Source organism: Achromobacter deleyi (assembly GCF_902859705.1).
GTDB lineage: Bacteria > Pseudomonadota > Gammaproteobacteria > Burkholderiales > Burkholderiaceae_B > Achromobacter > Achromobacter deleyi.
The window spans coordinates 1-223,422 of the sequence record NZ_CADIJO010000007.1 but is presented as its reverse complement, the minus strand read 5'-3'; the positions used below and the strand labels follow the sequence as shown (position 1 = coordinate 223,422).

Annotated in this window: 223 protein-coding genes, 2 tRNA genes and 1 riboswitch (1 of these 226 only partly in view); of the genes, 81 read left to right on the top strand and 144 right to left on the bottom strand. The window is 66.1% G+C overall.

What is annotated here, in order from left to right; translation table 11 throughout:
* The 8 genes from HV798_RS13140 to HV798_RS13105 form a co-directional block, all read right to left on the bottom strand.
* Positions 1–709, bottom strand: the 5' portion of a protein-coding gene (locus tag HV798_RS13140; protein WP_175192736.1) for a mechanosensitive ion channel family protein. 125 nt of this gene lie to the left of the window's left edge; the window shows 709 of its 834 coding nt (coding positions 1–709); its start codon is at positions 707–709; the stop codon falls past the left edge of the window.
* A gap of 85 nt (positions 710–794) precedes the next feature.
* Entirely contained in the window at positions 795–1,886 is a 1,092-nt protein-coding gene (locus HV798_RS13135; RefSeq protein WP_246288772.1) for a DUF1513 domain-containing protein, read from the bottom strand.
* A 184-nt stretch (positions 1,887–2,070) separates the two neighbouring features.
* A complete protein-coding gene (locus HV798_RS13130) occupies positions 2,071–3,192 on the bottom strand; it encodes an imelysin family protein (protein ID WP_175192737.1) in 1,122 nt (373 codons plus the stop codon).
* Positions 3,192–4,709, bottom strand: a complete 1,518-nt coding sequence (locus tag HV798_RS13125; protein ID WP_175192738.1) for a di-heme oxidoreductase family protein — start codon at positions 4,707–4,709, stop codon at positions 3,192–3,194. The genes HV798_RS13130 and HV798_RS13125 overlap by 1 nt, the downstream gene beginning before the upstream one ends.
* Positions 4,706–6,004: an imelysin family protein gene (locus HV798_RS13120; RefSeq protein WP_175192739.1), complete on the bottom strand. Its 1,299-nt coding sequence runs from the start codon at positions 6,002–6,004 to the stop codon at positions 4,706–4,708. The genes HV798_RS13125 and HV798_RS13120 overlap by 4 nt, the downstream gene beginning before the upstream one ends.
* A 228-nt stretch (positions 6,005–6,232) precedes the next feature.
* A complete protein-coding gene (locus HV798_RS13115; RefSeq protein WP_175192740.1) occupies positions 6,233–7,552 on the bottom strand; it encodes an MFS transporter in 1,320 nt (439 codons plus the stop codon).
* 39 nt (positions 7,553–7,591) lie between these two features.
* Positions 7,592–8,266: a DUF4286 family protein gene (locus tag HV798_RS13110; protein WP_175192741.1), complete on the bottom strand. Its 675-nt coding sequence runs from the start codon at positions 8,264–8,266 to the stop codon at positions 7,592–7,594.
* Between the two features lie 123 nt (positions 8,267–8,389).
* Positions 8,390–9,301 carry a LysR family transcriptional regulator gene (locus tag HV798_RS13105; protein WP_175192742.1) on the bottom strand — a complete coding sequence of 304 codons (912 nt, stop codon included), beginning with the start codon at positions 9,299–9,301 and terminating at the stop codon, positions 8,390–8,392.
* 280 nt (positions 9,302–9,581) lie between these two features.
* On the opposite strand from HV798_RS13105, the gene HV798_RS13100 reads away from it, so the two are divergent.
* Genes HV798_RS13100 through HV798_RS13075 form a run of 6 tightly spaced genes read left to right on the top strand, consistent with a single transcriptional unit; the run spans position 9,582 to position 14,679 of the window.
* Positions 9,582–10,589, top strand: a complete 1,008-nt coding sequence (locus HV798_RS13100; RefSeq protein WP_025138010.1) for an ABC transporter substrate-binding protein — start codon at positions 9,582–9,584, stop codon at positions 10,587–10,589.
* A gap of 3 nt (positions 10,590–10,592) precedes the next feature.
* Positions 10,593–11,468 (top strand): ABC transporter permease, encoded by an 876-nt coding sequence (locus tag HV798_RS13095; RefSeq protein WP_025138011.1) that lies wholly within the window; start codon positions 10,593–10,595, stop codon positions 11,466–11,468.
* Between the two features lie 2 nt (positions 11,469–11,470).
* Positions 11,471–12,292 carry an ABC transporter ATP-binding protein gene (locus HV798_RS13090; RefSeq protein ID WP_175192743.1) on the top strand — a complete coding sequence of 274 codons (822 nt, stop codon included), beginning with the start codon at positions 11,471–11,473 and terminating at the stop codon, positions 12,290–12,292.
* 36 nt (positions 12,293–12,328) lie between these two features.
* On the top strand, positions 12,329–12,511 hold the full coding sequence (locus HV798_RS13085; protein WP_175192744.1) for a DUF4089 domain-containing protein: 183 nt from the start codon (positions 12,329–12,331) through the stop codon (positions 12,509–12,511).
* Positions 12,508–13,938: an AtzE family amidohydrolase gene (locus tag HV798_RS13080; RefSeq protein ID WP_175192745.1), complete on the top strand. Its 1,431-nt coding sequence runs from the start codon at positions 12,508–12,510 to the stop codon at positions 13,936–13,938. Before HV798_RS13085 ends, HV798_RS13080 begins: the two co-directional genes overlap by 4 nt.
* 33 nt (positions 13,939–13,971) lie before the next feature.
* A complete protein-coding gene (locus HV798_RS13075) occupies positions 13,972–14,679 on the top strand; it encodes a GntR family transcriptional regulator (RefSeq protein ID WP_175192746.1) in 708 nt (235 codons plus the stop codon).
* Positions 14,680–14,749: 70 nt separating this feature from the next.
* Here HV798_RS13075 and HV798_RS13070 read toward each other — a convergent pair whose 3' ends face one another.
* On the bottom strand, positions 14,750–15,292 hold the full coding sequence (locus tag HV798_RS13070) for an antibiotic biosynthesis monooxygenase (protein WP_025138016.1): 543 nt from the start codon (positions 15,290–15,292) through the stop codon (positions 14,750–14,752).
* A gap of 201 nt (positions 15,293–15,493) precedes the next feature.
* Here HV798_RS13070 and hpxZ point away from each other — a divergent pair, with 201 nt between their 5' ends.
* Positions 15,494–15,871 carry an oxalurate catabolism protein HpxZ gene (hpxZ, locus tag HV798_RS13065; protein WP_175192747.1) on the top strand — a complete coding sequence of 126 codons (378 nt, stop codon included), beginning with the start codon at positions 15,494–15,496 and terminating at the stop codon, positions 15,869–15,871.
* Positions 15,872–15,992: 121 nt separating this feature from the next.
* Positions 15,993–16,547: an NADPH-dependent FMN reductase gene (locus HV798_RS13060; protein WP_175192748.1), complete on the top strand. Its 555-nt coding sequence runs from the start codon at positions 15,993–15,995 to the stop codon at positions 16,545–16,547.
* Between the two features lie 780 nt (positions 16,548–17,327).
* Here HV798_RS13060 and HV798_RS13055 read toward each other — a convergent pair.
* Positions 17,328–17,546 (bottom strand): dodecin, encoded by a 219-nt coding sequence (locus HV798_RS13055; RefSeq protein ID WP_025138019.1) that lies wholly within the window; start codon positions 17,544–17,546, stop codon positions 17,328–17,330.
* 195 nt (positions 17,547–17,741) lie between these two features.
* Between HV798_RS13055 and HV798_RS13050 the strand changes: the two genes are divergently transcribed.
* Positions 17,742–18,248 (top strand): DUF6496 domain-containing protein, encoded by a 507-nt coding sequence (locus HV798_RS13050; RefSeq protein ID WP_175192749.1) that lies wholly within the window; start codon positions 17,742–17,744, stop codon positions 18,246–18,248.
* A 37-nt stretch (positions 18,249–18,285) separates the two neighbouring features.
* On the opposite strand, the gene HV798_RS13045 is transcribed toward HV798_RS13050, so the two are convergent.
* Positions 18,286–19,203, bottom strand: a complete 918-nt coding sequence (locus tag HV798_RS13045) for a LysR family transcriptional regulator (protein ID WP_175192750.1) — start codon at positions 19,201–19,203, stop codon at positions 18,286–18,288.
* A gap of 112 nt (positions 19,204–19,315) precedes the next feature.
* Here HV798_RS13045 and HV798_RS13040 point away from each other — a divergent pair, with 112 nt between their 5' ends.
* The 3 genes from HV798_RS13040 (at position 19,316) to HV798_RS13030 (ending at position 21,597) form a co-directional block, all read left to right on the top strand.
* On the top strand, positions 19,316–20,110 hold the full coding sequence (locus HV798_RS13040; protein ID WP_175192751.1) for an SDR family NAD(P)-dependent oxidoreductase: 795 nt from the start codon (positions 19,316–19,318) through the stop codon (positions 20,108–20,110).
* A 34-nt stretch (positions 20,111–20,144) separates the two neighbouring features.
* Positions 20,145–21,158, top strand: coding sequence for a zinc-binding alcohol dehydrogenase family protein (locus tag HV798_RS13035; RefSeq protein ID WP_175192752.1), 1,014 nt, complete (start codon positions 20,145–20,147; stop codon positions 21,156–21,158).
* A gap of 181 nt (positions 21,159–21,339) precedes the next feature.
* Positions 21,340–21,597, top strand: a complete 258-nt coding sequence (locus tag HV798_RS13030) for a hypothetical protein (protein WP_175192753.1) — start codon at positions 21,340–21,342, stop codon at positions 21,595–21,597.
* Positions 21,598–21,628: 31 nt separating this feature from the next.
* Here the strand turns inward: HV798_RS13030 and HV798_RS13025 are convergent, their stop codons facing one another.
* From HV798_RS13025 to HV798_RS13015, 3 genes are all read right to left on the bottom strand, one after another.
* The gene (locus HV798_RS13025) at positions 21,629–21,985 is read right to left on the bottom strand and encodes a hypothetical protein (RefSeq protein WP_175192754.1); all 357 of its coding nucleotides are present in this window, start codon (positions 21,983–21,985) and stop codon (positions 21,629–21,631) included.
* Between the two features lie 83 nt (positions 21,986–22,068).
* A complete protein-coding gene (locus HV798_RS13020; protein WP_175192755.1) occupies positions 22,069–22,965 on the bottom strand; it encodes an aldose epimerase family protein in 897 nt (298 codons plus the stop codon).
* Positions 22,966–23,055: 90 nt separating this feature from the next.
* Complete coding sequence (locus HV798_RS13015; RefSeq protein ID WP_425486141.1) at positions 23,056–24,075, bottom strand: NAD-dependent epimerase/dehydratase family protein; 1,020 nt, start codon at positions 24,073–24,075, stop codon at positions 23,056–23,058.
* Positions 24,076–24,168: 93 nt separating this feature from the next.
* On the opposite strand from HV798_RS13015, the gene HV798_RS13010 reads away from it, so the two are divergent.
* The 6 genes from HV798_RS13010 (at position 24,169) to HV798_RS12985 (ending at position 30,848) form a co-directional block, all read left to right on the top strand.
* Positions 24,169–25,071: a LysR family transcriptional regulator gene (locus HV798_RS13010; RefSeq protein WP_175192756.1), complete on the top strand. Its 903-nt coding sequence runs from the start codon at positions 24,169–24,171 to the stop codon at positions 25,069–25,071.
* Between the two features lie 180 nt (positions 25,072–25,251).
* Positions 25,252–25,515 (top strand): hypothetical protein, encoded by a 264-nt coding sequence (locus HV798_RS13005; protein WP_025138028.1) that lies wholly within the window; start codon positions 25,252–25,254, stop codon positions 25,513–25,515.
* Positions 25,516–25,972: 457 nt separating this feature from the next.
* Positions 25,973–26,425: a hypothetical protein gene (locus HV798_RS13000; protein ID WP_175192757.1), complete on the top strand. Its 453-nt coding sequence runs from the start codon at positions 25,973–25,975 to the stop codon at positions 26,423–26,425.
* A 133-nt stretch (positions 26,426–26,558) separates the two neighbouring features.
* On the top strand, positions 26,559–29,213 hold the full coding sequence (gene mutS / locus HV798_RS12995) for a DNA mismatch repair protein MutS (RefSeq protein ID WP_246288756.1): 2,655 nt from the start codon (positions 26,559–26,561) through the stop codon (positions 29,211–29,213).
* Complete coding sequence (locus tag HV798_RS12990; RefSeq protein WP_025138033.1) at positions 29,210–30,403, top strand: ribosomal protein uL16 3-hydroxylase; 1,194 nt, start codon at positions 29,210–29,212, stop codon at positions 30,401–30,403. The genes mutS and HV798_RS12990 overlap by 4 nt, the downstream gene beginning before the upstream one ends.
* Before the next feature lie 217 nt (positions 30,404–30,620).
* Positions 30,621–30,848 carry a hypothetical protein gene (locus tag HV798_RS12985; RefSeq protein ID WP_042885027.1) on the top strand — a complete coding sequence of 76 codons (228 nt, stop codon included), beginning with the start codon at positions 30,621–30,623 and terminating at the stop codon, positions 30,846–30,848.
* Positions 30,849–30,958: 110 nt separating this feature from the next.
* Here HV798_RS12985 and HV798_RS12980 read toward each other — a convergent pair whose 3' ends face one another.
* The 3 genes from HV798_RS12980 to HV798_RS12970 form a co-directional block, all read right to left on the bottom strand.
* Positions 30,959–31,897 (bottom strand): dihydrodipicolinate synthase family protein, encoded by a 939-nt coding sequence (locus HV798_RS12980; protein ID WP_175192758.1) that lies wholly within the window; start codon positions 31,895–31,897, stop codon positions 30,959–30,961.
* Positions 31,894–33,273 (bottom strand): MFS transporter, encoded by a 1,380-nt coding sequence (locus tag HV798_RS12975; protein ID WP_175192759.1) that lies wholly within the window; start codon positions 33,271–33,273, stop codon positions 31,894–31,896. Before HV798_RS12975 ends, HV798_RS12980 begins: the two co-directional genes overlap by 4 nt.
* Before the next feature lie 96 nt (positions 33,274–33,369).
* Positions 33,370–35,166 carry an IlvD/Edd family dehydratase gene (locus HV798_RS12970; RefSeq protein ID WP_246288753.1) on the bottom strand — a complete coding sequence of 599 codons (1,797 nt, stop codon included), beginning with the start codon at positions 35,164–35,166 and terminating at the stop codon, positions 33,370–33,372.
* 123 nt (positions 35,167–35,289) lie between these two features.
* On the opposite strand from HV798_RS12970, the gene HV798_RS12965 reads away from it, so the two are divergent.
* Positions 35,290–36,267 carry a LysR substrate-binding domain-containing protein gene (locus HV798_RS12965; protein WP_175192760.1) on the top strand — a complete coding sequence of 326 codons (978 nt, stop codon included), beginning with the start codon at positions 35,290–35,292 and terminating at the stop codon, positions 36,265–36,267.
* Between the two features lie 126 nt (positions 36,268–36,393).
* Here the strand turns inward: HV798_RS12965 and bamC are convergent, their stop codons facing one another.
* The 4 genes from bamC to HV798_RS12945 all read right to left on the bottom strand — a co-directional run bounded on the left by bamC (position 36,394) and on the right by HV798_RS12945 (position 39,912).
* Positions 36,394–37,518, bottom strand: a complete 1,125-nt coding sequence (bamC, locus tag HV798_RS12960) for an outer membrane protein assembly factor BamC (RefSeq protein ID WP_175192761.1) — start codon at positions 37,516–37,518, stop codon at positions 36,394–36,396.
* 17 nt (positions 37,519–37,535) lie between these two features.
* Positions 37,536–38,441, bottom strand: coding sequence for a 4-hydroxy-tetrahydrodipicolinate synthase (gene dapA / locus HV798_RS12955; RefSeq protein ID WP_025138040.1), 906 nt, complete (start codon positions 38,439–38,441; stop codon positions 37,536–37,538).
* Between the two features lie 87 nt (positions 38,442–38,528).
* Positions 38,529–39,176, bottom strand: coding sequence for a site-2 protease family protein (locus HV798_RS12950; protein ID WP_025138041.1), 648 nt, complete (start codon positions 39,174–39,176; stop codon positions 38,529–38,531).
* A 109-nt stretch (positions 39,177–39,285) separates the two neighbouring features.
* Positions 39,286–39,912, bottom strand: coding sequence for an L-threonylcarbamoyladenylate synthase (locus HV798_RS12945; protein WP_025138042.1), 627 nt, complete (start codon positions 39,910–39,912; stop codon positions 39,286–39,288).
* 88 nt (positions 39,913–40,000) lie between these two features.
* Between HV798_RS12945 and ypfJ the strand changes: the two genes are divergently transcribed.
* The 3 genes from ypfJ (at position 40,001) to HV798_RS12930 (ending at position 42,425) form a co-directional block, all read left to right on the top strand.
* Positions 40,001–40,852, top strand: coding sequence for a KPN_02809 family neutral zinc metallopeptidase (gene ypfJ / locus HV798_RS12940; RefSeq protein ID WP_175192762.1), 852 nt, complete (start codon positions 40,001–40,003; stop codon positions 40,850–40,852).
* A 275-nt stretch (positions 40,853–41,127) separates the two neighbouring features.
* Positions 41,128–41,664, top strand: coding sequence for a hypothetical protein (locus HV798_RS12935; protein ID WP_025138044.1), 537 nt, complete (start codon positions 41,128–41,130; stop codon positions 41,662–41,664).
* Positions 41,661–42,425 (top strand): DUF1828 domain-containing protein, encoded by a 765-nt coding sequence (locus HV798_RS12930; RefSeq protein WP_025138045.1) that lies wholly within the window; start codon positions 41,661–41,663, stop codon positions 42,423–42,425. The genes HV798_RS12935 and HV798_RS12930 overlap by 4 nt, the downstream gene beginning before the upstream one ends.
* Positions 42,426–42,512: 87 nt before the next feature.
* Here HV798_RS12930 and HV798_RS12925 read toward each other — a convergent pair whose 3' ends face one another.
* The 3 genes from HV798_RS12925 to HV798_RS12915 all read right to left on the bottom strand — a co-directional run bounded on the left by HV798_RS12925 (position 42,513) and on the right by HV798_RS12915 (position 44,557).
* Entirely contained in the window at positions 42,513–42,785 is a 273-nt protein-coding gene (locus tag HV798_RS12925) for a hypothetical protein (protein ID WP_025138046.1), read from the bottom strand.
* Between the two features lie 315 nt (positions 42,786–43,100).
* A complete protein-coding gene (locus HV798_RS12920; RefSeq protein ID WP_175192763.1) occupies positions 43,101–43,727 on the bottom strand; it encodes an N-acetyltransferase in 627 nt (208 codons plus the stop codon).
* Between the two features lie 86 nt (positions 43,728–43,813).
* On the bottom strand, positions 43,814–44,557 hold the full coding sequence (locus HV798_RS12915; protein ID WP_175192764.1) for an ArsR/SmtB family transcription factor: 744 nt from the start codon (positions 44,555–44,557) through the stop codon (positions 43,814–43,816).
* Positions 44,558–44,644: 87 nt separating this feature from the next.
* On the opposite strand from HV798_RS12915, the gene HV798_RS12910 reads away from it, so the two are divergent.
* Positions 44,645–45,901, top strand: a complete 1,257-nt coding sequence (locus HV798_RS12910) for an MFS transporter (RefSeq protein ID WP_175192765.1) — start codon at positions 44,645–44,647, stop codon at positions 45,899–45,901.
* A 70-nt stretch (positions 45,902–45,971) separates the two neighbouring features.
* Here HV798_RS12910 and HV798_RS12905 read toward each other — a convergent pair whose 3' ends face one another.
* From HV798_RS12905 to HV798_RS12895, 3 genes are all read right to left on the bottom strand, one after another.
* On the bottom strand, positions 45,972–46,604 hold the full coding sequence (locus tag HV798_RS12905; RefSeq protein ID WP_175192876.1) for an FMN-binding negative transcriptional regulator: 633 nt from the start codon (positions 46,602–46,604) through the stop codon (positions 45,972–45,974).
* 81 nt (positions 46,605–46,685) lie between these two features.
* Positions 46,686–47,186, bottom strand: coding sequence for a GNAT family N-acetyltransferase (locus tag HV798_RS12900; RefSeq protein WP_175192766.1), 501 nt, complete (start codon positions 47,184–47,186; stop codon positions 46,686–46,688).
* A gap of 30 nt (positions 47,187–47,216) precedes the next feature.
* Positions 47,217–47,411, bottom strand: coding sequence for a hypothetical protein (locus tag HV798_RS12895; protein ID WP_175192767.1), 195 nt, complete (start codon positions 47,409–47,411; stop codon positions 47,217–47,219).
* 505 nt (positions 47,412–47,916) lie between these two features.
* Here HV798_RS12895 and HV798_RS12890 point away from each other — a divergent pair.
* The 5 genes from HV798_RS12890 (at position 47,917) to mntP (ending at position 51,574) form a co-directional block, all read left to right on the top strand.
* Positions 47,917–48,078 (top strand): hypothetical protein, encoded by a 162-nt coding sequence (locus HV798_RS12890; RefSeq protein ID WP_175192768.1) that lies wholly within the window; start codon positions 47,917–47,919, stop codon positions 48,076–48,078.
* A 22-nt stretch (positions 48,079–48,100) separates the two neighbouring features.
* Entirely contained in the window at positions 48,101–48,721 is a 621-nt protein-coding gene (locus tag HV798_RS12885) for a YiiX family permuted papain-like enzyme (protein WP_246288751.1), read from the top strand.
* An 8-nt stretch (positions 48,722–48,729) separates the two neighbouring features.
* Positions 48,730–50,391 carry a PQQ-binding-like beta-propeller repeat protein gene (locus tag HV798_RS12880; protein WP_175192769.1) on the top strand — a complete coding sequence of 554 codons (1,662 nt, stop codon included), beginning with the start codon at positions 48,730–48,732 and terminating at the stop codon, positions 50,389–50,391.
* A 10-nt stretch (positions 50,392–50,401) separates the two neighbouring features.
* Positions 50,402–50,773: a tRNA-binding protein gene (locus HV798_RS12875; RefSeq protein WP_175192770.1), complete on the top strand. Its 372-nt coding sequence runs from the start codon at positions 50,402–50,404 to the stop codon at positions 50,771–50,773.
* Between the two features lie 56 nt (positions 50,774–50,829).
* A riboswitch (yybP-ykoY riboswitch) is annotated at positions 50,830–50,999 on the top strand.
* A gap of 11 nt (positions 51,000–51,010) precedes the next feature.
* The gene (gene mntP, locus HV798_RS12870) at positions 51,011–51,574 is read left to right on the top strand and encodes a manganese efflux pump MntP (RefSeq protein WP_025138056.1); all 564 of its coding nucleotides are present in this window, start codon (positions 51,011–51,013) and stop codon (positions 51,572–51,574) included.
* On the opposite strand, the gene HV798_RS12865 is transcribed toward mntP, so the two are convergent.
* The 7 genes from HV798_RS12865 to HV798_RS12835 all read right to left on the bottom strand — a co-directional run bounded on the left by HV798_RS12865 (position 51,546) and on the right by HV798_RS12835 (position 58,648).
* Positions 51,546–51,950 (bottom strand): hypothetical protein, encoded by a 405-nt coding sequence (locus HV798_RS12865; protein WP_175192771.1) that lies wholly within the window; start codon positions 51,948–51,950, stop codon positions 51,546–51,548. The two genes, mntP and HV798_RS12865, sit on opposite strands and share 29 nt — an antisense overlap.
* Before the next feature lie 44 nt (positions 51,951–51,994).
* Complete coding sequence (gene kdgT, locus HV798_RS12860) at positions 51,995–52,996, bottom strand: 2-keto-3-deoxygluconate transporter (protein WP_175192772.1); 1,002 nt, start codon at positions 52,994–52,996, stop codon at positions 51,995–51,997.
* A gap of 204 nt (positions 52,997–53,200) precedes the next feature.
* Positions 53,201–53,983: a fimbrial protein gene (locus HV798_RS12855; protein WP_175192773.1), complete on the bottom strand. Its 783-nt coding sequence runs from the start codon at positions 53,981–53,983 to the stop codon at positions 53,201–53,203.
* Between the two features lie 68 nt (positions 53,984–54,051).
* Entirely contained in the window at positions 54,052–54,582 is a 531-nt protein-coding gene (locus HV798_RS12850) for a fimbrial protein (RefSeq protein WP_175192774.1), read from the bottom strand.
* Between the two features lie 23 nt (positions 54,583–54,605).
* Positions 54,606–57,197: a fimbria/pilus outer membrane usher protein gene (locus HV798_RS12845; RefSeq protein WP_175192775.1), complete on the bottom strand. Its 2,592-nt coding sequence runs from the start codon at positions 57,195–57,197 to the stop codon at positions 54,606–54,608.
* A gap of 6 nt (positions 57,198–57,203) precedes the next feature.
* Positions 57,204–57,971 (bottom strand): fimbrial biogenesis chaperone, encoded by a 768-nt coding sequence (locus tag HV798_RS12840; RefSeq protein ID WP_175192776.1) that lies wholly within the window; start codon positions 57,969–57,971, stop codon positions 57,204–57,206.
* Between the two features lie 128 nt (positions 57,972–58,099).
* On the bottom strand, positions 58,100–58,648 hold the full coding sequence (locus tag HV798_RS12835) for a fimbrial protein (protein ID WP_175192777.1): 549 nt from the start codon (positions 58,646–58,648) through the stop codon (positions 58,100–58,102).
* Between the two features lie 368 nt (positions 58,649–59,016).
* Between HV798_RS12835 and HV798_RS12830 the strand changes: the two genes are divergently transcribed.
* Positions 59,017–59,673 carry a response regulator gene (locus HV798_RS12830; RefSeq protein ID WP_175192778.1) on the top strand — a complete coding sequence of 219 codons (657 nt, stop codon included), beginning with the start codon at positions 59,017–59,019 and terminating at the stop codon, positions 59,671–59,673.
* Between the two features lie 65 nt (positions 59,674–59,738).
* Here the strand turns inward: HV798_RS12830 and HV798_RS12825 are convergent.
* Positions 59,739–59,814: transfer RNA gene (locus HV798_RS12825), tRNA-His, on the bottom strand.
* 271 nt (positions 59,815–60,085) lie between these two features.
* Here HV798_RS12825 and HV798_RS12820 point away from each other — a divergent pair.
* Positions 60,086–61,543, top strand: coding sequence for a phospholipase D-like domain-containing protein (locus HV798_RS12820; RefSeq protein WP_175192779.1), 1,458 nt, complete (start codon positions 60,086–60,088; stop codon positions 61,541–61,543).
* Between the two features lie 10 nt (positions 61,544–61,553).
* On the opposite strand, the gene HV798_RS12815 is transcribed toward HV798_RS12820, so the two are convergent.
* Entirely contained in the window at positions 61,554–61,982 is a 429-nt protein-coding gene (locus tag HV798_RS12815; protein WP_025137751.1) for a PaaI family thioesterase, read from the bottom strand.
* Between the two features lie 170 nt (positions 61,983–62,152).
* Here HV798_RS12815 and HV798_RS12810 point away from each other — a divergent pair, with 170 nt between their 5' ends.
* From HV798_RS12810 to HV798_RS12800, 3 genes are all read left to right on the top strand, one after another.
* Positions 62,153–63,055 (top strand): helix-turn-helix transcriptional regulator, encoded by a 903-nt coding sequence (locus tag HV798_RS12810; protein ID WP_175192780.1) that lies wholly within the window; start codon positions 62,153–62,155, stop codon positions 63,053–63,055.
* Between the two features lie 156 nt (positions 63,056–63,211).
* Positions 63,212–63,919: a fumarylacetoacetate hydrolase family protein gene (locus tag HV798_RS12805; protein ID WP_175216453.1), complete on the top strand. Its 708-nt coding sequence runs from the start codon at positions 63,212–63,214 to the stop codon at positions 63,917–63,919.
* 123 nt (positions 63,920–64,042) lie between these two features.
* Positions 64,043–64,915: an NAD(P)-dependent oxidoreductase gene (locus HV798_RS12800; RefSeq protein WP_175192782.1), complete on the top strand. Its 873-nt coding sequence runs from the start codon at positions 64,043–64,045 to the stop codon at positions 64,913–64,915.
* 84 nt (positions 64,916–64,999) lie between these two features.
* Here the strand turns inward: HV798_RS12800 and HV798_RS12795 are convergent, their stop codons facing one another.
* Positions 65,000–66,271 (bottom strand): MFS transporter, encoded by a 1,272-nt coding sequence (locus HV798_RS12795; protein WP_175192783.1) that lies wholly within the window; start codon positions 66,269–66,271, stop codon positions 65,000–65,002.
* A gap of 298 nt (positions 66,272–66,569) precedes the next feature.
* Between HV798_RS12795 and HV798_RS12790 the strand changes: the two genes are divergently transcribed.
* The 3 genes from HV798_RS12790 to HV798_RS12780 all read left to right on the top strand — a co-directional run bounded on the left by HV798_RS12790 (position 66,570) and on the right by HV798_RS12780 (position 70,596).
* Positions 66,570–67,088, top strand: a complete 519-nt coding sequence (locus HV798_RS12790) for a sigma-70 family RNA polymerase sigma factor (RefSeq protein WP_175192784.1) — start codon at positions 66,570–66,572, stop codon at positions 67,086–67,088.
* Entirely contained in the window at positions 67,085–68,098 is a 1,014-nt protein-coding gene (locus HV798_RS12785) for a FecR family protein (protein ID WP_175192785.1), read from the top strand. Before HV798_RS12790 ends, HV798_RS12785 begins: the two co-directional genes overlap by 4 nt.
* 89 nt (positions 68,099–68,187) lie before the next feature.
* Entirely contained in the window at positions 68,188–70,596 is a 2,409-nt protein-coding gene (locus HV798_RS12780; protein WP_175192786.1) for a TonB-dependent siderophore receptor, read from the top strand.
* Here HV798_RS12780 and HV798_RS12775 read toward each other — a convergent pair.
* The gene (locus tag HV798_RS12775; protein WP_232786537.1) at positions 70,593–71,570 is read right to left on the bottom strand and encodes a LysR family transcriptional regulator; all 978 of its coding nucleotides are present in this window, start codon (positions 71,568–71,570) and stop codon (positions 70,593–70,595) included. The two genes, HV798_RS12780 and HV798_RS12775, sit on opposite strands and share 4 nt — an antisense overlap.
* 149 nt (positions 71,571–71,719) lie before the next feature.
* Between HV798_RS12775 and HV798_RS12770 the strand changes: the two genes are divergently transcribed.
* From HV798_RS12770 to HV798_RS12760, 3 genes are read left to right on the top strand one after another with little or no spacing between them, the layout of a single operon-like run.
* Positions 71,720–72,697, top strand: a complete 978-nt coding sequence (locus HV798_RS12770) for a Bug family tripartite tricarboxylate transporter substrate binding protein (protein ID WP_175192787.1) — start codon at positions 71,720–71,722, stop codon at positions 72,695–72,697.
* 55 nt (positions 72,698–72,752) lie between these two features.
* The gene (locus tag HV798_RS12765; protein ID WP_175192788.1) at positions 72,753–73,706 is read left to right on the top strand and encodes a substrate-binding domain-containing protein; all 954 of its coding nucleotides are present in this window, start codon (positions 72,753–72,755) and stop codon (positions 73,704–73,706) included.
* A gap of 42 nt (positions 73,707–73,748) precedes the next feature.
* The gene (locus tag HV798_RS12760; RefSeq protein ID WP_175192789.1) at positions 73,749–74,537 is read left to right on the top strand and encodes a deaminated glutathione amidase; all 789 of its coding nucleotides are present in this window, start codon (positions 73,749–73,751) and stop codon (positions 74,535–74,537) included.
* 51 nt (positions 74,538–74,588) lie between these two features.
* Here the strand turns inward: HV798_RS12760 and HV798_RS12755 are convergent, their stop codons facing one another.
* A complete protein-coding gene (locus HV798_RS12755; RefSeq protein WP_175192790.1) occupies positions 74,589–75,158 on the bottom strand; it encodes a helix-turn-helix domain-containing protein in 570 nt (189 codons plus the stop codon).
* 38 nt (positions 75,159–75,196) lie between these two features.
* On the opposite strand from HV798_RS12755, the gene HV798_RS12750 reads away from it, so the two are divergent.
* A complete protein-coding gene (locus HV798_RS12750) occupies positions 75,197–76,078 on the top strand; it encodes a DMT family transporter (protein WP_175192878.1) in 882 nt (293 codons plus the stop codon).
* A gap of 86 nt (positions 76,079–76,164) precedes the next feature.
* Here the strand turns inward: HV798_RS12750 and HV798_RS12745 are convergent, their stop codons facing one another.
* Positions 76,165–76,821 (bottom strand): GntR family transcriptional regulator, encoded by a 657-nt coding sequence (locus HV798_RS12745; RefSeq protein WP_025137765.1) that lies wholly within the window; start codon positions 76,819–76,821, stop codon positions 76,165–76,167.
* Positions 76,822–77,054: 233 nt separating this feature from the next.
* On the opposite strand from HV798_RS12745, the gene HV798_RS12740 reads away from it, so the two are divergent.
* The 4 genes from HV798_RS12740 (at position 77,055) to HV798_RS12725 (ending at position 82,515) form a co-directional block, all read left to right on the top strand.
* A complete protein-coding gene (locus HV798_RS12740; protein ID WP_175192791.1) occupies positions 77,055–78,041 on the top strand; it encodes a Bug family tripartite tricarboxylate transporter substrate binding protein in 987 nt (328 codons plus the stop codon).
* 22 nt (positions 78,042–78,063) lie between these two features.
* On the top strand, positions 78,064–79,659 hold the full coding sequence (gene ggt / locus HV798_RS12735; RefSeq protein ID WP_217481169.1) for a gamma-glutamyltransferase: 1,596 nt from the start codon (positions 78,064–78,066) through the stop codon (positions 79,657–79,659).
* A 112-nt stretch (positions 79,660–79,771) separates the two neighbouring features.
* Entirely contained in the window at positions 79,772–81,139 is a 1,368-nt protein-coding gene (locus HV798_RS12730; protein ID WP_175192792.1) for a trypsin-like peptidase domain-containing protein, read from the top strand.
* Positions 81,140–81,252: 113 nt separating this feature from the next.
* Entirely contained in the window at positions 81,253–82,515 is a 1,263-nt protein-coding gene (locus HV798_RS12725) for an arsenic transporter (RefSeq protein ID WP_175192793.1), read from the top strand.
* An 85-nt stretch (positions 82,516–82,600) separates the two neighbouring features.
* Here HV798_RS12725 and HV798_RS12720 read toward each other — a convergent pair whose 3' ends face one another.
* Positions 82,601–83,140 (bottom strand): thioredoxin family protein, encoded by a 540-nt coding sequence (locus HV798_RS12720; protein WP_175192794.1) that lies wholly within the window; start codon positions 83,138–83,140, stop codon positions 82,601–82,603.
* Between the two features lie 76 nt (positions 83,141–83,216).
* Positions 83,217–83,909 carry a cytochrome c biogenesis CcdA family protein gene (locus HV798_RS12715; protein ID WP_175192880.1) on the bottom strand — a complete coding sequence of 231 codons (693 nt, stop codon included), beginning with the start codon at positions 83,907–83,909 and terminating at the stop codon, positions 83,217–83,219.
* 177 nt (positions 83,910–84,086) lie between these two features.
* Here HV798_RS12715 and HV798_RS12710 point away from each other — a divergent pair, with 177 nt between their 5' ends.
* From HV798_RS12710 to HV798_RS12700, 3 genes are all read left to right on the top strand, one after another.
* Positions 84,087–84,269 carry a hypothetical protein gene (locus HV798_RS12710; RefSeq protein ID WP_175192795.1) on the top strand — a complete coding sequence of 61 codons (183 nt, stop codon included), beginning with the start codon at positions 84,087–84,089 and terminating at the stop codon, positions 84,267–84,269.
* Between the two features lie 61 nt (positions 84,270–84,330).
* Positions 84,331–85,068: a response regulator gene (locus HV798_RS12705; protein WP_175192796.1), complete on the top strand. Its 738-nt coding sequence runs from the start codon at positions 84,331–84,333 to the stop codon at positions 85,066–85,068.
* On the top strand, positions 85,069–86,388 hold the full coding sequence (locus tag HV798_RS12700; RefSeq protein ID WP_175192797.1) for an ATP-binding protein: 1,320 nt from the start codon (positions 85,069–85,071) through the stop codon (positions 86,386–86,388). It begins immediately after the preceding gene.
* Positions 86,389–86,396: 8 nt separating this feature from the next.
* Here HV798_RS12700 and HV798_RS12695 read toward each other — a convergent pair whose 3' ends face one another.
* Positions 86,397–86,822 carry an organic hydroperoxide resistance protein gene (locus HV798_RS12695; protein ID WP_025137775.1) on the bottom strand — a complete coding sequence of 142 codons (426 nt, stop codon included), beginning with the start codon at positions 86,820–86,822 and terminating at the stop codon, positions 86,397–86,399.
* Positions 86,823–86,984: 162 nt separating this feature from the next.
* Between HV798_RS12695 and HV798_RS12690 the strand changes: the two genes are divergently transcribed.
* Positions 86,985–87,683, top strand: coding sequence for an SDR family NAD(P)-dependent oxidoreductase (locus tag HV798_RS12690; protein WP_175192798.1), 699 nt, complete (start codon positions 86,985–86,987; stop codon positions 87,681–87,683).
* On the opposite strand, the gene HV798_RS12685 is transcribed toward HV798_RS12690, so the two are convergent.
* Positions 87,667–88,623, bottom strand: coding sequence for a LysR family transcriptional regulator (locus HV798_RS12685; protein ID WP_175192881.1), 957 nt, complete (start codon positions 88,621–88,623; stop codon positions 87,667–87,669). The two genes, HV798_RS12690 and HV798_RS12685, sit on opposite strands and share 17 nt — an antisense overlap.
* A 259-nt stretch (positions 88,624–88,882) precedes the next feature.
* On the opposite strand from HV798_RS12685, the gene HV798_RS12680 reads away from it, so the two are divergent.
* From HV798_RS12680 to HV798_RS12650, 7 genes are all read left to right on the top strand, one after another.
* A complete protein-coding gene (locus HV798_RS12680; protein WP_175192799.1) occupies positions 88,883–89,857 on the top strand; it encodes an ABC transporter permease in 975 nt (324 codons plus the stop codon).
* Positions 89,854–90,762 carry an ABC transporter permease gene (locus HV798_RS12675; RefSeq protein ID WP_025137779.1) on the top strand — a complete coding sequence of 303 codons (909 nt, stop codon included), beginning with the start codon at positions 89,854–89,856 and terminating at the stop codon, positions 90,760–90,762. The genes HV798_RS12680 and HV798_RS12675 overlap by 4 nt, the downstream gene beginning before the upstream one ends.
* 10 nt (positions 90,763–90,772) lie before the next feature.
* On the top strand, positions 90,773–91,753 hold the full coding sequence (locus HV798_RS12670; RefSeq protein WP_175192800.1) for an ABC transporter ATP-binding protein: 981 nt from the start codon (positions 90,773–90,775) through the stop codon (positions 91,751–91,753).
* On the top strand, positions 91,750–92,850 hold the full coding sequence (locus HV798_RS12665; protein WP_246288746.1) for an ABC transporter ATP-binding protein: 1,101 nt from the start codon (positions 91,750–91,752) through the stop codon (positions 92,848–92,850). The genes HV798_RS12670 and HV798_RS12665 overlap by 4 nt, the downstream gene beginning before the upstream one ends.
* The gene (locus tag HV798_RS12660; RefSeq protein ID WP_425486140.1) at positions 92,847–94,475 is read left to right on the top strand and encodes an ABC transporter substrate-binding protein; all 1,629 of its coding nucleotides are present in this window, start codon (positions 92,847–92,849) and stop codon (positions 94,473–94,475) included. The genes HV798_RS12665 and HV798_RS12660 overlap by 4 nt, the downstream gene beginning before the upstream one ends.
* Positions 94,472–96,445, top strand: a complete 1,974-nt coding sequence (locus HV798_RS12655; RefSeq protein ID WP_175192801.1) for a CocE/NonD family hydrolase — start codon at positions 94,472–94,474, stop codon at positions 96,443–96,445. The genes HV798_RS12660 and HV798_RS12655 overlap by 4 nt, the downstream gene beginning before the upstream one ends.
* Positions 96,446–96,606: 161 nt before the next feature.
* Positions 96,607–97,623 carry a porin gene (locus HV798_RS12650; protein ID WP_025137784.1) on the top strand — a complete coding sequence of 339 codons (1,017 nt, stop codon included), beginning with the start codon at positions 96,607–96,609 and terminating at the stop codon, positions 97,621–97,623.
* Between the two features lie 68 nt (positions 97,624–97,691).
* Here HV798_RS12650 and HV798_RS12645 read toward each other — a convergent pair whose 3' ends face one another.
* The 3 genes from HV798_RS12645 to HV798_RS12635 form a co-directional block, all read right to left on the bottom strand.
* Positions 97,692–98,219, bottom strand: a complete 528-nt coding sequence (locus HV798_RS12645; RefSeq protein WP_029953847.1) for a DedA family protein — start codon at positions 98,217–98,219, stop codon at positions 97,692–97,694.
* A 10-nt stretch (positions 98,220–98,229) separates the two neighbouring features.
* Positions 98,230–99,615, bottom strand: coding sequence for an aminotransferase-like domain-containing protein (locus HV798_RS12640; RefSeq protein ID WP_175192802.1), 1,386 nt, complete (start codon positions 99,613–99,615; stop codon positions 98,230–98,232).
* A 134-nt stretch (positions 99,616–99,749) separates the two neighbouring features.
* The gene (locus tag HV798_RS12635; protein ID WP_175192803.1) at positions 99,750–100,685 is read right to left on the bottom strand and encodes a hypothetical protein; all 936 of its coding nucleotides are present in this window, start codon (positions 100,683–100,685) and stop codon (positions 99,750–99,752) included.
* A gap of 154 nt (positions 100,686–100,839) precedes the next feature.
* On the opposite strand from HV798_RS12635, the gene HV798_RS12630 reads away from it, so the two are divergent.
* The 8 genes from HV798_RS12630 to HV798_RS12595 all read left to right on the top strand — a co-directional run bounded on the left by HV798_RS12630 (position 100,840) and on the right by HV798_RS12595 (position 109,393).
* The gene (locus HV798_RS12630; protein WP_175192804.1) at positions 100,840–101,751 is read left to right on the top strand and encodes a LysR family transcriptional regulator; all 912 of its coding nucleotides are present in this window, start codon (positions 100,840–100,842) and stop codon (positions 101,749–101,751) included.
* A gap of 126 nt (positions 101,752–101,877) precedes the next feature.
* The gene (locus HV798_RS12625) at positions 101,878–104,010 is read left to right on the top strand and encodes an FUSC family protein (RefSeq protein WP_175192805.1); all 2,133 of its coding nucleotides are present in this window, start codon (positions 101,878–101,880) and stop codon (positions 104,008–104,010) included.
* Positions 104,000–104,194 carry a DUF1656 domain-containing protein gene (locus HV798_RS12620; RefSeq protein ID WP_175192806.1) on the top strand — a complete coding sequence of 65 codons (195 nt, stop codon included), beginning with the start codon at positions 104,000–104,002 and terminating at the stop codon, positions 104,192–104,194. Before HV798_RS12625 ends, HV798_RS12620 begins: the two co-directional genes overlap by 11 nt.
* Before the next feature lie 54 nt (positions 104,195–104,248).
* Entirely contained in the window at positions 104,249–105,163 is a 915-nt protein-coding gene (locus HV798_RS12615; RefSeq protein WP_246288768.1) for an efflux RND transporter periplasmic adaptor subunit, read from the top strand.
* Between the two features lie 10 nt (positions 105,164–105,173).
* On the top strand, positions 105,174–106,652 hold the full coding sequence (locus HV798_RS12610; protein WP_175192808.1) for an efflux transporter outer membrane subunit: 1,479 nt from the start codon (positions 105,174–105,176) through the stop codon (positions 106,650–106,652).
* 19 nt (positions 106,653–106,671) lie between these two features.
* Entirely contained in the window at positions 106,672–107,124 is a 453-nt protein-coding gene (locus HV798_RS12605) for a hypothetical protein (RefSeq protein WP_175192809.1), read from the top strand.
* 145 nt (positions 107,125–107,269) lie between these two features.
* Positions 107,270–108,220, top strand: coding sequence for a glycosyltransferase family 9 protein (locus HV798_RS12600; protein ID WP_175192810.1), 951 nt, complete (start codon positions 107,270–107,272; stop codon positions 108,218–108,220).
* A gap of 39 nt (positions 108,221–108,259) precedes the next feature.
* Positions 108,260–109,393: a glycosyltransferase family 4 protein gene (locus tag HV798_RS12595; RefSeq protein ID WP_175192811.1), complete on the top strand. Its 1,134-nt coding sequence runs from the start codon at positions 108,260–108,262 to the stop codon at positions 109,391–109,393.
* 31 nt (positions 109,394–109,424) lie between these two features.
* Here the strand turns inward: HV798_RS12595 and HV798_RS12590 are convergent, their stop codons facing one another.
* On the bottom strand, positions 109,425–109,598 hold the full coding sequence (locus HV798_RS12590; protein ID WP_175192812.1) for a hypothetical protein: 174 nt from the start codon (positions 109,596–109,598) through the stop codon (positions 109,425–109,427).
* A gap of 163 nt (positions 109,599–109,761) precedes the next feature.
* Here HV798_RS12590 and HV798_RS12585 point away from each other — a divergent pair, with 163 nt between their 5' ends.
* The 5 genes from HV798_RS12585 (at position 109,762) to HV798_RS12565 (ending at position 116,833) form a co-directional block, all read left to right on the top strand.
* Complete coding sequence (locus tag HV798_RS12585) at positions 109,762–110,148, top strand: helix-turn-helix domain-containing protein (RefSeq protein WP_175192813.1); 387 nt, start codon at positions 109,762–109,764, stop codon at positions 110,146–110,148.
* A gap of 485 nt (positions 110,149–110,633) precedes the next feature.
* Positions 110,634–111,866: an EAL domain-containing response regulator gene (locus tag HV798_RS12580; RefSeq protein ID WP_175192814.1), complete on the top strand. Its 1,233-nt coding sequence runs from the start codon at positions 110,634–110,636 to the stop codon at positions 111,864–111,866.
* Between the two features lie 57 nt (positions 111,867–111,923).
* The gene (locus HV798_RS12575; RefSeq protein WP_175192815.1) at positions 111,924–115,685 is read left to right on the top strand and encodes an ATP-binding protein; all 3,762 of its coding nucleotides are present in this window, start codon (positions 111,924–111,926) and stop codon (positions 115,683–115,685) included.
* A 14-nt stretch (positions 115,686–115,699) separates the two neighbouring features.
* Positions 115,700–116,323 (top strand): response regulator, encoded by a 624-nt coding sequence (locus tag HV798_RS12570; protein WP_175192816.1) that lies wholly within the window; start codon positions 115,700–115,702, stop codon positions 116,321–116,323.
* A gap of 153 nt (positions 116,324–116,476) precedes the next feature.
* A complete protein-coding gene (locus tag HV798_RS12565) occupies positions 116,477–116,833 on the top strand; it encodes a hypothetical protein (RefSeq protein ID WP_175192817.1) in 357 nt (118 codons plus the stop codon).
* Between the two features lie 89 nt (positions 116,834–116,922).
* Here the strand turns inward: HV798_RS12565 and HV798_RS12560 are convergent, their stop codons facing one another.
* The gene (locus tag HV798_RS12560; RefSeq protein ID WP_175192818.1) at positions 116,923–117,492 is read right to left on the bottom strand and encodes a hypothetical protein; all 570 of its coding nucleotides are present in this window, start codon (positions 117,490–117,492) and stop codon (positions 116,923–116,925) included.
* Positions 117,493–117,835: 343 nt separating this feature from the next.
* Here HV798_RS12560 and HV798_RS12555 point away from each other — a divergent pair, with 343 nt between their 5' ends.
* Positions 117,836–118,900: an integrase gene (locus HV798_RS12555; protein WP_175216452.1), complete on the top strand. Its 1,065-nt coding sequence runs from the start codon at positions 117,836–117,838 to the stop codon at positions 118,898–118,900.
* On the opposite strand, the gene lysC is transcribed toward HV798_RS12555, so the two are convergent.
* From lysC to HV798_RS12385, 35 genes are all read right to left on the bottom strand, one after another.
* On the bottom strand, positions 118,874–119,071 hold the full coding sequence (lysC, locus tag HV798_RS31940) for an Rz1-like lysis system protein LysC (protein WP_425486144.1): 198 nt from the start codon (positions 119,069–119,071) through the stop codon (positions 118,874–118,876). The genes HV798_RS12555 and lysC overlap by 27 nt on opposite strands.
* A complete protein-coding gene (locus HV798_RS12550) occupies positions 119,019–119,339 on the bottom strand; it encodes a hypothetical protein (protein WP_175216451.1) in 321 nt (106 codons plus the stop codon). Before HV798_RS12550 ends, lysC begins: the two co-directional genes overlap by 53 nt.
* A complete protein-coding gene (locus HV798_RS12545) occupies positions 119,336–119,884 on the bottom strand; it encodes a glycoside hydrolase family protein (RefSeq protein ID WP_175216450.1) in 549 nt (182 codons plus the stop codon). The genes HV798_RS12550 and HV798_RS12545 overlap by 4 nt, the downstream gene beginning before the upstream one ends.
* Positions 119,884–120,090 carry a hypothetical protein gene (locus HV798_RS12540; RefSeq protein ID WP_175216449.1) on the bottom strand — a complete coding sequence of 69 codons (207 nt, stop codon included), beginning with the start codon at positions 120,088–120,090 and terminating at the stop codon, positions 119,884–119,886. Before HV798_RS12540 ends, HV798_RS12545 begins: the two co-directional genes overlap by 1 nt.
* Before the next feature lie 3 nt (positions 120,091–120,093).
* Positions 120,094–121,851, bottom strand: coding sequence for a phage terminase large subunit (gene terL / locus HV798_RS12535; protein WP_246288743.1), 1,758 nt, complete (start codon positions 121,849–121,851; stop codon positions 120,094–120,096).
* A gap of 41 nt (positions 121,852–121,892) precedes the next feature.
* Complete coding sequence (locus tag HV798_RS31935; protein WP_425486139.1) at positions 121,893–122,252, bottom strand: hypothetical protein; 360 nt, start codon at positions 122,250–122,252, stop codon at positions 121,893–121,895.
* Positions 122,188–122,385 carry a hypothetical protein gene (locus HV798_RS12525; RefSeq protein WP_175216447.1) on the bottom strand — a complete coding sequence of 66 codons (198 nt, stop codon included), beginning with the start codon at positions 122,383–122,385 and terminating at the stop codon, positions 122,188–122,190. The genes HV798_RS31935 and HV798_RS12525 overlap by 65 nt, the downstream gene beginning before the upstream one ends.
* Before the next feature lie 7 nt (positions 122,386–122,392).
* Positions 122,393–124,066, bottom strand: coding sequence for a phage tail fiber domain-containing protein (locus tag HV798_RS12520; protein ID WP_175216446.1), 1,674 nt, complete (start codon positions 124,064–124,066; stop codon positions 122,393–122,395).
* 60 nt (positions 124,067–124,126) lie between these two features.
* Positions 124,127–129,103 carry a hypothetical protein gene (locus tag HV798_RS12515; RefSeq protein ID WP_175216445.1) on the bottom strand — a complete coding sequence of 1,659 codons (4,977 nt, stop codon included), beginning with the start codon at positions 129,101–129,103 and terminating at the stop codon, positions 124,127–124,129.
* Positions 129,104–129,169: 66 nt separating this feature from the next.
* The gene (locus tag HV798_RS12510) at positions 129,170–131,656 is read right to left on the bottom strand and encodes a hypothetical protein (protein WP_175216444.1); all 2,487 of its coding nucleotides are present in this window, start codon (positions 131,654–131,656) and stop codon (positions 129,170–129,172) included.
* Positions 131,657–132,451, bottom strand: a complete 795-nt coding sequence (locus HV798_RS12505) for a virion core protein, T7 gp14 family (RefSeq protein ID WP_175216443.1) — start codon at positions 132,449–132,451, stop codon at positions 131,657–131,659. It abuts the gene before it with no gap.
* Positions 132,452–132,461: 10 nt separating this feature from the next.
* Entirely contained in the window at positions 132,462–134,873 is a 2,412-nt protein-coding gene (locus HV798_RS12500) for a phage nozzle protein (RefSeq protein ID WP_246288741.1), read from the bottom strand.
* A gap of 149 nt (positions 134,874–135,022) precedes the next feature.
* Positions 135,023–135,628, bottom strand: coding sequence for a hypothetical protein (locus tag HV798_RS12495; RefSeq protein ID WP_175216441.1), 606 nt, complete (start codon positions 135,626–135,628; stop codon positions 135,023–135,025).
* A 66-nt stretch (positions 135,629–135,694) separates the two neighbouring features.
* Complete coding sequence (locus HV798_RS12490) at positions 135,695–136,708, bottom strand: major capsid protein (RefSeq protein WP_175216440.1); 1,014 nt, start codon at positions 136,706–136,708, stop codon at positions 135,695–135,697.
* 171 nt (positions 136,709–136,879) lie between these two features.
* Complete coding sequence (locus tag HV798_RS12485) at positions 136,880–137,662, bottom strand: hypothetical protein (RefSeq protein WP_175216439.1); 783 nt, start codon at positions 137,660–137,662, stop codon at positions 136,880–136,882.
* Between the two features lie 8 nt (positions 137,663–137,670).
* Positions 137,671–139,224 (bottom strand): portal protein, encoded by a 1,554-nt coding sequence (locus tag HV798_RS12480; RefSeq protein ID WP_175216438.1) that lies wholly within the window; start codon positions 139,222–139,224, stop codon positions 137,671–137,673.
* A gap of 3 nt (positions 139,225–139,227) precedes the next feature.
* Positions 139,228–139,686, bottom strand: coding sequence for a hypothetical protein (locus HV798_RS12475; RefSeq protein ID WP_175216437.1), 459 nt, complete (start codon positions 139,684–139,686; stop codon positions 139,228–139,230).
* The gene (locus tag HV798_RS12470) at positions 139,649–140,122 is read right to left on the bottom strand and encodes a hypothetical protein (RefSeq protein WP_175216436.1); all 474 of its coding nucleotides are present in this window, start codon (positions 140,120–140,122) and stop codon (positions 139,649–139,651) included. Before HV798_RS12470 ends, HV798_RS12475 begins: the two co-directional genes overlap by 38 nt.
* Positions 140,123–140,340: 218 nt before the next feature.
* Complete coding sequence (locus HV798_RS12465; protein ID WP_217481167.1) at positions 140,341–142,806, bottom strand: DNA-directed RNA polymerase; 2,466 nt, start codon at positions 142,804–142,806, stop codon at positions 140,341–140,343.
* A 25-nt stretch (positions 142,807–142,831) separates the two neighbouring features.
* On the bottom strand, positions 142,832–143,752 hold the full coding sequence (locus HV798_RS12460; protein ID WP_175216435.1) for a hypothetical protein: 921 nt from the start codon (positions 143,750–143,752) through the stop codon (positions 142,832–142,834).
* Positions 143,745–143,963: a hypothetical protein gene (locus HV798_RS12455; protein ID WP_175216434.1), complete on the bottom strand. Its 219-nt coding sequence runs from the start codon at positions 143,961–143,963 to the stop codon at positions 143,745–143,747. Before HV798_RS12455 ends, HV798_RS12460 begins: the two co-directional genes overlap by 8 nt.
* A complete protein-coding gene (locus HV798_RS12450) occupies positions 143,960–144,673 on the bottom strand; it encodes a nucleoside/nucleotide kinase family protein (RefSeq protein WP_175216433.1) in 714 nt (237 codons plus the stop codon). Before HV798_RS12450 ends, HV798_RS12455 begins: the two co-directional genes overlap by 4 nt.
* Position 144,674: 1 nt before the next feature.
* The gene (locus HV798_RS12445) at positions 144,675–145,454 is read right to left on the bottom strand and encodes a ribonuclease H-like domain-containing protein (RefSeq protein ID WP_175216432.1); all 780 of its coding nucleotides are present in this window, start codon (positions 145,452–145,454) and stop codon (positions 144,675–144,677) included.
* Complete coding sequence (locus HV798_RS12440; RefSeq protein ID WP_217481166.1) at positions 145,451–145,852, bottom strand: endonuclease domain-containing protein; 402 nt, start codon at positions 145,850–145,852, stop codon at positions 145,451–145,453. Before HV798_RS12440 ends, HV798_RS12445 begins: the two co-directional genes overlap by 4 nt.
* Entirely contained in the window at positions 145,849–146,268 is a 420-nt protein-coding gene (locus HV798_RS12435; RefSeq protein WP_175216431.1) for an HNH endonuclease, read from the bottom strand. Before HV798_RS12435 ends, HV798_RS12440 begins: the two co-directional genes overlap by 4 nt.
* A complete protein-coding gene (locus tag HV798_RS12430) occupies positions 146,225–147,187 on the bottom strand; it encodes a hypothetical protein (RefSeq protein WP_175216430.1) in 963 nt (320 codons plus the stop codon). Before HV798_RS12430 ends, HV798_RS12435 begins: the two co-directional genes overlap by 44 nt.
* On the bottom strand, positions 147,188–148,063 hold the full coding sequence (locus HV798_RS12425) for a hypothetical protein (RefSeq protein WP_175216429.1): 876 nt from the start codon (positions 148,061–148,063) through the stop codon (positions 147,188–147,190).
* 3 nt (positions 148,064–148,066) lie between these two features.
* Positions 148,067–150,433, bottom strand: coding sequence for a DNA polymerase (locus tag HV798_RS12420; RefSeq protein WP_343038546.1), 2,367 nt, complete (start codon positions 150,431–150,433; stop codon positions 148,067–148,069).
* An 89-nt stretch (positions 150,434–150,522) separates the two neighbouring features.
* On the bottom strand, positions 150,523–151,782 hold the full coding sequence (locus HV798_RS12415; RefSeq protein ID WP_246288738.1) for an AAA family ATPase: 1,260 nt from the start codon (positions 151,780–151,782) through the stop codon (positions 150,523–150,525).
* Positions 151,783–151,887: 105 nt separating this feature from the next.
* Positions 151,888–152,475, bottom strand: coding sequence for a toprim domain-containing protein (locus HV798_RS31610; protein ID WP_246288736.1), 588 nt, complete (start codon positions 152,473–152,475; stop codon positions 151,888–151,890).
* A gap of 219 nt (positions 152,476–152,694) precedes the next feature.
* Positions 152,695–152,949: a helix-turn-helix domain-containing protein gene (locus HV798_RS12405; RefSeq protein WP_175216427.1), complete on the bottom strand. Its 255-nt coding sequence runs from the start codon at positions 152,947–152,949 to the stop codon at positions 152,695–152,697.
* Complete coding sequence (locus HV798_RS12400) at positions 152,946–153,323, bottom strand: hypothetical protein (RefSeq protein WP_175216426.1); 378 nt, start codon at positions 153,321–153,323, stop codon at positions 152,946–152,948. Before HV798_RS12400 ends, HV798_RS12405 begins: the two co-directional genes overlap by 4 nt.
* Entirely contained in the window at positions 153,323–153,595 is a 273-nt protein-coding gene (locus tag HV798_RS12395) for a hypothetical protein (protein WP_175216425.1), read from the bottom strand. The genes HV798_RS12400 and HV798_RS12395 overlap by 1 nt, the downstream gene beginning before the upstream one ends.
* A gap of 64 nt (positions 153,596–153,659) precedes the next feature.
* Complete coding sequence (locus HV798_RS31705) at positions 153,660–154,052, bottom strand: hypothetical protein (protein WP_246288734.1); 393 nt, start codon at positions 154,050–154,052, stop codon at positions 153,660–153,662.
* The gene (locus HV798_RS12385; RefSeq protein ID WP_175216424.1) at positions 154,049–154,321 is read right to left on the bottom strand and encodes a hypothetical protein; all 273 of its coding nucleotides are present in this window, start codon (positions 154,319–154,321) and stop codon (positions 154,049–154,051) included. Before HV798_RS12385 ends, HV798_RS31705 begins: the two co-directional genes overlap by 4 nt.
* Before the next feature lie 30 nt (positions 154,322–154,351).
* Here HV798_RS12385 and HV798_RS12380 point away from each other — a divergent pair, with 30 nt between their 5' ends.
* Positions 154,352–154,540 carry a hypothetical protein gene (locus tag HV798_RS12380; RefSeq protein WP_175216423.1) on the top strand — a complete coding sequence of 63 codons (189 nt, stop codon included), beginning with the start codon at positions 154,352–154,354 and terminating at the stop codon, positions 154,538–154,540.
* Here HV798_RS12380 and HV798_RS12375 read toward each other — a convergent pair.
* The 15 genes from HV798_RS12375 to HV798_RS12305 form a co-directional block, all read right to left on the bottom strand.
* Positions 154,519–154,836, bottom strand: coding sequence for a hypothetical protein (locus HV798_RS12375; RefSeq protein WP_175216422.1), 318 nt, complete (start codon positions 154,834–154,836; stop codon positions 154,519–154,521). The two genes, HV798_RS12380 and HV798_RS12375, sit on opposite strands and share 22 nt — an antisense overlap.
* Positions 154,837–154,844: 8 nt before the next feature.
* Entirely contained in the window at positions 154,845–155,018 is a 174-nt protein-coding gene (locus HV798_RS12370) for a hypothetical protein (protein ID WP_175216421.1), read from the bottom strand.
* A complete protein-coding gene (locus tag HV798_RS12365) occupies positions 155,018–155,752 on the bottom strand; it encodes a hypothetical protein (protein WP_175216420.1) in 735 nt (244 codons plus the stop codon). Before HV798_RS12365 ends, HV798_RS12370 begins: the two co-directional genes overlap by 1 nt.
* 560 nt (positions 155,753–156,312) lie before the next feature.
* Positions 156,313–156,573 carry a DUF8033 domain-containing protein gene (locus HV798_RS12360; RefSeq protein ID WP_175216419.1) on the bottom strand — a complete coding sequence of 87 codons (261 nt, stop codon included), beginning with the start codon at positions 156,571–156,573 and terminating at the stop codon, positions 156,313–156,315.
* A gap of 173 nt (positions 156,574–156,746) precedes the next feature.
* The gene (locus HV798_RS12355; RefSeq protein ID WP_175216418.1) at positions 156,747–157,046 is read right to left on the bottom strand and encodes a hypothetical protein; all 300 of its coding nucleotides are present in this window, start codon (positions 157,044–157,046) and stop codon (positions 156,747–156,749) included.
* 39 nt (positions 157,047–157,085) lie between these two features.
* Positions 157,086–157,337, bottom strand: coding sequence for a hypothetical protein (locus tag HV798_RS12350; protein WP_175216417.1), 252 nt, complete (start codon positions 157,335–157,337; stop codon positions 157,086–157,088).
* A 99-nt stretch (positions 157,338–157,436) separates the two neighbouring features.
* The gene (locus tag HV798_RS12345) at positions 157,437–157,637 is read right to left on the bottom strand and encodes a hypothetical protein (protein ID WP_175216416.1); all 201 of its coding nucleotides are present in this window, start codon (positions 157,635–157,637) and stop codon (positions 157,437–157,439) included.
* A gap of 2 nt (positions 157,638–157,639) precedes the next feature.
* Positions 157,640–157,876 (bottom strand): DUF7249 family protein, encoded by a 237-nt coding sequence (locus tag HV798_RS12340; RefSeq protein WP_175216415.1) that lies wholly within the window; start codon positions 157,874–157,876, stop codon positions 157,640–157,642.
* 2,252 nt (positions 157,877–160,128) lie between these two features.
* Positions 160,129–160,205, bottom strand: a tRNA-Arg gene (locus HV798_RS12335).
* Between the two features lie 119 nt (positions 160,206–160,324).
* The gene (locus HV798_RS12330) at positions 160,325–160,909 is read right to left on the bottom strand and encodes a helix-turn-helix domain-containing protein (RefSeq protein WP_025137803.1); all 585 of its coding nucleotides are present in this window, start codon (positions 160,907–160,909) and stop codon (positions 160,325–160,327) included.
* Between the two features lie 12 nt (positions 160,910–160,921).
* Positions 160,922–162,214 (bottom strand): NAD(P)/FAD-dependent oxidoreductase, encoded by a 1,293-nt coding sequence (locus HV798_RS12325; RefSeq protein WP_175192825.1) that lies wholly within the window; start codon positions 162,212–162,214, stop codon positions 160,922–160,924.
* 9 nt (positions 162,215–162,223) lie between these two features.
* A complete protein-coding gene (locus HV798_RS12320; protein WP_025137805.1) occupies positions 162,224–162,913 on the bottom strand; it encodes an amino acid ABC transporter permease in 690 nt (229 codons plus the stop codon).
* A gap of 2 nt (positions 162,914–162,915) precedes the next feature.
* Complete coding sequence (locus HV798_RS12315) at positions 162,916–163,608, bottom strand: amino acid ABC transporter permease (protein WP_175192826.1); 693 nt, start codon at positions 163,606–163,608, stop codon at positions 162,916–162,918.
* Between the two features lie 83 nt (positions 163,609–163,691).
* The gene (locus HV798_RS12310) at positions 163,692–164,483 is read right to left on the bottom strand and encodes an ABC transporter substrate-binding protein (RefSeq protein ID WP_025137807.1); all 792 of its coding nucleotides are present in this window, start codon (positions 164,481–164,483) and stop codon (positions 163,692–163,694) included.
* Between the two features lie 174 nt (positions 164,484–164,657).
* A complete protein-coding gene (locus HV798_RS12305) occupies positions 164,658–165,413 on the bottom strand; it encodes an amino acid ABC transporter ATP-binding protein (RefSeq protein ID WP_175192827.1) in 756 nt (251 codons plus the stop codon).
* Between the two features lie 126 nt (positions 165,414–165,539).
* On the opposite strand from HV798_RS12305, the gene amaB reads away from it, so the two are divergent.
* Together amaB and HV798_RS12295 are read left to right on the top strand one after the other, a co-directional pair.
* A complete protein-coding gene (gene amaB, locus HV798_RS12300) occupies positions 165,540–167,042 on the top strand; it encodes an L-piperidine-6-carboxylate dehydrogenase (protein WP_175192828.1) in 1,503 nt (500 codons plus the stop codon).
* 165 nt (positions 167,043–167,207) lie between these two features.
* Positions 167,208–168,491 carry a phospholipase A gene (locus tag HV798_RS12295; RefSeq protein WP_175192829.1) on the top strand — a complete coding sequence of 428 codons (1,284 nt, stop codon included), beginning with the start codon at positions 167,208–167,210 and terminating at the stop codon, positions 168,489–168,491.
* 33 nt (positions 168,492–168,524) lie between these two features.
* Here the strand turns inward: HV798_RS12295 and HV798_RS12290 are convergent, their stop codons facing one another.
* The 4 genes from HV798_RS12290 to HV798_RS12275 all read right to left on the bottom strand — a co-directional run bounded on the left by HV798_RS12290 (position 168,525) and on the right by HV798_RS12275 (position 172,750).
* Entirely contained in the window at positions 168,525–169,487 is a 963-nt protein-coding gene (locus HV798_RS12290; RefSeq protein ID WP_175192830.1) for a dihydrodipicolinate synthase family protein, read from the bottom strand.
* Positions 169,488–169,492: 5 nt separating this feature from the next.
* Positions 169,493–170,665, bottom strand: a complete 1,173-nt coding sequence (locus tag HV798_RS12285) for an L-rhamnonate dehydratase (RefSeq protein WP_175192831.1) — start codon at positions 170,663–170,665, stop codon at positions 169,493–169,495.
* 67 nt (positions 170,666–170,732) lie between these two features.
* Positions 170,733–171,767, bottom strand: a complete 1,035-nt coding sequence (locus tag HV798_RS12280; protein ID WP_175192832.1) for a 4-hydroxythreonine-4-phosphate dehydrogenase PdxA — start codon at positions 171,765–171,767, stop codon at positions 170,733–170,735.
* A gap of 8 nt (positions 171,768–171,775) precedes the next feature.
* A complete protein-coding gene (locus HV798_RS12275; RefSeq protein ID WP_175192833.1) occupies positions 171,776–172,750 on the bottom strand; it encodes a Bug family tripartite tricarboxylate transporter substrate binding protein in 975 nt (324 codons plus the stop codon).
* A gap of 120 nt (positions 172,751–172,870) precedes the next feature.
* Between HV798_RS12275 and HV798_RS12270 the strand changes: the two genes are divergently transcribed.
* A complete protein-coding gene (locus tag HV798_RS12270; RefSeq protein WP_175192834.1) occupies positions 172,871–173,797 on the top strand; it encodes a LysR family transcriptional regulator in 927 nt (308 codons plus the stop codon).
* Between the two features lie 14 nt (positions 173,798–173,811).
* Here HV798_RS12270 and HV798_RS12265 read toward each other — a convergent pair whose 3' ends face one another.
* The 15 genes from HV798_RS12265 to HV798_RS12195 all read right to left on the bottom strand — a co-directional run bounded on the left by HV798_RS12265 (position 173,812) and on the right by HV798_RS12195 (position 187,670).
* On the bottom strand, positions 173,812–174,213 hold the full coding sequence (locus HV798_RS12265) for a barstar family protein (protein WP_175192835.1): 402 nt from the start codon (positions 174,211–174,213) through the stop codon (positions 173,812–173,814).
* A 31-nt stretch (positions 174,214–174,244) separates the two neighbouring features.
* Positions 174,245–175,015 carry a hypothetical protein gene (locus tag HV798_RS12260; RefSeq protein ID WP_175192836.1) on the bottom strand — a complete coding sequence of 257 codons (771 nt, stop codon included), beginning with the start codon at positions 175,013–175,015 and terminating at the stop codon, positions 174,245–174,247.
* A gap of 127 nt (positions 175,016–175,142) precedes the next feature.
* Positions 175,143–176,099: a hypothetical protein gene (locus HV798_RS12255; protein WP_175192837.1), complete on the bottom strand. Its 957-nt coding sequence runs from the start codon at positions 176,097–176,099 to the stop codon at positions 175,143–175,145.
* A gap of 533 nt (positions 176,100–176,632) precedes the next feature.
* Complete coding sequence (locus tag HV798_RS12250) at positions 176,633–177,589, bottom strand: hypothetical protein (protein WP_175216414.1); 957 nt, start codon at positions 177,587–177,589, stop codon at positions 176,633–176,635.
* A 515-nt stretch (positions 177,590–178,104) separates the two neighbouring features.
* Positions 178,105–179,064 (bottom strand): hypothetical protein, encoded by a 960-nt coding sequence (locus HV798_RS12245; protein WP_175216413.1) that lies wholly within the window; start codon positions 179,062–179,064, stop codon positions 178,105–178,107.
* A 528-nt stretch (positions 179,065–179,592) separates the two neighbouring features.
* On the bottom strand, positions 179,593–179,829 hold the full coding sequence (locus HV798_RS12240) for a hypothetical protein (protein ID WP_025137817.1): 237 nt from the start codon (positions 179,827–179,829) through the stop codon (positions 179,593–179,595).
* A 19-nt stretch (positions 179,830–179,848) separates the two neighbouring features.
* Positions 179,849–180,082 carry a FixH family protein gene (locus tag HV798_RS12235; RefSeq protein ID WP_025137818.1) on the bottom strand — a complete coding sequence of 78 codons (234 nt, stop codon included), beginning with the start codon at positions 180,080–180,082 and terminating at the stop codon, positions 179,849–179,851.
* Positions 180,083–180,137: 55 nt separating this feature from the next.
* The gene (gene ccoG / locus HV798_RS12230; protein ID WP_175192838.1) at positions 180,138–181,628 is read right to left on the bottom strand and encodes a cytochrome c oxidase accessory protein CcoG; all 1,491 of its coding nucleotides are present in this window, start codon (positions 181,626–181,628) and stop codon (positions 180,138–180,140) included.
* 71 nt (positions 181,629–181,699) lie between these two features.
* The gene (ccoP, locus tag HV798_RS12225) at positions 181,700–182,644 is read right to left on the bottom strand and encodes a cytochrome-c oxidase, cbb3-type subunit III (protein ID WP_175192839.1); all 945 of its coding nucleotides are present in this window, start codon (positions 182,642–182,644) and stop codon (positions 181,700–181,702) included.
* Positions 182,641–182,814: a cbb3-type cytochrome oxidase subunit 3 gene (locus HV798_RS12220; protein ID WP_025137821.1), complete on the bottom strand. Its 174-nt coding sequence runs from the start codon at positions 182,812–182,814 to the stop codon at positions 182,641–182,643. Before HV798_RS12220 ends, ccoP begins: the two co-directional genes overlap by 4 nt.
* Before the next feature lie 2 nt (positions 182,815–182,816).
* Positions 182,817–183,560, bottom strand: a complete 744-nt coding sequence (gene ccoO / locus HV798_RS12215; RefSeq protein WP_175192840.1) for a cytochrome-c oxidase, cbb3-type subunit II — start codon at positions 183,558–183,560, stop codon at positions 182,817–182,819.
* A gap of 10 nt (positions 183,561–183,570) precedes the next feature.
* Positions 183,571–185,058 carry a cytochrome-c oxidase, cbb3-type subunit I gene (ccoN, locus tag HV798_RS12210; RefSeq protein WP_175192841.1) on the bottom strand — a complete coding sequence of 496 codons (1,488 nt, stop codon included), beginning with the start codon at positions 185,056–185,058 and terminating at the stop codon, positions 183,571–183,573.
* 130 nt (positions 185,059–185,188) lie between these two features.
* Complete coding sequence (ccoS, locus tag HV798_RS12205; protein WP_025137824.1) at positions 185,189–185,350, bottom strand: cbb3-type cytochrome oxidase assembly protein CcoS; 162 nt, start codon at positions 185,348–185,350, stop codon at positions 185,189–185,191.
* Positions 185,347–186,321, bottom strand: a complete 975-nt coding sequence (locus tag HV798_RS12200; protein ID WP_175192842.1) for a P-type ATPase actuator domain-containing protein — start codon at positions 186,319–186,321, stop codon at positions 185,347–185,349. The genes ccoS and HV798_RS12200 overlap by 4 nt, the downstream gene beginning before the upstream one ends.
* Before the next feature lie 80 nt (positions 186,322–186,401).
* Positions 186,402–187,670: an adenosylmethionine--8-amino-7-oxononanoate transaminase gene (locus HV798_RS12195; RefSeq protein ID WP_025137826.1), complete on the bottom strand. Its 1,269-nt coding sequence runs from the start codon at positions 187,668–187,670 to the stop codon at positions 186,402–186,404.
* A gap of 81 nt (positions 187,671–187,751) precedes the next feature.
* Between HV798_RS12195 and bioF the strand changes: the two genes are divergently transcribed.
* From bioF to bioD, 3 genes are read left to right on the top strand one after another with little or no spacing between them, the layout of a single operon-like run.
* Positions 187,752–188,936: an 8-amino-7-oxononanoate synthase gene (gene bioF, locus HV798_RS12190; protein WP_175192843.1), complete on the top strand. Its 1,185-nt coding sequence runs from the start codon at positions 187,752–187,754 to the stop codon at positions 188,934–188,936.
* A gap of 8 nt (positions 188,937–188,944) precedes the next feature.
* On the top strand, positions 188,945–189,595 hold the full coding sequence (locus HV798_RS12185; RefSeq protein ID WP_425486143.1) for an alpha/beta fold hydrolase: 651 nt from the start codon (positions 188,945–188,947) through the stop codon (positions 189,593–189,595).
* Positions 189,592–191,019: a dethiobiotin synthase gene (gene bioD, locus HV798_RS12180; protein WP_175192845.1), complete on the top strand. Its 1,428-nt coding sequence runs from the start codon at positions 189,592–189,594 to the stop codon at positions 191,017–191,019. Before HV798_RS12185 ends, bioD begins: the two co-directional genes overlap by 4 nt.
* Positions 191,020–191,029: 10 nt before the next feature.
* On the opposite strand, the gene HV798_RS12175 is transcribed toward bioD, so the two are convergent.
* From HV798_RS12175 to HV798_RS12165, 3 genes are read right to left on the bottom strand one after another with little or no spacing between them, the layout of a single operon-like run.
* Entirely contained in the window at positions 191,030–192,217 is a 1,188-nt protein-coding gene (locus HV798_RS12175) for a CaiB/BaiF CoA transferase family protein (RefSeq protein ID WP_425486138.1), read from the bottom strand.
* 8 nt (positions 192,218–192,225) lie between these two features.
* On the bottom strand, positions 192,226–193,089 hold the full coding sequence (locus HV798_RS12170; RefSeq protein WP_175192847.1) for an HpcH/HpaI aldolase/citrate lyase family protein: 864 nt from the start codon (positions 193,087–193,089) through the stop codon (positions 192,226–192,228).
* A 33-nt stretch (positions 193,090–193,122) separates the two neighbouring features.
* On the bottom strand, positions 193,123–194,091 hold the full coding sequence (locus HV798_RS12165) for a tripartite tricarboxylate transporter substrate binding protein (protein WP_246288731.1): 969 nt from the start codon (positions 194,089–194,091) through the stop codon (positions 193,123–193,125).
* A 126-nt stretch (positions 194,092–194,217) separates the two neighbouring features.
* On the opposite strand from HV798_RS12165, the gene HV798_RS12160 reads away from it, so the two are divergent.
* The gene (locus HV798_RS12160; RefSeq protein WP_175192848.1) at positions 194,218–195,075 is read left to right on the top strand and encodes a LysR family transcriptional regulator; all 858 of its coding nucleotides are present in this window, start codon (positions 194,218–194,220) and stop codon (positions 195,073–195,075) included.
* A 40-nt stretch (positions 195,076–195,115) separates the two neighbouring features.
* Here HV798_RS12160 and HV798_RS12155 read toward each other — a convergent pair whose 3' ends face one another.
* Positions 195,116–195,880 carry an alpha/beta fold hydrolase gene (locus HV798_RS12155; protein ID WP_175192849.1) on the bottom strand — a complete coding sequence of 255 codons (765 nt, stop codon included), beginning with the start codon at positions 195,878–195,880 and terminating at the stop codon, positions 195,116–195,118.
* A 127-nt stretch (positions 195,881–196,007) separates the two neighbouring features.
* Between HV798_RS12155 and HV798_RS12150 the strand changes: the two genes are divergently transcribed.
* Complete coding sequence (locus HV798_RS12150) at positions 196,008–196,805, top strand: AraC family transcriptional regulator (RefSeq protein WP_175192850.1); 798 nt, start codon at positions 196,008–196,010, stop codon at positions 196,803–196,805.
* 53 nt (positions 196,806–196,858) lie between these two features.
* On the opposite strand, the gene aceA is transcribed toward HV798_RS12150, so the two are convergent.
* Entirely contained in the window at positions 196,859–198,178 is a 1,320-nt protein-coding gene (gene aceA / locus HV798_RS12145) for an isocitrate lyase (RefSeq protein ID WP_175192851.1), read from the bottom strand.
* Between the two features lie 322 nt (positions 198,179–198,500).
* On the opposite strand from aceA, the gene queF reads away from it, so the two are divergent.
* On the top strand, positions 198,501–199,325 hold the full coding sequence (gene queF, locus HV798_RS12140; RefSeq protein ID WP_175192852.1) for an NADPH-dependent 7-cyano-7-deazaguanine reductase QueF: 825 nt from the start codon (positions 198,501–198,503) through the stop codon (positions 199,323–199,325).
* 12 nt (positions 199,326–199,337) lie between these two features.
* Here the strand turns inward: queF and HV798_RS12135 are convergent, their stop codons facing one another.
* Both HV798_RS12135 and HV798_RS12130 read right to left on the bottom strand, forming a co-directional pair.
* Positions 199,338–200,342: a cytochrome-c peroxidase gene (locus HV798_RS12135; protein WP_175192853.1), complete on the bottom strand. Its 1,005-nt coding sequence runs from the start codon at positions 200,340–200,342 to the stop codon at positions 199,338–199,340.
* 214 nt (positions 200,343–200,556) lie between these two features.
* A complete protein-coding gene (locus HV798_RS12130; protein WP_175192854.1) occupies positions 200,557–201,465 on the bottom strand; it encodes a LysR substrate-binding domain-containing protein in 909 nt (302 codons plus the stop codon).
* Between the two features lie 140 nt (positions 201,466–201,605).
* Here HV798_RS12130 and HV798_RS12125 point away from each other — a divergent pair, with 140 nt between their 5' ends.
* A complete protein-coding gene (locus HV798_RS12125) occupies positions 201,606–202,682 on the top strand; it encodes a tartrate dehydrogenase (protein WP_175192855.1) in 1,077 nt (358 codons plus the stop codon).
* A gap of 73 nt (positions 202,683–202,755) precedes the next feature.
* Here HV798_RS12125 and HV798_RS12120 read toward each other — a convergent pair whose 3' ends face one another.
* The 12 genes from HV798_RS12120 to HV798_RS12065 all read right to left on the bottom strand — a co-directional run bounded on the left by HV798_RS12120 (position 202,756) and on the right by HV798_RS12065 (position 217,800).
* Positions 202,756–204,057: an MFS transporter gene (locus HV798_RS12120; protein WP_175192856.1), complete on the bottom strand. Its 1,302-nt coding sequence runs from the start codon at positions 204,055–204,057 to the stop codon at positions 202,756–202,758.
* 191 nt (positions 204,058–204,248) lie between these two features.
* A complete protein-coding gene (gene pgsA / locus HV798_RS12115; protein ID WP_025137842.1) occupies positions 204,249–204,821 on the bottom strand; it encodes a CDP-diacylglycerol--glycerol-3-phosphate 3-phosphatidyltransferase in 573 nt (190 codons plus the stop codon).
* Between the two features lie 32 nt (positions 204,822–204,853).
* Complete coding sequence (gene uvrC / locus HV798_RS12110; RefSeq protein ID WP_025137843.1) at positions 204,854–206,683, bottom strand: excinuclease ABC subunit UvrC; 1,830 nt, start codon at positions 206,681–206,683, stop codon at positions 204,854–204,856.
* Positions 206,646–207,701, bottom strand: coding sequence for a beta-N-acetylhexosaminidase (gene nagZ, locus HV798_RS12105; RefSeq protein ID WP_025137844.1), 1,056 nt, complete (start codon positions 207,699–207,701; stop codon positions 206,646–206,648). The genes uvrC and nagZ overlap by 38 nt, the downstream gene beginning before the upstream one ends.
* 43 nt (positions 207,702–207,744) lie before the next feature.
* On the bottom strand, positions 207,745–208,182 hold the full coding sequence (gene acpS / locus HV798_RS12100) for a holo-ACP synthase (protein ID WP_175192857.1): 438 nt from the start codon (positions 208,180–208,182) through the stop codon (positions 207,745–207,747).
* Between the two features lie 84 nt (positions 208,183–208,266).
* Positions 208,267–209,007, bottom strand: a complete 741-nt coding sequence (gene pdxJ, locus HV798_RS12095; protein ID WP_175192858.1) for a pyridoxine 5'-phosphate synthase — start codon at positions 209,005–209,007, stop codon at positions 208,267–208,269.
* Entirely contained in the window at positions 209,004–210,497 is a 1,494-nt protein-coding gene (locus tag HV798_RS12090; RefSeq protein ID WP_175192859.1) for an efflux transporter outer membrane subunit, read from the bottom strand. The genes pdxJ and HV798_RS12090 overlap by 4 nt, the downstream gene beginning before the upstream one ends.
* Positions 210,494–213,736: an efflux RND transporter permease subunit gene (locus HV798_RS12085; RefSeq protein WP_175192860.1), complete on the bottom strand. Its 3,243-nt coding sequence runs from the start codon at positions 213,734–213,736 to the stop codon at positions 210,494–210,496. Before HV798_RS12085 ends, HV798_RS12090 begins: the two co-directional genes overlap by 4 nt.
* Before the next feature lie 63 nt (positions 213,737–213,799).
* On the bottom strand, positions 213,800–215,056 hold the full coding sequence (locus HV798_RS12080; RefSeq protein WP_175192861.1) for an efflux RND transporter periplasmic adaptor subunit: 1,257 nt from the start codon (positions 215,054–215,056) through the stop codon (positions 213,800–213,802).
* A 271-nt stretch (positions 215,057–215,327) separates the two neighbouring features.
* Complete coding sequence (locus HV798_RS12075; protein ID WP_175192862.1) at positions 215,328–215,774, bottom strand: helix-turn-helix domain-containing protein; 447 nt, start codon at positions 215,772–215,774, stop codon at positions 215,328–215,330.
* Between the two features lie 207 nt (positions 215,775–215,981).
* On the bottom strand, positions 215,982–217,178 hold the full coding sequence (locus HV798_RS12070; RefSeq protein ID WP_175192863.1) for a DUF3734 domain-containing protein: 1,197 nt from the start codon (positions 217,176–217,178) through the stop codon (positions 215,982–215,984).
* A gap of 28 nt (positions 217,179–217,206) precedes the next feature.
* Positions 217,207–217,800, bottom strand: a complete 594-nt coding sequence (locus tag HV798_RS12065) for a DUF4136 domain-containing protein (RefSeq protein WP_025137852.1) — start codon at positions 217,798–217,800, stop codon at positions 217,207–217,209.
* Positions 217,801–217,990: 190 nt separating this feature from the next.
* On the opposite strand from HV798_RS12065, the gene HV798_RS12060 reads away from it, so the two are divergent.
* Positions 217,991–218,785 carry a TOBE domain-containing protein gene (locus HV798_RS12060; protein ID WP_025137853.1) on the top strand — a complete coding sequence of 265 codons (795 nt, stop codon included), beginning with the start codon at positions 217,991–217,993 and terminating at the stop codon, positions 218,783–218,785.
* 61 nt (positions 218,786–218,846) lie between these two features.
* On the opposite strand, the gene HV798_RS12055 is transcribed toward HV798_RS12060, so the two are convergent.
* The 7 genes from HV798_RS12055 to HV798_RS12025 all read right to left on the bottom strand — a co-directional run.
* Positions 218,847–219,533, bottom strand: a complete 687-nt coding sequence (locus HV798_RS12055; RefSeq protein WP_175192883.1) for a sulfate/molybdate ABC transporter ATP-binding protein — start codon at positions 219,531–219,533, stop codon at positions 218,847–218,849.
* On the bottom strand, positions 219,533–220,216 hold the full coding sequence (gene modB / locus HV798_RS12050; protein WP_175192864.1) for a molybdate ABC transporter permease subunit: 684 nt from the start codon (positions 220,214–220,216) through the stop codon (positions 219,533–219,535). Before modB ends, HV798_RS12055 begins: the two co-directional genes overlap by 1 nt.
* A gap of 43 nt (positions 220,217–220,259) precedes the next feature.
* Positions 220,260–221,018, bottom strand: coding sequence for a molybdate ABC transporter substrate-binding protein (gene modA / locus HV798_RS12045; protein WP_175192865.1), 759 nt, complete (start codon positions 221,016–221,018; stop codon positions 220,260–220,262).
* 128 nt (positions 221,019–221,146) lie between these two features.
* Positions 221,147–221,518, bottom strand: a complete 372-nt coding sequence (speD, locus tag HV798_RS12040) for an adenosylmethionine decarboxylase (protein WP_246288765.1) — start codon at positions 221,516–221,518, stop codon at positions 221,147–221,149.
* Positions 221,519–221,595: 77 nt separating this feature from the next.
* Positions 221,596–221,775 (bottom strand): hypothetical protein, encoded by a 180-nt coding sequence (locus tag HV798_RS12035; protein ID WP_081821611.1) that lies wholly within the window; start codon positions 221,773–221,775, stop codon positions 221,596–221,598.
* A 3-nt stretch (positions 221,776–221,778) separates the two neighbouring features.
* A complete protein-coding gene (locus HV798_RS12030) occupies positions 221,779–223,248 on the bottom strand; it encodes a DUF4178 domain-containing protein (protein ID WP_175192866.1) in 1,470 nt (489 codons plus the stop codon).
* A 13-nt stretch (positions 223,249–223,261) separates the two neighbouring features.
* The coding region (locus HV798_RS12025; protein ID WP_175216412.1) for an SHOCT domain-containing protein at positions 223,262–223,422 on the bottom strand (161 nt) is incomplete at its 5' end.

Below are 223,422 nucleotides of genomic sequence, written 5' to 3'. Positions count from 1 at the left end.
CCGCTTCGGCCCACACACGCACATTCACGACCACGCCGTTTTCCTTGTAGTCGACCACTTTCACCAGCGGCTTCGGGTCCTTCAGCGCGTTGGCGTTGGCATCGACGATGCCTTGCAGCTTGGCCAGCACGGCGTTCAGGTCATCGCCATAGCGCACCGGCACGGGGATATCCAGGCGGCGCGTCTTGTTGCGGCTGTAGTTGGTGATGGTGGCGTTCCAGACCGTGCTGTTGGGCAGGGTCAGATGGATGCCGTCGACCTGGACGAGGCGCGTCAGGAACAGGCCGACTTCTTCGACCGTGCCCTCGGCCCCCGTGCTCAAACCCACGTATTCGCCCGCGCGCACCGGGCGCAGGATCAGCAGCATGATGCCTGCCGCGATGTTCTGCAGCGTGCCTTGCAGCGCCAGGCCAACGGCCAGGCCGGCGGCGCCCAGCACCGCGATCAGGCTGGCGGTCTGCACCCCGAAGCGCGCCAGCACCGCGATGAGCGTGAAGATACGCACCGTCCAGACCACCGTGCTGTAGAACATGGGCACGATCGTCGGATCGATCTTGCTGGAACGCGTGGCGATGCGCCGCACCCAGCGGCCGAGCAGCGCCGACACCCACCAGCCGATCACCAGGATCAGCAAGGCCACCAGCAGATTGATGCCCAGGTCCACCAGCCTGGGGGCCCAGGCGTTGAATTCCTTCAAGGCGTCTTCCATTGTTATTGCTCCCTCTTGCAAAAAGACAGCCGAAAACTTTATCAGATGCGGCTCGCAGGCAGGGCAGGATGACGACGCCGGTGTGTCAAGCTTTGTAAGGATTCGATCCGCGCGTGGCGCCAGCGACCTTGCGCATGTGGTTGTCCCAGGCCCGCTCGCGCGAAGGCGGCAATAGCGGGTGCTCGGCGCCCGCAGCGTCGGTGCGCAGCATGGCGCCCAGGCCGCTGCTGATGAGAAAGCCCGCCTCGTGCGCGGGCGCCACGCCGCAGCCGTCGGCCAGGCGCGTCAGCCCCAGGCTGCGGCCGCTGTCGGCGTCCCAGTACAACACCTGTCCGCCCACCGGGCTGGATGTCGCCACCACCTTGCCGGCCGCGTCCACCGTCACCGATCCCACGTAGTTGCGCATGTCGCGCAGCGCCTGCGCGGGCCCGGCGAACAGTTCCAGCGCGGCGCCGCGGCGGTGGCGGCCGACCAGCGCGGGGCGGTCGCCGGCCGGCCCCATGTACTGGCAGCCGAACCACACGCTGCCGTCGGCCGCCAGCGCCAGATGGCGGATAGACAGGCGGTGCAGCTCGGGCGCCAGTTCGACCCGTTCGAGCAGGCGCCCGCTGGCCGCATCGATGTACGCCAGCGACGGGCGCATGGTGTCCAGGTTGAGTTCCAGCTTGCCGTAGTCGGGATGCGTCAGGATGCCGCCGTTGGCCACGCACAGCGTCTTGCCGTCGGGCATCAGCACCACTTCGTGGGGGCCGATGCCGCCGCAGTCGAATTCGCCGACGCGGCGGTAGTGGCCGCCCGGCGTGGCGTCGTAGATGCCCAGCACGCCGCGGCCGCCATCGAAGTCATTCTCGGTGGCCGCCAGCAGGCGGGCGTCGTCGAAATAGGCGCCGTGGCCGAAGAAATGGCGGTCGTCGGGCAACGGCAGTTCGACCGGCGCGCGCTCGCCGCGCAGGTCGAAACCCAGCGCAAAAAAGCCCGGCTGGCGGCCGAACACCACGGCGCGCTCGCCGGCCGGATCGATGGCGAAGCTGTGGCCGCGCGCGGGCATCGGCAGCACGCGCTGGTCCTGGCCGGAGGCATCCAGCACCACCGCTTCGTCGCGTCCGCCGCGTTGGCGCGCCGTGACGTACAGCGCGGCGTCGCCCGTCGATGCCGCGGCCTGCGACAGCCCCGGCATGACCAGGCCGGCGCCGACCATCCCGCCTGCGGCAGCACTGAGCGTTCCACCGAATGTTCCAACCCAGGCCACGCCCAACCGCGCGCCCAAGGCGCTTGCGGCCGCACGCGCCAGGAAGTCGCGGCGAGCCGGTTGCGCGGGCGGCAGGCCGCCAGCCCGCCCTGCCCCGCGTGCCGAGGAACGATCAGTCGCCATCGAGCGCGTTGAATCCGATGGTGACGCCCAGCGCGGGCGCCAGGTCCTGGTCGACGATGGCCTTGCCGTTCTTCAAGGTCAGCGCGGCCAGCTCCAGTTGCCGGCGCCCGTCGGCGTCAGCCAATGCCGCGTCCAACGGCGCGGGCACGTCGCGCAGCGTCGCCGCCGCGCTGGCCAATTCACCCAGCACCGATCCCGCCATCCATTCGTCGCCCTTGGGCAGCACATAGCCGCCCGCGGTGTAGAACGCCGCCAGGCCGTCCAGGTTGGCGGCCAGCGTGCGCGTGGTCAGGCCGCTGCGCCAGAAGGCGGCGCGCTTGGGCCGCGCGTTGGCGGCCGAATCACCCAGCACCGGCAGAATCTTCACGTCGCGCGCGAACTGCAGGCCGGTGGACAGGGCCTTCATCGCTTCGGCCGCCACTTCCTGCGGATCGCGGTACAGGTCGTTGCCGGCCTGCGGCCGCGCGAACTGGCGCCCGAATTCGCCCTGCGCGCTCCAGGCCTGGGCCACGTCGCGCGACATCGCGGCCACATTGGCCGACACCGCCACGGCATAGCCGCAGGCGTAAGGGAATGTCGGCGTGCCGGGTTGCGTGGCGCCCGCCCGCTTGAGCAGCGCGGGTTCGCCGTACAGCACGTATTCCAGCGCCGGCAGGCCCTGCACGGCCACGCTGCGGCCAGCCAGCGCGCCGGGCTTGAGCAGCGCGGCGTCCTGCGCGGCGATCAGCGCCTGCACCTGCTTGGGCATCACGCCGCGGGTGTCCGGCCAGAACGCCAGCCGTTCAAAGCGGTTCGCCTGCACCAACGGCCCGAAGCGCAGGAACTCGATGCGTGCCCACGCCTGCGCCAACCCGGCGAACGCGTCGTTGACGCGCTTGGCGCCGGCCGCGTCCGGCTTGCTGCACCAGGGCCCCAGCGCGCCTTCCAGCGCGCCGGCGGCCTCGGCCATGGCGGCCACCGCTGGCCGGGCGTAGCCCTGCGCCAGGCGTTCGCCCAGGTCGGCAGGCAGTTCGGCGCGGACCGCCAGCGGCCAGGCCGACGTCCCGGCCAGCAACACCACGGCCAGTGCGGCCTTGGCTGGCAAGATCCGGCGCACAACAAGGGATGCCATCACAACGACTCCAGGAAACGGATGAGATCGGCGCGTTCTTCGGGCGTCATCGCTACGACGCGATCGCGCGCGGGCTGGCCCGCGCCGCCGTGCCACAGCACGGCTTCGAGCAGCGTGCGGGCGCGGCCGTCGTGCAGCCAGGTGGCGGTGGGGTTCACGGTCTTGGTCAGGCCGATGCCCCACAGCGGCGGCGTGCGCCATTCGCGGCCCGTGGCCTCGCCGTCGGCGACGCCATCAGCCAGGTCGTCGCCCATGTCATGCACCAGCATGTCGGTGTAGGGCCAGATCAGCTGGAAGCGGTGTTCGGCCTGCTTGGCGTTGCGGCTGGTGACGTACTTGGGCACGTGGCAGGCGACGCAGTTGGCCTCGTAGAACAGCTTCTTGCCCGCCAGCACGCGGGCATCGTCGGCGTCGCGCCGCTGCGGCACCGCCAGGTTGGTGGAATAGACGGTGACGAAGTCCATCAGCTTGGCCGGCACTTCCTCGGGCCCGAAACGCGGCTGCGCGCCATGCGGCATCTTCAGGCACTGCGTCTGGGCCGGCGTACAGTCGCCGTAGTGGTTGGGGAACAGCGGCGAAGACAGCCCCATGTCGTTGGAAAAGGCGGCAGCGCTCTGCTGTTCGACCGTGGGCTGGCCGGCCTTCAAATTGAAGCGGCCCAGCACCCGCGCGCCGGTGCGCACGTCGGTAACCCAATTGGGCTTGCCCACGATACCGTCGCGCTTGTCCGCGCCGACGTTGGCCAGGATGTCCGATTCGTGGATGGATTCCAGCAGCCCCAGGCCGATCATCGGCGGCGCCAGGCGCGGCGAGATCTGCGTGTCTTTGCGCATGGGGCCGTAGCCCAGGTTGTCGATGCGGTACACGGGCTGCATCAGCGTGGCGGTTTCACCGCCATTGAGCGCGACGGTGACCGGCGTGTATTCGATCTCCATGCGGCCTTCGGCGGGCAGGCCCGCCACCGCGAAGTTCTGCAACTGCACGCCGTAGACCGGCTCGGGCAGCATCGCCAGTTCACCCGGCGCCAGCTTGGGATGGCCGCGGTCCGGGCCTTGCGGCACAGCCAGGCGCAGCAGCAATGCAACGGCATCGGGGCGTTCGAGGGGATCGAAACCCGGCACCGAGCCGCGCCCGTCCTTGGTGTGACAGGCCTGGCACGACCGCGCATTGAACAGCGGCCCCAGGCCATCGGACGCCTGCGTGGACGCGGGCGCCGAGACCCAGTCCTTGCGGAACAGGCCATTGCCGACCTGGAATTCCTGGCGGCGTTCGAAGCTCATGTTGGCCGACGGCTGCGAGAAGATGTCGGCGTTGATGAGCTTGTTGGTGGTGGTGGCGCCCGCCTGCATGGTCTCGAAGGTCTCGGCCTTGGAGAAGTCACGCGTGGGCGCGGTAATGGCGAGGACGCGTTTGAGGTCTTCGGCAGTCAGGTCATCGCGCCCGGCGGGCGCGGGGGGAGCGGCGGCGGCGCCGGCATGGGCCGACGCCGCCAGTACGGCGGCGAATACGAGCTTCACTTGAATACGGCGTCGGGTTTATCCAGGCTGTCGGAACCTTCGATGGCGACCTTGCCCAGGTCCAGCAACGTGATCACACGTTCCAGGCTGCGGGTCTGGTCGACCAGGCGGTCGATGGCGGCCTGCACCACGGCGTTGCCTTCCTTGTTGCCGTCCGCGATCATCTGGTCGTAGGTCTCGACCGTTTCGGCGCGTACCTTGAGCGCCTGCATGGCGGCCACGGTGGCGTCCAGCTTGGCGCGCACTTCGACGTCCAGCTTGGGATCGCGCGCCTTCACCAGTTCGGACAGGCTGGCGCCTTCCACGGTCTTGCCGTCGATGCGCGTGTACGAACCCAGGTAGACATTGCGGATGCCGATCTGGTCGTAGAAGTGCGAATTGTGGGTGTTGTCCGAGAAGCAGTCGTGCTCTTCTTCGGGATCGTGCAGCATCAGGCCCAGCTTCATGCGTTCGCCGGCCAGTTCGCCGTACGACAGGCTGCCCAGGCCGGTCAGCATCGCGATCAGGCCGGCCTTGGGATCTTCTTCGACGGCCTTGCGCGCGGCGCCGTCCTTTTTCCAGTTGCCCACCATTTCTTCCAGGTCGGTCACCAGCAGGTCGGTCACGGCCTTCAGGAACTCGATGCGGCGTTCGCAGTGGCCCCCGGTGCACTGCTTGGGATCGAAATCGGTGTGCGGGCGGTTGCCGGCATGGCGCTCTTGCGGCGTGCCCTTGCGGTCGGCCGGCGCGGGGCCGGTGCCGTTCAGGTCCTGGCCCCACAGCAGGAATTCGATGGCGTGGTAGCCGGTGGCCACGTTGGCTTCGTTGCCGTCGGCTTCGTGCAGCACTTCGGACAGCAGTTGCGGCGTGATCTTGCTGACGTCGACGGTCTTGCCGCCCACCGAGATCTTGGAATTGGCGATGACGTTGACGGCGTAGTAGGCGTTCTCGTCGTTTTCGGTGCCGTAGGACGCATCGACGTAGTCGATCAGGCCTTCATCGAGCGGCCAGGCGTTCACGCGGCCTTCCCAGTCGTCGACGATGGGGTTGCCGAAGCGGTACGCCTCGGTCTGCTGGTAGGGCACGCGCGCGGCCAGCCAGGCGTCGCGGGCGGCCTTGAGCGTCTGCTCGCTGGGCTTGGCGACCAGCGCATTGATGGCGTCGCGCAGCGTCTTGGCAGCGGTCAGCGAATCTTCGTAGCCGGCCAGCGCCAGGTCCGAATACGTGGTGACCACGGCCTTGGGCTGCACTGCGGCGTGCGCCGTTCCCCCGAACACCGCGGCCGCCAGCACCGCTCCCAACAACAACTTGCGCATCGACTTTCTCCCGTAACGCGAATGGGGTTCCGCCCCGCGGCGGCCCCATTCAACCTTGAATTTTGTGGATGCGAGTGTAAACAATTTTCGTTTGATATTCAGCGAAAAGTCAGATACCTGACATTTCGCCGAATGAATTCGCCACGATTTTCCGGTCTCCAGACGCAAAAAAGGCCCGGAATCCAGGCCCTGTCGCGCAGCCGGGGCCAGCCTGGCCCCGGCGCGTCATCAGCGTTGCAGCGGCGCCTTGGCCGTTTCCTTGGCCGCCAGCACCGCGATGGCGGTGACCAGCAGCGCGGCGGCCACGTACAGCGAGATCGCCAGGGTGGAATTCCACGACTTGAACAGGCTGGCGATGATCAGCGGCGCAAAGCCCCCGCCCACGATGCCCGCCAGCGTGTAGGCCAGCGACGACCCCGCGTAGCGCACCCGGCTCGGGAACTGCTCGGTGATGAAGGCGGCCTGGGGGCCGTACATCATCGCGTGGATCAACAGGCCCACCACCACGGCGGCGCAGATGGCGATGGGATGCGCGGTGTCCATCAGCGTGAAGAAGACGAACGCCCACACGATCCCCAGCGCCGCGCCGGCCAGGTACACCGGACGACGTCCGATCCTGTCCGACAGATGCCCGAACAGCGGCACGGCCAGGGCGTTCAATGCCGCGCCCAGCATGGTCGCCGTCAGCGCCATGGGCCGCGACAGGTGCAGCACCGTCGTCACGTAGGTCAGCGTGAACACCACCACCAGGGCGTACAGCACGTCCGAGCCGATGCGCGAGCCGCCGGCCACCAGCAACTGGCGCCAGTGCTGGCCCAGCACTTCCTTGATGGGCGTGCTGGCGGTTTCGCGCTTTTGCTCCATTTCCAGGAACACCGGCGTTTCTTCCACGCCGCGGCGCAGCCACAGGCCGAACAGCACCAGCGCCACGCTGGAAATGAACGGCACGCGCCAGCCCCAGGCCTGGAATTCCTCGGGGCTGAGCCAGGCCGAAATGACAGCGATGAAGCCGGTGCCGATCAGCGTGCCGCACGACGGCCCGACCTGCGTGAACGAGGCGTTGCGGCCACGCTGGTTGGGTTTGCCGTGTTCCATCGACAGCAGCACCGCGCCGGCCCATTCGCCGCCCAGCGCCACGCCCTGGATGAAGCGCAAGGCCACCAGCGCCACCGGCGCCCAGACGCCCCAGCTGGCGTAGGTGGGCAGCATGCCCATCAGGCCGGTCGAGATGCCCATGATCACCAAGGTGGCGACCAGCACGAACTTGCGGCCCAGGCGATCGCCCAGGTGGCCGAACACGAAGCCGCCCAGCGGCCGCGAGACGTACCCGACCGCATAGGTCGAGAACGCCAGGATGGTGCCCGTCAGCGGGTCGAACGACGGAAAGAAGATCGAATTGAAGACCAGCGCGGCCATCAGGTTGTAGATGGTGAAGTCGTACCACTCCAGCGTGGTGCCGACCGAGCTGGCCATCGCCAACCGTTTCATCTTGTCCGGCGAGGCCGCCGGGTGCGCGGTTGCCGGCGCATGCAGCGTGTTTTCAGCCATTGTGTTTCCCCATGTGTGATGTGTGGATTGCGCCGCAGATCAGCGCAGGTCGGCGTCCGCCAGCTTCCAGCCCAGCGCCAGCAGCCAGGCGTCGGCGGCGCGCACGCCCAGCGCCGCAGATGCCTGCTCGGCCAGCGCCCTGGCCGCGTCGGCCGAGCTGGCCTCGACGACGAAGATCGGGTCCAGGCGGCGGTTTTCGGTGGATTCACGCGGCAGCGGGCCGCTCAGGGCAGCATCCGGCGCCAGCAGGTACGACTGCACGAAGCCGTCGGTCTTGGCCAGCGTGGCGCCTGCCTCGGCGGCGCGGTCGACCAACGCTGCGGCGTCGCCACCGAACACCAGCGGCAGCACCGCGATATGGCTGCCGCTGCCGAAGCCGGTCACGGCCTGCACGGCGCAGACGCGACGCATCGGGTCGCGCATGCGGTCAAGATTGGTCACCGACCACGGCGTCTGGCGTTCGAACGCCGCGCGGTAGTCGGCGGTGGTGAAGGCGCCCAGCGATTCCGTGCGGTACAGGCCCAGGTACTTGCGGCCGCCCGACAGCGAGAAATAGCGCGCGCCCGACAGAAAGCCCGGGATACGCACGCGCTCTTCGACGTGCTCACGGTCGTACCAGCGGTTGAAATCGGTTTCGAACGCGGGATCGACGTCGCAGGCGACGAACAGCATCCCGTTGGGCGGCAGCGTGGAAGACGTGTTGGCTTGGCTCATGGCAAGAAGAAAAACCCTTCGGTTGCAGAAGGGGGTCATCTTCGGCCGACAGGCCTTTTCCAGCCAAACGAGTAATTTTTCGCGGCGGCAACAGAATTACTGAAAGCCCACTAAGGGATAACTCTATTGCGCCGAGCCGAATTTAGGCGACGTGACCGACGCGGTGTATTGGTCGGATGCGCGGCTGGCCAGTTCGGCCACCAGGCGAATGGCATCGGACCCGGCGCCTTCCAGATAGCTCACCACCAGCAATTGCGGCGGCACCGGCATGTCGCTGCGGATCACCTGCATCTCGCCGCGCGCCACGTATTCGTAGATGGGCGGCAACGGCACCAGCGCACGGCCGAAACCGCTGCGCACCAGCCGCGCCAGCGCCGAGATCGAGCTGACGCAGTGCACCTTGCCCAGCGGAATGCCGGCCTCGCGAAACAGGTTCTTGAGCGCCTCGTGCGGCTGCGAGCCGGGGCTCATGGTCAGCACGGGTTCACTCAGCAGCTGCTGCACCGTCAGCGTTTCTTCGTCGCCCGCCGGCCCGACCCAGCCCATCTCCATCGGCAGGCATGGCGTGCTGATGACGCCGGTGTCCGTCAGCAGGTCGGTCTGGAAGGCGATGTCCAGCGTGCCTTCGCGCAGGCCGCGATGCAATGCGCGGGTGGTTTCGGAAGTCAGCTGCACCTCGATGCCCGGATAGGTGGACCGCAAGTTGGTCAGAAAGCCGATCAGCCAGGTGTGCACCACGGTTTCGATGGCCCCGATGCGCACCAGGCCGAACACTTCGTCGCCGGTGCGGCCCAGCGACAGGATCTGCTGGCGCAGTTCGAGCAGGCGTTCGCCGTAGTCCAGCAGGCGCGTGCCCACCGCCGTCAGCCGCAGCTCTTTGGCATCGCGTTCGAACAGCCGCGCGCCGATGTCCTCTTCGAGCGAGGCGATGCGGTTGGCCACCGCGGCCTGGGTGATGTGCAGGCGGTCGCTGGCCGCACGGAAACTGCCCAGGCGGGCGGACCACAGAAATGCTTCGACAAAACGGGTATTCATATCCGCGGCGCGCCTGGCGACGCGCCCCTTTCTCAGTACGCCAAGGCGGCAAGCCTTGATCCGCCCACATCCTACCGCCTGACGGCGCGCGCCCGCCACTGCCGCCCTGCCGCGGTGCCGATCATGCACCAATCTGGTTCACGACGCGCCCCGACGCGGATCGCCTGCCCGCGCGGCCCCGGGAAACGGTGCCATGTTCACAAGTTGGCACGGGTCTTGCTTATGTCCCTGGTATGCAAGCTTGTCTACAAGCGCCCATCCCGCCGACCAGGAGTTCCGCATGACCAACCGCCCCGCGCCCTTTGCCTTCAACGCCACCCGCCGCAAGCTGATGCAGGGCGCCGCGCTGGGAGCCGCCGCGTTGGCCGCGCCCGCTCTGGTGCGCGCGCAGTCTGGCCCGACCATCCGCATCGGCTACTGGCCGGTGGCAGCCGGGCTGCCGTTCTATGCCGCCATCGAAAAGGGCTACTTCAAGGAAGCCGGCCTGAATGTCGAAGCGCTGAAGTTCGCGGGCGCCCAGCAAGTCATGGAAGCCATGCTGGCCGGCCGCGCCGACGGCAGCGCCAATGGCACGGGTTCGGCCAACCTGGCCATCGGCGAGATCGCCTCGCCCGGCCTGTTCAAGATTTTTGCGTCCAACCCCAGCAACGCCAAGAACGTGCTGGACGAGTTCATTGTCGCGAAAGACAGTCCCATCCAATCCATCGCAGACCTCAAGGGGAAAAAGGTCGGTTCTGGACCCGGCATCCAGAATGCCACGCTGGCCAAAGCAGTGCTGGAGCGCGCCGGCGCAACCGGGGCAACCGTGGTCGAGTTGGCAATCAGCCAGCACGTCGCCGCGGTTGCCGCCGGCCAGTTGGACGCGTGCTACACGCTGGAACCCACGGGCACGGTCGGCCGCCTGAACGGCACCACCCGTGTGCTCGAAGCGGGCGTGATCGCCAAGTACGTGCTGGGCGATCCGATGGCGCCGTGGTTCGGCGGATCGGCCTCGCTGACCACCGCGTTCCTGAAGAAGTACCCCGAGGAAAGCAAGAAATTCATCGCCGCGTACGCCCGCGGCATCGAGCTGATTCGCACCAAACCGGACGAGGCGCGCCCCTTCATGAAGGGTTACACCGCCATCGAAGGCCCCATGACCGAAGCCGTGCCGCTGGCTGCCTACACCCTGTACAACGAGTTCACCCCCGGCGACATCCAGTACTTCCAGAAGTTCTTCGACCTGTTCGCCGACAAGGGCATCTTCGCGCAGAAGGTCGACGTGGCCTCGATGCTGTACAAGGGCTGAGCCATGGATGCGATCAACGCCAACCGCACGCCCGGCGCACCGGCCGCCGCCGTGGCTGCAAAGCCGGCCGCCACGGTGGCGCCCCCTGCCATCACCGGCGCGCCGACGTCCCGCCCGCCGCGCAAATGGACCGCCACGCGCCTGTTGCCGCTGATCGGCCCGCTGGCGCTGTTCGTGGTGTGGGACCTGGTGGTGCGGCTGCAACTGGTCAGCCCCGTGCTGCTGCCCACGCCGAGCGCCACGCTCGTGGCGCTGGCCAAGGGCATGGCGGGCGGCCCGCTGCTGGGCGACTTTCTGGCATCCGTCAACCGCACGTTGCAGGCCTTCGTGATCGCCGGGGTGATCGGCGTGCCGCTGGGCGTGCTGCTGGGCAGCAACGAAAAGGCCTATCGCAGCGTGGAATTCCTGGTGGACTTCTTTCGCTCGACGCCGTCGTCCGCGCTGATCCCGCTGTTCCTGATGATCTTCGGCGTGACCGACATGAACAAGATCGCCATCGCCGCCTTCGCGGCCGTGCTGGTGATCCTGTTCAACAGCGCCTACGGCGTCATCAATGCCCGCAAGCAACGCGTGATGGCGGCGCGGGTCATGGGCGCTTCGCGCTGGCAGATCTTCAAGGACGTGCTGATCTGGGAAAGCCTGCAGCCGACCTTCGTGGGCCTGCGCAGCGGCGTGTCGATGGCGCTGGTCATCGTGATCGTGGCCGAGATGTTCATCGGCGCCGACAGCGGGCTGGGCAACCGCATCATCAATGCCCAGCAGGTGCTGAACGTGCGCGAGATGTACGCGTCGATCCTGGCTGCGGGCGCCCTCGGCTATGTGCTGAACATTGTCTTCCTGGTGCTGGAAAAGCGCGTGGTCCACTGGAGCGGCCGATAACCATGTCCACTGTCATCAACCCCGTCATCGCCCCTGCCCCTGCGCCCGCCCCGTTCGAGCCAGGCCCGGCCGGCACGCACATCACGATCCGCGGCTTGACCAAGTATTTCGCCGGCTGGCCGCTGTACGAAGACTTCAACCTGGACATCCCCAAGGGCAAGATCGTCTCGGTGTTCGGCCCCAACGGCTGCGGCAAGTCCACGCTGATCAACATGATCGCGGGCCTGATTCCCATCGACGCGGGCGAGATCCTGTTCGACGGCAAGTCGCTGGCGCAGACCAAGATCGGCTACGTCTTCCAGAACTATCGCGAAGCCATGTTCCCGTGGCTGCGCACCATCGACAACATCGCCTATCCGCTGCGGCTGGAAGGCCGCAGCAAGGCCGAGGTCGACGCGCGCGTCGAAGAACTGGTGGCGTCGTTCGACGTCAAGTTCGATCTCAAGCGCTATCCGTATGAACTATCCGGCGGGCAGCAGCAGACCGCCTCGATCATGCGCGCGCTGGCCCCTGGCCCCGAAGTGCTGTTCCTGGACGAACCGTTTTCCGCGCTGGATTTCGAGATGACGCTGTTCATCCGCGAAAAGCTGCAGGAAGTCTTCATGCAGACCGGCACCACCATGCTGCTGGTGTCGCACGACCTGGAAGAAGCCGTGTACCTGGCCGACCAGGTGCTGCTGCTGACCAAGCGGCCCACCCGCGTGGCCGAAATCCTGAACTACGGCGACGCGCGTCCGCGCACCGTCGAGACCCTGTCCGAACCCGGCTTCATCGGCATGAAGAAACTGAGCCTGGAAATTTTCCAGCGCGAAGTGCGCCGCTAGGCCCTGCCATACCCGCCCTTTTCCGGAGAACCCGCCATGACCCAGGAAACCATCGACCAATACGTCCGCAGCGCGCTGGCGCTGTCGGGCTATGCGCTGCGCGAGGCGGACACGGCCGACGTCGTACAGCAGTTCTCGCGCATCCATGACATCGCCGCCACCTTCATCGACGAGGCCTTGCCGGTGGAATTGGAATCGGCATCGGTGTTCCGCCCGTGAACAGCGCCATCCTGGAAATTGCGCGGCAGGTGCGCAGCGGCGAACGCAGCGCGGCAGACGTGCTGCAGGCCACGCTGGCCCGCGTGCGCGAGCTCGATCCGCAGTACAACGGCTTCACGGCCGTCGTCGAGGCCCGTGCCCGCACCGAGGCCGCCGCCATCGACGCCCGCCGTGCACGCGGCGAGCCCCTGCCGCCCCTGGCCGGCGTGCCCTATGCCGTCAAGAACCTGTTCGACATTGCCGGCGAAACCACGCTGGCCGGCGGCCACGTCAACGCCGGCAACCCGCCCGCTTCGCGCGATGCCACGCTGGTGACGCGCCTGCGCGACGCTGGCGCCGTGCTGGTGGGCGCGCTGAACATGGACGAGCACGCCTACGGCTTCACCACCGAAAACACCCACTACGGCGCCTGCCGCAATCCGCACGACGTCACCCGCATCGCGGGCGGCTCGTCCGGCGGCAGCGCCGCCGCAGTGGCCGGCGGCCTGGTGCCGCTGACGCTGGGGTCGGACACCAACGGCTCGATCCGCGTGCCCGCGTCGCTGTGCGGGGTGTTCGGCCTGAAGCCCACCTTCGGCCGCCTGGCTCGCACCGGGTCCTATCCCTTTGTCGGCAGCCTGGACCACCTGGGGCCCTTTGCCGCCGATGCTGCAGGCCTGGCCGCTGCCTACGACGCGCTGCAAGGCCCCGACCGCGACGACAACGCCTGCGCGCAACGCGCCGCGGAACCGACGCTGGCCGGGCTGGCGTCGGACCGGCCGCTGCGCGTGGCCGTGCTGGGCGGCTACTTCGCCCACTGGACTGGCCCCGAGGCCCGCCTGGCCGTCGACATCGCCGCCCGCGCACTGGGCGCCGTCGATACCGTGGAACTGGCCGGCGCCGAGCAGGCCCGCGCCGCGGCCTTCATCATCACGGCGGCCGAAGGCGGCGCCCTGCATCGCCACCGCCTCACCACGCAGTACGACGACTACGAACCGCATTCCCGCGCCCGCCTGGTGGCCGGCAGCCTCGTGCCCGCCGCCTGGGTGCAGCAGGCGCAACGCATCCGCCAGCGCGTGTACCGCGAAGCGCTGGCGCTGTTCGACCATTACGACGTGCTGATCGCCCCCGCCACGCCCGTGCCCGCCACCGTGATCGGCACCGACAGCCTGACGCTGGCCGGCCGGACGTTGCCCGCGCGCGCCAGCATGGGCCTGTTGACCCAGCCGATCTCGTGCCTGGGCTTGCCCGTGTGCGCCGCGCCGACCTGGCCTGGCGTCGGCCGCGACGCGCACCTGCCGTTGGGCGTGCAATTGATCGGCGCGCCGTGGCGCGAAGCCGACTGCCTGCTGGCCGCGCACCGGCTGGAGCAGGCCGACGCAGCCGGCGTACGCACCGTCACGGCCGCTGTGGCCGCCACCCCAGCCGCCTCAGTGGCTGCGGCATAGATCCGCCCATCGACCGTCACCCCAGGCCCAGACATGGACTCCCCCTTCGCCGTCCTCGATACGCCCCGCAACCTGGCTGATGCCGCCTACGGCACGCTCAAGCGCGACATCCTGGATTTCCGGCTGGCGCCCGGCGACCGCTTCACCGAAACCGAAATCGCCGACCGCCTGCGCGTCAGCCGCACGCCGGTGCGCGAGGCCCTGTTCCGCCTGGAACGCGAGGGCTACCTGGAGGTACGCCAGCGCAACGGCTGGCTGGTCAAGCCGCTGGACTTCGATACGCTGGACCACTTCTATGAACTGCGCTGCGTGCTGGAAACGGCGGCGGTGCGCACCCTGTGTGCACCAGGCCAGATTCCCGATCCGCTGCGCGCGCTGCAACCGCTGCTGGACACCTGGCTGGTGGATGCCGAAGACTATTCCCACGATGGCGATTGGTTGGCCAACCTGGACGAGCGCTTTCACATGGACCTGGTCGCCGCGGCCGGCAACCCCGAAATCGCGCGGGTGCACCGCGCGGCCACCGAGCGCATCCGCATCGTGCGGCAACTGGATTTCACCCAGCCCGAACGCATCGCCCGCACCTACGCCGAACACGGCGCCATCCTGACCGCCATCCTGCAGCGCGATGCCGGGCAGGCGACCGCGCTGCTGCAAGCGCATATCGGCGACAGCCAGGCCGCCGTGCGCAAGATCACGCTGCATCGCATGTACGCCACGCGCCGCGCGCAGGCGGCCTAGGCGCGGCGGCATGGCAACCGACCCCGCGCAGCGAGCGGGCCTGCGCCCGCCGCCCGCGGCACCGTGTCGTTCAGCGCGGCCGCAACCAGCGGTCCAGCCGGCGCGTGACGAACGGGATGCACACGTACACCATTACCGGCGTCAGGGCGACGCTGGTGATCAGCGCACGCCAGAACACCGGCAGCACCGTGAGGTGTTCGCTGACCAGCAACGAGAACGCCAGCAGCACTGGAAAATACGCCAGCCAGATGCTGACCGCCTGCTTCCAACGCGGCGGCGTGCTGCTGCTTTGCGTGCCGAACCACGCGTCCATGCCGCTGACACGGCGCGCATGGCTGGCGCGTACCAGGTTGGCGCCGCGTTCCAGCCACATGCGGCGCGGCAGCGATTTTTCCCAGCGCGTCAGGCTGGCCTCGTCGTTGAAACGCAGCACGATCTGGTACTGGTCGCCGCCTTCGGGCGGTTGCAGCACGCCCGACCCGAGAAAGCCGGGAAAGCCCGCGGCCAGGATTTCGCCCTGGCGCATCCAGGACAGGAAATCGCCGTAGCGTTCGGGCGTGATGTGACGGGTGACCAGCATGGTGACCGGGGCGGAAACTGCGGAACTGGACATGGCGGAACTCCTGGGGCAGCGTACAGCGTGTTATGCAGTGTTTACCCTAGCAAGCCGCGTGCCAGCCTTGCGGTGCAGCATTCCCCCCGCAGCAAGGGCGATATTGACGACCGCCGCAAAATTTGCGCACCGCAACAGACACCATATTGGTGATTACCCTAAATAACGCACCACAACGGTGCATGAACAACCAGGAATTCGATGGACATCAATCTGCCCGACGTCGTCGCCGAGGTCACCGCTGCCTTCGCCCGCTATGAAACCGCCCTGGTCAACAACCAGGTCGAGGTACTGGACGAGCTGTTCTGGAACAGCCCCCACACCCTGCGCTATGGCGCCGGGGAAAATCTCTACGGCTACGACGCCATCCGCGCCTTTCGCGCGGGCCGCTCGCCCCAGGGGCTGGCGCGCCGCGTGCTGCGCACGGCGATCACCACCTATGGCCGCGATTTCGCCACCGCCAACCTCGAATTCCAGCGCGACGGCAGCGACCGCATCGGCCGCCAGAGCCAGACCTGGATGCGCACGCCCGATGGCTGGCGCGTGGTGTCGGCGCATGTCAGCCTGATGGCGGGATGAGCCGGCCGCAGGGCCTGACCTGCATCAAGCCGCGCCATAACCTTATTGGCCGGCTGGCATTGAGCCGTCATGAGGACAGGTCTACACTGGACTTTCCCTAGTCCCCTGGAGCACCTGCCCCATGAGCACCTACAAGATCGCTGTCTTCGTCGGCAGCCTGCGCGCCGCGTCGATCAACCTGCGCCTGGCCCGTGCGCTGGAAAAACTGGTACCCGCGGACTTCAAGTTCGACTACGTCAGCCTGGGCGATGTGCCGCTGTACAACCAGGACAACGAGAACAACCTGCCCGCCCCCGCCGCCAAGCTCAAGCAGCAGATCCTGGACGCCCAGGGCATCCTGTTCGTGTCCCCCGAGCACAACCGCTCGGTGCCCGCCGCCATCAAGAACGCCATCGACTGGGGCACCCGCCCGTGGGGCCAGAACTCCTGGGCCGGCAAGGCCGTGGGCATCCTGGGCACCTCGCCCAGCGCCGCCGGCACCGCGCTCATGCAGCAGCACCTGCGCAATATCCTGGCTGCCGAAGGCGCCGTCGCCCTAACCACGCCGGAAGTCTTCCTGCAGTACACCGATGGCCTGGTCGACGACCAATACAACATCACCAACGAAGGCACGCGCAAATTCCTGCAAGGCTGGATCGACCGCTACGTTGACTGGGTCAAGAAGTTCAACGCCTGATCGCCGCCGTGGCCGGGTCCGGGGCGCCTCCCCGCCCGGCACCGATCGCCCGCTTACCTCCGGGCGATCAAGCCCCCCGATACGTCGGGGGGCTTTTTTATGCGCGCGGCTTATCCCCCTGAACTGTGGAGAAGCTTGAGGACAGGTGTGGGGCAGTCTCGAAAAACCGTGTGGCGCCAAGCACTTGCGACAGCCGGTCAAACATTGCGCAATCGTCCATTTGGCGGATTTTTGGGCCACTTATCCACCGCCGTGGGGATGAATACGGCCTCTTCAGGCGTTCCCGCGGCACATCAAGCCGCGGTTGTGCATTTGTCCCAGCATTCTGTGGACAAGCATGAGGACAGACTGAGGGCAGGTACATATTTCCCTTGTGCATCAATGACCTGCAAGGGGTGGTCAAGAAAGGCCCAAATGGGCAGGGGATGGCACCATGTTGTCCCCGGGAAATGTGGATAAGGCTGAGGACAGCCTGCGGGCAGACGCAAAAATTCCTTTGCCAGCAAGACCTTGCGAGGGGCGGGCAATAAACGCTCAGGGCTGGGCCAGGTTCGAGGCGTTGGGTCGGCTTCCCGACGGTAGCCCGATGCGGCGCCAGTTTGTCCCCATCGAATGTGGACAAACCTATGAACAGCCGCATGACAAGCTGAAAAATTCCTTATCCGACAATCACTTGGAAGGGGCGCTCAAAAAAGAAGCAGACGGTTGGCAACTGCAACCCCGCTGCGGCATCGGCGCGGGCGTGGCCTGCGGCGCAGCGCCCCGCCCGCGGCGCGATCGTCAGCCTTCGTTGCCTTCCAGGCGCATGCCGATCTTCAACCCGACCTGCCAGTGCGCCACCTTGCCGTCCTTGATGTGGCCACGCACCTCGGTGACTTCGAACCAATCCAGGTTGCGCAGGGTTTCGGATGCGCGGGCGATGGCCTGGGTGATGGCGTCGTCGGTGGACTTGGTGGAAGACCCCACCAATTCGATCTGCTTGTAGACATGGTTCGACATAGCTCGTCTCCGGTGTAGAAGGGTGAGTCGCGAATCGTCGGCAGCGCGCGGGGTTCCGGCGCTTACGACCGGCAATCCATTCGAACACCCAGGATACCCGCTGGGCGCTAGAGTGGTGTTACGAGTTCCGACGTCCGCGGCCTCGGTCGCGACCCGCCACTCGCTTTTCGCAACCGCTAGCAAGGAGGTCTCGTCATGCCAGAACGAAAAACCCTGCAACGCGCCACGCGCGACAAGCAGCAAGGCAAATCGGCATCCACCCAGGCCGGCGAATTCGTCCGCGACGAAATCGACCGCGTCCGCAAAGGCAAGCACGGCGTGCGCTCGACCAAGCAGGCCATCGCCATCGGCCTGTCGCAGGCGCGCCGCGCCGGCGTCGACCTGCCCGCCCCCAAGAAGGCCAGCGCCGCCACCCAACGCAAGGCGGAACAAGACCGCCAGGCTGCCCACGACGGCCACGCCAAGTCCGCCACGCGCGCCCGCGCCACGACCCGCGCCCTGAAGCAGGAAAGCACCAAGCCGGCCTCCAAGGCCGCGTTGTCGCGCCATGCCAGCAAGGCGGCGGCGTCGCGTACGGCCGCGGACCGCTCGGCGGCGGCAAAGAAGGCGGCGGCCACCAAGGGCGCAGCGGGCCGGTCGGCCGCTGCCAAGAAAGCGGCGCGCACCCGGGCGGCCAATGCACGAGCGGCCGCGCATCGTTGATGCAGGGCCGCGGGGCCGGGCGCCGCCTGCCGCGACTTCACTGCCCCGTGTCGACGCCCGCTTCAAAGTCGCGCAAGCGCGCCTGCAGAAATTCGCGCAGGCGCTTGACCGTCGGCGACAGCAGCATGCGGTGCACGCACAAGAGGTACAGCGGCGACGGCTCGCTGGCATAGTCAGGCAGCGCTTCGACCAGCCGGCCGGCGCGCAGGTCGCCCAGCACGTCGTAGCGCGACTTGTAGGCCACGCCGTGTCCGGCCAACGCCCAGCGCCGCACCAGGTCGCCGTCGTCGCCAACGCGGTCACCCTTGACCGGCACTACCTGGCTGGCGCCGCCGCGCTCGAACGTCCAGCGGTCGTGCAGCGATTCGCCCAGCACAAAGCACAGGCAGTTGTGGCGGCGCAGGTCGGCAGGCGCCTGCGGCATGCCATGGCGCGCGAAATAGGCGGGCGATGCGCACACCACGCGGCGGTTGTGCTCGCCCAGCGGCAGCGCCACCAGGCTGGAGTCGTTGGGCGTGCCGTAGCGCAGGGCAATATCGACCGGCTGCCGGTACAGGTCGGCCAACCGGTCGCTGATGCGCACCTGGAAGCTCACGCGCGGATGGCGCAGCTGGAATTCGTCCAGCCAGGGCAGCAGCACATTGCGGCCCAGGTCCGACGGAATCGACACCGACAAGGTGCCCGAAATCGCCGTCTTGTCACGTGCCAGCGCATTCTGACCCGCCTGCAACGTCGACAGCGCGGCGCGGGCATATTCCAGGTAGCGCTCGCCGTCGCTGGTCAGGCGCAGGCTGCGGGTGGACCGCACGAACAGCCGTGTTTCCAGCGTCAGTTCCAGCCGCTTGAGCGCCGCGCTGGCGACCGCGGGCGTCAAGTCCAGCTCGCGCGCCGCCGCCGAAAAACTGCCGTGATCCGCCGCCGCGACAAAGATCCGCAGGTCTTCAAACCGAAGCATGATGGGCTCATTTTCAAAAAATTATTGAAACTGAGTCCGATGCTAGCCGGTTTTTCATTGTCCGCGGACAGGTAATCATGGCCACACCCCCGAACCTGCAATGGAGTCCCCCATGAAAATCGAACTGAACGGCAAGAAGGCCCTGGTCACCGGATCGTCCGGCGGCATCGGCCTGGCCATCGCCCAGGGCCTGGCCGAGGCCGGTGCGCAAGTCGTGCTGCATGGCCGCAACGCCGACAAGCTCAAGCAGGCCGCCGACGCCATCGCGCGCCAATATCCCGGTGCGCAGGTCAGCACCGTGCAGGCCGACATCGCCACCGCCGACGGCGCCGCCTCGATCTGCGCCGCGCATCCTGACATCGACATCCTGGTCAACAACGCCGGCTTCTTCGAGCCCAAGTCGTTCACGGAAATCACCGACGACGACTGGCAGACCATGCTGGACACCAACGTCATGAGCGGCGTGCGCCTGTCGCGCTACTACCTGCCGCGCATGCTGGCCGCCAACTGGGGCCGCATTGTCTTCATTTCCAGCGAATCGGCCCTGCACATTCCCACTGAAATGATCCACTACGGCGTCAGCAAGACCGCGCTGCTGGCCGTGTCGCGCGGCCTGGCGGAACTGACCGCCGGCACCGGCGTCACCGTCAACGCGGTGCTGCCCGGCCCCACGCGTTCGGAAGGCGTGGCCGACTTCTTCGCCGAAATGGCCAAGGAACAGGGCGTGTCGCAAGACCAGATGGAACGCGACTTCATCGCCCAGCACCGCCCCAGCTCGCTGCTGCGCCGCCTGGCCACCGTGGAAGAAGCCGCCAACATGGTCGTGTACGCCTGCTCGAAACAGGCATCGGCCACCAACGGCGCCGCGTTGCGCGTCGATGGCGGCGTGGTGCGCACCATCGCCTGATCCCCCTCTTCGAACCCCGACTCATCGAGCCCCCATGAAAGCCATCGCCTACTTCCAGAACCTGCCCGCCACCGATCCCCAATCGCTGCAGGACATCACCGCCGCCGATCCCGTGCCCGGCGACCACGACCTGCTGGTCGAGGTCAAGGCCATATCCGTCAACCCGGTGGACGTGAAGATCCGCGCCAACCGCAAGCCCAAGGACGGCCAGCCCGAAATCATCGGCTGGGACGCCGCCGGCATCGTGCGCGCCGTCGGCGCCAAGGCCAGCCTGTTCAAGCCCGGCGACCGCGTCTGGTATGCCGGCGCCCTGACGCGCCCCGGCGCCAACAGCGAACTGCACGTGGTGGACGAGCGCATCGTCGGCCGCATGCCGCAAAGCCTGGACTTCGCCCAGGCCGCCGCCCTGCCCCTGACCACCATCACCGCCTGGGAATTGCTGTTCGACCGCCTGCGCGTGCTGGACAACGCCGCCCCCAGCCAGGGCACCTTGCTGGTCATCGGCGCGGCGGGCGGCGTAGGTTCCATCCTGGTCCAGCTGGCACGCCAACTGACCGGCCTGACCGTCATCGGCACCGCGTCGCGGCCCGAAACCCAGGCGTGGGTGCGCGAGTTGGGCGCCCACCATGTCATCGATCACAGCAAGCCGCTGACCGAAGAACTCAAGCGCATCGGCTATCCGCAAGTGAGCTTCATTGCCGGCCTGAATCAGACCGACAAGCACTTCGCGCAGATGGCCGAGGCCGTCGCCCCGCAAGGCAAGATCGCCCTCATCGACGACCCCGCGGCCATCGACGTGCGCCTGCTCAAGGGCAAGTCGGCCTCGCTGCACTGGGAATTCATGTTCGCGCGACCGCTGCACGGCACGCCCGACCTGATCGCCCAGCACGAACTGCTGAACCAGGCCGCACGGCTGATCGACAACGGCACCCTGCGCACCACGCTGGGCGAGCACTACGGCAAGATCAACGCCGAAAACCTGCGCCGCGCACACGCCTTCATCGAAAGTGGCAAGGCCCAGGGCAAGGTGGTGCTGGAAGGCTTCTGACACCCGCCCGCCCGTTTCGAAAACGACGCGGGCGGCCCCTGAAAAAAATAGGACGGGTGTCTCGCATTGCCGTAAAGAAAGAGGTACAAACTCGACTGCGCGCGACGGGCTTTTCGGCCTGTCGCCGCGTTTTCGGGAGTCTGCTCTGATTTGTCACCTGTTCGGCCAAGCCGCGGAACCCATGCTCTGGGGCATGGTGGCGTTCGCCCTGCTGATGCTGCGGCTGGTCCCCCTGCAAGGGTGGAAAGCGGCCGTCGTCGCCGGGGTCACCGCCGGGCTGGTGTTCGACACCATCCAGTTCCGGGTCGGCCCGCCGCGCATGTGGGATTCGCTGGTGCTGGGGTCGGTGCTGGCCGCCCTGCTGGTGGCCGCCGTGCTGGAAGGGCTGTTCCTGCTGCTGCAGCGGCTGCGCGCCCGCAGCCTGCGGTCCCGGACCTAGGCGCGGGCAGTACGCGCCCCCCTTAAAAAGGTCAGGCCTGGCCTTCGCGCTTGGCACGAGCGTGCGGATCGCTGATCTCGGCATCCAACTCGGCGATCAGCCAATCGAACCAGCCATTCTCGGTGCGCGCATACACCACCGCAGATGGCGTCTTGCCTTCGCGCCAGCCCGGCTGATGCACATCCATCCACGCGGACAGGCTCTTGTGCGGCGCCAGCAGGCCGGACAGCCACGACCACACGTATTCCGGCACGTTGCGCCGAAAACCCTTGGCGCTGGCGTAGATCGTCGGCTCAAGCGGCAGGTTGCCCGAGCGGGCCAGCTTGGCCTGGACCCGGCGCAGCGTCTCGGCCGCGGCCTGCAATTGTTCGGTGCTGAGCTTTTTCACGTAACGACTCCTGGACTGGTTTTGCCGGATTATCGCCGTAGCAGCGGGCGCTTGCCAGCGGACATTCATACCGGCCGGCAGATTCAACGGGGCGGTTGCAGCGCCAGCAGCAGCGTGGCGCTGAAACGCGCGCCGGGCTCCAGCACTTGCAGGCCTGTGCGGGTATCGCCCGCCGCCGCCAGATTGAAGGCGTCGGCCACGTTGGTCACGGGTTCAACGCACAGGAACGACGAGCCCGGCGCGGTGTACACCACCAGATGCGCGAAGGCCGGATCGGCGTGCAGCGCCAGTTCGTGTCCATCCGACCAATGCAGCGTGGCGCGTCCGCCCCATTGCGACAGATAGGTATCGCAGCCCGCGGCCGACCAGCCCAGCTCGCGCACATGGGTGGTCTGGCTGCCCGTGGGCAGGCCATCGGCATCCGCCGGCCAGTGGCGGCGCGCATGCAACGCCACCCGCTCGGCCGTGAAATACGGATGAATGCCGCAGCCGAACGGCATGGGCGAATCGCCTTTGTTGATCATCAGCAGCGTCAGCGACAAACCGCGCGAATCCAGCCGGTAACGCTGCACGCATTCAAATGCCCACGGCCAGCCCAGCACGCCGGCAGGCTGGTCCAGCACCAGATCCACTGCATCGTCGGCCAGGTGACGTACCTGCCAAGCCTGGTACAAGGCGCTGCCGTGAATGGCTTGCGGCCGTCCCGGCAACGACTGCAAGGGATGCCGTGCACCGTTGAAGGTGAACACGCCATCGCGCACCCGGTTGGAATACGGCGCCAGCGGATAGGACCCCGCGCGCGGCCACTTCGCGGGCGACCATTCGGATTCGGCCAACGGCACGATCCAGTCGTGCGCGTCGGTCGACAGGCGCGTCAGGCGCCCGCCGCCACCCGGTGCGAACTCGGCGCGATGGGGGCCAAAGGCAATCGTCACCCGCTCGCTGGCATCCAGCGGCGCGGCAAAAGGCAGATCGGACATCGGGGGCTCCCGCGGCGCTGCAACGGCCGCGTGGCGCCATTGTGCATGTCCGGGTCTGGCGGGGGCAAGCCAGCCGACTGGCTTGCCCGGTCAAGCCAACGCCTTGGCCCGGACAGGCGACTCGGGCAGGCAGCCCAATCCGCGCAAGGTCACCTCGACGGCCTCATCCAGCGGCGTCAGCGGTTCCGCGCCCAACAGCTCGACCAGCCGCGCATTGTCCATGCGCAGCGGCTGGCGCCACAGGTACCGCATTTCCATCAGCTCGCGCAGCGTCGGCACGAACGGCGACGCCAGCCGCAGCAGCCACCACGGAAACGCGCGCACTCGCGGCTGCGCGCCATGGCGCTCAGCCACCCGCAGGATCGCGGCCGCCATCTGCGTGCCATCCGCATCCCAATGCCCCGCCATATGAAATGCCGCGAACGGCGCCAAGGCGTCGCGCCGTGCCAACACCTGCACCAGCGTGCGCGCCACGTCCGGCAGATAGCTCCATTGGTGCCCCACCCCACGCGCCCCCGGCGCCTGCACCACGGCCACCGGCCGCCCCGGTTTCACCAACCCTTGCGAGAACCAGTTGTTGCCGGCGCGCGGCCCGAAGAAATCGCCCGCCCGCAACACGATCACGCGCACGCCGCGGCCGCTGGCCACTTGCAGCCGATGTTCCAGCTCCACCCGGATCGCCCCCTTGCGGGTCTGCGGATGCTGCGGCGAGCTTTCCGTCAGCACCGGATATGCGTCCGGCCCGTAGTTGTAGATCGTGCCCGGCAGCACGATGGTGGCGCCCTGCGCCTGCGCCACCGCAATCGTGTTGTCGATCATCGGCAGCACCAGCTCGCCCCAGCGGCGGTAGCCCGGCGGATTCACGGCATGCACGATCACGTCGCACCCCATCGCCGCCCGCGCCACGTCCTGCCGGTTCATCGCGTCGCCGCGCAGCCAGGTCATGCCGTCCTGCTGCGCCGTTTCCGTCGCCAGTCCTCGCGCCAGGGCGCGCACGCCCCAACCGGCATCGCGCAGCTGGCGCGCCGTTTCACCGCCCACCCCGCCCGTGGCGCCCAACACCAGCGCCGTGCCCGGAGGCTGCACCTGAATCATCGTTGCCATGCCCATGGTCTTGCTCCTGTCGTCCCATGGCACACATTCTGGTGCCGCGCCACCAATAAATAAATTGCTGAACCTGACCGTGCGGCTATACATTTATGCATGACCAACAATATCGGCTGGGAACTCTACCGCAGCTTTCTGGCCGTCCTGGCCGAAGGCTCGCTGTCCGGCGCCGCACGCGCCCTGGGCATCACCCAGCCCACGGTGGGCCGCCACATCGCCGCCCTGGAAAGCGCCCTGGGCCAGGTGCTGTTCACCCGGTCGCAAACCGGCCTGCTCGCCACCGACGCCGCCCTGTCGCTGCGCGGCTACGCCGAAGCCATGCAAAGCAACGCCGCCGCGCTGGAACGCGCCGCGTCCGGCCACGGCCCAGGCATCACCGGCACCGTCCGCATCTCGGCCAGCGAAGTCATCGGCATCGAAGTGCTGCCGCCGGTCCTGGCGCAACTGCGGCGCGATCATCCCGGCCTGACCCTTGAACTGGCGCCCACCAACCGCGTGCAGAACCTGCTGCTGCGCGAAGCCGACATCGCCGTACGCATGGCCCCGCCCAAGCAGGAACAGCTGATCGCCCGCTCGGTCGGCGCCGTCGACATCGGCCTGTTCGCCCACAAAGACTACCTGCGCCGCCATGGCACCCCCACCCAGCCTGCCGACCTGAGCGGCCATTCCCTGATCGGCTACGACGCGCTGACGCCCTTTCTGCGCGAGGCCGGCAAACGCTTCCCCATCCCCTGGCACCGCGACACCTTCGCCCTGCGCGCCGACAGCGACCTGGCGCAACTGGCGCTGATCCGCGCCGGCGCCGGCATCGGCGTCTGCCAGGCCGCCCTGGCCCGGCGCGACAAAGCCCTGGTGCGCGTCCTGCCGCGCCAGGCTGCTTTTCCCCTGGAAACGTGGATCACCATGCACGAAGACCTGCGCGCCAGCCCGCGCTGCAAAGTGGTGTTCGACGCGCTGGTCGCCTGCCTGCTCGCACATACGGGCGCGGCATCGGTCTGACGGCAGTTGTCGTCGGCGCGCCCACCGCTGTCTGCGGCCACCATACCGGGACGAGGCGAATGGCGGTCGCCCCCCAAGGCAGCAATATCAGACCGATGCGACATCACCGCCCAGCAAAATAGGACTGATCGGATATACTGTTTATTCATACAGTATCTAGACCGCACGGGAGGCCCGACCATGACCAGTCTGATCAACACCCCGCCCCCACGCAGCATCTGGCTCAGCGCCTTCCCGCGCCTGGCCGGCGTGAAAAACGGCGACTACCTGCCGCTGGGCCGCCTGCAAGAGGCCACCGGCCTGGAAAGCGGCCCCAAGCTGCGCGACGTCCTGGCCGCCGCCGAACGCGAAGGCCTGCTCCTGATCGACCGCGGCGCCACGCCCGCCAGCTACCGCGCCACCTACGCGCTGGAACGCCAGGTCACCCTGTTCGCGGCCGATTGAGCCACCGTGGCCACATCCGACGCCTCGACCGATAGAGTGCTAACGATCACTTGCAATGCTGTTACATCCGGGGAAATAGAATCCTCGGGAATGCAAGACAAGGAGAAGACCATGCAAGAAGAAACCACCAAGCCCGAACCCACCCGCCGCCGCTGGCCGTTCGGCTACGGCCAGGAAGCCAAGATCGGCTGTTGAATCCGCCCCCGGCGGACATGTCGTAGCACGCGCCTGGCATCCACAGCCGGGCCAACCTCATCCAGCCCCCCCCCCGCCGTTTACGACTGAGCGGGTTGCTGGAACCTCAATGGCTTGCAGTGCCATCCCTGCCCTGTTTCGACGTGTGCAATCCTGCTGCGGTGACCCCGGACGCGAGCTCGTCCTACAAGCGAGCGTCTTTGCAGTCTGCGCGATCGGTTTTGATTAATCTGCCTGGGTTGAATCAGAAAACGGAACGGCAGTGAAGCAGAATGAACTGACATCAGAGGATTCGTCACGCACATCCATCCAGGGTGGTCGCGGATCCTCGTTTGGCTCTGGGGGGCACGGCGGCGATAATGCACGAATGAATCGCCTGGCACACCTTGAAAAACGCGTAGATGTCATCGACGGCCGGCTGGGTCGGATCGAGAAGGACGTCGACACCCTCAAAGGCGACGTCATTGCCGTCAAGACCACGCTCGCGAGCATTGACGCGAAGCTGGATATCGGAAGCATCCGCGCATCCGTCGAGAGGGCCCACACCGACATCTACAAGTGGATCGTGAGCATCATCGCGGTGATCGGCGCCATTTACTTCGGTCTGCAACGCATGCCGCCGGCGGCTTCTCCGTGGGTCTATTCGTTTCCGCCCTCTCAGCCGCAGGCGATGCCAGCCCCTCTCGCCCCCGTCACGCCACCGTCTTCTCCGTAAAGCAGGGTCACTGGCTCGCTGTTGCCCCCCACAACCCCGCCCTTCCCGCTGACCGCCACTTTTCGTTCACCCCGTCTCACGGGCCGTGAACCGCCCTCCACATCCCCCGCCCCGGCCCGATACAATCACGGGCATGAATTCCGCAACACAACACTCCGCCGCCGACGCCCACGCGGGCCACACCCCCATGATGCAGCAATACCTCCGACTCAAGTCGGAGGCGGGTCCGTTGCTGCTGTTCTACCGCATGGGCGACTTCTATGAAATGTTCTATGAAGACGCCGAGCGCGGCGCGCGGCTGCTCAACCTGACGCTGACCAAGCGGGGTTCGTCCAACGGCACGCCCATCCCGATGGCCGGGCTGCCGGTGCACGCAATGGAGCAGTACCTGGCGCGGCTGGTAGCGGCAGGTGAATCGGTCGCCATCTGCGAACAGATCGGCGATCCGGCGACCTCGAAAGGTCCGGTCGAGCGCCGCATCGTGCGCATCGTCACGCCCGGCACGCTGACCGACGACGCGCTGCTGCCGGCCAAGGCCGATCGTGCGCTGGCCGCGGTGTTCGTGTCCGGCAACGCGCGCGCCCCGCGGGCCGGGCTGGCATGGCTGAACCTGGCCAGCGGCGACTTCCGCGTGACCGAATGCGCGCCCGCACAGCTGGAATCCGAGCTGCATCGCATCGCCCCGGCCGAGATCGTCTGCGCCGACAGCGCGGAATTCGATTTCCCGTTCGAAGGCGCCCGGTCGCGCGTACCCGACTGGCATTTCGAAAGCGATGGCGCGCGCGCGCATCTGCTGGCGCATTTCAAGACCGACACGCTGGCCGGCTTCGACATCGAAGACATGCCCGCGGGCATCTGCGCGGCGGGCGCGCTGCTGCGCTACGCGGCGCGCACGCAATCGCAGGCGCTGGCGCACGTGCAAAGCCTGTCGGCCGAACGGCCCGGCCAGTTCGTGCTGCTGGACCCGGTGACGCGCCGCAACCTGGAATTGACGCAGACCCTGTCCGGCGAAGACGCGCCCACGCTGTTCTCGCTGCTGGATGGCTGCCGCACGCCGATGGGCAGCCGACTGCTGCGCCGCTGGCTGCACCATCCTCTGCGTGAAAACGAGCAAGCCCACGCCCGTCAGCAAGCCATCTCGGCCCTCTTGGCCGGCCGCATGGACGTCGAGCAGACCTTCGGCTCGGCCGGCCTGCTGGAAGGGCTGCGCAGTGCGCTGAACGCATTTCCCGACATCGAGCGTATCGCCGCGCGGCTGGCGCTGCGCTCGGTGCGCCCGCGCGAACTGGCCAGCCTGCGCGATGCACTGCAAGCCCTGCCGGCGCTGCGCGACCTGGTCGAGCCCATGGCCGATTCGCCGCGCCTGGGCCAGCTGATCTCACACCTGTCAGTCGACCCGGCGCTGGCCGCCCTGCTGGTGCGCGCCATCGCCGCCGAGCCCGCAGTTGCCATCCGCGATGGCGGCGTGCTGGCCACGGGCTTTGATGCCGAACTGGATGAACTGCGCGGCCTGGCCGCCGATGGCGGCGACTTCCTGGTGCAGCTGGAAGCGCGCGAACGCGAACGCACCGGCATCAGCAATCTGCGCGTGGAATTCAACCGCGTGCACGGCTTCTATATCGAAGTCACCAAGGGCCAGACGGCCAAGGTGCCGGAAGACTACCGCCGCCGCCAGACGCTCAAGAACGCCGAACGCTACATCACCCCGGAACTCAAGACCTGGGAAGACAAAGTGCTGTCCGCGCAAGACCGCTCGCTCGCGCGCGAAAAATGGCTGTTCGAGCAATTGCTCGACGTACTGGCCGAACACGTGCGGCCGCTGTCCGACTGCGCCGGTGCACTGGCCGAACTGGACACGCTGGCCGCCTTGGCCGAACACGCGCGCCGCCACGACTGGATCGCACCCGAACTGTCCGAGCAGGCCGACATCGACATCGACGCGGGCCGCCACCCGGTGGTGGAACACGCGATCGAACGCTTCACACCCAACGGCTGCCGGCTGGATCCGGCGCGCCGCATGCTGCTGATCACCGGCCCGAACATGGGCGGTAAATCGACCTACATGCGGCAGGTGGCGCTGATCGTGCTGTTGGCGCGCATCGGCAGCTTCGTGCCCGCCGCGCGCGCGCGCATCGGCAAGATCGACCGCATCTTCACGCGCATCGGTGCCGCCGACGACCTGGCCGGCGGACGCTCGACCTTCATGATGGAAATGACCGAAGCGGCCGCCATCCTGTCGGCCAGCACGCCCAACAGCCTGGTGCTGATGGACGAGATCGGCCGCGGCACGTCCACCTACGACGGCCTGGCGCTGGCCTGGGCGATTGCCTGCCGCCTGCTGGCGCACAACCGCGCCCTGACGCTGTTTGCCACCCACTACTTCGAACTGACGCGCCTGCCGGCCGAACAGCCCGCCTCGGCCAACGTGCACCTGGCCGCGGCCGAGTCCGCCGGCGGCATCGTGTTCCTGCACGAAGTGCGCGAAGGCCCCGCCAGCCGCAGCTACGGGATCCAGGTGGCGCAGCGCGCGGGCGTGCCCGCCGCCGTCATCCGCCAGGCCACCCGCGAACTTGAACGCCTGGAAGCGCAAGGCGCGCCCACGCCGCAGCTGGGCCTGTTCTCGGCCGCGGCCGATGCCGACGCGCAAGCCTACGCCGAAGCCGACCGCGCCGACGCCATCGAGGCCCTGGACACCCTGCGCGACGAACTCGCCGGCATCGACCCCGACAGCCTGACCCCGCGCGAAGCGCTGGACGCCCTCTACCGCCTGAAAAAGCACCTGCAATGAACCTCGATCATCCCCTGCCGCTGCTGGGCAACCAGAGCCCCAACGACTTCATGCGCCGCTACTGGCAGAAGAAGCCGCTCTTGATCCGTCAGGCCATTCCCGACTTCAAGCCGCCTGTCACCATCGCGGCCATCAAGAAGCTGGCCCGCCGCGACGACGTCGAGTCGCGCCTGATCTGGCGCGAGAACGGCGAATGGCAGATGGAGAGCGGCCCCTTCGCCCGCCTGCCGAAAGACAACGAAGGCGATTGGACCCTGCTGGTGCAAAGCGTGGACCTGCACAGCGACGCCGCGGCCGAATTGATGCAGCAGTTCCGCTTCATTCCCGATGCGCGCCTGGACGACGTGATGATCAGCATCGCCAGCCACGGCGGCGGCGTGGGCCCGCACTTCGACAGCTACGACGTATTCCTGCTGCAGGCCGCCGGTGAACGCGAATGGCGCTACGGCCGCCAGAAAGACCTGTCGCTGGAACCGGGCCTGCCGCTCAAGATCCTGAGCCGCTTCGAACCCGAGGCACAGGCCGTGCTCGCCCCCGGCGACATGCTGTACCTGCCGCCCCAGGCCGCGCACGACGGCATCGCCGCGGGCGACGGCTGCATGACCATCTCCATCGGTTTTCGTGCCCCCACGCAAGCCACGCTGGCCCGCGGCCTGCTGGAGGCCGCGGCCGACCAGGTCATGGCGCGCGTCGGCCTGCTGGGCGGACCTTATGGTGAACCGGCACTGCCCGGCCCCAAGCTGTCGGCCGTGTACCGCGACCCCGCCCAGGCCGCCGTCACGACACCCGCGCAGGTGCCCGACGCGCTGGTCGAAGCCACCTTGGAAACCGTACAGAAGCTGCGCTTTGACGACGCGCTGGCCTCGCGCTTTCTGGGCTGCTGGCTGACCGAGCCCAGCAACCTCAGCGTCTTCGACGCCCCCGAAGGCCTGGACGTGGACCTGGAAGAAGACTGGCCCACTGCCGGCAAGCTGGTGCTGGACCGCCGCAGCCGCATGCTCTACCGCGGCAAGCAGTTGTTCATCAACGGCGAAACCGCCATGACGCCGGCCTCGGCCGCGCTGTGCAAGCTGGCCGATGCGCGCAGCCTGGACTGCGCCGACCCCGCCTGCGCACGCCTGTCTGACGAAGCCCGCTCGTGCCTGGCCGATTGGCTGGATTCAGGGTGGATTCATTACGTGGCCTCGTAGTATCCAGACACCTATGCGTATCTGTGTTGCACAGAACGCAATGAGGTCTGTGCGCCGGGTCACATAAGGAAAGACATCACACGTGGCGGAAAGGTTTGTTGCCGTTGGGATGCGACCTTTTTAATTTTCACACTCGCATGGCTTACGCCTTCCTGTAGCCTGGGTTCTGGTTTCCCCTGACGGGGTTTCAAGAGTCGTCATCTACAGGAGTCCAAAAATGATGAGCAAAACCTTGATTATTGCGTCGGTGCTGGCGGTGTCGCTCAGCGCCTGCAACAAGAAGGAAGATGCCCCGGCGCCCGCGAACAACCCCACTCCGGGCGCGAGCACCCCCGCGCCTTCCACCACGCCGCCGGCTACCTCGCCGGCTCCGGCGCCCACGCCCGGCACCACGCCTGGCGGCGGCTCGAACAGCCCGGGCGGCTCGACCACGCCCGCATCGTAATTAGAGAAGAACCCCCGCTCTAGGTACGACAAAGCCCCGGCAGCGATGCCGGGGCTTTTGTCTGGGCGGCCGTTCAAGCCCGGCCCGTCATGCACGGATGCCTGTTCGCGCTAGGTGCCCCAGCGCAACACCACCGGGTCCAATCGCCTCGCGATGTCGATCAGCTCGGCGCGTGTCTCCGGCCGCAGCGGGGGGAAGGGATGCCGTGGCGCATCGCACGCGATCACGCCGCCCGCTTTCATCAGGGCCTTGGCAGCCAGCAGTCCGGCCTGGCGGTTCTCGTGGTTTATCAACGGCAACCAGCGCTGATACTGCTCGAATGCCAAGTCCGCATTGCCGTTACGATGCGCTTCGATGATCGGCCGAATTCCGTCGGGAAAACCTCCGCCCGTCATCGAACCGGTCGCGCCGGCGGCCAGGTCAGCCAGCAACGTAATGGCCTCCTCGCCATCCCACGGCCCTTCCACGGCATCGCCGCCCAACCGGATCAGATCGCGCAGTTTGTTCGCTGCCCCCGGCGTTTCGATCTTGAAATATGACACCTGCTCGATGTCACGCGCCATGTGCGCCAGCAGTTCGGCGCTCAGCGCGGTCCCGCTGGCGGGCGCATCCTGGATCATGATCGGAATCTCGATCGCGTCGGACAAGCGCGAGTAAAACGAAACGATCTGCGATTCCGGTACGCGAAAGGTCGCACCGTGATAAGGCGGCATGACCATCACCATCGCCGCGCCCATGGCCTGGGCCTCGATGCTGCGGCGCGCGCAGATAGCGGTGCTGTAGTGCGAGGTCGTCACAATGACCGGCACCCGGCCGGCCACGTGCTCAAGCACCGACCGGGTGATGCGATCGCGCTCATCATCGCCCAGCGAAAACTGCTCGGAGAAATTCGCAAGAATGCACAGGCCGTCCACACCGGCATCGATCATGAAATCGACCGCCCGCTTCTGGCTGTGCAGATCCAGTTCGCCCGTCTCGGTGAAGGTCGTGGGCACGACGGGGAAAATGCCCTGGTAGCGCGGGACGCGCCGGGTAAGGTTAGGGGTCATGGGGTGATATCGACAGGATGGTTGGAAGGGATGGCCGACGGCGATGCCGCCGGGCGCAATGCGGCGCGCACCACGAAGGTCATGACCACGGCCAGCAACAGCATGGCCGCCAGGAAATACAGCCCGGCCGACAGGCTGCCGGTAGCGTCCTTGATCATGCCGACGCCATAGGGACCCAGATAGCCGCCCAGGTTGGCCAGCGAATTGATCATCGCGATGCCCACCGCCGCCCCGGCGCCGGTCAGGAACTCGCCGGGCAACGCCCAGACGACCGCCTGGATCGAGTAGATCGAAAACGCGGTCAGGCATATGAACAGGAACTGCCAGGCCGGCGACTGCACCCACGCGCTCAACGCCATCGTCGCGGCGGCCACCGCCGACACGATCGCAATGTGCCAGTAGCGTTCGCCCTTGCGGTCCGAGTGGCGCGGCACCAGGCACAGGCCGACCACCGCGAACAGGTATGGCACGGCGGACAGGAAGCCGGTCGCCGCGTCACTGACGCCGAACTGCTTGATGATCGTCGGCAACCACAATGACAGGCCGTAGATGCTCAGCGGAAACGGCAGGAACAGCAGGGCCAGCAGCAACACGCGTTTGTCCTTGAGCGCCTTCAGCGGATTGCCGTGCGGCTTGAGCCCATAGGCGGCCTTGTCTGCGGCCAATTCGCGTTCGATCCAGGCCCGGTCCGACGGCGGCAGCCAGGCGGCGCCCGCGGGCGAATCCGGCAGCAGCCGCAACGTGGGCAGGCAGAGCAGCACGGCCGGCAAGCCGCTGAGCACGAACAGCAACTGCCAGTTGCTCATGCCGCCCCAACCTTGCGTGGACAGCACCAGGCCCGCGATCGGCCCGGTCACGATCAAGGCCACCGGCTGGGCCAGCACCAGAAGGCCGATGATGCGCGCCCGATGCCGCATCGGAAACCACTTGGTCAGAAAGTACAGGATGCCGGGATACAGCCCCGCTTCGGCCGCGCCCAGCAGGAAGCGCAGCGCGTAGAAGCTGGTCGCGCCGGCCGTCAAGGCCATGGCCATCGTGATCACGCCCCAGGTGAACAGGATGCGCGCGAACCAGCGGCGTGCACCGAAGCGCTCCAGCGCCAGGTTGCTGGGCACCTCGAACAGGAAATACCCGACAAAGAACAGCCCTGCGCCCAAACCATAGGCGGCGTCGCTGATGCCGACGGCCGCATTCATGTGCAGCTTGGCAAACCCCACGACCGACCGGTCGATGTAGGCCACCACGTAGATCAATGCCAGAAAGGGAATCAGGCGGCGCGTCAGCATGCGGATGATGCGCGCTTCATCAAGCGGATTGGCGTTCCCGTCGGGCGGGGATCCCGTGCTTGCGCGCACGGGGCTTCTGACTTCAGTCATGAGTCTGTCTCCATGGTTTTGGGAAAGATCGGGGGTCGTATCGCCCCCGTGGGTGATCACGGGCCTGTCAGCGCCAAAAGGCGCTTGGCACGGGTCCTAATGCGAGTGGCGCGGCACGGCGTGGCCCCGGCAGCCGACCAGGAAGTCCAGGTCGCAACCTTCATCCGCTTGCAGCACGTGGTCGACGTACAGCTTGCGATAGCCGCCTTCGGCAGGCGCTTGCTGCGGCTTGATGCCGGCCATGCGGTGCGCGTATTCGGCGTCGCCGATATCCAGATGCAGACGGCCGGTTTCGCAATCGAGTTCGATCCAGTCGCCGTCCCGCACGATCGCCAGCGGGCCGCCGGCAGCGGCCTCGGGCGCCACGTGCAGCACGACAGTGCCGTATGCGGTGCCGCTCATGCGGGCATCCGAGATACGCACCATGTCCTTGACGCCACGCCGCAGCAGCTTGGGCGGCAGCCCCATGTTGCCCACCTCGGCCATGCCCGGATAGCCTCGGGGGCCGCAATGCTTGAGCACCAGCACCGAGTCTTCGTCCACGTCCAACGACTCGTCGACGATGCGCGCCTTGTAGTGCTCGAGGTTTTCGAAGACCACCGCGCGCCCTCGGTGCCGCAGCAGGCGCGGCGTTGCCGCCGAGGGCTTGAGCACCGCGCCGCGCGGCGCCAGGTTGCCGCGCAGGATGCGAATGCTGCCGTCGGGCAGCAGCGGCTTGTCCAGCGGACGTATCACCTCATCGTTGTAGAGCGGCGCATCCTTGACGTTGTCCCACAGTGCCTTGCCGTTCACCGTCAACGCCTGGGGATGCGGCAGGCGTCCGGCCTCGCCCAAGCGGCGCAACACCGCGGGCAAGCCGCCGGCGTAATAGAACTCTTCCATCAGGAAGCGCCCCGAGGGCATCAGGTCGACGATCGTCGGCGTGTCGCGACCGACCGCGGTCCAATCTTCCAGCTCCAACGGCACGCCGATGCGGCCGGCGATGGCCTTCAGGTGAATGACGGCGTTGGTCGACCCACCTATCGCCGCGTTGGTGCGGATGGCGTTCTCGAAGGCCTCGCGGGTCAGCACCTTGGAGAGCGACAGCCCCTGCCTGGCCATCTCGACAATGCGAATGCCGGACATATGGGCCAACACATAGCGGCGGGCATCCACCGCGGGAATCGCGGCGTTATGCGGCAGCGATACGCCCAGCGCCTCGGCCATGCAGGCCATGGTCGAGGCCGTACCCATGGTGTTGCAAGTGCCGGCCGAACGCGACATGCCGGCTTCGGCCGACAGGAACTGGTGCAGGTCGATATCGCCGGCCTTGAGCGACTCGTGCAACTGCCAGACCGCCGTGCCCGACCCGATATCCTTGCCGTCCAGCTTGCCGTTGAGCATCGGCCCGCCTGACACCAGAATGGCCGGCACATCGCAACTGGCCGCGCCCATCAGCAAAGCGGGGGTGGTCTTGTCGCACCCTGCCAGCAGCACGACCGCATCGATGGGATTGCCGCGGATGGCCTCTTCCACGTCCATCGCAGCCAGGTTGCGCGTCAGCATCGCGGTCGGGCGAAGGTTGGATTCGCCGTTCGAGAACACCGGAAACTCCACCGGAAAGCCGCCTGCCTCGTAGACACCGCGCTTGACGTGTTCGGCCAGCTTGCGAAAGTGCGCGTTGCAGGGCGTCAGCTCGGACCAGGTATTACAGATGCCGATGATCGGACGGCCATCGAACTCATGGTTGGGGATGCCCTGGTTCTTCATCCAGCTGCGGTACATGAAGCCATTCTTGTCCGCTGTGCCGAACCAGGCCGTCGAACGCAACGCCGGGGTTGCCTTCGGCGCGGCGTCGTCGGTTTGTGCGTCATCGGCCGCGGAATCGGGATGGGATGCGGTGAGGTCCGCCATGCATGTCTCCAAGCGTTGTCGTTATGTCTGCGGGCCAGTGTAGGAAGATTGCTGCTACTCTTCTAATGAAGTCTTGGCCGGAAGGCATATCGATTCAGGCATCAGTGCTAACCCCTATCCCGCATGCATAACGCCGCCATCCGAGCCAGCCACACCCGACTGAAAACACGCCAATTGCTGCTGTTGGTGGCGCTGGCCGACGAAGGCAGCATCCATCGCGCGGCCGACCGCCTGGCGATGACGCAGCCCGCCGCCTCCAAGCTGCTGCGCGAACTGGAAGACCTGCTCGATGCGCCGCTCTTTCTGCGACTGGCGCGCGGCATCGAACCCACGCTCTATGGCCAGGCCATGATCCGCCACGCCCGGGCAGCGATCGGCAGCCTGGAACAGGCCCATACCGAAGTGCAGGCGCTGAAAACCGGACAAATGGGCAGCGTCGCCGTCGGCGCCATCACCTCGCCCGGTGTGCGCCTGCTGCCGCCCGCTGTCGCGCTGGCCATGCAACGCAGTCCGGGCCTGCGGATATCGGTGGAAATCGACAGCAGCAATGTCCTGCTGGAGTGCCTTGCGCACGAGAAGCTGGACATCGTGGTCGGCCGACTCTCGCCCGAGCACGACAAGACGCAGCTGCGCTATGAGCCGCTGGCCGAAGAACCCGTCTGTGCGGCGGTGCGGGTGGGCCATCCCCTGGCCGGCGCAATGGGCCTGACACTGGAGCAGGCCACCGCGTGGACGTGGCTGATCCCGCCTGCGGGCAGCGTGCTGCGCCATCGATTCGAATTGATGTTCCGCCGCGCCAGCCTGCCGCCGCCGGACAAGGTGGTGGAAACCGCCGCGCCCCTGTTCCTGACGCGCATGCTGGTGCAGTCCGACATGGTGGCCGTGCTGACGCTGGACGTTGCCCAGCACTACGCCCGCTACGGCATGCTCGAGACCCTGCCGCTGGACCTGCCCTGCCACATGGACGACTTCGGCATCATCACCCCGACCGACCGGCTGGCCACGCCTGCCACGGAACGGGTGTTGGAAGCGCTGCGTGAGACGGGCCGCGCCATCTATCACACGCCCTCGGCCGATACCGAGCCATCGGCAAGGCACTGAGCGGCCGCACAAGCCAAAAAAAATCCACCCCGTCGGGGTGGATCTTGCAAGACTGAGTCTGAGGTTCAAGGCCCCCACAGGGGCCTTTGAACCGCGCAGGCGCTGCATCAGCGCCCGCGGTCGGCATCACATCTTGTCTTTCAGCACGCTCAAGAGACGCTGGGCAGTGGCGCTGCTGTCGCGTTCGCCCTTGGCATCGAGCACCGTCACGTTGGTCTGGTCGCCGCTGGCGGTCAGGTGGATGCGGTACTGCGGCGCTTCGGCCTTCTTGTCGCCCGAGAACATGCGGCTGAAGAAGCCCGGCTGGTCGATCTTCTCGCCAGTGTCGGTGTCGAAGTAGCGCACGAAGTAGTCGCCGGCCGAACGGTCGCGATCGTCCACAGCGAAGCCGCCGCCGTCCAGCGCCACGCCGACACGACGCCATGCGCGGTCGAACGATTCGTTGACGATCAGCAGCGCGCCCTGGGCGCGGACGTCTTGTTGCACCGCCGGCTTTTGCGGCGCGGCTTCGGCCTGCTGCACCAGCTTGCGGGCGTTGTCGACGTCGGAGCCCAGGTAGACCATCATGCGCGCCAGCATGGCGGCGTTCAGGCCCGGGTCTTCCTTGCCGTTCTGCCACTGCACTTGCGAACCGTCGCCGCCGACGCGCTTTTCGAGCATCTGGCGGTGGCTGACGTAGACTTCGGTGTGGCCGTTGACGCGTTCGACGCGGGTGCGGAATTTCTCGCGCTCGCCGCTATCCCAGGCCGATTCCAGCACCGCGCCCAGGGCCTGGCGCAGCCAGCTTTCCGGGATCTTGGCGCGGTTTTCCGCCCAGTCGGTTTCGATCAGGCCGGCAGCCGGGTTGTTGCTGGCGACGGTAAAGCCGTTTTCGGTCCAGAAATCGACCAGGCGCGGGAAGACGTCTTCGGGGGCACGGTCGACGACCAGCCAACGCAGATCGCCGTCGCGCTCGACGCGCATGTCCTGGCGGCCGGGCAGCACGTTGCTGGCCTTGGGGCTGCTGGCTTGCGCCTGGCCCTGTTGCTGGAACTGCGAGTACGTCGTCGAGCCGGAAGCGGGCGCGCGGTAGCGCGGATCGCTGGCGGCCTGGGTCAGGTCAGGCGGAATGCTCAAAGGCTCTCCACGCTGAGTGACGGCGCTCTTGTAGTTGACGGATTCTTCATTGCCCAGGAATTGGTTGACCTCGCTGCAGCCGGCCAACAACACCAGAGACATCAATGCCGACAGACCGGCATGACGCTTGTTCATACGTATCCTCACGATATTTAGAGCAGACCCGTTTCCTGGAGCACACGACGCACCGATTCATGGTGCTGCGCCCCCAGTTCAACCAGCGGAAGCCGGTAGCCCAGTGCGGTGCGGCCCATTTCGGCCAACGCCCACTTGACGGGGATAGGATTGGCTTCAACGAACAAAGCCTTGTTCAGACGAGCCAAATGCGCATTTAGTTCACGCACCTTGGGCACATTGCCCGCGAGCGCGGCCGCGCACAGATCGCGCATGAGCTTGGGCGCGACGTTGGCGGTAACGGAGATATTGCCGCGAGCGCCCAGCAGGATCAGGGCGGCGGCGGTGGGATCATCGCCGCTGAAGACCTGGAAGCTGGCAGGCGCTTCGCGCAGCAGCAGGCCGCCGCGGGCGATGTCCCCGGTGGCGTCCTTGATGCCGATGATGCCCGGCACCTGAGCCAGGCGCAGAACCGTTTCGTTGCTCATGTCGGCAACGGTGCGGCCCGGCACGTTGTACAGGATGGTGGGCAGGTCCACCGCTTCCGCGATGGTGCGGAAGTGGCGGTACAGGCCTTCTTGCGAGGGCTTGTTGTAGTACGGAACCACGGACAGGCCGGCCTGCGCGCCCACCGCCTTGGCGTGACGGGTCAGGTGGATGGCTTCGTCGGTGGAGTTGGCGCCCACGCCGGCAATGACCGGGATGCGGCCGGCGGCATGTTCAACCGCCACGCGGATGAGTTCCGCGTGTTCTTCCATGGAAACCGTCGGCGACTCCCCGGTGGTGCCCACCACCACGAGCGCGTCGGTGCCTTCCTGGATGTGCCAGTCGATCAACGACCGGTAGGCAGCGTAGTCAAGGCTGCCATCGGGCTGCATCGGGGTGACGAGGGCCACCATGCTGCCCTGGAAATTAACGCCTGCGGCGGTTGCAGGGGATGCCATAAATGAAGGGCTCCAACGCCCCATGGCGGGATGCCTCAGGGCCAGAATCAATGAAACCGCTGAGTTTAACGGATATTGGCCGAATTCCTACAGAAACCACTGAACGATTGTCGTTCCTAACGCCAGGATCGGACGCATCAATATCCAGAGCACATCGGTGACCAGCAGGACGATCACGATGACCAGGCCATACGGCTCGATTTTCGAGTACTGCCAGGCCAGCCGGTTGGGCAGCAGGCTGAAAACGATGCGTCCCCCATCGAGCGGCGGGATGGGCAGCAGGTTCAGGGCCATCAGCACCAGGTTGACCTGGACGCCGGCCATGGCCATTTCGTACCAGAAGGTTTCCTGCATGCCCGATTCCAGGAACAGGCGCAGCGAAAACACCCACAGGATGGCCATGAGCAGGTTGGCGGCCGGGCCGGCCAGCGCCACCCACAGCATGTCTTTCTTGGGCCGGCGCAGGCGGCCGAAATCCACCGGCACGGGCTTGGCCCAGCCGAACAGCATGGCCGAACCGCCCATGAGCTTGGACATCAGCAGGATCACGGCCGGCACCAGCAACGTGCCGATGGGATCGATGTGGCGTGCCGGGTTCAGGCTGACGCGGCCGGCCTGATAGGCGGTGGGGTCGCCCAGCATGCGCGCGACATAGCCGTGGGCAGCCTCGTGCAGCGTGATGGCAAAGATGACCGGTATCGCGTAGACCGCGATGGTTTGGATGAAGTCGTTCATGGCGAACCGGATTGTAGAGGAGCCGCATGACGATATGCACCGCATCGGGCACATCGCAGCGTGCGCGCCGGACGCCTGTGCGCCCGGCGATGAAGCATGACAGGCGGATTCAGGCCAGGCCCAGCGTGGCCGGATCGCCGCGGCCCACGCGCACCACGACCGGCTCTTCGCTGGTGAGGTCGATGACGGTGGTGGGCGAATGCGGGCAGGCGCCGGCATCGATGATGGCGGCCAGTTGGTGGTCGTAGCGTTCGCGGATGGCTTCGGCGTCGTTCAGCGCTTCGGTCTCGTCCTTGGGGATGAGCGTGGTGGACAGGAGCGGCGCCCCCACCTGTTCGAGCAGCCCCAGCATGACGGCGTGATCGGGCACGCGGATGCCGATGGTCTTGCGCGACGGATGCGACACGCGGCGCGGCACTTCCTTGGTGGCTTCGAGGATGAAGGTCCAGGGGCCGGGCGTGGCGACCTTGAGCAGGCGGTACTGGCGGTTGTCGACGCGGGCGAAATGGCCGATTTCAGCCAGGTCGCGGCACAGCAGCGTGAGGTGATGGCGTTCGTCCAGGCCACGCAGGCGGCGCAGGCCGTCGGCGGCGTTCTTGTCGTCCAGGCGCGCGACCACCGCATAGCTGGAGTCGGTGGGCACCGCCACCAGGCCCCCGTCGTTCAGCCATTGGGCGGCCTGCTTGAGCAGGCGCGGTTGGGGATTCGCGGGGTGGATATCTAAATGAAGGGCCATGGGATTATCCTAACACTCTTGAAGGCCGCCCTGCCAACGGCGGCGATGCAACACATGGCGGCCCAGCCGGCCCGCCCGGAGACACAGTATGCGCCTTGATGATTCCCGCGAAAGCGACAATGTGGAAGACCGCCGCGCCAGCGGCCCGCGCATCGGCGGACGCGGCACCATCGGCATCGGCACCATCGTGCTGGCCCTGGTGGCCATGTATTTCGGCGTCGACCCCAACGTGGTGCTGCAGATGGCCGAAGGCCCGCCGACGCAGCAGCAGGCGCCCGCCACCAAGCCGCCCGCCAACGACCCGCAAGCCCGGTTCGTGTCCAAGGTGCTGGGCGAAACCGAAGACACCTGGAGCGCCATCTTTCAGAAAGATCTGAACCGCCAGTACGTGGCCCCCAAGCTGGTGCTGTTTCGCGGCGCCACGCCGACCGCCTGCGGCACGGGGCAGGCGGCGATGGGCCCGTTCTACTGCCCGGCCGACAGCAAGGTCTATATCGACCTGGCGTTCTTCGACGAATTGCAGAATCGCTTCAAGGCGCCCGGCGACTTCGCGCAGGCCTACGTGATTGCCCACGAGGTCGGCCATCACGTGCAGCATCTGCTGGGCATCTCGGACCAGGTCGACAACCTGCGCCGCCGCAATCCGTCGCAGGCCAACGCCCTGTCGGTCCGGCTGGAGCTGCAGGCCGATTGCTTTGCGGGGCTGTGGGCGCAGCGCGCCAACGCGGCGCGCAACATCCTGGAAGGCGGCGACGTCGAAGAAGCGCTGGCCGCGGCCACCGCCATCGGCGACGACCGGCTGCAAAAGCAGAGCCAGGGCTATGTGGTGCCGGACGCCTTCACACACGGCTCGTCGGCCCAGCGGGTGCGTTGGTTCAAGCGCGGCCTGGACAGCGGCAGCCTGAAGCAGTGCGATACCTTCGCCGCCAGTTCGCTGTAGCCGGACGTTGCCCTGCCAAGGCGCCGTTTTTTGCCTGTATATCCATACAGCCGCAAGACCGGCACCGTCTTCATCTTGTAAGATTACGCCCCGCGCAGTTCCCGCTGCGCGGACCAGCTCCCGAAAGGGGGCTTTTCCCATTGGGCCGGACGCTTTATCGACTGCAGACAGCCTGACCGGGAAAAAACCGCCCCCCCTCGCGCTGCCGCGCGTCCGCCACTACCACGCGGCGACGCGAACCGCGCGACGCATTTCCAGACACTAGATCCGTTTCCATGGCCAACAAGTTCGAACCGCTAATCACCGTTGATGAGGTGCAAGAGATCCTTGCCGAGCCCAAGGAAACCATCAAGCAGATCACCTGGGTGCCCAAGCCGGGCGGCGGCAGCATCCAATGGATGGAATTTGCCAGCCCCTGCCGCATCAAGGGCGAAGTGCGCGACGACGTGATCTTTCGCGCCACCTATCGCGGCGCCCGCACGGTGGTGCACGGCCAGGCCACCATCTTCCTGACCGAAGCATTCTGTGCCAGCCTCTTCGTGGGCCCGCACCGCGTGTTCGGCGTGGACACGGACGACTCGTTCCACACCAGCCTGGTGGGCGAAGGCCGGCCGCACTACCGCAAGCCGCTGGCGGACCGCAGCCATGAACATATCTGGGTGAACGAAGGCGAAGGCTATGCCGAGCCCATCGTTCCCGCCCTGCACACGATCGGCGAGTTGATGCAGTATTTCCTGCCCCGGGCCAACCTGACCCTGACCGGCGGATTCGCGCATCCCCTCAAAGGCCGACAAATCGAACTGATCCTATGAGCAATTTCCTGGAAGCCTCCGGCTGGACCGTCCTGCCGGCGGGCGAGCATGCCATCCGTGCCATCTCGCCGATGACGCTCGGCCTGGACGGCCAGCACGCCGCGTTCTTCATCGCGCATCCGGACGATGCCACGTTCTATCTCACCGATGCCTGTGAGACCGCGATGCACGCATCCAGCTACGGCATCGAGCTGGCCGCCAAGCGCATCGACATCCTGAACGAGACGCCGGGCGTGAGCCTGGCGCATTTCGACAAGTCGGGCGCCATCGTGGCCTCGGGCCCCAACGAACAGCTGCAGGAAGCGTTGTGGGATGCGGTGAAGCTGGCGATGGCCCTGTCGTTCCAGTGCGCCAAGTGGATGCCCCGCTTCAGCCAGCTGCGTTTTCGCGCGCAGGTCGGCCGCGCCTTGGCGGCGGGCGTGGGCGTGAACCGCATGGTCAAGGGTGCGCGCGCCAAGGGCAGCAGCGGGCATACCGCCGACTTCGCCTTTGCGGTGCGCGCGGCAGGCAGCACGGCGTTGACGTACATCGAGCCGATCGCGCTGAAGGCCGGCAAGAAAATGGACTGGACGCAGGTCTACCAGACCCACGGCAAGATGTCGGACGTGAAAATGGCGGATGCGCGCAACTCGCGCATGGTGATTCTGGAAGACGGCGCGTCGGCCGAGGAATTCAAGAAGGCCGTGACCATCCTGGAACAGTCGGCCACCGTGCAGACTCTGGCCAAGACGCGCGACTGGCAGGCCGTGTTCGCCGACTAGGCGGACGACGCAAGACCGCTGCCGGCGCCAAGCAGCCCGGCGGCGATGCAGACCCGGATTTCAGCCTGACGCTCAGGCTGGCAATGCTCAGGCTGGCATGTTGGTCAGGCCGTCGACGATCTCGCGGCCGTGCAGGATGGCGGCATGCACCGCTTCGCGCGGACTGAAGACAAAACCGCCTTCGGCGAACCGTGGCACGGGGTATTCGTCGCCGCCTTCGCGGACCGCGCCCGCCTGGACCACCATGACCGATGCGATGAAGACAGGGCCGCTGGGCAACGCTTGAACCTCAGCGCCAGCGCCCCGGGACACTTTGGCCGTCAGCCGGTATCCCTTGTAGATCAAGTTGTTCTGATGCACTTCGGATGCCCTCTTTCTGCGAGCCAGCATACCCCGGCTGTTCATGACAGTTCGGATATGTTTTGTAACCCGGGCATCTACTGGAAACATTGTTGCATTGCAGAAGTTGCGTCCCCGTTTCTGTGGCGCAGGCCCCGAGACCGACCCGCGGCGCCGATCTGCAAGCGGGGCGCGGCTGACAGCCAGATGAAGCCGGCGGCCGATGGCCGCCGGGCTGATCCGTCCCGGGGATTTCCCTAAAGCTGTTGCGAAAGTGCACTATTCACCGCGTTTCCGGGCGATTTCGGACCGATTTCGAGGACTCTAGCGAGGCAATCAAACGGCGTTCATGCCCGTCGCAGCCAGATAGTCGGGCAACGTCCAGCCCCGCCCCAACAGGAACATGCGGGTATGCAGATCGGCCAGCACCGTGGGCGCCACCGTTCGGCCCAGATAGCCCAGGCGCTTGCGCCGCAGGTCGGCGTAGCCCAGCTCATAGTCACGGGCCAGGCCCAGCCACAGACGGTGCGCGGCGGGCGACTGGCGCGCGCCGCTCATGATGCACAGGCCCGCATCCAGCCCCCAGCGATAGACGGCGGTGGCCAACCCCATGCCCTGGTAGGGCGCCGCGTACTTCGAGTGCGGGGCGCGCACATAGGGGTCGGCGCGCCGCCCCACTTCGATCAAGCGGTTGAACACCGTATAGCCCGCCAGCCGGCCGCGCCGCACGTCCACCACGTACACGTAGTACTCGCCATCGGCTTCGCGATGGCGAAGCACAAGGCCAGGGATGTCGGTACGGACCTCCTGCAATCCGTGCAAGCGATCCGAAGGACGATTCATGCGGTCGTAGATGGCATCGAGTTCCTTGTCCACCTCTTGCGGGGCATGGTTGACGTCGATGCGCAGTTCCGTCGCGACAGGCAAGGCGCGAGGAAAAGCGTGCAGGGCCAGCGTAAGCAAGGCCACCTCCTGTACAGGGCAAATGCCCGATGAAAAACCCGTGTTTGTGCCGCCCGCAGACGCGGGCGGCAAGGTGTTGATGTGTCCTAGGCTGCCGCCGGATTGCCCGGACGCGCCCAATCGGCCATGTCCCCGGACGCAGGTTCCGGCATGCCGAAGAACGCGGGGAACTGGCGCGCGCCCTTGCGCGTGACCGACAGAGCGCGCGAGTCCAGGTCCTTGTCGACCCAGCCGCGTTGCAGCAGCGCCTGCAGCAGGGCGGCGCCCAGCGCGCCGCCCAGGTGCGAGCGACGCTCGCTCCAGTCCAGGCAGGGGCAGGCGAAACGGCGGCGGCGCTGCCGGGCCGTGACCACGTCCACGCCCACTTGCGCCAGCGAGGCCTCGCCCAGCGGCGTCAGCGTGTAGTCGCGGCCGTCGGCGGCCAGCCATTGGCGCGCCAGCATCGCATCGTGGATGCGCACGGCCAACGTGCCCGCCATGTGGTCGTAGCAAGTGCGCGCATCGCGCAGCGCCGACGGCGTGTTGGGCTTGAAGGGCGTGCGTTCGGCGCCCGCCACGACCAGCAACGCTTCAAGCGCCTCGCCCACTTCTGCATTGGCCAGGCGGTAATAGCGATGCTTGCCCTGCACCGCCAGGTCGACCAACCCCTGTTCGCGCAGCCGCTGGAAATGGCTGCTGGCGGTGGACGCGCCGATGTCGGCGGCGGCGGCCAGTTCGGTGGCGGTGCGCGCGCGGCCGTCCAGCAGCACGCACAGCATGCGCGCGCGGGCAGGATCGGCGATGGCGCCGGCAACGGCCGAGAGATTGATGTCGGCGAACTTGGATTCCATAATTCGGCCCAGACCAAAGTGTTGTGTACAGGGACAAGCATACTGCGAGTCATCTCAACAAGACAGCCGGCGCCGCCGGCCCCCATCATGCGCAACGCCCCGCGTTTTTTCGGTTGGAACGTCCTGTATGCCACCTTCACGCTGGCCATCTTCGGCTGGGGCGTGGGCTTTTACGGGCCGCCTGTCTTCCTGCATGCCGTGGTGCAGCGCACCGGCTGGAGCGTGGCGCTGGTGTCGGCCGCGGTGACGCTGCATTTTCTGTGCGGCACCGTGGTGGTGGCCAACCTGCCGCGGCTGTACCGGCGCTGGGGCCTGCCGACGGTGACGCTGACGGGCGCCGTGTCGCTGGCGCTGGGCGTGTCCGGCTGGGCGCGGGCGGACGCGCCGTGGCAGCTGTACGCAGCCGCCCTGCTGTCGGGCATGGGCTGGGTGACCTTGGGCGCGGCGGCAGTCAATGCCCTCATCGCGCCGTGGTTCGTGCGGCGCCGCCCTGCCGCGCTGGGCATGGCCTACAACGGCGCCAGCGTGGGCGGCATTGTGTTTTCACCGCTGTGGGTATTCCTGATCGCGGGTTACGGCTTTGCGCAGGCGGCGCTATGGGTCGGCGTGGCGATGGTGCTGGTGATCGCGGTGCTGGCCCGCAAGGTGTTTTCCGTCACGCCGCAGCAGCTCGGACAATTGCCTGACGGCGCCGCGGCGGACGCACCCGTGCAAGCGGCGGTCAACACGCTGGCCCGCGTGCCCCGGCTGTGGCGCGACCGCGCCTTCCTGACGCTGGGCGCCGGCATGGCGCTGGGGCTGTTCGCGCAGATCGGCCTGATCGCGCACCTGCTGTCGCTGTTGGCGCCGCTGCTGGGCGCGCAGACCGCAGGCATCGCGATGGGGCTGGCCACCGCCAGCGCCATTGCCGGGCGCAGCCTGGTCGGCTGGTTGATGCCGCCCACCGCAGATCGCCGCAAGGTGGCTTGCGTGTCGTTTGGCGTGCAGATTGCGGGATCGCTGGTGCTGATGCTGGCCGCCGACCATATGTGGGCGGTATGGGTGGGCGTGATGCTGTTCGGCGCGGGAATCGGCAACGCGACGTCGCTGCCGCCGCTGATCGCCCAGACGGAATTCGCGCGCGAAGATGCGTTGCGGGTGGTGCCGCTGATCGTGGCATTGTCGCAAGGCGCCTACGCCTTCGCGCCGGCCGCGTTCGGCGTGCTGCGGTCGGCTTCACAGGACGCAGGCACGTCGATGTTCTGGTTCCTGGCCTTGGCGGCCTGCGTGCAGGCCGCGGCGATCGCCTGCCTGGCGTGGGGCTGCGGGGCGTCGGCGCGGCGGCCCGTGCCCGCCATGGCCTGACCGCCATGGCATCACGCAGCCGGCGCGGGCGGAGCCAGATTCAGCGAGCCCCAGCCCGGCTGCGGGCGATTCAGTCCAGGCCGCCGCGGCGCGCCACCAGGCCTGCCATGACGGCATCGCCCTGTTCGGCGGCCAGGCCCGTGGCCACACCCTGGCGGTCGGCGGGCGTACGGTTCTGGCTGACTTTCCATTTACCTTCGATGCGCGTGATGGCGATTTCGACGCCGACGATGGCGCGCATCTGCGCGGCGATGAAATCTTCGGGCGCATCTTCGACCCGCCAGGGCTGCACCCGGGCTTTTTCCTGGGCGTCCGTCAACGCGCCGATCTGCGCGCGCACCCAGGTGGGATCGTCGTGGATCACCGGCGTGCCCCAGACGTGCACGGCAACGAAATTCCAGGTGGGCACGACTTTGTGCGTCTCGGCCTTGGTGGCGTACCAGGACGGCGTGATGTAGGCCTGTGCGCCATGGAACACCACCAGGCATTGTGCCCCCGCGGCCAGTTCCTTCCATTGCGCATTGGCGCGCGCCATGTGCAGGCGCAGCACGCCGTGCGGCCCTTCGGGGTAGAGCAGACAGGGAATGTGGTTGGCCATCAGCCCCCCCTCCCCGCTGGTCGTCAGCACGCCCAGCGGATGGGCGCGGATGAAATCGTGCTGGACCTCGAGCGAATCTTCACGGAAAGCGGACGGCAGGTACATGGCGGCAATAGGCGTCGTGTCGGGGAAAAACACACGATAGCGCCAGCCTGGCTCCATAGCCAGAGCCATATAACCCCCGATTCATGGGGCCACAATACCGGCCAATGCCTTCACCAGCAGCACCGTGGTGAAACCGCTGTCCCATTCCTCGTCGGGATAGGTGTCGATTTCAGCGTAGCCGTGCTTGCGGTAGAACGCGCGGCTCTGGGTGTTGAACGTGTCGGTTTCCAGGCGGGCGTCGGCGAAGCCGGCCGCGCGCATGCCGTCTTCGGCCAGCGCCAGCAGCGCCGCGCCCACGCCGCGCCGTTGCAGGTCCGGATGCACGTGCAGCGCCCAGATGAAGTTCTTTTCCCAGTCGACCATGCCCGCCACGCGGCCGTCGACCTCGCACACGTAGAACCGCGCACCGCGCTCGGCGACGTATTGCGGAATCTTGCCCGAGTCGAGGAAATGCCGGTATTTTTCCGGCGTCATCTGCGGCTGCCAGGTGCCTTCATAGGTGCGCGTCAGCACGTCCTCGAGGGCGGCGGCATCGGCTGCGCGCGCCGGCCGGATCGTCAGGGGGGATGAGGGTTGCGTCATGCGCGGCAGTGTAGCAACTGCTCGCGGGGCTTATCGTCGGACGCGCTCGTAGGCGTGGTTCATGCGCTCGCGCGCAGACGTTTCCTGTTCGTAGGCGCGGTCGTAGGTGTCCAGGCATCCCGGCGTGGGATTGGGCCACTTGATCGCGGCGACGGCGGCGGTGAGCTCGTCCCGCGCGCGCTGCCATTCCTTGACGGCGGCGTACCACTCTTTGGTCGTGTCCATAGTTTCCTCCCTATGTGCACGGCCCCATCGTAGTCCTGCCCAGGCGGGTGCGGCTGATGCAAGCGGTGACGCGGAAGGATGAGATGCTCGGGTTTTCGGATGGCTACCGGGTGGAAACGCATCAGGCGCCGCGGCAGGACAAGACGTGTCATCGCCAGTATCGGACGCATCGCCTTTCGCAGCCAAGGTAGAATTGCGCGCCGCGGCCTCGCGGCCTGCTGCGGTCTCGCGCAAGAAATCACCCAGCGCGCCGCCGCCGATTGAACCCGCCGCCACCGCCGCGGTCATAGAAAGCCGGTCCGCATGGCCGGCCATGGGGCGGTTTGGCCGGATGGCGTTGCCGCCGGCGCCCGCGCCAACCTTGCTGCCGCCTTTCAAGGCCCGCCGCCAGCCGCCGCGAACCCCCGTTTCCTCATATCACGATGTGATGAATATTGACGTCAACCCTCACTTACCCACGGCCGCGGCAAATGCTACTGTTCCGCCTGTGCAAGGAGTACTAGCAATGGATCAGAAGACCAAGCCCTGGGCCTTTCCCAAGCCCCATCCGGAAAACACCCCGCGGGGCGAACGCAACAAACAGGAGTTCGACGCGCCCGTCGCTGAAAAAGCGCCCGTGGCCAAACCGCGCAGCAAGAAAACCGCCACCGCCGCGGCCAAGCCATGATGCGCGGCTGAACGCCGCCCACATGCCCATGCGCTCCTTCGCCATCAGCTGGCTTGCCCGTACCGCCGCGGCCGCGCTCTGCGCTGCATCCCTGACTGCCGTTGCCGCCCCCGACGTCCAGACGGGCGACCTGGTGTTCCAGCAATCTCGTTCCGCGCAAAGCCTGGCGGTGCAGCAGGCCACGCATTCGCCCTACAGCCACATGGGCATGATCGTGCTTCGGCAAGGCCGCCCCTATGTGCTGGAAGCCGCGGCCACGGTGCGCTACACGCCGCTGGCGGCCTGGGCCGCACAGGGCGAACGCGGCGCCTATGTGGTCAAGCGCCTGCGCGATGACACGCAACTGACGCCGCAACGGCGCGACCGCCTGGCCGCCATCGGCGCCACGTATACGGGCAAGCCTTATGACGCGGCGTTCGGTTGGTCGGACGACAGGATCTATTGCTCGGAACTGGTCTGGAAGATCTACCAGCGCGCGCTCGGCGTCGAAATCGGCGCACTGCAGCCGCTCAAGACCTTCGACCTGAGCGCGCCCGCCGTGCGCGCGAAGATGCGGGAACGCTACGGCGACGCCATCCCCTGGGAAGAACCGATCATCTCGCCCGCCGCGATGTTCGATTCGCCGCTGCTGCGCTCGCCCTGAATCCGGCCATGGACGCGATGCCGATCCCGTTCATGAACCCGGCCCTGCGCGGCGCAGGCAAGATCACCGGCGTCTTTTTCAGCCCTGCCAATGACATTGCCGCGGTGGCCTCGGTATTTCCGTTGCTGGCCAATCCGCGCGCGCGGGCTGCCTATGGCGGCGCCGCGTTGCGCTATCGCGTCGGCCTGTACCGGCTTGGCGAGACGACGCCCTTCGCGGTGTACGACGCGCTGCGCCTGCCGGTCAACGACGTGGCGTTTCACCCCACCGAGCCCGTCGTCGTGATCGGCGCGGGCAGCTACGACGGCGGCTATCTGTTCGAAGGCGACCTGGCCTTCTGGAACTGGCAAAGCGGCAAAATCCGGCGCCCGTACGTGGCCGTGCCCGAAGTGGTGCGCTGCCGCTACAGCGATGATGGCAGCCATGTCGTGGCGTGGGTCCGGCCGTGGGACGAAGAATGGGGCGACCGGGAATACGACGCCGACGGCGACTGGAACCAGGTGCTGGACACGTTGTTCCCCATCCAGGTGGACGATTCGGAGGCCGCGTGGCACTTGCGGTCGCCCGCGACGCTGACGCTGGACCCTGCCAGCGCCACGAGCGGCGGCGCCGTCACGCCCGACGTCGATGCCGCCCGTCGCCTGGCAGATTGGCTGACCGTGCCCGACCTGGGTTTGCGCGGCGCGATCTGGGACCTGGCGTGGCGGGATGCCGACACGCTGGTCGCCACGCACGACGATTGCCTGCTGGATCTGTACGCTGCTGACGGCCGCCTCATCGCCCGCCACGAAGGCGGTGGCCATGGCGCGGAAATCCTGCGCGCCGCCTCGATCACCGTGCATGCCATCGCCCCGCCCGATCCCGGCGACCGGTTCCGCCGCGATTCCCGTCTGTATGCGCTGCAGGGCGATGCCCTGGTCGCGCTGCGCGACTACGCCGGCCAATACACGTTTTCCATTGCCAGCGACGGCCGCGTGCTGGGACGCCAGGACCGCATGGGCCCGACGCGTCCGCTCGCCCATGACGTGCAGCTCGATGCCACGCTGACGACGGAACAACGCCTGAACATCGGCCATTACGACTGCTTCAACCACTACCTCGGCATCAACGGCGCCCCCCACCTGTTCGCCGTGCAGGGCACGCCGCCCAGCTCGCACGAAGGCAAGCACCTGTGCATCGTCCACCCGGACGGCCGCATCGAACGCCTGTGGCCGCTGCTGCCACCCGACGGCACGCACGCCAGCCACGCAATGGAATGCCGCGGCGCGTATGTCGACGACGAGCAAGGCCCGGGCGTCATCATCGCCGGCAAGCACTATTGCCCCACGGTGGACAACACATACAGCGGTTTCATCTACCGCAAGAGCCTGGCGCGCGGCGTGCTGGCATGGCGCCATGCCACCCATGCGTCGCCCACCATTGTCCTGGCCGCGGCCGGCCTGGTGATCGCGGCATTCCTGGATGGCCGGCTGATGCTGATCGACGCATTGACAGGCGGCGTGCGGCTCGATGCCAAGGTCCGCATGGCAGGCGCCGCCACCGTCATCTACGCCCTGGACGCCCGCGACGACCGCCTGGCGATCGGCACGATAGACGGGCGCATCGCCGTGGTCGGCGTGCAGGACCTGCTGGCCGCGCCGGTGACGCGCGGCGGCATCGACCTGGCTTAGAATTCCTGCCATGCACTACACCCAAGACCCCAATACGCCGCCCGCCCCGACCGTCAGCTTCGATGACTTCATGAAGGTCGACATCCGCGTGGGCACCATCATCGCTGCCGATCCGTTTCCCGAAGCGCGCAAGCCGGCCTACAAGCTGACGATCGATTTCGGCGCCGGCGTCGGCGTGAAGAAAAGCTCGGCGCAGATCACCGGCCGCTACGCCTTGGAAGACCTGCCGGGCAAGCGTGTGCTGGGCATCGTGAACTTCCCGCCGCGCCAGGTGGGCCCGGTGCGTTCCGAAGTGCTGGTGCTGGGGCTGGCCGACGACGCCGATCACACCGTGCTGGTGACGCCCGAACTGAACGTGCCCAATGGAGCGCGGCTGACCTGAGCCGGGCGCCCGGCCGTGTCACACCCGTGCCACGCGCCTTTTGGTAAACTGGCGTTCCTCTTTGGGGAGTAGCCTCTTCCGGCCCCGTCCGGAAGCGTTTGCGTCAACATTCTTGGCCCCCCTGGCCATGGCGCAGACAACCGATACGGTTTGGCGAGACCATGGACTTTTCCGTAGCTTCTGACCGGGCGATAGGGAAAAAGTCTATGCGTTTCGCCCGGTCGGAGCTTCTCTCGCATGAATGCCCTTTCCACGATCGTCCTGGCCTTCGCCATGTCCACCGACGCCTTCGCCGCCGCGGTCGGCAAAGGCGCTGCGCTGCATAAACCCCGCTTGTCCGAAGCCCTGCGCACCGGCCTGATCTTCGGTGTGATCGAAGCGATCACACCCGTGATTGGCTGGGCCCTGGGTTCCATGGCCGCGAAGTTCGTGCAGGACTGGGACCATTGGATTGCGTTCGGCATGCTCTGTATCCTGGGCGCGATGATGATCCGCAATGGCCTGGGCGCCGACAAGGAAGAAGCCGCCCCCGTCGGCCGCCATTCGTTCTGGCTGCTGGCCGCCACCGGTTTTGCCACCAGCATCGACGCCATGGCGGTGGGCGTGAGCCTGGCCTTCATCGACAACAACATCGTCGTCACCGCGCTGGCCATCGGCCTGGCCACCATGCTGATGGTGACCCTGGGCGTCATGATCGGCCGCCTGGTGGGCAACGTCGCCGGCAAGCGCGCGGAAGTGCTGGGGGGACTGGCGCTGATCGGGATCGGGGCCACTATTCTGTACGAGCACTTGAAGGCCTGATGCCTGGGCTATGTGCCCAGGCGAATGGCCCAAGCACGGCGATCAGCAGCAGGAATCCCACCTGCCCCAGGTAGAAGGTTTCCAACCACTGATGATGCGCAGCGACGTAGACGCTGTTGTGCAAGACGTCGATCAGGATCAGGATCGCCGCGCAGGCGATCCCGACCCTGGGCTTGCGCAGCACCAGCACGGCCACCACAGGGTCCAGCACCGTCAGCGCCGCCCAGAACAGCCGACTGCCCAACGGGGCATCGCCGTAGCCATAGTCCCATAGCCAACCGAAATGCAGGCCTGAATAGAGATGGTTAGCCGTGCCGATGAGCAGGCAGGCGGCGAAGAGGAGGCGGATGGCGAGGGCCAGTGAAGCGTGTTTCATGCACCGGCATTAGAACTCAATCGCGGCCCCTCTGATCCCTCCCGCTACACCTCGCTGGCCCTCATCACCGGCACGGCTTGCGCCTTGCCCCGGCGCACGCGCGGGGCGATGCGCTTCGCCCAGAAGGCGGTCAGCATGGGCACGAGCAAGGCGGTGATGACCACGCATGCCGCGACCAGGGCGGTCGCTGCCGGCGCCCACGGCTGGAACTGCGGCGCGGCGGCGGCGACCAGGCTGGGGGTGGCCGCGGCGGCGCCTGCCGTGCTGGACGCGGCCACACCCGCCGTGCCGCGGCCGCCGCCGATCAGGATGTCGGAAATCACCAGCGCCACGCCCGACGCCAGCATCACGCCCACCGCCACCACGATGCCCAGCAAGCCGGTATCCAGGATGACGGACAGATTGATGGTGTTGCCCAGCGCAAAGGCGAAGAACGGGATCAGCATGCGTGGCCCGCGGCTGAAGAAATCGCGCAGGTCTTCGTCCAGGTTGCCGAGCGCAAAGCCGATCAGGAACGGAATCACGACGCCGACCAGGTGATGCGGCTCGAACGCGGCCAAGCCCGTGGTGCCCAGGATGATCATGGTCATCAGCGGACCGGATTCCATGCCGATCAAGACGGATGCGCCGGCCTCTTCGCGCGTGCCGTATTCCTCCATCAAAGACGCGAACAGGCCCGCGTTGGTCATGTCCAGCGCGGCCACCAGCGCCAGCACCGACAGGCCGGCGAAAAAGCCGGTGGCGATGCCGCCTTCCGGCAGCCAGTGCGACGCCAGCAAGGCCACCACCCACGCCAGGCCAAGCTTGGCGCCGATCAGCGCGCCTGACTTGCGCAGCACGGTGCCGGTGGCGCGCAGGTTGATCGACGCGCCCAGGCAGAACAGCCAGACGGCAAGGATGGGCACGACGCCGGTGATCAGGCCGTTGGTGAACGAGCCGAAATACTTGCCGGTATCGGGCCAGAAGGTGTGCAGCGCGGACCCGAGCAGCAGCGGTACGAGCATCATGCCGCCGGGAATCCGTTCGATCGAACGCTTGATTTTCATGTTGTCTCCGTTGTGGCGCGTGACTGACGCGCGCCTTTATTTTTCTAATGAAATCAATTTTCATTGAAAAATACCATAGGGAAAGCCCGAAACCGGCGTATTCAGGCCTATGACAACGGGTAATTACCTAGTCATTCATCAAAAACCGGGCGGTTATTTATTTTATTGATGAAAATTATTTTTATTAATGAAATTAAAAATTCATCAACGGTACTGGAGCGTGATCGTGACCATGCCGTTGGCATCGCCCGGCGTGACATGGGACGACACTTGGTAGTACCTGGCGCTGTACACCAGGTCCCAACCGGGCCCCTGGCTGCCATGGTCGATCATCGTGCCCAACGGCACCACGTTGTTGGCCCCATCAAGCAGCTGGATCGCCACCCCTGCGGCCCCTCCCGATACCCCCAACAGCCCGCGGCTGGCGTCCAGCACCCGGTCACTACTCACCGTCACGCCGACGCTGGTGCCGGCGACGCAGGACAGTCCCAGGTTGAAAACCTTGGAAGGCGTTGTGGCGCCCACGCTGCGAAAGTGGCCAACCGTGAACTGCCCGATCGAAATTGTCCTGTCCCCCCCTGCCGTCGCCTGGCACCCGGCCGGCGTGGGGTTGATGTCGATATTTACCGGCCCGCTGCACCACGAATGCGATGCAGGATGATCGGTATTGACCGGCACCGAAGCGCCTGCCCAGACCTGACCACGCATCGCACCGTCAGGGCGGTAGACCGCAGTGCAGGAACCGCCCCCACGAACCTGGCACTGCACCGCCGCGCCGTTGACCGAACGCAGCATACGGTTGTCAGCCGTGTAAAGCGTGACCCACGGCTGCGCACCGTCCGTCGAACTTGCCTGCGAGAGCAAGAAAGTCACCGCGGTTCGCGTCTGCTGGGCCACCGACACGCCGACGGTTTGCGCCCCGCAGCTGAAGGGGGCCGCCCACCCCGGCAATGGAAAACCCGCGCCGCACATGGTCACAGCGCTCACGCACAAGGCCAACCAGGCGGCAGACTTTGGGCTTGTCATCGCGGACGGACGGCGCAAAGTCACCAGGCCTATCGGTACGTGACGGTGAATGTGGCCGAACCATTGGCCTCACCCGTGCCGATATTCACTTCGGTTCGGTAATAGCGGGCGTAATACTGCACATCCCAGGTCAAGCCATGGGCTTTGCCCTGATCATCGACGACCCCCAGCTTCACCGGCATCTTCTTGTCATTGAGAAGTTGGATACCCACGCCGGTCGCGCCACCCGTGACGCCGATCACACCGTTGATTGCATCCAGGATGTGTGTCGACGAAGGCGTTACCAGCACCTGGACATCGGTAGAGGGACAACGGATGCCCAGCGAGAAATTGACCTCGGAAACGGTAGAACCAATCGGCGACGCGAATTCGCTGATGTTATGCGTACCCATGGGCACATTGATGATCGGATTCAGGATGGCGCATGACGCGGCCTGGATCTTGCCAGTGAAGCGCGCAGTCACCACGTCAGCGTGAACGGGTACTGAAAGACCCAGCAATACGCACGCGGCGGCGGCCGCCTGGAAAGGGCGCGATCCAATGATGGTGTTTGTGGTCATGGTGCTTTTCCTTAAGAAGATGATTAGTCAATCGCGGACCTGCACATCGCATCAGCACGCTGGAATCGCGCGCCTTCATCGATTGGTTTCTTCAACGCGTATTGCGCGTCGCACTGCATTCCCTGGGCCTGACCCCAACGTATGTGAATCGCGCCTTGTTCCGCAGCGCCTGAAATGAAGGCCTGGCCATCCTGCCCCACCACCCCGACCTCCTTGCCGCTGGCATCGTCGATCAACGATCCGAATGGCGGCGCATTGCCGTGCGCGTCGTGGATATCAAGCATGACGCGATAGCCGACCGTGGTGTTGTAGCTGGCCCTAACCACCGCGCCGCGCGTCGGTATCACCTCAACCGCGGCATTCGTGACATCCACGCTGTTGCCCAGGTCTTCCGTCTGCAGGGCAACACGATTGCTGCGGTAAGGCTGCACATACGGCACCACTGTCTGCCCCTCCGCATCGGTGCGCACCGCGGTATAGCCATTCACCCCTACGCCCGCTGCGCCAGGCGCGTCCACCAACGCCACCGTTTCGCCCAGATACTGCGACAAGGTCACGCCCCGGCCGTGCGCCACCAGCCCTCCCTGGAAGCCCAGCGTGGTCTGTCCGTAGCCGCGGCCTTGAGAGCGCCCGACATCCACCCGAGCCGCCCGCCCCTGATAACTGGCCGAGGCGCTGCCATTCGGGCCGCCCCCGTCGTTGGACTGCCCGCCCGTCACGGAATACGAGAACCGGTTGTCATCCCATGCGGAACCGAAGACGGTGGCCTGGTTATTCAACCGTCCGTCCGAGTCGGTCGTCAGGCTGTATTGCGCCGTCGCCTTGGTCGACCCGATGGGAATCTGCAAGGTCAGCATGAATTGCCGGTCCGACGGTTCGGCGCCCATTTGCGTGTAGTTGACATACACCCCGATCGCGACCTGCTTGTAGGCCGTGTTGTAGCCAAGCTGCAGCGTCCTCTCAGCGGCACCGCCCTGCCAATACGTTTCGTTCCTGGCAGTCACATAGGCATAGCCCCACCCACCCAGCTGCTGGCTGACTTGGCCTTCGATGCGGCCGCGCCGGGCATGGCGGTTCATGTCATGACGCATGCCATCCGCACTGCGCGCACCCGGCTCCGCGGTCTCGGAAAACGTACGAAAGCCCGACGTGGAATAGCGATAGCCGAGCAGGCGAAAATCCGTGCCGACTGCGGCGAAGGACTTCGCATACAGCAAACGCAACGATTGCCCGCCAGACCACCTGCTGTCCTGCGCTTTGCCGCGCGCCCAGGTGGTATCGAAAGACACAGCGCCCAAGTCGCCCAGGTTCTTGCCCACGCCCACCAGCCCGGACTGGTACACACTTGAGCCGATCACGCCGCCATACAAGGAAAAGCCATAGAGCAGCCCCCGCGCGACCGTGGCCTGCGTGAAGCTCGGCTGGCTGGCGCGGGTAAAGCCCGACCGGTATTTCCCGGAGGTGGCGCTGTAGCGCCAAACGCCCTCACGCAGCAACGTGGGCACCGCCGAGAATGGCTGCATGAAACGGGTCTCGCGGCCGTTTGCCTCGGTTACCACCACTTCCAGGTCGCCGCTGGATGCCGTGGGGTATAGATCGTCGATCGCAAACGGACCGGGAGCCACGTATTTGGTGTAGATGATGTAGCCGTTCTGGCGCACCACCACCTTGGCATTGGATTGCGCGATACCGCGAATGACAGGTGCATAGCCTTGCAGGCTGTCCGGCAACATCTGATCGTCCGAAGAAAGTTGAACTCCGCGGAACTGGATGCCGTCGAAAAGATCGCTGGGCGACGTGCCGTCGCCCAACAGCAGACTCCCACGGATGGCGCCGATGTCTCGCTGCGCATACGTTTGCACCGCACGCCAGGTCGAGACCCCCATCATGTCCCGGTTGTAGGTCGAAAAATGCCGTACCCGCCAGGCGCCCAGATTCACGCCGCCACGCACCGAGCCGAAATAGGTGCTCTCGGCCGAGGTGCCCGAATAATCGCTTCGACTGCTGTTCGCATAGTTCAATTGATAATTCAGAATCGCAGCATTGATGCCGTTATCCCAGCGCTCCCTGGCAACACTGCCGCGCGCAAGATTGATCATTGCCGCCTGCGGAATACTGATGGACAGCATCTGCGTCGCCGCGTCGTAATCGATCAATGATTCAGGTATGGATTTCTCCAGATCAACGCAGTCCTGTTCGGCAACAGCGCCAATGGCAGGGAAAGCCTGGATATTCAGTCTCCAGGCCAGCAGTTGGCCACGGGTGAGGCAGGGTTTTGCATCGCCCTGTCCCGCCGTGACAAAGCGCACCTCTTCTTGCCCCACCAATACCTGATTGACCAGCACATCCACGCGGTACCTGCCGGGAAGCACCCGATTACCCTTGCTGAACAGCGACAGGTCAGCTGACTGCGCGCCATTGATCTCCAGAAATCCTGAATTGAATTGCACGTCGTCCGAATCCGCCGCCCCCGCGGCGGGATCAGGCTCGGCGCATGCTGTCGGCGCGACCAGAACCGTCAATAGCGATACCCCGACCCACTTTGACAACGAGCCGCCGCGACGAGCCCAACGTCCCGCCCAGGCGAACGCCGCACCGACGGAGCGCATAGTCATGGCGGCTCAACGCCCCGGCGCGTCCGTCGACGAGTCGTCGGCGACCAGACGCCCCTGTGCGTCAAGCACCAACGACGTCTTCGGCGTCATCGCCCCAAAGTCGTTGATCGTTGTGTAAGTGACGCGGGTGGTCCCGTTGCGCACTGCGAATTTAAGCGGCACGTTCAACGATTGCGACGGCGCGATCATGTCGGGCTTGTAGTCTTCCCGATCGGCCCCACTGACGATATTGAGCGTGGCAATAGTGACGTGATACGACGAAGGGTTGTCGATCCTGAGCGCCATCCGCCCGCCTTGCGTGCCGGGCACGAATGACCACCTCAACTGAGACGGCGCGCGATCTGCTTGCCCAGGCAGACCTGATGGACGGTAGAAAAGCTTGATGCGAGTGCGCATGGCGATCTGAAGCGTGTTTTCCGCCGAGCTCTTGGGCGGAATTTCCTTCACGTTCAACCAGTAAACCGATTCCTGGTCAGGGCGAATGCCATCCCCGGCACGCAGGATGCGCAATATGTTTTCCTTGCCGGGGTCCAGGCGCGACAGCGGTGGCGTGACGAAAAGAGGGGTCTGATTGTTACCCTCGCCCGCATCGATCCAGGCCTGAACCACGTACGGCGTCTTGTCGTCATTCTTGATGGAAACCGAAGCTTGCTGTTTCGCTTCTTCAAATACCACCCGCGTCCCTCCCACCATCACGGCGGCCGCTGCCGTATTGATCAATGGAAAGAAAAAACCCCAGGCAACGCAGAAAATCAGAAGGCGAGCTTGGTTCATGTCGGTTCTGTCCTAATAAACAGGCAATAGCCGTCCCGCTGCGCATCGCAATGCGCAGTCACTGACAGTTATTGGGATTGGCCGGCCCGGCTACCGGCCAGGAGAATACGCCGTCCGAGGCGTCGGGTTTACTGGTATGCGACCGTGAATTGCGCGGTGGCGTTGGCCGTGCCTGCCGTCACCGCCGAGCCGCCACCCACCGGACTGTCGGCGGTTTGAATGTAGGCGGCCTGGAACTGCAGGTGGTTGTCACCCTGAAGCACACTGTATTCACCGGAATTGGAGCCCACCTGAATGGCAGCGCCAGCGGAGTCCTGCAATTGAATCGCAATGCCCTTGGCGACCGAGGAGATCACTTCGCCCGCGCCGATCCGCAGATTGCCGTCGGCGTCGGAGATGCCATCGAAGCGCACGCTCGCGGTCTTGTCGGCACTGCAGCGCAACAAGCCGATGGTGAATTTGGCCGGTACGGTCTTGGAGCCTTTGGCGGTGAACGACGCGGTGTTCCAACTTCCCATATTGATGGTCATGTTCTGGCTGACCGGAGAAATGGCGCAGGGCGAGGCGTTCACCTGACCGTGGAAACTGATATTGCCGTCCGCGGCCAACGCCGTTCCGTCAACGAAGGCGCCACTGACGCCCACTGCAATCACCAAGCGTTTCGTGAAGTTTTTCATGATCGATTTTTTCCCCGTTGAATCCAGACAAAGGAAATACCGATGAATATTCAATCCGGTGACACATTTCGTACAGCGCCGCTGCGGCGCGGCCGGGATTGTTTTCGGTATTTTCAGATGCCAGCCCTGGCTGTCTTGAAGGGCTTACCGGCAACGAAAATATAGTTCAGCCCACCCACCGGCTGAGCTAAGAGAAATCCTAAACTGCGCGGCGCCACATGCTTGGGAAGCCAAAATCGACGCCTTCACCACGCCTGCGCCAATGTAACAACCGATAGGAATAATCTGAAAACAACGATAATTTTCGTACATACGCTCGCGGCCAGCAGCATGATGGGTGTCCCACCATAAGCAGGCGGAGTTGTCCCGTGAAATACGAATTCGTTATTGCTGATGATCATCCAATTATCTTGGCCGGAGTTGGCCTAGTCATTCGCCAGCTTCCCGGGTGTCAGCTGGTGGCGCAAGCCTCCAATGGCAAGGAACTGATGGACGTGCTGGCCAGGCACACCTGCGACGTCTTGATTGCAGATTACTCAATGCCGAACAGCTCATATCCCGACGGCCTGGCCTTGCTCGCTTTCGTGCGCCGCCGTTACCCGAAGATTCGAGTCATAATTTTCACGATGGTCGACAACCCCCTGCTGATCCACAGAATGTTTGAGTTGGAAGTGTCTGGACTGCTGAGCAAAATGGACTCGTTCGAACATATCGAGAACGCGTTGCACGCACTCGATGGCAATGAGCCTTACTGTTCACCCATCATTCGAAAAATTCTGCAGTCGTACAAAAGCAGCCGGCTTGATCCGCATCCGATCGAGCGTTTATCACCCCGGGAGCTGGAAGTGCTGAGACTCTGCGCCTCGGGGCTGCCCGTAGGAAAAGTCGCCGAACAGCTACGCCGCAGCATCAAGACCATCAGCACGCAGAAAACCACCGCAATGAAAAAGCTGGGCTTCGCCAATGATGCGGATTTGTACAGCGCCATCTTCGAACACAAGCTGCTCAAAAACATCGCTATCTGACACAGAAAAACCAATGAAAAAAGGCGCCCGGGTTTGACCTGGGCGCCTTTCTTCATTGAATTCGGTGGGGTGGCTGATGGGACTCGAACCCACGACAACTGGAATCACAATCCAGGACTCTACCAACTGAGCTACAGCCACCACTGGTTTCTTTACTGCTGAATCATTGCTGCCTTGGCTTTCAAAGCACCCACCTTGCGGGTGTTTTTCCTGCGGCTTCAATGTGTTCAACAGCGAAGAGGCCGAATTCTAGCACGTTTTTTTCGCGTGTGTAAAACGGGCTGTTTGAATACCTGTTCTGCGCCCCTGCACTACCGCCAGCCCCCCCGTTGCGGGCCCGCCAGCCTTGCTATCCTTGCCGCTTGGAACACCCCTTGGACCAACCCTTCGGAGGCCCGCCCGCGCTGGCGCTATGGATCGCATACACGAATTACTGATCGCCTACTGGCCGCACATGGTGTTCGGTGTCAGCTTGATTGCCGGGGCCGGCGCGGCGGTGCATGCGGCCATGACCAAGCAGGATGTGCGCTCGGCCATCGGCTGGGTCGGGCTGGCGCTGTTTTCACCGCTGTTTGGCGCGCTGGCCTATTTCGTGGCGGGGATCAACCGGATCCGCAAGACCCGGATGACGCAGCAGCGCGACGAGGCGATGCTGGTGGATGCCGCCCTGGTGGAGACGCCCAGCGTGGATGTGGCGCCGATCTCGGGGCCGCAGTTCGCGTCGCTGAAGGTGCTGGGCGACCAGGTCAGCCGCTTCCGGCTGCTGGGCGGCAACACCGTGCAGCCGCTGGCCGGTGGCGACGAGGCCTATCCGGCGATGCTGCAGGCCATCCGCGGCGCCCGCCATGCGGTGGCGATGCAGAGCTACATTTTCGACAACGACGCGATCGGCCGCGAGATGGGGCAGGCGCTGATCGAGGCGCAGGCGCGCGGCGTGCAGGTGCGGGTGCTGATCGACGCGATCGGGTCCAAGTATTCGCACCCGCCGATCGTGCGGATGCTGGCGCGCGGCGGGGTGCCGGTGGCGCGCTTCATGACCAATCCGCTGGGCGTGCTGCGCATGCCCTACGCCAATCTGCGCAGCCACCGCAAGGTACTGGTGGTGGACGGGCGCATCGGCTTTACCGGCGGCATGAATGTGCGGGCGGCGTTCGTGACGGCGCTGTCGGGCGCGGCGACCAATGTGGACACGCATTTCCGGGTGGAAGGGCCGATCGTGACGCAGCTGATGTCGGTGTTTGCCCACGACTGGAATTTCACGACGCACGAATCGCTACCGGCTGCGCCCTGGTTCGACCCCAGCGCGCAGCCGCCGCACGGCAATGTGCCCATGCGCTGCGTGCCGTCGGGTCCGGACCGGGCGATGGGCAGCGCCCACAGCATCCTGCTGGGTGCGCTGGCGGTGGCGCAGCGGCACGTGCGCATCCAGTCGCCCTACTTTCTGCCCGACCAGCCGCTGATCGGCGCGCTGGCCACGGCGGCGCGGCGCGGGGTGGTGGTGGACATCGTGATTCCCGGCAAGAACAACCTGCGGCTGGTGGACTACGCCATGACGGCGCAGCTGGACCAGGTGGTGCGCACCGGGTGCCGGGTGTGGCGCTCGCAAGGCATGTTCGACCATTCGAAGCTGATGACGGTGGACGACGGCTGGGCCTATGTGGGTTCGTCGAACCTGGACCCGCGCAGCCTGCGGCTCAATTTCGAGCTGGATACGGAAATCTACGACCCCACCGTGGCGCGCTGGATCGGCGCAAAGATCGACGCGCTGGTGGGCAACGCGCGCCGCGAGACGCTGGAAGCCCTGCAGCAGGCGCCATTCGCCAAGCGCCTGCGCAACAAGGTGATCTGGCTGGCCACGCCGTATCTGTAGGCGTGCCCGATCAACCGTCCGACGTCGGCGTGGCGGCCTGGCGCACCGCAAAGACCGCGCTGGCCTTGAGCACCAGGCGGTCGTCGACCTGCAGCCGGCAGGTGGCGTAGATCAGCCGCTTGCCGCGCTTGTCGATGGTGACGTGGGCTTCGAGCCAGTCACCTGGCATGACGGCGTTCAGGTATTCCACCGACATCTGGGCGGTCACGACCGAGGCCTGGCACTGGTGGGCAATGACGAACCCCAGGGCGCTGTCGGCCAGGGTGGCCAGAAAGCCGCCGTGCGCCATGCCGTGCATGTTGCCGTGGACCTGGCCCACGCGCAGGGCCAGCACGTCGTCGGCCGCGCGCCGGTAGAAGCCGCTGAGATCGTCCAGGTGCTGCATGAAGGCGCTGCTGGGGCGCCAGGGCGCAAAGCCGGTAGGAATGGAATCGGTCATGGCAAAGGGGAAAATCCGCTGCGGAACCTGCAACGGTAGCGCAAACCGGCCGTGTCGCGCGGGTGCAGCGGTCGGGCGACCGGTGAACGGACAATATCGCCGCCGGCTGGCGCGGCCGTCGCGCCGGCGCTACAGTCTGGCCATCAACCGCCCGGCACCCAGTTTTACGCATGAACTCCATCAAGACCTACGGCATGGCCGAGCGCGCGGACTATTTCGATTTCGATATCCGCGCGCAGCAGGTGCGCGAGCCGCTCGAGCAGCCGCACCGCCACGAGTACTTTCAGATCCAGGTGAACCTGGACGGCGATACCCGCCAGACCATCAGCGGCACGGTGCGCCCGTTCAAGCGCGGTTCCTTGAGCTTTGTGCTGCCGTACCGGGTGCACCTGGTGCCGCATCCGCCGGGCGCGCGTTACGTGATCATCAATTTCGCGCAGCGCTTCCTGTGGCCGGAACTGACGGTGGACCCGCTGGACCTGGAAGAGGTGCCGGTATCACAGGCGCCGGCGCTGGCGCCCTTTCTGTTCCAGGAATACCTGGATTTCGAGCTGGACGACGCCGGTTTTGCGCAGGTGCAGGACCTGATCCAGCGCCTGACCGAAGAAAACCAGCGCCGCGGCTTTGGGTCGCTGACGACGATCCGCGGGCTGATCCTGCAATTGATCGGCCTGGTGTGCGAGCGCCATGAAGCCGACCTGCTGCACATGGCGCGCCACCATGCGGGCAGCAGCCGCCGCGGCAGCGTCAAGCGCGTGCTGGCGCACATTGGCGCGCACATCACCGAAAACCTGACGCTGAACGATGCGGCCGCGGCCGCTTTCCTGTCGCCCAATTACCTGGCGCATCTGCTGAAGAAGGAAACCGGCAAGACCTTCACCGAACTGGTGGCCGAACGCCGCATGGCGCTGGCCCGCGACCTGCTGGCGCATTCGGCGCGCAAGGTCAGCCAGGTGGCGCACGCGGCGGGCTTCGCGGACGAGGCGTACTTCTCGCGCCGTTTTCGCCAGCTGGAAGGCATCAGCCCCACCGAATACCGCGAACGCCTGCGGGCGGGCAGCGCGGACGGGTGAGCCGGACGGCCGCGCCAAGCGTGGATTCACGCGGACTCGGACGGCGCTACCCGGCAAATCACGGAATCGTCCAGGGATTGCGTAATCGTCTCCAGTGCGCCGGGGCGCGGCCACCGTAAAGTGGCTGCAACCCTCGCAACCTTCAGGAGACCCGCGATGAACCAGCCCGTCCAGACCCCTTTTGCCGTGGCCCAGACCACGGTGCCCATCGCCGGTAGCGCGCAGCGCTTTCCGGTACGGCGCATCTACTGCATTGGCCGCAACTACGCGGCCCACGCCATCGAGATGGGTTCGGACCCGACGCGCGAGCCGCCGTTCTTTTTCCAGAAGCCGACGGACGCGATCCAGGTGGTGCTGCCCGACAGCGTGACGGACCACCCCTACCCGCCCCTGACCCAGAATTACCACTACGAGGTGGAACTGGTGGCGGCGCTGTCCAAGGGCGGCCGCGACATCGCGCCGGAAGACGCGCTGCAATGTGTATACGGCTACGCGCTGGGCCTGGACATGACGCGGCGCGACCTGCAGCGCGGCATGGGCGACCAGAAGAAGCCATGGGAAATCGGCAAGAGCTTCGACCATGCCGCCCCCATCGGGCCGATCCACCCGGTGGCCCAGACGGGGCACTACCAGGAAGGCGAGATCTGGCTGTCGGTGAACGGCGAACGCAAGCAGCAGGCCACGCTGAGCCACATGATCTGGTCGGTGGCCGAGCAGATTTCGCGGCTGTCGCAAGCGTTCGAGCTGTTCCCTGGCGACCTGATCTATTCGGGCACGCCCGAGAACGTGGGGCCGGTGGTGCGCGGCGACGTGATCCGCGCGCATGTGGACGGCCTGCCGGAACTGAGCATCCGCATCGTCTGACGCGCCGGTCGCGCGGGCGGCCCGCCAGCCGCCTCGCGTATCGGCATCCCTGCCGCTGCCGCCGCAAATCTGAGAGTAAGATTTACGCCATAACAAACGCCCGTGAGGCAGGAGCAGTGGAAGATGGCGAAAATCGGTATGGTTGGCATCGGCCTGATGGGCCATGGCATTGCAAGCAATCTGGTCAAGCACGGTCACGCATTGACCGTGCTGGAACACCCGGGCAACCAGCCCCTGGATGCCCTGAAGGCCGCGGGCGCCACCAGTTGCGCCGACGGCGCGACGCTGGCGGCGCAGGCGGACGTGATCATCCTGTGCGTCACGGGCAGCCCGCAGGTCGAAGCCGTGCTGCTGTCGCCGGGCGGCGTGCTGGAAGGGCTGCGCCCGGGCACCGTCATCATTGATTGCTCGACCGCCATCCCGTCGTCCACCCTGAAGGTGGCCGAGGCGGTGACGGAGCGCGGCGGCCGCTTCCTGGACGCGCCCATGACGCGCACGCCGAAAGAGGCCGCCGAAGGCCGGCTGAACCTGTTGGTGGGCGGCGATGCTGCGCTGTTCGCGGAATGCCGGCCGATCCTGGCGTGCTTTGCCGAAAACATCACGCATGCCGGCCCCATCGGCGCCGGCCACCGCATGAAGCTGCTGCACAACTACGTGTCGCTGGGCGCAATTGCGCTGCTGTCCGAAGCGGCCGCCTGCGCGCTGCGCGCGGACATCGACCCGGCCGTGTTCGCCGAGGTGCTGACCAAGGGCGGCGGCGGCGGGGTGGCGCTGGAGCGCCTGAAGCCCTACCTGCTGGAACAGGACCCGTCGTCGTTGCGCTTTTTCATGTCGAACGCGCAGAAGGACCTGTCTTACTACAACACCATGGCCGCGGAAGCCGGCGCGGTGCGCGAGATCGGCGCGGCCGTGCTGCACACCTATGACCAGGCGGTGGACCAGGGTGGCGGCGACCGCTACGTGCCGGAACTGGTGTCGTTGCTGAAAGACCGCTAAGCGGAAAAGAAAGGGCCCGGTCATCGACCGGGCCTGCAGGCCGGCTGAACGCCGGTCGATGGGTCAAAGCCCAGCCAGGCCCGCCTAGGGCCGGCCCGCCGCCATCGCCGGCACCACGCGCAAGGCGCCGCGGCGTGGCAGTTGCATCGAGATGATCGCGGCCAGCAGCAGCAAGGCGCCGGCCGCGCCGAACGCCACCCAGTGCGTGTGGAACCGTTCAAAGGCCCACCCGCCCAGCCACGAACTGATCATGCCGCCGACCTGGTGGCCCAGGTAGGTCAGGCCGTACAGCACACCCACCAACCGCACGCCGTAGACGTCGGCCAGGATGGCGGACGACAGCGCGATGCTGCCCGCCCAGACCACGCCGCCGATGGTGGCGGCCAGGTACAGTTCCCAATGCGCGCCCACCATGACCAGCGCAAAGAAGCCCAGCCCGCGTACCAGGTAGATGGTGGCCAGGATGTTGCGGCGCTCGACCTGATCCGACATGCGGCCCAGCACCAGCGTGCTGAAGATGGCGACCAGCCCGATGAGGCCAATCCCCAGCGAACTGGTGGTGGCGTCAAAGCCATGATCCATCAGCATGGGCATGCCGTGCGTGCCGAGCAGGTTCATGCTGAAGCCACAGGCGAACAGGCCCAGCGCCACCTGCCAGAACGGCAGCGTGCGCACGGCGTCGCGGACCTTGGCGTCGGGTGCCTTGGCGGCTGTCTTGGCCGAGGCCTTTTTTTCGACGATCTGGTGCGGCAGCAGGTCGGTGTGTTCGGGCGCCTGGTCGCGCATGACGAATAGGGCCACGGGCACATTCAGCAGCGCGAACAGCACGGCAAAGCCCAGCAGGGTTTCCTGCCAGCCCACGGCCGAGATCGCAAAGGTGAGCGTGGGCGTCATCAGCGCGATGCCCGCCATGGACCCGGTGGACAGGAAGAACAGCGCCATGCCGCGCTGGCGCGTGAACCAGCGGCTGATCACGGGGGTGAGCGCGACGGGACTGGTGAAGGCCAGGCCGATCGACAGCGCCACGCCGAAGGCCAGCAGGAATTCGATGGGGCCGCGCGCGAACACGGTCCAGATGGACGAGGCCACCACGATGGCCGTGCCGGTCAAGAGCACAAAGCGGGTGCCGCGCGTGCTGACCAGGTAGCCGGCCAGCGGCATGCCCAGGCCATAGCACAGCATGCCTACCGCGACGATGCCCGACAGCAGGCTGCGCGAAAAACCCAGGCCGTCGGCCATGGGCAGGAAAAACGGCCCGATGCCCATGCGCAGGCCCACCGTCAACAGGGTGAGCACCGTGGCGGCGCCGACGATGTTCCAGCCGAAATACCAGCCGCCTGATTCTTGCCTCTCCACTTGCCTCGCTCCTTGATGTCTTTTTATTGGTGAATTCTTGTCGCCCGGGGCGCTTCAAGATTTCAGACATCGCAGGGGATGCGCGCAAACGGAAGCCGGCCGCCAGACGCGCCATATTACTCCCGGCTATATGGGCTGCGGGCGGCGGCGGCAACAAGCTGTCCGGTGACCGGTCGGCGGGCGCCGGGTTCGCAATTTTCGGCGGACCAAATATAATTGAGTGTTATTTTCATTACCAAACCCCTTCCCGAACGGCTGCCCAGGCGGCTCTTTTCCCACCCGCCTCTGCGCGTTTTCGATGCCCACGGCCGCGTCCCGCCCCGATCCCGACCTGCATGCCTGGTATGTCGACCACGGCGGCTGGCTGCTGGGCTGGCTGAAGAAGAAGCTGGGCTGCCCGCACAACGCCGCCGACCTGGCGCACGACACCTTTGCACGCATCCTGGCGTCGCGCGATGCGCTGGCCGCGGTCAACGAGCCACGCGCCTATCTATCGGTCACGGCCAGCCGGCTGATCATCGACCAGGCCCGTCGCCGCGAGGTCGAAGCCGCCTACCTGGCCGAACTGAGCCTGGCGCTGCGCGACCAGCCGGGCGCGCCGTCGCCGGAACAGATCCTGATGACCTCGCAGGCGCTGGCGCAGATCAGCGCCATCCTGGACGGGCTGGCCGAACGGCCGCGCCAGGCGTTCCTGCTGCACTACCTGGATGGCGAGACCCACGCCGCGATTGCGGCGACGCTGGGCGTGTCCGACCGCATGGTGCGCAAGTACCTGGTGGCGGCGCTGGTGCATTGCCATGAGCAGGTGCAGGCATGAGCGCGGCCGGCACGCCGTCCATCGCACACGAAGCGGCCCAGTGGCTGCTGCGCCTGACCGAGGACGATGCCAGTCCGGCCGAACGCGAGCGGCTGCGGGCGGACTTTGACGCCTGGAAGCGCGAGCATCCGCAGCACGAAGCTGCCGCGCGACGCATGGAATCCGTGCTGGCGCAGCTGGGTGCCCTGCGCGACGATGCAGCGGGGCAGACGCAGCCGCTGCACGCGGGCTTGAAGGCGGGCTGGGCAGCCGGTCGGCGGCGCCGCGTGCGCCGCGCCATGGCCGCCCTGGCGCTGGCGGGCGTGCTGGCCGCGCCGCTGGCGGTGTTCCTGCATTTCTATCCTTCTTCGTATCTGCTGGCCGACATGCGCAGCGGCGCCGGCCAGTGGCAGACGCACGTCCTGTCGGACCAGAGCCGCGTGACGCTCGAACCGGGCACGGCGCTCAACCTGCATTTCGATCCGCAGCGCCGCGAGGTGGAACTGGTGCGCGGCGACATTCTGGTCGAAGTCGCCAAGGATGCCGCCCGACCGTTCACGGTGCGCACGGCCGAGGGCACGGTGCGCGCGCTGGGCACCCGCTTCGTGGTGCACGCCGAGGCCGGCGTGACCGTGCTGACCATGCTGGAATCCAAGGTGCTGGCCACCCCGCGGCAAGCGGCGGGCGGCGCGGGGCGCGAGGTGTCGGCCGGGCAGGCCTTGCGCATCACCGCACAGGGCCTGGGCGAACCGACGGCCGTGGACGCGGCCGCGCTGGAAGACGCCTGGAAGTACCGCCGCCTGGTGGTGCAGGACCAGCCGCTGGCCGACGTGCTCGATACCCTGGCGCGCTATCGGCCGGGCGTCGTGCGCATCGACCGCGAGGCGCTGGCCGGCTTGCAGGTCAATGCCGTGCTGCCGCTGGACGACCCCGAGCGCGCGCTGCAATTGCTGGCCAGCAGCTTCCCGATCCGGGTGCGCACCTTGACACCCTGGCTGGTCATGATCGACCGGGTGGCGCCCGCCCGCTGACTTTTTTCACTTTTGTTCGCTGCAACGGTTCCGCTTTTTCCGCGTGGCGCGTCATAGCAATCAGGACACTCACGCACACGGAACCCGCTATGCCCTTGCCGACCCTGACCCACCGACTGACACCGCTGGCGCTTTGCCTGGCGCTTGCCGCCCTGGGAGGCGCCACCGCCCTGCCCGCCCACGCGCAGCAGCAGACCGACGCCGCATTGCAGTACGACATACCCGCCGGGCCGCTGGCGCCGGCACTGAACCGCTATGCCCAGCAGGCGGGCGTGGCGATCTCGGTGGACGCCAGCCGCATCCAGGGCCTGACCACGCCGGGCCTGCGCGGCCGCTATCGGGTGGACGAAGGTTTTCGCGCGTTGCTGGCCGGCACCGGTTTCGCCGCCACCCGCACCGCGGGCGGCTATTTGCTGACCCCGCAGCCGCAACCCGGCGCCACCACGCTGCCGGCGGTGCGCGTCAGCGGCCAGGGAGTGCCCGGCGCGCTGGACCCGACCGCGGGCCTGCTGGCCTCGACCAGTTCCAGCGCCACCAAGACCGACACGGCCCTGATCGAAACGCCGCAATCGGTGTCGGTCATCACCCGCGAACAGCTGGACGAACAGAAGCCGCGCAGCGTGTCCGAAGCGCTGCGCTACACGCCGGGCGCCTTCACCGGCCTGGTGGGCGCGGCCGACCGCTACGACTACGTGGCATTGCGCGGCTTCATCGAGAACAGCACCGACAACACCATCTACGACGGCCTGAAGCTGCTGAGCGATTCGGGCACGTTCAGTTCGATCCAGATCGACCCGTACTTCGTCGAGCGCATCGACGTGTTCCGCGGCCCGTCGTCGGTGCTGTTCGGCCGCAGCGCGCCGGGCGGCCTGGTGCAGCTGACCAGCAAGCGCCCGCTGTTCGAACCGTATCGCTCGGTGGAGGTGTCGTACGGCACGCAGGGCCAGAAAAGCGCGGGCTTCGACCTGGCCGGCCCGGTGGACGACAACGGCAAGGTGGCCTACCGCGTGACCGGCCTGGGCCGGTCCACCGACACGCAGTTCGACAACACTCGCGAAGAGCGTTACGCGATCGCGCCGCAGGTGATGTTCAAGTTCACGCCCGACACCAGCCTGCTGCTGCAGGCCTACCTGCAGCGCGACCCCAGCGGCGGCTTCCATAGCGGCGTGCCGGCCGACGCCAGCATCACCAACGACCACGCCGGCCAGCGCATTTCGCGCCACTTCGTGGATTCGGACCCGGACGACAATCAGTTCAAGCGCAACGAGCGCATCTTCGGCTACCAGTTCGACCATCGCTTCAATGACCGCTGGACGTTCCGCCAGAACGCGCGCTACGTGTCGTCCGACGTGCGCCTCAAGCAGGTCTACGGTTATGGCTGGGCCAACGATACCGAGCTGACGCGCTATTACTCGGGCGCCCGCGAAACGCTCAGCGCCTTCGCCATCGACAACCAGTTGCAGGGCAGCTTTGAAACCGGCGCGGTCAAGCACACGCTGCTGCTGGGCATGGACTACCAGCATCGCCACGCCGATGGCCGCTGGGATTCGGGTTCGGCGTCGAATCTGGATGCGTTCCACCCCGACTATGCCAATGGCGACGTGCAGATCACCAGCCGCACGTTCTTTGACCGCAAGCTGGAGCAGACCGGCTTCTACCTGCAGGACCAACTGGCCTACGACCGCTGGCGCCTGACGCTGAGCGGCCGCCAGGACGACGTGCGCACCACGGATTCGAGCCGCACCGGCGCCTACCTGTCGGACAAGAACTGGAACGGCTCGAAGTTCACCAAGCGCGGCGGGCTGGTCTACCTGTTCGACAACGGCGTGTCGCCGTATGTGAGCTACAGCGAATCGTTCAACCCCAACGCCTATGTCGACCGCCAGGGCAACCTGCTGCCCCCGACCCAGAGCAAGCAGTACGAAGTGGGCGTGAAATACCAGCAGCCGGGCACCGAGAACATGGTGACGCTGGCCGTCTTCGACCTGACGCAGGACAACGTCGCCAACCGCGTGCTGGCGCAGACCTACTACACCGCGGCGGGCAAGGTGCGTTCACGCGGGATCGAGCTGGAAGGCAAGACCCGCCTGACCGACAACCTGACGATGCTGGCCGCCTATACCTTCACCGACATGAGCTACCGCGAGTCGGCCGAGGGCCTGGCGGGCAAGACGCCCTATCAGGCGCCGCGCCACATGGCGTCGGTGTGGGGCGACTACCAGTTCGACAACGGCCTGGGCGTGGGCGCCGGCGTGCGCTATGTGGGCACCAGCTGGGCCGACAACGCCAACACGCTGAAGGTGCCGGCGTACACGCTGCTGGACATGTCGGTGCGCTACGACCTGGGCCGGCTGTCGTCCTCGCTCAAGGGCATGAGCGTGCGGGTCGCGGCCAACAACCTGCTGGACAAGACCTACGTGGCCTCGTGCGCCAGCCTGAACTACTGCTACTACGGCGAAGAACGCAATGTCGTGGCGACGCTGAAATACGAGTTCTAACGCACGGAACCTGAGGCAGCGGCCCCGCGCCGCGCGCCGCGTGGCGCTTTCGGCCTGGCCTGCCCCGGCGCGGCGGCAAGCAGCGCATCCACGCTTTGCAGCTTTTCCGCCGCCACCGCCCGCAGATGCCGGATCAGCAATTGCGCGGCGGGCGACGGCGGGCGCGCCTTGGGGTAGATCAGCCCGTATTGCAACGGCGTTTCGGGTTCGAAGCGCCGTATCTGCGCCCCCAGATGCGTCTGGGTCAGCGCGGTAAGCGGATCGCTCAGCGCCGCGCCGCAGCCGCGCACCGCCAACTGGCAGGCGATGAAGCCGAACGACACATCGAACTGGGCCTCGGGCTGGTAGCCGACCTTGGCAAACGCGCGTGCGTAGCGGTGATACAGCGCGCCGCGCAGCGGCAGCCCGATGAAGCGGCCCTGTCCCAGGATCTGCGGCGTGATCACCGCCTGCGCCGCACGCGGATCGTCGGGCCCCAGAATGGCGACGGCGCGCGATTCGGCCAGCACTTCGGTGGTAAGCAACGCGTGTTCGACCGGCAACTGCGCCAACGCCAGGTCGAAATGCTGCTGGCTGATCCAGGCATCCACATTGGGCGGCATGCGCGCATTGATGGTGACGCCGAAGGCGTTGTCTTCCTGCACCGCGCGGGCCACGGCCTCGACCAGCAGGCCTTCGATCAGGTGCTGGGCCACCAGCACGTTGACGTGGGTGCGGTTCTTGCGCCGTGCGCCGCGGGCGTATTCGGTGACGGCGTCGCCGGCCCGCAGCATCTCGTCGATGCGCTGGTAAAAGCCCTGGCCCTGCTCGGTCAGGGACAGCCGCCGCCCTTCCTTGACCAGCAGCGGAAAGCCCGCTTCTTCTTCCAGCGTCGCCAGCAGCCGGCTGACCTGCGACGCGCTGCGATGGATGCGCAGCGACGCCTCGGCAATGCTGCCGCCTTCGACAAAGGCGCGCAGCGCCTCCAGGGCCATGAAGTTCAAGATGCGCCTCCAGACAGTTGCGAGATATGCAAGTTTTACGCCGAATTTCGACATTGACGCACATTACCCCTCGTCCTGACAATGGCCCTGCCGATGGCGCTCGATGATGGCGCCGTCGTAAAAACAGCAAGGGGAATTCCATGAACGCAGTACACCGACTGGCCGCCGCGGCCGCGCTTAGCCTGGGACTGGCCGGCGGGGCGCAGGCCGCAGACGCCTACCCGTCCAAACCCGTCAAGGTGATCGTCCACACCTTGCCCGGCGCGTCGTCCGACGTGCTGGCGCGCGCCGTCAGCAAGGCCATGGGCGAGCAGCTGGGGCAGTCTTTCGTGGTGGAAAACCGTTCGGGCGCAGGGGGGGCCATCGGCGTGGATGCCGTGGCCAAGGCGGCGCCCGACGGCTATACGCTGCTGGCCGGCGCGTCCAGCGCGATGGTGATGCTGCCCATCGTGCTGAGCCGCAAGCTGCCGTACGACGAGAACAAGGACTTCGCGCCGATCGGCATCATTTCGCGCTCGCCGTTCGTGCTGGTAGCCAGCAAGGCGTCGGGCATCCGCAGCGTGCAGGACCTGATCGCCCGCGCCAAGGCCGAACCGGGCAAGCTCACCTACGGCAGCGCCGGCCCCGGCACCAATCCGCACCTGCTGGGCGAACTGCTGAGCCAGCTGGCCGGCATCCAGCTGTCGCACATTCCGTACAAGGGGCCGGCGGCGGCCGAATCCGACCTGATCGGCGGCACCATCGACATTCTGTTCGATACCCCGTCGTCCGCCCTGCCCTACGTGAAGTCGGGCAAGACGGTGGCCATCGCCGCCACCAGCGACGCCCGCGTGGCCGACGCGCCGGACGTGCCGACCGTGGCCGAACTGGGCTATCCCAGCCTGACGCTGTACGGCTGGACGGCGCTGTATGCGCCGGCCGGCACGCCGCCCGCGGTGGTGGAAAAGCTGCAGGGCGCCCTGCGGCAAGCGCTCAAGACCCCGGCGCTGCGCGAGTTCATCCTGAATTCGGGCAACGACATCCTGGACCTGTATGGCGATGACCTGCTCAAGATGCAGGTCGGCATGCAGACCTTCTGGCGCGACATCGTCAAGGCCCGCGGCATCCGCCTGGATTGAACGGCCCCGTTTCCCTACCCTGAACCGCGGCCGTCCGGCCGCGAGGACTGCTCCCATGAAGATCAAGATCCGGCTCGCCGTGCGCGACTGGGATTACATCGTGCCGCTCGCACTCGGCGACGTCACCGTCCCCGGCATCGACCTGGACGTGCATCGCGTCGGCACTTTGCCCGACGACCTGGCCAGCGACCCGCGCTTCGATGCGGGCGAGATGTCGATGAGCCGCTACAGCCTGGGCCGCGCCCGCGGCCGCCACGACATCGTCGGCGTGCCGCATTTCCTGATGCGCGGCTTTCGCCACCGCTGCATCATCACCGCGCGGTCCAGCGGCATCACCCGGCTGGACCAGTTGGCCGGCGCGCGCATCGGCATGACGGGCTGGCAGGATTCGGGCAACACCTGGACCCGCGCGCTGCTGCGGCGCGTAGGCATCGGCGTGGACGACGCCCTCTGGCAAGTGGGCCGCCTGACCGAGGCGCATCCCGTCACCGACCGGCTGGGCGGCTTTGGCCGACCCGGCGTGATCGAGGCGGCGCCCGGCGAGCGGCCGCTGGTGGACCTGCTGCGCGCTGGCGAACTGGACGCCGTGTTCACGCCGTTCATGCCCGACGGCTTCTTCGATGCCGGGTCGGACCTGCGCCAACTGCTGCCGGCCTGCCGCGACAGCGAGGTGGATTACTTCCATCAGGTCGGTTACGTGCCGGGCATTCACCTGCTGGGCATCAAGCCCGCGCTGGCCGAGGCCCACCCGTGGGTGGCGCAGGCACTGAGCGAAGCGCTGGACGCGTCCGCCACGATGTGGCTGGACAAGCGCCGCAAGTACGCCGACACCACGCCCTGGATGCTGGACGAATTGATCCAGACCTCGCGCGACCTGCCCGCCGGCTGGAACCGCAACGGGCTGGAACCGAACCGCAAGATGATCGCCGACTTCGCCACCGAACTGCATGCGCAGCAGCTGGCCGACCGCGTCATGACGCCGGCCGAACTGTTCCCGCACGCGTCCTGAACGCCCGCCGACGCGTCAACCCATCACCGCCAAGGAATCGCCATGAAAATCGCCCTGGGGCAATTCGCCGTCCATCCGACCTGGGAAGACAATGCCCGCCTTTGCCAGGACCTGATCCGCCGCGCGGCCGCCGCCGGCGCCGACCTGCTGGTGCTGCCAGAAGGCATCCTGGCCCGCGACATCGCCGACCCCGACCTGGTGCGCCGCGCCGCCCAGCCGCTGGACGGCCCGTTCCTGTCGCAACTGCTGGATGCCTCGCGTGCGCTGGACCTGACCGTCATCATGACCGTGCATACGCCGGCCGACGGCGGCCGCGTCTGGAACACGCAGGTGGCGCTGCGCCGCGGCGAGATCATCGCCCAGTACCGCAAGCTGCACCTGTACGACGCGTTTTCGATGCAGGAGTCCGTCAACGTGGTGCCGGGGTCGGATGTGCCGCCGCTGGTGCCGGTGGCCGGCATGCAGGTCGGCATGATGACCTGCTACGACCTGCGCTTTCCCGAGCTGGCGCGCCGCCTGGCGCTGGACGGCGCCGACGTGCTGGTGGTGCCGTCGGCCTGGGTCAAGGGGCCGCTGAAGGAAGCGCACTGGGCGGTGCTGAGCACTGCGCGGGCGCTGGAAAACACCTGCTACGTGGCCGCGGTGGGCGAATGCGGGCCGCGCAACATCGGTGCGAGCATGGTGGTGGACCCGCTGGGGGTGGTGATCGCCCAGGCGGGCGAGCAGGCCACGCTGCTGTTCGCCGACCTGGACCCCGAGCGCATCCGCCATGCGCGCGAGGTGCTGCCGGTGCTGAAGAACCGGCGCTTCGCGCGGCCGGAGCTGGCGTAGCGATCGCCAGCAGGTTTCCAGGCGCGAATCCCGGCCTGGGCCCGCGCCGCGCTACCTCAAGACATTGCGCACAAACCGCAGCGGCGACTCGCCGTCGTTGCGGTACACGTACGGCTGGGCGCTGCTGTAGATGACGAAATCGTTGGCCGCCACCTGCTGGGCCACGCCCGACAATTCCAGCTGCAGCGCGCCTTCCATGACGTAGACCATTTCGTGCCAGCCGGGCGGATCGGGCTCGGCCACATAGGTCTCGCCGGGCGCCAGCACCCATAGCCACAACTGCGCTTCGCAACTGGCCGGCGCCGCGCCCAGCAGCACCGCCTGGCTGCCCGCCCGCTTGCCGCGCCAGGCGCGGGCCTCGATGCGGCGGCGTTCTCGCGCCGGATCGCTGACCAGGTCCACGAACCCCACTCCCAACGCATGCGCCAGCTTGTCCAGGCTGGACAGGCTGATGTTGGCCGTACCGGCTTCCAACCCCGCGATCATGCGGCGGCTGATGCCGGACGCATCGGCCAGCGCGGTCTGGCTCAGGCCCGCCGCCTTGCGCAACCGCTTCAGGTTGGCCCCGACGTGGGTGAGGACATCGCTGTCGGAATTCGTAATGTGCAGTATATTGCTCAAATTAGTGACGCCTGAAGTCTGCCGTGAAGCCCAAATCGATGTTCGCCCTGTCGCGCCAGGAAATCGCCCTGGTGCTGGTCACCATGCTGTGGGGAAGCACCTTCCTCATTATCCATATCGCCATGCAGCATAGCGGACCGCTGTTCTTCGTGGGGCTGCGCTTCACCATTGCCGGCGCGATGTCGATGCTGCTGTTTCGCAAGCACATGGCGGGCCTGACGCGGCACGAGGCCGGCGCGGGCATCGCGATCGGCTGCGCGCTGTTCCTGGGCTATTACCTGCAGACGGTCGGACTGCGCACCATCAGCAGCAGCCAGTCGGCGTTCATCACGGCACTGTACGTGCCAATCGTGCCGCTGTTGCAATGGGCGGTGCAGAAGCGCCCGCCCGGCCTGATGAGCTGGGTCGGCGTGACGCTGGCCTTCGCCGGCCTGGTGCTGCTGGCCGGGCCCCAGGCCGGGTCGCTGCATTTCAGCCCCGGCGAAATCGCCACCCTGGCCGGCGCCGCGGCCATTGCCGCCGAGATCATCCTGATCGGCCATTTCGCCCAATCGGTGGACAGCCGCCGCGTCACCGCCGTGCAGTTGCTGACGGCGGGGCTGGTGTCGTTTGCGCTGATGCCGGTGCTGGGCGAAGGCGTGCCCGCGTTCTCGTGGCTGTGGGCCGGCGCGGCCATCGGCCTGGGCCTGGCCAGCGCAGTGATCCAGCTGACGATGAACTGGGCGCAGAAGTCGGTATCACCCACCCGCGCCACCGTGATCTATGCGGGCGAGCCGGTGTGGGGCGGCATCGTCGGCCGGCTGGCGGGCGACCGCCTGCCCGCGCTGGCGCTGGCGGGCGCCGCGCTGATCGTGGCCGGGGTGCTGGCCAGTGAAGTGAAGTTCAAGCGCAAGCCGAAACGCAAGCTGCGCGAAGCGTGACGGAGGCGGCGACGAGCTTGGCGCCGGAGTCTGGTGCCGGCGTCTGGTGCCGGAGTCTTGGCGCCGGGGCCGTCGCCCCTGTCCGATCAGCCCGCCTGTTCCAGGAACGCCTGCAACGCCGGCACGGTATTCAACACATGCTGGCGCATCGCCGCTTCGCACTGGTCGGGATCGCGCGTTTTCAGCGCGTCGATCAGTTCCTGGTGCGACTCGCGCACCCGCAGCACGCGGCCCGGCTGGGCGGCCCACAGGCGCATATAGGGTTCGACCACCGAATGCAGTTCTGATATCTGGCGCAGCAGGCGCGGCTGCTGGCAGAAGCTGCACAGGTATTCGTGGAAATCGCGATGCGCGGTGGTCCAGTCCAGGTAGTCGCCCGACCCTTGTTCCAGCTGGTCCAGCATGCTGGCCAGGCGGCGCACGTGTTCGGCGCTCATGTTCAGCACGGCGTTGCGCATGGCCAGGCCTTCGAGCACCGAACGCATTTCGAAGACTTCCCGCATTTCCTGCTGGTTCAGGCCGCGCACCACGGCGCCGCGATTGGCGCGGATGTCCACCAGGCCTTCTGATGCCAGCCGGCGCAACGCGCCGCGCACCGGCATGCGGCTGGTGCCGATTTCGCTGGCGATGACGTCCGGGACGAGCCGGTGCCCGGGCGGGTAATTGCCCAGCCGGATTTCACGCTGCAGGTGCAGGTACGCCTCTTCTTCGGCGCTGACGGCTGTCTTCTGGAATTGCAGCATCTTCGTCCCCGGGGTTTCGCAAAGCCGCCATGATAGATAAACGCAAAAATAACACAAATTGGATCCAATGATCCATGGATGCAAATCCCTATGGCCGCATCCGGCCGGGTCGCGTCAAATCCAGTCCTGGCGCGCCGGCCGTGCGCGCCCGCCGCAACCGCAACGGGCGACAGACCCGTCCGGCGCAACCGTCTGGCCAGATAGCCTGACTACCTGACGATCAAGGGGAATCCATGCAATTTCGTCTCATCCGGGCCTTGGGCTGCGCCGCCGCCCTGGCCTTCACCGCCCAGGCGGGCGCCCAAAGCGCCCCCGCCGCCACCGACTGGCCGCAGCATCCGGTGCGCATCGTGGTGCCGTTCCAGGCCGGGTCGGCCACCGACCTGATTTCGCGCCAGCTGGGCGCGGCGCTGTCCACCGAACTGGGCCAGCCTTTCGTGGTGGAAGCGCGCCCCGGCGCCGCCGCCGCGATCGGCAGCGCCTCGGTGGCGCGTTCGGCCCCCGACGGCTACACGCTGCTGATGGGCGGCCCGGCCGCCATCGTCACCAACCGCTTCCTGCAGAAACGCCTGGCCTACGACCCGGACGCCTTCGCGCTGGTGTCGATGGTGGCCTACACGCCCAACATCCTGCTGGCCAATCCGCAGCAGCCGTTCAAGACGCTGCCCGAAATGGTGGCCTACGCCCGCGCCAACCCCGGCAAGCTGACCTATGCCTCGTTCGGCACGGGCACCACGTCGCACATGGCCGGCGAAATGCTCAAGTCGGTGGCCGGCATCGACATCCTGCACGTACCGTACAAGGGCGCAGGCGAAGCCATTCCGGCGCTGCTGAGCGGCCAGGTGTCGATGTACTTCGACACCATCATGACCGGCCTGCCGCAGGTCAAGAGCGGCGCGCTGCTGGCGCTGGGCATGTCGAATTCGCAGCGCTCGGCGCTGGCGCCGGACATTCCCACCATCGCCGAGCAAGGCTACGCCGGCTACGACATCGCCCCCTGGTACGGCCTGGTGGCGCCCGAAGGCACCCCGGCCCCGGTGCTGGACAAGCTGAACCGCGCCGTCAACAAGGTGCTTGCAGACCCCGTGCTGCGCGGTAAGCTGGCCGAAGCCGGCGCCGAGCCCCGGGGCGGCAGCCGCGAGGAATTCGCCGCCTTCATCAAGGCCGAAATCCCGCGCACCAAGCAACTGATCGACCAGGCCGGCATCACGCCGCAGTAAACCTTCTTAGAAAACCTTGCCCATGTCTTCCCCCTTCGATTGGTCTTTCCCCTACGCTTCCCGAAAAATGCCGGTGCTGGCCGCCAACGCGGTCGCCACCAGCCAGCCGCTGGCGGCGCAAGCCGGGCTGCGCATGCTGCTGGCGGGCGGCAATGCCGTGGACAGCGCCATCGCCACCGCCATCGCGCTGACCGTCGTCGAACCCGTGATGAACGGCATCGGCGGCGACATGTTCGCGCTGGTCTGGCACGAAGGGCGGTTGCATGGCTTGAATTCCAGCGGCTGCGCGCCGGCCGCCTGGACGCCCGAGTACTTCGCCGGACGCGAGGCCATGCCGGCCACGGGCTGGGGCACGGTCACCGTGCCGGGCCAGGTGGCGGGCTGGAAGGCCCTGTCGGACCGCTTCGGCAAGCTGCCGTTCGCCACGCTGTTCGAACCGGCCATCGCCTACGCCGAGAACGGCTTTCCCGTCAGCCCCACCATTGCCCGCCAATGGGCCAACCAGATGCCCAAGCTGGCCAATGAGCCGGGCTTTGCCGAGGCCTTCCTGCCGCAAGGCCGGGCGCCGTTGCCTGGCGAATGGTGGCGCTTTCCTGACCAGGCCCGCACCTTGCGCGAGATCGCCGAAAGCGGCGGCGACAGCTTCTACCGCGGCGCGCTGGCCGCCAGGATCGCCGACTTCGCGGCCCGCTCGGGCGGCGCGCTGACGGCCGACGACCTGGCCGAACATCGCCCGGAATGGGTCGAGCCGATCTCGCAGTCGTTCCGCGACTACACGCTGCACGAAATCCCGCCCAGCGGCCAGGGCATCTCGGCGCTGATGGCGCTGGGCATGCTGGAACAGTTCGACCTGGAATCGATGGGCCGCGACAGCGCCGACTACTACCACGTCAGCATCGAGGCCATGAAGCTGGCGTTCGCCGACCTGCACCATCACGTCGCCGACCCGCGCCACATGCGCACCGATGCGCGCGCCCTGCTCGACCCGGCCTACCTGGCCGAGCGCGCCCGCCTGATCTCGATGGACCGCGCCGCCGTGCCGGTGGCCGGCACGCCCGCCACCGGCGGCACGGTCTACCTGACCGCCGCCGATGCCAGCGGCACCATGGTGTCGTTCATCCAGTCCAACTACCACGGCTTCGGGTCGGGTGTGGTGGTGCCGGGCACCGGCATCAGCCTGCACAACCGTGGCCTGAACTTCGTGCTGACGCCCGGCCACGCCAACCAGGTCGCGCCGCGCAAGAAGCCGATGCACACCATCATCCCCGCCTTCGTCACGCGCGGCGGCGAACCGGTGATGTCGTTCGGCGTCATGGGCGGATCGATGCAGGCGCAGGGCCACCTGCAGATGGTGACGCGCCTGGCGGCCTTCGGCCAGAACCCGCAGGCCATGAGCGATGCGCCGCGCTTCCGGGTCGAGAAAGGCCCGGTAGTCAATGTCGAGGCGCACCTGCCAGACGACGTGGTGCAAACCTTGCGCCAACGCGGCCACAACGTCGCGGTGGCGCCGGCCGACAGCCTGGAATTCGGCTCAGCCCAGCTGATCTGCCGGCTGCCGCAGGGCGGCTACCTGGCAGCGTCGGACTCGCGCCGCGACGGACAGGCGGTCGGGTTCTAAAACGGAAGGCAGCGATACCGGCCACGAAGCGGGCTTTATCGGTCATATGGGCGACTCGGCGCGCGGCGATACTGGCGCGCTGATCCCCACACAGGCGCTGCCTGCCGGTTCCATGACTTTGCTTTCGTCCGCCTGCGGCATCACACGGCAGGCCGTCCGCGCTTGCCGACACCTGGCGCTGGCCGCCGCACTCGCCGCCACCTTGCCGGCCTGGGCCGCCCTGCCCATGGCCGTGGACGGCCAGCCGCTGCCGTCACTGGCGCCGATGCTGGAACGCGTCACCCCCGCCGTCGTCAACATTTCCGCCCAGGGCGACAGCCGCCAGGCGGCCGGCCTCGGCCAGGCTGCCGGGGCCGGCCGCCAGAGCATCGGCTCGGGCGTCATTGTGGATGCCACCCAGGGCAACATCCTGACCAATCACCACGTGGTGCGCGGCGCCACGTCCATTCGCGTCTCGTTGCAGGACGGCCGCAGCTTCACCGCCACGGTGGTCGGCAGCGACCCTGACACCGACCTGGCCGTGCTGCGCATTCCGCCCGACAAGCTGCAGGCGCTGACCCTGTCGGATTCCAGCGACCTGCGGGTGGGCGACTTCGTGGTCGCCATCGGCGACCCCTACGGCCTGGGCCAGTCGGCCTCGTCGGGCATCGTGTCGGCGCTGGAACGCTCCAGCCTGCGCGCGGCCGGCTACCAGAACTTCATCCAGACCGACGCATCCATCAACCCCGGCAACTCGGGCGGCGCGCTGGTCAACCTGAACGGTGAACTGGTCGGCATCAACACCATGATCTACACGCCGTCCGGCGGCAACGTCGGCATCGGCTTCGCCATTCCGTCCAACCTCGCCGGCGAAGTCATGCGCCAGTTGCTGCAACATGGCCAGGTGCAGCGTGGCGGGCTGGGGCTGGATACGGTGGATGTCACGCCGCGCAACGCCCGCCAACTGGGCCTGGCGCCGGGCACGACGGGCGTGGCGGTGGCGCGCGTGGCGGACGGCTCGCCCGCGCAGCAGGCCGGCGTGCAGGCGCGCGACCAGATCCTGGCGGTGGATGGCAAGTCCATCGGCACCAGCGCCCAGTTGCGCAATGCCGAAGGACTGCTGCCGGTGGGCAAGCAGGTGCGGCTGACGCTGCTGCGCGCCGGCCAGCGCACCGAAGCCGTGCTGCGCATCGAGCCGGAAAAGAACGAACGGCTGCACGGCGGCTCGCTGGATGCACGGCTGAACGGCGTGGAATTCACCGAGATCGGCCGCGAGCAGCGCTTGAAGGGCAACGACGGCGTGGCCGTCAGCGCCACCTACCCCGACCGCGGCCCGGTCGCCGCGCGGATGCAGCGCGGCGACGTCATCATCGGTGTCAACCAGCGCCCGGTCAGCCGGCTGGCCGACCTGCGCGGGCTGCTGGCGGGCGCGGCACCGGGGCAGCCCCTGCTGCTGACGCTGGTGCGCGGCCAGGCCATGTATACCTTGCAGATCAACTAGCGCCGACCGTCGTACGGCGGCAACGGGCCGCCTGGCTGCCGGTCGGCAGGCTCACGCTTGAACGCCCGGGCGGGCGATAATCCGGGCTTCCCCGTCCTGCCGTTGCCGTTCCGATGCCCTTTTCCGACGCCACCCTTGCCCTCTGGGCCATTTCCGCCCTGGCGATCGTCGGCATCCTGCTGCGCCCCGGCAACCTGCCCGAGTACGTCTGGGCGGGCGGCGCGGCCCTGCTGGTCACGGCGACCGGCCTGATTCCCTGGCAGGCGGCGCTGGGCGCGGTCGGCAAGGGGCTGGACGTCTACCTGTTCCTGATCGGCATGATGGTGCTGGCCGAACTGGCCCGCCAGCAGGGGCTGTTCGACTGGCTGGCCATGGTGGCCGCGCGCCACGCCCGCGGCTCGGCGCGGCGGCTGTTCGACCTGGTGTTCCTGGTGGGCATCCTGGTCACCGTGTTCCTGTCCAACGACGCCACCGCCGTGGTGCTGACCCCCGCCGTATACGCCGCGGCCAAGGCGGCCGGCGCACGCCCACTGCCCTACCTGTTCATCTGCGCCTTCATTGCCAACGCCGCCAGCTTCGTGCTGCCGATTTCCAACCCCGCCAACCTGGTGGTGTACGGCAGCCAGATGCCGCCGCTGCTCGACTGGCTGCGGCAGTTCACCCTGCCGTCGGTGGCTGCCATCGCCCTGACCTACCTGGTGCTGCGCTTTACCCAGCGCGAGGCGTTGCGCCAGCCGCTGCGGGCCGACATCGCCGCGCAGCCGCTGGGCGCCGGGGCTCGCCTGACGGGCCTGGGCATCCTCTTGACCGCCGTGGTGCTGATGCTGGCGTCCGCCTTCAATGCCGATCTGGGCCTGCCCACCTTCATCGCCGGCCTGGCCACCGCGGCGGGCATCCACCTGCGCCAGCGCATCAGCCCGATGCCGGTGCTGCGCCACGTGGCCTGGGGCGTGCTACCGATGGTGGCGGGCCTGTTCGTGCTGGTCGAAGGCTTGGCCGAAAGCGGCGCGATCGACGCGCTATCGCGCGCGCTGGTGCAACTGGCCAGCCAGTCCGCCGGGCAGTCGCTGTGGGGCGCCGGCATCGTGTCCGCACTGGCCAGCAACCTGATCAACAACCTGCCCGCGGGCCTGATCGCCGGCTCGGTCGGCCAGATCGCCCACCTGCCCGCGCAGACCACCGGCGCGCTGCTGATCGGCGTGGACCTGGGGCCCAACCTGTCCATCACCGGCTCGCTGGCCACGCTGCTGTGGCTGATCGCCGTGCGGCGCGAAGGCCAGCACGTCAGCGGCCTCGCCTTCCTGAAGCTGGGCGCGCTGGTGATGCCACCCGCGCTGCTGGGCGCCTTGCTGGCCCTGGCGCTGGCGGGCGGCTAGCGGCATCGCGCCGGGCTGACCCGGATAGCCAAGGCAGCGGTTGCCTTGGCGCCCCCCCGCCGCCCAGCCGCCGCCATGGCGCCGCTTACGGTTGCGCCAGCAAACGCTGGATCTCGGCCTCGGTCTCGGCATAGCGCCCCTCGCCGAAATGGCGATAGACGACGTTGCCCTGCTTGTCGACCAGGTAGAACGCCGGCCAGTACTGGTTGCGGTAGGCGTCCCAGGTCTTGTACTGGTTATCCTGCGCCACCGGGTATTCGATGCCGAAGCGCTTGATGGCGTCCGCCACGTTCTTGGTGCTGCGCTCGAACGGAAATTCCGGCGTGTGCACGCCCACCACCACCAGGCCCTGGTCCTTGTACTTCTGGTGCCACTGCTTCACGTACGGCAGGGTGTTGATGCAGTTGATGCAGGTGTACGTCCAGAAGTCGACCAGCACCACCTTGCCGCGCAGGCCCGCCTGCGTCAGCGGTTCGCTGTTCAGCCAGGTCTGGATGCCGGTGAATTCCGGCGCGGGGGCCGACGCCGGGGCTGCGGCCTGGGCGGCCGAGCCGATCAGCAGGCCGGCCAGCGCCAGCTTGACGGAAACGAGGGCCCGGCGGGCGGGCAGGCGTATGGACATCATGGTGACTCTCCTTGCAGGGTCGTGAGCACCCCGGGGAACGCGAGGACTCGGTGGGGGAAGCGAAGACCCGGTCGGGTCAGGAAAACAGACGGCTGATCCAGGCATAGGCCAGCACGTCATACTGGAAATAGATGGCGGCGGCCGAGGCCACCAGCAGCACGCCGAAGGCACGCTGCAAGCGCACGGCATGGCGGGCGATGGCGCGCACGCGCCCGGCGGCAAAGCTGCCGCCGTAGGCGATCGCCAGCATGGGAATGCCCGCGCCCAGCCCATAGGCCAGCAGCAACAGGCTGGACTGCCCCAGGTCTTCGGCACGCGCCGCCAGCACCAGGATCGACGCCAGCACCGGACCGGCGCAGGGCGTCCACACGGCGCCCAGCGACATGCCCAGCAAGAAGCCACCGGCATTGCCGTCACCGCCCTTGCCGCCCAGGCCGATCACGCCCTGCAACGGCCCCGCCAGCCGCGCCGCCAACCAGTCATAGGGTTGCGGCCAGATGCGCGCCAGGCCGAACAGCGCCAGCAGCGCCACCGACACCGAACGCACCGCTTCCTGGGCCGATTCGACGGCATGGGTCAGCAGGCTGAGCGCAATGCCCAGCCCCGAAAACGCCAGCACGAAACCCAGCACGATGCACAGGGGCCGCCACCGGCCCGACCGTTCGACGGCGCTGCCCAGCAGAATGGGCAACAGCGGCAGCACGCAGGGCGAGGCCACTGTCAGCATGCCGGCGCCCAGCGCAAGAGGGGTGTTGATCAGGGTCATGATGCCGCGGTCCGTTCGATGTCGATGACCGCATTGGACGCGCCCCGCGTATCCGTCCTGTGCCGGCAAGCGGGCTTTTTTCACCGGTTTTGTATCGCCCCCCGGCCTGCATACACTACGACACACTTCGCCCCGCGGGCGGCGCTATAACGTGCCGGACACCACTGCTGGAGCCGCCCCATGACCGCCGCCCCCCTCCCCCTGGATTCCACGAAAAAGCCGCCCGCCGGCAAGCGCCTGCGCCGCCTGTTCGCCGTGCTGGCATTGCTGGCCGGCGGCCTGGGCGCCGAAGCCGTGCAGCCCGGCCCCTGCCAGCTGATCCACAACAGCCAGGCCCGCCGCCGCGAGCAACCCGATGAGTAGAATGAGCCCACTGTCGAAAGGCCGTCAGACGGCCCTTCCGTTTCATCCGCACGGGTAAGCCATGGACCCCATAGACCACATCCTGATCGTCGACGACGACCGCGAGATCCGCGAACTGGCCGGCAATTTCCTCAAGAAGAACGGCCTGAACGTCACCCTGGCCGCCGACGGCCGCCAGATGCGCTCGCTGCTCGAAAGCCTGACCGTCGACCTGATCGTGCTGGACATCATGATGCCCGGCGACGACGGCCTGGTGCTGTGCCGCGAGCTGCGCGCCGGCAAACACCGCCGCACCCCCATCCTGCTGCTGACCTCGCGCGACGAAGACATGGACCGCGTGCTTGGCCTGGAAATGGGCGCCGACGACTACCTGGTCAAGCCCTTCGTGGCGCGCGAACTGCTGGCGCGCATCAAGGCCATCCTGCGCCGCACCCGCATGCTGCCGCCCAATTTCCAGGTCACCGAACCCGGCCGCGAAGTCCGCTTCGGCACCTGGACGCTGGACACCACCGCGCGCCACCTGCTCGACGCCGAAGGCACCATCGTGTCGCTCAGCGGCGCCGAATACCGGCTGCTGCGCGTGTTCCTGGACCACCCGCAGCGCGTGCTCAACCGCGACCAGCTGCTGAACCTGACGCAAGGGCGCGACGCCGACTTCTTCGGCCGCTCGATCGACCTGCTGGTCAGCCGGCTGCGCCAGCGCCTGCGCGAAGACGCGCGCGAACCCCTGTACATCAAGACCGTGCGCAGCGAAGGCTATGTGTTCGCCGCGCAGGTCGATGTGTCCGAGGCGCCGTAGATGGCCTGGGTCCCGGCGCTGCGCCGCTGGCCTCGCACCCTGGCCAGCCGGCTGTTCCTGATTTTCCTGGTGGGCCTGGTGCTGGCCCACGCGCTGTCGTTCTCGCTGCTGTTCTACGAACGCTACCAGTCCGCCAAGAGCGTCATGCTGGACAACCTGGAGCGCGACGTGGTGGTGGCGCTGGCCATCCTGAACCGCCTGCCCGCCGCCGAGCGCGCCGACTGGCTGCCGCGCCTGGCCGGCAGCAACCGCCAGTACCTGCTGGGTCCCGGCGATTTCGACCGACCCTTGCAGACGCCGGCCGCCGAAGGCGTGCGCGATTCGATCCAAACGGCGCTGAACGGCGCCTACCCGCTGACGTTCGGCACCGTGGGCGACGATCCCAAGCACATCCAGGTACGCGCCCTGCTGGCCGACGGGCAGCCGGTCACGCTGGACATCCACATGGCCATCATGCCGCTGGCGGTATGGCTGCCGGTGGTGCTGGCGGCGCAACTGGCGCTGCTGATCCTGTGCGCGTGGCTGGCCGTGCGCCTGGCGATACGCCCGCTGACCCACCTGGCCGGCGCGGCCGACGCCATGAGCCCCGACCGCCAGAGCCCGCGCCTGGCCGAAGACGGGCCGGCCGAAGTGGCACAGGCGTCCGCCGCGTTCAACGCCATGCAGGACCGCATCGCCGCCCACCTGGCCGAACGCATGCAGATCCTGGGCGCCATCTCGCACGACCTGCAAACGCCGATCACCCGCATGAAGCTGCGGTCCGAGTTCATGGACGATTCGATCGACCGCGACAAGCTCACGCACGATCTGCAGGAAGTCGAACAGCTGGTGCGCGACGGCCTGGCCTATGCCCGCAGCGCAGGCGCCGCCACCGAACCGGCCGTGCGCATCGACCTGGATGCCTTCCTGGACAGCCTGGTGTGCGACTACGCCGACATCGGCAAGCCGGTCACGCTGCAAGGCCACTGCCCCGCGCCCTGGCAGACGCGGCCGCGCGCCTTGCGCCGGGTGCTGGGCAACCTGATCGACAACGCCCTGAAATTCGGCGGCGCGGCCGAGGTGGTCATGGGTCCGGCCGAAGGCGGCGGCGTGTCGATCCGCGTGCTGGACCGCGGCCCCGGCATTCCCGATGATCAATTGCAGGCGGTGCTGCAGCCGTTTTACCGGCTGGAAGGCTCGCGCAATCGCGACAGCGGCGGCACCGGCCTGGGCCTGGCCATCGCGCAGCAGCTGGTGGCCATCCTGGATGGCGAACTGCGCTTGAGGAACCGCGAGGGCGGCGGGCTGGAAGCGGAAATACGGCTCAAACCGTCGGCTTGAGCCTTCGATCAGGCGATCGAGAATTCCACGTCGATATTGCCGCGGATGGCGCCCGAATACGGGCAGGTCTGATGCGCCGTTTCCACCAGCTGGCGCTGCTGCTCCGCAGGCAGGCCCGGCAGCGAGATGTGCAGGTTGACGCCCAGCGCGTAGGTCGCGCCGCCATCGGTCTTGCCCAGCGACACTTCGGCATCCACCGCCACCTCGCGCGGCACGGGGATGCCCAGCTTGGCGCCGGCCAATTGCATCGCGCCGATGAAGCAGGCCGAATAGCCGATGCCGAACAATTGCTCGGGGTTGGTGCCGGGGCGGCCCGAGCCCGGCGGGCTGAGCGGCAGCGTCAGCGCGCCGTCGTCGGTGCGGCCGGCGCCATCGCGCCCGCCGGTGGTGTGGGTGCGGGCGGTGTACAGAACGGTTTCCAGCGGTTTGGCCATGAGGGGCTCCTTGTGGGACATGCGGGGGGAAAGGCACGGCGTCGTGCCAACTGAGAGCCTGCATTCCAACAAGCCGCTGTATCCTGCATGTGTCCGCACCCCGCGGAGTTTGCGTCGTACTGTATCGGCGTTTCCCCTATTGCCGTCCCACCGACCCCACGCATGAAACGAGCGATCATCATCGGCGCCACCTCCGGCATCGGCCGCGCCCTGGCCAAACAACTGGCCAACGAAGGCTACGCCCTGGGCCTCACGGGCCGCCGCGGCGAACTGCTGGACAGCCTGCGCGCGGAACTGCCGGGCACGACTGTGCACACCCAGGTGCTGGACGTGGCCCGCGACGCCGACGCCATGGCCGCGCTGCGCGACCTGATCACCCGCATGGAAGGCCTGGACCTGTGCATCATCAGCGCGGGCGTGGGCTTTCTGAACACGGACCTGGACTGGGACAAAGAATCAGACACCATCGGCATCAACGTGCACGGCTTCGCGGCCATGGCCAACGTCGCGCTGCGGCATTTCATCCTGCATCGCAAGGGGCACCTGGTGGGCATTTCGTCGGTGGCGGCGCTGCGCGGCAGCGGTGCCGCGCCGGCCTACAACGCCTCCAAGGCGTTCGTGTCGAACTACCTGGATGGGCTGCGGCAGAAGGTCAGGCACTTGAAGCTGCCGATCGCGGTGACCGATGTGCGCCCCGGGTTCGTGGCTACCGCCATGGCGCAAGGCAGCGGCCTGTTCTGGGTGGCGTCACCTGAAAAGGCCGCCAAACAGATCGCCCACGCCATCCGGCTGCGCAAGCGGCGCGTCTATGTCACGCGGCGCTGGGCGTTGATTGCCGCGCTGCTCAGGCTGATGCCGTAAGCGGCCCGTCGCCCGGTTCGGGCGGCACCACCGAGAACGCGCCGGGCCCGGCGCGCTGCGTCATGGCAGCAAGAATGCGCGCGGCCAATTCCGGCACCAGCGCATGCGGCGGCTGCCCGGCCAGTGTGGCCATGCCCACGTAGTAATCGATGCGCGGGCGAAACGGCCGGCGCTCGATGCCCATGTCCAGGCACAGGCCGGCAAACAGGCCGTTCACGATCGACACCCCCACGCCCTGCGCGGCCAGCCGGCAGGCCATTTCCACCGAGTGCACCTCGGCCTTGATCTGCGGCATCATGCGCCCGGCGCGAAAGGCCTGGTCGATCTGCTGGCGCAGCGAACGCTGGCGGCCCAGCAGCACCAGGTCGACGCCGATCAGGTCGGCCGAGGTGACTTCGTCCAGCGCCTGCAACGCGTGGCCCGGCGGCATCACGCAGACGGCTTCGGTGGCCAGCCGCAAGATCATCGACAGGCCCGAATTGACGGGCGGCGAACGCACCAGCGCCAGGTCGGCCTCGCGGCCCAGCACCGCGACCTCGCTGGCTTCATAGGTGCCCACCAGCACTTCCAGCGCCACGTCGGGATGATCGGCCAGAAACGCGTCGGCCACCGATGGCATGACCGACTGCGCCACCGTGCTGGGCAGCTGCACCCGGATCAGCGTGCGCCGCTGCCCGCCCAGCCGCAGCTGGTTGACATGGCGGTGCAGCGACTCGGCATCCGAGATCATGTTCTGCACATCGGGCAGCAACGAATCGGCTTCGGCAGTGGGATGCAGGCGCCCCTTGCGCCGCACGAACAGCGGCAGCCCCAGGTCGGCTTCGAACTGGCTCAGAAGACGGCTGACGGCGGGCTGGGACGCGCCCAGCCGCTGGGCCGCCTCGATCGTCGAGCCCGTGGTCATGAAGGCCAGAAATGCCTCTAGCTGCTTGAAGTTCATCCTGTCGTGCACGGTCCGCATTGCGGCCGCCCGCAGTGCGCGCGGCCTAGGGTTAACACCAAATTTCTCGTAAATCACATAGCCGCATGCCGGCTTGGCATACGGTTGCCAGCGCGGCGGGATGGATCGAACATTCCGCCCATCAAGGATTCTCGCCATTCATGAATCCGTAATCAATACGCGATATCGCCGATTTTTCCGGCAAGGAGCCCCCGATGCGCGCCGCCCCCTTCCCCGATTCCTGTCGCCACGGCACATCATGACCGCCTTCATCATCCGCCGGTTGTGCCAAAGCGTGGTGATCCTGGCCATCACGTCGCTGATCGTGTTCGCCGGCGTCTACGCCATCGGCGACCCCATTGAAATCCTGGTGCCCGCCGACGCCACGCCCGCCGAAATCGCGCAGGCCGTGCAGTCGCTGGGACTGGACCTGCCGCTGTACCAGCAGTACCTGAAGTTCGTCGCCAACGCGCTGCATGGCGACCTGGGCAACTCGTTCGTCTTCAACCAGCCCGCCATCCAGCTGATCCTGCAACGCCTGCCGGCCACGCTGGAACTGGCCTGCGTGGCGCTGCTGCTGGCGCTGGCCATCGGCCTGCCCCTGGGGCTGGTGGCGGGCCTGAAGCCCGATTCGGCGCTGGACCGCGGCATCATGACCGGATCGATCCTGGGCTTCAGCCTGCCCAACTTCTGGCAGGGCATCATGCTGGTGCTGATCTTCTCGGTCACGCTGGGCTGGCTGCCTTCCACCGGGCGCGGCCCCACCGGCGAATTCCTGGGCATGCGCACCAGCCTGGCCTCCTGGGACGGCATCCGCCACCTGATCCTGCCGGCGCTGAACCTGGCGCTGTTCAAGATCGCGCTGATCGTGCGCCTGACCCGCAGCGGCGTGCGCGAAACCATGCCGCTGGACTACGTGAAATTCGCGCGTGCCAAGGGCCTGCGCGAATCCCGCGTGATCGGCATGCACGTGCTCAAGAACATCCTGATTCCCATCGTCACCGTGGTAGGCATGGAATTCGGTTCGCTGATTGCCTTTGCCACCGTCACCGAAACCATCTTCGCGTGGCCCGGCGTGGGCAAGCTCATCATCGACAGCATCATGAAGCTGGACCGCCCGGTGGTGGTCGCCTACCTGCTGATCGTCGTCACGATGTTCATCGTGCTCAACCTGCTCGTCGACATCCTTTATTCCATCCTGGATCCCCGTGTCCGCGTGGGAGCCTCGCAATGACCGCCTCCGTTTCCAAGACCTGGCTGCCCAGCCGCGACACCACGCTGGGCCAGGCGCTGCACGGCGTGCTGGACAGCCGCCCCGCCACGATCGCCGCGGTCGTGTTCCTGCTGCTGGTGCTGGCCGCGCTGCTGGCGCCATGGATCGCGCCGCAGAACCCCTATGACCTGGCCGCCATCACCATTCTGGACGGCCGCATGCCGCCGGGCAGCCACGGCATCTATGGCGATGTCTACTGGGCCGGCACCGATGCCCAGGGCCGCGACATGCTGTCGGCCATGATGTATGGCCTGCGCACCAGCCTCAGCGTGGGCGTGCTGAGCGGCCTGTTCGCCATGGCCGTGGGCACGGTGCTGGGGCTGGTGGCCGCGTACTTCGGCGGCCGCATCGACGCGCTGATCATGCGGCTGGTGGACCTGATGCTGGGCTTTCCCACCATTCTCGTGGCGCTGATGATGCTGGCCATATTGGGCCAGGGGGTGGACAAGGTGATCCTGGCGCTGGTGGTGGTGCAGTGGGCCTACTTCGCCCGCGCCGTGCGCGCCACCGCCGTGGTCGAGCGGCGCAAGGAATACATGGAGGCCGCCCTGTGCCTGGGCCTGAGCCACCGCCGCGCGCTGTTCAGCCAGCTGCTGCCCAACTGCATTCCGCCCGTCATCGTCATCGCGATGATCCAGACCGCCAACGCCATCGCCGCCGAGGCCACGCTCAGTTTCCTGGGCATCGGCCTGCCGGTCACCGAGCCGTCGCTGGGCCTGCTGATCGCCAACGGCTACCAGCAGATGCTGGCCGGCCTGTACTGGATCAGCGTATTTCCCGGCGTGCTGCTGCTGACGGTGGTCTTCACCATGAACATCGTGGGCGACCGGGTCCGCGAGGCGCTCAACCCGCGCCTGCAGAAATAGGACTCGTCCCATGACAAGCACCCCCACTCTTTCCGTGCGCAACCTGCGCACCTGGTTCCATACCCGCGCCGGCCTGGTGCGGGCGGTGGACGACGTCAGCTTCGACGTGCATCCCGGCGAAATCCTGGGCCTGGTCGGCGAGTCCGGTTCGGGCAAGTCCATCACCGGCTTTTCCATCCTGGGCCTGATCGACCCGCCGGGGCGCATCGACGGCGGCCAGATCCTGTTCAAGGGCACCGACCTGGCGACGCTGTCGCGCGAAGAACTGCGGCAGCTGCGCGGCAACCGCATCGCCATGGTATTCCAGGACCCGATGATGACGCTGAACCCGGTGTTCCGCATCGAGACCCAGATGGTCGAAACGGTGCAGACGCACGAACGCTGCAGCCGCAAGGCGGCCTGGGCCCGCGCCCGCGACACGCTGGCGGCCGTGGGCATCCCGTCGCCCGACGAACGGCTGAAGGCCTATCCGCACCAGTTGTCCGGCGGCATGCGCCAGCGCGTGGCCATTGCGATTGCCATGCTGCACAAGCCCGACCTGATCATCGCCGACGAACCCACCACCGCGCTGGACGTCACCATCCAGGCGCAGATCCTGGCCGAAATGCAGAAGCTGTGCGCCGAAACGGGCACCGCCATGGTCTGGGTCAGCCACGACCTGGCCGTGGTGGCCGGGCTGGCCGACCGCGTCTGCGTGATGTATGCCGGGCGGGTCGTCGAATCCGGCCCCACCGACGACATCCTGGATCGCCCCCGCCACCCGTACACCATCGGCCTGATCGGTTCGGTGCCCAGCAACGAACACACGGGCGACCGCCTGTATCAGATTCCCGGCATGGCGCCGTCGCCGCTGGCCCTGCCCGCCGGCTGCGCCTTCAGCCCGCGCTGCGGCCATGCATCCGAGCGCTGCCGCAGCGAACAGCCGCCCATCGACGCCGCCGGCAGCCGCAGCCACCGCTGCTTTCATCCCCAGACAGGAGCCTTCTCGTGAACCCGCCGATCCTGATGCAGGCCAACCAGGTGTCGCGCCTGTTCGTCAAGCGGCCCGACTACGCCGAACGCCTGGCCGGCCTGCTGGGCGCCAAGGTCGGCACGCAGACCGTGCACGCGGTGGACAGGATCGACCTGACCATCCGCCAGGGCGAAGTCGTGGGGCTGGTGGGCGAATCCGGCTGTGGCAAGTCCACGCTGGGCCGTGTGCTGGCCGGCATTCTGCCCGCCACGTCCGGCACCATCCAGACGCCGGCCGGCGAACTGTCCACGCTGACCGGCCAGGCCGCGCATGCACAGCGCATGGCCACGCAGATGATCTTCCAGGACCCGATGTCCTCGCTCAATCCGCGCAAGCGGGTGCGCGACATCATCGGCGAAGCGCCCTTGGCCAACGGCATCATCGCGCGCCGCGACTACGACGACTACGTGGTGCAGGTGATGCGCCGCGTGGGGCTGGACCCGGACTACCGCAACCGCTTCCCGCACCAGTTCTCGGGCGGCCAGCGCCAGCGCGTGGGCATCGGCCGCGCCCTGGCCGTGAAGCCCCAATTCCTGATCTGCGACGAATCGATCGCGGCGCTGGACGTGTCGATCCAGGCGCAGATCCTGAACCTCTTCATGGACCTGCGCCAGGACCTGGGCCTGACCTATCTGTTCATCAGCCACGACCTGGGCGTGGTGCGGCGCATCAGCGACCGCACCGTCATCATGTACCTGGGCCGCGTGGTGGAATCCGGCCCCACGGCCGAGGTCTTCCGCGCGCCGCGCCATCCGTACACCCAGGCGCTGCTGGACGAAGTGCCGCGCCTGTCGAACCGCAAGCGGCGCTTCCATGCCATTCAGGGCGAGATCCCGTCGCCGCTGCATCCGCCGTCCGGCTGCCACTTCCATCCGCGCTGCCCGCAGGCGATGGCGCGTTGCAAGACCGAAGCGCCCGCGCTGCAAGCCACGGCCGACGGGCATCAGGCGGCCTGCCACTTGTTGGACACCCCGATGCCCACCTCGCCGAACGCGCCCGGGGTTAGCCCGTTGCCTGCCCCGCCGAACACGCCCGCGGACGTCCCCGCCGCACAACGAGGAACCCGCGCGTCATGACTGTCTCTTCATTCTCGATGCACGGCGCGCGGCGAGGCCTGCCCGCGTTGGCGCTGGCCGCAACGCTCACCTTGTCCCTGGCGCTGGCGGCGTTGCTGCCCGCCCCGGCCGCCGCCCGGCCGCTGCTGACCATCGGCCATTCCAGCGAGCCGTCGTCGATGGACCCGCTGTTCTCGCGCACCGGCAACAACCAGGCGGCCGCCGAAAACATCTTCGAACGCCTGATGTCCACCGACGAAAACATGCAGAGCCAGCCCAGCCTGGCGCTGTCCTGGCGCGTCGTGGCCCCCGATACCTGGGAAATCCGCTTGCGCCCTGGCGTGCGCTTTCATGACGGCACGCCGTTCACGGCCGACGACGTGGTGTTCTCGCTGGCCCGGGCGCCCAAGGTGCCCAACAGCCCGGCGCCCTTCAGCGGGGCGGTGCGGTCCATCGCCGACGTGCAGGTGATTGATCCGCTGACGCTGCGCATCCGCACCAAGGAACCCACGCCCGACTTCATGGAACAGATCGGTCAGGTCTACATCGTGTCGCGCCATGCCGCCGAGGGCAAGCGGTCGGAAGACTTCAATTCCGGCGTGGCCGCCATCGGCACCGGCCCCTACAAATTCAAGCGCTGGCAGCCCGGCGACAGCCTGGAGCTTGAACGCAACGACCACTACTGGGGCCGCCGCCCCGATTTCGACCGCGTCGTCATTCGCTACATCGCCAACGACGCCGCGCGCATCTCGGCGCTGCTGTCCGGCTCGGTGGACCTGATCGACAGCGTGCCGCCGACCGACGCGCGCAACATCAAAGGCAAGCCCGGCTACACGCTCTACAGCTCGCCGTCGGCCCGCCTGATCTACCTGGCGCTGGACTCGGCCCGCGACATCAGTCCGTTCATCACCGACGCGCAGGGCAAGCCCCTGAGCGTCAATCCCCTGAAAGACGTACGCGTGCGTCAGGCGATATCCAGGATGTTCATGCGCGGCCCCATCACCGAGCGCCTCTTGAGCGGCGCCGGCGTGCCGGCCGGCCAGATGGTGCCCGAGGGGCTGGGCGGCTACAGCCCCAACCTGCCCGCGCCCGCCTACGACCTGGACGGTGCGCGCGCCCTGCTGGCCCAGGCCGGCTACCCTCACGGCTTCGGCCTGACGCTGCATTCCTCCAACGACCGCTTTGCCGGCGACAGCGACCTGGCCCAGGCGCTGGCGCAGATGATGGCGCGCGCCGGCCTGCGCATCAACGGCGTGGTGACGCAGCCCTACAACGTCTATGCCGGCGCCAGCGGCAAGCAGCAGTACAGCGCCTTCATCTTTTCGTACGGCAACAGCACCGGCGATTCAGCCGGCGGCCTGACCAACGTGATGGCCACCTACGACAAGGCCGCCGGCACGGGCGCCTTCAATCGCGCGCGCTATTCCAACCCCGAACTTGACCGCCTGCTGGCGCAGGCCGCCGTGGAATTCGACCCCGACGCCCGCAACGCGCTGCTGCGCCAGGCCGCCGAAGCGGGATTCAACGACGTCGGCATCGTGCCCCTGTATTTCCCCGTGGCCTTCTGGGCCGCCCGCGACGGCACGGTGCTGCGCGCCAACAAACTCGAACGCACTTCAATGCTCTACATCCAGGAAGCCAAATGACTGCTCCCGACGCTTCTATCCCCGCCCCCGCCGCTGCCCACGTATTGGCAGACCAGCGGGTACGCATGCGCGACGGCATCCACCTTGCCACCGACGTGCACCTGCCCGCGGGTTACCGCCCCGGCGTCGATGCGCCGCTGCCCGTCATCCTGGAACGCACGCCCTACGGCAAGACCGAGGTGTCGCGGTCCGAACAGATCGGCGGCAAGCTGGGCGTGCCGCGCCCGGAAGTGGCCCGACACCTCGTGGCGCATGGCTTTGCCGTGGTGTTCCAGGACTGCCGCGGCCGGTATGGTTCCGAAGGCCACTTCACCAAGTACCTGTCCGAAGGGCCGGACGGCTTCGACACGCTGGCCTGGATCATGCAGCAGCCGTGGTGCAATGGCCGCATCGGCACCATGGGCCTGTCGTATGCCGCGCACACCCAGATGGCGCTGGCCTGCCTGAACCCGCCGGGGCTGGCCTGCATGGTGCTGGATTCGGGCGGCTTTTCCAACGGCTACCAGTGCGGCATCCGCCAGTCTGGCGCCTTCGAACTGAAGCAAGCCACCTGGGCCTACAAGCAGGCCAAGCTCAGCCCGGCGGCCCAACAAGACCCGCTGGTGCTGGCCGCGCTGGAAGCCGAAGACATCCGCCAGTGGTTCACCCGCATGCCGTGGCGCCCCGGCCATTCGCCGCTGGCCAGCGTGCCCGAATACGAAGACTATCTGTTCGAGCAGTGGCGCGCCGACACCTTCGACGATTCCTGGCGCCAGCTGGGCATCTATGCCCAGGGCTACTACGACGCGATTCCCGACATCCCCGTGGCGCTGATGTCCAGCTGGTATGACGCCTATGTGCGCACCACCATGGAAAACTACGAGGGGTTGACCCAGGGCCGGCAATCGCCCGTGCGGCTGATCATGGGGCCCTGGCTGCACGGCGACCGCAATACCGTGCACAGCGGCGATGCCGACTTCGGCCCCCGCGCGACCTTCGACGGCAACCTTGCGTCCGACTGGCTGGCATTCCGGCTGGCGTGGTTCCAGCGTTGGCTGCAGGATGCGCCCGCGGACCAGGCGCAGGCGGGCATGACGCAGCAAGGCGAGGCATCGCAAGACCCGACGTCCTCACCCCCGGCACACGACCCGGTCGCACGCCTTTTCCTCATGGGCGGGGGCAGCGGTACACGCAATGCCGCGGACCGCTTCGACCACGGCGGCGTATGGATCCAGGCCGACGCCTGGCCGCTGCGCGAAGCCCGCCCCACCGCATTCCACCTGCACGCCGATGGCCGCCTGGACACGCAGCCGCCTACCGTCCCGGATGCCCGCATCACGTATCAGTACGACCCGCGCAATCCGGTGCCCACGCTGGGCGGCGCGCTCACGTCCGGCCAGCCGGTGTTCGAAGGCGGCGGCTTCGACCAGCGCGAAGACCCGCGCTTTTTCGGCGTGCGCCAGCCCGGCCTGCCGCTGGCATCGCGCGACGACGTGGTGGTGTTCCAGACCGCGCCGCTGGACGAAGACCTGGCCGTCATCGGTCCGGTCACGGTCACACTGCACATCTCGTCCGACTGCCCCGACACCGACTTCACCGCCAAGCTGGTGGACGTCTATCCGCCCAGTGCCGACTACCCGCAGGGCTATGCCTTGAACCTGACCGACGGCATCTTCCGTTGCCGCTTCCATCAGTCCTGGAATCAGGCCAATGCGTTGACCCCGGGCAAGGTTTACGAAATCATGATCGAACCCTTTGCCACCTGCAATCTGTTCAAACGAGGCCACCGCATCCGGCTGGATATCTCCAGCAGCAACTTCCCGAAATACGACGTCAATCCCAACAGCGGCGAGTCCGCCGCCGATGCCCGCGAAAAGCGAATTGCCCTGAACACCGTGCATGCATCGGCCGCGTATCCGTCCCGCGTCACGCTCTGCGTGGCGTCGCCCCAAGACCTGACACCGTTGCCCGCATCCGCCGCCCCGGGCTAGCCCGGCGCACCGCCTGCGGCCACATCAGCCTCAGCGTCCGCATCGCCTTGACCGGTTAACTGCTGGTCAGGCCACACCCGGTTCCACCCTTAGCCGCCCGCACCGCGCGGGCGGCCGGGGATGCTTTTGTCCAACGCAATACCAATAGAGGGGATAGCACCATGAAAAGAATCATCCGCCACCGCCGCACGCTGGGCGCCGCCCTGGCGCTCAGCTGCGTCAGCCCGGCCCCGGCCGCCGAAACCAGCAGCGTCACGCTGTACGGCCTGATCGACCTGGGCACGACCTACGAGCGGCGCGATGGCGAATCCAGCCTGCGCCAGAAAAGCGGCAACCAATCCGGCTCGCGCTGGGGCCTGCGCGGCGCAGAAGACCTGGGCAACGGCTACAAGGCGGTGTTCCGCCTGGAAAACGGCTTCAATGCCAATAGCGGCGCACAGACGCAGGGGCGCCTGTTCGGCCGTTGGGCCTACGTGGGGCTGGCCGGCGGCTTCGGCGAGGTGCGCCTGGGGCGCCAATGGATCTACGGCTTCGAATGGAGCGGCGTGGGCTCGCCCTTCGGCACGGGTTGGGGGCAATCGTCCAACAACGTCACCCTGGGCTTCAACGACGGCGACTTCGGCGCCGCCGGCCGCGTCAACAACGCCGTGTTCTATGCCACGCCGCGCATGAACGGCTGGCAGGCAGGCCTGGGCTACAGCTTCGAAGCCCACGACAACGACGCCTTCGCCACCGACGCACACGACCGCGTCATGACCGCCGGCCTGCGCTACAACAGCGGCCCGGTGGCCGCCGCACTCACCTACGACCGCCTGAACCCCGACGCGCGCCTGCCCAACAAGAAAACCACCGGCAACTTGCAAGTGGCGGGCTCGTACGACTTCGAATGGATCACGCTGCACGGCACCTACGGCAACCTGCGCAATGCCAACACGGGGCCGTCCGCCGGCTACGACAAGGTCAATTCGTTCATCGTCGGCGTCACCGTGCCCACGGGCAAGGCGTCATCGGTGCTGGCATCGGCGCAGCGCGCCACGGGGTCGGACATCACCGGCTGGGCGCTGGGCTACCAGTACGATCTGTCCAAGCGCACCAATCTGTATGCCTACGTCAACCGCGTCGACATCCGCGAATCGCATACGCTGCAAACGTCGGTAGGCATACGACATCAGTTCTAGGCCAGCATCCAGCGCGGCAGCGCGTGGCACGCGGCGTGCCGCGCGCCGGCCGCCGCTTGCCGCCCGGCCTACAGGAACGTACGCGTTCCCCACCAGCCGGGCAGCAGCAGCGCCGCCGCCCACAAGAAAGCCGAGGCCCAGTTCGCTGCCTGAAACGCCGCCGCCCGCATGCCGCAGATGCCGGCGATCATCGGCACGGTGGCGCGCAGCGGCCCAAAAAAGCGGCACAGCACAATGCTCAGCACGCCCCATTTCTGAATGAACAGCGTACTGCGATGCAGCAGCTCGGGGCGCTTGCGCAGCGGCTTGCTGCGCATCAGGCTGGGGCCGAACCAGACGCCCGCCGCAAACTGCACCCAGTCGCCCAACGCTGCCCCCACCGAGATCGCCAGCCATACCGCCACGAAGTTGGCATCGCCCAGCCCCAGGATGGCGCCGATCGACAGCAGCAGCGCCGTGCCGGGGATCACCAACGCCACCAGCGGCAGAGATTTCAGGAAGGCGAAGGCAAAGCCCATCGGCGCCAGCCAGTTCGCGTGGGTCTTGGCGAAGTCCACCATCGAATCCTGCAAGGCATGGAACGTCTCGAACAGCATCGCGCGTCACCTAGACGATGACATCGCGCAGCCCGCGCGGCCGGCGTCGCACCAGGCCCGCCAGGTGCTCCAGCGCCTGCCCCAGTTCCTGGCGGTCGGGAATGCTGCCCAGCGAAATGCGGATGGCGTTGGGCGCGCCCGGCCCCTGGTGGAACACCTCGGATGACGTCACGCTCAGGCCTTCGTCGCGCGCCACCCGTTCCAGGTCCGACGCCGTCCAGCGGTCGGGCAGCGTCTGCCAAAGATGGATGCCCGCCGCGGCGGACGGAAACGGCCCCGGCAGCAATTGGCGCGCCAGGCGCTGGCGTGCGTGGGCTTCCGCGCGCACGCCGTCCAGGATCTGCTGCGCCATGCCGCTGGCGATCCATTGCGTGGTCAGCACGCCCATCAACGGCGCGGCCATCACCGCGAACGACCGCATGGCGGCCAGCACGTTGCGGCGGCCGTCCAGGTCGGGCGTCAAGACAAAGGCCGTGCGCAACCCGGGCGTCAGCGTCTTGGCCAGCGTGGCGATGTAGAACACCGACGCAGGCGCCAGGCTGGCCAGCGCGGGCGGCGCGTCTTGCAGGAACAGCGAATACGGGTCATCCTCGATGATGCGCACGCCACAGGCCGCGGCCGCCCGCAGCAGGTCGCGGCGACGTGCCACGCTCATGGTGTGCGCCGTGGGATTCTGCAGCGTGGGGTTCAGGTAGACCAGGCGGCCGCCGTCGCGGCAGGCGCGTTCCAGGCCGGCGGGCGTCATGCCGTCTGCGTCGGTGTCGGCCACCAGTATCCGGCGGCCGAACTGCTGGGCCGCCGTCAGCAGGCCGGGGTACACCAGCGGCTCGGCCACGATGCCGTCGCCGGGCCGGCTGTAGGCCAGCATCACCGCGGCCAGCGCGGCCTGCGCGCCCGGGCACACCAGCACCCGGTCCGGGTCCACCCGGCCCACCGACTGCGCCAGCCACTCGGCCCCCGCCTCGCGCTCGGCCGGCCCGCCGCCCGCCTGATGGTAGGTCATCATCACGCCGACGTCGTGGCGTTCCATCGCCTTGGCCAGGCCGCGCCGCAGCAGGTCCTGCAGATCGCACCCCAGCGGCAGCGGCGGCATGTTCATGCCCAGGTCCAGCATCTGCAACAAGGGTTCGTCGGTGGGCCGCGCGATGAAGGTGCCCAGCGGGCCGCGCGGTTCGATCAGGCCGCGCTGGCCGGCTTCGGCGTACGCGCGCGTCACCGTCGTCAGGTCCACGCCCAGGTGCTGCGCCAGGCCGCGCTGCGGGGGCAGGCGGTCGCCGGGCTGCATGCGGTTGTCTGCCACCGCGCCAGCGATGAAATCGGCGATCTGGCGGTAGCGGGGGCCTGCGCCGCGCACGAACTTCAGCGGCCAGGATGCATACATTTCGTCGTTATGCATGGGTCATATTGCGCAAAAATGTCGCAATGTAGGGGTGATATCAATCGACGAGTATGGCAACAAACAGGCATTACGTCCATACATGACAAATCTTGTACGGCTCGGCGCCATCCGGGCGCCGTTCGCTCGATGCCTTACCGCACGCCCGGGTCGGGCTGCACCAGGTGGCGCCAAGGAAAGACATCCTGGCGGAAGTGGCTGACATAGCCGCCGCGCGGCGACTGCACCACCATCATCCCCAGCTTGGGCCGCAGCGCTTGCAGCGCCTGCAACTGCTCCAGGCTCAGGCAGGTATTGCGCAGGGTCAGCGCCCGCAGCCGCTCGCCTGTCTCGCTGCGGAGCAACTGTTCGTAGGCCGAAAACGGCGTGATGCAGCCGGCTTCGCGCGCGTCGGCCCAGGTCGAGTGCAGCTCGGTCGATTCCGTGAAATCCAGCGACCGCAAGGCGGTCAGATTGGTCGATGACGCCAGGTTCTCGATGAAGGCCTGGGTGTCGAACCCGCTTTCGACCACCAGGGTCTGCAAGTACGGCAACGGCACGTCAAAGAAAGACGCATCCGGCGCATTGGGCACGGTCAGCTGGGTCAGGGCGGGCGCCTTGGCGACGAACCGGGCGATCTCGCCCGACTCTTCCATGATGGTGCCGGCCCGCTGAATCAGCACCACATTATGGTCGGCCTGACCGCTGGGGCGGATGGCCAGCGACTTCAGCACGGGAAAGCGCACAGCCGAATCGACGAGCGGCGTGAACTCCCATTCGCGCGTGCCGTTGGCGCCTTCGTCCGGTCCGGTGAACGACAGCGCCACGATCGCATCGGCGACCTCCTGGTCCGCCAGGCAGGCCAGCGTCCAGGCAAAGGGTTCTTCCCACAGTTCACCGAAATACTCCACCTGCAGGCCGCCGAGCAAGGGCGCGATGGACAGATACTGGTACGCCCGGCTCCACAGCGGCAGGTCCGGGGCGCGGATGTCCACGTCATCGTCGGCGCAGGCAAGAAGCGTGAATTCATGAATGCGGCGCTGCAGGTCAAGCAGCTTGCGATAGCCGGGGGTCGACAGAGGATGAACCATGCGGGCGCTCGTTATCAGAAAAAAAAGTCGGATGCGGCCTGCCACGATACCGCAGCCGCATGCCAGGCGTGCGCGCCGCGCACGTCCAACCGGCGCGGATGAAACCGCCAGACGTTGCATAATTGAACGGTTCCGCCACGCACCAAACCGTCTCATGCGCCCCGACCTGAATCTGCTGTACGCGCTGCAAGCCCTGCTGGAAGAAGGCAGCGTGGTGGGCGCCGCCCGCCGCATGAACCTGAGCGCGCCGGCCATGAGCCGCACCTTGGCCCGCATCCGCGAAACCACCGGCGACCCGATCTTCGTGCAGTCCGGACGCGCGCTGGTGCCCACGCCGCACGCCCTTCAGCTGCGCGATCAGCTGCAGGACGCCATCCGCCAGGCCAGCGGCGTGCTTGCCAAGGGCGAACAGGCCGACCTGAAGCAGCTGGACACGCGCTTCAACGTGCGCGCCCACGACCTGTTCATCGGCATCTACGCCGGCCGCTTGCTCGATGCGCTGCAAAACGACATGCCGCGCGCCACGCTGTGCTTCACCCCCGAAGAAGACGACATCGACGATGAGGCGCTGCGCAGCGGCCGCGTCGACCTGTTCATCAGCGCCGCGCGCCCGCTGGGCCACGAGATCCGCGTGCAGCCGCTGTTCACCACCCGCGTCGTCGGCGTCGCCTGCGACGATCATCCGCTCTTCAAGGACGGCATCACCGCCCGCCGGATCGCGCGCTGGGGTCACATCGGCGTTTCGCGCCGCGGCAAGACGCAGGGCCCCATCGACACCGCGCTGGCCGCGCAGGGGCTGGACCGCCAGGTCACGCTCATCGTGCCCACGCCCAGCGCGGCGCTGCTGGCGTTGCATGGGTCCGACCTGATCCTGCCGCTGCCCGAGCAACTGGCGCGCGCCGCCGTGCAGATGGGTATGAAGGTGCGGCTGTTCGACCTGCCGCTGGCGCTGGACCCGATACTTATCACCCAAGCCTGGCATCCGCGTTTTCAGCACGAGCCGGCCCATCAATGGCTGCGCCGGACCATTCGCGTCTTGACCGAAGACGCGCGCCCTCCCGCCTGACACGCCCCCGCCCTGCGCCGCCGGCACGTGCGCGCCGCGCACGCCAGCCGTGCAGGCTTTCGACTTCTCCTCGCGTCGCTCCACTCCTAGACTTTCCTATCGCCACTTTTCAGGAGCGATCGGAACATGTCTTGCCCTGCGGCACCGCCCGCGAACCCGCCACGCGCCTGGACTCGCCGCGTATTGACGGCCCTGGCCCGCTTCGATCCCGCCACTCCGCGCGGCGCCTATATCGCGCGCTCGATCGCCGCCGCCGCGCTGGCGCTGGGGGTGGCCTACCTGCTGGAACTGGAAACGCCCTACTCGGCCGCTTCCACCGTGCTGCTGGTCATCCACCCCGTGCAAGGCGCCGTCATCGGCAAGGGCGCCTGGCGCGTCATCGGCACGCTGGCAGGCATGCTGGCCGCCGTGTGCCTGATGGCGGTTGCCGGCCAGATGCCCCTGCTGTTCATCCTGGGCTTCGGTGCCTGGCTGGGCCTGTGCGTCGCCGCCATGACGCTGCTGCGCCACTTCCGCGCGTCCGGCGCGGTGGTGGCGGGCTACACCATCGGGCTGGCCACTTATGGCGCCATGGGCCACCCCCAAGCCACCTTTGAACACGTGATGGGCCGCGGCTCGACCGTGGTCATCGGCGTCGTCTGCCTGGGTCTGGTCAGCAGCCTGGCCAGCAGGCGCGGCCTGCGCGCCACACTGCAGGCGCAATATGCCCGCCTGGCCGCCGCGGTGGCTGGCGTGATCGCCCGTCAACAAGGCGCGGCCCCCGCTGATGCCCGGCAAACGCGGCAGGACCTGCTCGCCGACATCTATGGCATGGACGATCTGCTGGCCGCGGGCAAAGCTGAATCCGAAGACCTGGCGCAGCGCGCTGCCGCGGTCCGCAACGGCATGGCTGCATTGTTCAGCGCCCTGGTGGGTGGCGTGGCGCCGTTGGCCGACGTTGGCGTGGCAGTCCTGCCCCTTCCCGTCCCGGGTGGCCAGGCGCCGTCGGCGCAACACCGTGCATTGGCCGCCCTGCAAGCGCCCCTGCGCAAGGCCTGGGAAGACGCCGCCCGTGCCGTGGCCGATGACGACGCCGCGCTGGCCGCGCGAACCCTGCGCGACGCCGACCAGCGCCTGGCCGAAACGCTGGCGCCGCTGCGCCTGGCCAATGCCCACGACGAGGCGGCCGTGCTCATCGCTGCCGACCGGCTGCGCGAACAGCTGCACGCCTATCAGGTCGCGCTCGACGGCCTGGCCGCGCTGGCACAGCCACGGCCTGCGGCGGGCGGTGCGCCAGTGCGCTTTCACCGCGACTACGCCGGCGCGCTGCAGAATGGCCTGCGCTCGATGACGGCCATCGTGCTGGCCGGCCTGTTCTGGCTCTGGACCGGCTGGGACCACGGCGACATGATGCTGCTGGTGCTGGGCCCGTATTGCGCGCTGCTGGCCACCGCCCCCAATCCGCCCGCGGGGGCCCGCCAGTTCCTCAAAGGCACGCTGCTGGCCGTGCCTGCCGCCGCCTTGTGCGCCTTCGGCGTGCTGCCGCAGGTGGACGGCTTTCCCCTGCTGGTCATCGCCTTGGCGCTGTTCTGGCTGCCAGGCATCTATGCCACCAGCGTGCCCCGCCACGCGCTGACCGGTCTGGCCTACCTGGTGGCCTTCAATACGCTGACTGCGGCAGACAACCCCATGCACTATGCGCCGCTCGACTTCGCCAACAACGCGGTCGCCTGGGTGCTCGCCACCGCGTTCGCCCTGCTGGCCTTCCAGGTAATCCTGCCGCGCAATCCCCGCCAGGACGTCGCCCGGCTGCAACGTGCCCTGCGCGACGACGCGCTGGCGTTGCTGCGCGGCAAGCGGGTCGACCCGGCCGGTTGGCAGCAACGCCAGCAGCATCGTCTGGCGCAACTGGGCGCCCACCTCAAAGGCCAGGCCGCGCAGGCAGATGCCCTGGCGCCGGGCCTGGCGGCGATCCATGTCGGACGCGAGGTCTTGCGTATCCAGCGCCTGCTCGCCAGCCGCACGCTGCCGCCGGCCGCGCAGCGCGCGGCGCAGCAGGGCCTTGACCGGCTGGCGGGCTCCGCCAGGCCCCTCTCGCGCCGCACGCTGTATGCGCGGCACGCCGCCCGCCAGCTGGCACGCCGCCTGGACGAGGCCCCGGCCTCGCGCCAGGCCGTGCAAAAAGCCATGGCCGCCTTTGCCGATATCCATCGCCGGGTCCAGGACCAGGCCGCCTATTTCAACGCCCCCGCCGCTTCGGAGCCATCCCGTGCTGAGTGAATTCGCCATCGCCGGCATCTATGTGCCGCCCTTCTTTCTCTACGCCTGCATTGCGCTGCCGCTGTACTGGCTGCTGCGCGCCGCCCTGGCTCGCAGCGGCGTGCTGCGCCAGGTCTGGCATCCCGCCCTGTTCGAGTTCTCGCTCTCGCTTGCGCTGGTGTCGCTGCTGATCCTGGTCGCCTGATTCCCCATCCGATTCCCGTTCTCTTGCCGCCTTCCTTTGCCGTCCCCCATGTCACTGCCTTTGAAAACCCTTTCCCGCGCAGCGCTGACGCTGGCCGCGCTTGCCATCGCCGGCGCACTGGTCTGCGCGCTGTGGAATGCCTACGTACTGGCCCCCTGGACCCGCGACGGCCGTGTCAGCGCGCACGTCGTGCGCATTGCCCCTGAAGTCTCGGGCACCGTCACCGAAGTCGCCGTGATCGACAACCAGTCGGTCAGGCAAGGCGACGTGCTGTACCGCATTGATCCCCGGCGTTTCGAGCTGGCCGTCGAACAGGCCCGCGCACAGGCTGCCGCGGCCGACGAAACGCTGCGCCAGCGCACGGACGAAGCGCGCCGCCGCGCGGGGCTGGACGACCTGGTATCCCGCGAAGACGTCCAGCGCGCCGCCCGCGCGGTTGCCATTGCTCAGGCCGACGCGCGTCGTGCCCGGGCCCTGTTGGACGTGGCCGAACTGGACCTGGCGCGCAGCGTGCTGCGCGCCCCCGTGGACGGCTTCGTGACCCGGCTGCGGCTGCGTGCCGGCGACTACGCGGTGACGGGCAAGCCGGACATCGCCATCCTGGACGCCCACAGCTTCTGGGTCACCGGCTATTTCGAAGAAACCAAGCTGGCCGGCATCCGGCACGGCGCCCCGGCGCGCATCAAGCTGATGGGATTCGAACCGCTGCTGGCCGGCCGCGTGGCCTCGATCGGCCACGGCATCGCCGACGACAACGACGGCCCCGACGCGCATGGGCTGCCGTCAGTCAAACCCACTTTCAGCTGGGTGCGGCTGGCCCAGCGCATCCCGGTGCGCATCGAGCTGGACGCGCTGCCGGACGGCGTCACGCTGGCGGCCGGCATGACGTGCAGCGTCGATGTCGGCCAACCCGGCCAGAGCGCCATGGCCCAGGGCCGGCTGGCCACCTGGCTGCGCGCCTTGATGTAGGACCCGCGCCATGACCCACGCACAGCCCCTTTCCCGCGCCGTCCTGGCAATCGCGCTGTCTGCCGCGCTCGCTGCCTGCACTGCCGTCGGGCCCGACTATCAGCCCGAAACGCCCGCGTACCCAACGGCCTGGTCCACCCCGCAACCGGGCGCGGCACCGGCCGACGCGCAGACGCTGGCGGCCTGGTGGCGCGCCTTCAACGACCCGCTGCTCGATCAACTGGTGCAGCAGGCCCTGGCGCAGAACCAGGACCTGGAAATCGCCCGGCTACGGTTGGTGCAGGCCCGCGCCGACCGCGACCAGGTCGCCAGCCGCCAGGGCCCCGAAGTCGGCGCGAGCGCCGATGCCACGGCGCAGCGCTCGGCCCGCGCACTGCGCTACCCGCCCGGCATCGGTGAATCCCGCGCGTACCGCCTGGGGCTGGACGCCAGTTGGGAGATCGATGTGTTCGGCGGGCGTCGCCGCGCGGTCGAACGCGCCGACGCCGACGTGCAGGCCATCGAAGCAGACGGCCACGCCCTGCGCATCAGCCTGCTGGCCGAACTGGCAGCGGACTATGCCGCCTTGCGCAGCACCCAGGCGCGCGCCGCCATCGCCCGCGACACCATCGCCACGCTGGCCGCCGCCGAACAGCTGGCCGAGCGCGCCGCCCGCCATGGCCTGGGTACCACCGCGGACGTGGCCCAGGCGCGCGCCGAACGCGAACTGGCCCAGGCGCGCCTGCCCGAGCTGCAAGGCGATCAGGCCCGTCTGGCCCACGCCATCGGCGTCCTGACCGGAGGCTTTCCCGCCGACTGGGCCGCAGCGCTGACGGCGGCCGGCCAGCCGCTGCCGGTCCCGCCCGCCCTGCCCGCCGGATTGCCCTCCGACGTGGTGCGCAACCGGCCCGACCTCCGCGCGGCCGAACGCCGCCTGGCCGCGGCCACCGCCGATGTCGGCGTGGCCCAGGCAGAGCGGTTCCCCAGGTTCGTCATTCCGCTCGGGCTGGGCGGTGCCGCCAGCCTCCTGCATGACCTGTTCACCGACGCCAGCGTGATCTGGTCGCTGAGCGCGTCGGCCAGCCAGTCCGTCTACGACGGCGGCCGGGCCACGGCCAACCTGCGCGCCGCCCAGGCGCGGGCACAGGCACATCGCCTGGCCTATGCGCAGACCGTGCGGCGCACGTTCCAGGACGTCGAGGACGCCCTGACAGGCCTGCATGCCGAACAGGCGCGCCAGACGGCCCTGGCCGCCGCCGTACGCGACAGCCAGGATGCCCTGGCCCGGGCCACCCGGCTGTATCGGAACGGCCTGACTGGCTACCTGGCCGTGCTGACCGCCCAGCGCGCCACCTACCAATCGCGCGACGCCCTGGCGCTCAGCCAGTTGGCCCGCACCCGCCACGCCATCGGCCTGTACAAGGCGCTGGGCGCCGGCTGGCAAACCCCGGCCGAGACGGCCCTGCCGCCGACGCTGGCCGATGCCGCCCATCCCCCTTCCTCCCATTGACCTCCAAGGAGCCTGACCCATGTCCCTGTCCCCTGACGCCTTTCGCATTCATGACGTGCGCCGTCATCCCCTGTGTGTCTTCAATCCGGCCAACGCCCAGGCCGGGTACGCGCCGCAATGGGAAGCCGAAATGGAAGCCTTGCTCGCCGCCGGCCGGCCCTTCACCATCGCCTATGTCGAATTGGACCCCGAGGAATCGCACGAAGACCGCAAGCAGCGCGGTCTCTGGCTCAAGCACAACAAGGCGCGGCTCGGCCGGCTGTGCAAGGCCCAGATCAGCGTGGAACCGGACGCCGCGCGCCGCGCCGCGGCCGCCAGGCACGGCGAAATGGCCGAGAAAGCCTTCGGCATCCCGCACGAGGCCGTGGCAACGCTGGAAGAGGCCGTGGCGCTGACCCGCCGCCTGACCAATCCACTGCCCCTGCATCGCCTGGCCGATGACGACATGCGCGCCTGGGACAACCTCAGTTAACGCCAACGGCGGCCGGCGAGATATTTTTTTCTATGCAGCCGGCCCGTCCGAATCTTCACATTCTTTAAATGTATCCAGGAATATTCAGCCGACCGCTCCCGTAGATTGCGTAGCCATTGCATGGGTTACCCCGGAGAGAGCGCGCGTGTCGGACATCGTCGTCTACGTCAGAAGCCAACCCCAGCTGGGCGACCAGATCGTCGCCTTTGCCACGCTTTACCAGCTCAAGGCGTGGTGGCCGGGCAGACAGGTCAAGGTGGTGGCGCGCGATGACGTCGGCCACATCTACCGCGACTTGCCCTGGGTCGACGAATTCCAGCGCGCCCGCAGCCTGCGCGACTATGTCCGCAGCCTGACCTCGACCACCCAGGTCTCGGTCAACCTGCACCACAGCAGCGAACGCTTCGGCCTGGTCAATCTGCTGCGCTTGCCGGCGATTCGCCTGGGTTTTCGCAACGCCCGCTTCAGCGATCTGGTCTGGACGCATTGCCACCGCAAGGACGAAGCCGAATACATCGGCCTGGCCAATCTACGCCTGCTGGCCGCGTACCGGCCGCTCGATGCCGAAGCGGCCGCACGCCGCTGCTTCGCCGAGCTGGCCAGGCGTCATGGGCACACCGAGCTTGGCGCCGACGTCGTCTTCATCCCCGGCGGCGGCTCGGGACCATTCAAGCGCTGGCGCCTGGCGCACTACCTGCGGTTGGCGGACCGCCTCAAATCGCTGCTGGGCGCCGACATCCGCTACACCTTCGTGCTGGGCAAGCAGGAAGCCCGTGAGCGCGCCGAGCTCGACGCGCTGCGGCGCACGGACATCCAGGTGGCCTATTGCCGGCCGCTGTCCGAACTGAGCGCGATCATGCTGCGCGCACGCCTGGTGGTCGCCAATGATTGCGGCCCGTCGCATGTGGCGCAGGCCACCGGCGTGCCGTACGTGGGCATCTTCAACCAGTCCAATCCCGAATGGTTCTGGCGGCGCCGCGGCGCCGCCGACGTGGTGCCGCGCGAACCGCGCGACGGCATCAACTCCATCACGCCCGACGACGTGCTGCGCGCCTGCGTCGACGTCCTGTCGAGCGCGCCCGCCGCCCGGGCCTGACCGCCCCGGCTTTCCTACCTTCTCCCATTTTCAGACCCGATGCGGATCCTGCATATTCTTGGCGAAAAAAGCCTGGGCGGACTCGAATTCCGCACCCTGGAACAGGCTGCCTGGCTCAATCGCCACGGCCATGCCGCGGCCATCGCTGCCCCCGCGGCCAGCGCCATCAGCGTAGCCGCCTGCCGCCGCGACATTCCGACGGTGCCCATCGATTTCGATTCGCCGTATTCCCCCGGCGCCATTCTCAAGCTGCGCCGCGCCGTCAAACTGATGGGGGTCGACGTCATCGACAGCCACAGCCGCGCCGACGGCAAGACGGCCGCGCTATGCCGTGACCTGTGCGCCGTGGTCCGCACGCGCCATTTCGCCAAACCCATGCCCACCAGCGCCCGCCGCCGGCTGGAATGGAAGCTGGGCTGCGACCACGTCATCGCCACCAGCGACGCTGGCCGCGATTCCCTGCTGACCGCCCGCTTTGCACGGCCAGAACGCATCAGCGTAGTGGGCGAATGGGCTGGCGACGCCTTCTTTCGCGTCGTCGACAAGATCGGTGTGCGGGAACGCACGCGGCGCGCCCTGAATGTGGATCCCGCCGCGTTCGTGGTCTCCACCATCGGCATGCTGCGCCCGGAAAAACGCCAGGCCGACCTGTTGCGCGTGGTGCTGCGCCTGCGCCGCCATTCGGTGCCCGCCGTCGCGCTGGTCGTGGGCATGGCCACCGCCGAGACCCAGCCCTACGCGCAGCAGCTGCGCACGCTGGCCGTGCAGTTGGGCATCGCCGATCAGGTCGTGTTTGCCGGGCATCGTCTGGACGTGGCCGACATGATCCATGCCACAGACGTGATGCTGGTGCCTTCAGCCACCGAAGCCTGGTCGCGCGTCGTGCCGGAAGCTTTTGCCGCGCGCTGCCCGGTCGTGGCCAGCCAGGTGGGCGGACTGCCGGAAATCGTCAGGCCGGACATCACCGGCTGGCTCGCCGCCCCTGGCGATGTCGCCGGCTTCGCCGAGCACATCCTGGGCATCCGCCACGATCCGGACCGCGCCGCCACCATCGTCGCGCGGGCCCGCGAGTATGCAGAATCGAATTTCCGCCTGGCCAACCAGATGGCTCATACGCTGGACGCCTACCGCCGCGCCCTGGGCCACGACGAACGGGCGTTCCGCCCGGCGTGAGGCTGGGCGCCAGCGGCGAGCGCGCCGATCGCTAGCGGCCGCGGGCCGACCCACGGCTGCCCGGCTTGCGATCCATGGCCCGTCCCTTGGGCGCATAGGTGTTCTTGGGCGTCGGCCAACCCTTGGCCGCGGCGGGCACGTCCGGCTTTTTCGGCGTTGCGGCGGGCTTGTCTTTCTGTTCCGGGGGGGAGTCTTTCTTTTCCATGGCGGTTCCTGGGCAGCGGCAAGGCGGCAATACGCCGCTTCGCCTTACAGCGCCCAGCATACGCGCTTTGCGCCGGGCCACCATAAATTAGAAACTTCCAATGGTGGCGGCGCCTGGCGGCTCGCACACTGGGGATGCCCATCAACACCGCATCCACACATCCATGAACATGCCCTTGCTCAGCGACGTCGCCGAGGAATCCCTCTTTCGCCAGGCCGACCTGCGGCATAAGCTGCCGCCTCCCAGTGTTCTGCTCCTGATGCGCCAACATGGCTGGTCCGCCCTGCGCGCCTGGCGCGAAGCCCACAAGCTCTCCCGCGTCGAAGTCGCCAACCGGCTCGACCTCACGCTCATCACCTACAGCCTGATCGAAAACGGCATGGTGCCACTATGCGAATGGACCGCGCCGTTTCTCGAAACCCGGCTCGACATCGAATGGTCGATCGTCTGGCATGCGCCGGTGTACCGCCCCGACCCTGTCCAGGATCTGCCAAAACGCCGTGGGCGAGCCCGCCGCGAGCCTCGTCACACACGCGAACACGCGCAATAAAAAAAAGGCGCGCCCCTCTGCAAGGGCGCGCCGTAAAAGATCCCGTCCGGACCGGCCCAAAGCCAGAACGGGATCCGGCGAATCAGTTTCCTTGTTCTTCCTGGGCGGCAAGCAGTTCCTGCGCGGCTTTATCCAGCTTTTGCCTGGCCAGGCTGATACGCGTGCCGACAACGGCGAATGCATCCATGGTGCCCAGCGGTTTGAGGTACTGCCATTGGAACTTTCTGAAAATCGAAGTGAAAAGCGCACTCGAAATTTCAGAATCGCACTCCTGTAACAAAAATTAGAAACTTCCAATGCCCATCCCGTTTGCGCCAGCGCAGAATTCACCAGGCCTTACGGTCCCATGCGGCAATTTCGACGATCCACACCCATTTGCCGATCCGTACCCGCCCTGCTCTGCCCTCCTTCAACAGTGCCGGAAAGCGCGCTTGCCGGCGTTGGCGCCATCCTGCCTGTCTTGATCCCCTCACATAGGAATGCACATGACTCTTCGAGTGCTGGTACTGGAAGATGACCCCATTCAGGCCCGCTACGCGTCGGCCGCACTGTCGCGCTGCGATCTGGCCGGGTTTGGCGTCGTCAGCGACGCGCAAGACGCGCTGCGGCGCCTGCGTGCCCAACGCTGGGATGTGCTGCTGTGCGACCTGCGCCTGCCGGGCATGGACGGCATTTCATTGGTCCGCGAGCTGGCGGCCTTGAACACCCCGCCCCAGGTCATCTTCACCACCACCCTGGATCCGCGATTCTTGCGGTCCGCCGAACTGGTGGCGCGCAGTTCCTGCGTCGAGGTCATCGGCCTGATCGAAAAACCCCTGGCCGTCGACGCCCTGCGCCAGATCCTGGCCGGCAGCGGCCGCATCGCCCAGACGTACCCGCCCGCCGTCCCCCCAGGCCGAGGTTTCCCGGTGACCGAGCGCGCCGCGCTCGAAGCCTTGCAGGATGGGCGAATACAGCCCTGGTTCCAGCCCCAGATCTGTTGCCGAACAGGCCATATCCTGGGCGTGGAGGCGCTGGCGCGCTGGTACGAGCCGCTGCACGGCATTCTGGCGCCCAGCGCCTTCATGCCCACCATCGCCGCCCGCAACCTGGACGGCCAACTGGCCGGTGCCATGCTGCAGCAGTCCCTGGCGGCGCAACAGCGCTGGCAGGACAACGGCCTGACCGTCTCGGTTTCCATCAATCTGAGCAGCGCCGCGATGGCCCGCCACAGCGTCGTGCAATCGCTGATCGATATCGCCGACGCCCGCGCCGCGCGCCGCGAAAGCGTCGTCTTCGAACTGACAGAAACACTGAGCGACAGCGCCGCCGAAGGCTCGCTGTTCGAGAACCTGGCCGAGCTGCGCATGGCGGGCTTCGGCCTGGCCATCGACGACTTCGGCATCGGCTATTCGTCGATGGCGCGGTTGCGGGACATCCCCTTCACCGAACTGAAAATCGACCGTTCGTTCCTGGAAGGCCTGTCCAACCACCCCCACCAGCGCGCCATCGTTGAATCCATGATCGGCCTGGCGCACCGGTTGGGTATGCACACGGTGGCCGAAGGCGTGGAAACCGACGCCCACAGCAAGGTCATCCGCGAACTGGGCTGCGACCGCGAGCAGGGCTATCTATACGGCGCCCCCATGCCGGAATGGCAACTGCTGTCGTTCTGCCACGCTCGCGACATGCTTGCGCCAACCGAACACATCCTCCCGCCCCCATCGCTCTGCAGCTAAAATGCAACCATCCGCTTCGAAGGCTTGAAGCCTGCCCGAAATGAAGGACACGGCACTGTGCCTACCCTATTTGTACCTGCAGCCGGCAGGCTGCTGTGCCAGGTCTCCATCGCTCTGACCCTGGCGCTGAGCAGCATCGGCGCCCACGCCGGCCCCATTCCCGCCCCCCCGTTGTCCGCCCTGGAAAGCAGCCCCGAAGCCAGCAGCGTGGTGCTGCCCCACTCCGACTTGCCCGATGACGCGGCGCAGCCTGCCCGCATCCTGGTTGGCGTCATGGAAGGCATGGCCCCACTGCTGTCGCGCAGCGACCGCAACGGCAACGCCCGAGGCCTGGCCGCCGATTACCTGGACGTCATCGCCCGCGCCCGCAACCTGACCGTTGCCGTGCGCTTCTTCGACAACCTGGATGCGCTGTCGGCCGCATTGGCGGCCGGCGACATCGACGTGGCGGTCGGCGCCGACGCTGCCTTGCCGCAAGCGCGCTTTCCGCGCTCGGCCCCCATCTTCAACGCCGCCGCCATCGTCATCACCCGCTCCGAGGTGCGCAACGGCAGTTCGCTGGGCACCGGCACGCTGGGCTACCTGCGCAGTGAACTGGACACGGACGACGTGGCCCGGCTGATCCCCGACACCGCGCTGCATGGCGTGGACAGCTATTACGAGGGCCTCGAACGCGTCGCCACCCACAAGGACGTGGCCTTCCTGGGCGACACGATTTCCATTTCCGCCTACAACAACGCCATTCTTTTCTACATGCTGAAGGCGCGCCCGTCCACCACCGGCCTGCGCACGCAATACGCCTTTGCCTTCAACCCGCAGCGGGCCGAACTGCTGCGCAGCTTCGACCAGGCGCTGGCCGAATTCCCCGAGCGGGTGCACCGCACGCTGCAGCGGCGGTGGGTAGAGGCCGAACAAGGCCGCCTTGACGGCAAAGTGCCGTTCAGCGAAGCCGAACTGCAATGGATCAAGGATCACCCCAAGGTCACGGTCGCCACGTCGTCGCTGGTCGTGCCGTTCACGTTCCGAGACAGCTTCGGCCGTTCGGCGGGCATTTCGGCATCGGTGCTGGACATGGTCACGGCGCAGACGGGCCTGCAGTTCACGCCCCAGTTCTACGATTCGGCGCTGAACCAGATCCAGGCCGTTCGCGACGGCAACGCCGACATGGCCAGTACCATGCAGGGCAACTATCCCGGTTTCTCCGGGCTTGTGCTGACCCGGCCGGTCCTGCACAGCACCTACGCGCTGATCTCGCGCGTCGACGGGCCGCATCCCAAGAACATCGCCGAACTGCAACCTCTGCGCGTCGCGCTGGTGGCCGCCTCTCCCCTCAAAACCCTGTTGCAGGCGGCCAGCCCCGAAAAGCCGCCCACCATCGTCGAAGTGTCCACCGGCCTGGCGGCCCTGAATTCCGTCGCCACCGGCGAGGCCGACGCGACCACGTTGCTGTACCCCTCCGCCGAATACCTGATTGCGCGCTTCTATCAAGGCCAGCTGCAGATCACCGGCATCGGCAAGCCGGACATGGTGCCCTTTGTCTACCTGGTCTCCGATCGCAATCCATTGCTGGCCTCGATCATCGACAAGGTGCTCAATGCCATTACCGACGAGCAGATGGACTTCACCATCGCGCAGTGGCAGTACTCCGAACAGCTTGAATTCCGCTGGGCCGCCCGCGGGCCGCTGATCCGTGGCCTGATCATCGGCGGCAGTGTCGCCGGCATCCTGCTGGCCGCCTGGCTGATCATCCTGCTGGTGCGCTTCCTGAAAAGGCGCCGCGACAATCGCCTGATGCAGGAACGCCTGACGCTCAAGCGCCAGATGCTCGACGCCAATCCCAACCCGATGTACGTCTGGAATCCGGACGGCATCATGATTGCCTGCAACGAGGCCTTCGAAAAGCTGGTCAAGGACCCGCTGGTGGACATGAACCTGACCCTCGAAGGCATCGCCACCCTGGATGATGCCAGCCGCCAGAAGGTCCGCCGCGCTTACGACGAAGTCAAGGTGACGCACCAGCCGTACTTCGCCGAAATGACGCTCACCCTGGGCGGGCGCGAACTGACGGGCCAGCATTGGGTAGTGCCGCTGCTGGGCGCCAACGGCGAACTCCAGGCGTTGCTCGGCGGCTGGGTCGACCTGACCGAACTCAAGGCCACCGAACGCTCGTTGCAACTGGCCATCCAGCACGCGGATGCCGCCAACCGCGCCAAGACGTTGTTCCTGGCCACCATCAGCCACGAAATCCGCACGCCGATGAACATCGTGGTGGGCGCGCTGGAACTGCTCAAGGAAGGCAAGGCCGGCGATGTCTCGCTGCCCGCCCAGCAACAGGCGGCGCTGGCCTACGATTCCGCCACCGCGCTATTGCTGCTGCTCAACGACATCCTGCACTACTCCAAGATCGAGGCCGGCGAGCTGTCCCTGCACTATTCTGCCGGTGACCTGACCGAGGCCCTGCCGCGCTGGGTCACCGCCTTCAACCGGTCCGCCCAGGCCAAGGGCATCCGCCTGGACGTCAAGGTGAACCCTGACGTGCCGGCCGACCTGGTGTTCGACGCAGGTCGCCTGCGCCAGATCATCAATAACCTGGTGGCCAATGCCATCAAATTCACCCCGCGCGGTGCGGTGACCGTCACCGCCGACGTCCTGCGCCAAGACCAGAACCTGTGCGTCGTGCGCATCAATGTGCAGGACACCGGCATCGGCATCGCGGCCGATGTCGTGCCACACCTGTTCAGCCCCTTCCAGCAAGCCACCGCTGACATCTATGAGCGCTACGGCGGCACCGGCATGGGCTTGGCCATCAGCAAGAAATTGGCCGAACTCTTTGGCGGTGAAATTGCCTTGCAAAGCGCCGAAGGCAGCGGCACCACCGTCACCGTGACATTGCCGATGCGCTATGGCAATACCTGGTCCGCCCCCATCGAGGCCGAATCCGGCACGGCGGAACAATTCCCGGCCTTGAGCCTGCCGCCCACCAGTACCGTGCTGATCGTCGACGACCACCCTTCCAACCGCATGCTGCTGGAAACCCAGCTGCGGTTGTTGGGCCTGCAGGTCATTTCGGCCGCGTCCGGGCCCCAAGCGCTCGAGGCCCTGCATCACGCCTGGAAAAACGACCATGGCGCTGGCGGCATCGCCGCGGTCATCACCGATTGCACCATGCCGGGCATGGACGGCTATACCCTGACCCGGGAAATCACCGCCGGCGCGGCGGCTTGGAAAGTGCCCCGCCCTCCCGTCATCGGCTATTCGGCCGACGGCACGTCCACCGCCTACCGGCGTTGCCTGGAATCCGGCATGCTCGGCCTGCTGGTCAAACCCGTGGAACTCGATACCTTGCGCGCAGCACTGCTCAGGGCGCCCAGCCCGCCCACCGCTGCGGCGGCCGCGTTGCCGTTCAATGCGCCCGCCCTGCCCGCCCCGGAACCCGAGCCGGCCCCGTCCAGCGAATACCTGGACAATCTGGTCGCGGTCTTCGGCACCCACGACAAGGCGCGTCAGTTCGTCGCCACCTTTCTTGACCTGTTCAGCCAGGACCTGGACGATCTGGCCAGTTTGCTGCCCCTGCACGATGACGGCAGGCTGCACGACTGGATCCACCGGGCACGCGGCTCGACCCATGCCGTCCAGCATCCGGGGCTGGTCGATTGCGTTGCCGCGTTCTCCAGCGCCATTCGGCCGGCCGACGCCGTGGCCCGCGAAGCCATCGGTGCGACCTTCATCGCCGAATGCCGGTTGATCATGGCCCGCATGAAAAAAGAAACCGGCTCCGGCGCGGCGACCGGCATAATGAACCCGGATAACGTACCCTGAAAGGCAAGCACACCATGCGAGTCATTGCCATCGACGACCACCCTCTCATCCTTGCCGGGATCGAGCAGATCGTCAACGACCAGCCCGACACCCGCCTGGTGGGCCGCGCATCGACCATCGCCGAGCTGCGTGATCTGCTGGCCACCACGGCCTGCGACGTCCTGATCGCCGACTATTCCCTGCCCCGGGAAGACTCCGCCGACGGCCTGTCGCTGCTGCGCCAGCTTCAGCGGCAGTATCCCGACCTGAAAATCATCGTGCTGACCATGCTGGACAACGCCGCGCTCATCCGCGTCATCATGAACAGCGGCGTGGCCGCGCTGGTCAGCAAGCGCGATCCCCTGAACCATATCTCCATTGCGCTGCAAAGCCTGCGCGGCGGCTTGACCTACCAGTCGCCCACGATGCAGTCGCTGCTCGGCGAAAGCCGCCACGCCGTGGCGGGCGGTACGCTGAGCGGGCGGGAAATCGAAGTGCTGCGCCTGTTCGCCGCCGGCATGTCCATGACGGAAGTCGCCAACAAGGTCAACCGCACCGTCAAGACCGCCAGCGCCCACAAGGTATCCGCCATGCGCAAGCTGGGCGTCAAGAACGACTCCGAGCTGCACGCCGCCCTACGCGACCTGCGCCTGCTCTAAGGCGTTTCGCCCGAAGATTCAGAAAGTTCCAATAGCCGCCGCCCATCACGGCGGGCAAGCTGAGCAAGCTTGCCTGGAGGCCGGTCGGTAATCGCCCGATTCCCCAGGGAAAGCCACCTTTTCCCTTCAGCAATCCCCGGGTCGATCCTTCCCATGCGCCTTCATTCGCAGCCCAAAGCACGCCCTTGGCGCTGGCTGGTCTTTTACTTCCTGGTCACGCTGGCCTGCGAACTCGCCGCACATCTGGTCTGGATACGCTCGTGCCGCGCCCTGGTGTGCTACCTGGGTATCTGTCCATCATCGGTATGGTTGGTATTGGCCGTCACGGTGCTCGCGCTGCCCATCCCCTATTGGCACTTGCGCCACGGACTGTTCAAACGCACCACCGGCCGCGACCCGCGCTCGGCACGGCGTTTCGCGGCGGTCTATTTCGCCTGTAGCGCAGCCGGCATTCTCGCGGCTACGGCGCTATTCAAGGTCGCCGTGGCAAACTGGCCGTTTCTGTCCTAGGGCAAGACAACGCGAAGCGGCGGATTGGGTAGGACTACTGTCAAGGAATCCTACTACGCCCGCTTCGCGCGGTATTTTCCTGCCTGGGCTCAGCGAGCGGCGGATATGCCCCGCTGAAGCGTCGTGGCAAAGTCCTGGTGATTGGCGGCGTCGTCGGCTGGCGAAATCGTCACAACGAAGAAATAGCGGTCGCCCGAAGCCACAAACGTCGTGGTCCGCAGAATCGCCTTGCCGCCAAACTTACCCTCGACGGTGCCCTGAACATCGCGCTGAGCACCATCAAACCCCGCGATCTTCAGATTCTTGCTGCCCATTTCGCTGTACGACTGCATCGCCCGCCGCTGTTTGGCCTCGTAAGTATCGATCATTGTGCGAAATGCCGCACCGGCCAGATCGGCCTGGGCCACCCCATCGGTCGTCACGAATCCATGCTTGGTGGCAGCGTTCTGGTATGAGGTTTGAACCATGCTGCCGGTCTCCTTGGCCCTCACCTTGATATAGCCCGGTGGTGCCACGAATTTGGCCTGGCCGCCCAGGATCACCTGTGACGACACGACCTGGTCTGAGGACGCCGCCGCACTCTGCGCCCATGCCCCCGCCGCGCCCGTGGTCAACATCAGCGCCAGCAACAGCCTGGCCGCAGTTTTCCTGTTCAACATAAGATTTCCCTGAAGTGATCCTGCGCGCCCATGCGAACACCAGCCCTGACCGGCACGGTGGCCATTTCAACGATAAGGGGGGAGTCCGAAGGCAACGCTGTCCGCCTGTCGCACGCCCGAAAGCGGGGGTGCGCGGAACAGGTAATTTATGAAGACGGCACGTAGGTGCCTATTGGAACTTTCTTAAAAGCACGGATTGCTGCGTGATGCGTCCGTGGCGCGGCAGGAGGGGCTCGAACCCCCGACCCCGGGCTTAGAAGGCAAACAGTCCTTCCATATTCGGCGCGGGCTGCGGGAGAATAGTTGCACTCAACCTGTGATTTCGAGTGCAAAGGAGTGCCAAGTGGCGAGCATTACCAAGTACCGCGGCAAGTGGCGATGCCAGGTTCGGCGGAAGGGGATGGCCCCGCTCAGTAAGACCTTCGAGCGTCACGCGGATGCGTCGGCCTGGGGCGCAGACACAGAGGCCAAGATTGCCGCAGGCGTCCCGGTAGAACCCCAGCGACACAGGGACGTAAAGACCGTGGCTGACCTGCTGGACTGGTATCTGGAGACGGACGAGGCCAAGGCCAAGAAGTCCGCCAGCAGCGATGAGAACCGCGTCAAGAACATCAAACCGCTGATCGGCTCCGTGGACGCGTTCAAGCTCACATCAGCCGGACTGACGCAGTACAAGCGGGACCGGCTGGGAATGCCCCGATCCGCCCCACAAACGGTCCAGCACGAGCTGGCGCTTCTCCACCGGGCCTACGTGGTCGCTGTGGAGGAAATGGACTGGAGACTGCCTAACGGTATCCCAAAGACCCGGCGACCTGTGATCGCCAGCTCCCGCGAGCGCCGTGTGAAGCCGGAGGAACTTGCCCGCCTGGTTGCCGCATGCGAGTCGCCGGAGACTGCCCTGCTGATGGAGTTGGCCGTAGAGACGGCTATGCGCCGGGGAGAGCTGGTGGGCCTGCAATGGGAGCGGGTGGACTTCGAGCGCAAGAGCGCCTACTTGGACAAGACCAAGACCGGCTCACCCCGGACTGTGCCGCTGTCCCCCAGGGCGCTGGAACTACTCCAGGCGCGTTACCGCAAGGGTGACAAGGGCTTAGTTTTCAACATACAGCCCGGGTCCGTCAGCCAGGCCCTCCGCCGCGCTGCCAAGCGAATCGGGTCGAAGGACCTCCGGTTCCACGACTTCCGGCACGAGGCCACCAGCCGCCTGTTCGAGAGGGGCCTGAACCAGATTGAGGTGGCGCGGATTACGGGGCACAAGACCCTATCCATGCTGAACCGGTATACGCACTTGGACGTGGAGCACCTGGTGAGCAAGCTGGGGCCTCGTGCGGAAGACCTCACGCCGGAGCTGCTGGAGCGGCTGCTGGCTGTCCTACAGGACCTACCGGCTACCAGCCCAGGCGCGTAGCGCGGCCTTGTCGGTGTTGCAGCGCGCCAGAGCCTGCCGCTCCCGCTGGGCGTAGTCGGCCAGCCCAGCGTTCGTCCGCTCTTCAGGCGGCTCGGCGTGTGGGCAATCCGCCAGGTACTCAGCGGGCGGGGCTATCAGTGCCGGGGCCGAACAGGCTGTCAAAGACAGCATCAGGCACACGGCTATCAGCCCAGCCCGGATTCGCTTTGAGGGCATTGGCAAGGTCCTTACTCTGTTTTTGGTAGTGGGCCTCCACGCGGGCCAGCTCCGCCGACTTAGTAGCGCTCGCCGCCCGGGAAGCCTTGGCATCAGCCTGGGCGGTTTTCAAGTCACGCTCCAGCGTACCCACGCGGGCGCTGTAATAGCGGCTGGTCATCCCCACCCCGGCCAGTAGGCACAGTACGGCGGCGACGGCCAGCCACTTCCATGAGAAGGTCATAGCGCCCCCGTGCACGCCTCGTAGCGCTCAAGCTGGCGAGTCCAGACACCTCGACAAATCTTGTTCCCGGGCGTGGAGCAGTCGTAGCCAGCGGAGAACCGCCAATTCAGCAGCGCGGCGCAGGCGTTGGAATAGTCGCCTTTGAGCAGCCATGTGCGGGGGCTGAGGGGCTTTTGCCAGTTACCGCACCCGAACTGGCCCACGAAGTCGTGGTACTTGTCGTACTCGGTCTGGTTCAAGGCCACGCCGGGCAGAGTCCGCACCAAGCAGCGGTGCTGATCGTTGCCCAGGTTGCGAGCCAGCTCTTCCGCACGCTTCCGCGTAATGGGCGGATCGGACATCTGAACGCGGGTTCCGTCCTCGTACCGGGTGGAGCCGTGGCCGACAGTGGGCACATCGCCCTTGGTGGGGATGTGCGGGGCCAGCAGCGTAGTGCCAGCCGGGCCGGGGACTGCGGGGCTGGTGCCCTCGTTCGCTACCCAGGCGGAGAAGCCCGCCGCGCTCAGTCCCAGCAAAGAGACGGCCACACGGCCACGGAAGCCCATTAGGGGCCTGCCGGTGCCGGGATGGCAGCTCGGCATGCCGCCGCGCAGGCGTCAAAGAACGCGGCCAGATCGGTAGCGCGGGTTGCGCCGTTGGCCGAGCCGCCAGCCGCCAGGATTTCCACTGCGGAGATGGCGCGGGCGCACTTCATGCGCAGCTCGAAGCCGCCGTTCACCACACCGGGCGACGGCAATTGTGCGTAGTTCATCTTTTACCTCTTGTACTTGTTGAACATGGACCCCCGCCGCCCACTGGCCCCAGGGCCTTGCGTGTTGCGGTTGTATCCAAGGGGGTTCTTCTTCCACTCCGCGAACTCGCGGGCGCGCTGCTGCTGGATGGCCTTTTCCTGGTTCACGCCCAGCACTTTCGTCCAATAGCGGACTGCTCCGGCCAGGGCGTCAATGCGGTCATCGTGCGTCAGGGCCGCCTTCTCGCGGGTGATGGACTTGATCTGGTTGAACAGGCTGTAGGAGATGCGCTGCTCGTTTGGATAGCCGCTAAGGCTGTCCCCTTCGTTCCGAGCTATGTCATCGTTGAAGATGAGCGCGCCCCGGGCGATTACCGGTTCCAGCGTGTCGATGATGCGCAGCTCTTTCTGGCCGCCCTCGAACACCTCCTCAATCGCACACCCGGCACCCATGGTCTGCGGGTACTCGGCGCGGAGGATCGGTAGCCACGCGTGGAGGTACGCCCCGTTGCCGAAGTTCTTCTCCACCATGATCCGGTTCACATGCCACTTCGCCGCGATGCGGGCCAACCGCTGGAAGATTTCCACGGAGTACCCGCCGCGAACGCCGGAGCACTCCAGCACCCAAATGTTCCCGTTCAGGAACCCAACCACGGCGTAGCCCGTCTCGTCACCGTTCTTGCCGCCACCTGCCGGGTCCACGTACATCGTGACGCCCTGGAGCGGCGCACGGTCCTCCGCCAGAGAGGCTGGCACGTTCATGGTGTACGTGCGACCGTTCAGCTCGTAGCGCACCACCTGGTGCTCCAGCATGCCGGGCGTCAGGGTCAGCGGATATACCTCGCCCTGGACACGCACAGACATGATCTTGTGCAGCCGCAGCGGGAAACGGTCCCCATCCGCCAGGGTCGTGTTCAGCATGTGCTGAAGCTGGAAATACGCCGGCCCCTGGTCCGCCTCCTTCTTCTGGAGGAACGCTTCGGTCCCAGCGGGGAGGCCGGTATCCACAGGCTGCCCCTGGTCCAACAGCAACCCGCCGCCCGTCATCAGAGACGGGTCAGCCTTCATCCGCCGCTTCAGGAGCGGCGCAAGCATGTCGGCGTAGTTGGCGAGCTGGGACTGGGACGGGTAGCGCCCCGTCCAAATGCGGATGGTGTAGCCCCGACCAGGCAGCGTGTTGTAGATCGAGTTCACCGACTGAGGCGTACCCAGGTAGATGATTCGGCCGGTCGAGCAGATAGACGGGAAGTCGCGGGTCAGCTCAAGCAACTGCTCGCGCTGGTGCTCCGTGAGGGAGTTCTTCTTGGACTCCACATCGTCGGCAATCAGCAGGTCGGCGCGCTTGCCCTGGATGTTGGCGGAGATGCCCATGCAGGCCACGCTCGGGGACTTGTCCAGACCCTTCAGCGAGTGGTGGACGTCGAATGCCTCAACGGACGTTCGGTCGCCCGCCGTACGGTCTGGCCTCAAGCACTCCAGCTCGTCCATGGTCGTGATGATCCGGACGATGAGCGTGGAGATTTCATTGGCCTGCGTGCCGCCTGCCGACACAATCAGGACCCGATAGGACGGGTCGTGAATAAGGCACCAGACGGCGTAGGCGGCTGTAATGGTTGTTTTGGCCTGCCCGCGCTGCGCCTGGACCATCAGGTAATGGGGGCCGTACTCCAGGAATTCCGCGATGTCCTCTTGGATTTCCGTGGTCGTAAAGCCCAGCTCGGTCATTACGTCATGCAGGAACGGCGTGAACGTCTTGTACGCGTTCTGGACCAGTTCCAGCATGTCCCAGCGCTTTAGCGCAAGCTCTGGGGGTTCTCGGCGGCTCATGCCACCCGGGACGCCTGTTCAATGATGGCGTCGTGTTCTTCTTCGGTCAGCTCCGGAGGTGCCTGGGGCACCAGCTTGAGCTTGCCTCGCTTGGCCTCGCGCTCGGCCAGCTTGTCCTTCAGCGACCGCATTTGGTCGTTGTCCTCTACGGACGCAGTGATGTTGTTGTCTTTGAGGAACTTGATGGCTGCCCCGATGTCCGCAGCGCTCGCCTCATCGGCGTTGATTCGTCGGGTAAGTTCTCGCGCTACGACTCCGTGCAGCTCGGAAAGAGCCTCAACGGTTGCCTTGCTAATCGCTTCCTCCAGTGCTGCCGGAGCGGCGCTCTTTGATGCGATTCCGGACCCACCACGCAATCTGCACCAGCAAGAATGCGGTGCCGAGGATGGCGTACACGTCGCCAAGGGTGATTCCGAAAATGGTGAGAGTGGTGGCGGCACCGCCGCTCACAGCGGCCAGGGTGTCCGCCGCCTTGTCGGTCGGGGTCATAGATTCTTTAGTTGCAGTTGTTGGGGAGGGTGTAGCCAGTGACTTCCAACAGGCCCTCACCCCGGGTAGCAGGGCCGGAGAAGGTCACCCATCCGAACAGCGTGAAGCCGCAAGGAATCGTGAAGGGGCGGTAGACGTACGAGGCCGAGCTTGCGTAGGCGTACACGGTTGCGTTCGCTTGGGTAGGCGGGGCATTGGTAGCCCACCGAAGTGCAGTCACTGCTTCTGCCGGGGAGGTACTGGTGACCACCAGGGTTCGGACCATGACCTCATAGGAGGTGGCCGTGGGAGGAACCTGCCAGGTCGGGGTCACTACCTGGGCGTTCGGCGTTGGGTTAGCGTACATGGTGGTCAACTGCGCCACCACGTCGTACCGGAATGTGTTGCCCATGATGGCCCCACCAGTACCGTACTGCACCGAACAAAACCACACCCAGTGAGTGTACCCAGCAGGCATTGCCGGGCCGTTGCTCGGCGAAGCACTGGACGCGACAACACCCGCGCCAGAGCCATTAGCGACAAGGAAGTAGTTAACCGTGCCGGTGAGCTGCGCTGTCGTGTCTTGTCCATTGATGCCGACAACGCCCAGCTTGAAGTCGTGGTGACCTGGGCCAATGGTCCGCATACGGCCGGATACCCGATCTACAGGTTGAAGAACTGCGCCAGAGTAGTTAATCCACCCGCGCTGATCATTGGTGAAGTTGCCGCTAAACAGCCCGGTCAGGTTGTTGATGCCCGCACGCTGGTGGAGCGCCAACTGGTTTTCCTTGGAGCGCAAGTCCGCATCGTTGGCGGTGGTCTGCGCTGAGGCAGCGGCCATAAACGCTTCTGATGCCGTGGTCGCTGCGGAGTTTGCTGTCGCCATGGCAGCACCGGAATTTTCCAGAGCACTTTGCGCCTTAGCATCAATACCGTTCGCTACCGACAGTGCGCTGACGGCAGCGGCGTTGGCCGCAATTGAGGTGTCCAGCGCTGACTGCGCTTTGCCATCAATTCCGCCCGCCGTTGCAACGGCAGCGTCCGCCTTTCCCTCGGCGGCCTGGGCGATTCCTCGGACATCGGCAGCGGTTTGGTTAGCGTTGTCGGCCGCTGCCGTAGCGGCCTGGGCAGCAGCCGTAGCAGCAATAGCCGCTTGCTCCGCACCTTCCACCCCGGCGAGCGCCTGAGCGGCCGTGCTAACCGCAGATGAGGCGGCCGCACTCGCTGCCTCGGCCACCCCCAGTGCTAGCTGGGATCGCTCGGTTGCGGCGCGGGCCTCAGCCGTAAGATCACTCACGTTCTGCGCGGTCACGTAGAAGCGGTCCACCATCTCGGCGGTGGCGTATATGGCTTGGCGCGCCACCTTGTCCAGATTGGCCTCGCTCAGCACCGCACCGTCCACGAAGTCCACCAGAGGCTGGGACTTCTCGGTGTCCCGGTATACCACCAGGAACGTTCCCACCGGCACGGCGGGTACTACTGAAATCGTGTTGGGGCCAGTCAGCACCACAGTGACGGGCGTCTGTTCGCCCGTGGCTGCGACATAGGTATAGGCGCGCACGTTCTCCGGGTCGATATAGCCACCCGCGAAGTTGACCTCGAATGAGGTCCGCGCGCCGTCGCCCGCGAACTCCTGCATGGAGTAGCGTTTGCCGTCTTGTCCTGTGGATGCGATCCATGGCCGTAGCTCGGGAGCTAGCATGGACTCTCCATAATTGTGTCTAAATGGGTACTGAATGGAGCCACCCGAAGGTGGCCCCGTTTACTCCCAGCCCTTCAGCACGTTGCTGTAGTAGGTGCCGGGGATTGAGTTGCCCCCGGGGAGGATGCGCAGGATGTTCCGGAGATGTTTCCCGGTTCCCTCCTGACCGGTAGCCAGGTTCCCCACGCTGTTGATGGCCTTGGCGACGTTGCCTACGTAGCCCATGGACGCCACGGGGCCAGACCCGGCCTGGTAGGTGTTGCCCCCGAAGAGGACTTCGCCCACGCCCGCCAGTTCGGCCGCGATGCCGCTCATGTTGAAGTAGGTGAGCGTGCCGGTAACAAGGCGGCCCGTCTCCATGTTCTTCTTCATGTACTCGTCCGCGTCGGCCTGAGACATGCCTGCGGTGCCCGCTTGGAGGCGTGCGTAGTACAGCAACGAGGACCACGCCATGCCCACCGCCATAGCGGTATAGGTGTTCATGTCGTTGATCGCCAGATTGCGGCCCAGCTGCTTCTCCATGGAGGTCAGCCCGAAGTTGTGGAACTGTCCGATGACCGAACCCAGGGCTGACTCGCTGCGCCACATGGCGGCCTCCCCCACCAGCGCCCGCTGGAACGTCTGGTACGTCACGCGGTGCATGGCCTCAATCATCTTGTCGGCCGCCTGTTGGTCGTCCCAGGACTCCCACTTGAAACCGTCGCCTTCCTTGCGCTTCGGCTCGTACTTTTCCAGCTGGCCCCTGATGCGCGCCACGGTGTCGCCGTCCAGGCCCGCATCCGCCATGCGGCGCAGAGACATGCCGCCGTCCTGGCCCCGGATGCCGTTCACCAAGTCCTCCGCCATCACGGGCAGAAAGCCCTTGTGGAGCATCCGCTGGAGCGCGTTGGAGCCGTTGACGTAGGACACCAGTTGGGCAGCCCGCTGAGAGGCCCTGAGCAGGCCTGCGCCCATCCCCACCATTGCGCGGCCGTTCGGCAGCACGTCAGCAGTCATGGAGTGGATGCGGTAGTCCTGCCCGATGAGGCCCAGGCCGCGCTTAGACAGAACCTGGACTAGCTCGGTGGATGGACGGAATCCGTAGCCCAGCGTCTTGAACATCCCGCGCACGCCAGAGGCCGTGGTTACAGCTGCCACGTCCGCCAGGTTGGCAATACCCAGCTTACCCATCGTGGCCGCGTACGTGAAGTTCCGCAGCGTGGCGAGCATCGGATGATCCTTGGCGATCATCGGGCGGAAGCCGAACGCTCGCCCACCGAACGCCAGCAGTTCCACCTCTTCTGGGGATGCGCCGTCCTTGGTAGCGAGGGTCAGCAGGGCCTCGAAGTCCGCGTAGCCCTTGAAGCCCACCTTTGCCATGGCATTCTGACCGGAGAACCTGTGCGCGGTGTGCTGAATGGTGGACACAACGTCGTGCTCCACGTAGTCCAGCAAGCGCACGCCCTCCACCTCGCGCAGCAGGTCGAACTCCGTACGGCTGCGGTCTTCGATCTTCTCGTTCAGCAGCCGGCGGAACTCTGCCGCCACCTTGTCCGTCACGGGCGTTCCTTGGAAATTCTCGGTCAGTAGCTCGGCGGCCATCGTCTCGAACTTGCCGGAGTCCATGTTGGTGCGGGTGTCCGGATCGCGTACGGACTCGCCCATCCGCGTGTTTACCTGATGCTCAACCTGCTCCATCAGCCGCTTGCGCGCTGCCGCAACCTGCTCGGCGTCCGCACCGCCCGCAACCAGCTCCTTGATAACCGGATCCACGTTCCGCTCCACGTACTGCTCCGTGAAGTTCTTGCGCAGGGCCTCCCAGGCCTTCGGGTCGCTCCGCAGGGCATCCCCGAACTTGTCCCACTTCCAAACCTGGGGCATAAAGCCCGTCGTGCCAGAACCCTTCACCGTGCCAGCGTACGGGTTGCCGGCCTTCAGGCCATCACCCACCATCTGCTCGATCTGAGCATCCATCTGTTTGGCGATGCGCTGCACCTGCTCCGGAGCCTGGGACACGTACTGCTGCCCTGCCTTGGCGGCCTGGCGCATCCGGGCACGCTCCTCCGCCACTTGGGTAGAAATGCGCTGCACGGCCTTACGTGCGCCGCCCAGGAACATGTAGTCGGCTCGCTCCTTCGCCGACATCAGACCCACCATGTCCTCACGGACGGCCATCAAGTACGGGTCCCGGTAGCCGCGTTGCAACAGTTCGTAGTTCATGGCTACGGTGCTGTTGCGCTTCCCGCTCCCTAGCGAGTTCTCGAACAACACGCTGCCCGCGATTCGGGCGATCTTTGACTTAGAACCAGACAACGCCACGCCAGGCGAGTACGCCCAGGTCTTGCCCTTGTCGAACCATGTGGGGGCTTTTTCCAGCCACTTCTGCCCGCGCTCCGCCGTCACCTTCGCGGCCGGGTCTAGGTCCTCTCCAATCGCCTCCAGGGATTCCTTCAACACCTGCTCGCGGGTGCTCAGGGGCAGCTTCTCGTTTGCAGGAAACAGTAGCTTCCCGCCGCTGCCCGCCTTGGGCAGGTCAGAGGCGATCAGCTTGTCGCTTAGGTCCAGTGCCTTCAGCAGCGCGTTCGTGTCCTGCGGCCCGAGGCCCAGTAGCGTACGCACCAGCTGCACCGTACGACTCAGCAGCGACTCCCCGTCCTTTAGCTTTGTCGCGGCCAGCCGTTGAATAAAGTCCGAGTTGCCTGAGTACAGCCCGGCCACGAACTCCTCAACAGAGTCCAAGTAGTAGCGGGTCATGCCCTCGGGCGCGTTGCCGTGCAGCTTCTGCATATCCTGGCGCAGCTCATCCAGCTCGGCCCGAATGCGGCCCACGGTGGACTCCGGGTGCGCCTCGCCCAAGCGCAGCGCATCGTAGGTTGCCGCGTGAGCAATCTCATGGAGGCGCACATGGTCCGGGGCGTCGTGGGACCAATTCACGGAACCGGCGGCAGGGTCGTAGTAAGCCTGGCCCTTGCCGTCTGTAAGCTTCCGAATCTCCTCCGGGGGCCGCTGGTAAATCCGGGCGTCCGCCAGGCGCTGCTCGCGCAGCCGGCCCGCCAGCGTACGAATCATCGGGTCCGTGGCCTCGTCCGCGATACGGGCCAACTCCGCACGAACGGAGATGGAAGGGGCGTCCGTGGGCGGCGGCGCAGTGCGCGGAGGCGGGGTGAGGGTGGCCCGTTCGCGCTGCACGGCGAACGCAGCCTCCAGAGCGCGATTAAGTACGGTGCGGCCCGTCTGAGGTGCCGCCACCCCCTCGCGCTCTTTCCGCAAGGCATCCAGCTCCTTGTCCACCTGTTGCAGGCGCTGCGTGGATTGCTCCGCCTTCGCATTCTGGTCGATGCCATCCTGCACCCGTTGCATCCCAGCCTCAAGGTCCGCCTTCTTCGCGTCCAACTCTTTGCCCGCCCGAGCCTTGGCGTCCTTGAACTTCATGCCCTGGTCCTGGTAGTGGCGCGTAAGGGCTTTGCGGTCATCCGGCGTGGGTAGCTGCCGCTTCAGCTCCTCAATCTGTTGGCGGGCCGCACGAACGTCGCCGCGCTCCGCTGCGCCCGCCGCATTCGCAACGTGCTCCACCCGCTCGGACTCCAGCGTGTCGATCTGCTTGTCCAGCACCCGGGCGCGGGCTTCCTCCAGCGGGCTAACACGGGCCTGGCCCAGCGTAGGCACGGAGTGGGTAGTGAGGTCGTCGTAGTTGGTACTGTACGAGTGATCAACGAATGCCTCTCCCAGACTGCCGCGCCCGTTCACCTGCCCACTTTCCCAGGCCTTGCTCACGTTGCGGTCAATGACCTCCCGTACCGCCCGTGCGGCTGCGTTGAGCACAGGGGCCGCTTCGGGGTTCACCTGCTGCGTGGGGTCTATATGCGGACGGCCTTTCGGGTCTACCAACAAACCACCCACGGCACCCAGTGCCGCGCCCGTAATGCCTTGCTCGAACAACGTGCCCCAGGAGAAGCGCTGGTTGTCCGCCTTCTCCAGCACCTGCCCCACCGCGATGTTCTCCACGGCGGCCACACCTGCGCCTTGTGCAATGGAAAGCGCACGCCCGGCGGCAGCCGCGCTGCGGGCAGAGGCCACTGCCGCACCCAAGCCGACCGTTGCTACGACCGCGACCGGATCAGCGATGCCGCCGACCAGCTGCCCGGCAATGGCGCTGGCGAAGGACAGGCCCTCCATGTTGCTCATGCGCCGCTGCACGTCCTGCCGCTCCTGCGCGGTGGTCAGGCGCTCACTGAAGTCCTGCGCGTTGCGCGATGCGTTCACGTAGTCCATCAGGTTGTCGTTGCCGTATACACCAGCCTTGATGGTGCGCTGCTTGTTTTCTTCGCTCATCGGGTTGAAGTCGGGGTCATACTCCCCGCGCCCCGCCAGCTCAATCAGCTTGTTTGTCACCGTGTTGTGGACCAGCGAATCCATCACGGACTCGCGGAAGCCCACGCCCAGCTGCTTATTCGTCAGCCGCTGCGCATCCGCCTCGTACAGGGAGGGGCCGTCCACGGAATCGGGGAACCGCTGCTTAAACGCTGAGGCGTCCGCAGCAGCCGCCAAGTCCACCGGGGCGTGCTCGCCCAGCGCATCGGCGCGCTGCACCGCCTTGGTGAACGAGGGGGCCTTCGCCGTATTCATGTACGCCTTCGTCAGCGGATCAATGGCCGCACCCTGCACCGCGGACTCCGCAACCTTGCCGAAGAACTCGGGGTCGAAGTGATCCCCGCCGTTCTCGTGGCGGGAGATGAGGCCCGCCAGCTTCGCCAGCACGGCGGGGCTGCGCATGTCCAGCGGGTCCTTCGCCCCGACTCCCATGCCGCTCGCCACCGCATCCACGTAGGCGCTGGTGTTGTTCTCTACCGAGGGTGCCCACCGGCCGATGATGCCTTCCACGGTGTCCAGCCCGTACTTCGTGTTGTAGGCCATCAGGTTCTTGATGAGGGCCTTACCTCCAGCGATGGGGCCGTCGAACTTCACGAAGCCGCCTTCCTCGCCTACTGCGCCTTCCCATTCCAAGCCGCTGGTGCGGATATTGCCGGGATTGTTGTTGCGAATACCGATAGGGTCCATGGACCTCCTGTTATGAATTAACGGGCATCGTCGGCGGGACTCATCGAATCCCGCCTAGGTTGCCTGCTACTTGAAAATGCTGGTTGCCGCCGTAGCCGCGTCCGAGAACGGGGCCGTGATCTGGCGGGGTGCGGCACGCCCAGCATTCTTGCGCCGGATAGCATCCATCTCCGCCAGAACCTGGTCCGCCGTAATCATTACCGTCACCGGTTTGAGGCCCTTGTCCACCGACTTCGGGACCCGCGACATAAACAGAATGCCGGCCCCCGTAGCCATCCCGGAGACAGTCTTGTAGTCGTTGGGGTCAAAGGTATCGACACTCGGGGCCAGCTTCCCGGTATCGTTGAACGTCTCGCCCAGGCGCTCACCCACAAATGGGATAGCTGACAGGAGGCCGTTGGTAGTTCGGGCTGCGGTGTTCGCTGCTTTATCCGCCGCCGTTAGGTCCTTGATGGGGTTGATCGGGGACCTCCCAATCTGCTTGCCCATGTTGTCGTTCAGCACGTTGCGGAGCGCGGTTTGGTAGTCCTCGGACAGCTGCGACATTCCACCCACCTTGGCGGATACCGTGGCGAACAGGCCACCGCCCTGAGAGGCGGGTGAGCCGGGCACATACGTACCGTCCACGAAGTCCACGTCCGAGCTGGCGCCGTACATCTGGGTGAAGGCCAGAGCCACGGCCTGCTCATGGGACATACCCATGCCCCGCACGAAGCGGGCCACGTTGGGGGCCAAGTCCTGGACCATCCGGGCCTTGCTGTCGTCGTTCAGCTCATAGCCAGACAGCGCCCCGGGGCCGAACAGCGGGATGTTCCGCTTTATGAACCCGGGGTCCTGGTCGCTCAGGTAAGCAGCCACGGCTTTCTTGTCCGTTGCCGTTACTGGGGCGTCCCAGCCGGATTGCACGGCCTGACGGGCGGCGTCCACCGCTGACTTGTCCGAGAGGTCTGGGGCCAGCTTCGACATGAACGCCATCTTCGCGGCATTCTCCGGCCCCACGTATGCAGCCAGGCCGGCCATCCCATTGGGCGCTCCGGCCATGATCTGCATGTAAGACAAGGAGCGGCGCATCTGGTCCGTAACCGGGGTGCCCTGGACGAAGAAGTTGTTCGCGTCCACGGTGAGCGATTCCGATAGTGCGGTGTCCACCATCTTCTTGCCGAACTGGGCGGCCGGGGCCAGCTTGCGCAGCCAGGTAGTCAGGTCGGCCTTGTTGGGCGAGTTCTCCATGCCCAGGCGCGTCTCCAGCAGCGTCTGCTGGATGATGTCCGGCGAGAGGTTATTCATCGCCACTGGCGCGGCAGAGCCGCCGTCGTTCACCGCCCGCAGCACCTGCTCCTTCTGCGCCACGGCGTCGGTCTTTTCTAGCTCGCCCTTCTGGTACGCGGTGTACGCAGCCGCCCGCTGCCGCTCCAGGAATTCCCGCCCCTTGTACCAGAGCTTGTCCATGTGCTCGATGTCCGAGTTGGTGAACTTGGGCGAGCCGCTGCCGCTTTGGCGCATGAACTTATCGTTCTCCTGCTGCACATAATTGTGCAGGGCGTCCAGCGTTTGAGGACCCGAGCCTTGCGACAGTGCGACCTCAAGGGCGGCGGTGTTACTGGCATCCTCCCGGAACATCGGGGCGTTCTTCTGTGCCCACTGCACCGCATATGGCTGCATACGTTCCAGTTGCGTTCGAGCATTGAGCGGGAGCTTGTTCCACTCCGCCGTGCCTTTGAACGCCTCGTAGATGCCGAAGTTGCCGCGCATCAAGTTAGCCTGAAGGCCCTGCGCCGTAGTCGTGGCCCAAGCCTCGTCCGTCATGCCAGGGATAGGCGCGAACGCGCTCGTGGCCCGATCCTGCTCGGCCTTTACCTGTTCCGGCGTGTAGAACCCGCCGCCCACTCCGAGAGTTTGCTGGAACGAGTCCCCCGCCGTTACCAGTCCATTGCCGAACGCGGTTACGTTCTGCTCCTGTACGTACGCGACATGCTGCTTCATGTGGAGGTCAAGCATCGGCCCCCACTGCTCGGCCAGCTTCGCCTGTACCATCGCGTCCATCGACTGGTCGCCGGTACTCCCGATCTGCCGCACCTGGTCAGACAGGTACTTGCGTACGGCGTCCGGTGTCTGCTTGCGCAGCTCCGGCATCTGCCCGAGGAAGTCCGCCTTTGCTGTGTCCAATGTCCCCATCAGGGTCATTGCCTGCGCGCCGCGCACCGTGGCGGAAGGTCCGAATATTTTCGTGTACCAGGGCCGTTCTTTCTGAATCTCCAGGAGGGACTTACCCTGAGCCACCTGGGACATGCCGTCGTAGTACTGCCGCTGCTCTTCTGCTGCGATGAGTGGGGCCAGCGCGCCCTGTGCCATCTTGTTGATGGCCTCCAGCGTACGCATGCTGGTTTCCGCCGCGCCGCTGAAGTCGGCACCGGGAGCTTGTGGGGCCTGAGCAAACGAGGTAAAGCCCCCGCTGCCCCCGCCGCCCAAGCGGGTCGCAGGCCCCTGGCCTGCATCCGTAACCTGCTGAATGACGACGTTCCCGCCGCTGTCTAGGCCGTAATCGCCTGCCATTTATGCTCCTGTGAAATATTTACCCCCGCCCAGGTCTACCTGGGACACTGCGGGGCCAGCTCGCACGTAGCTGCTTTTCTCTTGGCCGCCAAGGCTGCCCAGCATCTTCGTAAGCGTGCTGACGCCCTGCCCGCCCAGCCAGCCTGACACAGCGCGGCCCATTGCCCCTCCCTGGTAGTCCAGCGAGGTGATCGGATTAAACACAGTCGGGGCAATGTTGATGCCGTAGTCCAGGTTGGGCAGGCTCTGACCTTGATCCTGGCTGTTCACTGCGGTACGAATGAGGCCCTGCTTCTGGAGGAGTGCGTCGAATTGGACGTACCGCTCGTTGTCCGTAGCCGTGGTAATGGCTGCCCCAGTTTGGAGCGACAGGACCGACCGCATCAGCTCGCTGCTAGAGCCGCCCACCCCCCGAGCCGCGGCGTCTGCACGCAGCGCCCCGAGCGCGGCCGCGCCCTTTAGGCGGGCGGAGAGCTTCCCCCGCACCATTCCGTCCAGCATGCGGCTTTGGTTTGTCTCCAGGGCGTTGTATTGCTGCCCAAACACCCGCATCTTTTCCTGATTGCCGATGGAGCGGAGGGTGTTCTGCAGGGTCGCTTGCGCAGCTGCAAACGAGTTATTGGCGGAGCGCAGGCTGTTCGCCGCGTCCGCATTAGCTTGATTGACAAGGTTGGTGGAGGCCGTGTTGGAGCGGGTAATCGCCCGCTGGCCGCGAGCCAGCGTGTCCCGCGTGACGTTCTCCATGTATCCCTGGCCGATCTGGAGCGCAGCTTGCGCCGCGAACATCCACACCATATCTATCCTCCTAGACTCGCCGGGTGTTGTTGAAGATTTGGCCCACCCACTCTATAGCGGAGATGGTTGCCGGGAGCCACGCACGGGTGCGGAACTCCATACGGTGCTCCGTGTTCGCCCGGCCGCAAGGGACGTCAACCGTAGCGGTAGTCGTGGGCTGGCGGCCTACCTGGTTATTGCTCAGGCCCACGCGGCGGCCGTTGAACCCGAACACCCGCGCCGCGCCCGCCATGTCGATGCGGTAAGCGTCCAGGCCGGAGGTCTTGGTGACGGACAGCGTGTAGCGGTTCACCACCAACCGGCCGTTCACTAGCGCCCGGTCGTTCTGGTCCCGCACAAACGGAGACGTAATCTGTAGCGCACCGGAGAACCCGATGCCTACCACGCCAGGGCGCGTGCCGCCTTGCAGCTCGGCCGCGTAGAAGTCATGGAACTTCGCAATTTCAGCGCCCAGGAATGCCGCATCAGAACCTTGGGAGGCCGCCACATGCACATCGCCCAGCACGGATGGGTCGGCCGCATCCAGGAAGCCGCCCCCGGAGGCGTACTCGGTGGGGGGCCGTTGCGCGTCCAGGTAAGGCCGGGCCGACTGGTCCGAGTCCATGACGAACTGTTCGCACGCCACCCAGGGCCCCCGCGCGTTCTCACGGATCGTGTAGACGTATAAGGTTGCCTTGTAGACCGTGATGCTGATGATCCGGCCAACCACAGGGGACCACTCCCAGCGGGACCACGAATCGAATACACGTGACTGGCTGCCGGGCTGGTCAATGAATCGGTACGTGTACACGCCACGGTCATAGCCGTCCGTGCGCACGAATACGGTGTGAGGCGACGGCAAAGCAGCGAACTGCGTGGGGCGGCCCCGGATGTACTTGTCCAGCTGCTGGCTGACCAGATACGTCTCCGGGCTGCCCTCGAACAGGCCCAGCTGAAACTGGGAGACACTGCCGCTGTACGGGCTGGGGCCGTCCTGGTTAGGGGCCGCCTCGTACTTGCCGTAGAACAGCAGGTTGCCGACCACAATGGGCTGCCCCGTCACAGAGTCCTTCTCACCCGCCGCCGTGGATATGGCGATGGTCTGGGGTGTAAGCGCGATCCTTCCGCTTACTGAGTACTGATTCCGCTCCCCAAACATGAACAGGTCCTTGTTGTAGGTGACAGAGCGGGTGATGATGTCGTCCTCCGCGCCCAGTGCGTACGCCTCAATCGGATCATCCGCATCCTGCCGCAGCATGGAGTTCCGGAACCAATTGAAGTAGTCCCCGGCCCGCGACATAAAGACCACACCGTTCGCCACTATGACCAGGCGGTCCATGAACACGGTAAGCAGCGTGATGCGGCGGCCGAAGAAGTAGGGCACCGCGCCCTTCGCCGCCAGGTCGCCCACCCGGCTCTCGCTGTACCCCGGCACAGGCGTTCCTGTGACCGTCGCAAGTTGGGCAGGGGTGTCCGCAATCACCAGCGTGCGCCCATCCTCGGACACCGTGGCAAGGGCGAACACCTGACCAGGCTTCACCACTTGGGCTGCGCCCTCCTCCCACCGCACCGTGCCCGTGGAACCCGTGTCGATCTTGGCAACCATGTAATAGGCGTCGTCGGTGCCCTTGGGCTTGACCTTGACGACCTTACCGGTCCAGTGAACGGTAGACAGTTTGGCGGGGTCGTCCACCTCGTTGTGGACCGCCCGGAACAGCGAACCGTCGCCCGAGTCGTTCACGGACAGCTCCGCCACATTGGACAGGATCAGCGAGCCTCCATTCAGCGAGAAATTGGTGAACCCGCTGGCCGTCAACTGTGCCCCGATCTGCGCCGCAATGTTCTGCGGCTGCACGCTCGCCTGGGCGTCCCCAATCCATTTATTGGACGCGGAGTTGTAGGCGTTCACGCGGTCATTGACCTGCTTCGCGTAGTTGGGATTCCCTTCCTGCACAATGTCGGAAGTGTCCAGTAGCGCAGGGTAGCTGGACGCCATAGTGGTGTAGGCCACGTTCACCGTCGCCCCGGTATCGGCACGCTTCAACGTGACGCGGAACGTACGGCTGTAGGCCCCGCCCCGCACCCAGGCCACCGCCTCCGTGGAGTGAGCAGCGTACTGGTCCACAGAGGAGTGCCCCGGCCCCACACGGTTTGAAGCCATCACCACGTAGCGGCCCACGGTAGTGACTGCGGAAAGGCCGCCGTACCGCCAAGAATCCAGCGCACCTGGGGAGGATTCGTTCATCGTGACTGACAGGAACTTGCCCGTCACCTTGTTGTGGCAGAAGCAGAACGGCAGCGTGTCCGCAGACGGACGCTCGCCTGCCTGGTAGATCAGACTGTACTCAGTACCGCCCAGGAAGAAGCTGTATTCGCGGTAGTTCCGCAGGTAGGCGTACTGCCCCCCTGTGAGCTGGGGTAGGCCCAGCACCTTCTCGTCCATAGTGACGGACCCGTGCCGGCGGGCTACGCCTCGGCGGGGGTCGGACACCATGTTCACTTGCTCCCAGTTCTGCCCCGCTAGGCGGTCCTGGGGGACCTGTTCGGAGACTCCGCGAGTGATGCTGGAATAGCTCGACGCTACCTTAGCCATCAGCGAATCCGATGCGGGTACAGTGCCCGGCCTGGTTGCATCACGGGACGGACAGCGGCCAGAGCACGCGCAGCGCTGGGCGAGTGGAACATATTGATCCGCTGGTTCAGGATATGAACGCGGCGGACGCGTGCGTAGGCCTGGTTGTACGCCGCGTAGAGTTTCTTGTACTTCGAGTCGTCCGCGTCGTAACTGTTCTGGAAGTCCAGCTGCGTGCGGAGCGACACCATTTGCTGCACGTTCTTGGGGAGGTCATTGAACGGGATTTCCCGGGTCAACTTCCCCGTCACAGACTGCGAGATAGCGAACGTCTGCTCCGCCCGGTCCCACAGACGATTACCCCGCTGCGTAAGCAGCGTGTTGTCGCACTCCAGGTTCAGCGCGTCGGCCGGGACGTACACGAAGCCCGTGTGGGGGTCCGGTGCGAGGTCCACGTAGTCCGTGTTGAACCACCAGCCGACTTGCTGCTCCAGCGTGTTGGAGTCGGCCAGGACATTCAGGGCTGTCTGCACGTACGGATGGTCCGGGTCTAGCGCGTTGAGTGGCGTTTCCCCCATCGACTTCAGGCAAGCATTAACGACAGAAAGCGGCGTGATAGCCGACATCTACCCTCCTAACGAAAAATAGCCCGGCTCCTTTCGGAAACCGGGCTATCGGGATTGCTTGATGGCTTACTTGGCCTTGAGTACGGCCGCGAAGGCGGGGTTATTGGTCGTCACGCCGAACGAGGTGTGCGCGTCGATGTACCACATCTTGGTGATGGGGTCATAGAACACGTCCGGGGTCAGCGGGATGGTTTCGCCTGCCAGCAAAGCGCGGGGCGAGAATGCAGCGGCAACGACCTTGCTGAAGTCGCCGTCATACGCGTTACCGTTGCCTGCATTGGACAGGTAGTGGCCGGTGATGACGCCCTTAGGCAAGTTGTTGGAGCTGTAGACCGGCACGCCGTACACGTTGAGCGACTTGGTGCGAATCTCGGTGCCGTCCGACAGAATGAACTGGCGGTCAACCAGGCGGTCGTTCTTCAGCAGCGTGTAGTACTGCTTGGGGCGCAGGACCAGTACCACGTCCTCGGAAATCGGGTCCACGTCCTTCTCTTCCATCTGAGCGAACATGTCGCCCAGCTTGTCTTCCAGCGCGGCCGGGTCGCCCTCTTGCCCCGCAGCGTCGAACGTCTGCGTGGTGCCGCCCTGCCAGCCTGCCGGGTACTCGGCCATATTCGTGATTTCGGCGGCCTTGATTGCCATGCTCAGGAACGCCTGGTCGATGAACTTCGAGAACTTCTTGCCGTGCTCCTGGCCGATGGCGGAACGGGCGTCATAGCTGTTCTGAAAGTCATCCAACAGCGGCACCATGGCGCGTGCATTGATGAGGGTATCCACGGTCAGGCGGACCTTCGACGCTTGCACCACCGCACCGTCCGGCGCAGTGCCAGGAGTAACCTTCGAGAGGGCCGATTCACCCACGCGGAAGTTGGAGATGGTGGACGTGCCTTGGATCGACCGCACCGGGATGAAGTTGTGCATGATCGACATGCGGGCGATGGTGCCCTCGATTTCACCGCCGTACTCCTCGATATGGAGGGCCAGCGGGTTGGTGGCGCTCGGCGCGGAGCCGATTTGGGTGTTGTTGCCGACCTGGAGTACAGCACCCGGGCGGGTGATGTTGGTAACGCTAATACCCATGTGTGGGTTCCTTGTAATTGTTATGCGCGTGTCATGTCCTGCCACGCTTTAGGCTCTTGGGATTGACACGGGCTTGTGTCTAACTGGGTACTGAATCGCTGGAGCCAGAACGCAAAAGGGCCAGCCCGGTTTCCCGAACTGGCCCTTTTGTCCCGCAGGACGGTCTAGCTATTAGCCACGCCAGGCGGCGCGACGCTTCTGCAAAGCGGTGTACTCCTGGCTGCCCTCCAGGGATTTGCCCTTAAGGCTCTTGCGTAGTTCGCTAACGGCCTTCGTGTACTCCTTCGGGGACAACGGCCCGTGGGTGCCAGCGGCAGGCGTGGCTGCGGCGGTATCCCGGGCGGCCGTCTGTCGGGGCGGGCTGGAGACGCCTGCTTGTTGGCGGTAGTTGGACACCAGCGCTTGAGCGACGGCCTCAGCCAAAAATCCGCCCTTAGCCAGGGCGTAGTTCACGGCGTCCTTCTCCTCTTGCTCGGCGTTCTCCCCTGCCCACGCCATCACCTCAGCCCACGCCTCACCGCTACCCGCGACCTGCACCACCATGCCCTGGACGGCAGCCTGGCGTTCCCCGGCCGCCGCCGTAAACTCCTTGAAACCAGACTCTGCCAAGGCCAGATACGCCTCAGCGCCCGGGATGTCCTTGGTAGCCAGAAGAGCACGCAGCGGCCCAAAGTTCCCCTTGAATGCCTCCTGCATCTCCGGGGACGTGTCGCCGTCCAAGCCCAAGGAGCCGGCCCAGGCGAGGGCAGTGTCCAGGTTTACGTTGCCGGTCTTCTCGTAGGACTGGGTCGCGCCAAACGCGGCGGCCTCCTTTGCGGGGGCCGCCGGTTTAGCGGCGGGTTGGGTGACTTGTTGCGTCACCTGCGGGGTGCTGCCCTCCTGGCCCGCCTGGGTGGGCGCGGCGGCGGTAGCTGCCGGGGTCGCGGTAGAAGTCTGGATCGCTTCAGTGGTCATTCAGGTCCTTATTGAGGTTGTTCAACGGTAGCCTTGGCGACGGGGCCAGCGGCTGCTTGTTCAAGTGCTTGCTGTTGTTGCTGCTCCGCGAGCTGCTGCTGAACCTCCGGCGGGTTCACGTACTGCTTCGAGTCCACGCCGCGCCCCGCGAAGATTGCAGCGGAGATGGCCGTGGCGTTGAGGACGACCGCGAGGGGGCCTTGCAGAACTGCCTGAAGCTGCGCCAAGTCCATAATGCAGAGCTTCAGGTTGTCCAGGTCGGCGTTGCGGGAGAGCGCGTCCAGGCCTGTAATGATCGTGGGGCGCAGGGCCGTGCCACTGAGCTTTACGCCCAGCATCGCCGCCAGCCAGTACGCCAGCGGCAGCTGGAAGTCGATGGCGAGGCGCGAGTACACGCCACCCAGCGAAGTCTCCAGCTCCTGCGCCTGCATCCGGATTTCCTCGGCCGTCACGCGCTCGGCGTCCCGGACCACGCTGGAACCCAGCAGGAACGTCCGCCCAATACGGTTCACGTACTTGGACAGCACCGCGTCCATGATCTGGAGGCCCTGCGCAATACCCGCCCCTGCCGCGCTCAGGGCAACTACATCGCCCTCCACGCCGGGGATCGCTGCGCCGTTCTCACTCTGCTCCAGGTCCTCCGGCTGGGTCATGCCGCCGGGGTTGCAGAGCCAGCGGAATTCCGACGCCAGGATGGCGGCACGCAGCTGCGCTTCCGACAGAGTGGACATTGCCGCGAAGTCACCCGCGCACTGCTCCACCAGTCCGATGCCGTAGTGCTGGCCGTCAGGCAGCTCCCACGTCAGGGCGCGGTATGGCAGCTCCTCCTCGGTATAGGACCCGTTGAAGGAGTCCGGCAGCGGGTGCTCGTCCACGTAGGACGTGACGCTGTACTTCTTGTCCTCGCCCAGCTGAACCCATGTGAACCAATCCACGTCCCCGCAAGTGCGCGGGTCGGTCGGGTCCATCTTGGAGTACTTGGCAAGCTTGGGACCGCCCTGGCGCAGAAACTGCTGCGCATCGGCGTCCAGCTCGTCAAAGCGCAACGTCTGCTTGATGATGATTTCCACCACCTTGCCAGACATGCTGCGCTTCACCGTGTACTTCTTCAGGCCCAGAACCCGGATGGGCGTGGACTTGTCCTTGCCAAGGATCAGCAGGCAGTTACCCGTCACGGTCAGATTTCGCACGGCTTCGTAGAGACGCGGGCGTGTGCTGAGTTGGTCCAGCAGCTTGATACTGTTCTGCTCGGCGGCAGACAGGTAGGACTGCAAATCGGCGACCTGCTCACCCAGCTCTGCCAGGATGTCGGCGGGGATGTCGTAGCGCATGAACGGGCGAGACGGCGCGAACAGGGCGAGAATTAGCTTGTTGGAAAGACTGTTGACTGCGAGCGCTCCTACCGCTTGGTAGTCGGTCTGGAGTTCCTGCGCTTGCTCGTCGTACCCGTCAGGGGGGCAAATGATCGGGATGGTGTACGCAGCGTATCGCTGCGCCCGGGTCAGCAGCGGCTGACGTTTTTGTTCGCTGCTGGTCCAGGCATCCTTTACTGTTCCGACCATCCGTTATAGGCGGATCGGTGCCCCGCCAGCGGTGCCGCCGATGCTGGCCTGGCTGGCCCCCCGGTACTTGCGCCGGGGGTCGGAGCTGTCGCCCAGATTCAGCTGCACGTCCGGCGACAGGTTTTCCTGTGGGGCGGCCTGGGCCTGACTGGCAAGCTGCGCCGCCAGCGCGTTCTGGTTGATGGCTGCCACCTGAGCAGCCGTGGCGGCTGCGGCCTGGTCGCGGATGACGCTGGACTGCGCCTGCGCCGCCTGCGTGGTGGCGTTCGCCTGAAGATTGGCCGCCTCCAGCTGGACGCGGGCCTGCTCTTCCGCCATGCGGCGGGCCTCGTCTGCCTTGCCGCCGTCATTGCCTGTGATGTTGGGTAGACCTGCCGAACCCAACAGACCATCCGTTACCTTCGCGGTGAACGGGTCAACCTTGCTAACCACCTTCTTGAGGGCTTTCGCTGCTCCGCTCAATGGGTATCTCCTTATAGAAACGTGTTGCGACCGGTGAATACCCGGCCTTCCCGTAGACGCGGGTAAGCCCGGGGCGCGCAATAGCGTTTCCTGAGATAACCCCGGCACATCCGTACAACCCCGCCAGCTCGTCCAGCAAAGCTGGGACTTCGCTCACGGCACCCGGCGCGTCTCCCAGACGTACCACCATCTCCTCGAAAAGGAGCAGGGCACTGCTGTACCAGAGGTTGCCTGTGTCGTAGACGATGACATACTCGGCGGCGATTACCGCCTTGATGTAGCCCTGGGCGATAGCCTCGCAGCCCTCATCCACGGAGGCGTGGGCTGCGAATGGGTGCCCCAAGGAGGTCATGTGCTCGAAGTGGCGTGTGAATGCCTCACGCACCTGGCAACGCTGCTCTCCGTTCCAGCTACTGGCGGGAATAAACGAAGCCATCCCGCAGTACCCTGAGCACGCGTTGGACCCCAATCTGCTCGCCTGCTTGCAGCTCAGTGGTCTGCGAAGTGACGGCGGGCAATGCTGCCCCGCCCAGATTCTTCAGCAGCTCCTTGTAGGCGTCCTCATCCAGACGCACCAGGAATACCTCCTTCGGCTTTTCCTGCGTCTCTATGGGTACTGAATCATTTCGGTACGCAACATGACCAAAGGACCGGTCAGGCAAAGAAGAACTCGCTTTTGAGGACCTGCTGAAGATCGAGACTACCGCGCCCCGGAGGCGACGGTAGGCCCTCGTAACGGCCGAAGAAGTCTTGGATAGGGTCGTTCCGCTCATAAATCTCCACGAATGTCTTACGGATAATCTCGTACAACCGCTGGGTATCCGCTGCATGCGTCCCGTAGTCGTCGTGAATCATCGCCAGTGAATTAATCCCCGCATCCTTGCAAGCGAGGGTCGTAAGCGTGAGGTGTGCTGCGTCCATGCTATGCACGAAGTTAGGAGCCAGCCCATTCTTGTGCCCAGAAGCTTTAGGCTCGTCCACTTCCTTATGAACCCACAGACGACACCCGCCGAACAACTTCGCGTTGATCCGGATTTCCTCACGCTGGTTATAGACCTGAGTTACCGGGAACCCACTAGGAGCTACCCAGTCAATCTGTGAATTCCCGGCTTTTATGATGGCCGTTGCGCACTTCTGAAGCCAAGACATCGCGCCTGATGCTGCAATAACCACCTCGCCAATGGAATCCCACACGGGATGGCTAAGGAAATTTGCCGCGCTGGCGTACTGGGCTGGCTCGAACTCCTCCGCCTTACCCTCGCGCAGGTAGTCCTCCACGATGAAGTCCGCGCAGGAGTACCGAGTGGACCCATAGGGCAGTGTCATAACCGAACGCTTCACCAGTCCCCGGTTTATGCCGTGGCGCATCCACAGTTCCCGGTATGTTTGATCCCGCGCACACAACGACTGCACTTCGAGGTCGGTGAGTTTCACTTGCGTCACCCCAGCCACCTGGGCGTAGATGTCGTTGGGAAGCTTCGACGGAATCAGGTTGGTGGCCTTACCGCCCACCTCGTCGCGCAGCATTGCGCTGAAGTGCTGCAAGCCGTTGCAGCTGCCATCCAGGCCCACAGGGATGCGAGATACGAACGTCGCCGGGTTCCGCACCCAGGCCGCGTACTCCTTCGCCCAAGCCAAGAACTGGAGCGGCTTGTCCGCCTGGGTCCAACCGTTGTTGCCCACGGGATCGTCCGCGAACATCAGGATGAATTTTTGCTGCTCGTCCACCCAGGCCACGCGAGCGTCCAGGTCCCGCCTGTCTACGCCGAAGCGGTTAGCCCCGTTGATCTTGAACCAGCGGACGGCCTGCGGCGTGTTCAGCGGTTTGCCGTCAGCAAAATGCAGCAGGGCCTTCTGTAGGTCACTGCCCTGCGGGCTGATGCCTGTTGACTGTGCGTAAAGGCGGCCTCGGAAGTCGGCCTGGTACACGAAGTACAGGGCCTCGTAGTCCTTGTACTCGGACGCTACCCGGAGGGCGCAAGCCAGGCGGCCCCACCGCTGGCCGCGCAACTTGCGGGTCGTGTGGTACTGGGCCATAGCCCGCTTCCACTGCTTGAACTCCGCCTCCTGCTCCGGCGTCATCCCTTCCTTCGTCTTGCCATCCGCGTTCAGCCACTCAGGTCGCTCCGGTGCGTCCGGCCCTTTCTCGCTAAGTGCCTCCTTGAGGTCCAGCGAAGAGTCCGAGATGCGCTTGACCACCTCCAGCATGTCGCGGTTCACCGCCCAGCGTACGGATTGCAGATGGTTGATCGCGGGGAGGACTCGGGATAGGTCCGCCGCCTTGATGCGGTCCAGCAGGTCCATGTTCCGCACGCGGCGGATGTTCACGCAGAACGGCATCGTCCGCCGCATCTCGTTGCTGTGCCAGCCGCCGTCATTGAACGCCACCCAGTCCTTGGGCTGCTCAATGCACGGGAGATGCCACGGGCGGTTAATCTCCACCAGGCCCTTCACTCGGTCGATCAGCTCGCGGGCCGGATCGGTCAGGAACACGGCCAACTGCTCCTTGATCCTCCCCATCTTCGCCGTCTTGTGGCGCAGCACATCCACCAGCCCCAGTACCCGCAACGCCTCCAGCATCCACATGCCTAGCTGCTCACGGTCCTCCTTTTGCCAGCGCGGGAACTCCAGGTTGTTGTTCCGCGCCGTTCCCATGAGGGCGTTGAATCGGTGCGTGGTGGAGTGGGAGTGGCGGCGGTCCAGGTCGTTCGTGACTTCATAGAAGAGGTCCGGGCTGATGTCCTCGAACACAGACAGGATCATCTCCTGGTGCAGGACGTTGCCGATTGCGCTCGCCAGCTTTCGCGCGTCCTCTGCATTCTGAGCTGCCTGCATGGCCGCCACGATGACAACACGTACGGCGCAGAAGGCCGCCACCGTGGGGTCCAAAGGCTTCAGCAGCGCGATGTGAGCGGCCCTGCGCCCCGACTTCTTCAGCCCCTCCTCTAGGGTTTCCTTGATCATGTCGCGCAGTGGGATTACCCATCGACGGTAAATCGGCTGCGCGTACGCGTTGTTATGTGCCCTGCCCTTCTGCTCGTTGCTTTCGATTTCGGCACGTACGCGCTCGACACCCCTTCGGATACTCTCGCGCTCGTGCTCCGCCTGGGACCGGATCAACTATCCGGCCCAGCCGAAGCGGCGGTTATTCAAAGTCGGCGTTCTCCTTGTCGAAACGGATGCCCTTGAAGCGCGGCTCCCGGAGAGAGCCAGCCGGGGTGATGCCCAGGCACTGCACCTCGATAATTTCGCCAAGCACCTGGTTGGGGTTCTCCCACCACTGCGCCCGCTCTTCATCGGCCATGCCGGAAACCTTCACGGTGCCTTTCGGCCCCTTGCAGACCAAAGCGCCAAGCATCCCGGCGTACTTTCCCTTGCCTTCCTCCAGGCTGACCACGCGGAGGTCCAGCGTCATCACCGGCTTTACCTTGATGATTTCGCCGCCCGTGCCGCTGCCTGCCACCCAGCCCGCAGATGGGTCGCGGAGGATCAGGCCGTCATAGCCGCCCGCCTTGGACAGCTCATCGGCCATGCGCTGTGGCAGGCCGTAGGTTCCGGGGTTGTACGTGGCGCAGAGCTGCACGGTGTCCTTCGGGTGCGCACCCCGGAACAGCATGGCGGCCCGCTCGTACCGCTGCTCGAACGGCGTGGGGCTAGCTCCCGCCTTGAATGCCTCGGCGTCCAGGATGTCAAACACCACGAACTGCAGTTCGGGCGCGGGATCGTGCCGGCGGAAGTCCCCACTGATAGTGGACTGCGGCGTTCCCGGCTGCCACACTTCGCCCAGCACCGCGTATGCGTGACCGTCCGCCAAGTAGCGGGACAGCCTCTGGCGCAGCGCCACGAGTACGTGCTGGCAGGATCGGACCCGTTCCCCGGTGCGGGACAGGAGCTGGTCCAGGTCAGCGTTCGGGTAGACCAGAGCAATCGCGTTGCAGCCGTCGTGCTTGCGCTGCGCTGTGTAGCTTTGGGCCAGCTCATCCACGGAGGAAACGCCCAGCGCCTTACGCACGCCGACCTTCACCGCTGCGAACTCCACGGCCTTGTGGATTAGGTACTCAGGCATAGGAGACATCCACGCCGTAATCAGCGGAGGCCATCTGGCTCAGATAGCTCAGGGATTCCTGCGTGAGGTAGTCCTGGGCCTCTGCGTACACGCGCCGGGCTTCGGCGCGGTTGCCCGTTTCCAGGGCGCATACCAACTTGTTCTCGAACGCGTTACGTGCGGCGTTCTCAAGGCACTGCTGCATGGCAGTGTCCTCGCGGGTAATCGTCAAATGGAGTCCTTGTGATTGTGGATGAGCATCGCTGCGTGCAACTTGGCGGTTTCCTGGATGTAGGAGATGTCACGATCGTTCAGCACGTACGTGACGGGCTTACCCCCAATGACGGGGACCACCGCCCGCGTAAGCAGGTCGGGCAGATCCTCGCTAGCGTGGCCGTTCACCCGGTCGATGCCGGGGCGGTTGATGTTCAGCACCTCGGCCAGCGGGGCCAGCTCGTGGTAGAAGCGGAAGTCCGGGACGATCACAAACCCGGGTAGGGCCGCCCACGCCCCGCGTTGGTAGTCCACCCATAGCGTCTTTCTGACGCTCTGGCCGCCCTCGGTTCCGATGATCTGCATGAATTCTCGCGGGCTAATAGCAATGCGGCCCTCACGACCTACGTGTGACGCGCAGGCCCGCAGCGTGTTGACATAGAGCGAGTCGCGGTCACTCTGCGGGAGGTCCCCAAGGACACGTTGAATAGCGCGGTGCAGCTCCCACTTGAACCCGCCGAGGCCGCCCATCTCGAACATCCGTGGCAGCTCCTTGGAGGAGCGCGTGTAAGGGTCCAGCCCCACGTCCGCGCTGATGCGGCGCAGCGGGTCGGCAAAGCCAGCAATCACACACTCCACGCCCACGTCCCGAAACGCTTGCTTGAGCGCGGACGCGTACGAGTCCTTCCCGGACCCGGCGAGTCCGGTAATACCAATGACGATTGCCATATCAGCTCACTAGAAGGTTCTTGCGTTGATCTTTGGTGTTCTGCATCTGCCGGCCGCGTGACCAGCCGCCGCAATCTGTGCAGCGGTAGCGGATGTAGCGCCCGACTTGCGTATGCCGGTAGCCCTTCTGGACTACGTTCGCGCTGCCGCACTTGGGGCAGGCTGGCGAGTCCGGCTCGGTGAAGTTGGCGACGTTGGGGTGTCCGTCGATCCACGGGCGGAGGATCAGGTACAGCTCCTCCAGGGAGAGCACATCGTCTATGTTGTAGACGCGCATTTCCTCCCACGCCTCGGGGTTCCGCTTCAGGCACTGCGCCCACAGCTCGAAGCCCGGATACTTCTCGTGCTTCCGCTTCTTCACGGTGCAAAGCTTGGAGGTCATGTACTCCAGCTTGTTGCTGGTAAGGCCGAAGTGCTTCCGCGCCTCCAGCATGGTGTCCACCACCACAAACGGCGACGGTGGGGGCATGCCGTTCAGCAGGAACCGGGCGTTAATCTTGCGCCGGTCGAACTTGACTCCGTTCTGCGCCACCACGATGTCCGCCTGGTCCAGCAGCTTCCAGAGGGCACGCAGCAGGCGGCGGTCGTCTTCTACGTCACGCTGCTTGCTGTTGTCGCGGTAGATCACATCGGGCTTGTCCAGCCACTTCGCGCAGAAGGACAGGATGCACCAATCCTCCTTGATCTGGTTCAGGCCGACGTTCTGCTTCCAGAGGGACCAGACGTAGGCGAGCACGGGGCTAGTCTCGATGTCGAGACTGAGGATGCGGGGTGCGGTCAAGCGGCGTCCTTTGCTGCGGCACGCCGCGCTTCGATGTTGGATTTTCGGCGGGTGTCGCGGGCACGCTTGTTGCGTAGCAGGCGCTTCTCGTCTTCGGTGCGATGGGTCGGATGCAGGATGCCCACGGGATACTTCGTGTGGTGCTCCAGGTAGTCCGCGACGGCCCGCAGGAACTTGATCGGGTCCACGCCGCCACCAAGGCGAGCGGACCAATTCTCCAAGCGGCCAAGGACTGCGTTCTCCCAGCGGTTCAAGACGGCGCGGATATTGCCCGTCTTGTGGCAGTGATCCAGGACCGGATCGGTAACTGCGAGGCCAGTGATGGGGGAGAGTCCACCCTGTTCCTTAAGCATCTGTGCTCGTTTAGGCTTGAGCATTGAGGCGGTGAGCCGCTTCAAACCGCACTCCATGCGAGGCCGCTCGCAATTTGGTCGATGCTCGACCTATGTACGTTGAACTGTATTGCTATCTCCTTGCGGGGCATGCGCCCCAGTAGAGCGCGGATTTCCTTTACATCATCCGCAGAGAGCTTCACGATCACACCGCCGCGCTTGAGGTGGTCATGGGCGTTGTCCTGTACGCTGCCCCACTCCAGATGCGCCGGATTCCAGCAGCGTTTGTTGTCGCACTTGTGCCGGGCCACACGGCCCACCGCCCCGGTGACTTCTATGAGCACCTGGCGGTGGACCATCACCTGCTTGCCGTTCAGGCGGCAACATGGGTAACCCTTCGTGTTGGCGGAGTACCCGGAATCCCAACACGCGCCTGGCTCACCCGGAGAAAGCCGTGCCATTAAACCGGTCAAGCGCTTCACGTTTCTCCTTGATGTTGGCGTTCATGCGGCGAACCGCGTCGATAAGTTCTGGGTGGCGGTGCTCGGGCAGTACCCGCAGGAAGTCATGTGGGTGATGGGTCACGCGGAGCCACAGCAGGCCCGCCTGTTCCACGAAGTAGTCGGCCCACTGCTCCGCCTTCTGACGGACGTACTCGGCGTGTACGGCCTCGTACGCCTCGGCGTTGCAAGTAGTGCCCGCGAGGATTTCCCGGGCCTTGGCTTCGCCCAGGTTGTAGAAACCCGGGATGTGGTCGGCCGTGTCGCCCATGAGCATCTGCATCCAGAACCATTTGGTCCCGTACACCTTGCCGTCATGAGGGCCAATGACCTCGTACGCGCCCTTGGGAACTTCCGTTCGGGCGTAGTCAGTCCAGGCGATGTGCAGGCCCGCGAGCATCTGCATGTCCTTGTCGGCGGTGTGATGCACCACGGACTCGACAGGGTTGCGGGCGACGAAGGCTGCGTAGGAGAACCCGTCATCGGCCTCCCGGTCCATCCACGAAATGCGCTTGGCCCGCAGCAGCGCCTCGTCAGCCGTCTCCAGGAATTCCCGCACTGCCTCCCAGTTCTTGGGCCTGCGGGAGCCTTTGCGCTGGCCCTGGTAAGGCTGGGTGGTAGCGATAAGGAATCGCTCGCCCTTGTTGCTGGCTCGGGCGGAGAGGTGGAGTTCCACACGCTCCGCGCCGGACAGCTCCCGGGCCGCGTGTAGGCGGTTCACGGCGACTCGCCGGGACACGTCCACACGCATGTTGTCGCCGCCACTGGCGAAGTAGGCCAGGTAATCCCCGTCAATCAGGACTACCCTGCCGGGCACTACTTCCTCCAGCGGGGTGACAGGTTCCGGGACCTGCTCGGCTACCCGAGAGGCTGCTTTACGCAGCCACTCAGGTTGCGACAATCAGTCGTCCTCGTCTTCCAGATCGGCCAGCGGGTTGTCATCGCCGCTCGGAATGGCGTTGGTGCCGTCAGGCTCTTCCTCCGGCTCAGGCTGCGCCTTCTTCGCCGGGGCAGCCTTGGCCTTCTTCGCTGCCTTGACTTCCTTCTTCACCTGTTCGGGATCGTCGTCGTCACCCGTGTCCGGGTCGCCGTTCAGCAGGGCCTCAACCGGGCTACCGGCGAAGCTGGGGCTGGCCTTGATCGCGTCCTGGAACACGTTCTTCGACTTGCCATCGTCAAACGTACCGTCGATGTAGATGCTGGCCCACTGCTCCTTGTCCGGGCAGTCCCACAGGAACAGGCGCAGGTCCGCCACGGCAGGCGGGATGTTGCGGCGCTTGTCCTCGCCGTCCTCGTCCGCCACGAACGGCGGCGTGATGCACAGCATGCCGGAGGCGGGGTCCTTGAACCCGGCGTACACCTTCTGCTCTGCACCCTCGCCCACCTTGCGGTGGAACACCTGGCCGCTGAAGTCCTGGCCCAACATCTCGGCGATGTGCTTGAACTTGCCGCTGTAGTTCATCTGCTTGAACAGCTTGAAGAACGCGGCCTTCTCGTTCAGGGACTTGGCGATGGTGATGGTCATACGCGGCGGGTGGCCGTTCGCATCCACCGGCCACTTCTTGCCGTGCAGCTCGAATACCAGCTTGACCTGTTCGCGGATGCGTTCCACGCCCTTGAAGGTTTCCTTCTGCGGGCCGAGTTCCACGTACGCGATGAAGCGGACGCCTGGCTTACCCTCGGCGGGCGGGGTGTACGCGCCGCCGCCCTTCACCGATTGGTTCATGTCCGTGGTCTTGGCGGCCTTGGCGACTGCTTTCTTAATGTCAAATGCCATGTATCAATTGCTCCAGGAAGGTTGATGATTTCCGATGAAACGCTTGCGCACCCAGGGGCGCAGCGCCTGTACTGCTTTGTCGAATGCAGGGGCTTCGATGGCGTTCTCCTCGGCCATGCTGCTGCCCCAAACGGTGTCAGACGGGACGCCTAGCGGCAGCTCCCACTTGAACCACCACTCCATGAACGTGCTGGCCTCTTCCATGCAGACGTGCAGCAGCGCGGCGGCCTTGCTGCGCACCTTGCGGTGGGCGTCTGCGTACTCAGCGTCGTGGACCTGATTGACCAGAAGGGCCAGGCCCTCGAAGTTGCGGAAGTGGTAGAAGGCGCGGACGGACAACCACATGGCGGCCTTGGCGAATTCCCCGCCAGTGCCTTGCACCTCGTAGTTCTTGATTTCCGTGGGCATGAACCCGGCACGTTCCTTGCCCCGCTCAATGAGCCACTTGGGCGACGGGTGCTCGCGGTAGCAGTACCGCTTGCCGTCCGGCGTCACGCTGTAGCCCTTGCCCAGCTGGATTTGCAGGCCCGGGATGTCCGGGTGCTGCACGATCAGGCCGGTGGGCACACGGGACTTCCGAATCTCCACCGCCTTGTCCTCGAAGTACGGTTCGATTTCGGGGTAGCGCTGGTTCTCCGCGTCGGCCAGGGCCTGCACGTCCGCCTCGGCCATCTTGGTGGACTGTGCAATTTTCTTGACGCCCGCGCCGTAGGCACGCTGGAACGAGAACACCTTCGCGCCGGTACGCTTGTAGTCCCACTCGCTTTGCAGCTCCGGGTCCACATCCTTACCCTTGCACAGGCGGTACACCTCGTCGTAGTCCTTGCCCTCTTTCACAGACAGCCGCATGACGTGCATATCCACGCCCTGCCTCAAGTCGGCAATGAGTTGCAGGGCCTTCGTGAGGATGGCCTGGACGTACACCTCCAGCGAGCTGAAGTCGGACTGGATGATTACGCCATCCTCGCCCCATCGGGACTTAAACAGCGTCTTGGCGTCAGACTTCTGACCCTTGGGGATGTTCTGCAAGTTGGGATTCGAGCTGGACAGGCGGGCCGTCACCGTGCTGGTGTGATTCAGCATGTGGTGAATGATCCCGTCCAGCTGGACCAGCGTGAGCATGCCCTTCTGGTTCCCGTCCTCATCAGTCGTGATGAAGTAGGTCCCGAGGTCCTTGGTGAGTTTCACCACTTCGCCCAGGGTCTTCAGGAACGGCACGTCGGTGTTCGTGGTCAAGATTTCCATGACCTCCGACGCCGTGCTGTACACGCCCTTGTCCGCGCCTTCCCAGGCGGGGTCCGGCTTGGTGAAGCCCTCGAAGGTGTAGTAGTGCGGCTCAATGCGGGTCTTGGGGCCGCGTGCGATGTCCGGCACCGTCACCTGTTTTGTCTTTGGCTCGCCCTTGTTCTTGCCGCCTGCGAACCGCACCGGCTCCGGTGGGTTGCCCAGGTCGGCACGGGGCCAATCGTCCCACTCTTCGAGGGCCATCGTGCTGCTATCCAGCAGCAGTACGTGCAGCTCCTTCTTCTGGTAGTACGTCAGCTGCCCATCGTCGTCCAGGATCACGGCCGGGGCGTCGTACTTCACCTTCCCGCCGAAGATCAGGGCCGACTTGTGGAAGCGGCTGTTCCAGTTGAAGGTGAATGGCAGCTCAGCTGGGAGGTGCGCTTCCAGTTGCAGCGTTGCCTCTGCCAGGCGCTTTGCCAGCTTCTCAGCCAGCTCCAGGCCCAGCGGCTTGTCCACGGCCATACCGTTGCGCTCGCACTCGATGGTGAACACCAGAGCGCCCATGCCCAGGAGGATGCTGCGCAGCTGGCCGGACTGTTTCGCCCGCAGCCACTGACCACGGAAAACCCTCTCGGTGTTTCCGATGTCACCTTCCTCGAAGCCGTCCTCGCCGTCGCGCCCCGTCAGGTAGCGCATCAGCAGGTCCTCGGGGATGTCGATGGTATCGACGCCCGCTTCCCACAAAGCTTTCACTTCGTCCAGCTTGACGTTGCCACCGTAGGCCGGAGCAATCTCGTCCAGGGAAAGCATGTGGCTGGATTGCTCCATGCCTGCCAGCATGTACTCCGCAACCTGAATGTCCCAAATCATCCCGCCCGCGTTGATGTAGTCCATCCACGCTTGCAGGTTTGTCTCGGCGTGCGAGGTGGGATTCGCCAGGGCGTACAGCAGATCGAACTTGATGTTCTGGCCTACCAGCAGCTTCGTGCCATTCAGGTGCTGCGTGAACCAGTCCTTCGGCAGCGCCTTGCAGGCCGCAATGCGGGACTCTTGGTCGGGGCCATCCGGGTAGTACACGCCCGGGGTGATCCCGCCCGCCATCTGGTCGTTCAGGTTGCCCCGCTGCCAGCCCTGGCTAACCACGTAGTTCTCAGCGGAGAACGGGTTCGCCTTCCGCTTGTACTCCGACTTCGTGGATGTCTCGATGTCCCAAACTACGTATGGTGTTCCCTTCAGGATGGGTCCCTCACTCGCGCACGCTCTCCGTCGAACACAGCTTCCCGCTGGGGGTCCTTGGGTCCGCCTTCGATGTGCAGTTTGTTTTTCGGAATGCCGATGAACCGCGTGTTTTGCAGCTCCGGCGAATTGCTCTTGCCCAGGATGGCGATAGCGTCAGCTGCGCCCTGCTTCCCGGTCTTGCTGTCCTTCAGCATGGACATATCGGGGAACGGCATGCCCTCCCCTGCGGCGGACACCTGGGACGTGGCGACGGCCCGCGTGCCGTACTTGACGGCCATGTTCCGCGCCCACTGGTGCATCGCCTCCAGCGCCTGGTCCGTGCGCTGCCCGCCGTTGGCGACTTCCCCGCCGAACTTGATGTTGTCGATCATGTCGAACACCACAAGGGCGGACGGGATGCTGGCGATGATGTCCTCGACTTCGTGGCTCCAGAAGTCGTGGATGTCGAACACACGAATGATGTCGCTGCGGCCTACGGCCTTGGCGTACGCCTCCTTCAGCGTGCCCGCCTGGTCCATCTCCCACAGCTCGCTGGTCTTGCGACCGAGGGCTGCCTGGAACAGCCGCCGCTTGATACGACGGCCGGGACCTTCGTTGTTCAGCCAGATGATGCTGCGGTGCTCGTCCGGATAAAGCTGGTCCACCTGGGGAGCCATGAACGTAAGCTCGGAGGCCAGCCAGGTAGTCTTGCCCGCGTCAGGCCGCGCCGCGAACACCAGGAAGTCGCCCTCCTGTATGGCACGCATGGAGCACGCCAGGGCGTTCAGCCGCCAGTGCAGGCCGATGTTGTTCTTGTCCTCCGCCAGCAGTTCGCTGATGTCGTCCAGCACCTCGGGGACGCGCACCTTGCGGGCGAGCTGTTCCTGGTGGTACTCGTGGATGCTGCGCAGGGCCTCGGTAAGGTCCACCTCGCCGTCCTGGTACTGCTCCAGCATGGCGGTTATCTTCGTGGCCGTGGTCGCGTCCACGAGGCGCTGCATAAGGCCGCCCTCCACCGTGGCGTCCACATCCTTGTCGATCTGGCGCAGCCGCTTGCGGTACAGCTCTTTCTGCTCCGCGCTCAGGGACTTGTGCTTGAGGTTGAACCACAGGGTGAACGGGCCGCTGTGGATTTGGGAGCATTCGGGATGCTCCTTGAAGAACCTGCCGAAGTCCTTCAGCAGTGTTTGGGTGTTGCCATCCACCGCAGCAGTAGCAGCGGCGGCCAGCTTCTCGTACCTGTCGCGGTACTTGAGGAGCTGGAGTACGGTCAATTCGAGTATGTGCCCTCCTACTTGCCAGTGAGTCGCATGGCAACGTCAGCGATGGTGACAACGACGAGGAGGAAAGCAATCAACGACAGCCACGGGCCGCCTGGATCAGGATTCGAGCAAATGGCGTATCTCCCTGTTAGATAGGATTTTGGGATCGGCGCGGCTGACAATGCGGCGTGCGTCGATGCCCAGCGAGCAAAGCTGTTTGGTGATGGTTCTTGCAGCGCGGCGTCCCGGCCCGTCCGGATCAAGCCAGACGCGCACGGGACGGTTCGCGGGGATGCTCGCGGCGATGCAGTCAGTGAGGCTGGTTCCCATCAGGGACCACGCCTCCGTGAGCTGCCCGGCGCGGTACGCGCTCAGTACGTCCTCGGTAAGCACCAGCGGGTCGCCCCGTCCGTACTTAGCGACGAGGCACTGCTTGTCTACTTCAGGGTTCACGTACTTCGGGCGGGTGGAGCTGCGAGTCCAGGCAACGTCCCGGGCCTGCCAGTAGATGAGCTGGCCGTCCTGGTCGAACAGGGGCAGCACCAGCCGCCCGCTGGCGTCGTGCCAGTACGCGCCCAGCTGGGCAATCTCCGGCACGCCGATAGCGGCCTTGAACAGCCACACGCGGGCTGCTGCGGGCCACGTAGCCACGTCGAAGTTGGGAGGCCCGGGGAGGTGCTGGACGCGTTGCAGCGTGCGATCCACCTCCCTCTCCCTGGTGAGGCGTTCCAGCCTTGCCTCCCAGGATTCCACGGGCTTGTCCACAATCCCGGCCTCGTCGCACCGAAAGCACCAGGCCCTCCACCTGTCTTTTTCGTGAGACAGGCGGAGAGTCTTGCCATCCCCGCAAGAGTGATTGACGCGGGCCATCCGCCCTTCGGGCAGGGCCTGCGCCGCAGCTAACCACTCCTTCGGATCAAGCAATTACGCCAGCGCGTACTGGGAGACGTTGCGGTTGGTGGCCGGGTTGAACACCAGCGTCGCCACCTTCACGACTTCGGCGTTCACCAGCTCATTCAGGCGGGCCGTCACAGAGCTATGGCGCATGTCCAGCAGCGTGGCGAGTTCATCCTTGATGAGCGGACCAACATCGCGCAGGGCCTCTACGATGCGCGCCTGCTGGGTCTGGGCTGCACCGCTGGAGCGAATCGCCGCCAGGGAGTCGCTGCGGGTGCTCATTGCTTCACCTCCAGCGTGCGGCGGACCGTGACGGTCTGAACGACGGACACTTCCACGATTTCGTACTCGCGGCCGGTGGCCCCGTTGGCGCGGAGATACTCTGCGGCGGATTCAGCGGTGTCGAATTTGGAGGACAGGGCCCGCGCGTCCGCAGTGCGACGGAAGCGGAACTCCTTCGGGGCGGGCGGCTCCTGGACCAGCTCGAAGTAGTCCTCCTTGTAGCCCCAAGGAATGTCATCCGAGTACACGTGGCCTTCCAACGCCAGGGAGTACCGGCTGCGGTAGCCTGCAACTGTGTACACCTCGCCAACTGTGGCGGGGCCGTAGTCCTCGACCAGGCGGCGCACCTTATCGCCCTTCTTGAACTTGGCCATTACAGCGAACCTCCGATGCGGCGGGCTTCTTCGCGGGATGCCATCCCGATGCAGCTTGCGACGGTGCGGGCCTTGTGCGCGGCGCCCTTCGCTTCCTGCTCCAGAACGCGGGCGGTGTTGGTCACGGCCTGCGCGGCTTCGTGGCGGGCCGTCGCACGTTTCGCGCTGCGGTCTGCGGCCTTCACCGTGGAGTTCAGCGCCTTGCAGTGCAGGCGGATACCGAACGAGTGGATAGCGCGGGTGGCGCGGGCAATGGTCTTGGTAAGGGACATCTACATGCTCCTGTGATTGCGGTGCCTATCGCACCGGTTGTGCCGTTGTGGCGGGTACTGCGGGTTAAGCGACGAGGATGTCGCCGGGTTCGTCGTAGGGTTCCGTGCTGGCCTTGCCGTTGGCGTAGCGGGTCACGGTGTTGCCGGTCGCGGGGTTCAGCAGAACGAGCTGGCAATGCGGCTTGGCTTCCGGGATGTAAGCGATGAACTTCACCGGGCAGCCGGAGCGGAACTTCAGCGGGTATCCGGACTGCGCCAGGGCAAGGTCAAAGCCCTGCCCAGCCTGCGGCAAAGCCTCGAAACGGAAAGTCCCGAATTCGCCAGAGACTCCCGCCAGCTTGCAGCTGCCCATGTCCACATGTTCGACGGTGTAGATGCGGCCGCGAGCGAGGAGCTGGCCGGACGCGGAGGCGACTTCGCAGCGCACCTTGTCACCGGACTTGAACCTTGCCGTCACAGCGAGGTGCCCTGCTCCGCCCAAAACCGGGCGATGTAGCGCTGCGCGATGCGGAACTGTCGCGCCGACGCACCGCGCAGACTGCGCTGGTGGCGCGGGTGTGCCAGGTTGCGCACCGGCACGCGGTTGATTTGCTTGCGGCACTCCTCCGCCAGGACCAAGCGCAAGGCCTGGGATTCAACGACGGGCGGCTGGGTGCCGTCCTGCTTGTGCTTGGCTGCGCCAACTGCGTAAGCCAGGGAGAATGCGGTGATTGCGGTTTTCTTCATTGAGTCTCAGAGGTAAGAACGGCGAAGGAAGTGCTGAACGACCCGGGCAGCGCCGGGGTACTCGTTACGGGAAAGGTCAAGCAGCCGGGCATGGGCAAGGCGTTTGCCCTCTTGCAGTCCGTCTTGCTTGCCGCGTTCGTAGCCTGCGGCGTATGCCGCGTGGTGGCGGCGTTGCATGAGCAGGCGCAGCAGAAGCCTCACCACGGCATCGGCTCCTGAAACAGGTCCAGAAACTTCTGCCACCACGGGCGGCGGTGCTGGGCGAGCGCGTCCGTGAGCTTCTTCAGGTGGGCACGCTTGCGCATGTTTGCGTCCATGCTGAACTGGAGCTGGTCCAGGTACTCCTCGGTCATGGCCGCTGCGTCGTCCAGCTCTGCGCTCAGCGCCGCGTTCTCGCGCTTCAGCGCGTCCCGCTCATGTTTGAGCGCCGATACTTCAGCAGCGAGCCGGTTGATGGTCAGGGATTCGGCGGAGCGCAGCACGCCCGCCAGCGCCCGGTTAAGGGGTTGGTTCATGGCCTTCCTCAATTAAAAAGGGACTCAAGCTGCTGAAGCTGGGCCTTCTGCTTCAGCGTGATGCGCTTGCGTCGGTGCGCCGCCTGGGTGCAATGCGCCGCGATAACGCGGCCCTCTTTGTCGCGGGTGTACGTCACATATGTGCTGCCGTCCGGCGACACTTCGTCGGGGAGAATGCCCATCAGTGCTCCGCGCTCGCCTTGTACGACACGGGGTCGGTAATGATGAGCTGGTCCGTGCTCGGGCAATACATCACGTTCTCGCCGTGCAGATCGAAGCGCGCCATACCGGCGAAGAAATTGCGGATGTCTCGGGCGGTGGCGTACTGGGCGGGACTGAGGTGCTTTGGCGCGTCCTTGTTGCCCCACGCGATGACACGTTGGAAGCCATCCAATTCGTGGAAGACGTCCCGAGGCGCGGCCCTGACGGGTACGTACTTGTTCATGACCGTGACGTATCCAGCGGTGCGCCGAGTCATGAAGTGGATAACCGGAACGGCGGCCCTACCCTGGTTGGCGCGGCACCACGCTGCGTAGGCAGCGCCGCTGTCCTCTTTCTTGAAACCGAGTTTGAACGCCAGTCCGGGCTGTGTCTTGTGCTGGAACACGGCAGAGAAATAGCCGTAGCCCAGGAGCGTGAAGCCCGCCGCCGTGGCACGTTTAAGGAACTCATCCCAGCCGTCTGCGTCGGACGGGTAGTGGTGCGGGTCCGCTCGGTAGCTGCCCACGGCCTTGTACAGCGCGTTGATAACGGCGGCGTACGGCGATGCCTCGCGCTGTTCTACTGCGCGGGTGTGGGCCTTCTGGTCCCAGCGCGGGCGAAGGTTGAATGCGGGTGTTTGTTTGGGGAGTTGAGGGATAGCGCCAGCGCACAAAGCCGGTGTGCGTGGCGCTCCCTGGATTTGATGGAGGCTCATGCTTCGTACCCCGTGGCACGGGCGAAGGCAGAGCGCATCTGATTGGTGCTGATGGCGTACGCCGAACGGCGAGACAACAGCGATTTGACGAACGCGCCCACGTTGCGGACGCGTTGGGATTGATGGCGTTGATTCGATTTCATAAAAACCTCGGTATGTGTCGGCGTCGTACTACCGCCAGTTGGAAAGCTAGGTACTGCGTAAATCGGGTGCTGCTGTGTAGAGCGTTACTGCGTATTGCTGGAATTCTTGCGGGCGGAATTTCGTACCCGCCGCAGCCATAACATGGCGTTGGCCCCGCTGGTGCTACGTTTGAACTGGGGGCCGATTTCCCCATCCCGGTCCCGTGCGTCGGCGCGGGCTTTCGTTTGCTTGTATACGCTCATTTGTCTTGGTGATGGGCAGCACAAAATCGGCAGGTCGCAGGATGCGAGCCGCCGAAATAGCGCAAGTCTTAGGGAATCCCTCCGCAGAGCCGCCGAGGGTGTTTGATCTATGCCGAAGGTGGCCGGGATAAGCCAGTGTTGCTACTGGCCTATGACTGACACCCTCGACAGGTACTAGTCACGCGTCAGAACTGGCCGCGTGGTGATAACTGCAAAGATGTCCGCCTGTTCCACGCCTCTAGCGGGTTGGGAGCCTATCCAGGCCTGTATCCGCTTCGCCGTGGTGGGTGAGACTTCTTCGTTGGTGACGATGAAGCCACCGCCGGGTATGTAGGCGGCAACCGGTGTTTCATAGCTGAATAACAGGCGCGTCCCGTCGCGGTACTCCAGTACAACTGGGTCCCGTCCGTTCGGCTTTACCGGTATGAGTTTCATGCTATGGGTCCTTATTGGCGCATTCGCGCCGGGTGGCTGGGTGACAGGGTGAGAGCTGCCGACCCGTGTTTACTAACCGCCGCAAGGCGGGCCAAGAAATCCGACCTAGCCGCCCGTAAGCGGCTGGGGCTGATTCCCTGCGGGTGAAGCATAGCGCGTGAGCCGCGCCGCGCCTATTCGCCCTGGCGCGCAGCCTCCTCCATCTTGGCGTGGGCGTCCGCGAGGAGCTTTTGCGCCTGTCTGAGCGCCTTGCGGGCACCGCTCAGATTAGTCGACGCAAACTCTGCCTCCTCCATCTTCTCGCCGTTCGGATAGCGGCTGTTCTGGTAACCCTCCAGCGCCTTTTCTTCGGCTGCAATCAGCGGCTTCAAGTCTTTCGCCATCTCTTCCGCCACCCGCGCCGCCCAATCCACGCGGCCGCTCATTTCTCGTATCGCCTTACGGCGCTTTTTGTCCATGCTGTCGTCTTCCATTAAGGCGGGTCACCGGCCCCGCCCCCTGCCGACCAGCGGTTACCCGCCGGATAAGAAACTTTCGGCCCGCTCTACGAGAAACCGCCGCCGCAACGCGTCTCCGGCTAATAGCGGGGCTGCGGGGTGGCGCTGGGCATACTCCAGGGCGGCGGCCAGATCGGCGAGCAAGTCCCATGCGTCCAGAATGCGCGGTATCTCGTCGCAAAGCTCTTGGACAGCGGCCAAAACCACGGGGTCTTGTATGGATACGTCACGCCCTAACAGGTCGGCAACGGCGGCGGCTTCTTTCATTGCTTGCTCCTATTGAGCGCGGGTGGGCGGCTCTTACAGGCCAGTTAGGGCGGCGGGCGATTCTCCGCCCACCCTCCGGTCATTTAATCGGAGGCTGGTTTACACCCAGCGCCGCGCAGTGAAACGCAGGCGCGGGAACAGCTCCGCAACATGGGCGCGGGCTTCCTCCACGCTTTCATGGTCGAAGGTCACGGTATGCCACCCACGCCCCAGCTCAGCCCAACACACAGCCCGCCCGTGCATCACATCGAACAGGCCTTGCGCGTTGGCTTCGCCTTGAAGTTTGATGGTCACTCGCATGGTCACATCTCCACCATGGCGGCGCGGATCGTGGTGACGCTGTAGGGCGCACCGTCCGGGGTGTGAGTGACTCCCAGGGATTCCAACTCTTCCAGCACCATTTCGGCGGCACGCTTCTTGTCGTTTCGCGCTTGCCGAACCGCCCGGCGGGCCATGTCATACAAGCCTTGATCGTTGTTGATCCACAGGGATACGTTCCAGTGGTTCCAGTTCTTATGACCGTTGAACTGCTTGCTCATGGCGGCCTCTCCTAACGAGTGTGGGCGTGCGGTCCCGTACTGCGACCGGTTAATGTGCGCGGATGCGCGGCTGAAGCTGGCACGCTATGCGCGCCGCTGTACTACAGATGAGATAGGCGTACTGAATCCTGGACGCAATGCGCCTATCACACGGCCCTCTATGGCGAAGGCCAAGCTATCCCCCTGGTTTGACCAGGGCGCAACGCTATAGGGCGTGGAAGTCCCTATAGGTCCCTGCCGGAGCTATCCGGCTATTTCGTGTGCGGTGGGCACGAACGGGTACTCACGCTGCGCGGTTTGTACAGGCGTACAGAGGCCGGCGCTGGGCGCTTTCACGATGCGGATTGTTAAAGAGCGGGTACTGCTGGTACTGCGTGTTTTGTGGGAAGTTCCTAACGCCTAATCAGGCGTGGGCGCTTGCACAAGGTCCGGGTTGTTTGCCCTGGCACCCTGCAACACAGCTTCATATTGCTAAGAGCCTTTCGCTCCGCGTAATCGTCTGTATTGCGACTATCAACAGCTCGCAGGCCTCAATTTCTACTTACTGCCCTGAGGGCTAGGTGTTCGTCTGTTCGTACTGCGATGGGATGGAACTTTACAGATGGTTTGTTCTGTTGTCAAGCACTTTCTGCTTGGCTGTTCCATTCCTATGCATTATCGCCCGGTTTCCCGGCCGCCCTGCATTGATTCGACATATTAGGGAACGTTTCGTGTCTTGTCAAGAGGAAAATTCCGTGGACCGTTTCTCTATCTTCCCACCATGGAATCTATAATACTGGATATTTATACAGTATCAATGGCTATGCGACATCCACCACGTCCCGAGGGCGGTTGCTGGACCTGCGAACACTTCTATGGGGAGACAAGCGCGGGCGGTACGCATACCGTCTGTCGCCGGGATGGGGAAGGCCAGCGGCCTATGGTGTGGGCGTTCCCTGATGAGGGATGCGCGCACTGGATGCGTGCTACTGGCGGAGATGACGAAATACACCTGACCGCTGATCGTTGGCCGATCGACACGGCAGTATTCCCGCTACGCCCACTCGTCTTGACGCGGAAACGTCCGTGATACAGTCAGCCGGGACTTCTAGAGGGCTGTATGGGACTGTTTGCACGGCTGTTCGTCGGGATGCGTATCAGCGATGCTTCCGCCACGGTGGCAGGGCTTCTTGTGCGTCATTGGTCCGCTGAATTCCCTGGGAATCCCCGGGACCTCGCCGGGCAGCTCGTTAGCTCAGTCTGTGGGTCTGATCCGTCATTAGTCAGCGGGGATATGCCATTGCCTAGTCGCCATGGTTTGGCTGCTACCGCCCTGGCTGCTGGGCTGGGTTCATCCAGTGCCTTCCCTTCGCTAGAGTGGCAGGTAGTCCCCATCCGTTCTGCCCTGCGTGATCTGCTGGGTAGTCCTGCTGCCCTCTCACCATCCAAGGCCGTGGATTCCCTGCTATTCCTCAAGGCGTCGTCTGTGCTGTCTGCTGGGTAGTCTGTCTGCCTATCCTGTGGCCTGTGTCTGCTGGGTTCTCAGGGATTCTGTGGTGTCTGGCATCCTTCGGGTGCATCAACAGATGAAGGCTATGCATCTTGTCTAAATGGGTACTGAATCAACCCAGACCCAGCCCGGAGCACTCCCGGGAATTCCAGTGTGAACACGCCCACGAAGCACGATAAAGATGGGAGCGCGCATGCACACGCCTGCAATCCCGCAATTCCAGATCAAGTTCCGCCAAGCCAAGCCATGGGCAATACGCCGTGACTTCCTAATGACCCTGCGACGCCCGTAGCGGCCCTACAGCGCATCCGCTAAACCCACCCTAGGCATACCCTGCCGGCACCATGACAACAGGCATGGATAGCCCAGCGTCACCCAGCCACAAGCCGCGCCATTCCTGGGGCTATGTCAGGGCGTGATCGGTGAGTGCAATGTGTGAGTGCAAGTATGCCCCTGCGGCTTGCCGTGGCGGCCTGTGAGCGCTCCGCAGCGCGGCGGGATGGGTTGGCCTGGGCGGGACTCCCCGGGCGCTGCGCGGCCGATTTCCTGAGGCTTCAGCGGGACCCCACCACGGGGGAAATCCGGGCGGGCGCGGGAGGTGCTACCCCTGTGGAAAATCGCAGCGAAATTTGGCCCGGAGCGCTTGGATGTGCCGGGGTTGGCGAGTGCAAACCCGAGTGCACTCAGGTGGGCGAGTGCAAATCCACAACGGGGCTTACAAAATAATTATCCCGATATAACCCGTTGAATTCACTGGGTTTACTGGCGCGGCAGGAGGGGCTCGAACCCCCGACCCCGGGCTTAGAAGGCCCGTGCTCTATCCAGCTGAGCTACTGCCGCGCGGTGTGTATACGCCCGGAACCGGTCCGGGCGCAGCATTTTACCCTGTTGCGGGATACCGCGGGGGCATGGGGCCATGCCGCGCCGCGGACCGGGGGGTTCCGCGGCATTGCCAATCGTTATTCCTCGCCGATATCCGCGTGCGTGGACACCCACAGCACCAGGGCATCTTTCTTGCTCAGGCTGATGACCCGGTGGCCCATGCGGCTGTCGATGTAGAAGCTTTCGCCGGCTTTCAGGCGGGCCGGTTCATAGAATTCGGTGTAGAGCTCGACCTCGCCTTCCAGCACGTAGACGAATTCTTCGCCGTGGTGGCGGCTCCAGTCCTGGAATTCGTCGAACTTGCGGGCCTTGACCCGGGTGTGGAAGGGCATCATGCGCTTGTGCGACAGCGCGGTGCAGAGCAGGCGGTGGTCGTAGTACGGGGTTTCGTACTGGCGCCCTTCGCCCTGGCGGGACAGGCTGCGGCGGCCGGTGCCCATGTGGGCATCCGACGCGGTGAACAGTTCGGCCACGTCCAGGTCCAGGCCGGCGGCGATCTTGATCAGGTTGTCATAGGTGGGCGACAGCAGGCTGTTCTCGATTTTCGAGAGCGTGGACGCGGACACGCCGGTGGCTTGCGCCGCCTGCTTCAGTGTCCAATCCCGCGCCTGGCGCAGGGCTCGCAGCCGTTGTGCCAACACGCTCTGTTTGTTGCCTTGCATCTGTACACCCTGTCATGCACGCGACTGCCGCTCCCGCCACCAATCGCGCGCCTGGTAAGACCAATATGTGAGTTGCACCGCCGCCGTGCCGAAGGCGCCGCCGTTCCAGGCCAGCCCGAACGGGGCGAACAGCTGGTAGCGCTGGCTGTCGCCGGTGATTGCCTCGGCCACGACCCGCCCGCCGATGGAGGTGGTGTTCATGCCGTGTCCGCCGAAAGCCGTGCAATACCAGACCTCGGGGGCCAGCTTGCCGATCTGCGGCATCAGATGCCGCGCGTAGGCCATGCGCCCGGACCACGCGGTCTCGACCCGCAGCCCCTGTAATTGGGGGTAGACGGAGAGCAATTCGCGGCGCAGGGACTCGGCCAGATCGGGCGGATCATCGACACGGGTGGTGATTCTACTGCCCCAGCCGATGCGCCCGCCATCGAGCACCCGGTAATAGTTGCCGGCGCGGCGGTCATCGCCGATGGCGGCCGACGTGCGGATGGCCTCGTGCACCCGGTCGCCCAGCGGCTCGGTCAGCATGATGTAGGTGGCGATCGGCAGCATGGCCCGGCGCAAGGCGGGCACGGCGTTGCCGGTGTAGCCGCCGGTGGCCAGGACCACGGTGCGCGCGTTCACCTGGCCGGCGGCGGTCTGCAACTGCTTGACCGGGCCGTCCAGCCGCGCCTGGGTCACCGGGGAATCTTCATGGATCGTCACGCCCAGCCGCACGCATTCCCGGGCCAGGGCGCGGGCGTAGTTCAGCGGATGGAAGTGAAACGAGGCCAGGTCTTCGATGCCCTGGAAGTACGCATCGGACACCAGCCGTTCACGCACGTCGGCACGCGACAGCAGGCGCACGTCGCGGCCGAAGTCGCGCCACTGGTCGTCGCAGTAACGCCGCAGCGCATCGGTGGCCTCGTAGCGCACCACGCGCAGGCGGCCGTCGACCTTGTGGGCATCGGTGATGTGCAGGGCGCGGATGTTGTCGCGGATGATCTCGACGCCTTCCATGGACAGCCGGTACAGCTGGCGGTAGTGGTCTTCGTCCACGTGCTTGCGGATGGCGTCCGCGCCGGCCGAGAACGCCGGCGAGACCGAGCCGCCGTTGCGACCCGACGCGCCCCAGGCAATGCGGCGGCCTTCCAACAGCGTCACATTGCGGCCGCGGCGGGCCAGCTCCAGCGCCGTGGACAAGCCGGCCAGCCCGCCGCCCACCACGCAGATGTCGGCGTCGGCCGCGCCGGCCAACGGCGCGTAATAGGTCTGCGCATCGCCCAGGGTGCGCTTGTAGTAGGTATCGATGTACTCGGTGGCCATGGTCTGGGGTCAGTGCAGTCCGGCGCCCTGCAGCCCGCCGGTCAGGCGTTTTTCCAGCCAGTTGGCCAGGCGCAGCAGCGGGTAGCAGTAGAGAAAATAGATGGCGGCGATCATGCCGTAGATGAACAGCGATTTCGCCGGGAAGGTGATGATGAACACTTCGCCCTGGCGGGTCAGTTCGGTAATGCCGACGACCGACAGGATGGCGGTGCTTTTGATCAGCATGACGTAGACGCCGCTCATGGGTTGCACGATCAGGCGCATGGCCTGCGGCAGCACTACCAGCCGCAGGATCTGCAAGGGGCGCAGGCCCAGCGTCATGGCGCCTTCGGTCTGTCCGCGCGGCACCGACTGGATCGCGCCCATGACGATCTCGGCCACATAGCACGACGTATAGACCGACAGCGAAACAAAAGCCGCCGTGCCCGAATCCCAATGCAGCAGTTCGATGCCGGAACTGGGCAGCACGAAATAGAAGATGTACAGCTGCACCAGGAACGGCGTGCCGCGCAGCACGTGGATGTACAGCCCCAGCAGCTGATGCACGCCACGGATGCGGTAGCTGCGGATGACGCCGATCACGAAACCCAGCAGCGAGCCCGCGATGATCGCCACGAACGAGATCTTCAGCGTTTCCCAGAAGCCCTTGAGCAGGAACGGCAGGACGACGCCGGCGGTGGACAGGTAGGAATCCAGCATGCTTACCTCGCGTTCCAGGCGGGACCCGCCAGCCAGAGGCTCACGCCTCGCGACAACAGCAGCATCACGCCGTAGATCAGCAGATAGCCGGCGGCGATGGTGAGGAAACTTTCGTTGGGCACGATGCGGTCGCTGTTCATCTGCACGCCGGCCGCCACCAGTTCGAACACGGTGATCAGCGACAGAAGCGAGGTGTCCTTGATGAGCACGGCCGTCTGCCCCAACAGCGGCGGCAGCGTATTGACGAAGGCCTGCGGCAGCACCACGTAGCGCAACCGTTGGTGATAGTTCATGCCGCAGGCCTTGGCGCCTTCGATCTGGCCGCGCGGCACGGATTCGATGCCGACACGGATGATTTCGCTCATGTAGGCGGCGTGGTGCAGTGTCATGGCAAGAATGCCCAGCACCATTTCGCTCCAGCCCTTGGCGCCGGGGATCAGCATGGGCACGGCGTAATACACCAGGTAGATCTGCACCAGCAGCGGGGTCGAGCGGATGAACTGCACATAACCCGCCACCGGCCGCCAGACCGCGGCGCGCGGTGACATGTGCGCCAGCGCCAGCGGGATGCCGGCCAGCACCGACAGCACCAGGCTGGCGCCCGCCGCGATCAGGGTGTTGGCCAGGCCGGTGGCGAACTGGCCGGTGTACTGGCTGACGATGCGCCAGTTGTAGTAGTCGATCAACCAATCCATGAGCAATAGCCTGTCAACACGGGGAGAACCTGGCGCCAGGCCTCAAAGGCCTGGCGCGGCGGCAGCCTGACGGCGCAAGCGGATCAGTGCTCTTTCTTCCAGTCCGTCGAATACCAGTACTTGACCTGCTCGGGCAGCGTGTTGTCGGCGGTCTTGAGGGTCTGCCAGTTGTCGAGCCAGAACTTCAGGCGAAAGGCGTTGGGGCCCACGGCAAAGGCCAACGGTTCGCGCACCATGATGCCGTCCAGCACCCGCAGGTTGCCGAAGTCGACCAGGAACTGGTTGGCGGTGGACAGCGACATGATGCCGGCGTCCAGACGGCCGCTGGACAGGGCCTGGCCGACCGGCGCGCTGCCGCCCGAGAATTCCTTCAGCGTGGCCTTGGGCAGCATCTTCTTGCCGACTTCGGCATAAGTGCTGGCGCCCAGCACGCCGACGGTCACGCCGGCCTTGTCCAGTTCGCTGTACGACTTGTAGGGCGAATCCTTGGGCACCACGGCGACGGTGTCGGCGTAGAACATGGGCGCCGAGAACAGCACCTGGGCCGCACGCTGCGGGGTGGGCGTCATGTCGGCGGCCACCATGTCGGCCTTGCCCGACAAGAGCGCCGGGATCAGGCCCTTCCATTCGTAGTCTTGCAGCACCAGCTTCACGCCCAGGTCGTCGGCCATGCGCTGGGCCACTTCCACCGCCAGGCCGGTGCGCTTGCCGCTCTTGTCCATGAAGCTCATCAGCGGACCCGAGGTCTGCACCGCCACCCGCAGCTCGCCGCGCTTGATGATGTCTCCCAGCTCGTCGGCCTGGGCCGGCAGCGCCACCGAAGCGGCCGCCACGGCAAGGCCCGCGGCTCCCAGCCATTGTTTGATTTTCAGCATTTGCTTCCCCTTCAAGATAAGAATGGACGTGTGTCGTTCCGGGCAAACGCCTGATGCCGGCGGCGCCCGGAGAGGCCGGGCCGGCCCTGGATACCCCCAGGCGCCCGCGCCAGAAGTGCCGCCGGGGCCTGGTTGCTGCCTGTACTGCGTACTGCTCGATGCGTACTGCGGGAACTACAGGATCTTTTCCAGGAAAGCGCGGGTGCGCGGTTCTTTGGGATGGCAGAAAACCTCGTCGGGCGTGCCGGATTCGATGATGCGGCCGGCATCCATGAACAGGGCGCGGTCGCCCACGTCGCGGGCAAAGCCCATTTCGTGGGTGACGACTGCCATGGTCATGCCGTCGCGCGCCAGCGCCCGCATCAGTTCAAGAATGCCGCCGACGGTTTCGGGGTCGAGCGCCGAGGTGGCTTCGTCGAACAGCATCAGCTTGGGGTCCATGGCCAGGGCGCGGGCGATCGCCACGCGCTGCTGCTGGCCGCCGGACAACTGGCTGGGGTAGCGGGCGCCGTATTCGGCCATGCCGACGCGGTCGAGCAATTCGCGGGCATAGCCTTCGGCCTGTGCGCGGTCGCGGCCGCGCACCACGCGCTGCGGCAGCGCCACGTTGTCCAGTGCGGTGCGGTGCTGGAACAGGTTGAAGTGCTGGAACACCATGCCCACGTTGGTGCGCCAGCGGTTGACGTCAGTGGCCGGGTCGGTCAGCGACACGCCATCGACCTGAATGGTGCCGCTGTCGATGCGCTCCAGCCCGTTCAGGGTACGCAGGAACGTGCTCTTGCCCGAGCCCGACGGCCCCACCACCACCAGCACCTCGCCGCGGTTCAGCTGGCAATCGATGCCCGCCAGCGCCAGGTGGTCCGGCTGGCCGTCGCGCTGGTAGGTCTTGGTGACCCCCTGCACTTGCAGCAAAGGTTCTGACACGAGCATCGCCTTCAAAAAAGGTTTCGCATTTCGCGCTGGAGTTTCGTATAGTAAATTTATTTCCAGAATCGCCACTTAGGCATAACCCTTAAGCGAAGGCATTCCTTCGCAGGCAATCTCCAAGGAACCGGTATGGACACTCCCCAAGACATCCTGCGCGCGCTCGGCTTGAACCCTGACGCCCTGAGCGGCGGCACGCTGGTCGCCCGCAGCCCGATCGACGGCGCCGAACTGGCCCGGGTGCACGAGCACACCGTGGCGCAGGCGCACGCGGCCATCACGCGCGCCCGCCAGGCCAGCCTGGCCTGGCGCGACGTGCCGGCGCCGCGCCGGGGGGAACTGCTGCGCCTGTTGGGCGACACGCTGCGCCAGCACAAGCGCGAACTGGGCCAGCTGGTCAGCCTGGAAGCCGGCAAGATCCTGGCCGAGGGCGAAGGCGAGGTCCAGGAAATGATCGACATCTGCGACTTCGCGGTCGGCCTGTCGCGCCAGCTTTACGGCCTGACCATCGCGTCCGAGCGCCCCGGCCACCGCATGATGGAAACCTGGCATCCGCTGGGCGTGGTGGGCGTCATCAGCGCGTTCAACTTCCCGGTGGCCGTGTGGTCGTGGAACGCCGCGCTGGCGCTGGTCTGCGGCAATGCCGTCGTCTGGAAGCCGTCTGAAAAGACGCCGCTGACGGCGCTGGCCTGCCAGGCGCTGTTCGCCCAGGCCGCGCAGCGCTTCGGCGACGCGCCGGCCGGGCTGTCGGAAGTGCTGATCGGCGGCCGTGAAGTCGGCGAAGCGCTGGTCGACTCGCACGCCGTGGCGCTGGTGTCGGCCACCGGCTCGACCCGCATGGGCCGCCAGGTCGGCCCGCGCGTGGCGCAGCGCTTTGGCCGCGTGCTGCTGGAACTGGGCGGCAACAACGCCATCATCGTCGGCCCCACCGCCGACCTGGACATGGCCGCGCGCGGCATCGTGTTCGGCGCCATCGGCACGGCCGGCCAGCGCTGCACCACCACGCGCCGCCTGATCGTGCACGAAAGCGTCGCCAATGATCTCTTGCAACGCCTGCACAAGGCCTACGCCAGCGCGCCCATCGGCAACCCGCTGGATGGCAAGAACCTGGTGGGTCCGCTGATCGACCAGGCCTCGTTCGACGCCATGCAGGCCTCGCTCAAGGCGGCCGCCGAACAAGGTGGCAAGGTCACCGGCGGCGAACGCGTGCTGGCCGACCAGTACCCGGACGCCTGGTACGTGCGCCCTGCCATCGCCGAGATGCCGGGCCAGACCGACGTGGTCTGCCACGAGACCTTCGCGCCCATCCTGTACGTAATGCGCTACACCGACTTCAACCAGGCGCTGGCATTGCAGAACGGCGTGCCGCAAGGCCTGTCGTCGGCTATCTTCACCAACGACCTGCGCGAAGCCGAGACCTTCCTGTCGGCCTCGGGGTCGGACTGCGGCATTGCCAACGTCAACATCGGCACGTCGGGCGCCGAGATCGGCGGCGCATTCGGCGGTGAAAAGGAAACCGGCGGCGGCCGCGAGTCGGGCTCGGACGCCTGGCGCAACTACATGCGCCGCGCCACCAACACCATCAACTACTCGCGCAACCTGCCGCTGGCCCAGGGCATCAAGTTCGGCGAGTAAGCCCGCACGCAAGGGGCCAGGCCCCGTGGCATTGTCATTGTCGACAATGCCGCGGGGCCTTTTGACGTGGGTTATGTTGCACCCCCTACATACGATTAGCCTGACTTACAAAATGTTGCCCGGGTCGATGCTACATTTCTTCGTCACAAATCGAACCCGCCTCCCATGACGACACGCCGACGCTTCGCCCCTTCCCTGCGCATCCTGACTGCCGCCCTGGCGCTGGGCCTGGCCGGCTCCGCCGTTGCCGGCGTGTCGTACCGCCTGGACCGGCCGTCCGCTGCGCCCGGCGACACCGTCACCATCGAAGCGGTGTATTTCAACGAAGGCAACGCGCGCGCCACCTGGGAAGCGCCGCCCGAACTGGTGCTGCAATGGCGCAGCCAGGACGGCCAGATCGTGCGCAGCCTGGCCAAGCTGCAAGGCGGCAAGGCCAACTACAGCGTGCCGGTCAACAATTTCGCCCGCATGTCCTGGAGCGCGGTCGTGCCCGCCACCGCCCGCGGCCTGCAGGCCATTGCCATCGAAGGCCAGCCGGCCATGATGGCGCTGGACGCCACCGGCCGCGACAGCGGCACCGTCGCCAGCACGCCCGCGCCCGGCCCCGTGGTCGATGCCCGCACCGGCCAGCCCGTGCCGCCGGCCGTGGTGGCCGCGGCCGGCGCATCGCCCGAAGGCGGTCCGGCGCCAGACACCGTTGCCGTTTCGACCTACCAGCAATCGGCGTTCGATCATTTCCGCAGCGCGATTTCGGAATACAAGCCGGTGTACTTCGACATCGGCACCCGCGGCCAGACCACCGCGCGTTTCCAGATCAGCGCCAAGTACCGGTTGTTCAGCCCGTCCGGCAACCGCCCGGCCACCTGGGGCGAGAATTTCTACCTGGGCTACACCCAGACCTCGCTGTGGGATCTGCAGGGCGATTCCATGCCCTTCATCGACACCACCTTCAACCCCAGCCTGTTCTGGCTGTCGGACAACATGTGGCAGTCGGAAAACCAGGCCTGGCGCCTGGGGCTGAACACCGGCGTCGAACACAATTCCAACGGCAAGGCCGGCGAAGATTCGCGTTCGGTCAACAACGCCTACATCCAGCCGCAGTTCAACTACCGCTTCGACGGCGGCAGCACGCTGACGTTCGCCCCCAAGGTCAAAGCCTACTTCGGCGTGGCCAGCGAAAACTCGGACTACGCCGACTACGCCGGCCGGGTCGACTGGAACCTGCGCTGGGCGCAGGACAACGGCGCCGTGGTGTCGGCGATGTACCGCCAGGGCGACCAGCGCCGCCGCACCACCCAGCTGGACTTCGCCTGGCCGCTGCAGCGCACCTGGCTGAACATGAACGGCTACCTGCACCTGCAGTACTTCAACGGCTACGGCGAAACGCTGCTGGGCTACAACCAGCGCAACGAATCGCAGTTCCGTATCGGCTTGTCGCTGGTGCCGTAGGCCTGACGCGGGCGCAGGCGCTGGCCGGGCGCCCTAGCGCCCCCAGCGCAGCACCAGCGGGTCCAGCCGCCGCGCCACGTCCAGCAGGCCCTGGCGCACTTCCGGCCGCATGGCCGCAAACGGATGGCGCGGCGCGTCGCAGTCGATGATGCCGCCCGCTTTCATCAACGCCTTGGCGGTCAGGATGCCGCCCTGGCGATTCTCGTAGTTGATCAGCGGCAGCCAGCGCTCGTACAGGCGGTAGGCCTCGTCGGCACGGCGGTCGCGGTGGGCCTGGATGATCGGGCGAATGCCGTCGGCAAAGCCGCCGCCCGTCATCGAGCCCGTCGCGCCCGCGTCCAGGTCGGGCAGCAGCGTGATGGCCTCTTCGCCATCCCACGGCCCTTCCACTGCCGCGCCGCCCAGCGCGATCAGGTCGCGCAGCTTGCTGGCCGCGCCGGCGGTTTCGATCTTGAAGTACGACACCTGTTCGATCTCGCGCGCCATGCGCGCCAGCAGCGCAGCCGGCAACGGCGTACCGCTGACCGGCGCATCCTGGATCATGATGGGAATGTCCAGCGCGTCCGAGACCTGCTGGAAGAACCCCACCACCTGCTCGTCGGACACGCGGATCGTGGCGCCGTGATACGGCGGCATGACCATCACCATGGCCGCGCCCTGGTCCTGCGCGCGGCGGCTGCGGGCCGCGCAGACGCGGGTGCCGTAATGCGTGGTCGTCACGATGACCGGCACGCGTGTGGCCACGTGCTCGAGCAATGTGCGCGTAAGCGTCTCGCGTTCGTCGTCCGACAGCGAGAACTGCTCGGAAAAGTTGGCCAGAATGCACAGGCCATCCACGCCCGAGTCGATCATGAAATCCACCGCGCGCTTCTGGCCGGGCAGGTCCAGTTCGCCGGATTCGGTGAAGATGGTGGGCACCACCGGGAAGATGCCGCGATAGCGCGGCGCCCGGCCAGGCGCGGCGGATATCGATGCCGCCGTCGTTGTCGTCGTCATGGCGCTTACTCGATGATGTTGAAGTCTTTCAGGTGTTCGGTCTTGAGCGTCAGGCCCAGGCCCGGCTTGTTGTCATCCAGGTCGATGTAGCCTTCGCGGGCCACCGGTTCGCCATCGAAGATGTAGTAGAACAATTCATTGCCCACTTCCACATCGAACATGGGGAAGTATTCGCTCATGGGCGAGGCCAGCGTGCTCATCGTCAGGTGATAGTTGTGCATCTGGCCGGCATGCGGAATCACCGGCACGCTGTAGGCCTCGCACAGTGCATTGATCTTGTGCGCCGCAGTGATGCCGCCCACCCGGTTGGTGTCGTACTGCACCACCGACACGGCCTTGCGGTCCAGCAGCTGCTTGAAGCCGTACAACGAAAATTCGTGTTCGCCGCCCGAGATGGGAATGGACGTCAGCTGGTTCAGTTCGGCGTAGCCGTCGATGTCATCGGCAATGACCGGTTCTTCCAGCCAGCGCGGTTCGAACTTTTCCAGCTTGGGCAGCATGCGCTTGGCGTATTCGAGGTTCCAGCCCATATAGCATTCCAGCATCAGGTCGGTGTCGTAGCCGATCACCTCGCGCACCGCCTCGACCGATTTCAGGTTTTCGGACACGCCGTGCTGCAAGTGCGCCGGGCCGTAGCCAAAGCGCATCTTGAAGGCCTTGAAGCCTTGGTCCAGATAGGTCTGCGCCTCTTCCTGCATGGCCTTCAGGTCGCCGCGGTACAGCTTGGAGTAATAGACCGGAATCTTCTCTTTGGTGCGTCCGCCCAGCAGCTTGAAGACCGGCTTGTTCACCGACTTTCCCAGGATGTCCCAGATGGCCAGGTCCACGCCCGAGATCGCCGCCATCGTCACGCCCTTGCGGCCCCAGGCATGGGTGGCGCGGTACATGCGCTGCCACAGGTATTCGTAGTCCCAGGGATCGTGGCCCACCACCAGCGGCGCCAGGTACTGGTCGATGATGGCCTTGGCAATGCGCGGCGCCAGCGCCACGTTGCCCAGCCCGACGATGCCGTCATCGGTCTCGACTTCGACCACCGTCCAGCCATGAAAGCGGAAGGTACTCATGGTTTCCTGCGGCGAATACAGCAGGTCCATCGCGTTGGAGCAGAAGTTGCCTTGCGGCGGCACGGTCTTGCCGGTCCATTCGTAGACGCGCGCACGGACGGATTTGATCTTCATGGGAGGTTCCTGCGTAAGGGGTCGAACGAGTCGGAAAACGAAAAAAGCGGGAAGGCGGCCGGCAGCGTCAAGCCGCGGCAGTGCGCGCGGCGCGATGAGACAGGCCCATGCGGCAGGCGATACGAAACGCCTGCCAGGTGGCCTCGACATTGGCGCGCCCCTGGCCCGCGATGTCGTAGGCCGTGCCGTGAGCCGGCGTGGTGATCGGAATGGGCAGCCCGCCCTGCACCGTCACCCCGCGCGAAAAGCCCAGCAGCTTGATCGCGATCTGGCCCTGGTCGTGGTACATCGTGACAATGGCCTGGAACTCACCGGCCTGCGCCTTCAGGAAGATCGTGTCGGCCGGAAACGGCCCCTGCACCGGCAGCCCTTCCTGGTTCAGCTGGCGCACGGCCGGGGCAATGATGTCCACCTCTTCGCGCCCGCATGTGCCGCCGTCGCCGCCATGCGGATTGAAGGCCGCCACCGCCACGCGCGGCTCGGCCACGCCATTGGCCTGCAACGACTGATAGATCAACCGGGTCGCGGCCTTGATGCCGTCGATGCTCAGGGCCGCCGCCGCATCCTTCAGCGGAATGTGCGACGACACGCGCGACGTCCACAGGTCGCCCAGCGTATTGAATTCGCAGAAGTAGCCCGTCACGCCCAGGTACTGCGCAAAGTGGTGCAGCTCGTCGTCGTGGCGCAGGCCGCCCTGCTTCATCGCGAACTTGTTCAGCGGCGCAAAGCAGATGGCGTCGATGTGGCCATCGCGCGCCGCGTCCATGCAGGCGTTCAGCACGCGCAGCACCGACGCACCGCCGGCCGCCTGGGCCTGGCCGACGGTCACGTCCTGCTGGCGCACCGTGTCCATCGCCAGCCAGGCGGGCGCGGCGGTGTCCGGCCGCGCGCGCACCGCCTCGATGCTGTCCACCGCCTGCGTGGCCACCTGCACGCCGGCCACCCGCTGGCCTTCACGCCACAGCCATTCGTCGCCCACCAACACGATGTTGGCCTGCTGCGTCGCATCGGGCCGCGCCAACAGGCGCGCGATCAGTTCGGGGCCGATGCCGGCGGGGTCGCCCAGCGTCAGGGCGATGACGGGTTTGATATCGGGATTCATGCTGCGGTTCATTCCACGGAAATATGGTTCTTCTTGATGATGCCGGCGTAGCGCTGGTTCTCGGCCTGGTGGAACTGCGCAAACTGCGCCTGGCTCATCGGGTTGATATCGGCGCCGATCGCCTGCAGGCGGGCCTGCGTGTCGGGCAACGCCAGGATGCTGTTGACGGCGTCGTGCACCCGCTGCTGCACGGCGGCCGGCGTCGCGCTGGGCATGTAGATGCCGTACCAGGCGCTCATTTCGACGCCGGGCACACCCGCCTCGGCCATCGTCGGCACGTCCGGCAACTGCGGATTGCGCTTGGCGCTCAGCACTGCCAGCGCGCGCACCTTGCCGCTCTTGACGTGCGGAATCACCGACGACGCCGTTTCGAACGCAATCTGCACCTGGCCGCCCATCAGGTCCACCATGGCCGGGCCGCTGCCGCGATACGGAATGTGCGTCATCTGCACCCCCGTCGCGTCCTTGAACAGTTCCGCGGCGATGTGCTGCGTGCTGCCCGAACCGCTGCTGGCGAAGTTGTATTCGCCCGGCTTGCGCTTGAGCAGCGCGATCAGTTCCTGCACCGACTGCGCCGGCACCGCGTTGTTCACCACCAGGATGTTGGGCACCGCGCCCACGAACACCACCGGCGTCAGGTCGCGGTCGTTGTCGTAGCCCAGCTTGAGCAGATGCGGCGCAATCGCGTGCGCCGTCGACACGCCCATCACCATCGTGTGGTTGTCGGCCGACTTGGCAGCCAGGTCCGCCGCCAGCGTGTTGGACGCGCCCGGCTTGTTCTCGACCACCACCGTCTGCTTGAGCATCGGCCCCAGCTTGTCCGCCACCGCACGGGCCATTGCATCGGTGCCGCCGCCGGGCGCCGAGCCCACCAGCAGGCGCAGCGGCCGCGTCGGCCAGTCGGCGCTCTGGGCGTACGTGGGCATTGCGGCGGACAGGCACAAGGCACCCGCCGCCAAAGCGGCGCATAGCCGAATCTTCATGGTTGTCTCCTTGGGGGTTTATCGCCCGTGACGGGCTTTGTTATGGGTGCATCTTAGAAACAAGCGCTGTTTCCGTAAAATGAAACTTTTGCACCAACCGTTCACCCCAGGCGATCAATCATGGAACGCGTTCCCAACGTCCCCGCCCTGCTGGCCCGCTTGCGCATGCGACAGATCGTGCTGCTCCTGGCCATTGAAGAACGCGGCACCCTGCGCGCCGCCGCCGCCCAGCTCAACATGACCCAGTCCGCCGCCAGCAAGATGCTGCACGAGCTGGAACTGGCTATCGGCCAACCGCTGTTCGAACGCGTCGGCCGCGGGCTGGCCCTGACGGCCGCGGGAGATTGCGTGATGGGCTACTTTCGCGGCCTGCGCGGCACGGTGTCGTCCCTGGCCCGCGAACTGGAAGAATTGCGCCTGGGCAGCGCCGGCAAGCTGTTCATCGGCAGCATCATGGCCGCCTCGCCCGGCCACCTGACCGACGCCCTGCTGCGCCTGAAACAGACCTACCCCCTGCTGGCGGTAGAGATATCCACCGGCACCAGCGACCTGCTGATCCAGCGCCTGAACGAAGGCAAGCTGGATGTCGTCATCGGGCGGATGCTGACGCTGTCAGAGCGCCACTACGTCTTTCGCCCCATCGGCGACGAAGCCCTGTGCGTCATCGCCGCCACCGGCCACCCGCTGGCCCGCCGCAAACGCGTGACCTTCGACGCCCTGCAGGCCTACCCCTGGATTCTGCAACCGCACGGCAGCCCCATGCGCGACGTCATGGAACAGGAATTCCGCAGCCACAACGCCACCCTGCCCAAAGGCCTGATCGAATCCGCCTCGATCCTGACCACCACCAACCTCGCCATCAAATCCGACATGCTGGGCGTCATCCCCGAATCCGTCGCCAGCCGCTACGCGCGCCATGGCCTGCTGGCGATTATTCCGTATCAGATTCAGCAGTCGCTGACGGCGTTCGGCAGCATCGTTCCCAAGGATCGGCCATTGAGCACGGCGGCCAAGCACTTCGTGGAATTGCTGCACGGGGCGGCATAGAAGGGAGTTGGCGTCTATGCGCCCTGCGCGTCTGGCGCTTGGGGCGGGGTCAACAAGGCCTCGATCGGTGCGCAGTCATTGATACGGAACACCACTTCCAGGTCGTGCCGGTGATCGCCCTGCCATCCCAACGCGCAATCTCGCAGTACCTGCAGGTAGGTCTGCAGGTCTTCCCGACGAATGTTCGGCAGGCGCTGGTGGACCAGCACGATCTTGGGGCAAGGCACCCAAGCCAGGTCCCTGAGACCGGCCGCAAGCATGTCCCAATTGCATCGCAAGTATTTTGGAAACCAAAGCAGGAAGTACAGCGACTTCATCAAGTCTTTCGTGGTTTCTATTTTCGGATCGACCCGCACGCAAAACGCTTCCGCCGCGTCATAGGACGGCATCCGCTCGACAAACCTGAATGGCAGCATATTGGATTCCTGTAATTGAGAGGCCTTGGCGCTACCTGCCTATAGTGCCGCACCTGGCGCCGTATCGCGCCGCCTCACAGGAAAATCGGACCAATCCTGCAACCTGGGGGTCTTGATTCATCTTCAGATGATGTCTATCCGGGAATGCGCGGCGTCCGAACTGCCAGGCGCCGCCCTCGATATAGAAATGAGATCGCTGGATGAACTGCCGTTCGGGCCTGGTCTTGGGCGCGGGTAGCTGGAATGCTGTCTCGCATGCCACCGTACCGGTGTATTCATCGATCTCGCAATCATCGCTGATCGATAAGACCTTCACACCAGTGGCCATGAATTCGATTTCTCCATCCGCCCCGCGTTTGTCCAATTTCGCTTGCGCAAACTGACGTGCCGCGGCCTGTGCCTGTGCAGCGGTTGGCCCCAGCCGACGTTTGGCCTTGCCATCTTCAAACTGGGCAGGGGACTCTTCCCATTGCGTCCCTTGCCATTGCACTGAAAGCATGGTGTAGAAATTCCGTGACCGTCCACCATCGACCAGCGCGACGCAAGTAAGGGCGGGACCTTGCCTGCCGACACAGCCAACTATTTTTTTCACCGTCATCATCGATCGGCGCAAGGCGTCTTTACGGGCCTGTATATCGTTCACATCGAAAGTCTGCTTGGCGAATTGGGTCTGGACGAAACGCTGCAGCACGTCTTCAAGTTCAGATACTGTGGGCTGCACGGGTGCGGCGATGGCCGGCGCACCGAAGGCCACTGCTACGCACAACAAGAGCCGACGACTACAACTGGCGGTGAGATACATGCGGATCCTCTGGAGTTTCTGGAAGCAGGCCCGCCCGCGGACCAGACGGCGCCTCGCGTCACGCCGCTCGTAGCCCGCCTGGCGGCCTACGAAGCCACAACGCGACGAGCTTCAGCACGCTTTAACGTCAGTACGGCTCGACGATGGAATGCCACTGCTGACCATCGAACATATCCACGTATTCGGAACTGGCAACAACCAGCACCCCATCACGGGCATCAATGTGCCCTGACAGCACCACCATGTTGTCCCCGTTCATCGGCACTTGCAGCGCCTGCCCATCCCACACCCGAAGCTGATAGTCCGAACTCAACCACAGCTTGTCCTGAAACCACACCGACTCGTTCCACAGGATCGTGGAGCCGCCCCTGGCCACCTTCTGCCAGCTGTGCTCACGCCCCATCCACAGGCTGCAACCTTCCCCACCGATGTAGACATTGCCATCCGGCGCGCACGTCACCGTGCTGAGCTGTTCGTCGGAGGGAAACCGACATTGCGACCAGCAGTCGCCGTCGTAGCGCCACACGTCGCCCCGGCCGCCTACGGCGTAAAAGTCGGTGTCGCTGAAGGCATCGATATCCCTGAAGCCATAGGCAGTGCTGCCGTTGTCCTCTAGCAACCCTTTGTCGAGTTTTACCCACTGTCCCATATCTATACGCTTATAAACCTGTTGGCATAAGCCAACAGCATAGGCATATCCATCAATGCACCTCAACTTGGTGCCGGGCCAAGTGCTTTCGTCGATGTACTCCATCGGCCACGGGCCGCCAGAACCCATTACCCAAACCGCACCTTTTTCGGAGTTGGACGACAACAAGCCTTGTTCGAGGGGAAAGATAGCTACACCCACTTTAGGCTTGTTGAAGCCTGCCAATTCTGTATAGGCGTAAGGCGCTTTTGGATCATCAAGAAACAATGCAATCAGTTGACTTGGAATTTCGCTATCCCACATCGAGGAAGCCCGTTCCTCAGGGATATCCTGACGAGCACACAAATACAGAATATGGTTGTTTCTGACCGCACACCCCGTAATCAACCAACCCTTGAATCTTTCCGCCCATACGTCTTCTGAGATGTAGGCCATCGCGCCTCCTTTGGTCTGAATCGATCGAGCGCTCGACTACGTGATCTCCATCCAAAACTCGGCGGCACCGGCAGCAGCAGCAGCAGCAGCAGCAGCCCGAATGCCTGCACCCACCAGACGGCACACCCACGGAAGTTTGAACAGACGCGCCTGCTCGACCAAAAATTGCTGGCCTAGCCTACGCAATTCCGACAGAACAGAGCATTGGAACTTTCTGATTTTTGACCGCCCGCGCAGCCGGCCTGGGGCGGGACCCGCAAACCTCGCCCACCACGCCGACCTGACGACGCCTCGCATCACTCCGCTCGTAGCCCGTCTGGCGGCGGCTCTCGGTGTCGAGCAACCTCGATGCGCCCGAGGGAATCTGAAGGCAGTTGCCGAAGGCGACAACGAAGATGACGAGGGGGGGGGGCCGCCGAGGCAGTCCGGAGCGAAGGCTCCGGACCGCAATCGCGGGCGCTCGACACCGAGAGCCGCCGCCAGACGGGCGGCCTACCAAGCCAAAACGCGACGAGCTTCAGCACGCTTTAACGTCAGTACGGCTCGACGATGGAATGCCACTGCTGACCATCGAACATATCCACGTAACGCGACCTGGCAACAACCAGCACCCCATCACGGGCATCAATGTGCCCTGACAGCACCACCTTGTTGTCCCCGTCCATCGGCAGTTGCAGCGCCTGGCCATCCCACACCCGAAGCTGATAGTCCGAACTCAACCACAGCTTGTCCTGAAACCACACCGACTCGTTCCACAAGATCGTGGAACCGCCCCTGGCCACTTTCTGCCAACTGTGCTCACGCCCCATCCACAGGCTGCAACCTTCCCCACCGATATAGACATTGCCATCCGGCGCGCACGTCACCGTGCTGAGCTGTTCGTCGGAGGGAAACCGACATTGCGACCAGCTGTCGCCGTCGTAGCGCCACACGTCGCCGCAGCCGCCTACGGCGTAGAAGTCGGTGTCGCTGAAGGCATCGATATCATCAAACCCTTTGTCAGTGCCTCCGTTAAATTCTGGCAGCCCTTTATCGAGTTTGATCCATTTACCCATATCGCAGCGCTTGTAAACATGCCTGTGTACTCCGACTGCATAGGCATACCCATAAATGCAACTCAGCTTCGTGCCGGGCCAAGTGCTTTCGTCGATGTACTCCATCGGCCACGGGCCGCCTGAGCCCATTGCTGAAACGGCTCCCTTTTCAGAGTCGGAGGAAACTAACCCTTGTTCCCGGGGAAAGAGCGCAACCCCCACTTTCGGCTTGTTAAACCCAGTCAATCCTTCATGAGCATACGGATCATCTATATCGTCGAGAAACAATGCAATATGTCGCGTCGGGATCTGGCTGTCCCACATTGAGGATGCTTGCTCATCAGGAATATCCTGACGGGCGCACAGATACACAATGCGACTATTTCTGACCGCACACCCCGTAATCATCCAACCCTTGAATCTTTCCGCCCATACGTCTTTTGAGATGTAGGCCATCGCGCCTCCTTTGGTCTGAATCGATCGAGCGCTCGACTACGTGATCTCCATCCAAAACTCGGCGGCACCGGCAGCAGCAGCAGCAGCAGCAGCCCGAATGCCTGCACCCATCAGACGGCACACCCACGGAAGTTTGAACAGACGCGCCTGCTCGACCAAAAATTGCTGGCCTAGCCTACGCAATTCCGACAGAAAAGAGCATTGGAACTTTCTGATTTTTGACCGCCCGCGCAGCCGGCCTGGGGTGGGCCCCGCAAACCTCGCCCACCACGCCGACCTGACGACGCCTCGCGTCACACCGCTCGTAGCCCGTCTGGCGGCGGCTCTCGGTGTCGAGCAACCTCGATGCGCCCGAGGGAATCTGAAGGGAAGGCCGAAGGCCTGGACGAAGATGACAACGGGGAAGTCCGGAGCGAAGGCTCCGGACCGCAATCGTGGGCGCTCGACACCGAGAGCCGCCGCCAGACGGGCGGCCTACGAAGCCACAACGCGAAGCGCTTCAACACGCTTTACCGTCAATACGGCTCGACGATGGAATGCCACTGCTCGCCATCGAACATATCCACGTAACGGGAACTGGCAACAACCAGCACCCCATCACGAGCATCAATGTGCCCTGACAACACCACCATGTTGTCCCCGTCCATCGGCAGTTGCAGCGCCTGGCCATCCCACACCCGAAGCTGATAGTCCGAACTCAGCCACAGCTTGTCCTGAAACCACACCGACTCGTTCCACAAGATCGTGGAGCCGCCCCTGGCCACCTTCTGCCAGCTGTGCTCACGCCCCATCCACAGGCTGCAACCTTCCCCACCGATATAGACATTGCCATCCGGCGCGCACGTCACCGTGCTGAGCTGTTCGTCGGAGGGAAACCGACATTGCGACCAGCTGTCGCCGTCGTAGCGCCACACGTCGCCGCAGCCGCCTACAGCGTAGAAGTCGGTGTCGCTGAAGGCATCGATATCCTTGAAACCGTAGTCAACGCTTACATTGTCCTCGGGCAAGCCTTTATCCAGCCGAACCCACTCCCCCATATCGATACGCTTATAGACATCCCGGAACAAGCAAACGCTATATGTATAGCCATCGATACACTTCAATCGTCGGGTGCTTGGCCAAGTGCTTTCGTCGATGTACTCCATCGGCCACGGGCCGCCAGAACCCATTACCCAAACTGCACCTTGTTCGGAGTCGGACGACAACAAGCCTTGCTCGAGGGGAAAGATAGCTACACCCACTTTAGGCTTGTTGAATCTGGAGAACTCCTGGTGAGCATAAGGTTCCTGTAGATCATCAAGAAACAGTGCCACCAGACGGCTTGGAATTTCGCTATCCCACATCGAGGAAGCCCGTTCCTCAGGGATATCCTGACGAGCACACAAATACAGAATATGGTTGTTTCTGACCGCACACCCCGTAATCAACCAGCCCTTGAATCTTTCCGCCCATACGTCTTTTGAGATGTAGGCCATCGCGCCTCCTTTGGTCTGAATCGATCGAGCGCTCGACTACGTGTTTTTCATCCAAAACTCGGCAGCAGCAGCAGCCCGAATGCCTGCGCCCATCAGACGGCACACCCACGGAAGTTTGAACAGACGCGTCTACTCGACCGAAAATTGCTGGCCTAGCCTACGCAATTCCGACAGAACAGAGCATTGGAACTTTCTGATTTTTGACCGCCCGGCCTGGGGCTGGCCCCGCAAACCTCGCCCACCACGCCGACCTGACGGCGCCTCGCGTCACGCCGCTCGTAGCCCGTCTGGCGGCGGCTCTCGGTGTCGAGCAACCTCGATGCGCCCGAGGGAATCTGAAGGGAAGGCCGAAGGCCTGGACGAAGATGACGAGGGGGACGTCCGGAGCGAAGGCTCCGGACCGCAATCGTGGGCGCTCGACACCGAGAGCCGCCGCCAGACGGGCGGCCTACGAAGCCAAAACGCAACCTAAGAAACGACAACGCAACCTAAGAACCAACAACAACACCCACAAAACAACAAAGCCACCTACAAATCCTCATCCTCCTCCACCCGAGGCATCAGATAAGCCGTTAACGCACTCGAAGCCCCCGCCATCGCCCAAAGCAAAAAGAACGACACCGTATAGAACCCCACCCGCCCCGAAGGCACGTACCCCATCACCGCCACATCCAGCGGATCGATCAAGGCAAACACCACCGCGCTGCCCACCGCTGCCGCCAGAAACGACGGCCACAGTATCCACATCAGTGACTTCAACCCCATGGCGTGCCTCCCGGATTCATCAACGCGCCGCGGACGTCGTGGACGTCGCCGCAGGATCGGCCGGTTCGATCACCAGCCCCCGCTTGACCACCCCTTCCACGATCGGCTGATTGCCGAATTGCGTATAGGCGAAATAGATCGTGATCGCGCACCCTACCACCGCCAGGAAAGGCCCCGCCATCAGGAACCAGGGCCAGGGCTCCCGGTACCAGGGCTTGACCGTCAACGGCGCGGCAACATGGGCAGTATTCATCGTCGGCATCCTTCTCAAGACTCAATCGGCTAAGGGGTTCCACACGGAACCGGATTCAATCGGGAACATAGAAACTGGCGGCTTCATCGGTCTCGATCGACCGATTCTCCTGATCGTGCGCGCGCGCCCGCAACGTGATCGCATGCGCGCCAGGCTCGGCGCCCGCCGGCGCCCGGATCACCATCGGCACCAGCTTGTTGGCCGCCGCCTCGACCTCCACCACGTCCGATCCGCTCTGCCCGGCCAGCACCGCCAGCCCCGGCATGCCATCGGCCGACAGCCGCAGCCGCATCGGTGAATCCGACGTATTGATGATCTGCAGCCGGTACACGTTTTCGATCATGCCGCCGGCCACCTCGCGGCCCAGCGCGCCACGGTCGCGGATCACGTCCACCCGCAGCGGATTGCGCAGCGCCAGCGACACCACGAACGCCACCGCCAGCCCCAGAATCAGCGTGCCGTAGATCAGCACCCGCGGCCGCAGCAGATGCGAACGCGCGCTTTGCGTCGACAGGCCGTCCAGCATCGCCCGTTCCGACGTATAGCGGATCAGCCCCGACGGGTACTGCATCTTGTCCATCACCTGCTCGCAGGCATCGATACAGGCGCCGCAGCCGATGCACATGTATTGCAGGCCTTCACGAATGTCGATGCCGGTCGGGCAGACCTGCACGCACAGGCTGCAATCGACGCAATCGCCCAGCCCCGCCGCCTTGTGGTCGATCTTGCGCGAGCGGCCGCCGCGCGGATCGCCGCGGCGCTTGTCGTAGGTGACCACGAACGTGTCCGGGTCCACCATCACGCTCTGGAAGCGCGCATACGGGCACATGTACTTGCACACCGACTCGCGCATGAAGCCCGCGTTGCCCCAGGTGGCAAAACCGTAGAACAGCATCCAGAACCATTGCCACGGGCCCAGTTGCAGCGTGAACAGTTCGTGGCCCAGCTCGCGGATGGGCGCGAAATAGCCGATGAAGGTCGATCCCGTCCACCAGGCCAGCGCGATCCACAGCGCATGCTTGGTGACCTTGATGCGCGCCTTGCGCCAGGACCAGGGCGATTCATCCAGGCGGATGCGCGCAATGCGGTCGCCTTCGACCTTGCGCTCGATCCACATGAAGATTTCGGTGTAGACCGTCTGCGGACAGGCGTAGCCGCAGAACAGCCGCCCGGCCACGGCGGTGAACAGGAACAGCGCCAGCGCCGAGATGACCAGCAGCACAGCCAGGTACACCACGTCCTGCGGCCACAGCACCAGGCCGAACAGATAGAACTTGCGCGCGCCCAGGTCGAACAGCACGGCCTGGCGGCCGTTCCATTGCAGCCAGGGCAGGCCGTAGAAAATCAGCTGGGTGAGAAAGACGAATGCAATGCGCCAGCGGGCAAAAATGCCGCTGACCGACCGCGGATAGATCTTGCTGCGCACGCCGGCCAGCGTCTGCTCCAGCGTTTCCTGGCCGGGCCGCGGCGGCCGCGTGTGCGGCCGCCAGGGTGGCGGGTCGCCGCCAGGCGAACTGCTGACGCTTGCGGTTGACCCATCATCCATGTGCTGCTCCGTGCGGTAAGTCCATGTGATATGGGGGCTGCCGGCAGGCAGCGCCCCCACCTATGCGCCGCCTACTTGGCCGCGGCCTGCTGCGCCGGTGCGGCGTCCGGCTTGTTTGACAGCCCCCAGACCCAGGCCGTCAGGATCTTGATCTGCTCGGGGCTGAGGATGTCGCCGTGGGCCGGCATGCGGTTGTCGCGGCCGTCCAGGATCGTCTTGACGATGGTGGCTTCCGAGCTGCCGTACAGCCAGACGTCGTCCGTCAGGTTGGGCGCGCCCAGCGCCTGGTTGCCCTTGCCGTCGACGCCGTGACAGGCAACGCAGTAATTGGCGAACTCGCGCTTGCCGCGGAACACGCGCACGGGGTCGGCAGTCAGGCCCGACAGCGAACGCACGTATTGCGCGATGTCGCCGGCGGTCTTGGCGTCGATGGCGGCCTTCCAGGGCGGCATCATGCCGATGCGGCCGTTGGTGATGGTCTGCGTGATGGCTTCGGGCGAGCCGCCGTGCAGCCAGTCGCCGTCGGTCAGGTTGGGAAAGCTGGGGCCGCCCTTGGCGTCCGAGCCGTGGCATTGCGCGCAGGTGTTCAGGAACAGGCGCTGGCCGATTTCACGGGCGCCGGGGTCGGCGGCGATCTGCGGCACCGTCATGGTCTCGAAACGCGCGTAGATGGGGCGCACCGCTTCGGCCATCTTGGCCTGCTGGCGCGCCACTTCGTCGGCGCTGCTGTAGCCCAGCTGGCCCTTGTATTCACCCAGGCCGGGCATGAAGAACAGGTAGCCCAGCGCGAACACGCAGGCCAGCAGGTACATCCAGGTCCACCAGCCGGGCACCGGGTTGTTCAGCTCGGTCAGGTCGCCGTCCCAGACGTGGCCGGTGTCTTCCACCTGGCCATTGGCCGGCTTGGTGCTGAGCCAGCGGCGCTGCGTATACAGCAGCCACACGCACCAGACCACGCCGCCCACCGCGACGATCGAGATGAAATACCCCCAGAAGCCATTGACGAAATCGCTCATGACCGATCCGCTCCATCTTGTTGTGCCGGCCCGAATTCATCGGGCAGCGCGAACGGCAGCAGGGCCGATTCGCTGTTGGCATGCTGGCGGCCGCGCGAGCAGGCCCACCAGACGATGCCGATAAAGGTCGCCATCGAAATGGCGGTGACGATTGCGCTCAGGAATGCCATGGTCAGCCTCCGGTGGCTGCCGCACCCGCGGCAGGAGCGGCAGATTGCGCGGCTGCGGGTTGCGCCGCCTTCCTGGCTTCCTCGGCCTTCTTGGCCTCTTCCGCCTTCCTGGCCTGCTGCGCCTTGCGTACGCCCACGCCCAGCCCTTGCAGGTAGGCCACCAGCGCGTCCTCTTCGGTCTTGCCTTCGATGGCCTTGGGCGCGGCGGCGATGTCTTCGTCCGTGTACGGCACGCCCAGGGCGCGCAGCGCGCGCATGCGCTGATCCACGTTCTGGCCGGTGATCACCGTTTTCTGCAGCCACGGGTAGGCCGGCATGTTGGACTCGGGCACCACCTTGCGCGGGTCGCGCAGGTGGATGCGATGCCAATCATCGGAATACCGCTCGCCCACGCGCGCCAGGTCGGGACCGGTGCGCTTGGAACCCCACAGGAAGGGGTGGTCGAACACCGATTCGGATGCCAGCGAATACGAGCCGTAACGCTGCACTTCGGCCGCCAGGAGGCGCACCTGCTGCGAGTGGCAGCCGACACAGCCTTCGCGGATGTAGACGTCGCGGCCCATCAGGCGCAGCGCGCTGTAGGGTTCGACCCCTGCCACCGGCTGCGTCGTGCTGTGCTGGAAGAACAGCGGCACGATCTGGACCAGGCCCGCGAAGGACACCACCAGGATGCTGGCAATGATCATCCAGCCGATGTTCTTCTCAAGCGTCTGGTGAGAAAAAAAGCCTTGTTGCTTGTTGGCCATGATGTCCTCGTCAAACGGTGGCCGGCGCGGCGGCGGCGATGGCCGGTGCGCGGGTGGCGTGGGGATCGTCTTGCGGAATCGCGGGGTTGACGGCCTGCGCGCCGCGCACCGTCTTCCACACGTTCCAGGCCATGACCAGGACACCCGACAGGAACAGCGCCCCACCCAGCAAGCGGATCAGGTAATAGGGCACCCGCGTCTTCAGTTCTTCGACGAAGCTGTAGACCAGCGTGCCGTCCGGGGCCGTGTCGCGCCACATCAGGCCTTGCTGCACCCCGGCGATCCACATCGCGGCGATGTACAGCACCACGCCGATGGTGGCGATCCAGAAGTGCAGTTCGATGGCCTTGACGCTGTACATCTTTTCGCGGCCGTACAGGCGCGGGATCAGGTAATACAGCGAGCCGAACGAGATCATCGCGACCCAGCCCAGGGCGCCCGAGTGCACGTGGCCGATAGTCCAGTCGGTGTAGTGCGACAGCGCGTTCACGGTGCGGATCGACATCATCGAGCCTTCGAACGTGGCCATGCCGTAGAACGACAGCGCGGTCACCATGAACTTCAGGATCGGATCGGTGCGCAGCTTGTACCAGGCGCCTTGCAGCGTCATGATGCCATTGATCATGCCGCCCCACGACGGCGCCAGCAGGATCAGCGAGAACGTCATGCCCAGCGACTGGGTCCAGTCAGGCAGCGAGGTGTACAGCAGATGGTGCGGGCCGGCCCACATGTACGTGAAGGCCAGCGCCCAGAAGTGGACGATGGACAAGCGGTACGAATAGATCGGGCGGCCGGCCTGCTTGGGCACGAAGTAATACATCATGCCCAGGAAGCTGGTGGTCAGGAAAAAGCCCACGGCGTTGTGGCCGTACCACCATTGCACCATCGCGTCCTGCACGCCCGAGTAGGCGGAGTACGACTTCCACAGCGTCACCGGCATCTCGATGTTGTTGAAGATGTGCAGGATGGCGATGGTGAGGATGTACGAGCCGAAGAACCAGTTGGCCACGTAGATGTGCTTGGACCGGCGCTTGATGATGGTGCCGAAGAACACGATAGCGTAGGCCACCCAGACCAGCGTGATCAGGATGTCGATCGGCCATTCCAGTTCGGCGTATTCCTTGCTGCTGGTAAAGCCCATCGGCAGGGTGATGGCGGCGGCCACGATCACGGCCTGCCATCCCCAGAAGGTGAACGCGGCCAGCCGGTCGCAGAACAGGCGGGTCTGACAGGTGCGCTGCACGACGTAGTACGAGGTCGCGAACAGCGCGCTGCCGCCGAAGGCGAAGATCACCGCGTTGGTGTGCAACGGACGCAGGCGGCCGTAGCTCAGCCAGGCGGTATCGAAGTTCAACTGAGGCCAAATCAGCTGCGCGGCGAGAAAAACGCCCACAGCCATGCCGACAATGCCCCAGACCACCGTCATGAGCGCGAATTGCCTCACGATCCTGTAGTTGAAGGTATCGGCCTTGCTTGCGATTGCGGCGCAATCGTTCATCACCCTTCCCCTAAAAGAAACAAATAGCTCCAGGTTTCAATGATGGGGGGACGCTCGCAAACGGGTGTTGATATGCGTCAAACCCGGCAGAGGGCGCCGGGGAACTCGCGGCAAGAACGCGACAGGCGGCTCAGCCGCGGGCCGCGGGTCCGCTGTCGTCGTCGCGCAGGATGGCCGCGCCCGCGCTGTCGGTGTCGTCGTACTGGCCGTTGAACACGGCCCACCACAGGAACACGCCGATGGCGAACACGAACAGCAGCGACAACGGCAAGAGCAGGTAGAGGATGGTCATGGCGCGGCTTCCAGCGCGCCATCGGCGGCTTCGCGGGCGCTGCCGTCATGGCGCGTCAGACGCCACGAGTTATAGGCCACCGCCAGCGACGACACCAGCATGGTGATCGCGGCCAGCCAGGGCGTGACCCAGCCCACCAGCGCCAGCGGCGTCATCAGCAGGTGCCAGGCCAGCGAGCCGTGCAGGTTCTGGCGCGCCTTGCGGCGGGCGCGTTCCAGCAGCGCGTCCAGCGCCGCGTCGGGCATGGCCGGGTCGGCCGCCAGCGCGGCATGCGCCGAGGCCATGGCGGTGGGCACCGCCATCGACATGGCACAGGGACAGCTCATCACCAGTAACGCCACCATCACGGGCACGCTGTGCGCCGGATCAATGTAGGCCCAGACCGCACCCGCACCCAGCGCCAGCGCCACCTGCGCCAGGACGAAGCGCGAGGCCAGGCGGTCGGCGCCGGCGCCCAGCGCCAGCCGCTGCGCTTCGACCCGCGCATGACGCAAGCCGCCCGCGGCGCCGCCGAACGACTGGCGGGCGCACAGTTCCAGGTAGCGCGCCGTCAAGAGGAACGCGACGAACATGGTGACCGAATCGAAATAGACTTCGCCGCGCCCGGTATAGGTGGCGTGGACGCTGGGAATGAAGGCGGCGACGATGCCCAGGGCGACGGGCACGTCCATGCCGGCGCGCCCCTGGCGCAGGTTGGCGCCCGCGTGGCGCCAGATCGGCCAGGCCGAATACAGCACCACGGGCACGGTCAGCGCCAGGCTGGCCCAGTTCATCAGCACGATCGCCCAGTCCAGCGTGTCCAGCGCATCCTTGGGGATGCCTTCATGGCGCAGGTAGCCGGGCCAGGCGAACATCATCACCTGCATCATCGCCAGCCAGGCCAGCGACAGGCGCACCAGCGCATGGCGGCGCTGCTGGCGTTCGTCGTCAGACAGGGTCGCCGGCACGGCGAAGATGGATTTTGCTCGCATGCGCCGATGGTAGGCCGCGCGCGCCCCCTGCGCCTTGATGTGGATCAAGCTCCGCGCCTGATCCCTAAGGGATCAGGCCATCAAGGCCGCCGCGCCCGCAGCACTGCCACCACCGCCCGCATCAGGGTGTCCAGGTCCTGCCCGTCGATGGTCAAGGCCGGCGTCAGGTAGACCACGTTGCCGAACGGGCGCACCCATACGCCCGCCTCGACCAGGCGGCGTTTCAGGGCCTCGCGGTCCTGGATGCCGTCCAGTTCGACCACGCCGATGGCGCCCAGCACCCGCACGTCGCGCACCCAGTCCAGCTCGCGGCACGGCGCCAGGCCCGTCGCCAGCGCCGCCGAGATGGCCTGGGCCTGGGCCAGCCGGGGTTCGGTCTCGAACAGGTCCAGCGACGCGTTGGCGGCGGCGCAGGCCAGCGCGTTGCCCATGAAGGTGGGGCCATGCATCAGGGCATGCGAAGGGTCGTCCGACCAGAAACCGTCGAACACCCGCTGACTGGCCACGGTGGCGGCCAGCGGCAGGGTGCCGCCCGTCAGCGCCTTGGACAGGGTGATGATGTCGGGTTTGATCCCGGCCTGCTCGAAGGCGAACATCGTGCCGGTGCGGCCAAAGCCGGTGAATATCTCGTCGAAGATCAGCAGCAGGCCGTGGCGGTCGGCCAGGGTGCGCAGGCGCCGCAGCACTTCGGGGTCGTGCAGCAGCATGCCGCCGGCGCCCTGCACCAGCGGCTCGACCAGCATGCCGGCCAGCTGCGGCCCGCGCGTTTCCAGGAAGGCATCCAGGTCGGCCATGGCCGCATCGGTGCGCGGCAGGTCGACGATGTCGTGTTCGGCCAGCATGCCGCGAAACAGGCTGTGCATGCCTTCGTCCGGGTCGCACACGGCCATGGTGCCGAAGGTGTCGCCGTGGTAGCCGCCGCGAAACGCCAGGAAGCGGCTGCGGCCGCGTTCGCCCTGGTTCAGCCAGAACTGCACGGCCATTTTCATGGCGACTTCCACCGCCACCGAGCCCGAATCCGTATAGAACACGCGGTCCAGCCCCGGGCCGAGCAGGCCGGCCAGGCGCCGCGCCAGGGTCAGGGCGGGTTCGTGGGTCAGCCCGCCGAACATGACGTGCGGCATGGCGTCCAGCTGGGCCCGCACCGCCTGGGCGATGTGCGGGTGGTTGTAACCGTGGCAGGCGGTCCACCAGGACGCCACACCGTCGATCAGCTCGCGGCCATCGGCCAGTTCCAGCCGGCTGCCGCGGCTGCGCACCACCGGCAGGGGCGGCGTGGCCGTTTTCATCTGGGCATAGGGCAGCCAGATGTGGGGCTGGCCCTGGGCCACCCAATCGGGGGTCTGCATGTTTCACCTCCACTACAATGGCTCGCATTCTACGGCCTGGCCCGGCCTTCCCTCCGGCGCCGGCCGCTGCGGGAAATCGTCATGTCTAAGCTGGATCCTCTGTTTTCTTCCGAATTGGCGCAGGCCGAATCGCGCCACGTGCGCCGCCGGCTGCGCACCGCCACCGCGGCGCCGGCCGGGCGCATCGAGATGGGCGGCGCGCCCGCGCTGAACTTCTCCAGCAACGACTACCTGGGCCTGTCCAAGCACCCCCTGCTGATCGAACGGTCGCGCGAATGGGCCGCCCGCCACGGCGCCAGCGCCCAGGCGTCGCGCCTGGTGTGCGGCAACCTGGACCTGCACGAACAGGTCGAGGCCAAGCTGGCGCGCTTGAAGGGGACAGAAGCCGCGCTGCTGCTGGCCTCGGGCTGGCAGGCCAATGCCGCCGTGCTGCCCGCCCTGCTGCGCGCGGCGCAAGGCCAGGGCGACGTGCAGGTCTACGCCGACAAGCTCAACCACGCCAGCCTGCACCACGGCTGCCAGGCGGCCGGCGTCAAGCAGATCCGTTTTCGCCACAACGACCTGGACCACCTGGAAGCGCTGCTGGCCGCCCGGGCGGGGGCCGATGCGCCGCCGGCCGTCCGCTTCATCGTCACCGAAAGTGTCTTCAGCATGGACGGCGACCGCACCGACGTGGCCCGCCTGGCCGAGCTGGCCGACCGCTACAACGCCTTTGTGTATCTGGACGAGGCCCACGCCACCGGCGTGCTGGGCCCGCGCGGCATGGGCCTGGCGGGGCTGGCGCCCGGCCGCATCGACCTGGCGATGGGTACGTTCAGCAAGGCGCTGGGCGGCTTTGGCGCCTACGTCGCCGGTTCGCGCGCGCTGTGCGACTACCTGGTCAACGCGTGTTCGGGCTTCATCTACACCACGGCGCTGCCGCCGGCCGTGCTGGGCGCCATGGACGCCGCGCTGGACCTGGTGCCCACGCTGGACGCCGAACGGGCGCGCCTGGCGGCCTCGGGCGACCGCCTGCGCGCGGCCTTGCGCGAACAGGGCCTGGACACCGCCGACTCGTCCACCCAGATCGTGCCCGCCATGGTGGGCGAGGCCGACCGAGCACTGGCGCTGGCCGCCAACCTGGAACAGCGCGGCCTGCTGGCCGTGGCGATCCGCCCGCCCACGGTGCCTGCCGGCACCAGCCGGCTGCGCATTGCCCTGAGCGCCGCGCACCGCGACGCCGACATCGACCGCCTGATCGCCGGCCTGGCCGCTGCGCTTGCCTGATGCAGAACGTGCCCTTGCAAGCGCCGACCCTGCTGTTCGTGCACGGCTGGGCCTTTGACGCCAGCGTCTGGGCGCCTCTGGCCGCCGCGCTGCACGATTTTCCCCAGGCGACCTTCGACGCCGGTTACTTCGGCCCCGCGCGCACGCCCTGCCCCGACGGACCGGTGGTCGCCATCGGCCATTCCCTGGGCGTGCTGCGGCTGCTGCGCGAGGCGCCCACCAACGGCATCGGCCTGGTGTCCATCAACGGCTTCGCACGCTTTGCCGCCGCGCCGGATTTCGCCCAGGGCGTGCCACCGCGCATGCTCGAGCGCATGCTGGCCCGCCTGGCGACGCATCCCGATGCGGTGCTGCGCGATTTTCGCCAGCGCTGCGGCGATGGCGGTGCGTTCGGAGCGCCCGACGTCGATGCGTTGTCGCGCGACCTGCAAGTGCTGCGCGATGCAGACCAGCGCGCGGCATTGGCCGCCCTGCCGGTGCCGAGCCTGGCGCTGGCCGGCCGCGACGACCCCATCGTGCCCGCCCCGATGACGCAGGCCACCTTTGGCGACGGCGTCCACTGGCGCGAGGGCGGCGGTCACCTGCTGCCCGTCACCGACACCGACTGGTGCGCCGCGCAGATTCGCGCCTTCCTGGCCCGCCTGGCGAGCGCCGCATGAATCGGGCATCACGCAACACCCGGATCGGCGAGCGCTTCGGCGCCGCCGCCGACCAGTACGACGCCAACGCGCCCGCCCAACGCATCACGGCCGAACGGCTGGCCGACGACATCCTGCGGCTGCCGCTGCCGCCCAACCCGCGCATCCTGGAAATCGGCTGCGGCACGGGCCTGTTGACACAGGCGCTGGGCGCGCGGCTGGGTCCGGCGGACTGGACCATCACCGACATCTCGCCCGCCATGCTGGCCCGCGCGCAGCAAGGCCCGGCGCTGCCCGGACGCGCCCGCTACCAGGTGCTGGATGGCGAGCATCCCGACGGCCTGCCCGGCGGCTACGACCTGATCTGCTCCAGCCTGGCGGTGCAATGGTTCACCGAACTGAACGCGGGGCTGGGCCGGCTGGCCGCCCTGCTGGCGCCCGGCGGCCACCTGGCCGTGGCCACGCTGGCCGCGGACACCTTCGCCGAATGGCGGGCGGCGCACCGCGCCATCGGCCTGGCGGCGGCAACACCGCACTACCCCGCCGCCCACGCCATCCGTCCGGCCAGCGGCAATCTGGCCGGTGGCGTGCACAGCGAACGACTGATACAACAACATCCTGACGGCCTGCATTTCCTGCAGGCGCTCAAGGGCATCGGCGCCACCACGCCCGCGCCCGGACGGGCGCCGCTGGGCGCCGCCGCGCTGCGGCGGGTGCTGGCGCAGTTCAACCAACAAGGAGCCACGGTGACCTATCACCTGGCCTACGGCATGTGGAAAAATCCAACTGATTCCGGCCTCAAGGGCGTATTCGTGACCGGCACCGACACCGGCATCGGCAAGACCCTGGTGTCGGCCATCCTGGCCCGCGCCTGGAATGCCGACTACTGGAAGCCGGTGCAGACCGGCGTGGCCGAGGAACCCGGCGACACCGACACCGTCGCGCGCCTGGCGCAATTGCCGCCCGAACGCCAGCACCTGCCCGCCTACGTGCTGCAGGCGCCGCTGTCGCCGTGGGCCGCCGCGCCGCTGGAAGACGCGGAAATCGACGCCACCGCCATCGTGCCGCCGCGCACGGACGCCCCGCTCATCATCGAAGGCGCCGGCGGCCTGTACGTGCCGATCGACGACAGTCACATGATGATCGACCTGATCGCGCGGCTGGGCCTGCCGGTGGTGCTGGCCGCGCGCAGCGGCCTGGGCACCATCAACCACACCCTGCTCAGCCTGGAAGCGCTGCGCCGCCGCGCCATTCCGGTGCTGGGCGTGGTGATGAGCGGACCGCTGTCGGCCGGCAACCGCGAAGCCATCGAACGTTTCGGCAACGTGCGCGTGCTGGCGGAAATTCCGCCGCTGGACCGCGTGGATGCCGCTGCCGTGGAAGCCCTGGCGCGCACGATCGCGCCGCTGGACGAGTGCCTGGCGGCGCTGGACGGGCCGGCCTGACCCCGCCCCGCTACCCCAACGCCCCCGCCGCCCTCAGCCGCGCCGCCTGCGCGGCATCGATACCCGCCTCGGCCAGCACGTCGTCGCTATGTTCACCAAAGGCCGGCGCGGCGCGCGGCACGGCCGGCTGGCTGCGGCCGTACTTGATGGCCTGCGCAAAGCCCTGGTAGCTGCCCACCACCGGATGCGCAAAGGTCGAGATCATGCCCTCGGCCTGCACCTGCGGAAAGTCGAACATGTCTTCGACCCCGCGCGCCGCGGCGCAAGGCACCTCTTCGCCGAACAGCGCCTCCCATTCCAGCGCGCTGCGCGCCTGCAAGGCTTGGTGCAATTGCGGCACGATCTCGTCGCGGTATTGGGCGCGCTTGCGCACCGAGTCGTAGCGGGCATCGGCCGCCAGCGCCTGCAAGCCGGTCTTGGCGCACAGCGCCTGCCAGAAATGCGGCGTGTTGGCCGAGATATACAGATAGCCGTCGCCGGTGGGATGGATGCCCGTGATGCCGCCGGAACGCATGTCGCGCCCCACTTCCCGCGGCTCGCCCTCGGCCCACACCAGGCGGGCCGACTGCAAGGCCAGCGCGCTGCGCAAGAGCGACACACCCACGAACTGGCCACGGCCGCTGCGCTCGCGCTCAAACAACGCCGACGCCACGCCCGCCGCCACCATCGACGACGCGTAGTAATCCACCACCGACCCGTACAGCACTTCGGGCGGGCCGTCGGCGCGGCCCTGCAAGGCGCACATGCCCGTCATGGTCTGCAGCACCTGGTCGTAGCCCGCCTTGTCCTTGAGCGGCCCGCTTTCGCCATAGCCGGTCACCGCGCAGTAGATCAGCCGCGGATTGATCTCGGCCAGCTGTTCGTAGGCGATGCCCAGGCGCGCCGGCACGCTGGGCCGGAAGTTGTGCACCAGCACGTCGGCGCCCGCCACCAGCCCGCGCAGCACGTCCCGCGCCGCATCCTGCTTCAAATCCAGCACCAGCCCGCGCTTGCCGCGGTTCACGCCCAGGAAGGCGCGGCTTTCGGCTTCGAGCGTCGACGGATACTTGCGCAGGTTGTCGCCCGTGGGCGGTTCGATCTTGATCACGTCGGCGCCCTGGTCGGCCAGCAGCGCGCAGCCGTAGGGGCCGGCGATATAGGCGCTCAGGTCCAATACGCGCACGCCGGCCAGCGGGCCTGCGGCTGCGTGCGGTGTCACGGCGGCGCTCATCGCGCCTCCAGCGTGTCGGCCAGGCGCACGACGCTTTCGGCGCGGCGCAGGAAGGGGCCATCGATCATGCGGCCGTCCACCACGAAGGCGGCAACGCCTTGCGCCTCGGCCTGCCCGGCCGCCTGCACCACCCGCCGCGCGTGGGCGATCTCGGCGTCCGTCGGCCGGAAGGCGGCGTTGGCCAGCGGCACCTGGCGCGGATGGATGCAGCTCTTGCCCAGGAAGCCCAGCCGGCGCGCCAGCTCGGCCTCGGCCCGAAAGCCCGCTTCATCCTCGATATTGGCAAACGCCGAGTCGTAGGCGAACACGCCTGCCTCGGCCGCCGCCAGCCGCAGCGCGAACATGGCCTGCTGCACCGCTGCCGGCTCGCGGCGGTCGATGCCGGCCGGTTCGAACAGGTCGCCCAACCCCAATTGCAGGCCCGCCACCGAGGGATGCGCCGCCGCCAGCGCGGCGGCATCGCGCAAGGCGCGCGGCGATTCGATGTTCAGCAGCAACCCCACCGGCTGCGCCACGCCATTGGCCTGCCGCGCCCGTTCGATCGCGTCGGCCGCGGCCCGCACCTGGGCCACGGATTCGGCCTTGGGCAGGTTCACCAGGCGCAACGCCGGGCGTACCACGGCCTGCACGTCGGCCTGGAAATGCGCGGAATCCAGCGCGTTGACGCGCACGATCAGCGTCTTGGCGCTGGCCGCGGCGGCGGGCGATGCCAGCAGCGCGGCCAGATGGCCGCGCGCCTCGGCCTTGCGTTCGGCGGCCACGGCGTCTTCCAGGTCGAAAGACAGCGCGTCGGCCGGCCCGGCCAGCGCCTTGGCGAACAGCTCGGGACGCGATCCCGGAACAAACAGTTTGCTTCTCATGCGGGCACTCTCAACAGCGGCAGGGGTTGCGGGTCATTGGATGGAAATGTTGCGGTCGGCAGCCACCTGCTTCCAGCGGGCCGCATCGGCCTGCACCAGGTCGGCGAACTGCGTCACGGTCAGTTCGGCCGGCACCGCGCTTTCCTCGGCGAACATGGCGCGCATCTTCGGATCGTTGACGATGCCGCGGATCTCGGCGTTCAGGCGTTCGACCAGCGGCGCGGGCGTGCCCGCGGGCGCCAGCACGCCCCACCACAGCTCGACCGAATAGCCGGGCTGGCCTTCGGCGATGGTGGGCAGGTCGGGAAAGAACGGAGAACGCGTCGGCGAGGTCACGGCCAGCACGCGCAGCTTGCCGCCCTTGAGCAGCGACGCGGTCGACGCAAAGCTGCCGATCACGAAGTCGACCCGGCCACCGGCCAGATCGTTGAGCGCATGCGACATGCCCTTGTAGGGCACGTGCGTGAAACTCGTCTTCTCGCCGCCCGCCAGGATTTCGCTGGCCATCTGGTTGACCGAGCCCAGCCCGGCGCTGCCGTAGGTGAGCTTGCCGGGTTCCTGGCGGCCCGCAGCCAGCAGGTCAGCCACCGACCGGTAAGGAGAATCCTGCCCCACTACCAGCGCCATCGGGCTGCGCGCCAGCATCGCCACCGGCGCGAAGCTGCGCGCCACGTCGTACTTCAGGTTGGTCTGCACAGCCGCGTTGGTTGTCAGCGTCGACGACGACAGCATCAGCACCGAGCCGTCCTTCGCGGCGCGTGCCACATACTCGGCACCGATGGCGCCGCCCGCGCCGGGGCGGTTCTCGACGATGACGGTGGCGCCCACGCGCCCGCCCAGCTTTTCCGCCAGCACCCGCGCAAACACATCGTTGCTGCCGCCCGGCGGGAACGGCACCACCAAGGTGATGGTGGCCGGCAGGGCCGGCGGGGCGGCCGCGGCGCCCGCGGCCATCAGCCCGGCCAGGCAAGCGGCCGCCAGGCCGCCCAGGATCTTCTTCATGGCATGTCTCCGTGTCCACGGTCCGGCAGTCAGGCGCCAGCCGTGTTGTTATGGTCGATGCCATGCTAGGCCCGGCGCCTGATGATATAAAGCGAGGATTCTTAAAACACTACGTGAGGATTCCTCATGAAGATCGAATCTTTCCGCACGCTCAATGCCGTGTTGCGCGGCGGCAGCTTCGCGGCCGGCGCGGCCGACATGAACCTGTCGCCCAGCGCGGTCAGCCTGCAGATGAAGCAGATCGAGGAATACTTCGGCCAGCCCCTGTTCGACCGGTCGGCGTTGCAGGCCCGCCCCAATGCGTTCGCCGCGGAAGTCGACGCGGTGCTGCAGGACGCCCTGTCACGGCTGGACGAGCTGCGCCGACGCAGCACGCCCCAAGTCGAAGGCCGTGTGCGGCTGGGCACCATCGAGCCCTTGCAGGTGACCTTGCTGCCGCCGCTGCTGCGGGTGCTGCGCGAGCGCTATCCGCAGCTGGACGTGCGGCTGGTGCGCGGCCGCGCGACCGAGCTGGTCGAAAAGCTCAAGACCGGCGAGATCGACGCGGCGATCATCACGCAGCCGGAAACCGGCGGGTCGCGCCGGCTGGCGTGGACGCCGCTGTTTCGCGAGCGCCTGGTGCTGATCGCCCCGCCCCACTCACGCGAAAAGTCGCTGGCCGACCTGTTCGAACACTATGAATGGATTCGCTTTGACAAGACCACCATCGGCGGGCGGCTGGCGGCGCGCTATGTCGCGCAGCACGCGCCGCATGCCCGCTGCCGCATCGACCTGCAATCGCTGGCCGCGCTGACCGCGCTGGTGTCCGAAGGCCTGGGCGTGTGCATCCTGCCCGAACCCGGCCCCAACCTGCTGGACGTGCATCCGGTGCGCGTGCTGCCGCTGGGCAAGGACGCGCCGTACCGGCAGATCTCGTTCGTGTGCCGCCAGACAGACCAGGACAACCGCCTGGTGCAGGCGCTGCTGGAAGGCGCGCGCCAGTAGCGCCTGCGCCATCCCCGACGTCTACCTGCCCGCGCGCCTGTCAAACCGCCGCCACCTCATGCAGGAAGCGTTCGATGGCCGCCACCAGGGCCAGCGGCGTTTCATTCATCGGGTAGTGCCCCGCGTTCTGCAGCACCTGCACCGCCGCGCGCGGATAGCGCCGAACATAGGTCGCGGCCATCAGCGCCGCGTCGAACACCGGATCGTGCTCGCCCACCAGCGCCAGCACCGGATGCCGCCCGTCGATCGATTCGCTGAAATCGGTATCCGCCCAGGCCGCGAGATAGGCGGCAAACGCCTGGGCCGACGAATGTTCGGCGGAATACGCCGCCTTCCACTGCACCCACGCCGCCGGCAGGCGCCCGCCGGTGCTGCGGTCGATGATGGCGCGGCGCTTGGCCAGATCGCCTGCCGCGCCCTCCAGCAATGCGCGCGCGGCCGGCTCCAACGTGACGCCGCCGCAAGGCACCGGCGCCACCGGCACCAACGCGCGCACGCGCTCGGGCGCCAATGCCGCCACCCGCTCGATTGCCATGCCGCCCATCGAATGCCCCACCAGGCTGAACCGGTCGAACCCCAGCGCGTCCGCCAGCGCCAGCGTATCGGCAGCGATCTCGTCGATACGGTAGCGGCCTGCGGCATTGCGCATGCCGCCATAACCGCGGTAGTCCATGAACACATAGCTGAAGGCGTCGCCCGACAGCCAGGGCTCGATCGGTTCGAATGCATGCGCGTCGCCAAACCAGCCGTGCAGCACGATGACAGGATGGGGGCCTTGCCCCACGCGGTGAAAGGTATTGGGCATTCACACTCCAGAAGCAGAGGTCGCGGCCCCCAGATGGGCAGCCTTGGGTTTCAAAGACCTGGGCATCGTAGGCCGCCCCCGTTCGGCCCGCCTTCGATGGCAGGCCCATCACTGTAGAATTCGGGCCATGCGCAACACCCTGGTCGATCCCTACGAGGACATCCCCCGCGACGTGGTCGTGACCGCCTGCGATTACCCCGCGGGCCTGACGTTTCCCGTGCACGCCCACCGGCGCGGCCAGTTCGCCTTTGCCGCGCGCGGCGCGATCAGCGTCGCCACGCCCCACGGCCGCTGGCTGGTGCCGCCGCAGCGCGCCTGCTGGGTGCCTGCCGGCATCACCCACGAAATGACCATGGGCGGCCCGGTGACCATGCTGAACACCTTCCTGGCCGATCCGGCAGCCCAGGCCCTGGGGCTGCCCGCGCATTGCTGTGTGCTGGGCGTGTCGCCGCTGCTGCGCCAGTTGCTGGACGCCGCCATCGACCTGCCCGCGCTGTACGACCTGGACGGCCGCGCGGGCAAGCTGATGGCCCTGTTGGCCGAGGAAATCGCCGCCATGGCGCCCCTGCCGCTGAGCGCGCCGCTGCCCGCCGATCCGCGCCTGGCGCGGGCCTGCCGGCAGCTGTTCGCCGCCCCGACCATCAGCGCCAGCCTGGATGCCGTGGCCGACCAGGCGGGCATGAGCCGGCGCGCGTTCACCCGCCTGTTTCGCGCGCAGACGGGCGCGAGCTTCGCCGCCTGGCGCCAGCAGGCCTGCCTGCTGGCCGCGATCGAACGCCTGACCCAGGGGCAACCCGTGACCCGCATCGCGCTGGACCTGGGCTACGCCAGCCCCAGCGCCTTCACGTCGGCGTTTCGCCGCGTGCTGGGACAGCCGCCCGGCGCCTATCTGGCCGAAAAAAAAGGGTGCCCGAAGGCACCCTGAATCCACCCTACAACAGCACTACAACTGCAACTGCAAACTTGATCCCGTCAGGCTCAGGCGACCTTCTGCACCTTGCCGTGGTCGAACTGGGCTTCTTCGGTCGAGCCGGTCAGCGCGGTGGTCGACGACTGGCCGCCTTCGATCGTCTGCGTGACGGCATCGAAGTAGCCGGTGCCCACTTCGCGCTGATGCTTCACGGCGGTGAAGCCCAGGTCGGCGGCGGCGAATTCCTTTTGCTGCAATTCGACGAAGGCGCTCATCTGGCGGCGGGCATAGCCGTGGGCCAGTTCGAACATGCCGTAGTTCAGCGCGTGGAAGCCGGCCAGCGTGATGAACTGGAACTTGTAGCCCATGGCGCCCAGCTCGCGCTGGAACTTGGCGATCGTGGCGTCGTCCAGGTTCTTCTTCCAGTTGAACGACGGCGAGCAGTTGTACGCCAGCAGCTTGCCCGGGAATTGACGATGGATGGCGTCCGCGAACTTGCGGGCGTATTCCAGGTTGGGCGTGGACGTCTCGCACCAGATCAGGTCGGCGTAGGGCGCATAGGCCAGACCCCGCGAGATCGCCTGGTCGATGCCGGCCTTGGTGCGGAAGAAACCTTCCACGGTGCGCTCGCCGGTGATGAACGGACGATCGTTTTCATCGACGTCGCTGGTCACGAGATCGGCTGCGTCGGCGTCGGTGCGGGCCAGCAGCACGGTGGGCGTACCCATCACGTCGGCCGCCAGGCGGGCCGACACCAGCTTGGCCACGGCCTCGCGGGTGGGCACCAGCACCTTGCCGCCCATGTGGCCGCACTTCTTCACCGAGGCCAGCTGGTCTTCGAAGTGCACGCCCGAGGCGCCGGCTTCGATCATGGCCTTCATCAGTTCAAAGGCGTTCAGCACGCCGCCGAAACCGGCTTCGGCATCGGCCACGATGGGCGCGAAGAAATCGATGTAGCCCTCGTCGCCCGGGTTCTTGCCTTCCATCCACTGGATCTGGTCGCAGCGGGTCAGCGAGTTGTTGATGCGGCGCACGACCTGCGGCACCGAGTTGGCGGGGTACAGCGACTGGTCGGGGTACATCTCGCCGGCCAGGTTGGCGTCGCCCGCCACTTGCCAGCCCGACAGGTAGATGGCCTTCAGGCCGGCCTTGACCTGTTGCATGGCCTGGTTGCCGGTCAGGGCGCCCAGCGAATTCACGAAAGGCTCGCTATGCAGCTGTTCCCACAGACGGGTCGCGCCGCGGCGGGCCAGGGTGTGCTCGACGCCGATCGAGCCACGCAGGCGGATGACATCCTCGGCGCTGTAGTCGCGCTTGATGCCTTGCCAACGGCTGTTCTCGGCCCAGTCTTTCTGCAGATTGCGGATTTCGGTTTCGCGGTGGCTCATGGTCATGCTCCTTGGTCTATGGCTGAAAAGGCAAAAAAACTTTGGTTTGCATTGCGTGAATCGTTGGACAAAGTCTATGCCTGTGCTGCGGAGCAATGTGGGCGTGCCTCTTATATAAGATGAAAAATGTTATTGAATAAAATCAATAAGTTATAAAAGTCATTTCGTATTGCGGAACGACATTGTCATCTGTGAAATGGCGCTGCGATGCGCCGCAGCACGAACTTTCACATGCCGGGACCAGCGTTTCATGATGTGAAAAATGCGCCTTTCCCGACCGCCTACAATGCGGTCATCCCCAAGCATTTCGACGACCCCTTCCATGACGCTGTCTCACGGCCCGCTGGGCCAGAGCGTGGCCTACGCCTCGCAATACGATCCCTCGCTGCTGTTCCCCATCGCGCGCGCCCACAACCGCCAGGCGCTGGACCTGGCCGCCGGTACGCTGCCCTTTCAGGGCGTGGACCTGTGGAACGCCTATGAACTGTCGTGGCTCGACGCCAAGGGCAAGCCGCGCGTCGCCATGGCGACCTTCTCGGTGCCTGCGGACAGCCCCAACATCATCGAATCCAAGTCGTTCAAGCTTTACCTGAACTCGTTCAACCAGACCCGCCTGGTCAATTCCGCCGCATTGCGCGGCCGGCTCGAACGCGACCTCAGCGCCGCCGCGGGTGCCCCGGTGGGGCTGGACTTCATCTTGCCGCAGCGTTTTTCCGAGCTGCACATGGGCGAGCTGGACGGTATCTATATAGATAAGCTGGATATCGAGATCGACACCTACGAGCCGGCGCCCGAACTGCTGCGCACCCGTCCGGGCGATGCCGTGGACGAAACGCTGTGCTCGCGCCTGCTCAAGTCCAACTGCCCGGTGACCGGCCAGCCCGACTGGGCCAGCGTGCAGATCCGCTACCGCGGCGCGCCCATCGACCGCGAGTCGTTGCTGCGCTACGTCATCTCGTTTCGCCAGCACGCCGAATTCCACGAGCATTGCGTGGAACGCATCTTCACCGACATCATGCGCGCCTGCGCGCCCGAGCAGCTGACGGTCTACGCCCGCTACACGCGGCGCGGCGGGCTGGACATCAACCCGTGGCGCAGCAACTTCGAAGCGGCGCCCCCGCCGGACGTGCGCACCGTCCGGCAGTAAGCGCCGCGCCGCCTACTTCACGAACGGCTCGGGCCGGGGCGTGGCATCTTCGGACGGCGGCAGCACCGGGTACTGGATCACCGGCTGGTCGCCCGTCAGCGTCTTCAAGAACGCCACGATCTGCGCGTTCTCGTCCGGCGTGAAGGTGCGGCCCAGTTGCAGCCGGCCCATCACGTCCACGGCCTGCGTCAGCGTGGCGGCCTCGCCGTCATGAAAATACGGATAGGTCAGCGCCACGTTGCGCAGCGTCGGCACCTTGAAGTTGAAGCGGTCGGCATCCTTGCCCGTCACCGCGGCGCGGCCCTCGGCCTTGTTGTCGGTCTGGTAAGGCGCCACCAGCCCCATTTTCTGGAAGGAATTGCCGCCCACGGCCACGCCGTTGTGGCAGGCCACGCAGCCGCTGTTCTTGAACAGCGTGTAGCCGGCCAGTTCGCGCACCGTCAGCGCCTTGTCGTCGCCCTTGAGCCATTGGTCAAAGCGCGAGTTGGGCGTCACCAGCGTTTCCTCGAACGCGGCCAGCGCGCCGGTGACCTCGTCGATGGAAATGTCCGCCGTGCCGAACACCTGCTTGAATTCGGCGCGGTAGCCCGGAATGGAATTGAGCACCTGCACCGCCAACTCGTGCGTCGAGGCCATTTCCATCGGGTTGGCGATGGGGCCGCCCGCCTGCTCGCGCAGGTCTTTGGCGCGGCCGTCCCAGAACTGGGCGATGCTCAGGCTGGAATTGAGCACCGTGGGCGAATTGATCGAACCCTGCTGCCACTTGTGGCCGATGGACGCCTTCAGGTTGTCCGACCCGCCCATGCCCAGGTTGTGGCAGGAATTACAGGAAATCGCCCCGGACCGCGACAGGCGCGGATCGAAGAACAGCTTCTTGCCCAGTTCCACCTTGGCGGGGTCCTTGACCACCGCGGCCTCGATCGGCTGGATCGGTTCCTGCCGCGGCGCCCCGGTCGCCTGCCCGGCCCACAATCCGATGACGACGCCCACCGCCAGCATCGCGTGCTTCTTGCTCATGGCTTCTCTCCTGTTGAATAACCCCGTGTCTCTTAAGGTCATTACATCGGAGCGCGCCGGGCCCGGGCTTGCGGCGCGTCAAGCGGGCGCGGCGGCAGGCGGCCAGGCGTTGATCTGGCGCAAGCAGCGGATCAGTGAGGCGCGATGGGTCAGCCTGCCGGGGCCGGGCGCCGACGCGACGCGCCGACGCATCCCCTGCATCACTGGCTCGCGATCAATCCACTACCGCCTGTTCGCGCAGATGCGCTTCCAGAAAATCCACGCACACCCGCACCTTGGCCGACGCATTCACCCGCGACGGGTACACAGCCCAGATGTTCGCTTCCTGGCGGTACTGCGGCAGCACCGGCACCAGTTTGCCCGCGGCGATCAGCGGGCCCACGTCCCAGGCCGACCGCAGGATGATGCCGCGGCCGTCCACGGCCCACTGCACCACCATCTCGCCATTGTTGGCCGACAGCGGGCCGCGCACCTTGACGGTGTGTTCCTGCTCGCCGCGGCGCATGCGCCAGACGCCGAAGGGGTGGTCGCGTTCTTTGATGACCAGGCAATCGTGCCCCGCCAGGTCGGCCAGCTTGCGCGGTTCTCCGCGCTCGGCCAGATACGACGGCGCGGCGCACAGCAGGCGGTGGTTGGTGGCCAGCTTGCGAGCGATGACGTGCGGCGCGATGTCGTCGCCCACCCGCACATCCAGGTCGTAGCCTTCGGCAGCCACGTCGACCAGCCGGTCGAACACCTCGAAGCGCACCTGCACCGCGGGGTGGCGCGACACGAACGCCGACAGCGCCGGCGCCACCACCCGCCGCCCGAAGCCGAAACTGCTGCACACCCGCAGCAGCCCGCGCGGCTCGCGCCGCGTGGTGCCGACTTCTTCCACCAGGTGGTCGACGTCGTCCAGGATGCGCTGGGCCCAGTGGTAGACGCGCTCGCCCGCCTCGCTCACCACCACCCGCCGCGTGGTGCGGTGAAACAGCGGCGTGCCCAGGCTGGCTTCCAGCAGGCGGATGCGCTTGGTGACGTAGGCGGGCGACATGCCCAGGTCTTCGGCGGCCTTGGAAAAGCTGGAGGCGCGCACCACCGCGTTGAAGACACGCAGATCGGCAGGGAGCAGGTCATTATTCATGATTCGTGCAGAGTCATTTCACAGAACAGCCCATTGTAGATGGACTGTGCAGACGCCTACCATGAGCGGGTTCCCGTTGCGGCGGCCCTGTCGCGGCGCCGGCCGGGCTTGCTTGCCCTACCCTTTCCAGGTTCCCACCCATGTCCCACGTCTACAAAATCGCAGCCATCGCCGGCGACGGCATCGGCAATGAAGTCCTGCCCGAAGGCCTGCGCGCCGTACAGGCCGCCGCCCGCCGTTTCGGCCTGGCCCTGCAGATCGATACCTTTCCCTGGGCTAACTGCGAGTACTACGCGCAGCATGGCGACATGATGCCGCCCGACTGGAAGGCGCAGCTGCAAGGCTACGACGCCATCTTCTTCGGCGCGGTGGGCTGGCCGGCCACCGTGCCCGACCACGTGTCGCTGTGGGGTTCGCTGCTCAAGTTCCGCCGCGAATTCGACCAGTACATCAACCTGCGCCATGTGCGGCTGTTCGACGGCGTGGCCTGCCCACTGGCCGGCCGGCGCGCCGGTGACATCGACTTTTTCATCGTGCGCGAGAACACCGAAGGCGAATACACCAACCTGGGCGGGCGCCTGTTCGAAGGCACCGACCGCGAAGTCGTCATCCAGGAATCGGTCTTCACGCGCCACGGCACCGACCGCGTGATGCGCTACGCCTTCGAACTGGCCAACCGCCGCGAACGCAAGCAGCTCACGGTGGCCACCAAAAGCAACGGCATCGCCATCAGCATGCCCTGGTGGGACGAGCGCGCCGACGCCATGGGCCAGCACTACCCCGACGTCAAGACCGACAAGCAGCACATCGACATCCTGGCCGCGCGCTTCGTGCTGCAGCCGCAGCGCTTTGACGTGGTGGTGGCGTCCAACCTGTTCGGCGATATCCTGTCGGACCTGGGCCCGGCCTGCACCGGCACCATCGGCATCGCGCCGTCGGCCAACCTGAACCCGGAACGCAAGTTCCCGTCGCTGTTCGAGCCGGTGCACGGGTCCGCGCCCGACATCTACGGCAAGGGCATCGCCAACCCCATCGCCATGATCTGGTCGGGCGCGCTGATGCTGCAGTTCCTGGGCAGCCAGGAAGCCCACGACGCCATCCTGGCCGCCATCGAACACTGCCTGAAAGACGGCCCGCGCACGCCCGACCTGGGCGGCCAGGCCCGCACCGAAGACATCGGCCGCGCCATCGCCGCGCACATCGAAGCCGGCGGCTGAATCGCCCGGGCCGGATGAACGTCCGGCCAAAAAAAAACGCCGCCCGAGGGCGGCGTTGCTCATGGGGCGGCAATCAGCGCGTGGGCGCCGATGCCGCGGGTGCGCCGGCAGGATCCGCCCGGCGCGCCTGCACCGCAATCCACTGCGCCAGCAAGGCGGCCACCGTGAACGCCACGCCCGCGCCGATCCACGGGCCCTGGCGCAACCCCGCATCCAGCAGCAGGCCGAAGGCCAGCGGGCCCAGCGCCGAACCCACGTCCATGCCCGAATACACCAGGCCGTAGACCGACCCGGTGGAGCCCTTGGGCGTGACCTTGCGGATCAGCATGTCGCGCGACGGCGCGGCCACGCCCGAGCAGAAGCCGGCCAATGCCACCACCGGGGCGGCCAGCACCGCCGGCACCAGGCCCAGGGCCAGCACCACCAGCGTCAGGCCCGCCAGAATCAATGCCACCATCACGGTGCGCTCGGTGCGCGGGTTGGCCGACACCAGGAAGCCCCCGGCCGCCATGCCCACCGCCGACGCCACCATGTAACCGGACAGCGCCGAGCTGGCCGCGACCTTGGACAGGTCATACAGCTGGCCCAGCAACGGAATGGTGTAGTTCTGCACCGACGACAAGGCGATCGACGTGCAGGCAAAGAACAGGAAGGCGCCCCACAGCGCCGGCTTGGACAGCAGCGTGGCCAACGTGGTCAGCACGCCATCCTGCGGCTTGGGCACGGCGCGCGCGGCCTTGGCGTCCGGGGTATCTGCCTGGGCCGCGGGTTCGTCACCGCCCAGCAGGCCGCGCCAGACCACCGTCATCAGCAGCACCACCGCCACCAGGCCGGCGGCGCTATAGGCTGCCACGCGCCAGTTGGCCAGCAGCGTGATGGTGGTCATGAACACGGGCGTGAGCGCCCAGCCCAGGTTGCCCGTCAGGCCGTGGGTCGAAAAGGCGTGCCCCAGGCGCGGCGCGGTGATGCGATGGTTGATGAGGGAATAGTCGGCCGGGTGGAACACCGAATTGCCGATGCCGCCCACCACCGCCGCCGTCATCAGCATGGGGTAGCCGGTGGCCGACCCGATCAGCAGGCCCGACAGCACGAAGCAGGCCAGCCCGAACCAAAGCACCGGACGCGCGCCGATACGGTCCACCACGAAGCCGGACGAGGCCTGGCCGATGCCGGACACCACGTAGAAGGTGGACACCAGCAGCCCCAGGCGGGCGAAGTCCAGGCCGAACTCGTTGCCCAGCGACACATACAGGGACGGCAGAACCAGCTGGAAGAAGTGGGACGAGGCGTGGGCCACGCCGATGAGCAGGATGATCTGCCAGTCGCGCCGGCGGACGGCGGCATCGGAGGCCAGGGGGGTTGCAGCGGTAGTCATGGCACAGGGCCGCGCGGGGCGGCGATAGGCGGCCGCCTTGAGGCGGCTCGCGGGTTGTCTCCTCAACGTCCGGGCGGGCCGTCCGTTGTCCCTTTGGCGAATGCGGCGCGGGGCCGTACCGGCGGCAGCCGGCATCGCTCTATATGTAACGGCGGCCCCGGGCGCGAGCCGGGCCGCCGCGGCGTAATCGCTTACTGGGCCTTCTCGCGGATGGCGGGCCAGGCGCGCTGCAGGTAATACAGCATCGACCAGACCGTCAGCACCGCGGCCACGATGATCAGTACATCGCCCAGCATCTTGGTGGACACCCCGTAGATGGGCTGGTTGTACAGCAGGCAAGGAATCGCCACCATCTGGGCGGCCGTCTTGAACTTGCCCAGCCGGTGCACCGCCACGCTGGCGCTGGCGCCGATCTTGGCCATCCATTCGCGCAGCGCGGAAATCGTGATTTCACGGCCGATGATGATCAGTGAAATGAACGCGTCGACCCGGCTCAGGTCCAGCAGCACGATCAGGGCGGCGCAGACCATCAGCTTGTCGGCCACCGGGTCCAGGAACGCCCCGAACGCCGACGTCTGGTTCCAGCGGCGCGCCAGCCAGCCGTCGAACCAGTCGGTCAGCGCGGCGATGATGAAGGCCCAGGCGGCAAAAGAATCGCGTACGGGCACCGACATCCAGCTTTCGGGCAGGTAAAACAGCCCGACCACCAGCGGAATCATGGCGATCCGCAGCCAGGTCAGGATAATGGGTACGTTAATTGGCATAGTGTTCGTATGCTACATCAGGCAGATGAATCCTAACCGCGCAGGGCTTCATAGATCCGCTCGGCCAGTTCTTCCGAAATGCCATCCACCGACGCCAGGTCTTCGATACTGGCCGAGGCCACCCCCGAAAATCCGCCAAACCGGGCCAAAAGACGCTGCCGGCGGCGCGCGCCGACGCCTTCGATTTCTTCCAGCCGCGACACGTTGCGGGTCTTGGCCCGCCGCGCCCGCATGCCGGTGATGGCAAAGCGGTGGGCCTCGTCGCGCACCTGGGCGATCAGCATCAGCGCGGCGGATTCGCCGCCCAGCGCCACCGGCGGGCGGTCGTCGGCGAACACCAGGGTTTCCAGGCCAACCTTGCGCCCTTCCCCCTTGGCCACGCCCACCAGGGTCTGGATGTCCAGCCCCAGTTCCACGAACACCTTGCGCGCCACCTCGACCTGCCCCTTGCCGCCGTCGATCAGCACCAGGCCCGGCATCGGGGCCTCGCCGTCGGCCACCTTGGCAAAGCGTCGCGTCAGCACCTGGCGCATGGCGGCGTAGTCGTCGCCCGGGGTGATGCCGGCAATGTTGTAACGGCGATAGAGCGACGGCTGCATGTCGTGGTGTTCGAACACCACGCAGGACGCCTGGGTGGCCTCGCCCGCAGTGTGGCTGATGTCGAAGCACTCGATGCGCAGGGCGTCCAGCGCCGTTTCGTCAGTGTCCAGGTCCAGCGTTTCGGCCAGCGCCAGGGTACGCGCGGCGCGGGCGCCGGACTCGGTCAGGGCGCGGGCCAGCGCCATGTCGGCATTTTTCTGCGCCTGTTCCAGCCAGGCCCGGCGGGTGCCTTGCGGCCGGGTCAGCACGCGCGACGGCCGCCCGCCCGCCTGCTCGACCAGCAGGTCGATCAGCCCGGCATCGGGCAAGGCGTGCGAACAGACCAGCACCGGCGGCAGCGCGTTGTCGGTGTAGTGCTGCGCCACGAAGGCTTCCAACACCTGCGGCGCGGCCTCGCCCTCGGCGTGGGTCGGAAAGAACGGCTTGTCGCCCAGGTGGCGGCCGCCCCGCACCATGGCCAGGTTGACGCAGACCTTGCCGCCGGCAATGGCGATGGCGACGATGTCGGTGTCTTCGCCGCTGACGTTCTCCATGGTCTGCTGGTGCAGCACGCGGGCCAGCGAGCCCATCTGGTCGCGCAGCGCGGCCGCTTCCTCGAAGCGCAGCGCCTCGGCGGCTTCGAGCATGCGGGCCTCGATTTCGCCCATCACTTCCTTGGCTTCGCCGTTCAGAAAGCGCACCGCCCGCTGCACGTCAGAGGCGTAGTCCTGTGCCTCGATGGCGCCCACACAGGGCGCCGAACAGCGGCCGATCTGATGCAAGAGACAGGGGCGCGAGCGGTTGGCGAACACGGTGTCTTCGCAGGTGCGCAGGCGGAACACCTTCTGCAGGATCTGGATGGTTTCGCGCACCGCCCAGGCGTTGGGGAACGGGCCGAAATACTGGCCGCGCTTGTTGGTCGCGCCGCGGTAATAGGCGATGCGGGGCCAGTCGTGGCCCGTGATCAGCAGGTAGGGATAGGACTTGTCGTCGCGAAACAGGATGTTGTAACGCGGCTTCAGGCTCTTGATGAGGTTGTTTTCCAGGATCAGCGCTTCGGCTTCCGAGCGCGTCACCGTGACCTCCAGCCGCGCCACCTTCGCCACCATCTGGGCGATGCGCGGGCTGGCCAGGTTCTTCTGGAAATACGACGAGACGCGCTTTTTCAGGTCGCGCGCCTTGCCGACATACATGACCTCGCCGGCCGCATCCAGGTGCCGGTACACGCCCGGCAGATGCGGCAGGTCAGCCAGGAACGATTTGAGATTGAAGTCGTCGGGCATTCTGATAACGGCTTTCCGCCTGCAGGGAGTCCCAGTCCAGCGCGTCGAAACGCGGCATCAGGCGGCGGATACGGGCCACGGACTCGGGGGCGTGGTCGACCTTCAGGCGGGCCAGCAGCTCGTCGGCCAGGTCCGGCCGGTTGCACACCAGCACCATGTCGCAGCCAGCGCCCAGCGCGGCGTTGGCACGCGCCAGGATGTCGCCGGCAACCGAGGCGCCTTCCATGGTCAGGTCGTCCGAGAACACCACGCCGTCATAGCCCAGGCGGGTACGCAGGATGTCCTGCACCCAGCGCTTGGAAAAGCCGGCGGGATGCTTGTCGACCTTGGGGTAGATGACGTGGGCCGGCATCACCGACGGCAACACGGCGTCGCCCAGCCAGGCGTACGGCGCGGCGTCGTCCTTCAGGATGCGCTCGAGCGGACGCGGATCGATGGGGATCTCGTGGTGCGAATCCGCCCCCACGAAACCGTGCCCCGGGAAATGCTTGCCGCAGGCCGACATGCCGGCCAGCGCCAGGCCCTGGATCAGCGCGCGCGACAGCATCGTGACCACGCGCGGGTCGTGGTGGAAGGCGCGGTTGCCGATCACCTTGCTGACGCCGTAATCCAGGTCCAGCACCGGGGTGAAGCTCATGTCCACGCCGCAGGCGCGCAGTTCGGCGGCCAGCACGTAGCCGGCTTCGGTGGCCAGGCGCATGGCCGTCAGCGGATCGCGGTCCCACAGGGCGCCCAGGTCGCGCATCGCGGGCAAGGCGGTGAAGCCGTCTTCGCGAAAGCGCTGCACCCGGCCGCCTTCGTGGTCGACCAGGATCAACAGGCGCTCTTTGCGCGCCTTGTGGATCTGGCGGGTCAGCTCGGTCAGCTGGCGGCGGTTTTCGAAATTGCGCGCGAAAAGAATCACGCCGCCCACCAGCGGGTGGCGCAGGCGCTTCTTTTCTTCCTTGGTCAGCACGGTGCCGGCCACATCGACCATCACGGGACCGGGCGGCAGCGCCCGGGATTTCTTCTTGGCCATCGGCTTGTCCTTCTGTATGTGTCTTGCAGACCCGCCGGCGCGGTCAGGGCTTGCGTTCGACCACCACGTAGGCGGCGGCCATGTCGGATTCATCGGTAATCGACACGTGCGCGGCGCCAAAGCGCTGCACGTACCATTCCAGCAGTTCAGGGGCGATCACCAGCACCGGCCGCCCGCCCGGGGCGTTCAGCGTCTGTACCCGGCGCCACGTCATCGGCATGCGCATGCCCAGGCCCACCGCCTTGGAAAAGGCTTCCTTGGCGGCAAAGCGGGTGGCCAGGAAACGCACCCCGCGCACCGGATCGCGGGCCCGCCGCGCGTGGAACTTCAGCAGTTCTTCGGGGCCCAGAATCTTTTCGGCGAAGCGATCGCCGTGGCGCGCCAGCGCGCGCTCGATCCGGTCGATGCGCAAAAGGTCCATGCCGATGCCGCCGATGGCGGCGGGCGGCGGAACGACAGGGGCGGAATCAGGTTGGGACATCGCTGCGGCGTCTAAAAGGAATAACAGCTACCAGGGTAGCAGTTGGCGGCCGGCCGCTGGCCATTGGCCATTGGCCGCCCGCGGTCAACGCCCGCGCACCGCTTCCAGGCGTGCCTGCACCATCAGGGCCTTCATGTCGCGCACCGCTTTTTCCCAGCCGTCGAACACCGCCTGCGCCACGATGGCGTGGCCGATGTTCAGTTCGGAGATGCCGTCCAGCGCTGCCACCGGCTTGACGTTGCCGTAATGCAGGCCGTGGCCCGCATTGACGCGCAGGCCGTGGCGCAGGCCCTCGGCCACCGCCACGCGGATGCGCTGCAACTCGGCCTGGGCGGCCTCGCCTTCGCTTTCGGCGTAGGCGCCGGTGTGCAGTTCGATGACCGGCGCGCCCGCGCGGGCGGCGGCTTCGATCTGCACGGGGTCCGGATCGATGAACAGCGACACCCGGATGCCGGCTTCGGTCAACAGGCCCACGGCGTCCGACACGGCGGCGAATGCGCCGGCCACTTCCAGCCCGCCCTCGGTGGTGAGCTCGGTGCGCTTTTCAGGCACCAGGCAGACGTCGCTGGGCTTGACCGCGCAGGCGATCTCGAGCATTTCGGCCGTGACCGCGCATTCCAGGTTCATGCGGGTGCGCAGCACCGGCCGGATGGCGTAGACGTCGGCGTCCTGGATGTGGCGGCGGTCTTCGCGCAGATGCAGCGTGATCAGGTCAGCGCCGGCGTCTTCGGCGCGCAGCGCCGCCACCACCGGGTCGGGGTAAGCCGTGTGGCGCTGCTGCCGCAGCGTCGCGACGTGATCGATATTTACACCAAGTTCTATCATTGCACTTTCGTCGTTTCTTCCCAGCCGCCGCCCAACGCCTTGTAGAGTTCCACACGGTTGATCAACGCGGCCAGGCCGGTTTGCACCAGCGCGAGCTGGGCATTGAAAAGGTCCACTTGCGCCGTCTGCACCTGCAGGTAGCTGTCGATGCCATTGGTATAGCGCAGATTCGACAGTTCCAGCGTGCGGGCCGACGAGTCCTGCAGCGCCCGCTGGGCGTCCAGCTGCGCGCCGTAGGTGGCTTCGCCCGCCAGCGCGTCCGAAACTTCCCGGAACGCCTGCTGGATGGTCTGCTCGTACTGCGCCACCGCGATATTGTCGCGTGCCTTGGCCAGGTTCAGGCCTTCGCGGATGCTGCCGCCGGCAAACAGCGGCGTGGTGATCGACGGCGAGAAGCTCCAGTAGCCCTGCCCGCCCTTGAACAGCGTATCCAGCGACGGGCTCGACACGCCCAGCAGGCCGGTCAGCGAAATGGTCGGGAAGAACGCCGCCCGTGCCGCGCCGATATTGGCGTTGGCCGACTTCAGCTGGTTCTCGGCGGCCAGGATGTCGGGCCTGCGTTCCAGCAGGTCGGACGGCAGCCCGGCCGGCACGCTGGCCAGCAGCTGGTCGCGGCCGAACACGGCCGGCGCCGGCAGGTCTTCGGGCAAGGGCGTGCCCAGCACCAGCACCAGCGCATTGATGGCCTGCGCCTTGGCGCGCGCCAGCTGGGCCAGGTCGGCCGAGGCCGTATCCAGCAGCGACTTGGACTGGTTCAGGTCAAGCTCGGACGCCACGCCGCCGTCGAAACGGCGCTTGACCAGGTTGTAGGACTCTTGCCGCGACGCCAGCGTGCGCTGCGTGAGTTCCAGCTGGACCTCGGCGGCGCGCAGGTTGAAATACGACTCGGCCACCGAACCGATCAGCGCGATATGCGTGCTTTTCTGCGCCTGCTCGGTCGACAGGTACTGCTGGTACGCCGCTTCGGACAGGCTGCGCAGGCGGCCGAACAGATCGATCTCGAACGTGGTCAGGCCGATGCCGGCCTGGTACGAACTGCTGATCGACGAGGAATCAGGCCCGCCCGGACGCATGTTGCGCGGCAGATGCTGGCGCTGGCCTTGAATGCCGGCGCCGATGCTGGGCCACTGCGCGCCACGCTGCACGCCGTACTGGGCGCGCGCCTCTTCGACGCGCTGCACGGCCACGCGCAGGTCACGGTTGTTGACCAGCGCCAGTTCGATCAGGCGCTGCAGGCGCGCATCGCGGAAGAATTCGCGCCAGCCCAGGTCGGCCGCGGGCGTGCCCGTCTGCGGCGCCACGGCATCGGCGGGCTGCGTGCCCAGCGACATGGGGTTGGCGTACGCACCGTACTGCACCTTGGGCTGGTCCGGGAAGGTGCCGGACACCGGCGCGTCGGGACGCTTGTAGTCGGGGGCCAGCGAGCAGCCGGCCAACGCCACCGCCACGAAGGCGGACAAGGCGGTCTGTTTGAACATCAGGGCGCTCATTCCTTGCCCTCCTGGCCACCGTTGTTGGGTTGTGCGGGCGCGGGCGTTGCCGGCGGCGCATCGGGCGGGGTCTGGCCCGCCGCCGCCTTCTTGGCCGCCTGCTCTTCTTCGAAGGCGCGCAGTTCGGCGCCCAACAGGCGCGGCTTGGTCTTGAACAGACCCAGCACCACCACGAAGAAGGTCGGCACGAAGATCACCGCGAATGGCGTGGCGGCCAGCATGCCGCCCAGCACGCCCAAGCCCACGGCGCGTTGGCTGGCAGCGCCGGCGCCGGTGGCCATGGCCAGCGGCACCACGCCCAGGATGAACGCCAGCGACGTCATCAGGATCGGCCGGAACCGCAGGCGCGCGGCTTCCACCGCGGCCTCGTAGAGACCCATGCCCCGCGCGTACTGATCCTTGGCGAATTCCACGATAAGAATGGCGTTCTTGGCCGCCAGCCCGATCACGGTCACCATGCCCACCTGGAAGTACACGTCGTTGGACATGCCCAGCGCGCTGACCAGCGCCACCGCGCCCAGCATGCCCAGCGGCACCACCAGCATGACCGAGATGGGAATCGCCCAGCTTTCGTACAGCGCAGCCAGCACCAGGAACACGATCAGGAGCGACAGGCCCATCAGGATCGGGGCCTGGTTGCCGGCCTGGCGTTCCTGGAAGGACAAGCCCGTCCATTCGTAGCCGAAGCCCTGCGGCAACTGCGCCACCAGCTTCTGCATTTCTTCCATGGCCTGGCCGGTGGTGTAACCCGCCGCGGCGCTGCCGCCGATACGCATGGATTCATAGCTGTTGTAGCGCACGACCTGCACCGGGCCCTGCGACCACTTGGCCGACACGAACGCCGACAAGGGCACCATGCCGCCTTGCGTGTTGCGGGCGTTCAGCTTGAGCACGTCGGACAGCTGCATGCGGTACGGCGCATCGGCCTGCACCCAGATGTTCTGCATCCGGCCCAGGTTGGGGAACTTGCTGAGATAGGCCGAACCGACCGCGGTGGAGATCAGCGAGGCGGCCTCGTCGAAGTTCACGCCCAGGGCGGCGGCCTTGTCGCGGTCGATGTCCAGGGTGAGCTGCGTGCCGGCCGACAGGCCGGTGATGCGCACCTGCGACAGCACCGGGCTCTTCATGGCCATGCCCATCAGCTGGCCCGTGGCCGCGGCCAGCGCATCGCTGCCCGCCGCGCCGCGGTCCTGCAGGCGCAGGTCGAAGCCCGTGGCGTTGCCCAGCGACGAGATCGCGGGCGGCACCAGCGTGAACACCTGGGCATCGTGGATGCCCATCAGCTGCTTCTGGAAGGCGTTGAACGCAATCGCACCGGCGGAATCGCCCTTGGCCTTGCGGTCCTTGAAGTCCTTGAGCGTGGTGAACGCGATGGCGGCATTCAGGCCGTTGCCGTTGAAGCTGAAGCCCTGCACGGTGATGATGTTTTCCACCGCCGGGATGTCGCGGAAGTAGGCTTCGACCTCTTCGATGACCTGCACCGTGCGGTTGGCGCTGGCGCCGGTGGGCAGTTCGATGTTGCTGATGACGTAGCCCTGGTCTTCTTCAGGCAGGAACGACGACGGCAGCCGCAGGTACAGCCAGCCCAGCAGCAGAACCAGCACCAGGAAGGCCAGCATCATGCGCCCGCCCTTGTGCAGGATGCGGGACACCCAGTTCTGGTAACCGTGCGTGGTCGCGTCGAACTTGCGGTTGAACCAGCCGAAGAAGCCCTTCTTGTCGTTGTGATGACCCTTGGGCACCGGCTTCAGGATGGTCGCGCACAACGCGGGCGTGAAGGTCAGGGCCAGCAGCGCCGAGAAGAAGATCGACACGGCCATGGCCACCGAGAACTGGCGGTAGATCACGCCCACCGACCCGCTCATGAAGGCCAGCGGCAGGAACACCGTCACCAGCACCAGGGTGATACCGATGATGGCGCCGCTGATCTGCGGCATGGCTTTCTTGGTGGCCTCTTTGGGAGGTAACCCTTCCGTGGCCATGATCCGTTCGACGTTCTCGACCACCACGATGGCGTCGTCGACCAGAATCCCGATGGCCAGCACCATGGCGAACATGGTCAGCACGTTGATCGAGAATCCCAGCCCCAGCATGACCGCGAACGACCCCAGCATGGCCACCGGCACCACCAGCGCCGGGATCAGGGTGTAGCGCACGTTCTGCAGGAACAGGTACATCACCAGGAACACCAGCACCATGGCTTCGGCCAGGGTGTGCAGCACCTGCTCGATCGAGACCTTGACGTAGGGCGCGGTGTCGTAGGGGATGGCGTAGGTGATGTTGCCGGGGAAGTACTTGGACAGTTCGTCCATCTGCTGGCGCACGCCCTGGGCGGTGGCCAGCGCGTTGGCGTCGGGCGACAGCACGATGGCGAAGGCCGCCGTGGGCTTGCCGTTCAGGCGGGCGCCGAACTGGTAGTTGTCGGCGCCGACCTCGATGCGGGCGACGTCGCGCAACAGCACTTTCGAGCCGTCGGTGTTGGCGCGCAGCACGATCTTGCCGAAGCCGTCGACCGTGCTCAGCTGGCCGTTGGCCACCACGGTGGCGGTAATGCGCTGCGACTCGGGGTTGGGCGGCGCGCCGATGCTGCCGCCGGACACCAGCACGTTCTGCGCCGAAATGGCCTGGTTGACCTCGGCCATGCTCAGGCTGAAACCCACCAGCTTGGCAGGGTCGACCCAGATGCGCATGGCGCGCGGCGCCGCGAACAGCTGGAACTGGCCCACGCCGGCCACGCGCGACACCGGGTTCTGCACGTTGCGGGTGATGTAGTCGGCCAGCGCGGTCTGGTCCAGCGAGCCGTCGGTGGACGACAGCGTGACGATCATCAGGAAGCCGGTACTGGTCTGCTCGTACTTCAGGCCCTGCTGCTGCACGGCGGCGGGCAACTGGGCGATCACGTTGGACACGCGGTTCTGCACGTCGACCTGCGCCAGGTCAGGGTCGCGGCCCGGGGCGAAGGTGGCGGTGATGGTCGAGGTGCCGTACGAATCGCTGACCGACTCGTAGTAGATCAGGCCCTTGGCGCCGTTGAGCTTGTCCTCGATGATACTGGTGACTGATTCAGCCACTTCCTTGGCCGACGCACCCGGGTAGGTTGCGGTGATGGTAATGGCCGGAGGCGCCACGTCGGGGTACTGCGACACCGGCATGTTCGGAATCGCCAGCACCCCGGCAAGCAGGATGAACAGGGCGACTACCCAGGCAAAAATTGGTCGATCAATAAAAAATTGCGGCATGTGGGCTGACTCTTAAAGCGATGCTCACTAAAGAGGAACGCAGCGCGATGCGCTGCGGGCCGCTTACGATTTCTGGCCTGCGGCCTTGTCCTGGGGGGCCGGCTGGGCTGGCTGTGCGCCTGGCTCAGCGGGCTTGGCCCCGGGCTGCGCGGGCGGCTGGCCGCCCGCAGCGGGCTTGCCGCCGTTCTTGTTCCAGGGGCTGGCCTGCACCGGCGCGCCGGGACGGATCTTCTGGAAGCCTTCGACCACGACGACGTCGCCGGCCTTCAGGCCGCTGGTGATGATCCAGTTGTTGTTGACGGCGCCGCCGGTGGTGACGGGCAACTGTTCGATCTTGTTGTCCTTGACCAGCATCAGGCTTTGCGAGCCATCGGCGGTGCGTTGCAGCGCCTGCTGCGGCACCACCAGGGCCTGGTCGTCCACGCCCTGCTCCAGCCGCACGCGCACGTACATGCCGGGCAGAAGGATGCCGTCGGGGTTGGGCACTTCGGCGCGCAGGTTGACCTGGCCGGTGGACGGGTCGACCGTGATGCCGGTGAACAGCAGCTTGCCGGGTTTGTCGTATTCAGAGCCGTCTTCGAGCACGACCGTGGCACGGGCGGCGTCCTTGCCCACCTGCTGCAGCTTGCCGCTGGCGAACGCGCGGCGCAGGCTGGCGAGGTCGGCGGTGGACTGGGTGAAGTCGACGTAGATCGGGTCCAGCTGCTGCACGGTGGCCATCTGTGTGGCCTGGGTGGCGTCGACCAGCGCGCCTTCGGTCACAAGCGGCTTGCCGATGCGGCCCGTGATGGGCGAGGTGACGTCGGTGTAGCCCAGGTTGATGGACGCGTTGTCCTGGGCGGCCTTGGCAGCGGCCACATTGGCTTCGGCCTGGCGATAGGACGCCACGGCGTTGTCGTATTCCTGCTTGCTGACGGCGTTGGCCTTGACCAGCGGGGCGTAGCGGTTGGCCAGCAGCTTGGCGCTGAACAAGGTGGCCTGCGCCTGCTTGAGCTGGGCGGTAGCCTGATCGTAGGTCGCCTTGTAGGGCGCCGGATCGATCTTGAACAGCAGCTGGTTTTCCTTGACGTCGCCGCCTTGCTCGAAGGTGATCTTCTGGACGATGCCGGTGACCCGCGAGCGGATCTGGGCGTCGCGCACCGCGTCGACGCGGCCGGGCAGTTCGGCGACGATGGGCGTGCGTTGCGGCTGCACGGTGATGACGCTGACCTGGGGCATGCCGGGGTTCATTTGCGGCTTTTCGCCGCAACCCACCAACAACAGCGCGAGGACGCCGCCGGAAAAAGCCAGACCTGAGACACGTTTAGGCGAAAACCGCATTGAAACCCCCGCGAAGTTAACCGCGTCAAGCGACCGCAACAATGTGACGGCGATGCAGCATCGCCGCGTCTGGTTGCCGAAGCCGGCCACAGGTTTCGAAGGCCGACTCCGACCGCCGTATTTGACCGCAATACCCGCCTGCGATCAAAACAAAACGCTGCGCGCCGTGCGTGACACGTGAATAGCCCGTTAATGTAACTCAGTTATTGGGGAAATCACTGATTTTCACAGCATCGCGGGGGAGTCGACGGGCGGATTCACCACGCGGAAATCAAAGGTCGGATACCTCTCGTAGATTGCCCAGGAAAACGTAGCCCGCGCCGTGCACCGTATGCAGGGGCAGGCGGGCTTCGAGATGTCGCACTTTGCGGCGCAACCGGCAGATGGCGACGTTGAGCGTGCGCAGGTTGGTGCCCTGGCGCAGGACCATGAGTTCTTCGCGCAGCAGCTCGCGGCGCGGGTTGCGCAGCAGGCACTGGAAGCAGGCCCGTTCGACCTCGGTCAGGTCCAGGCGGGCGCCGCCGGGGGTCAGCAGGGTCCAGCCGCGATAGGCCAGGCTCCACCAGCCGTCGGACGGGAAAGCCGGCGGGGCGGCGATGGGCTCGGAATCAGGCTGGGGTTCGGCCGGACGCTTACGGACAGCGGGCGACCGCTGCGCCCCGGCGGTCGTGGCCGAGGCAGCGAGAAGAACGGAAGAACGGGGAACGGGAACAGTCATGCCGGAGTCTCCACCGGACCGGCCGCCGCCCGGGGGAGCGGGGCCTCGCTTCCGGAACAAGGTTTTGCTGATCTTGCCGAAAGACTACCGGGCTTGAGGGCACTGTGCCGCTCGGCCAAAGGCGAATCAGACTGATCCTACGAAGATTGCCCCCAATTCGCCTTTTTTTGCGGCAAGCCACATTGCGGGTGACCGCAAGCCGAGCCCCTACGCAGTGTGCGTGCCGTTGCGGTGGATGTCGTGCGCCACGAAGCAGCTGTCCTGCGTGGGCCGCGCCAGAATGCCCGGCTTGGCCAGCGTCTTGCGGATGTCGGCCAGGCCGGACTCCCAGTGCTCGCGCATGGCCTCGGTGCCGAACTCGTAGTCCTTGGAGAAACGCTCGCGGTGCTTGGACTCGTAGATCAGGTTGATGATGTTGGTGGCCGGCGTGTTGGCCAGCTTGCGGATCTCGGCCAGATCGGCCGCGTTGCGCTCTTTTTCCGGCAGCCGGTCCAGCAGTTGCTGCAGGCCGTGGCGCAGTTTCAGCACCCGCCGCAACTGGTCGGTGACCATGCGGGTACGGCTGGAATACTGGATGTCCTTCTGGCGCTCGGCCACTTCTTCCAGCGTGGTGGGCAGCCCGCCCCGGGCGGGCCAGAGATCCACCTGGAAAGCCAGCGTGTCACGCATGGTGTCGGTGGTGAGCACCTGCGCCAGCGGCGTGTTGGACACCACGCCGCCGTCCCAGTAGTGCTCGCCGTCGATTTCCACCGAAGGAAAGCCCGGCGGCAAGGCGCCCGAGGCCATGATGTGCTCGGGGCCGAGCGTGTGCTTCTGGCTGTCGAAATAGGCAAAGTTGCCGCTGCGCACGTTCACCACGCCAAAACTGGCCCGCACCTTGCCGGTGTTGAGCAGGTCGAAATCCACGTATTCGCGCAAGGTGGCGGCGAGCGGCGTGGTGTCGTAGAAGCTGGTGGACGCCGCCCCCTTCCCATGCACCCAGTACGGCGGCGGAAAGCGCGGCTTGAAAAAGCCCGGCTGGCCCGAAAACAGCGCCTGGAACGCCGACAGCTGGCCGTTCATGGCCGGCGAGCCGAAGCCGAACGGAATGCCTTCGAACATGCCGGCCAGCGTGTCGCCCCAGGGCACCGACGCAAACCCCGTGGGCCGGCAGATGCTTTCCCAGAAGCCGCGCAGCCGCTCGATGCGCTCGTCTTCGGGCGAACCGGCGATGATCGCCGCGTTGATCGACCCGATGGAAATGCCGGAAATCCAGTTGGGCCGGATGCCCGCCTCGTGCAGCCCCTGGTACACGCCCGCCTGGTAGGACCCCAGGGCGCCCCCGCCCTGCAGGACCAGGGCCACGGTTTCGTAGGGCGGCGTAGCGCCGGTGTCGGGGGTCGAGGCCTTGCGGCGTGTACTCATGCGGCGGTCCTTTTCAAAACAGCAGGCGCTACGGCTTGCTCTTGTCCGGCAACTGCGGGGCGGCGACGCCGGCCCGGAACGGATACTTGGCGAATATCAGCGCGACGGCCTTGTCGACGCTTTGCGCCGACGTCGCCATCTCGGGGTTCTGGACTTCGCCGACGGCCACGCCTTCCCACACCAGCTGTTTGCGGCGCGGATCGACCAGGTCGATGTTCAGGGTGCCTTCGGTGTACTGGTAGACGGTGTCGCCCCAGCCGTAGCCGGGCCAGCCGCCGTAGAAGCCGCTGCGGTAGCCGTAGTAGGGCATGGGCGGCGGGGCTTCGGTGACCTGGGTCTTTTGCTGCAGCTTGCCGCTGAAATTGATCAGCAGGTCGGGGTTGGACGCGCTGTAGACGTAGCCGCGCATTTCCATCTGGCCGCGGGTGGCGTCTTTCAGCCGTTCGGTCAGCAAGGTGCTGTAGCCGGCTTTGTCGGTGCCCAGCGGCGACATGTAGCCGAAGGTGCGGTACTGGGCAAAATCGGCCTGGTGATCGTAATCGCCCTTGACGGTGGGACCCGAGGCGCAAGCCGCCAACAAGCCCGTCAGGGAACCCACGGCCAGCATTTTGAACGCGTTCATGTCGATCTCCGAGAGAGGGGCCGGCGAAGGCTGGCCCAAGTGTCAACAGGCGTCAGGCGCATTCATAGTGCCGCGAAGCGGATAAAGTTTCAACAAGGAAGCATTCTCATTGGATCGAGATCAAACCGCGGCGGGCGCGGGCTCCATTACACTCGGGGATTATTCCAGACCCAGACCAGAAGATACCCCCATGTTGGAACTCGACGGCTCGATTTGGTTTCGTTCCGGCGCCCAGAACTGGGGCGGAAAGAACCGCATAGACCTGCTGGCCCAGATCGACGCCACCGGCTCGATCACGGCCGCCGCGCGCGCGGTGGGCATGAGCTACAAGGGGGCCTGGGACGCCATCGACGCCATGAACAACCTGGCGGGCGAACCGCTGGTGCTGCGTGCGGCCGGCGGCAAGGGCGGCGGCGGCACGCGCCTGACCGACCGGGCGCGCAGCCTGATCGCCACCTTCCGGGCGCTGGAAGCCGAGCACCGCAAATTCATGGACAACCTGACGCGCGCCGGCCTGACCGCCAGCGGCGACATCGACTTGATGAGGCGATTTATGTTGAAGACCAGCGCACGCAACAAACTCATGGGCACGGTGATGGAAGTGCGCACCGGGGCCGTCAACGACGAGATCCTGCTGCGCATTGCCGGCGGCCAGGTCATCACCGCCACCATCACCCGCGAAAGCACCCAGGAACTGGAACTGGCGCCCGGCAAGGAAGCCCTGGCGCTGGTGAAGGCCTCGTCGGTCATCGTCGGCGCCCCCGGCCCCGGCCTGCGGCTGTCGGCCCGCAACCAGTTGCCCGGCACCATCGCGGCGGTGCGCACCGGCGCGGTCAACAGCGAAATCCTGATCGACCTGGAAGGCGGCACCACGCTGGTGGCGATCGTCACCAATGAAAGCGCACAAGACCTGGGGTTGGGCGAAGGCGCCCCGGCGGTCGCCATCTTCAAGGCGTCCAGCGTCATCCTGGGCGTGCTGGACTGAGTCTGATTTTCTCTGCCGGGCAACGACGGCGGCACGTGGGGGCCACCCTGCCCTCTAGCCGCTAGACGCCCACGTCCTCGTCGCGCCGGCGCACCTTGCCTTCGCGCACTTCGAAGACCTCGTCGGCCAGGGCGTCGACGTCGGCCGGATCATGGGTGATCAGCAGCATCGGCACGTCCAGCTGGCGCTGCAAGGCGTTCAATTCCTGCCGCATCTTGCCGCGCAGCTGCGAATCCAGGGCCGAAAACGGCTCGTCCAGCAAGAGGATATCGGGCTTGAGCATCAGGGCGCGCGCCAAGGCAACCCGTTGCTTCTGGCCGCCTGATATCTCGTTGGGGTAACTGCCCACGATGGCGCCCAGTTCGAAGGCGTCGACCCAGCGCCGCGCTTCGTCCGAGACCGCGCGCCGGGGCGGATTGAGCCAGCCGCGGCGCGAGCCGAAAGCGATGTTCTGCGCCACCGTCAGGTGCGGGAACAACGCATAGTCCTGGAACAGATAGGCCACGCGGCGCGCTTGCGGCGCGACGTTGATGCGCGCGTCGGCGTCGAACAATACCCGGCCGTTGACCGCGATGCGGCCGGCATCCGGCCGCAGCAGGCCGGCCACGGCCCGCAGCGTCAGGCTCTTGCCCGCGCCGGACGGCCCGAACAGCGCAATGCGCTTGGACGCCGACGAAAACGCCACGTCCAGCGAAAAATGGCGATCGCCCGAGACCATCTGTTTGCGGATACGCAGGTCGACGCTCATCATGCGCCCCCGTTGCGGCGGTTCGAGCGTATGGGCACCAGCTTGCCCGCCGCCAGCAGTACGGCAACGCAGGTGATGGACGTGACCAGCACCAGGAAGTTGGCCGTGGCATCGTCACCCGCCTGCACCGCTTCGTAGATGGCCACCGACAGCGTCTGGGTACGGCCCGGCAGGTTGCCGGCGATCATCAGCGTGGCGCCGAATTCGCCCAGTGCCCGGGCAAAGGCCAGCAGCACGCCGGCCACGATGCCGCGCGCCGCCAACGGCAGCGTGACCCGGAAGAACACCCCGGCCTCGCACACGCCCAGCACGCGAGCGGCGTTTTCCAGCTGCGCGTCGACGTTTTCAAACGCGGCGCGCGCCGACTTGAATACCAGCGGAAACGCCACCACCGACGCGGCAATGACGGCGCCCTGCCAGGTGAACACCAGCTCGATGCCCCAGGCCGCCAGCTTTTCGCCCAGCACACCGCGACGGCCCAGCAAGACCAGCAGGTAATAGCCCAGCACGGTGGGCGGCAGCACCAGCGGCAGCGTCAGGATGGCGTCCAGCAGGTCCCGCCCCGGCCAGCGCCAGCGGGACAAGCCATAGGCGGCCGCGGTGCCGGCCACGGTTGCCAACAGCGTTGCCCAGCCTGCCACTTTCAGGGTAAGCAGCAGGGGCACCCATACTGGATCGCTCATGACGCCTGCGATTCAAGATTCAACATTCAAGCCCGGCGCGGCCTCAGGGTTTCTGGAAGCCGTAGCGCGACAGGATTTCCTGGCCAGCGGGCGACAGCACGTAGGCCACGAAGCTCTTTGCTTCCTTGGCGGCGGCGTCGCGCGCGGTCACGGCAATGGGATAGGTGACCGGCGTTTGCGAGGGCACGCGCACGGCGACCTTGACCTTGTCCGGCATGACGGCCGCGTCGGTGGCGAACACGAAGCCCGCATCCACCTCGCCGCGCGACACGTAGTCCAGGCTCTGGCGCACGTTCTGCGCCAGCACGCTCTTGGCCTGCACGGCATCCCACAACCCGGCAGCCTGCAAGGCGCCCTGCGTGTAGCGGCCCACCGGCACCGACGCCGGGTTGCCGTAGGCGATGCGCTTGACGTCGTCGCGCGTCAGGTCTTTCAGCGCCGTGATGTTGGCTTTGCTGTCGGTCGGCACGATCAGCACGATCTGGTTGGCGGCGAAGTCCACCCGGGTGTCGGGCTTGACGGCCTTTTCCTCGACGGCCTTGTCCATGGCCTTCTGGTCGGCGGACGCGAACACGTCGGCAGGCGCGCCCTTGACGATCTGCTGCAGCAGCACGTCGGAGGCGCCGAAGTTCAGGACCACCTTGGTGCCGGCATGTTCCTTTTCGTAGGCCTGCGCCACTTCCTTGAAGGCGTTGGTCAGGCTGGCGGCGGCGGACACCACCAGTTCGCCGGCCTGGGCGCTGGGGCCCCAGACGGCGGCCAGGGCCAGCGACACGGCCAGGATCGGGTGTTTGCGGAACATGGCACTCTCCTCGGACAAGATCAATATCGGTAACGAAATATATATAGGTATATAACGCCCGTCAATTTACGTCCCGGGCCCGGCTTGCGCCAGGTCAAACGTATGGCGATGAAGGCAGAGGCAGGCGCTCAGCCGCGGTCGACGATGGTGACGCGCACGGTCAGGGGGGCCAGCGCCGCGCGCAGGCGCTCCAGCGCCTGTTCCGGCCGGGCCGCGCCGCACATGAAGATGTCCAGTGCCGCGAACTGATGTTCGGGCCAGGAATGCACGCTGATGTGGGATTCGCTCAGCATGACCACGCCGGTCACGCCCGCGCCGGCGCCGAAATGGTGGAAATGGGCGCTGAGCACCTGGGCGCCAGCGGCCTGGGCGGCCGTAACCAGTTCGCGTTCCAGCGCGGCGACGTCTGCCAGCAGGCCGGCGTCCACGCCGCGGAAATCGGCCAGGATGTGGCGGCCCGGCGTGGCGTAGGGGGTGGAGCACGGGGTGGCACCCGGGATGCCATGCGGGTTCACCTGCGAAGTTGCAGACGAGGCGACAGGCGGCGCCAGGTCGTTCTGCGTGGCGTCGCGCGGCATCACTTGTGCGATCCGCCCGACGACCAGCCGGAGCTGCCCGAAGAACCGCCGCCCCAACTGCTGCTGCTGCCGCTGCTGCTGCCCCCGCCGCCGCTGGTGAAGCGAGCGCCCGGCGAACTGGCCCCGGTGGCGGCCATGACCACGATCACGGCGTAGATGGCATAGAGAAACTTGCCCATCGGCTAGTCGTCCTTTGCGGACATCTTGTCCGCGAGGCTGGCCGGCAGCCACAGAAACGCCAGGCCGATCACGATCGGCAAGAGGCGGCCGTTGAAAATATTGCCCAGGTTCAGGAAGCCCATGGCGATGGTCGCGAACCAGGCCCATTTGCGATAGCCGCCCGGCGTGCTCGCCCGCGGCATGGCTTTCTGCTTGGCCAGTTCGGGGTTGCCGAACCATTCGGCCAACTGGGCGGGCGCCACGGGCCCCGACGCGGACCAGCCCAGTTCGGCAGTCCCCAATTCGCTGGTCAGCTTGAGGTTGCCGGCCTTGTAGTCGGTGATCTGGGTACTGTCGCCCACCCTCACGCGCCAGTTGAAGGCGCCCAGCGCCAGCTCGACCCGCGAGGTGTAGTCGTACAGCTTCTGGTAGAGCTTGTTGCGCCAGCGCACGCTGGTGGCGTTGTTGCGGCTGGGCCAGGTGTCGCAGACCTGCACGCGTTCCCAGCCCTCGTCCGTTTCCACCAGCCAGATGAAGCCCTTGACCGGGTTGAACAGCAGGTATTCGATCCAGTCGGACGGTTCTTCCGGGTCCGGGTCGGCGCATTTCATCAGGCCGATCAGGGTGAAAGCGGCGCCGTCGATCTTGGCGGTGGCGCCCAGCGCCAGCGTGGTCTTGATGGTCTTGAGCTTCTGCGCCTTGGCGATGACCTGGGCGGTATCGCCTGCGCAGTCGACCGTGGCGGCGCATGACGGGCACACCACCTGGGTGGCCATGGCCGCGACAAAGCTGATGGGCGCGCCGCAATTGGGGCAGTCCAGCGCCTTGATCTGGCCACGGAAACGCCCCGCGGTTTCCTCGACCTGCTCGTTCGAGCGCAGCGTGGCCGCCTGCATGCCCGCCAGGTCGAAGGCCTTGCCGATGTACAGCTCGGGCTCGGGGCCGTCGGAAAAATCCAGGGTCAGGAAGGCATCGATGCTGCGGTAGTCGGCCACCTTGGCTTCCCAGCCATCGCCCGGCACGAACGGCAGTTCGCCCTGTGCGCCGCCGGCGCGGCAACTGCGCACGTCCGACGCCGAAAAGCGCTGGCCATCCAGCTTCAGTTCATCGCCCGGCGAGATGTCGGCGAACGCCGGCATGCCCTGGGTCGACTTGACCTTGCGGCGGCGGGTGATGGCGTACTGGCCCGACGCATCCGACAGCCAGCCGTCGGAACCGTCGTCGAACCACAGGTACCACTCGTTCCAGAAGCCGTCTTCATAGCGCAGCTGGATGCGGCCGATCAGGTCGAAGCGCTTGCCTTCGAACTGACCGGCGGCGCCCAGGCACAGGGGCGAATAGTCTTCCAGCACATCCGCGGTTTCGCCGATGCGCTTGACCGATTCGGCATCCTTGAGCAGCGTGCTGCGGCACGCGCCGCACACCGCCATGACCGACGCCGTGGACGTGAACTTGACGGGCGCTCCGCATTGCGGACACAGGACCTGCTGCATGGGCGTTCGGCGCTCAGCTGGTGAGTTTCTTGAGCACCTCGGCCTTGGCCGAGTCGTAGTCGGCCGGCGTGATCAGGCCCTTGTCCAGCAAGTCCTTGAGCTGCTGCAAGCGCTGCACGGGGTCGCCCCCGGCCGCCGCGCCCGCTGCGGCGCCCGCCGCGGCTGCGGCCTGCG

Excerpts from the sequence above, each read along its gene's own strand:
- HV798_RS13055 (WP_025138019.1), bottom strand. The coding sequence starts at position 17,546 with ATGTCGAACCATGTCTACAAGCAGATCGAATTGGTGGGGTCTTCCACC.
- nagZ (WP_025137844.1), bottom strand. The coding sequence starts at position 207,701 with ATGGCCAAGAAGAAATCCCGGGCGCTGCCGCCCGGTCCCGTGATGGTC.
- HV798_RS12725 (WP_175192793.1), top strand. The coding sequence starts at position 81,253 with ATGCCCTTTTCCGACGCCACCCTTGCCCTCTGGGCCATTTCCGCCCTG.
- HV798_RS12360 (WP_175216419.1), bottom strand. The coding sequence starts at position 156,573 with ATGAAACTCATACCGGTAAAGCCGAACGGACGGGACCCAGTTGTACTG.
- HV798_RS12490 (WP_175216440.1), bottom strand. The coding sequence starts at position 136,708 with ATGGGTATTAGCGTTACCAACATCACCCGCCCGGGTGCTGTACTCCAG.
- HV798_RS12605 (WP_175192809.1), top strand. The coding sequence starts at position 106,672 with ATGTCCCTGTCCCCTGACGCCTTTCGCATTCATGACGTGCGCCGTCAT.
- HV798_RS12970 (WP_246288753.1), bottom strand. The coding sequence starts at position 35,166 with ATGGCGGACCTCACCGCATCCCATCCCGATTCCGCGGCCGATGACGCA.
- HV798_RS12055 (WP_175192883.1), bottom strand. The coding sequence starts at position 219,533 with ATGAGCGTCGACCTGCGTATCCGCAAACAGATGGTCTCGGGCGATCGC.
- HV798_RS12275 (WP_175192833.1), bottom strand. The coding sequence starts at position 172,750 with ATGAAGATTCGGCTATGCGCCGCTTTGGCGGCGGGTGCCTTGTGCCTG.
- HV798_RS12480 (WP_175216438.1), bottom strand. The coding sequence starts at position 139,224 with ATGGTCGGAACAGTAAAGGATGCCTGGACCAGCAGCGAACAAAAACGT.
- HV798_RS12030 (WP_175192866.1), bottom strand. The coding sequence starts at position 223,248 with ATGCAGCAGGTCCTGTGTCCGCAATGCGGAGCGCCCGTCAAGTTCACG.
- HV798_RS12740 (WP_175192791.1), top strand. The coding sequence starts at position 77,055 with ATGCAATTTCGTCTCATCCGGGCCTTGGGCTGCGCCGCCGCCCTGGCC.
- HV798_RS12165 (WP_246288731.1), bottom strand. The coding sequence starts at position 194,091 with ATGAAGAAGATCCTGGGCGGCCTGGCGGCCGCTTGCCTGGCCGGGCTG.
- HV798_RS12245 (WP_175216413.1), bottom strand. The coding sequence starts at position 179,064 with ATGGCCTACATCTCAAAAGACGTATGGGCGGAAAGATTCAAGGGCTGG.
- HV798_RS12220 (WP_025137821.1), bottom strand. The coding sequence starts at position 182,814 with ATGGCATTCCTGAGCGCAATCGTCACCGCCATTTCGATGGCGACCTTT.
- HV798_RS12675 (WP_025137779.1), top strand. The coding sequence starts at position 89,854 with ATGACCGCCTCCGTTTCCAAGACCTGGCTGCCCAGCCGCGACACCACG.
- HV798_RS12035 (WP_081821611.1), bottom strand. The coding sequence starts at position 221,775 with ATGGGCAAGTTTCTCTATGCCATCTACGCCGTGATCGTGGTCATGGCC.
- HV798_RS12585 (WP_175192813.1), top strand. The coding sequence starts at position 109,762 with ATGAACATGCCCTTGCTCAGCGACGTCGCCGAGGAATCCCTCTTTCGC.
- HV798_RS12730 (WP_175192792.1), top strand. The coding sequence starts at position 79,772 with ATGACTTTGCTTTCGTCCGCCTGCGGCATCACACGGCAGGCCGTCCGC.
- HV798_RS12315 (WP_175192826.1), bottom strand. The coding sequence starts at position 163,608 with ATGGATTGGTTGATCGACTACTACAACTGGCGCATCGTCAGCCAGTAC.
- HV798_RS13035 (WP_175192752.1), top strand. The coding sequence starts at position 20,145 with ATGAAAGCCATCGCCTACTTCCAGAACCTGCCCGCCACCGATCCCCAA.
- HV798_RS12990 (WP_025138033.1), top strand. The coding sequence starts at position 29,210 with ATGAACCTCGATCATCCCCTGCCGCTGCTGGGCAACCAGAGCCCCAAC.
- HV798_RS12690 (WP_175192798.1), top strand. The coding sequence starts at position 86,985 with ATGAAACGAGCGATCATCATCGGCGCCACCTCCGGCATCGGCCGCGCC.
- HV798_RS12935 (WP_025138044.1), top strand. The coding sequence starts at position 41,128 with ATGGCCAACAAGTTCGAACCGCTAATCACCGTTGATGAGGTGCAAGAG.
- HV798_RS12610 (WP_175192808.1), top strand. The coding sequence starts at position 105,174 with ATGACCCACGCACAGCCCCTTTCCCGCGCCGTCCTGGCAATCGCGCTG.
- HV798_RS12650 (WP_025137784.1), top strand. The coding sequence starts at position 96,607 with ATGAAAAGAATCATCCGCCACCGCCGCACGCTGGGCGCCGCCCTGGCG.
- HV798_RS12985 (WP_042885027.1), top strand. The coding sequence starts at position 30,621 with ATGATGAGCAAAACCTTGATTATTGCGTCGGTGCTGGCGGTGTCGCTC.
- HV798_RS13030 (WP_175192753.1), top strand. The coding sequence starts at position 21,340 with ATGCTCTGGGGCATGGTGGCGTTCGCCCTGCTGATGCTGCGGCTGGTC.
- HV798_RS13115 (WP_175192740.1), bottom strand. The coding sequence starts at position 7,552 with ATGGCTGAAAACACGCTGCATGCGCCGGCAACCGCGCACCCGGCGGCC.
- HV798_RS12395 (WP_175216425.1), bottom strand. The coding sequence starts at position 153,595 with ATGTCCCTTACCAAGACCATTGCCCGCGCCACCCGCGCTATCCACTCG.
- HV798_RS12495 (WP_175216441.1), bottom strand. The coding sequence starts at position 135,628 with ATGTCGGCTATCACGCCGCTTTCTGTCGTTAATGCTTGCCTGAAGTCG.
- HV798_RS12520 (WP_175216446.1), bottom strand. The coding sequence starts at position 124,066 with ATGCTAGCTCCCGAGCTACGGCCATGGATCGCATCCACAGGACAAGAC.
- HV798_RS12135 (WP_175192853.1), bottom strand. The coding sequence starts at position 200,342 with ATGAGCAAGAAGCACGCGATGCTGGCGGTGGGCGTCGTCATCGGATTG.
- HV798_RS13120 (WP_175192739.1), bottom strand. The coding sequence starts at position 6,004 with ATGCGCAAGTTGTTGTTGGGAGCGGTGCTGGCGGCCGCGGTGTTCGGG.
- HV798_RS12405 (WP_175216427.1), bottom strand. The coding sequence starts at position 152,949 with ATGAGCACCCGCAGCGACTCCCTGGCGGCGATTCGCTCCAGCGGTGCA.
- HV798_RS12710 (WP_175192795.1), top strand. The coding sequence starts at position 84,087 with ATGACCGCCGCCCCCCTCCCCCTGGATTCCACGAAAAAGCCGCCCGCC.
- HV798_RS12815 (WP_025137751.1), bottom strand. The coding sequence starts at position 61,982 with ATGACCGATTCCATTCCTACCGGCTTTGCGCCCTGGCGCCCCAGCAGC.
- ggt (WP_217481169.1), top strand. The coding sequence starts at position 78,064 with ATGTCTTCCCCCTTCGATTGGTCTTTCCCCTACGCTTCCCGAAAAATG.
- HV798_RS12460 (WP_175216435.1), bottom strand. The coding sequence starts at position 143,752 with ATGCCTGAGTACCTAATCCACAAGGCCGTGGAGTTCGCAGCGGTGAAG.
- modA (WP_175192865.1), bottom strand. The coding sequence starts at position 221,018 with ATGTTCCGCAAACACCCGATCCTGGCCGTGTCGCTGGCCCTGGCCGCC.
- HV798_RS12355 (WP_175216418.1), bottom strand. The coding sequence starts at position 157,046 with ATGGAAGACGACAGCATGGACAAAAAGCGCCGTAAGGCGATACGAGAA.
- HV798_RS12785 (WP_175192785.1), top strand. The coding sequence starts at position 67,085 with ATGAGCGCGGCCGGCACGCCGTCCATCGCACACGAAGCGGCCCAGTGG.
- HV798_RS12595 (WP_175192811.1), top strand. The coding sequence starts at position 108,260 with ATGCGGATCCTGCATATTCTTGGCGAAAAAAGCCTGGGCGGACTCGAA.
- HV798_RS12545 (WP_175216450.1), bottom strand. The coding sequence starts at position 119,884 with ATGGGCTTCCGTGGCCGTGTGGCCGTCTCTTTGCTGGGACTGAGCGCG.
- HV798_RS12975 (WP_175192759.1), bottom strand. The coding sequence starts at position 33,273 with ATGACTGAAGTCAGAAGCCCCGTGCGCGCAAGCACGGGATCCCCGCCC.
- HV798_RS13020 (WP_175192755.1), bottom strand. The coding sequence starts at position 22,965 with ATGTCCGATCTGCCTTTTGCCGCGCCGCTGGATGCCAGCGAGCGGGTG.
- HV798_RS12320 (WP_025137805.1), bottom strand. The coding sequence starts at position 162,913 with ATGCTGGATTCCTACCTGTCCACCGCCGGCGTCGTCCTGCCGTTCCTG.
- acpS (WP_175192857.1), bottom strand. The coding sequence starts at position 208,182 with ATGTCCCAACCTGATTCCGCCCCTGTCGTTCCGCCGCCCGCCGCCATC.
- HV798_RS12865 (WP_175192771.1), bottom strand. The coding sequence starts at position 51,950 with ATGAAACACGCTTCACTGGCCCTCGCCATCCGCCTCCTCTTCGCCGCC.
- ccoN (WP_175192841.1), bottom strand. The coding sequence starts at position 185,058 with ATGAACGATTGCGCCGCAATCGCAAGCAAGGCCGATACCTTCAACTAC.
- bioD (WP_175192845.1), top strand. The coding sequence starts at position 189,592 with ATGAATCGGGCATCACGCAACACCCGGATCGGCGAGCGCTTCGGCGCC.
- HV798_RS13075 (WP_175192746.1), top strand. The coding sequence starts at position 13,972 with ATGGACTCCCCCTTCGCCGTCCTCGATACGCCCCGCAACCTGGCTGAT.
- HV798_RS12590 (WP_175192812.1), bottom strand. The coding sequence starts at position 109,598 with ATGGAAAAGAAAGACTCCCCCCCGGAACAGAAAGACAAGCCCGCCGCA.
- HV798_RS12345 (WP_175216416.1), bottom strand. The coding sequence starts at position 157,637 with ATGCGAGTGACCATCAAACTTCAAGGCGAAGCCAACGCGCAAGGCCTG.
- HV798_RS12775 (WP_232786537.1), bottom strand. The coding sequence starts at position 71,570 with ATGGCCCTGGAGGCGCTGCGCGCCTTTGTCGAAGGCGGCAGCATTGCC.
- HV798_RS13010 (WP_175192756.1), top strand. The coding sequence starts at position 24,169 with ATGACCAACAATATCGGCTGGGAACTCTACCGCAGCTTTCTGGCCGTC.
- HV798_RS12720 (WP_175192794.1), bottom strand. The coding sequence starts at position 83,140 with ATGATGTCCATACGCCTGCCCGCCCGCCGGGCCCTCGTTTCCGTCAAG.
- HV798_RS12705 (WP_175192796.1), top strand. The coding sequence starts at position 84,331 with ATGGACCCCATAGACCACATCCTGATCGTCGACGACGACCGCGAGATC.
- HV798_RS12800 (WP_175192782.1), top strand. The coding sequence starts at position 64,043 with ATGGCGAAAATCGGTATGGTTGGCATCGGCCTGATGGGCCATGGCATT.
- ccoO (WP_175192840.1), bottom strand. The coding sequence starts at position 183,560 with ATGGCCAACAAGCAACAAGGCTTTTTTTCTCACCAGACGCTTGAGAAG.
- HV798_RS12895 (WP_175192767.1), bottom strand. The coding sequence starts at position 47,411 with ATGGACACGACCAAAGAGTGGTACGCCGCCGTCAAGGAATGGCAGCGC.
- HV798_RS12500 (WP_246288741.1), bottom strand. The coding sequence starts at position 134,873 with ATGGACGAGAAGGTGCTGGGCCTACCCCAGCTCACAGGGGGGCAGTAC.
- HV798_RS13005 (WP_025138028.1), top strand. The coding sequence starts at position 25,252 with ATGACCAGTCTGATCAACACCCCGCCCCCACGCAGCATCTGGCTCAGC.
- HV798_RS12235 (WP_025137818.1), bottom strand. The coding sequence starts at position 180,082 with ATGAATACTGCCCATGTTGCCGCGCCGTTGACGGTCAAGCCCTGGTAC.
- HV798_RS12120 (WP_175192856.1), bottom strand. The coding sequence starts at position 204,057 with ATGACTACCGCTGCAACCCCCCTGGCCTCCGATGCCGCCGTCCGCCGG.
- HV798_RS12630 (WP_175192804.1), top strand. The coding sequence starts at position 100,840 with ATGCGCCCCGACCTGAATCTGCTGTACGCGCTGCAAGCCCTGCTGGAA.
- HV798_RS13130 (WP_175192737.1), bottom strand. The coding sequence starts at position 3,192 with ATGGCATCCCTTGTTGTGCGCCGGATCTTGCCAGCCAAGGCCGCACTG.
- HV798_RS12835 (WP_175192777.1), bottom strand. The coding sequence starts at position 58,648 with ATGAAAAACTTCACGAAACGCTTGGTGATTGCAGTGGGCGTCAGTGGC.
- HV798_RS12150 (WP_175192850.1), top strand. The coding sequence starts at position 196,008 with ATGCGCAACACCCTGGTCGATCCCTACGAGGACATCCCCCGCGACGTG.
- amaB (WP_175192828.1), top strand. The coding sequence starts at position 165,540 with ATGGACACTCCCCAAGACATCCTGCGCGCGCTCGGCTTGAACCCTGAC.
- ccoS (WP_025137824.1), bottom strand. The coding sequence starts at position 185,350 with ATGACCATCCTCTACCTGCTCTTGCCGTTGTCGCTGCTGTTCGTGTTC.
- HV798_RS13100 (WP_025138010.1), top strand. The coding sequence starts at position 9,582 with ATGACCAACCGCCCCGCGCCCTTTGCCTTCAACGCCACCCGCCGCAAG.
- HV798_RS12840 (WP_175192776.1), bottom strand. The coding sequence starts at position 57,971 with ATGAACCAAGCTCGCCTTCTGATTTTCTGCGTTGCCTGGGGTTTTTTC.
- HV798_RS12910 (WP_175192765.1), top strand. The coding sequence starts at position 44,645 with ATGCGCAACGCCCCGCGTTTTTTCGGTTGGAACGTCCTGTATGCCACC.
- HV798_RS12850 (WP_175192774.1), bottom strand. The coding sequence starts at position 54,582 with ATGACCACAAACACCATCATTGGATCGCGCCCTTTCCAGGCGGCCGCC.
- HV798_RS12510 (WP_175216444.1), bottom strand. The coding sequence starts at position 131,656 with ATGGCAGGCGATTACGGCCTAGACAGCGGCGGGAACGTCGTCATTCAG.
- HV798_RS13085 (WP_175192744.1), top strand. The coding sequence starts at position 12,329 with ATGACCCAGGAAACCATCGACCAATACGTCCGCAGCGCGCTGGCGCTG.
- lysC (WP_425486144.1), bottom strand. The coding sequence starts at position 119,071 with ATGCTGTCTTTGACAGCCTGTTCGGCCCCGGCACTGATAGCCCCGCCC.
- HV798_RS12170 (WP_175192847.1), bottom strand. The coding sequence starts at position 193,089 with ATGAGAAGCAAACTGTTTGTTCCGGGATCGCGTCCCGAGCTGTTCGCC.
- HV798_RS12570 (WP_175192816.1), top strand. The coding sequence starts at position 115,700 with ATGCGAGTCATTGCCATCGACGACCACCCTCTCATCCTTGCCGGGATC.
- HV798_RS12285 (WP_175192831.1), bottom strand. The coding sequence starts at position 170,665 with ATGAAGATCAAATCCGTCCGTGCGCGCGTCTACGAATGGACCGGCAAG.
- HV798_RS12930 (WP_025138045.1), top strand. The coding sequence starts at position 41,661 with ATGAGCAATTTCCTGGAAGCCTCCGGCTGGACCGTCCTGCCGGCGGGC.
- HV798_RS12060 (WP_025137853.1), top strand. The coding sequence starts at position 217,991 with ATGTTGGAACTCGACGGCTCGATTTGGTTTCGTTCCGGCGCCCAGAAC.
- HV798_RS13110 (WP_175192741.1), bottom strand. The coding sequence starts at position 8,266 with ATGAGCCAAGCCAACACGTCTTCCACGCTGCCGCCCAACGGGATGCTG.
- HV798_RS12080 (WP_175192861.1), bottom strand. The coding sequence starts at position 215,056 with ATGCGGTTTTCGCCTAAACGTGTCTCAGGTCTGGCTTTTTCCGGCGGC.
- HV798_RS12255 (WP_175192837.1), bottom strand. The coding sequence starts at position 176,099 with ATGGCCTACATCTCAGAAGACGTATGGGCGGAAAGATTCAAGGGTTGG.
- HV798_RS12880 (WP_175192769.1), top strand. The coding sequence starts at position 48,730 with ATGGACGCGATGCCGATCCCGTTCATGAACCCGGCCCTGCGCGGCGCA.
- HV798_RS12845 (WP_175192775.1), bottom strand. The coding sequence starts at position 57,197 with ATGACTATGCGCTCCGTCGGTGCGGCGTTCGCCTGGGCGGGACGTTGG.
- HV798_RS12310 (WP_025137807.1), bottom strand. The coding sequence starts at position 164,483 with ATGCTGAAAATCAAACAATGGCTGGGAGCCGCGGGCCTTGCCGTGGCG.
- HV798_RS12820 (WP_175192779.1), top strand. The coding sequence starts at position 60,086 with ATGGATCGCATACACGAATTACTGATCGCCTACTGGCCGCACATGGTG.
- HV798_RS12660 (WP_425486140.1), top strand. The coding sequence starts at position 92,847 with ATGACTGTCTCTTCATTCTCGATGCACGGCGCGCGGCGAGGCCTGCCC.
- HV798_RS12695 (WP_025137775.1), bottom strand. The coding sequence starts at position 86,822 with ATGGCCAAACCGCTGGAAACCGTTCTGTACACCGCCCGCACCCACACC.
- HV798_RS12700 (WP_175192797.1), top strand. The coding sequence starts at position 85,069 with ATGGCCTGGGTCCCGGCGCTGCGCCGCTGGCCTCGCACCCTGGCCAGC.
- HV798_RS12250 (WP_175216414.1), bottom strand. The coding sequence starts at position 177,589 with ATGGCCTACATCTCAAAAGACGTATGGGCGGAAAGATTCAAGGGTTGG.
- HV798_RS12950 (WP_025138041.1), bottom strand. The coding sequence starts at position 39,176 with ATGAACGACTTCATCCAAACCATCGCGGTCTACGCGATACCGGTCATC.
- HV798_RS12670 (WP_175192800.1), top strand. The coding sequence starts at position 90,773 with ATGACAAGCACCCCCACTCTTTCCGTGCGCAACCTGCGCACCTGGTTC.
- HV798_RS12425 (WP_175216429.1), bottom strand. The coding sequence starts at position 148,063 with ATGGCATTTGACATTAAGAAAGCAGTCGCCAAGGCCGCCAAGACCACG.
- HV798_RS13045 (WP_175192750.1), bottom strand. The coding sequence starts at position 19,203 with ATGCTTCGGTTTGAAGACCTGCGGATCTTTGTCGCGGCGGCGGATCAC.
- HV798_RS12505 (WP_175216443.1), bottom strand. The coding sequence starts at position 132,451 with ATGGTGTGGATGTTCGCGGCGCAAGCTGCGCTCCAGATCGGCCAGGGA.
- HV798_RS12810 (WP_175192780.1), top strand. The coding sequence starts at position 62,153 with ATGAACTCCATCAAGACCTACGGCATGGCCGAGCGCGCGGACTATTTC.
- mutS (WP_246288756.1), top strand. The coding sequence starts at position 26,559 with ATGAATTCCGCAACACAACACTCCGCCGCCGACGCCCACGCGGGCCAC.
- HV798_RS12160 (WP_175192848.1), top strand. The coding sequence starts at position 194,218 with ATGAAGATCGAATCTTTCCGCACGCTCAATGCCGTGTTGCGCGGCGGC.
- HV798_RS13060 (WP_175192748.1), top strand. The coding sequence starts at position 15,993 with ATGAGCACCTACAAGATCGCTGTCTTCGTCGGCAGCCTGCGCGCCGCG.
- HV798_RS12560 (WP_175192818.1), bottom strand. The coding sequence starts at position 117,492 with ATGTTGAACAGGAAAACTGCGGCCAGGCTGTTGCTGGCGCTGATGTTG.
- HV798_RS12625 (WP_175192805.1), top strand. The coding sequence starts at position 101,878 with ATGTCTTGCCCTGCGGCACCGCCCGCGAACCCGCCACGCGCCTGGACT.
- HV798_RS12750 (WP_175192878.1), top strand. The coding sequence starts at position 75,197 with ATGTTCGCCCTGTCGCGCCAGGAAATCGCCCTGGTGCTGGTCACCATG.
- HV798_RS12655 (WP_175192801.1), top strand. The coding sequence starts at position 94,472 with ATGACTGCTCCCGACGCTTCTATCCCCGCCCCCGCCGCTGCCCACGTA.
- HV798_RS12070 (WP_175192863.1), bottom strand. The coding sequence starts at position 217,178 with ATGAGTACACGCCGCAAGGCCTCGACCCCCGACACCGGCGCTACGCCG.
- HV798_RS12370 (WP_175216421.1), bottom strand. The coding sequence starts at position 155,018 with ATGGGCATTCTCCCCGACGAAGTGTCGCCGGACGGCAGCACATATGTG.
- uvrC (WP_025137843.1), bottom strand. The coding sequence starts at position 206,683 with ATGCCCGACGACTTCAATCTCAAATCGTTCCTGGCTGACCTGCCGCAT.
- modB (WP_175192864.1), bottom strand. The coding sequence starts at position 220,216 with ATGAGCGATCCAGTATGGGTGCCCCTGCTGCTTACCCTGAAAGTGGCA.
- HV798_RS12680 (WP_175192799.1), top strand. The coding sequence starts at position 88,883 with ATGACCGCCTTCATCATCCGCCGGTTGTGCCAAAGCGTGGTGATCCTG.
- HV798_RS12265 (WP_175192835.1), bottom strand. The coding sequence starts at position 174,213 with ATGCTGCCATTCAGGTTTGTCGAGCGGATGCCGTCCTATGACGCGGCG.
- HV798_RS12685 (WP_175192881.1), bottom strand. The coding sequence starts at position 88,623 with ATGAACTTCAAGCAGCTAGAGGCATTTCTGGCCTTCATGACCACGGGC.
- HV798_RS12945 (WP_025138042.1), bottom strand. The coding sequence starts at position 39,912 with ATGGCCCTTCATTTAGATATCCACCCCGCGAATCCCCAACCGCGCCTG.
- HV798_RS12770 (WP_175192787.1), top strand. The coding sequence starts at position 71,720 with ATGAACGCAGTACACCGACTGGCCGCCGCGGCCGCGCTTAGCCTGGGA.
- dapA (WP_025138040.1), bottom strand. The coding sequence starts at position 38,441 with ATGGCATCCCCTGCAACCGCCGCAGGCGTTAATTTCCAGGGCAGCATG.
- hpxZ (WP_175192747.1), top strand. The coding sequence starts at position 15,494 with ATGGACATCAATCTGCCCGACGTCGTCGCCGAGGTCACCGCTGCCTTC.
- HV798_RS12075 (WP_175192862.1), bottom strand. The coding sequence starts at position 215,774 with ATGACTGTTCCCGTTCCCCGTTCTTCCGTTCTTCTCGCTGCCTCGGCC.
- HV798_RS12200 (WP_175192842.1), bottom strand. The coding sequence starts at position 186,321 with ATGCGAGCAAAATCCATCTTCGCCGTGCCGGCGACCCTGTCTGACGAC.
- HV798_RS12645 (WP_029953847.1), bottom strand. The coding sequence starts at position 98,219 with ATGCTGTTCGAGACGTTCCATGCCTTGCAGGATTCGATGGTGGACTTC.
- HV798_RS12240 (WP_025137817.1), bottom strand. The coding sequence starts at position 179,829 with ATGGGGTTGAAGTCACTGATGTGGATACTGTGGCCGTCGTTTCTGGCG.
- HV798_RS12450 (WP_175216433.1), bottom strand. The coding sequence starts at position 144,673 with ATGGCAATCGTCATTGGTATTACCGGACTCGCCGGGTCCGGGAAGGAC.
- HV798_RS12640 (WP_175192802.1), bottom strand. The coding sequence starts at position 99,615 with ATGCATAACGACGAAATGTATGCATCCTGGCCGCTGAAGTTCGTGCGC.
- HV798_RS12260 (WP_175192836.1), bottom strand. The coding sequence starts at position 175,015 with ATGTATCTCACCGCCAGTTGTAGTCGTCGGCTCTTGTTGTGCGTAGCA.
- ccoG (WP_175192838.1), bottom strand. The coding sequence starts at position 181,628 with ATGGATGATGGGTCAACCGCAAGCGTCAGCAGTTCGCCTGGCGGCGAC.
- HV798_RS12340 (WP_175216415.1), bottom strand. The coding sequence starts at position 157,876 with ATGAGCAAGCAGTTCAACGGTCATAAGAACTGGAACCACTGGAACGTA.
- HV798_RS12515 (WP_175216445.1), bottom strand. The coding sequence starts at position 129,103 with ATGGACCCTATCGGTATTCGCAACAACAATCCCGGCAATATCCGCACC.
- HV798_RS12090 (WP_175192859.1), bottom strand. The coding sequence starts at position 210,497 with ATGAGCGCCCTGATGTTCAAACAGACCGCCTTGTCCGCCTTCGTGGCG.
- HV798_RS12915 (WP_175192764.1), bottom strand. The coding sequence starts at position 44,557 with ATGGAATCCAAGTTCGCCGACATCAATCTCTCGGCCGTTGCCGGCGCC.
- HV798_RS12325 (WP_175192825.1), bottom strand. The coding sequence starts at position 162,214 with ATGGCCACCGAGTACATCGATACCTACTACAAGCGCACCCTGGGCGAT.
- HV798_RS12765 (WP_175192788.1), top strand. The coding sequence starts at position 72,753 with ATGAAGATCAAGATCCGGCTCGCCGTGCGCGACTGGGATTACATCGTG.
- HV798_RS12980 (WP_175192758.1), bottom strand. The coding sequence starts at position 31,897 with ATGACCCCTAACCTTACCCGGCGCGTCCCGCGCTACCAGGGCATTTTC.
- HV798_RS12125 (WP_175192855.1), top strand. The coding sequence starts at position 201,606 with ATGTCCCACGTCTACAAAATCGCAGCCATCGCCGGCGACGGCATCGGC.
- HV798_RS12760 (WP_175192789.1), top strand. The coding sequence starts at position 73,749 with ATGAAAATCGCCCTGGGGCAATTCGCCGTCCATCCGACCTGGGAAGAC.
- HV798_RS12375 (WP_175216422.1), bottom strand. The coding sequence starts at position 154,836 with ATGAACCAACCCCTTAACCGGGCGCTGGCGGGCGTGCTGCGCTCCGCC.
- HV798_RS12350 (WP_175216417.1), bottom strand. The coding sequence starts at position 157,337 with ATGAAAGAAGCCGCCGCCGTTGCCGACCTGTTAGGGCGTGACGTATCC.
- HV798_RS12905 (WP_175192876.1), bottom strand. The coding sequence starts at position 46,604 with ATGTACCTGCCGTCCGCTTTCCGTGAAGATTCGCTCGAGGTCCAGCAC.
- queF (WP_175192852.1), top strand. The coding sequence starts at position 198,501 with ATGACGCTGTCTCACGGCCCGCTGGGCCAGAGCGTGGCCTACGCCTCG.
- HV798_RS12130 (WP_175192854.1), bottom strand. The coding sequence starts at position 201,465 with ATGAATAATGACCTGCTCCCTGCCGATCTGCGTGTCTTCAACGCGGTG.
- aceA (WP_175192851.1), bottom strand. The coding sequence starts at position 198,178 with ATGAGCCACCGCGAAACCGAAATCCGCAATCTGCAGAAAGACTGGGCC.
- HV798_RS12470 (WP_175216436.1), bottom strand. The coding sequence starts at position 140,122 with ATGGCTTCGTTTATTCCCGCCAGTAGCTGGAACGGAGAGCAGCGTTGC.
- HV798_RS12635 (WP_175192803.1), bottom strand. The coding sequence starts at position 100,685 with ATGGTTCATCCTCTGTCGACCCCCGGCTATCGCAAGCTGCTTGACCTG.
- bioF (WP_175192843.1), top strand. The coding sequence starts at position 187,752 with ATGTCTAAGCTGGATCCTCTGTTTTCTTCCGAATTGGCGCAGGCCGAA.
- HV798_RS12385 (WP_175216424.1), bottom strand. The coding sequence starts at position 154,321 with ATGAAGAAAACCGCAATCACCGCATTCTCCCTGGCTTACGCAGTTGGC.
- pgsA (WP_025137842.1), bottom strand. The coding sequence starts at position 204,821 with ATGCCAATTAACGTACCCATTATCCTGACCTGGCTGCGGATCGCCATG.
- mntP (WP_025138056.1), top strand. The coding sequence starts at position 51,011 with ATGAATGCCCTTTCCACGATCGTCCTGGCCTTCGCCATGTCCACCGAC.
- HV798_RS12295 (WP_175192829.1), top strand. The coding sequence starts at position 167,208 with ATGACGACACGCCGACGCTTCGCCCCTTCCCTGCGCATCCTGACTGCC.
- HV798_RS12965 (WP_175192760.1), top strand. The coding sequence starts at position 35,290 with ATGCATAACGCCGCCATCCGAGCCAGCCACACCCGACTGAAAACACGC.
- bamC (WP_175192761.1), bottom strand. The coding sequence starts at position 37,518 with ATGAACAAGCGTCATGCCGGTCTGTCGGCATTGATGTCTCTGGTGTTG.
- HV798_RS12580 (WP_175192814.1), top strand. The coding sequence starts at position 110,634 with ATGACTCTTCGAGTGCTGGTACTGGAAGATGACCCCATTCAGGCCCGC.
- HV798_RS12195 (WP_025137826.1), bottom strand. The coding sequence starts at position 187,670 with ATGCAGACCCCCGATTGGGTGGCCCAGGGCCAGCCCCACATCTGGCTG.
- HV798_RS12525 (WP_175216447.1), bottom strand. The coding sequence starts at position 122,385 with ATGACCCCGACCGACAAGGCGGCGGACACCCTGGCCGCTGTGAGCGGC.
- HV798_RS12270 (WP_175192834.1), top strand. The coding sequence starts at position 172,871 with ATGGAACGCGTTCCCAACGTCCCCGCCCTGCTGGCCCGCTTGCGCATG.
- HV798_RS12780 (WP_175192786.1), top strand. The coding sequence starts at position 68,188 with ATGCCCTTGCCGACCCTGACCCACCGACTGACACCGCTGGCGCTTTGC.
- HV798_RS13090 (WP_175192743.1), top strand. The coding sequence starts at position 11,471 with ATGTCCACTGTCATCAACCCCGTCATCGCCCCTGCCCCTGCGCCCGCC.
- HV798_RS13070 (WP_025138016.1), bottom strand. The coding sequence starts at position 15,292 with ATGTCCAGTTCCGCAGTTTCCGCCCCGGTCACCATGCTGGTCACCCGT.
- HV798_RS12155 (WP_175192849.1), bottom strand. The coding sequence starts at position 195,880 with ATGCCCAATACCTTTCACCGCGTGGGGCAAGGCCCCCATCCTGTCATC.
- HV798_RS13050 (WP_175192749.1), top strand. The coding sequence starts at position 17,742 with ATGCCAGAACGAAAAACCCTGCAACGCGCCACGCGCGACAAGCAGCAA.
- HV798_RS12540 (WP_175216449.1), bottom strand. The coding sequence starts at position 120,090 with ATGAACTACGCACAATTGCCGTCGCCCGGTGTGGTGAACGGCGGCTTC.
- HV798_RS12365 (WP_175216420.1), bottom strand. The coding sequence starts at position 155,752 with ATGAGCCTCCATCAAATCCAGGGAGCGCCACGCACACCGGCTTTGTGC.
- HV798_RS12330 (WP_025137803.1), bottom strand. The coding sequence starts at position 160,909 with ATGCAAGGCAACAAACAGAGCGTGTTGGCACAACGGCTGCGAGCCCTG.
- HV798_RS13105 (WP_175192742.1), bottom strand. The coding sequence starts at position 9,301 with ATGAATACCCGTTTTGTCGAAGCATTTCTGTGGTCCGCCCGCCTGGGC.
- kdgT (WP_175192772.1), bottom strand. The coding sequence starts at position 52,996 with ATGAAAATCAAGCGTTCGATCGAACGGATTCCCGGCGGCATGATGCTC.
- HV798_RS12805 (WP_175216453.1), top strand. The coding sequence starts at position 63,212 with ATGAACCAGCCCGTCCAGACCCCTTTTGCCGTGGCCCAGACCACGGTG.
- HV798_RS12875 (WP_175192770.1), top strand. The coding sequence starts at position 50,402 with ATGCACTACACCCAAGACCCCAATACGCCGCCCGCCCCGACCGTCAGC.
- HV798_RS13095 (WP_025138011.1), top strand. The coding sequence starts at position 10,593 with ATGGATGCGATCAACGCCAACCGCACGCCCGGCGCACCGGCCGCCGCC.
- HV798_RS12890 (WP_175192768.1), top strand. The coding sequence starts at position 47,917 with ATGGATCAGAAGACCAAGCCCTGGGCCTTTCCCAAGCCCCATCCGGAA.
- HV798_RS12085 (WP_175192860.1), bottom strand. The coding sequence starts at position 213,736 with ATGCCGCAATTTTTTATTGATCGACCAATTTTTGCCTGGGTAGTCGCC.
- HV798_RS12745 (WP_025137765.1), bottom strand. The coding sequence starts at position 76,821 with ATGCTGCAATTCCAGAAGACAGCCGTCAGCGCCGAAGAAGAGGCGTAC.
- HV798_RS13135 (WP_246288772.1), bottom strand. The coding sequence starts at position 1,886 with ATGCCGGGGCTGTCGCAGGCCGCGGCATCGACGGGCGACGCCGCGCTG.
- HV798_RS12885 (WP_246288751.1), top strand. The coding sequence starts at position 48,101 with ATGCCCATGCGCTCCTTCGCCATCAGCTGGCTTGCCCGTACCGCCGCG.
- HV798_RS12900 (WP_175192766.1), bottom strand. The coding sequence starts at position 47,186 with ATGACGCAACCCTCATCCCCCCTGACGATCCGGCCGGCGCGCGCAGCC.
- HV798_RS12790 (WP_175192784.1), top strand. The coding sequence starts at position 66,570 with ATGCCCACGGCCGCGTCCCGCCCCGATCCCGACCTGCATGCCTGGTAT.
- ccoP (WP_175192839.1), bottom strand. The coding sequence starts at position 182,644 with ATGAGCGATTTCGTCAATGGCTTCTGGGGGTATTTCATCTCGATCGTC.
- HV798_RS12280 (WP_175192832.1), bottom strand. The coding sequence starts at position 171,767 with ATGAATCCCGATATCAAACCCGTCATCGCCCTGACGCTGGGCGACCCC.
- HV798_RS12565 (WP_175192817.1), top strand. The coding sequence starts at position 116,477 with ATGCGCCTTCATTCGCAGCCCAAAGCACGCCCTTGGCGCTGGCTGGTC.
- HV798_RS13015 (WP_425486141.1), bottom strand. The coding sequence starts at position 24,075 with ATGGGCATGGCAACGATGATTCAGGTGCAGCCTCCGGGCACGGCGCTG.
- HV798_RS13040 (WP_175192751.1), top strand. The coding sequence starts at position 19,316 with ATGAAAATCGAACTGAACGGCAAGAAGGCCCTGGTCACCGGATCGTCC.
- HV798_RS12550 (WP_175216451.1), bottom strand. The coding sequence starts at position 119,339 with ATGACCTTCTCATGGAAGTGGCTGGCCGTCGCCGCCGTACTGTGCCTA.
- HV798_RS12290 (WP_175192830.1), bottom strand. The coding sequence starts at position 169,487 with ATGACGACGACAACGACGGCGGCATCGATATCCGCCGCGCCTGGCCGG.
- ypfJ (WP_175192762.1), top strand. The coding sequence starts at position 40,001 with ATGCGCCTTGATGATTCCCGCGAAAGCGACAATGTGGAAGACCGCCGC.
- HV798_RS12065 (WP_025137852.1), bottom strand. The coding sequence starts at position 217,800 with ATGAACGCGTTCAAAATGCTGGCCGTGGGTTCCCTGACGGGCTTGTTG.
- HV798_RS12305 (WP_175192827.1), bottom strand. The coding sequence starts at position 165,413 with ATGCTCGTGTCAGAACCTTTGCTGCAAGTGCAGGGGGTCACCAAGACC.
- HV798_RS12485 (WP_175216439.1), bottom strand. The coding sequence starts at position 137,662 with ATGACCACTGAAGCGATCCAGACTTCTACCGCGACCCCGGCAGCTACC.
- pdxJ (WP_175192858.1), bottom strand. The coding sequence starts at position 209,007 with ATGATAGAACTTGGTGTAAATATCGATCACGTCGCGACGCTGCGGCAG.
- HV798_RS12400 (WP_175216426.1), bottom strand. The coding sequence starts at position 153,323 with ATGGCCAAGTTCAAGAAGGGCGATAAGGTGCGCCGCCTGGTCGAGGAC.
- terL (WP_246288743.1), bottom strand. The coding sequence starts at position 121,851 with ATGCTGGAACTGGTCCAGAACGCGTACAAGACGTTCACGCCGTTCCTG.